Origin of the sequence: Lentzea sokolovensis (genome assembly GCF_033949975.1) — a bacterium.
Taxonomy (GTDB): Bacteria; Actinomycetota; Actinomycetes; order Mycobacteriales; family Pseudonocardiaceae; genus Lentzea; species Lentzea sokolovensis.
Genome location: NZ_JAXAVU010000004.1, coordinates 456,772 through 687,457, shown reverse-complemented (window position 1 = coordinate 687,457; position 230,686 = coordinate 456,772). Strand labels below are relative to the sequence as shown.

General features: G+C 69.8%; 206 protein-coding genes and 1 pseudogene (2 of these 207 running past the window's edge). 107 read left to right on the top strand and 100 right to left on the bottom strand.

The window, feature by feature from the left end; all coding sequences use genetic code 11:
* Positions 1–945: the 5' portion of an acyl-CoA dehydrogenase family protein gene (locus tag SK854_RS08655; protein WP_319974479.1), read on the bottom strand. It extends 216 nt beyond the left edge of the window; the window shows 945 of its 1,161 coding nt (coding positions 1–945); it begins with the start codon at positions 943–945; the stop codon falls past the left edge of the window.
* Positions 946–990: 45 nt separating this feature from the next.
* Between SK854_RS08655 and SK854_RS08650 the strand changes: the two genes are divergently transcribed.
* The 12 genes from SK854_RS08650 to SK854_RS08595 all read left to right on the top strand — a co-directional run bounded on the left by SK854_RS08650 (position 991) and on the right by SK854_RS08595 (position 12,687).
* A complete protein-coding gene (locus SK854_RS08650) occupies positions 991–1,182 on the top strand; it encodes a ferredoxin (RefSeq protein WP_319974478.1) in 192 nt (63 codons plus the stop codon).
* Positions 1,183–1,427: 245 nt separating this feature from the next.
* Complete coding sequence (locus SK854_RS08645; RefSeq protein WP_319974477.1) at positions 1,428–2,513, top strand: Zn-dependent alcohol dehydrogenase; 1,086 nt, start codon at positions 1,428–1,430, stop codon at positions 2,511–2,513.
* 23 nt (positions 2,514–2,536) lie between these two features.
* Positions 2,537–3,385 carry an SDR family NAD(P)-dependent oxidoreductase gene (locus SK854_RS08640; RefSeq protein ID WP_319974476.1) on the top strand — a complete coding sequence of 283 codons (849 nt, stop codon included), beginning with the start codon at positions 2,537–2,539 and terminating at the stop codon, positions 3,383–3,385.
* Positions 3,386–3,393: 8 nt separating this feature from the next.
* Positions 3,394–4,899, top strand: coding sequence for an aldehyde dehydrogenase family protein (locus tag SK854_RS08635; RefSeq protein WP_319974475.1), 1,506 nt, complete (start codon positions 3,394–3,396; stop codon positions 4,897–4,899).
* Positions 4,900–5,649, top strand: coding sequence for a glucose 1-dehydrogenase (locus SK854_RS08630; RefSeq protein WP_319974474.1), 750 nt, complete (start codon positions 4,900–4,902; stop codon positions 5,647–5,649). It abuts the gene before it with no gap.
* 74 nt (positions 5,650–5,723) lie between these two features.
* Positions 5,724–7,205, top strand: coding sequence for an alpha/beta hydrolase (locus SK854_RS08625; RefSeq protein ID WP_319974473.1), 1,482 nt, complete (start codon positions 5,724–5,726; stop codon positions 7,203–7,205).
* An 80-nt stretch (positions 7,206–7,285) separates the two neighbouring features.
* Positions 7,286–8,383 carry an acyl-CoA dehydrogenase family protein gene (locus SK854_RS08620; RefSeq protein ID WP_319974472.1) on the top strand — a complete coding sequence of 366 codons (1,098 nt, stop codon included), beginning with the start codon at positions 7,286–7,288 and terminating at the stop codon, positions 8,381–8,383.
* Positions 8,380–9,321 (top strand): LLM class F420-dependent oxidoreductase, encoded by a 942-nt coding sequence (locus SK854_RS08615; protein ID WP_319974471.1) that lies wholly within the window; start codon positions 8,380–8,382, stop codon positions 9,319–9,321. Before SK854_RS08620 ends, SK854_RS08615 begins: the two co-directional genes overlap by 4 nt.
* Positions 9,318–9,761 (top strand): winged helix-turn-helix transcriptional regulator, encoded by a 444-nt coding sequence (locus SK854_RS08610; protein WP_319974470.1) that lies wholly within the window; start codon positions 9,318–9,320, stop codon positions 9,759–9,761. The genes SK854_RS08615 and SK854_RS08610 overlap by 4 nt, the downstream gene beginning before the upstream one ends.
* 15 nt (positions 9,762–9,776) lie before the next feature.
* Complete coding sequence (locus SK854_RS08605; protein ID WP_319974469.1) at positions 9,777–10,898, top strand: MalY/PatB family protein; 1,122 nt, start codon at positions 9,777–9,779, stop codon at positions 10,896–10,898.
* 68 nt (positions 10,899–10,966) lie between these two features.
* The gene (locus tag SK854_RS08600; RefSeq protein WP_319974468.1) at positions 10,967–11,917 is read left to right on the top strand and encodes an ATP-binding cassette domain-containing protein; all 951 of its coding nucleotides are present in this window, start codon (positions 10,967–10,969) and stop codon (positions 11,915–11,917) included.
* Positions 11,914–12,687, top strand: coding sequence for an ABC transporter permease (locus tag SK854_RS08595; protein WP_319974467.1), 774 nt, complete (start codon positions 11,914–11,916; stop codon positions 12,685–12,687). Before SK854_RS08600 ends, SK854_RS08595 begins: the two co-directional genes overlap by 4 nt.
* Positions 12,688–12,708: 21 nt before the next feature.
* Here the strand turns inward: SK854_RS08595 and SK854_RS08590 are convergent, their stop codons facing one another.
* The gene (locus SK854_RS08590) at positions 12,709–15,747 is read right to left on the bottom strand and encodes a BTAD domain-containing putative transcriptional regulator (protein ID WP_319974466.1); all 3,039 of its coding nucleotides are present in this window, start codon (positions 15,745–15,747) and stop codon (positions 12,709–12,711) included.
* A gap of 30 nt (positions 15,748–15,777) precedes the next feature.
* Positions 15,778–16,629: an aminoglycoside phosphotransferase family protein gene (locus SK854_RS08585; RefSeq protein WP_319974465.1), complete on the bottom strand. Its 852-nt coding sequence runs from the start codon at positions 16,627–16,629 to the stop codon at positions 15,778–15,780.
* 25 nt (positions 16,630–16,654) lie between these two features.
* Here SK854_RS08585 and SK854_RS08580 point away from each other — a divergent pair, with 25 nt between their 5' ends.
* A complete protein-coding gene (locus tag SK854_RS08580) occupies positions 16,655–17,929 on the top strand; it encodes a lanthionine synthetase LanC family protein (protein ID WP_319974464.1) in 1,275 nt (424 codons plus the stop codon).
* Positions 17,930–18,064: 135 nt separating this feature from the next.
* Here SK854_RS08580 and SK854_RS08575 read toward each other — a convergent pair whose 3' ends face one another.
* The 7 genes from SK854_RS08575 to SK854_RS08545 form a co-directional block, all read right to left on the bottom strand.
* Entirely contained in the window at positions 18,065–19,069 is a 1,005-nt protein-coding gene (locus SK854_RS08575; protein ID WP_319974463.1) for an LLM class flavin-dependent oxidoreductase, read from the bottom strand.
* Between the two features lie 44 nt (positions 19,070–19,113).
* Positions 19,114–21,816, bottom strand: a complete 2,703-nt coding sequence (locus SK854_RS08570) for a glycoside hydrolase family 2 TIM barrel-domain containing protein (RefSeq protein ID WP_319974462.1) — start codon at positions 21,814–21,816, stop codon at positions 19,114–19,116.
* Positions 21,817–21,863: 47 nt separating this feature from the next.
* Positions 21,864–22,691, bottom strand: a complete 828-nt coding sequence (locus SK854_RS08565; RefSeq protein WP_319974461.1) for a carbohydrate ABC transporter permease — start codon at positions 22,689–22,691, stop codon at positions 21,864–21,866.
* Positions 22,688–23,578: a carbohydrate ABC transporter permease gene (locus tag SK854_RS08560; protein WP_319974460.1), complete on the bottom strand. Its 891-nt coding sequence runs from the start codon at positions 23,576–23,578 to the stop codon at positions 22,688–22,690. Before SK854_RS08560 ends, SK854_RS08565 begins: the two co-directional genes overlap by 4 nt.
* On the bottom strand, positions 23,575–24,858 hold the full coding sequence (locus tag SK854_RS08555) for an extracellular solute-binding protein (RefSeq protein ID WP_319974459.1): 1,284 nt from the start codon (positions 24,856–24,858) through the stop codon (positions 23,575–23,577). The genes SK854_RS08560 and SK854_RS08555 overlap by 4 nt, the downstream gene beginning before the upstream one ends.
* Before the next feature lie 89 nt (positions 24,859–24,947).
* Entirely contained in the window at positions 24,948–25,931 is a 984-nt protein-coding gene (locus tag SK854_RS08550) for a LacI family DNA-binding transcriptional regulator (protein WP_319974458.1), read from the bottom strand.
* Positions 25,932–25,933: 2 nt separating this feature from the next.
* Complete coding sequence (locus SK854_RS08545) at positions 25,934–26,803, bottom strand: LysR substrate-binding domain-containing protein (RefSeq protein ID WP_319974457.1); 870 nt, start codon at positions 26,801–26,803, stop codon at positions 25,934–25,936.
* Positions 26,804–26,880: 77 nt separating this feature from the next.
* Between SK854_RS08545 and SK854_RS08540 the strand changes: the two genes are divergently transcribed.
* The 4 genes from SK854_RS08540 to SK854_RS08525 all read left to right on the top strand — a co-directional run bounded on the left by SK854_RS08540 (position 26,881) and on the right by SK854_RS08525 (position 31,130).
* The gene (locus SK854_RS08540) at positions 26,881–28,107 is read left to right on the top strand and encodes an aspartate aminotransferase family protein (protein ID WP_319974456.1); all 1,227 of its coding nucleotides are present in this window, start codon (positions 26,881–26,883) and stop codon (positions 28,105–28,107) included.
* Between the two features lie 67 nt (positions 28,108–28,174).
* Positions 28,175–29,191: a sensor histidine kinase gene (locus SK854_RS08535; RefSeq protein WP_319974455.1), complete on the top strand. Its 1,017-nt coding sequence runs from the start codon at positions 28,175–28,177 to the stop codon at positions 29,189–29,191.
* Positions 29,188–29,814 carry a response regulator transcription factor gene (locus SK854_RS08530; RefSeq protein ID WP_319974454.1) on the top strand — a complete coding sequence of 209 codons (627 nt, stop codon included), beginning with the start codon at positions 29,188–29,190 and terminating at the stop codon, positions 29,812–29,814. The genes SK854_RS08535 and SK854_RS08530 overlap by 4 nt, the downstream gene beginning before the upstream one ends.
* Before the next feature lie 185 nt (positions 29,815–29,999).
* Positions 30,000–31,130, top strand: a complete 1,131-nt coding sequence (locus tag SK854_RS08525) for a glycosyltransferase 87 family protein (RefSeq protein WP_319974453.1) — start codon at positions 30,000–30,002, stop codon at positions 31,128–31,130.
* Here SK854_RS08525 and SK854_RS08520 read toward each other — a convergent pair.
* Positions 31,061–32,254 (bottom strand): S8/S53 family peptidase, encoded by a 1,194-nt coding sequence (locus SK854_RS08520; RefSeq protein WP_319974452.1) that lies wholly within the window; start codon positions 32,252–32,254, stop codon positions 31,061–31,063. The genes SK854_RS08525 and SK854_RS08520 overlap by 70 nt on opposite strands.
* A 94-nt stretch (positions 32,255–32,348) precedes the next feature.
* On the opposite strand from SK854_RS08520, the gene SK854_RS08515 reads away from it, so the two are divergent.
* Positions 32,349–34,814, top strand: a complete 2,466-nt coding sequence (locus SK854_RS08515; protein WP_319974451.1) for a CHAT domain-containing protein — start codon at positions 32,349–32,351, stop codon at positions 34,812–34,814.
* A 43-nt stretch (positions 34,815–34,857) separates the two neighbouring features.
* On the opposite strand, the gene SK854_RS08510 is transcribed toward SK854_RS08515, so the two are convergent.
* The 3 genes and pseudogenes from SK854_RS08510 to SK854_RS08500 form a co-directional block, all read right to left on the bottom strand.
* Positions 34,858–35,244, bottom strand: coding sequence for a carbohydrate-binding protein (locus SK854_RS08510; RefSeq protein ID WP_319974901.1), 387 nt, complete (start codon positions 35,242–35,244; stop codon positions 34,858–34,860).
* A 27-nt stretch (positions 35,245–35,271) separates the two neighbouring features.
* Positions 35,272–37,080, bottom strand: a pseudogene (locus tag SK854_RS08505) (glycoside hydrolase family 3 protein); the annotation flags it as partial.
* A gap of 131 nt (positions 37,081–37,211) precedes the next feature.
* Positions 37,212–37,754: an SMI1/KNR4 family protein gene (locus tag SK854_RS08500; protein WP_319974450.1), complete on the bottom strand. Its 543-nt coding sequence runs from the start codon at positions 37,752–37,754 to the stop codon at positions 37,212–37,214.
* Positions 37,755–37,818: 64 nt separating this feature from the next.
* Between SK854_RS08500 and SK854_RS08495 the strand changes: the two genes are divergently transcribed.
* Positions 37,819–38,193, top strand: a complete 375-nt coding sequence (locus tag SK854_RS08495) for a nitroreductase family deazaflavin-dependent oxidoreductase (protein WP_319974449.1) — start codon at positions 37,819–37,821, stop codon at positions 38,191–38,193.
* On the opposite strand, the gene SK854_RS08490 is transcribed toward SK854_RS08495, so the two are convergent.
* From SK854_RS08490 to SK854_RS08480, 3 genes are read right to left on the bottom strand one after another with little or no spacing between them, the layout of a single operon-like run.
* Positions 38,190–41,057, bottom strand: coding sequence for an ATP-binding protein (locus tag SK854_RS08490; protein WP_319974448.1), 2,868 nt, complete (start codon positions 41,055–41,057; stop codon positions 38,190–38,192). The genes SK854_RS08495 and SK854_RS08490 overlap by 4 nt on opposite strands.
* A 57-nt stretch (positions 41,058–41,114) precedes the next feature.
* The gene (locus tag SK854_RS08485) at positions 41,115–41,336 is read right to left on the bottom strand and encodes a hypothetical protein (protein ID WP_319974447.1); all 222 of its coding nucleotides are present in this window, start codon (positions 41,334–41,336) and stop codon (positions 41,115–41,117) included.
* A gap of 56 nt (positions 41,337–41,392) precedes the next feature.
* Positions 41,393–43,795 (bottom strand): type 2 lanthipeptide synthetase LanM family protein, encoded by a 2,403-nt coding sequence (locus tag SK854_RS08480; protein ID WP_319974446.1) that lies wholly within the window; start codon positions 43,793–43,795, stop codon positions 41,393–41,395.
* A gap of 466 nt (positions 43,796–44,261) precedes the next feature.
* Between SK854_RS08480 and SK854_RS08475 the strand changes: the two genes are divergently transcribed.
* The 7 genes from SK854_RS08475 to SK854_RS08445 all read left to right on the top strand — a co-directional run bounded on the left by SK854_RS08475 (position 44,262) and on the right by SK854_RS08445 (position 54,978).
* Positions 44,262–46,769: a class III lanthionine synthetase LanKC N-terminal domain-containing protein gene (locus SK854_RS08475; protein WP_319974445.1), complete on the top strand. Its 2,508-nt coding sequence runs from the start codon at positions 44,262–44,264 to the stop codon at positions 46,767–46,769.
* On the top strand, positions 46,766–47,494 hold the full coding sequence (locus SK854_RS08470; RefSeq protein WP_319974444.1) for a GNAT family N-acetyltransferase: 729 nt from the start codon (positions 46,766–46,768) through the stop codon (positions 47,492–47,494). The genes SK854_RS08475 and SK854_RS08470 overlap by 4 nt, the downstream gene beginning before the upstream one ends.
* A complete protein-coding gene (locus SK854_RS08465) occupies positions 47,491–49,071 on the top strand; it encodes a hypothetical protein (protein ID WP_319974443.1) in 1,581 nt (526 codons plus the stop codon). The genes SK854_RS08470 and SK854_RS08465 overlap by 4 nt, the downstream gene beginning before the upstream one ends.
* Positions 49,068–50,633 carry an alpha/beta hydrolase family protein gene (locus tag SK854_RS08460; protein ID WP_319974442.1) on the top strand — a complete coding sequence of 522 codons (1,566 nt, stop codon included), beginning with the start codon at positions 49,068–49,070 and terminating at the stop codon, positions 50,631–50,633. The genes SK854_RS08465 and SK854_RS08460 overlap by 4 nt, the downstream gene beginning before the upstream one ends.
* On the top strand, positions 50,630–52,288 hold the full coding sequence (locus SK854_RS08455; RefSeq protein ID WP_319974441.1) for an ABC transporter ATP-binding protein: 1,659 nt from the start codon (positions 50,630–50,632) through the stop codon (positions 52,286–52,288). Before SK854_RS08460 ends, SK854_RS08455 begins: the two co-directional genes overlap by 4 nt.
* A complete protein-coding gene (locus SK854_RS08450) occupies positions 52,281–54,014 on the top strand; it encodes an ABC transporter ATP-binding protein (RefSeq protein WP_319974440.1) in 1,734 nt (577 codons plus the stop codon). The genes SK854_RS08455 and SK854_RS08450 overlap by 8 nt, the downstream gene beginning before the upstream one ends.
* Positions 54,015–54,075: 61 nt before the next feature.
* The gene (locus tag SK854_RS08445) at positions 54,076–54,978 is read left to right on the top strand and encodes an arsenic resistance protein (protein WP_319974439.1); all 903 of its coding nucleotides are present in this window, start codon (positions 54,076–54,078) and stop codon (positions 54,976–54,978) included.
* A gap of 10 nt (positions 54,979–54,988) precedes the next feature.
* On the opposite strand, the gene SK854_RS08440 is transcribed toward SK854_RS08445, so the two are convergent.
* Positions 54,989–55,567 (bottom strand): NADPH-dependent FMN reductase, encoded by a 579-nt coding sequence (locus SK854_RS08440; RefSeq protein ID WP_319974438.1) that lies wholly within the window; start codon positions 55,565–55,567, stop codon positions 54,989–54,991.
* A gap of 135 nt (positions 55,568–55,702) precedes the next feature.
* Here SK854_RS08440 and SK854_RS08435 point away from each other — a divergent pair, with 135 nt between their 5' ends.
* The 5 genes from SK854_RS08435 to SK854_RS08415 all read left to right on the top strand — a co-directional run bounded on the left by SK854_RS08435 (position 55,703) and on the right by SK854_RS08415 (position 59,716).
* Positions 55,703–57,169 (top strand): sensor histidine kinase, encoded by a 1,467-nt coding sequence (locus SK854_RS08435; protein ID WP_319974437.1) that lies wholly within the window; start codon positions 55,703–55,705, stop codon positions 57,167–57,169.
* A complete protein-coding gene (locus SK854_RS08430) occupies positions 57,166–57,822 on the top strand; it encodes a response regulator transcription factor (protein WP_319974436.1) in 657 nt (218 codons plus the stop codon). The genes SK854_RS08435 and SK854_RS08430 overlap by 4 nt, the downstream gene beginning before the upstream one ends.
* A 76-nt stretch (positions 57,823–57,898) precedes the next feature.
* Positions 57,899–58,456 carry an alpha/beta hydrolase gene (locus tag SK854_RS08425; RefSeq protein ID WP_319974435.1) on the top strand — a complete coding sequence of 186 codons (558 nt, stop codon included), beginning with the start codon at positions 57,899–57,901 and terminating at the stop codon, positions 58,454–58,456.
* A complete protein-coding gene (locus SK854_RS08420; protein WP_319974434.1) occupies positions 58,453–59,079 on the top strand; it encodes a DedA family protein in 627 nt (208 codons plus the stop codon). The genes SK854_RS08425 and SK854_RS08420 overlap by 4 nt, the downstream gene beginning before the upstream one ends.
* A 10-nt stretch (positions 59,080–59,089) precedes the next feature.
* On the top strand, positions 59,090–59,716 hold the full coding sequence (locus tag SK854_RS08415; protein ID WP_319974433.1) for a glyoxalase: 627 nt from the start codon (positions 59,090–59,092) through the stop codon (positions 59,714–59,716).
* Here the strand turns inward: SK854_RS08415 and SK854_RS08410 are convergent.
* Positions 59,684–62,338, bottom strand: a complete 2,655-nt coding sequence (locus SK854_RS08410; RefSeq protein WP_319974900.1) for an ATP-binding protein — start codon at positions 62,336–62,338, stop codon at positions 59,684–59,686. The two genes, SK854_RS08415 and SK854_RS08410, sit on opposite strands and share 33 nt — an antisense overlap.
* 106 nt (positions 62,339–62,444) lie before the next feature.
* Between SK854_RS08410 and SK854_RS08405 the strand changes: the two genes are divergently transcribed.
* Both SK854_RS08405 and SK854_RS08400 read left to right on the top strand, forming a co-directional pair.
* A complete protein-coding gene (locus tag SK854_RS08405; protein ID WP_319974432.1) occupies positions 62,445–63,518 on the top strand; it encodes a class I SAM-dependent methyltransferase in 1,074 nt (357 codons plus the stop codon).
* Positions 63,515–65,623 (top strand): alpha/beta hydrolase, encoded by a 2,109-nt coding sequence (locus SK854_RS08400; RefSeq protein ID WP_319974431.1) that lies wholly within the window; start codon positions 63,515–63,517, stop codon positions 65,621–65,623. The genes SK854_RS08405 and SK854_RS08400 overlap by 4 nt, the downstream gene beginning before the upstream one ends.
* 4 nt (positions 65,624–65,627) lie before the next feature.
* Here SK854_RS08400 and SK854_RS08395 read toward each other — a convergent pair whose 3' ends face one another.
* The 4 genes from SK854_RS08395 to SK854_RS08380 form a co-directional block, all read right to left on the bottom strand.
* A complete protein-coding gene (locus SK854_RS08395; RefSeq protein ID WP_319974430.1) occupies positions 65,628–66,035 on the bottom strand; it encodes an SRPBCC family protein in 408 nt (135 codons plus the stop codon).
* Complete coding sequence (locus tag SK854_RS08390) at positions 66,010–67,101, bottom strand: VanZ family protein (RefSeq protein WP_319974429.1); 1,092 nt, start codon at positions 67,099–67,101, stop codon at positions 66,010–66,012. Before SK854_RS08390 ends, SK854_RS08395 begins: the two co-directional genes overlap by 26 nt.
* A 69-nt stretch (positions 67,102–67,170) precedes the next feature.
* Positions 67,171–67,887 (bottom strand): spermine/spermidine synthase domain-containing protein, encoded by a 717-nt coding sequence (locus tag SK854_RS08385; RefSeq protein ID WP_319974428.1) that lies wholly within the window; start codon positions 67,885–67,887, stop codon positions 67,171–67,173.
* Positions 67,888–67,950: 63 nt separating this feature from the next.
* Positions 67,951–68,385 (bottom strand): cupin domain-containing protein, encoded by a 435-nt coding sequence (locus tag SK854_RS08380; protein WP_319974427.1) that lies wholly within the window; start codon positions 68,383–68,385, stop codon positions 67,951–67,953.
* A gap of 121 nt (positions 68,386–68,506) precedes the next feature.
* On the opposite strand from SK854_RS08380, the gene SK854_RS08375 reads away from it, so the two are divergent.
* Positions 68,507–69,184 carry an alpha/beta fold hydrolase gene (locus SK854_RS08375; protein WP_319974426.1) on the top strand — a complete coding sequence of 226 codons (678 nt, stop codon included), beginning with the start codon at positions 68,507–68,509 and terminating at the stop codon, positions 69,182–69,184.
* Here SK854_RS08375 and SK854_RS08370 read toward each other — a convergent pair.
* Entirely contained in the window at positions 69,163–69,747 is a 585-nt protein-coding gene (locus SK854_RS08370) for a CGNR zinc finger domain-containing protein (RefSeq protein ID WP_319974425.1), read from the bottom strand. The two genes, SK854_RS08375 and SK854_RS08370, sit on opposite strands and share 22 nt — an antisense overlap.
* Positions 69,748–69,870: 123 nt before the next feature.
* Between SK854_RS08370 and SK854_RS08365 the strand changes: the two genes are divergently transcribed.
* From SK854_RS08365 to SK854_RS08345, 5 genes are all read left to right on the top strand, one after another.
* Positions 69,871–70,722 (top strand): alpha/beta fold hydrolase, encoded by an 852-nt coding sequence (locus tag SK854_RS08365; RefSeq protein ID WP_319974424.1) that lies wholly within the window; start codon positions 69,871–69,873, stop codon positions 70,720–70,722.
* Positions 70,723–70,785: 63 nt separating this feature from the next.
* Positions 70,786–71,226 carry a hypothetical protein gene (locus SK854_RS08360; RefSeq protein ID WP_319974423.1) on the top strand — a complete coding sequence of 147 codons (441 nt, stop codon included), beginning with the start codon at positions 70,786–70,788 and terminating at the stop codon, positions 71,224–71,226.
* 304 nt (positions 71,227–71,530) lie between these two features.
* Positions 71,531–72,736 (top strand): hypothetical protein, encoded by a 1,206-nt coding sequence (locus SK854_RS08355; RefSeq protein ID WP_319974422.1) that lies wholly within the window; start codon positions 71,531–71,533, stop codon positions 72,734–72,736.
* Positions 72,737–72,747: 11 nt separating this feature from the next.
* Positions 72,748–74,832: a tetratricopeptide repeat protein gene (locus SK854_RS08350; RefSeq protein ID WP_319974421.1), complete on the top strand. Its 2,085-nt coding sequence runs from the start codon at positions 72,748–72,750 to the stop codon at positions 74,830–74,832.
* Between the two features lie 9 nt (positions 74,833–74,841).
* Positions 74,842–75,360, top strand: a complete 519-nt coding sequence (locus SK854_RS08345; protein WP_319974420.1) for a flavin reductase family protein — start codon at positions 74,842–74,844, stop codon at positions 75,358–75,360.
* Here the strand turns inward: SK854_RS08345 and SK854_RS08340 are convergent.
* From SK854_RS08340 to SK854_RS08330, 3 genes are all read right to left on the bottom strand, one after another.
* The gene (locus tag SK854_RS08340) at positions 75,331–76,179 is read right to left on the bottom strand and encodes an AfsR/SARP family transcriptional regulator (RefSeq protein WP_319974419.1); all 849 of its coding nucleotides are present in this window, start codon (positions 76,177–76,179) and stop codon (positions 75,331–75,333) included. The genes SK854_RS08345 and SK854_RS08340 overlap by 30 nt on opposite strands.
* A gap of 304 nt (positions 76,180–76,483) precedes the next feature.
* A complete protein-coding gene (locus SK854_RS08335; RefSeq protein WP_319974899.1) occupies positions 76,484–76,969 on the bottom strand; it encodes a glutathione peroxidase in 486 nt (161 codons plus the stop codon).
* A gap of 14 nt (positions 76,970–76,983) precedes the next feature.
* A complete protein-coding gene (locus SK854_RS08330; protein WP_319974418.1) occupies positions 76,984–77,328 on the bottom strand; it encodes a hypothetical protein in 345 nt (114 codons plus the stop codon).
* A gap of 110 nt (positions 77,329–77,438) precedes the next feature.
* On the opposite strand from SK854_RS08330, the gene SK854_RS08325 reads away from it, so the two are divergent.
* Positions 77,439–77,939, top strand: coding sequence for a M15 family metallopeptidase (locus tag SK854_RS08325; protein WP_319974417.1), 501 nt, complete (start codon positions 77,439–77,441; stop codon positions 77,937–77,939).
* On the opposite strand, the gene SK854_RS08320 is transcribed toward SK854_RS08325, so the two are convergent.
* From SK854_RS08320 to SK854_RS08310, 3 genes are read right to left on the bottom strand one after another with little or no spacing between them, the layout of a single operon-like run.
* The gene (locus SK854_RS08320; protein ID WP_319974416.1) at positions 77,936–78,790 is read right to left on the bottom strand and encodes a PaaX family transcriptional regulator; all 855 of its coding nucleotides are present in this window, start codon (positions 78,788–78,790) and stop codon (positions 77,936–77,938) included. The two genes, SK854_RS08325 and SK854_RS08320, sit on opposite strands and share 4 nt — an antisense overlap.
* Before the next feature lie 15 nt (positions 78,791–78,805).
* Positions 78,806–79,669, bottom strand: coding sequence for a fumarylacetoacetate hydrolase family protein (locus tag SK854_RS08315; protein WP_319974415.1), 864 nt, complete (start codon positions 79,667–79,669; stop codon positions 78,806–78,808).
* A 58-nt stretch (positions 79,670–79,727) separates the two neighbouring features.
* Complete coding sequence (locus SK854_RS08310; RefSeq protein WP_319974414.1) at positions 79,728–80,144, bottom strand: RidA family protein; 417 nt, start codon at positions 80,142–80,144, stop codon at positions 79,728–79,730.
* A 40-nt stretch (positions 80,145–80,184) separates the two neighbouring features.
* Here SK854_RS08310 and SK854_RS08305 point away from each other — a divergent pair, with 40 nt between their 5' ends.
* The 5 genes from SK854_RS08305 to SK854_RS08285 all read left to right on the top strand — a co-directional run bounded on the left by SK854_RS08305 (position 80,185) and on the right by SK854_RS08285 (position 88,040).
* Complete coding sequence (locus SK854_RS08305; RefSeq protein WP_319974413.1) at positions 80,185–80,667, top strand: cupin domain-containing protein; 483 nt, start codon at positions 80,185–80,187, stop codon at positions 80,665–80,667.
* Positions 80,664–81,563, top strand: a complete 900-nt coding sequence (locus SK854_RS08300) for an acyl-CoA thioesterase (protein WP_319974412.1) — start codon at positions 80,664–80,666, stop codon at positions 81,561–81,563. The genes SK854_RS08305 and SK854_RS08300 overlap by 4 nt, the downstream gene beginning before the upstream one ends.
* 25 nt (positions 81,564–81,588) lie before the next feature.
* Positions 81,589–83,175, top strand: coding sequence for an AMP-binding protein (locus SK854_RS08295; protein WP_319974411.1), 1,587 nt, complete (start codon positions 81,589–81,591; stop codon positions 83,173–83,175).
* A complete protein-coding gene (locus SK854_RS08290) occupies positions 83,172–85,517 on the top strand; it encodes a bifunctional salicylyl-CoA 5-hydroxylase/oxidoreductase (RefSeq protein ID WP_319974410.1) in 2,346 nt (781 codons plus the stop codon). Before SK854_RS08295 ends, SK854_RS08290 begins: the two co-directional genes overlap by 4 nt.
* 201 nt (positions 85,518–85,718) lie before the next feature.
* Positions 85,719–88,040 (top strand): DUF7617 domain-containing protein, encoded by a 2,322-nt coding sequence (locus SK854_RS08285; protein ID WP_319974409.1) that lies wholly within the window; start codon positions 85,719–85,721, stop codon positions 88,038–88,040.
* An 18-nt stretch (positions 88,041–88,058) separates the two neighbouring features.
* On the opposite strand, the gene SK854_RS08280 is transcribed toward SK854_RS08285, so the two are convergent.
* Both SK854_RS08280 and SK854_RS08275 read right to left on the bottom strand, forming a co-directional pair.
* Positions 88,059–88,691, bottom strand: coding sequence for a response regulator transcription factor (locus SK854_RS08280; protein WP_319974408.1), 633 nt, complete (start codon positions 88,689–88,691; stop codon positions 88,059–88,061).
* Positions 88,679–90,643, bottom strand: a complete 1,965-nt coding sequence (locus tag SK854_RS08275; RefSeq protein WP_319974407.1) for a sensor histidine kinase — start codon at positions 90,641–90,643, stop codon at positions 88,679–88,681. The genes SK854_RS08280 and SK854_RS08275 overlap by 13 nt, the downstream gene beginning before the upstream one ends.
* 158 nt (positions 90,644–90,801) lie before the next feature.
* Between SK854_RS08275 and SK854_RS08270 the strand changes: the two genes are divergently transcribed.
* Positions 90,802–91,476, top strand: coding sequence for a hypothetical protein (locus tag SK854_RS08270; RefSeq protein ID WP_319974406.1), 675 nt, complete (start codon positions 90,802–90,804; stop codon positions 91,474–91,476).
* Between the two features lie 1,070 nt (positions 91,477–92,546).
* Here SK854_RS08270 and SK854_RS08265 read toward each other — a convergent pair.
* From SK854_RS08265 to SK854_RS08255, 3 genes are read right to left on the bottom strand one after another with little or no spacing between them, the layout of a single operon-like run.
* Positions 92,547–97,487, bottom strand: a complete 4,941-nt coding sequence (locus SK854_RS08265; protein ID WP_319974405.1) for an AAA family ATPase — start codon at positions 97,485–97,487, stop codon at positions 92,547–92,549.
* Positions 97,484–98,566 carry a P-loop NTPase family protein gene (locus SK854_RS08260; RefSeq protein WP_319974404.1) on the bottom strand — a complete coding sequence of 361 codons (1,083 nt, stop codon included), beginning with the start codon at positions 98,564–98,566 and terminating at the stop codon, positions 97,484–97,486. The genes SK854_RS08265 and SK854_RS08260 overlap by 4 nt, the downstream gene beginning before the upstream one ends.
* 1 nt (position 98,567) lies before the next feature.
* Complete coding sequence (locus SK854_RS08255) at positions 98,568–99,575, bottom strand: trypsin-like serine peptidase (RefSeq protein WP_319974403.1); 1,008 nt, start codon at positions 99,573–99,575, stop codon at positions 98,568–98,570.
* A gap of 1,054 nt (positions 99,576–100,629) precedes the next feature.
* On the opposite strand from SK854_RS08255, the gene SK854_RS08250 reads away from it, so the two are divergent.
* The 3 genes from SK854_RS08250 (at position 100,630) to SK854_RS08240 (ending at position 103,305) form a co-directional block, all read left to right on the top strand.
* Positions 100,630–101,700: an integrase core domain-containing protein gene (locus tag SK854_RS08250; protein WP_319974402.1), complete on the top strand. Its 1,071-nt coding sequence runs from the start codon at positions 100,630–100,632 to the stop codon at positions 101,698–101,700.
* 251 nt (positions 101,701–101,951) lie between these two features.
* Entirely contained in the window at positions 101,952–102,464 is a 513-nt protein-coding gene (locus SK854_RS08245) for a DinB family protein (RefSeq protein WP_319974401.1), read from the top strand.
* Between the two features lie 100 nt (positions 102,465–102,564).
* On the top strand, positions 102,565–103,305 hold the full coding sequence (locus SK854_RS08240; protein WP_319974400.1) for a hypothetical protein: 741 nt from the start codon (positions 102,565–102,567) through the stop codon (positions 103,303–103,305).
* A 267-nt stretch (positions 103,306–103,572) separates the two neighbouring features.
* Here SK854_RS08240 and SK854_RS08235 read toward each other — a convergent pair whose 3' ends face one another.
* Positions 103,573–103,773 carry a hypothetical protein gene (locus SK854_RS08235; protein ID WP_319974399.1) on the bottom strand — a complete coding sequence of 67 codons (201 nt, stop codon included), beginning with the start codon at positions 103,771–103,773 and terminating at the stop codon, positions 103,573–103,575.
* 590 nt (positions 103,774–104,363) lie between these two features.
* Here SK854_RS08235 and SK854_RS08230 point away from each other — a divergent pair.
* Genes SK854_RS08230 through SK854_RS08215 form a run of 4 tightly spaced genes read left to right on the top strand, consistent with a single transcriptional unit; the run spans position 104,364 to position 107,550 of the window.
* The gene (locus SK854_RS08230) at positions 104,364–105,038 is read left to right on the top strand and encodes a TetR/AcrR family transcriptional regulator (RefSeq protein WP_319974398.1); all 675 of its coding nucleotides are present in this window, start codon (positions 104,364–104,366) and stop codon (positions 105,036–105,038) included.
* Between the two features lie 49 nt (positions 105,039–105,087).
* A complete protein-coding gene (locus SK854_RS08225) occupies positions 105,088–106,107 on the top strand; it encodes an NADP-dependent oxidoreductase (RefSeq protein WP_319974397.1) in 1,020 nt (339 codons plus the stop codon).
* A gap of 49 nt (positions 106,108–106,156) precedes the next feature.
* Entirely contained in the window at positions 106,157–107,344 is a 1,188-nt protein-coding gene (locus tag SK854_RS08220; protein ID WP_319974396.1) for a cytochrome P450 family protein, read from the top strand.
* A complete protein-coding gene (locus SK854_RS08215) occupies positions 107,341–107,550 on the top strand; it encodes a hypothetical protein (RefSeq protein WP_319974395.1) in 210 nt (69 codons plus the stop codon). Before SK854_RS08220 ends, SK854_RS08215 begins: the two co-directional genes overlap by 4 nt.
* Here the strand turns inward: SK854_RS08215 and SK854_RS08210 are convergent.
* Positions 107,547–108,386 carry an NAD-dependent epimerase/dehydratase family protein gene (locus SK854_RS08210; RefSeq protein ID WP_319974394.1) on the bottom strand — a complete coding sequence of 280 codons (840 nt, stop codon included), beginning with the start codon at positions 108,384–108,386 and terminating at the stop codon, positions 107,547–107,549. The two genes, SK854_RS08215 and SK854_RS08210, sit on opposite strands and share 4 nt — an antisense overlap.
* Positions 108,387–108,544: 158 nt before the next feature.
* Here SK854_RS08210 and SK854_RS08205 point away from each other — a divergent pair, with 158 nt between their 5' ends.
* Genes SK854_RS08205 through SK854_RS08195 form a run of 3 tightly spaced genes read left to right on the top strand, consistent with a single transcriptional unit; the run spans position 108,545 to position 111,548 of the window.
* Positions 108,545–109,621: a TetR family transcriptional regulator gene (locus SK854_RS08205; protein ID WP_319974393.1), complete on the top strand. Its 1,077-nt coding sequence runs from the start codon at positions 108,545–108,547 to the stop codon at positions 109,619–109,621.
* Positions 109,618–110,220: a transcriptional regulator gene (locus SK854_RS08200; RefSeq protein WP_319974392.1), complete on the top strand. Its 603-nt coding sequence runs from the start codon at positions 109,618–109,620 to the stop codon at positions 110,218–110,220. The genes SK854_RS08205 and SK854_RS08200 overlap by 4 nt, the downstream gene beginning before the upstream one ends.
* The gene (locus tag SK854_RS08195) at positions 110,208–111,548 is read left to right on the top strand and encodes a PEP/pyruvate-binding domain-containing protein (RefSeq protein WP_319974391.1); all 1,341 of its coding nucleotides are present in this window, start codon (positions 110,208–110,210) and stop codon (positions 111,546–111,548) included. Before SK854_RS08200 ends, SK854_RS08195 begins: the two co-directional genes overlap by 13 nt.
* A 575-nt stretch (positions 111,549–112,123) precedes the next feature.
* Here SK854_RS08195 and SK854_RS08190 read toward each other — a convergent pair.
* Positions 112,124–112,711: a histidine phosphatase family protein gene (locus SK854_RS08190; protein WP_319974390.1), complete on the bottom strand. Its 588-nt coding sequence runs from the start codon at positions 112,709–112,711 to the stop codon at positions 112,124–112,126.
* 219 nt (positions 112,712–112,930) lie between these two features.
* Between SK854_RS08190 and SK854_RS08185 the strand changes: the two genes are divergently transcribed.
* The 7 genes from SK854_RS08185 to SK854_RS08155 all read left to right on the top strand — a co-directional run bounded on the left by SK854_RS08185 (position 112,931) and on the right by SK854_RS08155 (position 118,979).
* Complete coding sequence (locus SK854_RS08185; RefSeq protein WP_319974389.1) at positions 112,931–113,392, top strand: hypothetical protein; 462 nt, start codon at positions 112,931–112,933, stop codon at positions 113,390–113,392.
* A gap of 101 nt (positions 113,393–113,493) precedes the next feature.
* Positions 113,494–113,820: a lycopene cyclase domain-containing protein gene (locus tag SK854_RS08180; RefSeq protein ID WP_319974388.1), complete on the top strand. Its 327-nt coding sequence runs from the start codon at positions 113,494–113,496 to the stop codon at positions 113,818–113,820.
* On the top strand, positions 113,813–114,130 hold the full coding sequence (locus SK854_RS08175; RefSeq protein ID WP_319974898.1) for a lycopene cyclase domain-containing protein: 318 nt from the start codon (positions 113,813–113,815) through the stop codon (positions 114,128–114,130). Before SK854_RS08180 ends, SK854_RS08175 begins: the two co-directional genes overlap by 8 nt.
* Positions 114,117–114,809 (top strand): class I SAM-dependent methyltransferase, encoded by a 693-nt coding sequence (locus tag SK854_RS08170; protein ID WP_319974387.1) that lies wholly within the window; start codon positions 114,117–114,119, stop codon positions 114,807–114,809. The genes SK854_RS08175 and SK854_RS08170 overlap by 14 nt, the downstream gene beginning before the upstream one ends.
* Positions 114,806–116,329, top strand: a complete 1,524-nt coding sequence (locus SK854_RS08165) for an FAD-dependent oxidoreductase (RefSeq protein WP_319974386.1) — start codon at positions 114,806–114,808, stop codon at positions 116,327–116,329. Before SK854_RS08170 ends, SK854_RS08165 begins: the two co-directional genes overlap by 4 nt.
* Positions 116,326–117,537 carry an NAD(P)/FAD-dependent oxidoreductase gene (locus tag SK854_RS08160; protein WP_319974385.1) on the top strand — a complete coding sequence of 404 codons (1,212 nt, stop codon included), beginning with the start codon at positions 116,326–116,328 and terminating at the stop codon, positions 117,535–117,537. The genes SK854_RS08165 and SK854_RS08160 overlap by 4 nt, the downstream gene beginning before the upstream one ends.
* Positions 117,534–118,979: a cryptochrome/photolyase family protein gene (locus SK854_RS08155; RefSeq protein ID WP_319974384.1), complete on the top strand. Its 1,446-nt coding sequence runs from the start codon at positions 117,534–117,536 to the stop codon at positions 118,977–118,979. Before SK854_RS08160 ends, SK854_RS08155 begins: the two co-directional genes overlap by 4 nt.
* On the opposite strand, the gene SK854_RS08150 is transcribed toward SK854_RS08155, so the two are convergent.
* The 4 genes from SK854_RS08150 to SK854_RS08135 all read right to left on the bottom strand — a co-directional run bounded on the left by SK854_RS08150 (position 118,976) and on the right by SK854_RS08135 (position 122,103).
* The gene (locus SK854_RS08150; protein ID WP_319974383.1) at positions 118,976–119,842 is read right to left on the bottom strand and encodes a MerR family transcriptional regulator; all 867 of its coding nucleotides are present in this window, start codon (positions 119,840–119,842) and stop codon (positions 118,976–118,978) included. The two genes, SK854_RS08155 and SK854_RS08150, sit on opposite strands and share 4 nt — an antisense overlap.
* Positions 119,839–120,126, bottom strand: a complete 288-nt coding sequence (locus SK854_RS08145) for a WhiB family transcriptional regulator (RefSeq protein WP_319974382.1) — start codon at positions 120,124–120,126, stop codon at positions 119,839–119,841. The genes SK854_RS08150 and SK854_RS08145 overlap by 4 nt, the downstream gene beginning before the upstream one ends.
* A gap of 74 nt (positions 120,127–120,200) precedes the next feature.
* Complete coding sequence (locus SK854_RS08140; RefSeq protein ID WP_319974381.1) at positions 120,201–121,163, bottom strand: DUF5914 domain-containing protein; 963 nt, start codon at positions 121,161–121,163, stop codon at positions 120,201–120,203.
* A 13-nt stretch (positions 121,164–121,176) separates the two neighbouring features.
* The gene (locus SK854_RS08135; RefSeq protein ID WP_319974380.1) at positions 121,177–122,103 is read right to left on the bottom strand and encodes a phytoene/squalene synthase family protein; all 927 of its coding nucleotides are present in this window, start codon (positions 122,101–122,103) and stop codon (positions 121,177–121,179) included.
* A gap of 142 nt (positions 122,104–122,245) precedes the next feature.
* Here SK854_RS08135 and SK854_RS08130 point away from each other — a divergent pair, with 142 nt between their 5' ends.
* From SK854_RS08130 to SK854_RS08120, 3 genes are all read left to right on the top strand, one after another.
* Complete coding sequence (locus SK854_RS08130; RefSeq protein WP_319974379.1) at positions 122,246–123,322, top strand: polyprenyl synthetase family protein; 1,077 nt, start codon at positions 122,246–122,248, stop codon at positions 123,320–123,322.
* Positions 123,323–123,339: 17 nt separating this feature from the next.
* Entirely contained in the window at positions 123,340–124,812 is a 1,473-nt protein-coding gene (crtI, locus tag SK854_RS08125; RefSeq protein ID WP_406601742.1) for a phytoene desaturase family protein, read from the top strand.
* 63 nt (positions 124,813–124,875) lie between these two features.
* Positions 124,876–126,243: an alpha/beta hydrolase gene (locus SK854_RS08120; RefSeq protein WP_319974896.1), complete on the top strand. Its 1,368-nt coding sequence runs from the start codon at positions 124,876–124,878 to the stop codon at positions 126,241–126,243.
* Here the strand turns inward: SK854_RS08120 and SK854_RS08115 are convergent.
* From SK854_RS08115 to SK854_RS08100, 4 genes are read right to left on the bottom strand one after another with little or no spacing between them, the layout of a single operon-like run.
* Entirely contained in the window at positions 126,221–127,570 is a 1,350-nt protein-coding gene (locus SK854_RS08115; RefSeq protein ID WP_319974378.1) for a GH1 family beta-glucosidase, read from the bottom strand. The genes SK854_RS08120 and SK854_RS08115 overlap by 23 nt on opposite strands.
* Before the next feature lie 18 nt (positions 127,571–127,588).
* Positions 127,589–128,476 carry a carbohydrate ABC transporter permease gene (locus tag SK854_RS08110; protein ID WP_319974377.1) on the bottom strand — a complete coding sequence of 296 codons (888 nt, stop codon included), beginning with the start codon at positions 128,474–128,476 and terminating at the stop codon, positions 127,589–127,591.
* A gap of 4 nt (positions 128,477–128,480) precedes the next feature.
* Positions 128,481–129,392, bottom strand: a complete 912-nt coding sequence (locus SK854_RS08105; protein ID WP_319974376.1) for a carbohydrate ABC transporter permease — start codon at positions 129,390–129,392, stop codon at positions 128,481–128,483.
* Positions 129,393–129,411: 19 nt separating this feature from the next.
* Complete coding sequence (locus SK854_RS08100) at positions 129,412–130,668, bottom strand: ABC transporter substrate-binding protein (RefSeq protein ID WP_319974375.1); 1,257 nt, start codon at positions 130,666–130,668, stop codon at positions 129,412–129,414.
* 204 nt (positions 130,669–130,872) lie between these two features.
* Between SK854_RS08100 and SK854_RS08095 the strand changes: the two genes are divergently transcribed.
* Positions 130,873–131,907: a LacI family DNA-binding transcriptional regulator gene (locus tag SK854_RS08095; protein WP_319974374.1), complete on the top strand. Its 1,035-nt coding sequence runs from the start codon at positions 130,873–130,875 to the stop codon at positions 131,905–131,907.
* A gap of 148 nt (positions 131,908–132,055) precedes the next feature.
* Here SK854_RS08095 and SK854_RS08090 read toward each other — a convergent pair whose 3' ends face one another.
* From SK854_RS08090 to SK854_RS08070, 5 genes are all read right to left on the bottom strand, one after another.
* Positions 132,056–132,826, bottom strand: a complete 771-nt coding sequence (locus tag SK854_RS08090) for an SAM-dependent methyltransferase (RefSeq protein ID WP_319974373.1) — start codon at positions 132,824–132,826, stop codon at positions 132,056–132,058.
* Positions 132,827–132,970: 144 nt separating this feature from the next.
* Positions 132,971–133,117, bottom strand: a complete 147-nt coding sequence (locus SK854_RS08085) for a hypothetical protein (protein WP_319974372.1) — start codon at positions 133,115–133,117, stop codon at positions 132,971–132,973.
* 53 nt (positions 133,118–133,170) lie between these two features.
* Positions 133,171–133,638: a MarR family winged helix-turn-helix transcriptional regulator gene (locus tag SK854_RS08080; RefSeq protein WP_319974371.1), complete on the bottom strand. Its 468-nt coding sequence runs from the start codon at positions 133,636–133,638 to the stop codon at positions 133,171–133,173.
* A gap of 26 nt (positions 133,639–133,664) precedes the next feature.
* Positions 133,665–135,692 carry a xanthine dehydrogenase family protein molybdopterin-binding subunit gene (locus SK854_RS08075; protein WP_319974370.1) on the bottom strand — a complete coding sequence of 676 codons (2,028 nt, stop codon included), beginning with the start codon at positions 135,690–135,692 and terminating at the stop codon, positions 133,665–133,667.
* Entirely contained in the window at positions 135,689–136,159 is a 471-nt protein-coding gene (locus SK854_RS08070; RefSeq protein ID WP_319974369.1) for a (2Fe-2S)-binding protein, read from the bottom strand. The genes SK854_RS08075 and SK854_RS08070 overlap by 4 nt, the downstream gene beginning before the upstream one ends.
* A 65-nt stretch (positions 136,160–136,224) precedes the next feature.
* Between SK854_RS08070 and SK854_RS08065 the strand changes: the two genes are divergently transcribed.
* On the top strand, positions 136,225–137,250 hold the full coding sequence (locus SK854_RS08065) for a hypothetical protein (protein ID WP_319974368.1): 1,026 nt from the start codon (positions 136,225–136,227) through the stop codon (positions 137,248–137,250).
* Here SK854_RS08065 and SK854_RS08060 read toward each other — a convergent pair.
* The 3 genes from SK854_RS08060 to SK854_RS08050 form a co-directional block, all read right to left on the bottom strand.
* Entirely contained in the window at positions 137,186–137,950 is a 765-nt protein-coding gene (locus SK854_RS08060; protein WP_319974367.1) for a GAF and ANTAR domain-containing protein, read from the bottom strand. The two genes, SK854_RS08065 and SK854_RS08060, sit on opposite strands and share 65 nt — an antisense overlap.
* A 329-nt stretch (positions 137,951–138,279) precedes the next feature.
* Positions 138,280–138,900 (bottom strand): TetR/AcrR family transcriptional regulator, encoded by a 621-nt coding sequence (locus SK854_RS08055; protein ID WP_319974366.1) that lies wholly within the window; start codon positions 138,898–138,900, stop codon positions 138,280–138,282.
* A 36-nt stretch (positions 138,901–138,936) separates the two neighbouring features.
* Complete coding sequence (locus SK854_RS08050) at positions 138,937–139,386, bottom strand: nuclear transport factor 2 family protein (protein WP_319974365.1); 450 nt, start codon at positions 139,384–139,386, stop codon at positions 138,937–138,939.
* Between the two features lie 185 nt (positions 139,387–139,571).
* Here SK854_RS08050 and SK854_RS08045 point away from each other — a divergent pair, with 185 nt between their 5' ends.
* A complete protein-coding gene (locus SK854_RS08045; protein ID WP_319974364.1) occupies positions 139,572–140,399 on the top strand; it encodes an endonuclease/exonuclease/phosphatase family protein in 828 nt (275 codons plus the stop codon).
* 76 nt (positions 140,400–140,475) lie between these two features.
* Positions 140,476–141,972 carry a molybdopterin-dependent oxidoreductase gene (locus tag SK854_RS08040; RefSeq protein ID WP_319974363.1) on the top strand — a complete coding sequence of 499 codons (1,497 nt, stop codon included), beginning with the start codon at positions 140,476–140,478 and terminating at the stop codon, positions 141,970–141,972.
* Here SK854_RS08040 and SK854_RS08035 read toward each other — a convergent pair.
* Positions 141,969–142,433 carry a peroxiredoxin gene (locus SK854_RS08035; RefSeq protein WP_319974362.1) on the bottom strand — a complete coding sequence of 155 codons (465 nt, stop codon included), beginning with the start codon at positions 142,431–142,433 and terminating at the stop codon, positions 141,969–141,971. The two genes, SK854_RS08040 and SK854_RS08035, sit on opposite strands and share 4 nt — an antisense overlap.
* Before the next feature lie 191 nt (positions 142,434–142,624).
* On the opposite strand from SK854_RS08035, the gene SK854_RS08030 reads away from it, so the two are divergent.
* Positions 142,625–143,278 (top strand): fasciclin domain-containing protein, encoded by a 654-nt coding sequence (locus tag SK854_RS08030; RefSeq protein ID WP_319974361.1) that lies wholly within the window; start codon positions 142,625–142,627, stop codon positions 143,276–143,278.
* Between the two features lie 51 nt (positions 143,279–143,329).
* Here the strand turns inward: SK854_RS08030 and SK854_RS08025 are convergent, their stop codons facing one another.
* From SK854_RS08025 to SK854_RS08010, 4 genes are all read right to left on the bottom strand, one after another.
* Positions 143,330–143,716: an NAD-binding protein gene (locus tag SK854_RS08025; RefSeq protein WP_319974360.1), complete on the bottom strand. Its 387-nt coding sequence runs from the start codon at positions 143,714–143,716 to the stop codon at positions 143,330–143,332.
* A gap of 44 nt (positions 143,717–143,760) precedes the next feature.
* Positions 143,761–144,486 carry an anti-sigma factor gene (locus tag SK854_RS08020; protein WP_319974359.1) on the bottom strand — a complete coding sequence of 242 codons (726 nt, stop codon included), beginning with the start codon at positions 144,484–144,486 and terminating at the stop codon, positions 143,761–143,763.
* A gap of 225 nt (positions 144,487–144,711) precedes the next feature.
* Entirely contained in the window at positions 144,712–145,419 is a 708-nt protein-coding gene (locus SK854_RS08015; RefSeq protein WP_319974358.1) for an ankyrin repeat domain-containing protein, read from the bottom strand.
* Positions 145,420–145,423: 4 nt separating this feature from the next.
* Positions 145,424–146,380 carry a threonine ammonia-lyase gene (locus SK854_RS08010; protein WP_319974357.1) on the bottom strand — a complete coding sequence of 319 codons (957 nt, stop codon included), beginning with the start codon at positions 146,378–146,380 and terminating at the stop codon, positions 145,424–145,426.
* Between the two features lie 113 nt (positions 146,381–146,493).
* Between SK854_RS08010 and modA the strand changes: the two genes are divergently transcribed.
* From modA to SK854_RS07985, 5 genes are all read left to right on the top strand, one after another.
* A complete protein-coding gene (gene modA, locus SK854_RS08005) occupies positions 146,494–147,300 on the top strand; it encodes a molybdate ABC transporter substrate-binding protein (protein WP_319974356.1) in 807 nt (268 codons plus the stop codon).
* Entirely contained in the window at positions 147,297–148,094 is a 798-nt protein-coding gene (gene modB / locus SK854_RS08000) for a molybdate ABC transporter permease subunit (protein ID WP_319974355.1), read from the top strand. The genes modA and modB overlap by 4 nt, the downstream gene beginning before the upstream one ends.
* Entirely contained in the window at positions 148,091–149,134 is a 1,044-nt protein-coding gene (locus SK854_RS07995; RefSeq protein WP_319974354.1) for an ABC transporter ATP-binding protein, read from the top strand. The genes modB and SK854_RS07995 overlap by 4 nt, the downstream gene beginning before the upstream one ends.
* Positions 149,135–149,236: 102 nt before the next feature.
* Positions 149,237–150,397 (top strand): NAD-dependent formate dehydrogenase, encoded by a 1,161-nt coding sequence (locus tag SK854_RS07990; RefSeq protein ID WP_319974353.1) that lies wholly within the window; start codon positions 149,237–149,239, stop codon positions 150,395–150,397.
* Between the two features lie 52 nt (positions 150,398–150,449).
* Positions 150,450–151,064 (top strand): cysteine hydrolase, encoded by a 615-nt coding sequence (locus SK854_RS07985; RefSeq protein WP_319974352.1) that lies wholly within the window; start codon positions 150,450–150,452, stop codon positions 151,062–151,064.
* Here the strand turns inward: SK854_RS07985 and SK854_RS07980 are convergent.
* On the bottom strand, positions 151,048–151,485 hold the full coding sequence (locus SK854_RS07980) for a barstar family protein (protein WP_319974351.1): 438 nt from the start codon (positions 151,483–151,485) through the stop codon (positions 151,048–151,050). The genes SK854_RS07985 and SK854_RS07980 overlap by 17 nt on opposite strands.
* An 87-nt stretch (positions 151,486–151,572) precedes the next feature.
* On the opposite strand from SK854_RS07980, the gene SK854_RS07975 reads away from it, so the two are divergent.
* The 4 genes from SK854_RS07975 to SK854_RS07960 are packed head-to-tail and all read left to right on the top strand — an operon-like array spanning position 151,573 to position 155,254.
* The gene (locus tag SK854_RS07975) at positions 151,573–152,202 is read left to right on the top strand and encodes a hypothetical protein (RefSeq protein WP_319974350.1); all 630 of its coding nucleotides are present in this window, start codon (positions 151,573–151,575) and stop codon (positions 152,200–152,202) included.
* Positions 152,199–153,356 carry a PrsW family intramembrane metalloprotease gene (locus tag SK854_RS07970; RefSeq protein ID WP_319974349.1) on the top strand — a complete coding sequence of 386 codons (1,158 nt, stop codon included), beginning with the start codon at positions 152,199–152,201 and terminating at the stop codon, positions 153,354–153,356. The genes SK854_RS07975 and SK854_RS07970 overlap by 4 nt, the downstream gene beginning before the upstream one ends.
* A gap of 53 nt (positions 153,357–153,409) precedes the next feature.
* The gene (locus tag SK854_RS07965) at positions 153,410–154,183 is read left to right on the top strand and encodes an HD domain-containing protein (protein WP_319974348.1); all 774 of its coding nucleotides are present in this window, start codon (positions 153,410–153,412) and stop codon (positions 154,181–154,183) included.
* A gap of 48 nt (positions 154,184–154,231) precedes the next feature.
* Positions 154,232–155,254, top strand: coding sequence for an LLM class flavin-dependent oxidoreductase (locus SK854_RS07960; RefSeq protein WP_319974347.1), 1,023 nt, complete (start codon positions 154,232–154,234; stop codon positions 155,252–155,254).
* Positions 155,255–155,264: 10 nt separating this feature from the next.
* On the opposite strand, the gene SK854_RS07955 is transcribed toward SK854_RS07960, so the two are convergent.
* Both SK854_RS07955 and SK854_RS07950 read right to left on the bottom strand, forming a co-directional pair.
* A complete protein-coding gene (locus tag SK854_RS07955; protein WP_319974346.1) occupies positions 155,265–156,026 on the bottom strand; it encodes an NYN domain-containing protein in 762 nt (253 codons plus the stop codon).
* 20 nt (positions 156,027–156,046) lie between these two features.
* Positions 156,047–156,619 (bottom strand): TetR/AcrR family transcriptional regulator, encoded by a 573-nt coding sequence (locus tag SK854_RS07950; protein ID WP_319974895.1) that lies wholly within the window; start codon positions 156,617–156,619, stop codon positions 156,047–156,049.
* A gap of 97 nt (positions 156,620–156,716) precedes the next feature.
* Between SK854_RS07950 and SK854_RS07945 the strand changes: the two genes are divergently transcribed.
* The 7 genes from SK854_RS07945 (at position 156,717) to SK854_RS07915 (ending at position 164,676) form a co-directional block, all read left to right on the top strand.
* Positions 156,717–157,619: a DMT family transporter gene (locus tag SK854_RS07945; protein WP_319974345.1), complete on the top strand. Its 903-nt coding sequence runs from the start codon at positions 156,717–156,719 to the stop codon at positions 157,617–157,619.
* A gap of 625 nt (positions 157,620–158,244) precedes the next feature.
* Positions 158,245–158,637, top strand: coding sequence for a hypothetical protein (locus tag SK854_RS07940; protein WP_319974894.1), 393 nt, complete (start codon positions 158,245–158,247; stop codon positions 158,635–158,637).
* A 4-nt stretch (positions 158,638–158,641) separates the two neighbouring features.
* The gene (locus tag SK854_RS07935) at positions 158,642–159,499 is read left to right on the top strand and encodes a hypothetical protein (protein WP_319974344.1); all 858 of its coding nucleotides are present in this window, start codon (positions 158,642–158,644) and stop codon (positions 159,497–159,499) included.
* 66 nt (positions 159,500–159,565) lie between these two features.
* Positions 159,566–160,945 (top strand): flavin monoamine oxidase family protein, encoded by a 1,380-nt coding sequence (locus tag SK854_RS07930; protein WP_319974343.1) that lies wholly within the window; start codon positions 159,566–159,568, stop codon positions 160,943–160,945.
* Positions 160,942–161,775: a TetR/AcrR family transcriptional regulator gene (locus tag SK854_RS07925; RefSeq protein ID WP_319974342.1), complete on the top strand. Its 834-nt coding sequence runs from the start codon at positions 160,942–160,944 to the stop codon at positions 161,773–161,775. The genes SK854_RS07930 and SK854_RS07925 overlap by 4 nt, the downstream gene beginning before the upstream one ends.
* A 38-nt stretch (positions 161,776–161,813) precedes the next feature.
* Positions 161,814–162,128: an Rrf2 family transcriptional regulator gene (locus SK854_RS07920; RefSeq protein ID WP_406601741.1), complete on the top strand. Its 315-nt coding sequence runs from the start codon at positions 161,814–161,816 to the stop codon at positions 162,126–162,128.
* 187 nt (positions 162,129–162,315) lie between these two features.
* Positions 162,316–164,676 carry a choice-of-anchor L domain-containing protein gene (locus SK854_RS07915; RefSeq protein WP_319974341.1) on the top strand — a complete coding sequence of 787 codons (2,361 nt, stop codon included), beginning with the start codon at positions 162,316–162,318 and terminating at the stop codon, positions 164,674–164,676.
* Positions 164,677–164,707: 31 nt separating this feature from the next.
* On the opposite strand, the gene SK854_RS07910 is transcribed toward SK854_RS07915, so the two are convergent.
* The 6 genes from SK854_RS07910 to SK854_RS07885 are packed head-to-tail and all read right to left on the bottom strand — an operon-like array spanning position 164,708 to position 170,144.
* Positions 164,708–166,105 (bottom strand): alpha/beta hydrolase, encoded by a 1,398-nt coding sequence (locus SK854_RS07910; RefSeq protein WP_319974340.1) that lies wholly within the window; start codon positions 166,103–166,105, stop codon positions 164,708–164,710.
* Between the two features lie 53 nt (positions 166,106–166,158).
* A complete protein-coding gene (locus SK854_RS07905) occupies positions 166,159–166,674 on the bottom strand; it encodes a hypothetical protein (protein ID WP_319974339.1) in 516 nt (171 codons plus the stop codon).
* Positions 166,671–168,029 (bottom strand): hypothetical protein, encoded by a 1,359-nt coding sequence (locus SK854_RS07900; protein WP_319974338.1) that lies wholly within the window; start codon positions 168,027–168,029, stop codon positions 166,671–166,673. Before SK854_RS07900 ends, SK854_RS07905 begins: the two co-directional genes overlap by 4 nt.
* Positions 168,026–168,793 carry an ABC transporter ATP-binding protein gene (locus tag SK854_RS07895; protein WP_319974337.1) on the bottom strand — a complete coding sequence of 256 codons (768 nt, stop codon included), beginning with the start codon at positions 168,791–168,793 and terminating at the stop codon, positions 168,026–168,028. Before SK854_RS07895 ends, SK854_RS07900 begins: the two co-directional genes overlap by 4 nt.
* Positions 168,794–168,801: 8 nt before the next feature.
* Positions 168,802–169,596, bottom strand: a complete 795-nt coding sequence (locus SK854_RS07890) for a cupin domain-containing protein (protein WP_319974336.1) — start codon at positions 169,594–169,596, stop codon at positions 168,802–168,804.
* Positions 169,593–170,144, bottom strand: coding sequence for an RNA polymerase sigma factor (locus SK854_RS07885; RefSeq protein ID WP_319974892.1), 552 nt, complete (start codon positions 170,142–170,144; stop codon positions 169,593–169,595). The genes SK854_RS07890 and SK854_RS07885 overlap by 4 nt, the downstream gene beginning before the upstream one ends.
* Positions 170,145–170,290: 146 nt before the next feature.
* Here SK854_RS07885 and SK854_RS07880 point away from each other — a divergent pair, with 146 nt between their 5' ends.
* The 5 genes from SK854_RS07880 (at position 170,291) to SK854_RS07860 (ending at position 179,497) form a co-directional block, all read left to right on the top strand.
* Positions 170,291–171,037: an ABC transporter ATP-binding protein gene (locus tag SK854_RS07880; RefSeq protein ID WP_319974335.1), complete on the top strand. Its 747-nt coding sequence runs from the start codon at positions 170,291–170,293 to the stop codon at positions 171,035–171,037.
* Positions 171,037–173,499, top strand: a complete 2,463-nt coding sequence (locus SK854_RS07875; RefSeq protein ID WP_319974891.1) for an ABC transporter permease — start codon at positions 171,037–171,039, stop codon at positions 173,497–173,499. The genes SK854_RS07880 and SK854_RS07875 overlap by 1 nt, the downstream gene beginning before the upstream one ends.
* Before the next feature lie 81 nt (positions 173,500–173,580).
* Positions 173,581–175,509 carry a tachylectin-related carbohydrate-binding protein gene (locus SK854_RS07870; RefSeq protein WP_319974334.1) on the top strand — a complete coding sequence of 643 codons (1,929 nt, stop codon included), beginning with the start codon at positions 173,581–173,583 and terminating at the stop codon, positions 175,507–175,509.
* 29 nt (positions 175,510–175,538) lie between these two features.
* Positions 175,539–177,473 (top strand): tachylectin-related carbohydrate-binding protein, encoded by a 1,935-nt coding sequence (locus SK854_RS07865; protein WP_319974333.1) that lies wholly within the window; start codon positions 175,539–175,541, stop codon positions 177,471–177,473.
* A 92-nt stretch (positions 177,474–177,565) separates the two neighbouring features.
* Positions 177,566–179,497, top strand: coding sequence for a tachylectin-related carbohydrate-binding protein (locus SK854_RS07860; protein WP_319974332.1), 1,932 nt, complete (start codon positions 177,566–177,568; stop codon positions 179,495–179,497).
* A gap of 69 nt (positions 179,498–179,566) precedes the next feature.
* Here the strand turns inward: SK854_RS07860 and SK854_RS07855 are convergent, their stop codons facing one another.
* From SK854_RS07855 to SK854_RS07840, 4 genes are read right to left on the bottom strand one after another with little or no spacing between them, the layout of a single operon-like run.
* A complete protein-coding gene (locus SK854_RS07855; RefSeq protein WP_319974331.1) occupies positions 179,567–180,463 on the bottom strand; it encodes a poly(ethylene terephthalate) hydrolase family protein in 897 nt (298 codons plus the stop codon).
* Between the two features lie 50 nt (positions 180,464–180,513).
* Positions 180,514–181,125, bottom strand: a complete 612-nt coding sequence (locus tag SK854_RS07850; protein ID WP_319974330.1) for an acetoacetate decarboxylase family protein — start codon at positions 181,123–181,125, stop codon at positions 180,514–180,516.
* Positions 181,115–182,758 carry a GMC family oxidoreductase gene (locus SK854_RS07845; RefSeq protein WP_319974329.1) on the bottom strand — a complete coding sequence of 548 codons (1,644 nt, stop codon included), beginning with the start codon at positions 182,756–182,758 and terminating at the stop codon, positions 181,115–181,117. Before SK854_RS07845 ends, SK854_RS07850 begins: the two co-directional genes overlap by 11 nt.
* Positions 182,759–182,760: 2 nt before the next feature.
* Positions 182,761–184,206, bottom strand: coding sequence for a flavin-containing monooxygenase (locus SK854_RS07840; protein WP_319974328.1), 1,446 nt, complete (start codon positions 184,204–184,206; stop codon positions 182,761–182,763).
* A gap of 71 nt (positions 184,207–184,277) precedes the next feature.
* Here SK854_RS07840 and SK854_RS07835 point away from each other — a divergent pair, with 71 nt between their 5' ends.
* Positions 184,278–185,306 (top strand): AraC family transcriptional regulator, encoded by a 1,029-nt coding sequence (locus SK854_RS07835; RefSeq protein ID WP_319974327.1) that lies wholly within the window; start codon positions 184,278–184,280, stop codon positions 185,304–185,306.
* Here SK854_RS07835 and SK854_RS07830 read toward each other — a convergent pair.
* On the bottom strand, positions 185,303–186,241 hold the full coding sequence (locus SK854_RS07830; protein ID WP_319974326.1) for an EamA family transporter: 939 nt from the start codon (positions 186,239–186,241) through the stop codon (positions 185,303–185,305). The two genes, SK854_RS07835 and SK854_RS07830, sit on opposite strands and share 4 nt — an antisense overlap.
* 83 nt (positions 186,242–186,324) lie before the next feature.
* Between SK854_RS07830 and SK854_RS07825 the strand changes: the two genes are divergently transcribed.
* Both SK854_RS07825 and SK854_RS07820 read left to right on the top strand, forming a co-directional pair.
* Positions 186,325–186,879 carry a CGNR zinc finger domain-containing protein gene (locus SK854_RS07825; RefSeq protein WP_319974325.1) on the top strand — a complete coding sequence of 185 codons (555 nt, stop codon included), beginning with the start codon at positions 186,325–186,327 and terminating at the stop codon, positions 186,877–186,879.
* Complete coding sequence (locus SK854_RS07820; protein ID WP_319974324.1) at positions 186,879–187,448, top strand: GNAT family N-acetyltransferase; 570 nt, start codon at positions 186,879–186,881, stop codon at positions 187,446–187,448. Before SK854_RS07825 ends, SK854_RS07820 begins: the two co-directional genes overlap by 1 nt.
* On the opposite strand, the gene SK854_RS07815 is transcribed toward SK854_RS07820, so the two are convergent.
* Complete coding sequence (locus SK854_RS07815) at positions 187,399–188,811, bottom strand: aldehyde dehydrogenase family protein (RefSeq protein ID WP_319974323.1); 1,413 nt, start codon at positions 188,809–188,811, stop codon at positions 187,399–187,401. The genes SK854_RS07820 and SK854_RS07815 overlap by 50 nt on opposite strands.
* Positions 188,812–188,874: 63 nt before the next feature.
* On the opposite strand from SK854_RS07815, the gene SK854_RS07810 reads away from it, so the two are divergent.
* Positions 188,875–189,465: a TetR/AcrR family transcriptional regulator gene (locus SK854_RS07810; protein ID WP_319974322.1), complete on the top strand. Its 591-nt coding sequence runs from the start codon at positions 188,875–188,877 to the stop codon at positions 189,463–189,465.
* Positions 189,466–189,467: 2 nt separating this feature from the next.
* On the opposite strand, the gene SK854_RS07805 is transcribed toward SK854_RS07810, so the two are convergent.
* The 6 genes from SK854_RS07805 to SK854_RS07780 form a co-directional block, all read right to left on the bottom strand.
* Positions 189,468–190,682, bottom strand: coding sequence for a putative glycoside hydrolase (locus SK854_RS07805; RefSeq protein ID WP_319974321.1), 1,215 nt, complete (start codon positions 190,680–190,682; stop codon positions 189,468–189,470).
* Between the two features lie 147 nt (positions 190,683–190,829).
* Positions 190,830–191,540, bottom strand: a complete 711-nt coding sequence (locus tag SK854_RS07800) for a type 1 glutamine amidotransferase domain-containing protein (RefSeq protein ID WP_319974320.1) — start codon at positions 191,538–191,540, stop codon at positions 190,830–190,832.
* 56 nt (positions 191,541–191,596) lie between these two features.
* Positions 191,597–192,547 (bottom strand): polyphosphate kinase 2, encoded by a 951-nt coding sequence (gene ppk2 / locus SK854_RS07795; RefSeq protein ID WP_406601740.1) that lies wholly within the window; start codon positions 192,545–192,547, stop codon positions 191,597–191,599.
* 46 nt (positions 192,548–192,593) lie between these two features.
* The gene (uppS, locus tag SK854_RS07790; RefSeq protein WP_319974318.1) at positions 192,594–193,370 is read right to left on the bottom strand and encodes a polyprenyl diphosphate synthase; all 777 of its coding nucleotides are present in this window, start codon (positions 193,368–193,370) and stop codon (positions 192,594–192,596) included.
* Between the two features lie 5 nt (positions 193,371–193,375).
* On the bottom strand, positions 193,376–194,173 hold the full coding sequence (locus SK854_RS07785) for a lipoyl protein ligase domain-containing protein (protein WP_319974317.1): 798 nt from the start codon (positions 194,171–194,173) through the stop codon (positions 193,376–193,378).
* A gap of 25 nt (positions 194,174–194,198) precedes the next feature.
* On the bottom strand, positions 194,199–196,022 hold the full coding sequence (locus SK854_RS07780) for a sigma-70 family RNA polymerase sigma factor (protein ID WP_319974316.1): 1,824 nt from the start codon (positions 196,020–196,022) through the stop codon (positions 194,199–194,201).
* A 235-nt stretch (positions 196,023–196,257) separates the two neighbouring features.
* Between SK854_RS07780 and SK854_RS07775 the strand changes: the two genes are divergently transcribed.
* Entirely contained in the window at positions 196,258–199,041 is a 2,784-nt protein-coding gene (locus SK854_RS07775) for an AfsR/SARP family transcriptional regulator (RefSeq protein WP_319974315.1), read from the top strand.
* On the opposite strand, the gene SK854_RS07770 is transcribed toward SK854_RS07775, so the two are convergent.
* From SK854_RS07770 to SK854_RS07760, 3 genes are all read right to left on the bottom strand, one after another.
* Positions 199,019–199,429, bottom strand: coding sequence for a Calx-beta domain-containing protein (locus SK854_RS07770; RefSeq protein WP_319974314.1), 411 nt, complete (start codon positions 199,427–199,429; stop codon positions 199,019–199,021). The two genes, SK854_RS07775 and SK854_RS07770, sit on opposite strands and share 23 nt — an antisense overlap.
* A 61-nt stretch (positions 199,430–199,490) precedes the next feature.
* A complete protein-coding gene (locus tag SK854_RS07765) occupies positions 199,491–200,432 on the bottom strand; it encodes a hypothetical protein (RefSeq protein ID WP_319974313.1) in 942 nt (313 codons plus the stop codon).
* An 84-nt stretch (positions 200,433–200,516) separates the two neighbouring features.
* Positions 200,517–201,434 carry a DUF6891 domain-containing protein gene (locus tag SK854_RS07760; RefSeq protein WP_319974312.1) on the bottom strand — a complete coding sequence of 306 codons (918 nt, stop codon included), beginning with the start codon at positions 201,432–201,434 and terminating at the stop codon, positions 200,517–200,519.
* A gap of 148 nt (positions 201,435–201,582) precedes the next feature.
* On the opposite strand from SK854_RS07760, the gene SK854_RS07755 reads away from it, so the two are divergent.
* The 3 genes from SK854_RS07755 to lnt all read left to right on the top strand — a co-directional run bounded on the left by SK854_RS07755 (position 201,583) and on the right by lnt (position 206,147).
* Positions 201,583–203,175: a sigma-70 family RNA polymerase sigma factor gene (locus SK854_RS07755; protein ID WP_319974311.1), complete on the top strand. Its 1,593-nt coding sequence runs from the start codon at positions 201,583–201,585 to the stop codon at positions 203,173–203,175.
* 67 nt (positions 203,176–203,242) lie between these two features.
* A complete protein-coding gene (gene mptB / locus SK854_RS07750) occupies positions 203,243–204,691 on the top strand; it encodes a polyprenol phosphomannose-dependent alpha 1,6 mannosyltransferase MptB (protein WP_319974310.1) in 1,449 nt (482 codons plus the stop codon).
* Complete coding sequence (gene lnt, locus SK854_RS07745; RefSeq protein ID WP_319974309.1) at positions 204,678–206,147, top strand: apolipoprotein N-acyltransferase; 1,470 nt, start codon at positions 204,678–204,680, stop codon at positions 206,145–206,147. Before mptB ends, lnt begins: the two co-directional genes overlap by 14 nt.
* Here lnt and SK854_RS07740 read toward each other — a convergent pair.
* The 3 genes from SK854_RS07740 to SK854_RS07730 all read right to left on the bottom strand — a co-directional run bounded on the left by SK854_RS07740 (position 206,124) and on the right by SK854_RS07730 (position 209,232).
* Positions 206,124–207,029, bottom strand: a complete 906-nt coding sequence (locus SK854_RS07740; RefSeq protein WP_319974308.1) for an ArsR/SmtB family transcription factor — start codon at positions 207,027–207,029, stop codon at positions 206,124–206,126. The two genes, lnt and SK854_RS07740, sit on opposite strands and share 24 nt — an antisense overlap.
* A 199-nt stretch (positions 207,030–207,228) precedes the next feature.
* Complete coding sequence (locus tag SK854_RS07735; protein WP_319974307.1) at positions 207,229–207,687, bottom strand: peptidase inhibitor family I36 protein; 459 nt, start codon at positions 207,685–207,687, stop codon at positions 207,229–207,231.
* A 99-nt stretch (positions 207,688–207,786) separates the two neighbouring features.
* A complete protein-coding gene (locus SK854_RS07730) occupies positions 207,787–209,232 on the bottom strand; it encodes a phenylacetate--CoA ligase family protein (RefSeq protein WP_319974306.1) in 1,446 nt (481 codons plus the stop codon).
* A 135-nt stretch (positions 209,233–209,367) separates the two neighbouring features.
* Here SK854_RS07730 and SK854_RS07725 point away from each other — a divergent pair, with 135 nt between their 5' ends.
* Together SK854_RS07725 and SK854_RS07720 are read left to right on the top strand one after the other, a co-directional pair.
* Positions 209,368–211,020 (top strand): choice-of-anchor B family protein, encoded by a 1,653-nt coding sequence (locus SK854_RS07725; protein WP_319974305.1) that lies wholly within the window; start codon positions 209,368–209,370, stop codon positions 211,018–211,020.
* A gap of 50 nt (positions 211,021–211,070) precedes the next feature.
* Entirely contained in the window at positions 211,071–211,937 is an 867-nt protein-coding gene (locus SK854_RS07720; protein WP_319974304.1) for a hypothetical protein, read from the top strand.
* 20 nt (positions 211,938–211,957) lie between these two features.
* Here SK854_RS07720 and SK854_RS07715 read toward each other — a convergent pair whose 3' ends face one another.
* Positions 211,958–212,344, bottom strand: coding sequence for a peptidase inhibitor family I36 protein (locus SK854_RS07715; protein ID WP_319974303.1), 387 nt, complete (start codon positions 212,342–212,344; stop codon positions 211,958–211,960).
* 114 nt (positions 212,345–212,458) lie between these two features.
* On the opposite strand from SK854_RS07715, the gene SK854_RS07710 reads away from it, so the two are divergent.
* Both SK854_RS07710 and SK854_RS07705 read left to right on the top strand, forming a co-directional pair.
* Positions 212,459–213,472: an ADP-ribosylglycohydrolase family protein gene (locus SK854_RS07710; protein WP_319974302.1), complete on the top strand. Its 1,014-nt coding sequence runs from the start codon at positions 212,459–212,461 to the stop codon at positions 213,470–213,472.
* A gap of 398 nt (positions 213,473–213,870) precedes the next feature.
* Entirely contained in the window at positions 213,871–214,314 is a 444-nt protein-coding gene (locus tag SK854_RS07705) for a YdeI/OmpD-associated family protein (protein ID WP_319974301.1), read from the top strand.
* Between the two features lie 10 nt (positions 214,315–214,324).
* Here the strand turns inward: SK854_RS07705 and SK854_RS07700 are convergent, their stop codons facing one another.
* The 11 genes from SK854_RS07700 to SK854_RS07650 form a co-directional block, all read right to left on the bottom strand.
* Positions 214,325–214,768, bottom strand: a complete 444-nt coding sequence (locus SK854_RS07700; RefSeq protein WP_319974300.1) for a hypothetical protein — start codon at positions 214,766–214,768, stop codon at positions 214,325–214,327.
* Positions 214,765–215,652, bottom strand: coding sequence for a WXG100 family type VII secretion target (locus tag SK854_RS07695; RefSeq protein ID WP_319974299.1), 888 nt, complete (start codon positions 215,650–215,652; stop codon positions 214,765–214,767). The genes SK854_RS07700 and SK854_RS07695 overlap by 4 nt, the downstream gene beginning before the upstream one ends.
* A complete protein-coding gene (locus tag SK854_RS07690; RefSeq protein ID WP_319974298.1) occupies positions 215,649–216,005 on the bottom strand; it encodes a P-loop NTPase family protein in 357 nt (118 codons plus the stop codon). Before SK854_RS07690 ends, SK854_RS07695 begins: the two co-directional genes overlap by 4 nt.
* Positions 216,006–216,064: 59 nt before the next feature.
* Positions 216,065–216,202, bottom strand: a complete 138-nt coding sequence (locus SK854_RS07685) for a hypothetical protein (RefSeq protein ID WP_319974297.1) — start codon at positions 216,200–216,202, stop codon at positions 216,065–216,067.
* Positions 216,203–216,231: 29 nt separating this feature from the next.
* Positions 216,232–217,194 (bottom strand): prolyl aminopeptidase, encoded by a 963-nt coding sequence (pip, locus tag SK854_RS07680; RefSeq protein ID WP_319974296.1) that lies wholly within the window; start codon positions 217,192–217,194, stop codon positions 216,232–216,234.
* Between the two features lie 43 nt (positions 217,195–217,237).
* Complete coding sequence (locus SK854_RS07675; protein WP_319974295.1) at positions 217,238–218,410, bottom strand: hypothetical protein; 1,173 nt, start codon at positions 218,408–218,410, stop codon at positions 217,238–217,240.
* A 313-nt stretch (positions 218,411–218,723) separates the two neighbouring features.
* Entirely contained in the window at positions 218,724–220,190 is a 1,467-nt protein-coding gene (locus SK854_RS07670; protein WP_319974294.1) for a family 43 glycosylhydrolase, read from the bottom strand.
* Positions 220,191–220,200: 10 nt separating this feature from the next.
* Complete coding sequence (locus SK854_RS07665; protein WP_319974293.1) at positions 220,201–221,175, bottom strand: arabinan endo-1,5-alpha-L-arabinosidase; 975 nt, start codon at positions 221,173–221,175, stop codon at positions 220,201–220,203.
* A 1-nt stretch (position 221,176) separates the two neighbouring features.
* Entirely contained in the window at positions 221,177–222,616 is a 1,440-nt protein-coding gene (locus SK854_RS07660; RefSeq protein WP_319974292.1) for a family 43 glycosylhydrolase, read from the bottom strand.
* Positions 222,617–222,627: 11 nt separating this feature from the next.
* Positions 222,628–223,947 carry a glycoside hydrolase family 43 protein gene (locus tag SK854_RS07655; protein ID WP_319974291.1) on the bottom strand — a complete coding sequence of 440 codons (1,320 nt, stop codon included), beginning with the start codon at positions 223,945–223,947 and terminating at the stop codon, positions 222,628–222,630.
* Positions 223,948–224,119: 172 nt separating this feature from the next.
* Complete coding sequence (locus SK854_RS07650) at positions 224,120–225,799, bottom strand: RICIN domain-containing protein (RefSeq protein WP_319974290.1); 1,680 nt, start codon at positions 225,797–225,799, stop codon at positions 224,120–224,122.
* Between the two features lie 538 nt (positions 225,800–226,337).
* On the opposite strand from SK854_RS07650, the gene SK854_RS07645 reads away from it, so the two are divergent.
* A complete protein-coding gene (locus SK854_RS07645) occupies positions 226,338–227,195 on the top strand; it encodes a hypothetical protein (RefSeq protein ID WP_319974289.1) in 858 nt (285 codons plus the stop codon).
* Between the two features lie 4 nt (positions 227,196–227,199).
* The gene (locus tag SK854_RS07640) at positions 227,200–227,826 is read left to right on the top strand and encodes a TetR/AcrR family transcriptional regulator (RefSeq protein ID WP_319974288.1); all 627 of its coding nucleotides are present in this window, start codon (positions 227,200–227,202) and stop codon (positions 227,824–227,826) included.
* Here SK854_RS07640 and SK854_RS07635 read toward each other — a convergent pair.
* A complete protein-coding gene (locus tag SK854_RS07635; RefSeq protein ID WP_319974287.1) occupies positions 227,823–228,227 on the bottom strand; it encodes a MarR family winged helix-turn-helix transcriptional regulator in 405 nt (134 codons plus the stop codon). The two genes, SK854_RS07640 and SK854_RS07635, sit on opposite strands and share 4 nt — an antisense overlap.
* A gap of 44 nt (positions 228,228–228,271) precedes the next feature.
* Here SK854_RS07635 and SK854_RS07630 point away from each other — a divergent pair, with 44 nt between their 5' ends.
* A complete protein-coding gene (locus SK854_RS07630) occupies positions 228,272–229,081 on the top strand; it encodes an SDR family NAD(P)-dependent oxidoreductase (RefSeq protein WP_319974286.1) in 810 nt (269 codons plus the stop codon).
* Here the strand turns inward: SK854_RS07630 and SK854_RS07625 are convergent.
* Positions 229,074–230,686: the 3' portion of an NAD(P)/FAD-dependent oxidoreductase gene (locus tag SK854_RS07625; protein ID WP_319974285.1), read on the bottom strand. The gene runs 184 nt beyond the window's last position; only the last 1,613 of its 1,797 coding nucleotides appear in the window; the start codon falls outside the window, past its right edge — the gene reads right to left on this strand; it ends in the stop codon at positions 229,074–229,076. The genes SK854_RS07630 and SK854_RS07625 overlap by 8 nt on opposite strands.

Genomic DNA, 230,686 nt, shown 5'->3' with positions numbered 1-230,686 from the left:
GAACACCTTGGTGGCGGACGCTTCCGCGGGAGACGGAGCCTCGTCGCCGCCGGACGCGATCCGCCAGTTGATGAGCTTGAGGAACTCGGTCTTGGCGTGCACGCGGGCTAGGTGCAGGCGCACCCACTCCTGTTTCGCGGCACCGGTTTCGTCCGCCCATTGACGAACCTCGCGCAGCGCGGTCTGCAGGGGCGCGGCCGAGCACAGGGCGACCCGTTCGTGGTTGAGCTGGTTGGTGATGAGCTTCCAGCCCTTGTGCTCCTCGCCGATGAGGTTCGCCGCCGGCACGCGCACGTTGTCGTAGAAGGTGGCGCTCGTGGTCGGGCCGGACATCGTCGGCACCGGCGTCCAGGAGAAGCCGGGGGCCGTGGTCGGCACCATGATGATGCTCAGGCCCCTGTGCCTCTGCGACTCCTGGTCGGTGCGGCAGGCCAGCCACACGTAGTCCGCGTACTGGATGAGGCTCGTCCACATCTTCTGGCCGTTGATCACGTACTCGTCGCCCTCTCGGACGGCTCGCGTGCGCAGCCCGGCGAGGTCCGTGCCCGCCTCCGGTTCGGAGTAGCCGATCGCGAAGTGCAGCTCTCCGGACGCGATCTTCGGCAGGTAGAACGCCTTCTGCTCCGGCGTTCCCATGGACATGATCGTCGGCCCGATGGAGTTCAGCGTCAGGAACGGCACGGGCGCGCCGGCCGCGGACGCCTCGTCCAGGAAGATCAGCTGCTCGATCATCGGACGGTCGCGGCCGCCGTACTCCCGCGGCCAGCCGATGGTCAGCCAGCCGTCGAGCCCCATCTGGCGGACGGTGTCCTTGTAGGCCTCGCCGTCCCCGTAGTCGCCGCCACCGGCGAGACCGGCCCTGCGTTCGGGCGTCATGAGCGCGGCGAAGTACGCCCGCAGCTCCTGGCGCAACTGCTCCTGTTCGGGCGTGAAACCGATGCGCATGACCGCTACTCTAGAACAAGTTCTACTTGATGTCAGGAGGCCGCGATGAAGGTCGGCGTCGACCCTTCGCTGTGCGAGGCGCACGGGGAGTGCATGTCAATCCTGCCTGAGGTGTTTGACCTTGACGATGACGAGGTTCTGCAGATCCGGGACGGTGAGCTGGCCTCGGGTGAGGAGGCTTCGGCCGAACGTGCCGTCGCCTCGTGCCCCAAGGGCGCGCTGCGCCTCTCACGCTGATGGGCCTTGTCATGAACAAGAACAGATTCTAGTGTGCGACGGGTATGCAGTGCCGCGACCGGTGGTCATCGCCGCGTCTTTCGGCGCTCAGCAGGGCGCCTCGCGGCACCGCCCCCACGCCCCCGTACAACCAGTACGAGGACGTGGGGCCGGCACCACGACGCACCCGTCTGAACGTCGAAATACGGGGCAATGACCACCGGTCGCGGCACCGGGCCGTGTGAGCTCAGCGAGGAGTGATACCGGTGAAGGCTGCCGTGCTCAACCAGGTAGGCGACGACAAGCTCGAGCTCCGCGACGACGTGACCACCGCTCCGGTGGGGCCGCAGGAGATCCGCATCAAGATCAAGGCGTGCGGGGTGTGCCACAGTGATCTGTCCGCAATGGACGGAACGCTGCCCGCGCTGACCCCCGGCATCGTCGGGCACGAGGGTGCCGGCGAGATCGCGGAGATCGGGAGCGCCGTGACGTCGCTCGCGGTCGGCGACCACGTGGCGATCACGTTCGTGCCGCCGTGCGGGAAGTGCGCCCAGTGCGTCACGGGCCAATCGCATCTGTGCCTCGTGCACACCATTTCGGCGTTCACGTCACCGAGGTTCGTCGTCGGGGGCAACCCGGCCTTCGGATACGCGGGACTCGGCGCGTTCGCCGAGGAGATGGTCGTGCCCGCCGACGCCGCGGTGAAGATCGACGACGACGTGCCGTGGGAGATCGCCGCGCTGTTGTCGTGCGGAATCCTGACCGGTGTCGGAGCGGTGCTCAACACCGCGAAGGTCGAACCGGGCTCCAGCGTCGCCGTGATCGGCTGCGGTGGTGTCGGTGTCGCGGTGATCCAGGGCGCGCGGCTCGCCGCCGCGACGCGGATCGTCGCGATCGACCCGGTGCTGGAGAAGCACGAGGTGGCGCAGAAGTTCGGTGCCACGCACGCGACGACGCCCGACGGCGTCGCGGACCTGAACAACCAGCTGAACTTCGGCATGGGCTTCGACTACGTGTTCGACGTCGTCGGCCTGCCCGCGACCATCCGCCAGGCGTGGGACCTGACCCGCCGCGGTGGCCACACGGTCGTCGTCGGCGCGGGGCGGGCGGACGCGATGGTGTCGTTCAGCGCCCAGGAGCTCTTCCTGCACGACAAGACCCTGCACGGATCGTTCTACGGGACGGCGAACTTCCGCCGGGACATCCCGCGCATGATCGCGCTGTGGCGGCAGGGCCGGCTCGATCTCGAAAGCATGATCAGCAAGCGGATCCGGCTCGAAGACGTGAACGAGGGCCTGCAAGCCCTGCGTGGCGGAGGATCGCTGATCCGCCAGGTCGTTCTCTTCGACTGACACATCTCTTCTGGGAGTCTCTTGTGGACCTTGCGGGGAAGGTCGCCGTGGTCACCGGCGCCGGTGCCGGGCTCGGCCGCGCGGAAGCGCTGGAGCTCGCGAGAGCCGGTGCGTCGATCGTGCTCAACGACCTGCCGGGATCGGCCGACGCCGCTGCGGCCGAGATCGAGGAACTGGGCGCGAAATGCGTCGTGGTCGAGGGTGATGTGGGCGAGCGGAGCACCGCCGACGCCCTCGTCACCGCCGCGATGGAGCAGTTCGGCGGGTTGCACGTCCTCGTGAACAACGCGGGTGTGCTGCGCGACCGGATGTTGTTCAACATGTCCGACGAGGAGTGGGACCTGGTCGTACGGGTGCACCTGCGCGGCCACTTCCTGTTGTCGCGCAACGCCGTCTCGCTGTGGAAGCAGCAGTCGAAGGCGGCGGGTGAACCGGTCTACGCCAGGATCGTCAACACCTCCTCGGAGGCGTTCCTGCTCGGCTCGGAAGGCCAGGCCAACTACGCGGCGGCCAAGGCCGGCATCGCGGCGCTGACCGTGGCGACCGCGCGGGGCACCAGCCGTTACGGCGTACGCGCCAACGCGATCTGCCCGCGCGCCCGCACCCAGATGACCGCGCACGTGTTCGGCGACGCACCAGAGGGCGACGACTCACTGGCGCCCGAGCACGTCGCGAAGTTCGTCGCGCACCTGGCCGGCCCGTCCGGCGACAAGATCAACGGCCAGGTCTTCGTCGTGCACGGCGGCATGGTCGCGCTGATGGCCCCACCGACCGTCGAGCGGAAGTTCGGCGCGTTCACCGATCTCGACGGCTACTTCGCCGATCGCGATCCACAAAGGACTTTCGCCTGCACGGACACGATGGATCTGTAGGAGGAGCTGTGCCGCTCACCGTCCAACCGCATCGCGAGACGCTGGGCCTCAAGGACGGCCGGCTCCTCATCGGAGGCGAGTTCCGCGAGGCGGACGAGACCTGGACCCACCACCACCCCGCCACCGGCGAGGAGATCGGCAGCTTCGCCGTCGCGTCGGCCAAGGACGTGGACGCGGCGGTGCTCGCGGCCCGCAAGGCGTTCGACGAGGGACCGTGGCCCCGCAGCCGGGCCGGCGAACGCATCAAGATCCTGCGCCGGTACAGCGATCTGTTGCGCGAGCACGCGGACGAGCTGCGTGGCCTGCAGGCGCTGGACAACGGCGTGCCTCTGTCGTTCGGCCAGATCTACGCCACCTCGGTCGGCATCGCGGCCGACATCTTCGACCACCACGCTGGCTGGATCGACAAGGTCGGCGGTCAGACCCTGCCGCCGTACCAGGGCGGCGACCACCTCGCGATGACGTTCCGCGAACCGGTCGGCGTCGTCGCGGCGATCCTGCCGTGGAACGCGCCGTTCGTGCTCTTCGCCCAGAAACTCGCGCCCGCACTGGCCGCGGGCTGCACGGTCGTGGTGAAACCGTCGGAGTACGCGTCGTTCTGCGTGATCCGGATGGTCGAACTGCTCATCGAGGCAGGCCTGCCGGAAGGCGTGATCAACCTCGTCACCGGCCCCGGCAACCCGACCGGCGAGGCGCTGATCACCCATCCGGGCGTCGACAAGATCAGCTTCACCGGCAGCCGGACGGTCGGCCGCCGGATCGTCGAGGCCTCCGCCGGCACGATGAAGCGCGTGTCCCTGGAACTGGGCGGGAAGTCGCCGGCGATCGTGTTCGCGGACGCCCCGAACGTCGGCCTGGCCGCGATGACCTGCATGGGCATGGTCACCATGGGCCTGTCCGGGCAAGCTTGTGTCGCACACACACGAGCCTTGGTGCAGCGGGACGCGCAGGAAGAGTTCATCTCGATGGCGCAGATGCTCGCGGGCGCGGTGACGTTCGGCGACCCGTTCGACCCCGCCGTGCTGGCCAGCCCGCTGATCAACGCCAAGCAGCTCGAACGCGTGCTCGGCTACATCGAGCGCGGTCAGGAGGAGGGTGCCAGGCTGGTCACCGGCGGCACCCGGCTCGACGGCGACTACGCGTCAGGAAACTTCGTCGCGCCAACGATTTTCGCCGACGCCAACAACGACATGGCGATCGCCCGTGACGAGATCTTCGGCCCGGTGCTGACCGTCGTTCCGTTCGACGACGAAGCGGAAGCCATCCGCATCGCGAACGACACCGAGTACGGCCTGGGCGCCGGCGTCTACACCAACGACGTGCGGCGCGCGTTCCGCGTCTCGAAGGCGTTGCGCGTCGGAATGGTCGGCATCAACGGGTTCCAGCTCGAACCGCACCTCCCGTTCGGCGGCTACAAGCAGTCGGGCCTCGGCCGGGAGGGCGGGCAGAGCGCCTACGAGGCCTACACCGAGCTCAAGACCGTGATGATGCCGCTGACCGACGAGATGATGTAGATGCGGCTGGACGGAAAAGTCGCCCTGATCACCGGCGCGGCCCGGGGTCAGGGCGCCGCCGCGGCACGCCGGTTCGTCGCCGAGGGCGCGCGGGTGATGATCACCGACGTCCTCGACGACCAGGGCAAGGAGCTCGCGGCCGAACTCGGTGCCGAGTACTGCCACCTGGACGTGTCGTCGGAGGACGAGTGGGCCGAGGCCGTCGCGTTCACCGTGCAGACCTTCGGCGACATCACGGTTCTCGTGAACAACGCCGGAATCCTGCACTTCTCGGCTTTGGCCGAGACGAAGCTCGCCGACTACCAGCGGGTGATCGGCATCAACCAGGTCGGCACGTTCCTCGGCATGCGCACGATCGTCCCGTCGATGCGGGCCGCGGGCGGTGGGTCGATCGTGAACGTGTCGTCGGTCGAAGGCCTGGGCGGCATGCCGTATCTGGTGGCGTACACGGCGTCCAAGTTCGCGATCCGGGGCATGACCAAGGTCGCCGCGATGGAGCTGGGGCAGCACGGGATCCGGGTGAACTCCGTGCACCCCGGTGCCATCGACACCCCGATGGTGAGCGAGGCGCTGGGCCGGCCGATCGACGTGTCGCCGATCGGCAAGAAGCTGGCACTGCGCCGGATCGGGCAGCCGGAGGACGTCGCGAACGTCGTGCTGTTCCTGGCCAGTGACGACAGCGCGTACTGCACGGGCGGGGAGTTCGTGGTCGACGGAGGGGCGACGGCGACGCACGCGCTGAGCGGCTGACTCCTGCCGGCACGCAACCCGGTTGATCTCCATGGCGTCTTCATGACCGAGAGATCGAACCTGGGGAGCTCTAGTTGAAATCACTACTGTTGACGGCCGCGCTGCTCGTCGGACTGGCGCCGGTCGCGCTCGCCGCCGAAGAGGCGCAGACGCCCGTCCTGTCGTGGCAGGACTGTCAGGACGGGTTCCAGTGCTCGACCGCGAAGGTCCCGCTGGACCACGACCAGCCGTCCGGCTCGAAGATCGACCTGGCGCTGATCAGGCTGCCCGCGACCGACCCGTCGAAGCGGATCGGCTCGCTGTTCGTGAACTTCGGCGGGCCCGGAGCGTCCGGTGTGGACAGACTGCGGGCTCGCGGCAAGTGGGAGTGGTTGTTCTCGTCCGAGCTGCGGGCGCGGTTCGACGTGGTGTCGTGGGATCCGCGTGGCATCGGCCGTTCGGCGACCGTGCGCTGCTTCGACAGCGTCGAGGAGCAGCAGTCGTTCCTCAACTCCATCCCGGTGTATCCGGACACCGCGGCGGAGGAACCCGCCTTCTACGACAGCTACCGCGAGTTCGTCCGGCGCTGCGAGGAGAAGTCCGGCGACCTGCTGGACCACGTCTCGTCCGCGAACACGGCCCGCGATCTCGACCTGCTGCGCAAGGCCGTGGGGGACAAGAAGCTGACGTACCACGGCATCTCGTACGGCACGCACCTCGGCGCGATCTACGCGAACATGTTCCCGGACAAGGTTCGCGCGCTCGCGTTCGACGGCTCGCTGGACTTCATCGGCAACGCCACCGGGCGCGGTGACCAGGGCACGACCGTGCCGCTGGACACCCGCCAGGACGTGCCGCGCGGTGTCGCCGAGACGTTCGACCAGTTCCTGCGCCTGTGCGCGGCTCCCGGTGCCCAGTGCGCGTTCGCGGGCGGCGACCTGAGGCAGAAGTGGGCGGACCTCGTCGCGAAGGTGACGGCGTCTCCGGTGACCACGCCGGACGGCCGCTTCGACCGCGTTTCGCTGATCAGTCTCGTGTGGGACGCGCTGGCGCAGCCGGACACCTGGCAGGACACGGCTCGTGTGCTGCAGGGGGTCTGGGAGGCGCCGGCCTCGCTGACGGCGTCGGCCGACTACGTCACGAACCGGTTCGAGGGGTTCAACGCCGTGCAGTGCTCGGACAGCGACTTCCCGCGCGACCCGGCCGTGTACTCGAAGTACGGCAAGAGCGAGGACGAGCGCGTTCCCTACTGGGGCCGTGCCGTGGTCTTCGACATGATGGCCTGCGCGTTCTGGCAGGGCCGTGACGAGGACCGCTACACCGGGCCGTGGAACCGCAGGACGGCGGCGCCGATCCTGTTCATCAACAGCAGGTTCGACCCGTCGACGCCGCTGCACGGTGCTCGCGACGGAGCGGCGGAGATGGCCCGCACCGGGTTCCTGACCGTCGAGGGGTACGGGCACACCTCCATGTACGTGCGCAGCGCGTGCGCGGAGAAGGTGAAGCGGGAGTACCTCTTCACCGGCGTGCTGCCTGCTCAGAAGACGTGCGGCATCGACAAGTCGCCATTCGCCTGAGAGTGCCTTGCGTTGTCCGTTCCGATCTGACTACGGTAAGGAAAATGAACCGGTAAGAATTCTGAACTGATGGGGGCGTCGTGGCTGACGTGCGGACCGTCGCCGACCTGGCACGAGAGGTCGCGCCGGAGACGGAGGCGGGCCGCACGCTGGCTCCCGAACTGGTGGAGGCGATCCGCGGGCAAGGCCTGTTCCGGCTGGGCGTCCCGCGTTCGCTCGGAGGGGGCGAGAGTCCGCCGGCCGAGACGCTGGCCCTAGCCGAGACCATCGCCCGCGGTGACGCCTCCGCCGGCTGGTGCGTGTCGATCGCGGCGACCTCCGGTCTGCTGGCCGCGTACCTGCCGGAATCGGGCGCCCAGGAGGTGTTCGGGGACGTCCGGTCGGTCGCCGCCGGGGTGTGGGCTCCGAAGGGACGCGGCGTCACGGTCGACGGTGGCGTCGTGGTGTCGGGGCAGTGGTCGTTCTGTTCCGGGATCGGGCATGCCGACTGGTTGTTCGCCGGGTTCGTGCACGACGGTGCGCTGAAGGTCGCGGCGCTGCCCAAGACGGCGCTGGAGGTGCTCGACACCTGGCACACCACGGGGTTGCGCGGTACCGGAAGCCACGACTGCGTGGCACGGGACGTGTTCGTGCCCGACTCCCGGATTCTGTCCGTTCTGGATGGACCGCTGCGGGACGGTGCGCTGTATCGCTTCCCGGTGTTCGGGTTCTTCGCGTCGTCGGTCGCGGTCGCGGCTCTGGGCAACGCTTTCGGCGCACTGGACGACTTCGTGGCGCTGGCCGGCCGCACACCGCTCGGGTCGAGCCGCACTGTGGCCGAACGGGGATCGACCCAGGCTGCGGTGGCCTCGGCTTCGGCGTCGCTGAGGGCCGCTCGGGCGTTCTTCTACGAAGCGGTGTCCGAGGCCTGGGAGGCGGCGCAGGGGAGTGAGCCGGTGCCGGTCGAGGCTCGGGCGGGTGTGCGGCTGGCCGCCACGCACGCGACTCGGACGGCTCGTGAGGTCGTCTCCTCGCTGTACGACCTGGCCGGCGGAGGAGCGATCTACGACGGGGCACCGATCCAGCGGCGGTTCCGGGACGCACACACGGCCTCCGCGCACTTCCAGGTCAACGCCACGTCCTTCGAGCTGCCGGGCAAGGTGCTGCTCGGCGTGCCCGCGCGGACGGAGCAGCTGTGACGTCGGTCGGGGTGGTGACGCCGTTCTGGCTCGACCGGCCGCCCGCCGAGGCGGTGGACATCGCCGTCGTGGCCGACGAGGCCGGGTTCGGGACGCTGTGGATCGGGGAGATGGCGACGTTCGACGCTTTCGCGCTGGCCACGGCTGTCGGGCTGCGGACGTCGAGCATCTCGCTGAAGATCGGGCCGCTCGCGGTCGGCGTGCGGAGTCCGGTGGCACTGGCGCTGGGACTGTCCACTGTGGTCGTGATGACCGGGCGGCGGGCCGGGTTGGCGCTGGGGGCGTCGAGTCCGCGGATCGTGACCGAGTGGCACGGCCGGGACTGGGAACCGGTGCGGCGGATGCGGGAGACGGTCCGGGACACGCGGGCGATCCTGGACGGGAACCGGGTGGCCGGCTTCCGGTCGCAGCAACCGGTTCCCGGCACGCCGATCTCGGTGGCGGCGTTCGGGCCCGCCATGACTCGCGTGGCGGCGGCGGTGGCGGACGAGGTGGTGCTCAACCTGGTGAGCGCCGAGCACGTCGCCAACACGAAGAAGCAGGTCAGTGCGTTGGCGAGTGTTCCTCCACCCTTGGCCGTCTGGATCCCCGCCGCCCTCGACCCCGGCCCCGCCACCCTCCACCAACTCCGCGCCCAACTGGCCGTCTACCTCTCCCCGCCCGGCTACGGCGAGATGTTCACCGCCCTGGGCCACGGCACCCTGGTCGAGCAGTCCAGAGCCGGCAGGCCGCGTGCCGAACTGGCCCGGGCCATCCCCACGGACCTCATCGAGGCGGTGGGCGCGATCGGCTCGGCCCAGGACGTCGCCGACCGCGTCGACGAGTACTTCGACGCGGGCGCCGAGCACGTCGGCCTGGTCCCGGCGACGGCAGAGGATCCAGCGGGCCACGGGCTGCTGACCACGCTCTCCCCACTGCTGACGAAGGGACGCCGATGATCGACTCCGACGCCCTCGACCGCCGGTTCCGCGGTGAATCCGTCGGGCGGGCGCTCGACCTGGTGGGGGAGAAGTGGACGCTGCTGATCCTGCGCGAGGCCTTCTTCGGCGTCCGCAGGTACGGGCAGTTCGTCCGCAACCTCAACGTTCCGCGGCCCACGCTGTCCGCGCGGCTGAAGACGTTGGTCGAGGCCGGGTTGCTGCAGCGCGTGCCGTACGCGGAGGACCGCGAGGAGTACCGCCTCACCGAGGCGGGGCTGGAGTTGTTCCCCGCCATCGTGATCCTCATGAAGTGGGGCGACCGGCACGTGCCTGACCCGGACGGACCGCCGATCGTGCTGGAGCACAGCGGCTGCGGGAAGCCTGCCGACGCGTTCCTCGCGTGCCGGTGCTGCGGCGAGGAGATCACCGCGCACAACGTGACGGCGCATCCCGGGTGACCTACGTTGGGACGCATGCTGAACCCGCTGAGCCAGGTGTCCTTGGAACGGTTGCGGCAGCGCACGAGCGTCAAGTGGCGGGAGTACCCGGACGACGTGCTGCCGTTGTGGGTGGCCGAGATGGACGTCGACCCGGCTGAGCCGATCAAGCGGGCCATCATCGACGCCCTGGAACTCGGCGACACGGGCTATCCGGCCGGTACGGACTACCCCGAGGCGCTCGCGGCGTTCGCGAACGAACGCTGGGGCTGGAACGGGATCGCCGTGGAACGCACGGCGCTCATGTCCGACGTGATGCTCGGCATCGTCGAGCTGATCAAACTGGTGTCCGGGCCCGGCGACCCGGTGATCGTCAGCCCGCCGGTGTACCCGCCGTTCTACCTGTTCGTCAGGAGCGCGGGCCGGGCCGTGATCGAGGCACCGCTGACGAACGGACGCCTCGACCTGGCCGTGCTGGAGCGGACGTTCCGGCACGTCAAGGCCGACCACCCGGTGTACCTGCTGTGCAACCCGCAGAACCCGACCGGCACCGTCCACACCCGCGAGGAGCTGACGGCTCTCGCAGGACTGGCGAAGAAGTACGGCGTCCGCGTGATCGCCGACGAGATCCACGCACCGCTCGTGTCCAAGAGCGCGAAGTTCGTGCCGTACCTGAGCGTCGACGACCACGGGATGTCGCTCATGTCCGCGTCGAAGGGCTGGAACCTGGCGGCGATGCGGGCGGCCGTCGCCGTCGCGAACACCGACGATCTCGCGCGGTTGCCGGAAGAGGTCAGCCACGGGCCGAGCCACTTCGGCACGATCGCGCACACCGCCGCGCTGCGCCACGGCGGCGAGTGGCTCGACGCGCTGCTGGCAGGCCTCGACGAGAACCGGAAGCTCCTCAAGAACCTGCTCGCCGAGCACCTGCCGGAGATCGGCTACGAGCCCTCCGAGGCGACCTTCCTGGCCTGGCTGGACTGCCGGGCCATCAGTGACGACCCGGCCGCGTTCTTCGTCGAACGAGGACGGGTCGCCCTCATGTCCGGCGCCGGGTTCGGCAGCGGCGCCGAGGGCCACGTCCGGCTCAACATCGGGACCTCGCCCGAGATCATCACCGAGGCGGTCACGCGGATGGCCGCCGCTGTCAGAGGCTGACAGCGGGCTGCCAGCGGTCTGCCAGCGCGGCGGCGCACAGTTCCTCCCGACACAGGGAGGGACCAACGATGGCGCTGGCGATCAGGGCAGAAGGCCTGGTCAAGCACTACGGGGAGACGAAAGCGCTGGACGGCGTCGACCTCGAGGTGCCTGAGGGGAAGGTCGTGGGGGTGCTCGGGCCGAACGGCGCGGGCAAGACCACGGCGGTGCGGGTGCTGGCGACGTTGCTGCGCCCGGACGCGGGGCACGCCACCGTGCACGGGCACGACGTGCTGAAGGACCCGAGGGCGGTCCGGTCGCTGATCGGACTGACCGGGCAGTACGCGTCGGTGGACGAGGACCTCTCCGGTACGGAGAACCTCGTGCTGCTGGCCCGGCTGCTCGACTTCTCCCGTGCGGGGGCACGGGCGAAGGCCGCGGAGCTGCTGGAGCAGTTCGAGCTCACCGACGCCGCGGGGCGGGCCGCCAAGACGTACTCGGGAGGTATGCGCCGGCGGCTCGACCTCGCGGCCAGCCTGGTCGGCAACCCGTCCGTGCTGTACCTGGACGAGCCGACCACGGGGCTGGACCCGCACGCCCGCAACGAGGTGTGGGCGGTGGTGCGCAAGCTCGTCGCGAACGGTGTGACGGTCCTGCTCACCACGCAGTACCTGGAAGAGGCCGACCAGCTCGCGGACTCGATCACGGTGTTCGACCACGGCAAGGTCGTGGCCGAGGGCAGGCCGGACGAGCTCAAGCGGCGCGTGGGCGGGCAGACGTTGCAGGTGCGGCCGACGTCGTTGCGCGATCTCGACGCGGTGTACCGGATTCTCGGTGACCTGACGGGTGTCCGGCCGACCCGCGACGACGACACGGGACTGCTGACCGCACCGGTGAACGACCCGGTGCTGCTGTCCACTTTGGTCCGCAAGCTCGACGACGCCGGCATCACCGCCGACGAACTGGCGTTGCGGCTGCCGTCGCTCGACGAGGTGTTCCTCGCACTCACCGGCAAGCAGAACGAAGGGAGCCTGGTATGAGCACGATCACGTTGGACAGGAGTGTGCGCCACGGCTTCGCGCTGGCCTGGCGGGGAATCCTCAAGATCCGCAAGAACCCCGAGCAGCTGGCGGACGTGACGATCGCCCCGATCATCTTCCTGGTGATGTTCACCTACCTGTTCGGTGGTGCGCTCGCCGGCAACACGGACGCTTACCTGCAGATGCTCGTGCCGGGCATCATGGTGATGGTCATCCTGCAGTCCAGCATGACGGCGGGCGTGCAGATGAACACGGACGTCTCCAAGGGCGTGTTCGACAGGTTCCGCTCCATGCCGATCGCGCGCTCGGCGCCGTTGGTGGGGGCGGTGCTCGCGGACATCGTGCGCTACGTCGTCTGCATCGTGGTGCTGATGGTCGTCGCGACGATCATGGGCTACCGGGTGCAGACCGGACCGGCCGAGCTGCTGATCGCGTCGGGGCTCGCGATCGCGTTCGGACTGTGCTTCTGCTGGGCGGCGGTGTTCGTGGGCATGCTGCTCAAGACCCCGCAGGCGGTGCAGGGCATCATGATCGTGCTGATCATGCCGTTGACGTTCGGCAGCAACGTCTTCGTCGGCACCTCGACGATGCCGGGCTGGCTCAAGGCGTGGGCGGACATCAGCCCCGTCAGCCTGCTGTCGGACGCGCTGCGCGGGCTGCTCAACGGCGGCGCGATCGCCGGGCCGCTCACCGGATCGCTGATCTGGATGGCCGGCGCGGTCGCGGTGTTCTTCCCGCTGGCGATGTGGGCCTACCGCAAGCGCGTGTGACGTCTCGGAAACGGGCGGGCGTCAGCTTTCGCTGATGCCCGCCTCTTCGCGCACCTCGTGCAGCGCCTCGGCTTTGGTGATCGTCAGCGGTGCGGGCTCGCCCAGTTCGGCGACGAGGTGCCGCACGTCCGGATCACCCATGTCGAGCCGCCCGCGGATGAGCTGGGCGAGCGCCATCAACCGCCGTGCTGCGTCGGTGCGGCCCTGCAGGTGCCGCACCTGGGCCAGGAGCTCCGTCACAGCCGAGAGATCCGGCATGTCGCCGCGTTCGGACGTCGTCTCGACGGCCACCGTTGCGAACGCCTCGGCGTCGTCGAACCTGCCGTCGGCGATGGCGATTCGTGCGTCGAGGATGGCCACCCACTCCGTGACGAACGTTCCGAGCACGGACGACGTGGTGACGCGCTGTTTGAACGAATCGCTCAGTGCGCGCGCCTCCTCGATCCTGCCCGCGCGCAGCACGACCTCGGCCTTCGCGTAGTCGAGCATCGTGGACAGCTGGTCGTTGCCGACGTCCCTCACGAACTGCTCCGCCGCGACCACCTCGCGCGCGGCCGCGGCGTGGTCGCCCATGCGCGCGTACTCCACCGCGAGCCGCCACCGCTGCTGCACGGCGTCGTCCTGGGACCGCAGCTCCGTCGCCACCTCCAGCCCACGCTGGTACAGGTCGATCGCCGCCTGGTTGTCACCCGTGTGCGAGACGAACGCGGCCTTCATGCCGAGCGTCATCGCCGAACCCCACCGATCGCCGATGGCCGTGAACTGGTCGTACGCGCGATCGCGGGCCTGTTCGGCGCCTTCCAGGTCACCGTCGTCGACCAGCATGAAGCTGTGCGCCCACTCCGCGCCCGCCCGCGCCCACGGGTCCTCGCTCGCCGCGGCCCGCTTCACCTCGCGCCGCGCCAGTTCGGTGTTCTGACTGAGGAACGCGAGCATGGGCAGCGCGATCGCGAGCGACGGGTACTTCTGGACGGCGCCGGAGCTCACGCAGCTCTCGATGACCGCTGCCGCCTCCTCCGCGTCTGTTACCCCTGGCACGGCGGCCATGATGAGCTGCATGGCCCGGAACGTGGCGAAGCGGTCGGCGGGCAGCAGGTCGCCGAGCGCGAGCACGTCGCGCACCGACATCTCCGCGCGCTCGTTGTCGCCCTTGACGAGCCAGTACCAGAACGTGCCGCCGAGCAGGTCGGCCGCCAGCTCGACCTCGCGGTCGTCGATCGCTCCGCGCAACGCCGCCACGACGTTGTCCTGCTCCGCCTCGTAGACGTCGATCGCCTCGAGCTGCCGAGCGGTGCGGATGAGCGGCTCCCAGCGCGCCGTCAGCTCCCGGTAGTGGTGCCGGAAGCGGTTCACGAACTCGCGTTTCTCCCCGGACGCGTCGAGCTGCTCGGCCGCGTAGACCCGGATCGTCTCCAGCATCCGGTACCGCGCCTCGCCGTCCAGCTCGATGACGTCCACAATGGACTTATCGACCAGTGACGTGAGCACGTAGAGCGCGTCCGGCAGGCAGACCTCCTCGATCGCGTCGAGGCCCGCTCCCGCGGGAAACACCGCGAGCCTTCTGGCGAGCCGGAGCTCCTCCTCGGTCAGCAGGTCCCAGCTCCACTCGACGACCGCGCGCAGCGTGCGCTGGCGGGGCAGTGCCGTGCGGCTGCCCGAGGTGAGCAGCCGGAACCGGTCGTCCAGGCGCTGGGTGATCTGCCGGATCGTCATGGACCGCAACCGGGCGGCGGCCAGTTCGAGCGCGAGCGGCATGCCGTCGAGCCTGCGGCAGATCTGCCGCACGTCGTCCACAGTGGACTCGTCGAGCGCGAACCCCGGCCGCACCGCGTTGGCCCGGTCCAGGAACAGCCGCACCGCGCCGAACCCGGACAGGTCCGTCTGCCCGTCGGGCACCGCGAGCGGTCCGACCGGGCACAGCGACTCGCCGTCGATCGCGAGCGGTTCCCTGCTGGTCGCGAGGATCCGCAGGTTCGGCACCCGGCGCAGCAGATCGGTGGTGAACTCGGCGGCCGCGCCGATGAGGTGCTCGCAGTTGTCCAGCACCAGCAACGACTCGCCCGCGCCGAGCACCTCGGCGATCCGGCTCATGCTCTCGCTCGCCCGCCGCATCGGATCGGCGACGAAGCTCAGTTCGAACGCGCCGAGCACCGCGCCGGCCAGGTCCTCCGCCGCCCGCACGCCCGCCAGTGCCGCGAACCACACGCGCCCCTTGCCGTGCAACGGATGCCGCGCCGCGATCTCGGTGGCGAGCCGCGTCTTGCCCGCACCGCCGGGCCCGACCAGCGTGACCAGCCGAGCCTGGCCGAGCAGCCCGGAGATCTCCGCGAGTTCGTCGTCGCGCCCGACGAAACTGGTGAGCCGCACCGGCAACCGGTCGACGACGGCCCGCGGCCCGAGTTCGCCGCGCAGTGCCGCGAGATGGACGTCCTGCAGTTCCTGCGACGGATCGACACCCAGTTCGTCGGCGAGCCGGCCGCGGACCTCCGCGTAGACGTGCAAAGCGTCGGACTGCCTGCCCTGCGCGCACAACGCCCGCATCAGCAGCGCGGCCAGCCGTTCCCGCAGCGGATGCTTCTCGTGCATCGCCGTCAGCGCGGCGACGTCCAGCTCACCGGTCCTGAACCGGTCTTCCTCCGCGGAGAGGCGTGCTTCTTCGAGACGAGCGGCGGTGGGAGCGGCGAACGGCGCGTCCCGCACGTCGGCCAGCGCCTCACCGCGCCAGAGCCCGAGCGCCTCGTCCAGCCGTCCGGCGGCGCGCAGCCGTTCGAACCGGAAGACGTCGACGTCCTCGGTCGCGACAACCAGCCGGTACCCGCCCGGCTCCAGTGCGACGGGACAGACCTTGCGCAGCCTCGACACGAGCGACTGCAGGGCGTTCACGGCGTCGGCGGGCGGCTGCTCGCCCCACAGGTCGTCGATCAGCGTCGTCGTCGGCACGGCCCGGCCGGGGTCGAGCGCGAGGCGGGCCACGAGCATGCGAACGCGGGCACCACCGATGTCGACCGGTGTGCCGTCCTCGGCCTCGACACTCGTCGGCCCCAGCAATGCCACACGCACAGGTCCAGCTTCCCAGATCGTCGGCGGTGGTCAGGCGAGAACGCCGAGTGCGCGGGTCAGCGCGCCGGTGATCATGCTCTCCATCGCCTCGTCGGTGTTGCCGCGCGGCACCCGTTCGACCAGCATGATCGAGTAGAGATAGGCCTGGTAGGCGGCCAGCCGCAGACGTGCGGAGCCGGTGAACTCGAAGCCGTAGCCCCGCAGGAGGTCCTCGTCGTCCTCGATGGACCCGAACAGGGCGAGCGACACGAACTCCGCGACCGGATCGCCCCAGAACGCGCGCTCGCCGTCGACCAGTCCGGTGAGTCCGGTGTCGGCGAGGACGTTGCCGTCCCACAGGTCGAAGTGCACCAACGCCGGTCGTCGCACCTCGTCGAACGCCTTGGCGTGCCGGTGCAGATCAGCGGTCGGGAGTTTCACGGCGTAGCGTTCGGCATCGGCTCGCACCGCGTCGAACATCCCGAAGAACGCCTCGGTCCACGTCTCGTGCAGGCCTAGCTGGGGATAGCCGAAGCCGGGCCCGGTCACCTCGTGCAGCGCTTTCACGGCCTCGCCGAGTTCGCGGCGGATCAGCGGGCGGTCGACGTCGGACCGGCCGAAGACCGGCTCGCCCGGCAGGCACGTCGCCAGGAGTGCCGCGTCGTCCGCGTAGACGACCTCTGGCACCGGCGCGACCTTGGAACCGAGCGTGCAGAACAACGCCTCGGTGCGCATGAGGTGGCGTTCGTAGGTCAGGCCGGGCTGGTCGCCCGGCGACATCTTCAGCACGAACTCGCCCTCGCGCGCCGACACGCGGAACACCGAGTTGTAGGTGCCGCCGCCCAACGGGCTCGTCGTGGCGCCGGTGAGCCCGGCGGCGGTGAGGATTCGCTGCACGGTCACCTCCGCCAATGTAATGATCGGGTGCATGGGGACGTACTGGGGGACCGCCGAGCTGGCTTGGCGATGGGTGATGGACCAGGTGCGATACGACGACGGCTGGTGGATTCCGGAGTATCCGGGCGGTGACCTGGATCTCCGGCTCCGCGACGGCATGTACGCGGGCATCGGCGGACTGGCCCACGTGCTGGCGGAGATCCGTCTGAGCCGGGAGTGGACGGCGCGCGAAGCGGAGTTGGCCGACGCCATCACGGCACGCGTCCAGGCGAGCATCGGTACGACGAGCGACGTCACGTTCTTCAACGGGCTGGGCAGCACGGTCAGCGTGCTGACGACCTTGGGCGCGCCCGGAGCCGACGCGGCCGTCGCCAGACTGCTGGAGCTGTCCACACCGGACGGATGGCCGCAGGACTTCCTGGACAACGCGGAGAAGTACCTGCCCGGCGCTCGTGCGCACGACCTGGCGGTGGGCTCGGCGGGCGTGCTGCTGACCGCGGTGTGGGCTCGCCGGCACGGCGTCGAAGGTGCGGAGGAGCTCGCGCGGGTGGCGGCGGACGTGCTGCTGGCCGAACGGGAGGAGGCGGAGATCGGTGCCAACTGGCGGTGGGTGCCGCAGCGCTTCACGACGAACGACTGGCACTCGCCGAACTTCTCGCACGGCGTCGCGGGCATCGCCGCCGCGTTCGCCCTGGCCGGTGCCGAGTTCGCGCGACCGGACCTCGTCCAGGCCGCTGTGGACGGTGCCGAGCACCTCGTGTCCCTCGGGGGCACCAGCGATGGCGGATTCCTGGTGAAGACCCGCTGTCCCGGCATCGAGGACGTGCGGCCGTTCAGCTACGGCTGGTGCCACGGCCCGACCGGAACCTCGTTGCTGTGGCCGGCTCTGCGGCACGCGGGCGTGTCCGAGGTGGCCGGCGTGGACGTCGCCGACTGGCATCGCCGGTGCCTGCACAGCATTCGCGTGTCCGGCCTGCCCGAACGGAAGTACCCGGGTTTCTGGGACAACGACGGCCGGTGCTGCGGCACGGCGGGCGTCGGCGACGTGCTGCTCGACTCGGGGCAGCACACGGACTTCGCGCTCCACCTGGCCGACGTGGTGGTGGAGCGCGCTGTCCCGGACGGTGCCGGAGTGTGCTGGAGGTTCATCGAGCACCGCAACGACGAGCCGCTGCTGCCGCCCGGTATCGGCTGGATGCAGGGCGCGGCGGGCATCGCCGGGTTCCTGTTCCACGCGGGCCGAGTGGAACAGGGTGACCTGAGGTCGGTGCCCCGCATGGACACCTGGTGGTCACTAGTGGCGTGACCCGGAAAGCTGGCTGGGTGATTCACGCTCAGCAGGGCACCTCGCGGCGCCGCCGTCCAGTACGAGGACGTGGGGCGGCGCCGCGATGCACCCGTCTGACCGCGAATTCGCCCGTCACCTTTCTGGGCCACACCACTAGGCGGGTGACCAGCCCAGTTCCGGGCCGAGCTTCGTGGCGATGTCGGTGAGGATCTGCACGTAGTCCCCGTGGTCGAAGCTGAACGGCAGCGCGAACACCACCTCGTCGACCTCCTGGAACCCGAGGTGCGCGTACAGCTGCTCGGCGATCTCCGCGGACGTGCCGATGATGTCGCGCTCGAACATGTACTTGCGCGGGCCGAACGTCTTGCCGGCGCGCGCCGCGCGTCCCTCGACGTAGGCCTCGTACTTCGCGCGCTGCTCGGGGGTCGCCGAGTCGGTCGGGATCACCACCAGGCCCTGCGACACGCGGTTGCCGCCGTGCTCGCGGAACGTCTTGATGTGCGACAGCTGTGTCTCGGCGAAGTCCTCGGACAGTTCGGACTGGGCCACGTTGCTGGTCAGCAGGTTCAGGCCGTGCTCGCCCGCCCACTTCGCCGAGCGCAGGCTGCCGCCGCCGTACCAGATCCGCTCGCGCAGGCCCGCCGCGTGCGGCTGGACGCGGTCCGACCAGACCTCGATGCCCTCGACACCGCTGAACGACGCCACCTTCTCGCCGCCCACGAAGTCCAGCAGCCGCTGCACGCGGTCGTAGCTGAAGTTCTCGACGTCCGCGGTCTCCGGGTAGAGCGCGTGCTTGACGTCGTCGTAGTGCATCGGAGGCCCGACGCTGATGCCGGGATTCAGCCTGCCGCCGGACAGCACGTCGACCGTGGCCAGGTCCTCGGCGAGCCGCAGCGGGTTCTCCCAGCCCAGCGGGATGACTGCGGTGCCGAGCTGGATCCGGCTGGTCCGCTGGGTGGCGGCGGCCAGGACCGCGACCGGCGACGAGATGCCGAACTGCAGGTGCCGGTGGCGCACCCAGGCGCTGTCGAACCCGAGCTCCTCGCCGAGCACGATGACGTCGAGCGTGGACCGGTGGCCCGCTCCCGGGTCCTTCTCGTCGAACAGGCCGATGGTGAGAAAACCCAGCTTTCGCAACGGCTCTGACTTCCGCGGCACGGAACCCTCCTCGATCCAGTCTCCTTCCGAGTTTAGGTGACGTCTCAACTACGTCCAGATGCTGGAACGAACGTGACCGCGAACGACGCCTTCCGCGCGTGCAGCCGGTACTGCGGCAGCACGCCCGGCCCGCACGACGCCGTGCCCAGGCCGTGCTGGGCGAGGTCGAGGTTCAGGTGCACGCGGTCGCCCGGCACGAGGTCGTCGGTGTGCCTGGCCGCGTCGAGGTCCTCGCTGGTCCAGCGGCGTGCGGTGAAGTCGAACACCGGCTCACCCTCGATGTGGACACCGCCGATGCGCAGCCAGCGGGCGTCGGCGCGGTTGCCGTTCTCCTGCGGGAAGACGTACGGCGTTTGCAGTGCGTCCACGGTGGAAGTGAACCGGCCGATGCGGGCAGCCTGGCGGCTGTCCGCGTACGCCTCGCCGGGGCCTCTTCCGAACCATTCGACGGCGTCCGCGGCCGGTAGTGCCATGCGCAGGCCGAGCCGGGGGAGTGTGCACGGCCACTCGCCGTCCGGCGTGATGTCGACCCGGAGGTGCAGCCGGTCGCCGTCGGCGGTCCAGTGGTAGTCGGCGAGCATGCCGAACCCCCACGCAGGAGGCGCTACACGGGTGTGCACGACCAGTCCGGACGGGTGAGTCTCGACGTCGACCACCCGGTGCTGGAGCCGGTGCAGGCCCGCGTCGCGCCACGCCCGTTCCTCGGGGTGGTCCGAACCGCGGTCGTTGTCGGTGGGCGCGCGCCAGAGGTCGAGACGGGGGCCGTCGAGGGTGAGCTCGCCGAGCTTGGTCAGCAGGCCGGTGACCGGGTCGAACTCGCCGATGCCGTGCCGCAGGACGGCGCCGAGGTGGACGAGTTCGACGCCGCCGGGCGGGGTGGCCGGCGGGGGTTCGGCGACGAGGATCTGGCCCCAGGCGACGACGTGGCCCGCGTCGGCCCAGGAGGCGGGGGCGGCCAGGGAGGCGCGGACGGTGAGCCAGCCTTCACCGGACACGGCAGGAAGCTCGGGAAGTGCGATGTCGGCGCGCGCTCCCGCTGTGGTTCGGGGAACCTCCAGCGTGCCTGAGGCGACCTCCACCCCGTCGTCCTCGTACACCCAGTCGAACCGCAGGTGGTCCATCCCGACGTGGTCGTAGAAGCTCTCGACCCGGATCCCGGCCTCGGTGCCCGTGATCCTGATCGGTTCGAAGACCTTGCCGAACTCCGCCAGCCCCGGCGACGGCGTTCGGTCGGGGAACACCAGCCCGTCGATCACGAAGTTGCCGTCGTGCAGCGGTTCGCCGAAGTCACCGCCGTACGCGAAGTGCCCGTCTCGCTCCAGCCCGTGGTCGATCCACTCCCAGATGAACCCGCCCTGCACGTGCTCGTAGCGCTCGAACAGTTCGCGGTACTCAATCATCCCGCCCGGCCCGTTGCCCATCGCGTGCGCGAACTCGCACAGGATGAACGGCAGCCCGTGCGCGTGCTCGCGCCCGATCTGCTCAACCTCGTCGTGCGAGGCGTACATCCGGCTGTAGACGTCGACGTACTCGCAGGCGAAGTCGCCCTCGTAGTGCACCGGCCGGGACGGGTCACGATCGCGGGTCCACGACGCCATCGCCGCGAGGTTGCGGCCGGTGTGCGATTCGTTGCCCAACGACCACAGCACGATCGACGGGTGGTTCTTGTCCCGCTCGACCATCCGGCGCATCCGGTCCACATAGGACTCTGCCCAGCGCGGGTCGTCGCTCGGGTTGCCGGCCCAGCCGAGTTCACCGAACCCGTGGGTCTCCAGGTCGCACTCGTCGATCACCCACAGCCCGTACTCGTCGCACAACGACAGGAAGTACGGGTCCGGCGGGTAGTGGCTGGTGCGCACGGCGTTGACGTTGTGCCGCTTCATGAGCAGCACGTCCTGCAGTGCGACCTCTCGCGGCACCGCGCGGCCGAACCGAGGGTGGTGCTCGTGCCGGTTGACGCCCCGGAACACGACCCGACTGCCGTTGACCGTCAGCACGCCATCGGAGATCTCGACCGTCCGGAATCCGATCCGCACCGGCACGCGTTCGGCGTCGGTGTGCACAACGCCGTCGTACAGCCGGGGGCTCTCCGCGCTCCACGGTTCGACGGCCAGCGAGAACGACTGCCCCGGCAGGAGATCGGTCACCTCCAGTTCCGGCACGGAGAGCAGGCCGCCCTCGACCGACAGCGTTCCCGAACCGGTGACGTGGTCGTAGGAGGCGTGGATCTCGTAGTCCGCGACTCCGCCGCGCGGACGGGACAGCAGCGCGACCGAGCGGAAGATCCCGGACATCCACCACATGTCCTGGTCTTCGAGGTAGCTGCCGGCCGACCACTGGTGCACGCGCACGGTCAGCACGTTCCCCGAAGGGCGGAGCAGGTGTCCTACCTCGAACTCCGCGGGCAACCTGCTGCCGCGGGTGACACCCAGTTCGACATCGTTGAGGCAGATCAGTCCGCACGAGTCGACGCCGTCGAAGCGCAGCACCGCCGGCTCGTCCGGCCAGTTCTCCGGCAGGTCGAACACCAGCCGGTAGTCGCCCGTGGGGTTGTCGGAGGGCACGAACGGCGGCTCGACCGGGAACGGGTAGCGCACGTTCGTGTACGCGGGCGAACCGTGGCCCTGCAGTTGCCAGTGCCCTGGCACGGTGATGGCGCCCCAGTCGCCTTCGTCGAGACGGAAGTCCCAGGTCCCGTCCAGCGACAACGAGGCCGCGTCGGAGGTGAAGAAGGAGCGTGGCGCCACCGAACCGAAGCCGGGACCCATGTCTTCGACGTACGACAACAAGATGTTCAGCCCTTCACTGCGCCGGCGGCGATGTTGCGGATGAAGTGGCGTGCGCCGATCAGGAACACGATCACCAGCGGCACGATCGCCACCAGGGTGCCCGCCATGACGACGGCGTAGTCCTGCAGGTACAGGCCGTTGAGCTGGGCCAGCGCCACCTGGAGCGTCACGTGGTTCGAGTCGATCAGCACGACCAGCGGCCACAGGTAGTCGTTCCACGCGTTGACGAACGTGAAGATCCCGAGGAACGCCAAGGCAGGTCGCAGCACGGGCAGGCCGACCGACAGGTAGGTGCGGAAGAAGCCGGCGCCGTCGACCCGAGCGGCTTCCAGCAGTTCGTCCGCGATGGCGCCGCGGGCGTACTGGCGCATCCAGAAGATGCCGAACGCGTTGGCGGCCGCCGGGATGATCAGCGCGTTCAGGCTGCCGACGAGACCGAACTTCGCCATCAGGTCGAACTGCGGGATCGCCGAGAGCTGCGTCGGCACCACGAACGTCGCCAGCAGGATTCCGAAGAGGACGTTGCTGCCGGGGAAGTCGTACTTGGCGAACGCGAAGGCCGCCAGCGAGTCGAAGAACAGCACCAGCACCGTGATCGCGATCGCCACGACCAGGGTGTTCAGCACCGACCCGAAGAAGTCGACCTTCGCGAAGACCTCGCCGATGTTGTCCACGAGATGCCCGCCGAACCAGAACTTCGGCGGTGACGAGTAGATGTCGGCGGTGGTGTTCGAGGCCATCACCGCGAGCTGGTAGTAGGGGAACAGCGTGATCAGCGCACCGATCACCAACGCGCCGTAGGTGAGGAGGGTGCCGGGTTTCGTCCGGTTCACTGGTCGCCTCCGTTCACGCGGGCCGGGCGCTGCACGAGCCGCCAGTTGAGGATCGAGAACAGCACCACGACCACGAAGATGCCCCACGCGATGGCGGCGCCGTAGCCGAAGTCGTTGTCCGCGAACGCCGTGTTGTAGAAGTAGAGGACCATCGTCATGCCCGCGCCTTCGGGGCCGCCGCGGTCGCCGAGCAGGATCTGCGACTCGGTGAAGATCTGCAGACCGCCGATCGCCGACATCACGACCGAGAACAGGATCACCGGGCGCAGCAACGGAAGCGTGACGCGGAAGAACGTCTGCACCGGACCGGCGCCGTCGAGCTTCGCGGCCTCGTAGACGTCCTGGGGGAGTGCCTGCAGGCCCGCCAGCAGGATGATCGCGTTGTAGCCCGTCCAGCGCCAGATGATCATCACCGAGATGGCGGTCCTGATCGCCCAGGGATCGGTGAGCCACTGCACGGGATCCACGCCGATGAGGCCGAGGAACCAGTTCAGGACGCCGAACTCGCTGGAGAAGAACGAGCCGAACACCAGCGACATCGCCACGATCGACGTGACGTTGGGCAGGAAGTAGGCCACCCGCAGGAAACCCTTGTGGCGCACCGAGGAGTTCAGGCCCAGTGCGACGAGCATCGACAGCACCAGCATCGGGATCGTCGACATCACCCAGATGATCAGGGTGTTGCCGATCGCGTCCCAGAACGCCGTGTCGGTCAGGAGGAACGCGAAGTTCTCCAGCCCGACGAACTTCATCTCGCTGACGCCGTTCCAGCGCTGCAACGACAGCCACAGCGAGTACACGACGGGATACACCCCGAAGATCGCGAACAGCACGAAGAACGGCGCGATGGCCAGGTACTGCGGAAGGTACTTCCACCTGCGGTTCACGCGAGCACCCCCTGCCGGCGCAGCAGCCGTTCGACGGCCGTCCGGGCGTCCTGCCAGGCCTGTTCCGGGTCCTTGCCGGCGCTTTCCACGTTGGTCAGCTCATCGGTGTAGGTGTCGGAGATCGTGATGTCCCAAGGCGAGAAGTAGACGGGCTGGACCTTCTCCGCGATCTCGCCGAACACCTGGATCGTGGCCTGCCCGCCGAAGAACTCCTCGGCCGCCAGCACCGTCGGGTCGGAGTAGACGGCCGGGCTGGACGGGAAGAGTCCGAGTTCGAGGTAGGTGGACGCCTGGTTCTCCGGCGACATCAGCCACTTCACGACCTCGTAGGCGCCCTGCGGATCGGGGCAGTACCTCGTGATCGCGAGGAACGAGCCGCCCTGGTTGCCGGGACCGCCGGGCGCCTGGCACACGTGCCACTGGCCGGACGTGCCCGGCGCGGACTGCTTGAGGTTGCCGGTGATCCAGGAGGCGTTGACGAACGCGACCTCCTTGCCGTTCGTCCAGGCCGCGCGCCGGTCGACGCCCTCGCCGGTGGCCGAACCCGCGTAGCCCGCCGTCAGCCCCAGCTGGAACGCCTTGACCGCGCGATCCCACGCCCGCCGCACCTGCGACTGGTCGTCGAGGTAGCGGTTCTGCCGGTCGAGGTACTTCTGCTTCTCCTGCGCGAGCGAGTACGTGAACACCATCTTCGTGTCGGTGATCAGGTATCGGCCGGGCAGCTTCTCCTTGACCCGCAGGGCGAACTCGAAGTAGTCGTCCCAGGTGGACAGTGCGGCGGCCACCGCGCCCGGTTCGCTCGGCAGACCGGCCTCGGCGAACAGGTCGTGCCGGTAGTAGAGCGCGGCCGGGCCGGTGTCGATCGGGAAGCCGAGCTGGAACCCGTCTGGGCTGCGGCCCGCCTGCCACTTCCACGGCAGGTAGCGCGACTCGTCCTGCTTCGCGCCGAGCGCGTTGAGGTCGGCGAACCTGTCCGTGGCCGAGAAGTAGGTGGAGATGCCGTCGCCGAGCATCGTGATGTCCGGCAGGTAGGCCTCGCCGGACAGTGCGGCGAGCAGCCGCCGGTTCAGTTCGCCGCTCACCTTCGACGGCGTGAGGTTCTGGGCGGGGAAGCGCCGCACGGCCTCGCCGAGCACCTTCTCCGACAGGCCGTTCGTGGAGTACCAGAGCGTGATCTTGCCGGGGTTGGCCGTGGTCGGGCTGGTGCACGCGGTCGCGCCCAGTGCGGTGGCACCGAGTGCGGCCGCGCCGGTCAGGAACCTGCGTCGAGTCAACGTCATCGGGGACCCTCCGGAGAGCCCGTGAACGCTCCCGTGAGCGTTCACGGATTGCCGCGAATGATGAGCTGAACGGGTGACCCTGTCAAGGGTCAGGCAGATTCGCGCACTAACAGAACGGCGCTGACCAGCAGTTCTTCGTCAGGCAACGACGGTTCGCCCGCGACCAGCCGACCGGCCTGCGCTATCGCGAGCGCGCCGATCCGGCGGGTGTCGAGCGCGACGCTCGTGAGCGCCGGATCGACGACCGTGCCGAGCTGCAGCCCGTCGAACCCGATCACCGCGAGGTCGGCGGGCACGGCCTTGCCGAGCCTGCGGGCCGCCTTGAGCGCGCCCATGGCGATGATGTCGTTGTAGGTGAACACGGCGGTGAGGCCGGGATGCTGGTCGAGCAGCTCGTTCAACGCCTCCGCGCCGCCGTCGGCCGACTGCACGGCGTTGCCGACGACGGGAGCGTGCAGCCCGTGCTCGTCCATCGCGTCGGTGAACCAGTCACGGCGCAGGCTCGGTTCGGCGCGGCCCGCGTGGTCGAGCATGCCGATCCTGCGGTGACCTGCGGCGACGAGATGATCGACGGCTTCATGCACGCCTTTCTCGCCGTCGATGCGGATCGAGCTGAAGCGCGGCGAGCGGTGGTCACGGCCTATGAGCACGGCGGGCATGCCGCCGAGGTGCCGGTCGAGCTCGGCCTCGTCCAGGCTGAAGTAGCCGACCACGGCGTCCACCTGCGCCACGACGACTTCGAGCGTGCTGCGTTCCTCGACGATGCTGTCGGCCGTGTCGTAGACGATCACGTGCCAGCCCCGGGCCCGCGCGGCCTCCAGGGCCCCGGCCGCGACCTCGGTGAAGAACGGGTTGAGCAGATCGGGGATGACCAGGCCGATCGTGGTGCTGTCCTGCCGCACCAGACCCCGCGCGAACCGGCTCGGCCGGTAGCCCAGCTCCCGCGCCGCGTCGAGGACCCGCTGCTTGGTGCCGGCGTCGATCTCGCCCTTGTCGTTGAGCGCCCGCGACACCGTCTGCCGCGAGACCCCGGCGACCCGCGCGACGTCGTTGATCGTGACGCGCTTGCTCATGATCACCTCTCGTCCGACTGCGACCGAGTATGCAGGGCGTCGAGCACCACGGTGATCGCGGCGCGCGAGTCACGGCGCACGGCGGCGGTGATCCTCCGCGTCACCGGCAACTCCCTGGTGACCACGTCGAACCGCCGGTCGACGGCCAACGCGGGCAGCACCGCGACCGCCAGCCCGGCCTCGACGTGCTTGAGCGTCAGCATGTAGTTGCTGAACCGCCCGACCACCCTCGGCTCGAACCCGGCCTGCCGGCACAGCCGCGTCGCGAGCTTCGCCATGTACGAGCCGGGGATGTCGAACGCCCACGGCTCGTCCTTGCACGCCGGGACGTCCGTCGCGGGATGGCTCGGTGGCGTGACCAGGACGATCGGGTCCTCGCCCAGGGGCACGACGTCGATGTCCCGCGGCACGGGCAGCTCCACGAAGTCGGTGGTCGTGATGATCACGTCGACCTCACCGGCCAGCAGCGCGGGCATGCTGGCGTGCGGTTCCAGTTCGACGATCTCAACGTCGAGGTGCGGGTGGTCGAGCCGTTGGATCGCCGGCACTGCCAGGGTGTGGATCGAGCTCTGGAACGCGCCCAGCCGGATGAGGCCGGACGGCTCCTGGCTGAGGCCTCGGAGCTCTGCCTCGACGGCGTCCATCTGGTCGAGGATCGACCGGGCCCGTCTCGCCAGGATGTGCCCGGCCGACGTGAGCCGGACGCGCCGCCCGGTCCGTTCGATCAGCTGGGTGCGCGTTTCGTTCTCAAGCACCGCGAGCTGTTGCGACACACTCGAAGCACTCAGGTTCGCGGCCTGCGCCACGGCCCGCACGGTGCCCAGCGCGTCGAGCTGGCTGAGCAGGCGCAGGCGCCACGGGTTCAGCGTCATGCTGTGCAGTATTTCCGAACAGCGAGCGTGGAATTGTGAGATGGACCTGATGCTCGGCGCGTCCTAGCGTTTTCCGCATGGAGACTTTCTGGGACGACGTCGACCGCCACCTCGTCCGCTACGGCGGCACGTTCACGCGCGAGATCATCGACAGCGCGTCGGGAAGCTTCCTGTTCACCGAGGACGGCCGCCGCATCCTGGACTTCACGTCCGGGCAGATGAGCGCGATCCTCGGCCACTCGCACCCGCGCATCGTCGAGACCGTGCAGCGGCAGATCGCGAATCTCGACCACCTGTTCAGCGGCATGCTCAGCCGCCCGGTGGTCGATCTGGCCCGCAGGCTCTCCGACACGCTGCCCGAGTCGCTGTCGAAGGTGCAGCTGCTGACCACCGGCGCCGAGTCGAACGAGGCCGCGCTGCGCATGGCCAAGCTCGTCACCGGCAAGCACGAGGTGGTGGCGTTCGCCCGCTCGTGGCACGGCATGACCGCCGCCGCGGCCGCCGCGACCTACAGCGCGGGCCGCAAGGGCTACGGGCCCGCCACGCCCGGCAACTTCGCGATCCCGGCGCCGTCCGGCGACTGGCAGGCGCAGCTCGACCTGGCGTTCGACCTGATCGACGCGCAGTCCGTGGGATCGCTGGCGGCCTGCATCGTCGAGCCGATCCTGAGCTCCGGCGGCATCCTCGAACCGCCGCCGGGTTACTTCGCCGCGTTGTCGGCCAAGTGTCGTGAGCGCGGGATGTTGCTGATCATGGACGAGGCGCAGACCGGACTGTGCCGCACGGGCAACTGGTACGCGTTCGAGCGGGACGGCGTGGTGCCGGACATCCTGACGCTGTCGAAGACTCTGGGCGCCGGGTTGCCGCTGGCCGCCGTGATCACGTCCGCGGAGATCGAGGCGGAGGCGTACGCCCGCAACTACCTGTTCTTCACCACACACGTGTCGGACCCGTTGGTGGCCGCGGTGGGCAACACCGTGCTGGACGTGCTCGTCGAGGAACGACTGGACGAACGGGCGGCGAAGCTCGGCGCGTTCCTGCGCAACGGGCTGGACGACATCGCCGCGCGCCACTCGCTGGTGTCGGACGTGCGGGGGCGTGGCCTGCTGGTCGGGCTGGAGATCGCGGACGAGTCGCTGAGCGCGCCGATCACCCAGAAGTGCCTGGACCTGGGGCTGCACATGAACATCGTGCAGATCCCCGGGATGGGCGGGGTGTTCCGGATCGCGCCGCCGCTGACGGCGTCGGAGGAGGAGTTGGCGCTCGGGCTGGGCATCCTGGACGAGGCGATCGGGTCGGCCTGACCATCTGGCCATTCGTCTCGGCTGGAAGGTCGAGGCAGGCCGGTTCCGCTGCTCGTACGATCCCCGCGTGGGGGAACTTCGCCGTAAACCGCTGATCATCGCCACTGTTCTGCTGTGCGCCGCCGTGTTCGCGGTCACCGGACGGATCATCGGCTTCGACCGGGCACTGCACCTGATCAGCGGTCCCGGCGTCGGCGAGTCGGCGTTCGACCACCCGGTGTACACGATCGCCGAGTCGGCGGTCGTGCTGGTTCTCGTGTTCACGCACGCCTGGCGCGCACCTGTGCTCCTGGCGGTGCCGTCGATCGTGGCACTCGTGCTCGTCGTCGAACACGCCGCGTTCTACCGCCCGCACATATCGCTGTCCCGCGCGGACGCCGTTCAGCTGATGCTGATCCTGAGCATCATCATGGCCGCGGGCGGTCTGCTGTTGCGGATGCGAGAGCGGTCGCGAGCCGCGCTGGCCGCGGCGGCGGAAGAACGGGCTCGCCGGGACGAGCGGCTCGACATGGCGCGCGAGCTGCACGACGTCGTGGCGCACCACGTCACGGGCATGCTGGTGCAGGCGCAGGCCGCGCTCGTGGTGGCGCAGCAGGACAAGGACAAGGCGTGCGAGATGCTGCCGGGCATCGTCGAGGGCGGCACGGACGCGTTGGGGGCGATGAGCGCGATGGTCAGGACGTTGCGGGACAACGGAGCCGCGACCGCGACCACCGATCTGACGGCGGACCTGCACCGGCTCGTGGAGAGGTCGGGGCTGCCGGTGCGGACGAGCATCGAGCTGACCGGCGACGTGCGCCCGGAACTGGGGCGGTCGGTGCTGCGGCTGGTGCAGGAGGCGTTGACCAACACCCGCAAGCACGCCTTCGACGCCACGAGCGTAGAAGTGGACGTGCACCTCACGGACGAAGCAGTGCTGCTGTCCGTTGTGGACAACGGGAAGGTGCGACCAACGCAGTCGGGCGGGTTCGGGCTGGTGGGCATGCGGGAACGGGTGCACGAACTGGGAGGGCGGTTCTTCGCGGGTGCCACTGGAGAAGGCTGGCTCGTCACCGCCGAGCTCCCGCTGGAGGTGCGTGCGTGATCTCCGTGCTCATCGCCGAGGACCAGGACATGGTGCGGGCCGGGTTCCGGCTGATCCTGGAGGCGCAGCCGGACATCACCGTGGTCGCCGACGTGGCGGACGGGGTGAGCGCGGTGCAGCGCGCCCGTGAGCTGGAACCGCAGGTGTGCCTCGTGGACGTGCGGATGCCCGGCCTCGACGGGCTGGAGGTCACCCGGCAGCTCGTTCCGCACACCCAGGTCGTGGTCGTGACGACGTTCGACAGCGACGAGGTGCTGAACAAGGCTCTGGACCTCGGTGCCTGCGGGTTCCTCACGAAGGACGCCAGTCCCGGGCTGCTGGCCGAGGCGGTCAGGTCGGCGGCGCGCGGAGACGTGCTCGTGTCACCCCAGGTGGTTCTGCGGGTGCTGCGCCGGTCGGTGCGGCCGGTCGCGAGTGCTGACGTGGGTGTGCTGAACGAACGTGAGCTCGACGTCGTGCGGCGCGTCGCGCAGGGACTGAGCAACAACGAGATCGCCGCCGCGATGAAGGTCTCCGTGTCGTCGGTCAAGGCCTACCTGGCATCCGTGCAGACCAAGGTCGGTGCGCGCAACCGCGTCGAGATCGTCGCGTGGGCGTTCCGCTCGCACGTGGTGGCCGGCTGACCATGGCCGGATGGCCAGTTCCCTGCTCGCTGTCGTCCTTACGGCCATGATCTTGCGGCTCTGCGGCCGATCCGGCGGTACCCGTCGTGCCAGCAGGCTCGTCCACAACGGATTTCGTTGTGGACGAAGGGTTCTGGACTGTGCTGGATCAGGTGCGGAGGTTCGGGTGGTGGCCCCTCAGTGCGATGCCCCGGGTCGATCCCCAGCGGATCTGGGTCGTCGTGGCCGCCTGCCTGCTTCTCTGGGTGTTCGTGCGGGCCTTCGGCTCCGGTCTGCTGGATCTGCGGGTGTACCTCGCGGGCGGCGAGGCGTGGCGGGCGGGCACGGACCTCTACACCTCGGACTTCCAGGGCCCCAGGGATCTGCCGTTCACCTATCCGCCGTTCGCCGCCGTGCTGTTCAGCGGTCTGGCCAAGTTTCCGTTGCCGCTCAACGCTTTGCTGTTCACCGCGGCGGGCATCGCGCTCTTCACCGCCGCCTGTGTCGTCGCGGCGCCGCGCCTGCGGACGGGCCTCGGCCTGGCCGCGCTGGGACTGCTGCTCGAACCGTTGCGCGGCGGCCTGGACCTCGGTCAGGTCAACATGATCCTGATCGGCCTGGTCGCCGCAGACTGCCTGCTGCCGCGCACCCCGTGGCCGCGCGGCCTTCTTGTCGGACTCGCCGCCGCGATCAAGCTGACTCCGGCGATCTTCGTGCTGTTCTTCCTGGCCCGCGGGCGATGGCGGCCCGCGCTGACCGCCGTGGCGACGTTCGCGGCGTGCGGTCTGCTCGGCTGGGGTCTCGCGCCGGAGCAGTCGAAGCAGTTCTGGTTCCACGCGATGCTCGACCCGGAACGCGTCGGCGGCCTCTCCTACAGCGCGAACCAGTCGTTGCGCGGCCTGCTGTTCCGGCTCGGCGCGCCCGAGCCGATGTGGTTCGTCGCGGCAGCGGCCGTGCTCGCGGTGACTGTCGTGCTGCTGCCGCGGCTGCGCGACGACCTCACGGCCCTCGTCGCGGTCGCGGCAGCGGGTCTGCTGATCTCGCCGGTGTCCTGGTCGCACCACTGGGTGTGGATCGCGCCCGCGTTGATGCTGCTGGGCGGGCGCGTCAGGATCGCGGTCGTGGCGGTGTTCGCGGTCGGTCCGCACTGGCTGCTGCCGACCGCGGGCGACCGTGAACTGACGTGGACGTGGTGGCAGCACCTCGTCGGCAACGCCTACGTCTGGCTGGGCCTCGCGTTCCTCTGCTGGTGCGCGGTCCTGTCCGCTCAGGCCGTCGGGCGCGGCCAGGCGAACTCGTCGACCAGGGGACCGGCGACCACCCGTGCCAGCGCCTGAGCGGCGTCCATGCCGGAAGAGGGCATCTCCGCGGCGATGAGGCCGCCGAGGTACGCCGCCGCGCAGGAGGTGCCTCGCCACGTCGCGTACCCCGTGATGAGGTCGGTGGCGGGGTCGCCCTTGAACATCGTCACCGTCGCGGAGGCCAGATAGGTGCTGGTGAACGTGTCGTCGACCTCCGGCTGAACGATGTGCGTCACCCACGGCAGATCAGGGCTGTAGTGCGTGGTCGGGTCGGGGTCGGGCAGGTCGGGCACTCCGGCGGCGATCACACCGGGCAGTGCCGCGGGCCACGTCGCGGAGTTGCGGGTGACCAGCGACGAGGTCATGCCGAGAAAGCCCCCGTGGTTGCCGGCCGCCGCGACGACGGTGATGTGCGGGCTGAGCCGTTCGACCGCCCGTTCGAGGATCAGCGGCGGCTGGCCGTCGTGGGTGCGGCAGCCGTTGGCCATCACGATCAGGTGAACGCGGTCCTCCGGCTTGTCCGCGAGGAACGTCGCCAGCTTCTTGACCACCTCCCACGCCTCGGCCTTGCCGTCAGGACCCAGCGCGGCGCGCGGGACCACCGTGGCGCCGGGTGCCGTCTTGAGGATCAGCCCGGCGACGAAGACACCGTGGCCCTCCTCGAAGTAGCTGGTTCCCTGCCGGTCTTTGGTGAACCAGTCGTGGTCGGAGGCGTGGACGGAGGTCTTGGGGAGCTGGAAGTGCTGGTAGATCTTGGTGTCCACCATGCCGACGCGCACGCCCTGGCCCGCGTCGCCCTGGATCCACGGACCGTCGTGAGTGGCGGGCATCGGGTTCCAGAACGCCTGGCTCTTGGTCTGCGGGTAGGCGCCGAAGACGTTCCCCATCTTCCGGTTCTTGCCGATCAGCGGTGTCCAGCCGCCGCTGCGTCCCGCGATCCGTGCGCGCACCTCGGTGAGCACCGGGTCGAGGTCGGTGACGGGGTTCTGCGTGTCCCCGTGTTTCAGCGTGAGCAGTGTCAGGTCGAACTCGGGTATGGCGTCCTTGACGGCGTCCTCGATGTGCAGTTCGCCGAGCACGTGCCGCACGGCGCCGAGGTGGTGGGTGTCGACGACGAGCTCGTCGAGAACGGCGGTCGTGTTGTCCTGTTCGGGGTTCATCTCAGCCTCCGTTGGGGGTCTCCGGTGAACCGATGCCGGAACGCCTCGACCTGATACCTGGCGAAGAACGGCCTCGCCGTGCACATTGGTCATCATGCTGGCGGGATCGGTGTTACACGCGGCGAGCGAAGCGATGCGGCTCGCCGACGTCGACCCGATCAGGGCGATTCCGCTGGCAGCACAGGTCGTGAGGAATTCTCGCGACGACGTTCCCGCCCTCGCGCTGGCCGAGCAGGCGTGGGGCCACGCGCTGTGCCAGACCGGCCAGATCGGCGAGGCGGTCACGCACCTGCGTCGCGCGGTCAGGCTGGGGACGGGCAAGGCGGCGGCCGAGAGCCGGATGAAGCTCGCGTTCGCGCTCGTGCAGCAGGGGAGACCCACGTCCGCGCTGCGCGAGGTGGACTTGGCCGTTCCCCTGCTGGGTGCGCGCGCTCGAAGCCAGCGCGCGGTGATCCTCTACCACCTCGGCAGGCTCGACGACGCCTTCGCCGACTATCAGGCCGCCGACCGCGCGTTGCGCCGGGGCGGCGAGAAGCTGGCCGTCCAGCGGAACCTCGTCAACCGGGGCATCGTGCAGGCCGAACGCCAGAACTTCGGGCTCGCGGTGAGGGATCTGGTGGAGGCGGAGGGGCTGGCGCGCGACCTCGGCCGTGACCTCGCGGTCGGCATCATCGCCGAGAACCTGGGCTTCGTGGAGAGCCGCCGCGGCGACGTCCCGGCCGCGCTCGCGCACTTCGACCGGGCCGAGGAGATCATCGCGCGGAACGGCGGCCGCCTCGCACCCGTTCTCTTCGACCGCGCGGAGTTGCTGCTGTCCGTCGGTCTGGCCGGCGAAGCGCGAGAACACGCTTCGCAGGCCGTCACGGCGTTCCGCACCGAGGGACGCAGGCTGATGGTCCCCGAGACGTTGTTGCTGCTGGCCGACGCGGCGTTGCTCGGCCGCGACTGGGCCGCCGCCGGTCGGCACGCGCGCGCCGCCCTGGCCCAGTTCGTCCGCCAGGGCCGCGACCAGCACGCCGCCTTCGCGCGGGCAACGGTGCTGCGCGCCGCGTTGAGCGCCGGAAAGCCCTGCCGGATCAGCGATCCCGACGCGATGGTGGCCGCACTGCACGGCAGGCCCGCCGTGCAGGCGCACCTCGACCTGGCCGTGGTGGCGAGGCGCCGAAGACAACCGGCTCGCGCGGTCGCGCACCTGACCACCGCGAGCCAGGCGCGGACACGTGGCCCGGCGACGCTGCGGGCGCGCGGCTGGTACGCCGAAGCCCTGCTGCACGAACACACCGCCCCTCAACGCGCCGCGGCCGCCGCCAGGCGAGGTCTGCGCATCCTCGACGAGAACCACGCCGCCCTCGGCGCCGGTGACCTCCGCGCCCACTCGGCCACCCACCGCGCGGACCTCGCCGAACTGGGCCTGCGCGTGGCGCTGAGGTCCGGCAGGCTCGCCGACGTCTTCGAATGGGCCGAACGCGGCCGCGCGAGCCGCTTCCTGCACCGCCCGGTCCGCCCGCCGGACGATCCCGAACTCGCCGCGCTGCTGCAGTCGTTGCGCGCCACGAAGCTCACCCACCGCCAGGTGGAGCTGGAACGCCGGATCAAGAACCGCAGCCGCCTGCTCCGCGCGACCGGCCCCGGCCCGTCCGAGCCGGTGCGGCCCGCCGAACTGGACCTCGGCGGCCGGGTGCTCGTCCAGTACGTCGAGGCCGACGGTGACCTGCTCGCGTTGACCCTCACCGACCGGCGCCTGGATCTGCGCGTCGTGGGCCCGGTCCGCGAGGTGGCCGACCTGCTCGAACGCGTGCCGTTCGCGTTGCGGCACTTGGCCCGCCGCCCGCGTCCGGAGATCCTGCAGCTGCTGCGCACCACGACGTCCACATTGGACTCGCTGCTGCTGCCGCGCTGCGACAGACCGCTGGTGGTCGTGCCGACGGGCCTGCTGCACAACGTGCCGTGGTCGACTTTGCCGTCGTGCCGCGGAAAACCGGTCGTCGTCGCACCCTCGGCGACGTCGTGGCGCAGCGCCGCCTCCCGGCCTGCTCGCCCACGCACGTTCGCCGTGGCGAGTGGCCCCGGGCTGCCCGGTGCGGAGGAGGAGGCACAGGCCATCGCGGACCTCCACGCCACCACGAACCCGCGTGACGCGACGGTCGACGACGTCCTGAAAGCGCTGGCCACGGCCAGCACCGTGCATCTGGCCGCGCACGGCCGCCTGAACCCGGACAACCCGCTGTTCTCCGCGCTGGACCTGCACGACGGCCCACTCGTGGTCTACGACGTGCAACGCCTCGAACAGGTCCCGGACACCGTGATCATGGCCGCGTGCGACGTCGGCCGTTCGGTCGTCGTGTCCGGCAACGAACTCCTCGGCCTCGCCGCCACGTTCCTCGAACGCGGGACCGCGCAGCTGATCGCCCCGGTCGTGCCGGTGCCGGACGCGGAGACCAAGGACCTGATGCTCGGCGTGCACCGCCGGTTGCGCGACGGCCGTTCGCCCGCGGCGGCGCTGGCCGAGGCACAGGAGGAACTGGGCCGGCCCAACGGTTTCGTGTGCGTGGGAGCGTAGAGCTGAACGGGGCTCCCGCCCGGAACCCCGTTCAGCCTCACGACTACCGAGCGAACTGGAACCAGTTCACGTTCGCCAGGTCGCCACCCGTGCCACCGGTCGCCACCAGGTACAACCGGTGCACCCCGGTGGCGCCGGACGCCGCGGCCGTGCGGCTGGCCCACGTCTGCCACCCACCCGTGCTCGCCGCCGAGACGGTCGCGACCAGCGGGCCGGTCGGGCTGTCCAGACGGAACTGCAGGGTGCCGTTCGCCGTGGAACCGGACGCGAGCCGCGTGGTCACCGAGGTCGGGGGAGTGGCGCCGAAGTCGACGTCCGCGTAGGCCACGTAGTCGCCCGGCGTCAGGTAGCCGACGTTCTGCCCGCAGCCCGAGTCGGTGCACCGCTCGACCTGCGTGCCGCTCTGCTCGTCGTAGTACGAGGCGCCGATCAGCGCGTACGCGTTCTGCGTGGCCGGGAACTGGGCGCCGAAACCGTACGGGAACAGCGGTGTCTTGCCGTCGCCGACGTTGATCGGTTGCTGCGAGGCGCTCTGCATCCACGTGAACGGCAGCGTGCCGGTCGGCCGGTAGTCGCCGAACAGGACGTCCGCGACGCCGTTGCCCTCGGTGCCAGGCAGCCAGGCCGCGACCAGCGAGTGCCACTGCGGCAGCTGCGCCGCGATGTCCAGCGGGCGGCCGGAGACGAGCACCACCACGACCGGGACACCGGTGGCGCGCAACGTGTTCAGGGTCGCGATGTCCTCGGCGTCGAGACCCAGGCCGCCGGGCCGGTCGCCCGCGCCCTCGGTGTACGGGGTCTCGCCGACGACGGCGATCGCGGCCTGGTACGTGCCGTCGACGCCGGTGCCGTTGCGGTTGTACGTCACCGTGGTCGAGGTCGACACGGCCGAGCGGATGCCCTGCAGCACAGTGGTTCCCGGCGTCACCGCGCCGCTGCCGCCCTGCCAGGAGATCGTCCAGCCGCCGCTCTGGTAGCCGATGTTGTCCGCGCTCTTGCCCGCCACGAAGATCTTCGACGCGGTCTTGGGCAGCGGCAGCACACCGTTCTGGTTCTTCAGCAGCACCTGCGACTTGCGCACGGCCTCACGGGCCAGCGCGCGGTGCGCGGCGTTGCCGACGGTCGGCGTGTAGGCGCGGTCGGTCAGCGGTTTCTCGAACAGGCCGAGCTCGAACTTCTTGGTGAGGATGCGGCGGTTGGCGTCGTCGATGCGCGACATCGGCACGCGGCCCGCCTGCACCTCCTGCTTGAGGTAGGTGATGAACTGGCGCCACGCGGTCGGCACCATGATCATGTCGAGGCCGGCGTTGATCGAGTCGCGCACCTCGGCGGCGGTGAAGCCGGTCTGACCGTCGATCTGGTCGATCGCGTTCCAGTCCGACACGACGAGGCCGCTGAAGCCGAGCTCGTTCTTCAGCACGTCGGTGATCAGGTACTTGTGGCCGTGCAGCTTCGTGCCGTTCCAGCTGCTGTAGGTGATCATCACCGAACCGACGCCCTTGGCGATGGCGTCGCGGAACGGCGGCAGGTGCGTCGCGCGCAGCTCGGCCTCGCTGACCTGCGTGTTGCCCTGGTCGGTGCCGTTGGTCGTGCCGCCGTCGCCGATGTAGTGCTTGGCCGTGGCGAGCACCGAACCGGAGTCCGACAGCTTCGAGCCCTGCAGTCCGGTGATCATCGTCGTCATCGACGTGGCGTCCTGCGGCGTCTCACCGAACGACTCGTAGGTGCGGCCCCAGCGGTCGTTGCGCGCGACGCACAGGCACGGTGCGAAGTCCCAGTCGATGCCGGTGCCCGACACCTCCTCGGCCGTGGCGCGCCCGATCCGCTGCACCAGCGCAGGGTCGCGCGTCGCGCCCAGGCCGATGTTGTGCGGGAAGATCGTGGCGCCGACGACGTTGTTGTGGCCGTGCACGGCGTCGACGCCGTAGATCATCGGAATGCCCAGCGGCGTCGCGATCGCCGCGCGCTGGAAGTTGTCGTACATGTTCGCCCACGACGTGGCGTTGTTCGGTGACGGCGCGGAACCGCCACCGGACAGCAGCGACCCGATCCGGAAGTTCGTCAGGTCGGCGGTGCTGACCGAGTTGCGCTCGGCCTGCGTCATCTGCCCGACCTTCTCGTCGAGCGACATGCGGCCTAGCAGGTCGGCGACCCGCGCCGGAATCGGCTGCGCCGGGTCCTTGTAGATCGGGTCGGCCGCGGCGGCCGTACCGGTGGGGATGACGGCGGCACTGAGCAGTAGTGCGGCCGCGAGGAACTTTCTCACAGGGCAGACCTCCGGAGGACGAGGTCCTGTTTACCTTGCGGCACAACAGGGTTCGCCGAGCGTAACCCGCGTTCACAAAGTGGTATAGACCATCGGGGAACCGGAACCAGTACCGGTTCCCCTCGCCAGCCCTAACGACACCAGGACTGCACGGTCTCCGCGAAATCGGGGAACTCCGCCCGTGCCTTGGCGAGCACCTCGGCCGGTGTGCGCGGCTCGATCCCGGAGTACTTCTCCGCGACGGCACGCAGTTCGGCGTTCGGCACACCGGTGTCCGACCCGAACTCGACGGCCTCCTGCGGTCCCACACCACCCGCGAGCAACCACAGGAACTCGCCCAGGCTCGTCGCGACGGGCCCGACCTCACCCTCCGACCCGAAGAACACGACGGGCTGCGCGGCCAGCGGCCCTTCCCTCACCAGCCACAGCACGGCCAGTCCGCCGGTGCCGTCCTGCCCGAACGGCCGGAACGCGTCCCCGTCCAGCTCTTCGTTGCCGGTCCACGACCGAATCCAGTCGGTCGTCTCCTCGGCGGAGTCGAACTCCTGGTAAGGCTCGTAGTCCATGTTTCCCGGCGAGGGCTCGTCGGCCTTCTCGTCGTACTCCCAGGGGAAGTCGATGCCGCTCAGTGCGGCCAGTGCGGCGGGGAAGTCCCGGTCGTCAGTGATCTCCACGCGCGCACGCTACTTCAACAGATCGCCTGCGGTCCGCGTCTTGAGTCCTGGAGAGGAGTCCGACATGCCTATGCCCAGATGGTGGGGCCACATCAACAAACGCGTGTTCAACCCGCGCGCGATCAAGAGCGGCAAGTGGGCGGTGCTCACCCACGTGGGCCGCAGCTCGGGAATGCCCTACCGCACGCCGATGGAGGCGCACCCGGTCGACGGCGGCTACCTGGTCGTCCTGGTCTACGGATCGAACTCGGACTGGGTCCGCAACGTCATGGCGTCCGGTCGCGCGCGGTTGACGGTCGACGGCGAGGAGCTCGAACTGACCGCACCGCGCGTGGTCGGTGAGGCGGAGGCGTTCGCGGCACTGGCCGACGACGTGAAACGTCCGCCGAAATCGCTCCGCATCAAGGAGTTCCTCCGGATGGACCTCGCCGCGAACTAGTCCGACTGCTCGGTGGCGAGCTTGCCCAGCGCGTGCCTGTTGGTCAGCCCCGTCTTCGTGAGCAGGCTCGACACGTGCTTCTCGACGGTCCGCCGCGACAGGTGCAGCTGCGCGGCGATCTCGTTGTTGGCCAACCGGACCCCGAGCAGCCGCAGCACCTCGTACTCGCGGACGGTCACGCCGGCCAGCCGCAGCTCGTCGGGCACCTCGTCGGCGCCGGAGCGGCGCTGCGTCACCCGCACGCCCATCAGTCGCAGCTGGGCGCGGCAGGCTCCGGCCACGGCGGCGATGCCGGCGTCGTGGAAGTGGTGTTCGGCGGCGCGCAGCCAGGTTTCCGGGTCGCCCCAGCCGTCGCGGGCGGCGGCCTCGCTGACGAGTCGCAGGCCCAGGTGGCGGGCCATCGGGTAGGGGTGGCCGACGTCGCCGCTGTCCTGGACCTGGGCCAGGGCGGCGTCCTTGTCGCCTTCGGCACCGGCCAGCACGGCGGAGGCCAGCAGAGCGAAGTGGTGGTCCCAGCGTAGGCCCGCGGCCGGGTCGGCGACGACCTCGTCGTACTCGGCTCTGGTCAGATCGCCGTCCACGGCTCTGAGCAACAGGGAGAGGCCCAGGCGGCCGGTCAGGTGGTAGGTCGTGGGGGTGGCGCGTTCGGCGGCCAACGCCAGTGCGAGATCGGCCCGCGCCCTCGGTCTGTCCTCTTCGAGGAGCGAGCAGAACGTCGCCGCGAGACCGTGCAGGCGCGCGGTGTGTTGTTCGCCGCCCGGCTCGGACAGCACGGACCAGGCTTCGGTCAACGTCGTCCGGTCGCCGCGGTGGCCCGCCAGCACGGCTCGCAGCACCGACATGAACTGGCTGATCTCCTGCAGTCCCAGTCGTTTCGCGGCGGAGGAGACGTCGTCGACGACCAGGGAGGCGGCGGCGAAGTCGGCGCGCAGCACGAGTTGCAGGCCGATGTTGACCTCGGACTGGTAGCGGGCGATCACCGCGCCGATCCGGGACGCCAGGTCGCGGGCCTGTTCGAGGCGGCCGAGGTCGCCGGAGCGCAGGGCGTCGTCGAGGCCCAGGCGCACGAGGGCGTGGATCTCCCAGATCGGCAGGTCGTGCGCGATCGCGAAGGCGCGGCTGCGTTCCAGGTACGCCGTCGCGCGGGCCGGGTCGCGACGGCGGGTCAGCGCACCGAGAAGTTGCCACGCCTGGCAGGCGACGACCGGGAGCGGGACGCGTTCGGCCACGGTCGCGGCACGCAGCGCGGTCTCCTCGGCGCGTTCGAGGCTGCCCTGTTCGGCGCGGTCCAGTTCCAGGTGGGCGGCCACGACGTCCACGGGCGCGCACTCCTCGGGAGGGGCGTCACCCAGCAACGCCCGCGCGATCTCCACCTGGGCGAGGCCGTCGGACGTGCGGCCGGCCAGGTTCGCCGCCCACGCCAGCTGCGTGTGCAGGCGGGCGCGGTGCGGGCGGTCGAGGCCCGAGCTGTCGAAGCTCATGGCCAGCGCGCGGTCGACCTGTCCGGCCTCGGTCAGCGCCAGCAACTGGGCTTCGAGCGCCTCGAAGCGCTGGACGGGGTCCTCGACGAGTTCCAGCGAGCGTTCCAGCAACGTGACGGCCGACTGCGCGGCGCCCTGGGCCAGTGCTCGTCGTCCGGCTTCGGCGTAGAGCGCACCGGCCTCGGCGGTCTGGCCGGCCGACTCCCGCAGCGTCGCGCAGAGGTGGCACCAGTCGCCGGGCACGCCGGGGTAGCGCTTCTCGACGGCGTCGGCCGCGCGCCGGGCCAGGGACGACTGGACGTCCTCGGGGATCAGGGTCAGGACCGCGTCGGCGACCAGCGCGTGCGTGAAGAGGTACCAGTCGGGGGTGTGGTCGTCGGGGCCGATCAGGTGCGCGACGGGTTCGCTCTGCAGGTGGCGCAGCAGTGTGCGGTAGTCGAGGCCGGTGACCTCGCGGACGACGGTCAGCGGGAACCTGAGCCCGATCACGGCCGCGACCGACACGAACTCGCGCGCCTGGTCGTTCAGGCGGCCGAACCGGCCGGCCACGCTGTGCACCAACGCGGACGGCGGCACTCCGGCCTCGCCCATGCACCAGACGTCCCCGGTCCGCACGAGGTGCCCGTCCGAGACGATCTCGTCGAGCAGTTCCTCCACGAACAGCGGAAGCCCGCCGCTGCCCGCCCACAGCAGATCCAGTGTGGGCGCGGGCAAGGCGCCCTCCAGGCACGCGCCCGCGAGCGCCGACACCTGCTCGTGCTTGAAACGCCGGAGCTCGATGAGCGTGGCGGAGTCGCGTTTGCTGGTGGCGCGGGCGAACTCCAGCGCCGCGCTGTCGTCGTCGCGCATGGTCGCGAGCAGCAACGTGGGCTGGTGCGAGATGTTGTCGATGACGTACTCGAGCACTGCCAACGTATCCGGGTCGGCGTACTGCAGATCGTCGATGACGACCGCACATCCGCCGTCGCGGCCCACGAGTTCGGTCAGCCGGAGCACGCCCTCGGCGAGCACGATCAGTGAGCTGCTCGACGCGTCGTCGGCCGGGGCGCCCCAGTCGGGGTTGAGGCGGGCGAGTGCCGGACGGTAGGGGCCCAGCTCGTCGATGTCGACGGTGGTGCCCAGGCGTTGCAACGACAGCAACGCTTCGCTCAAACAGCGGAACGGGATCGTGCGGCTCATGGCGCTGCCGCGGCCGCGCATGATGCTCATCCCGCTCTGGTACGCGAGGTCTGTCGCGGCGGTGGCGAGCCGGGATTTGCCGATCCCGGCTTCACCGGTCAGGAATACGACCTGACCCCTCCCCGTAGCGACTTTCGCCAACGTCGTCCTGATCAGTCCCAGCTCATGGTCACGACCGACGACGACTGGTGCACGTAATGCCACTTGCACATGAGATCACGACCTGCCACACAACGGTGACATACGGTCAGAAATCGGGCGTCAGTTTTCCGGACGGCAACAAGTGGAACCGTTCCCACCACCGTTGACGGACACGACGGAGTCGAGCACGACGTCGGCGCTGGTCGGCGCCGCGGCGCTCGGACCTGCGGCGATGACGCCGGCGGAGAGAACGACGCCGGTCAGCGCGGCGATCCGCAGGCCGATCTTCCTGGTGGTGGCGCGAACCGAGGCGGACTGGTCGTGGGTCTCCGGCAATCTCATTGCTTCTCCTGTTGGTGAGTAACGGTTTCCTGCGCTACCCCGATCGACGGGGAAGATCAGTTCCCTGCTTCGAAACGCAGGACGGACGGCGTCCGTTCCGGGAATCCCAGGCGCAGCAGGCCCATCCCGAGCCCGGCGAGTCCGGTGAGGAGTCCTGGGGTGGGCACGCGGTCCGGGGTGACGCAGCGGGGACCGTCGCGGCGCAACGTGGCCAGCACTTCGCCCGTACGGCGGTGCCGGGTCGCGGCGGACCAGCCGGTCACCGACACGTCCGCATGGCCGAGTTCCCCGTGGCACAAGGACAAGTCGTCGTCCGTCCATTTGGAAGCATCGTGCTGGCACCACTGGTCGGGGCCGGTCGGTCCGTCCGGGTACCGCTCGGCCAGCTCACGTGCGTCGGAGCAGCCGATCTCCGCGTCCAGCGCCCGCATCGCCGCCGCCAGGCCGTGTTCCGGTTCGAACTCCGCCGCGGCACTTGCCAGCCGAACGGTCGTGCGGGCCCAGCGAGCGACCTCGTCGTCGTCCAGCAGCGTGGCGATTCTGGCGAGCCCGTAACCGATTCCGGCGAACCCGGTCAGGCCGCCGGAGCCGACCGCGGCGATGAGGTCGTCGTTGCCCCTGAGCGCGGCCAGCAGGTCCGGCACCGTCGCGAGCGCACGGCGTGCGACGTCGGTGTAGCGGCAGACCTCGCTGATCCGGCCGAGCTGGGCCAGGAACAGCGCCACGCCCGTGTAGCCGTGCGCGAGTCCGGCGCCCATCGGCAGCACCAGCCACCGCGTGTCGCCCACGGGTTCGAGACCGATCCAGTTGATCCGCTCGGTGCCGTAGCTGGTCGTCACGATCCGGTCGGCGATCGCGCAGGCCGCGGACAGCACCTCGTCCGTGCCGACGGCGTGCTGCCGCACCTTGCCCGGCCCCGCTCCGGTGACCGCGACACGGCGGGTCGCCAGTGCCGCGGCGATCACCCACTCCTGGTCGTCGCGGTCGAACTCGTCGAACTCGGACAGGCACGCGAGCGCGTCCTCCAGCCCGGACGTGGCGAGCACACCGGGAAGCTTTCCCTTGGCGGACACCAGGTCGTGGCCGTCCGCGCGAGTCGTGAACAACGGGACGTCGCCCGTGTCCAGCTCAGTCGCCTCGAGTTCGGCCAGACCGGGCAGGAAGTCCGTCGCGCAGGCCGTCGTGAACGCGGCGAGCCGGACACCTGCGTCGCGCAGGAACTCCGGTCCGCGGGCGGCGGCGAGGAGTCCGGCGTACTGGGCCGTCGGCCGGGGCACGATTCGCACCGGCACGGAGGCGCATCCGGCCAGCAGGGCGGCGAACTCCGCGCTGTGCAAGGAGATCGCGTCGTAGGTCTGCCGGAACCCGGACAGCACGGCGTCCGCGTGGTCGGCGGCCTCGACGGCCTGGCCCTGCCACGTCGGGCGGTTGGCGGCGCCGATCACGAACTCGGGCCTGAGGACCGCGCGCATCCGGTCGGTGCCGGCGTCGAGCCATTCGGTTGTGGCGCTGGAGGTCTCCTGCCCGGCGTCGCCGCCGACGCCGGAGATGTCCACGAGCCCGTGCCGTCCGGCGACGGCGGGCAGGAGGCCGGTGCGGGCGACCGAACGGCCGAGTGCGACGACGGCGGGATCGGGTCGTTCACCGGGCAGCTGGGCCTGGAAGAGGGTCTCCACGTCGATCAGCAGCGGCTGGTCCACGCGGGTGATCACGTTCTGGTGGTGCATGTCCGTGGCGCGCAGCAGGTGCAGCACCGCGAGCAGGCCACCAAGTCGCAGGTAGTACGCCGTGGCGTCGGCGCAGGGCAGTGGAGCCGGCTCGACGTGCTCGGTCCAGCCGTAGCCGTCGCCCGGCACCGCCTTGACGGTCGCGAGACCGAGGTCCACCAGGTCGTTCACCAGCTCGACGACGTGCGTGAGCGCGAGGTGGGCGTCGACGCCGCGCGGCTTGTAGACCAGCCGCTGCCCGTCCGCGAGCTCCAGGACCGTCGTCGCCCGTCCGCCCCGGTGCCGATCTCCGCCGGGACGGGCCGCGACGAGCGCGGACTTCGTGTCGAGCAGCGTGCCGGTCAGGCGGTCCTGGTCGGCGGCATAGCGCGTGGCGAGCTCGGTGATGACCTCGACCGCGGTGTCGCGTTCCCCGTCCAGCTCCCGGACGAGCACGGGGTAGTGCTCGAAGTGGGCACGGGTGAGGAAGTCCTGGAACCGCTCGTGCTCGTCCGCTCCCTTGAGGTCGTCCGCCTGCCCCATCTCGTGCACGAGAGCCGGCGCCGCGAGGCGGGTGAGCCGGGTGGTGAGGAGCCCGGCGCACGAGGCGACCAGTGCGGACGGATCAACGGCGTGCTCGGGCAGTGCGTCCAGAGCGGCGTGCAGACGGGCGCTCGCCGCGGCCACCCAAGGCTCCACGACGTGCGCGAACACGTCCGTGGGAGCGGGTGTGGCGCGGCAGGCGATCTCCATGAGACGAAGCGTGCCAGGGCGCTACCGGCGGGTCATGGGTGTAGAACACCACCATTGGCCGGCCGTTGCGCATGGGCCATTACGCATGCTCACCCATGCCGCTCGCGAATCGCTTGAGCGCATGCCGGTCGCACCTCTCCCCGTAGTGGCTCAGAGCTGCGGTTTCCGAATGGTGGTGGCCGCCACGGATGAGGTTTTCGCTGGTGGACGGCAGATTTGTGTCAGGCCGCAACGGGGCCTGAAACACCGAGAACCACTACACGGAGGTGCATTCCGATGGAGAAGATCGTCGACGCGACCGACCTGCTGACCATGGGCTTCGAGGACGACGCGCTGCTGATGGAGGACAACTCCCTCTGCACGCTCTGCTCCTGGACGTCGAGCCAGAACTGACCGGATCTCCGGTAGTGCGGTGGGCCGCCTTCGGGCGGCCCACCGCAAGTCCCTTCTCAGGCAGGTGAATGTCATGCGACGACGCGTTGCCCCGGACCCGATCCGGCGCGAGGCCGGCGAGATCGCCGCCGCCTGCGCCGATACCTACACCGTGCGCGGTGAGCCGTTCTGGTGGCACTTCGACCCGGTGGCCGACCGTCCGGCCCGCCGCCAGGGCTGGAAGATCCACGTGAGCGCCTCGCCCCGGCACGCCGCCGAGGTGCTGCGCCGGGTGGCCGCCGTCGTCGTTCCGCTGTCACTGCGCTGGAAGGCCGCGCGGTCCGTCGACAAGCTGATGGACCTCAGCTCGCCGCCCTCCCCGCTGACCCAGTCGGGCAAGTTCATCACCATCTACCCGGAGTCGGACGTCGAGTCGCTCGCGGCGTCGCTGGACGCGGTCACCCGCGAGTTCGACGCGCCCGTCGTTCCGTCCGACCGCCGGTTCCGGCCGCACAGCAACGTCTACCTCCGCTACGGCGCGTTCGTCGGGCAGAGCGTCTTCGACCCTGTCGAGCAGAGCCTGAAGTACGTGCTCGTCGACCCGTCCGGCCGTCGCGTGGAAGATCGGCGCGCGCCGGGCGTGGCCGCGCCGGACTGGATCGACGACCTGGTGCCCACGCGGCCGCGGGCGTTCCTGCAACGGCCCGGCAGCGGGCTGTTCGGGCGCGAGATCGTCGTGCAGGGCGTGCTGCGGCAGTCGGTGAAGGGTGGCGTGTTCCGAGTCCTGCACCGGGGCGTGCCGGCCGTGCTGAAGGAAGCCCGGATCGGGACCACGCCTGACCGGCTCGGCCGGGACTCGCGCACCGCTCTGCGCAACGAGTGGCAGCTGCTGCGGGCGTTGAGCGGGTCGGGGCTGGCGCCGGAGCCGTTGGCGTTCTTCCACCAGGAGGACAACGCGTACCTCGTGCAGGAGTTCCTGCCGGGACGGACGTTGCGGGCCGAGGTGGAGCGCCGGAACTACCGCTCCGAGGTGTCGCCTGCCTCGTTGCTGGAGCTGCTGGACGGGGTGCGGCGGCTGGTCTCTGCGGTCGAGGCGCGCGGGATCCGGCTGCTCGACCTGACGCCGAACAACATCATGGTCGACGGGGCCCGGCTGGCCGTGATCGATCTGGAGCACGCCGGGCTCGTCGACTCGCCGGAGCCTCCGTTCGTCGCGCACACGCCGGGGTACGTGCCGGCTGCTGCGCCTTGGGCAGCGGACACGGAGTACGCGCTGGCCGCGATCGGGCACTACGTGCTTACCGGTATCGATCCTTTTCTGGGACGAGATGTCGACTACGGCTCGCACCTGTCGGCGGTGTTGGACGCTTTCGCGCCTGCCGGGCTGGGCGCGGCCGCGTTGGACGAGATTCGCACCCGGTTGGGTGCCGTGGCGGCGGCGCCTGTCGTGGACTCGGCGGTCGAGGAAGCGGTCGAGGCCGGTGAGGAGCTCGTCCGCCTCGCCGAATGGGATCGGCATCCCTGGCCGTGGCCCCAGCGCTGGGCTCCCGGCTCGATGCACCCGGCCTCGTTCATGGCGGGCACGGCCGGCATCGCCCGCTTCTACCTCGACCTGTGGGAAGCCACCGGCGACAAGACGTGGCTCGACCACACGGACAAGCTCCTGACCTGGACCGTCGAGAACAACCCCGTCGTGCCGGGCCAGACTCCGCCGGGCCTGTACTTCGGCCTCGGCTCACTCCCGTGGCTCATGGCCGACCTGGCGCAGGCCGGTCACGCACCTGACCTGTGGCGTCACGAAGCACTGAGGTTCGCCGACGAGCTCGCGGCGATCGACGTCCGCGGCTGGGACATCACCCACGGCTGGGCGGGCGTCGGGCTGGCGAGAACGGCGTTGCTGCGCGCCACGGGCGAAGGTGCGGACGAGGTCTCGAAGATCATCGTGAAGATCCTCGCCGGGGTGTCGACGAAGGACGGCATTCCCGCCTGGCCGAACAACGGCTCGGCGTTCCACGGGTTCGCGCACGGCAGCGCGGGTGTCGCGTACTTCCTCCTGCACGCCGGACTCGCCGTGGACGATCCGGTGGCGGTCGACCTGGCCGTCGCCACCGGGCGTGCGCTGCTGAGCCACGCGGTTCCCGCGGCGAAAGGCCTGTCCTGGCCGCACAAGCCGAACAGCGACACCGTCTGGTCGCATTGGTGCAACGGCGCGGCGGGGGTGGGGATCCTGCTGCACGCACTGGCACGACACACCGGAGACGACGACCTGACCCGAGGCGCGATCGCGGCGGGCCGGGCGATCACGACCGCGCGGCCGTTCGGGAGCACGTGCCGGTGCCACGGGCTGGCGGGGGACGGGGACTTCCTGCTCGACCTGGCGGCGGAGCACGAGGAGTTCCACGAGGGCGCCGTCCACATCGGACGCAAGCTCGACGCGCTGCGGTTCCGGGACGGGTTCGCCGTCAAGTGGGCACCGGAAGGGCTCGGCGTGCCCCGGCCCGACTACATGCGCGGCTACACCGGCGTGCACGCGTTCCGGCTTCGGCTCGCGGGCCACGTCGCCCGTTCGCCACTGACCCTGCGACTCGAGGAGCGACCGTGAACCTCACCGACCTCCTGGTCCACGAGATGGTCGTGGACTGGGGCTCCCACCGGCGCGTCATCACCAAGCGCAACGGCGAGACGGTGTTCCAGTGCGTGGTGAGGCCCGCTGAAGGCCTCACGTACGTCACGGAATGCCTGCCGCAGCGCGATGATCCGGCGTCCGTGGAACACCTGGCCGAAGTGCTTGTGTACCTGCGAGGGCTCGGGATGAACGACATAGTCGCGGTCCACCCGGAGTTCTGGGACGTCGGCGGCACGGACTGCGGTCGCATCGTGCCGATGTGGCTCAAGCTCGACAGCGAGATGATCGCGTCATTCGAACGGGCGCTGCCGGTCGGGTACCGGGTCGCGCCGTTCACGACCGAACTGCCGGGCGACGACCACGACCGCGGCGTGTTCGCGGAGATCGTGTCCGGCCAGTACGGGCCGCTCGTCGACGAGGCCAGCCTGAGGATCGTCGAGGACGGCACCAAGGGCGCGATCGCCGTGACGGAGGACCGGGGCGTGCCGCTGATCGGGCACCTCGTGGTCGAGTCCGGGCAGCGGGGCGCGGGACTGGGCAAGACGCTGCTGGTACGCAGCATGCTCGCGCTCGCGTCCGCCGGATATGCCGACTGCCGCCTCAACGTGATGGCGGAGAACTTCACCGCGCGCCGGCTGTACCGGTCGATCGGCTTCGGGCAGGACCGCGCGACGCTCAAGGCGAGCCGGGTGACGTCATGAACGTGACGGTGCTGTCGGTCGAGTCCGCGTGGATTCCCGGCGTGCTGGCCGACCTGCGGGCACGCCACGGGAAGGTCCGCTACTACCTGTCGGCAGGGCGGCCGTTGTGGCTCAAGGAAGACGGACCCGCTGACCTGACCACGGCGTTGCTCAGGTGCCACGACGAACGCGAGGCACGGCTGCGCGCCGAGGTCAGGGCCGTGCGTGAGTGGCTGGCCGAGGGTGGCGAACGAACTGTGGTCGTCGAACTGTTCGGTGCGCCGACCCACGACGACGTGCGGTTCCTGCAGGAGTGCCGCATGCGGCTGATGCGCGGGGAAGCGCAATCGGTCACCGTGCTCCGGCACATCCCCGGCGCAGTGCCGGTCGAAGGCGACGAGATCCTGGCGATGCTGCGCCTGGCCGGGGGATCGGTGCCGGAGAACGAGTTCCGCGCCTGGCAGGCCGCTCACGGCTGGGACGACGAGCTCGTCCACGCCGTGACGTCCACAAGGGACGGTCCGCGCATCTGCGCCACCCCGGTCGCGCGCCCGTTGCCGATCACCCCGGAACTGGCCGCCGAGGTCGTCAGGACCTCGTCCGCGCCGCTCTCGACGGCCGCGCTGCTCACCGATCCCGTGCTGGCGCTCAAAGCCTTCACCGCCGGTGCCGCCGCCGAAGCCGCCGGCCAGGGACGCGTCCTGTCGCGCTACGCGGGCAACCTCTACCGGCGTGCGCTCCAGTCCGACGACATCCCGCACGGTACGGCGGCGAGCGCCTACCTGGCGGCACTGGTGGCGGACCGCCGCCGGGTCTCGGGCACGCTGGCCGGCCTGATCCTCGACCAGGCCGCGAAGTGGGACGTCGAACCGGCGCAACAGGCGATGCTCGCCTACAGCCTCGGCCAGCTGCTCGCCAAGGACCCCGACCCGGCCGAGCGCTCGTCGGCCGCACGGTGCTTCGCGCACGCCCGCGAACTGGACGTGCCGGCCACCCAGGTCGCCGCGTCGTTCAACGGCGCCGCGCTCGCCCTCTACCGCGACCGCGACTTCGACGGCGCCGTCACCAGCATGCGGACCGCGCTGAAGCTGCTGGAAGGCCACGACACCGTCGCCGACCAACAGGTCCAGCTCCTGACGAACCTGGCCAAACTGCGCCGCGGCACCCCCGAGGCCATGGGCCTCTACCGGCAGGCGTGGGGCATCGCGGACGACGTCGCCAACGCCACCTACGTCGCGTCCGACCTCGTGCGGGTGCTGCTGGACGCGGGGGAGGAGACCGAGGCGGAGGCCGTCGCCACGCGGCTGCTCGACCTGTTCGACCGCGCGGCCGACACGAACCAGGCGAGCGAGAAAGCCGTCTCCGCGGTCTGCTTCCGCCTCGCCGACCGGCGGCTGACGGCGGGCGCGACCACCGAAGCGGCCCGCTGGTACCTCGCCGCGGTCAGCCGGATGCGCCGCGGTGCGCCGGACGTCGTCGACGCGGTCCTGCGCAACCTCGGCGAACAACCGGAAGCACTGCTGCGGGAACGCGCCGCGCACGCCGTCGTCGCCGAGGATCTCCTGGCACTGCGAGGTTTGCTGGCCGGTGCGGCATGACGCCGCTCTCGCCGGGCGGCGACCTGCTCGCCCTGACCCGACCGGGCGAGGTGGGTCTCGTCGAGGTCGACCCGGACGGCAGCGCGGACCTGGCCGCGACCGACTGGATCCCGGCCGGCGACTGGTCTCTCGCCGGCTGGGCCGCCCCCACGCTGCTCGCGTTGCGCCGCAGAGGCGAACTGGGCCTCCTGGACACCGACCGCCGGATGTTGACGTCATCGCATCCGGTGGTCGGACGCACTCTGCGCTACGACGGCGAGGAAGCCCTGATCGCGGTCGTGCGCGACGGCCGCCCGATGCTGTGCGCGCATCGCCCTGACGACGGCAGCTACCGGCTCCTCGACGGCACCGAGGGGGTGCGCTCGGTCGCCGCGTGGGACCGGAACACCTTGGTCTTCACCAGCGACCGTGGCGTGACGCTGATCCAGGACGGCGAGCGGATCGAACTCGACGCGGTGTCGGCGGCAGGGGAAGGCCCGCTCGTCGCGTTGACGGGAGAGGGCGAAGTACCGGGTGTGCTGGACATCGCCACCGGCCGGACGCGGTGGTTCACCAGGGGAGGCGGGGGAATCGCGGTCTCGCCGTCCGGCCTGCTGCTCACGATGGCCTGGACCGACCACCGGTACGTCCACCGGGTGCTGGATCGGGATGGTCACATCATCGGAACGCCGGTGCCCGGCCACGGCATCGCCACCGACCTGGCCTTCACCGCCGACGAACGCCACCTGCTCGGCCGCCACCAGTCGCCGGCCGCCTCACCCGCGCTCGTCCGCTGGAACATCCACAGTGGACGAATGCGGGCGCTGCCCGGCCGGCAACGTGAGGAGATCACCGTCCGCTGGCAGCACCGCGAATCGGCGCAGTCGCCGGAATGGCTCTACGAACCGGAGAACGGCCACGGCGGCGTGGTGCTGCACCTGCACGGCGGCCCGCGCAGTCAGCTCAGGCAGATCCACGAACCGATGATCGCCGCATTGGTCGACGCGGGCTGGACCGTCATCGGCATGAACTACCCCGGCAGCTCAGGCTACGGGGACGAGTTCCGCGACGTCGTGGTCGGTGACTGGGGCGGCGCCGACGTCGCGGCCGTCATTGCCCGGTTGCGCGAACTGCGCGGCGACCGGCCGCTGTGCCTGTACGGACAGAGCTACGGCGCCTACCTGGCCCTGCTCGCCGCCGCACCCGACCTGGTGGACGCCGTCGCGGTGTGGGCGCCGGTCACGGACCTGAACGCCTTGCTGGAGTCCGCGACCGGCTTGCACCGCCAGTGGCTCAGGACCGAACTCGGTGCTCTGGCAGACGATCCGGACGAGCTGCGCGAACGCAGTCCGATCCACCGGCCCTTCGCCGCGCCACGGCTGATGATCGGGCACAGCGAGGGAGACGACAGGGTTCCGGTCGGCCAGTCGCGTGCCTTCGTGGAGCGGCTGGGGGCGGAGCGCTACGTGGAGCAGCAGGGGAACGGCCACGAGCCGGCGGACATGGCGGCCTGGACGGCCGCCGTCGTGGCGCACCTGGCAGACCTGATGGCCCGCGTCGTGCGTGAGGAGGTGTCGGCGTGAAGACGTTGCTCTGGCAAGCCGGTCGCTGGCGGTTCGTCCTGTTCTGCGTGCTGGCGGTGCTGCAGGGCCTCGCCCCGGCCGCCGCCATCGCCGCGTCGGGCGTGCTCGTCGCCGGACTCGCGGACGATCCCGCGCAGGCCACCCTCGGCCTCGCCCTGTTCGGCACCGCACTCCTCGTCGGCACCGTGCTCTCCGCGGTCCTGGACCACGAAGCCGCCGTTCTCGACGGCAGGTTCGCCCAGGCCGTCCACCAGACGGTCGCCTGCGCCACCCTCCGCACGAGCGCCACGAACCTGGCCGACCCCGAGACCACGAAGGAACTCGGCGCGCTGGCCGAGTTCGAACGCGTCGACGGCTTCGTCGGCACCGTCACCGCCCTCAAGGAACTGCTCCGGCAACGCGCGACCGGCGTCGGCGCCGCCGTGGTGCTGGCGACGTTCGCCTGGTGGGCGCCGATCGTCATGTTCCTGGGCTGGCGCGGCCTGAGCTTCGGCGTGCGGAAGTGGCTCGACCACGGCATGACCCTCGGCGCGCAGCAGGGCGAGAGCGCGATGCGCCGCGCCCGCTACCTGCGCGGCCTCGCCGTGGACAGCCCCGCCGCCAAGGAGATCCGCGTGTTCGGCCTGGCCGGGTGGCTGGTGCCGCTGTACCGCGACTCCTACCTCGGCGCGCTGGAGGTCGTGTGGGCCGGACGGAAGCTGGGCATGCGCACGGTGTTCGCCGCGACCGGCGGAGTGCTGCTGGCCCATCTCGTCGTTCTCACCGCGATCGCCCAGGCGACCACCACACCGGCGGAGATCCTCGTCTACTCCCAGGCGGTGCTGTCCACGAGCGCGCTCGGTTACGTGTTCGGTGCCGAGATCCCGCTGGCCCGAGCCCGCAAGGTCGCGGAACTGGCTCGGACACTCGCTCATCGCCTCACCGCGGCCCCGACTCGACCGCAGGTGACCGCGCAAGCCATCCAGCTCAGGAACGTCCACTTCGGATACGCGGGAAAGCCGGTCCTGAAGGGGATCGACCTCGCGGTCCCGAAAGGACAGTCGCTGGCGATCGTCGGCGAGAACGGCGCGGGCAAGAGCACGCTCGTCAACCTGTTGTGCGGCATCTACCAGCCGGACAGCGGCGAGATCACCATGCCCGGCAAGGTCAGCGCGATCGTGCAACGGTTCACCCGCTTCGAACTCTCGCTGAAGGACAACATCGGCTTCGGCGAGGGAGGTGTCGAAGAAGCACTGGAACGCGCGGGCGGCGCGGGCCTGCTCGACGACCTCCCGCACGGCTGGGACACGGTCCTGTCGTCCTCGCACCCGGACGGCCGCGACCTCTCCGGCGGCCAGTGGCAGAAGGTCGCGCTGGCCAGGGCGCTCCGAGCGGTCGAGTCCGGCATCCTGATCATGGACGAACCCAGCGCCAACCTCGACGTGCTGGCCGAGGAAGAACTCTTCGCCCGCTTCAGCGAACTGGCCGGCGAGATCACCACCGTCCTCGTGTCGCACCGGCTGGCGTCGGTGAAACACGCCGACCGCATCGTCGTCATCGCGGACGGCCGCATCGCCGAGGACGGCACCCACGCCGAACTGATGGCGGCGAACGGGCAGTACGCCGCGATGTACTCCCTGCAGGCAGAACGGTTCGCGGAGGTGAGTCATGCGTGAGATCCGCGTCCTGGTCGCGATGGCGTGGCGGGTGGACCGCAGGCTGACCCTCGCGATGATCGCCGAGCCGTTCGGCAACACCCTCGTGCTGCTGTCCGGGCTGTGGCTGGCGATGCTCACCAACGGCGTCGTCCAGAACGACACCCGCCAGGTCGTGACCGGTGTCGCCGCGCTCGTGCTCGGCGCGGGACTCGGCTGGCAGCTCGACCTGTCGGCCAGCCAGTGGCGGATGGTGCTGGGGGAGAAGGTCGCGCACGCGTTCGACACCAAGATCGCGCGCCTGTCCGCCGAACTGCCCACCCTCGAACACTTCGAGCGCGCCGAGTACCAGGACCAGCTCGAGATCCTGCGGCAACGACAAGGCCAGCTCGGCAACTCGATGAGCGCCCTCGCCGTGACGATCAAGGCGATCTGCGCGGGCCTCACGGTCCTCGTGCTGCTGGTCGTCGCGCACCCCGCGATGCTCCTGCTGGTGCTGCTCGCGTTGCCCGCCCTGCTGATCACGAAGGCCCAGCAACGGTGGCGGGCGCAGGCGGAAGACCAGTCGGCGTTGCCCGGCCGCACGGCCCGGCACCTGCGCACCGTCGCCCAGGACCGGGACGCCGCCGTGGAGATCCGGCTCTTCGGGCTCGCGGACAACCTCGAACGCCGCATCGGCACGCTCTGGAACGCCCAGCGCCGGCCGATCGAGCACGCCGAACGCAAGGTCGCGCTCCTCTCGCTCGCCCAGCAGGTCCTCTACGTGATCGGCGTGATCGCCGCCGTCGGTTTCGTGCTGCACCAGGCGATCCAGGGCAGGTCGGCGCTCGGTGACGTGGTGCTGGCGATCTACCTCGGGCAGCAGGTGCAGACCGCGGTGATCTGGCCGATCCAGGCCGTCGCGGGTTTCGGCCGCACCCTGCACACCGTCAGCCGTTTCCTCTGGCTCGCCGATCACGCCCACACCGCTACCGGTGCCGGAGGAGCACCGGAGCAGATCGTCGAGGGCATCCGGCTGGAGAACGTGTCCTTCCGCTATCCCGGCACGGACAAGTGGGTGTTGCGCGACGTCTCGCTGACCATCCCGGCCGGTGCGGCGCTGGCCGTGGTCGGTGCGAACGGGGCCGGCAAGACCACCCTCGTCAAGCTCCTGACCAGGATGTACGAGCCCACCGAGGGCCGGATCACGGTCGACGGTGTGGACCTCGCCGACCTGGACGTCCACGAGTGGCGCGCCAGGCTCGCGGCGGCGTTCCAGGACTTCGCCCGCTTCGAGTTCACCGTCCAGCAGGCGGTGGGCGTGGGCGACCTCGAACACCTCGACGACACCGGGCACGTCCGCAGGGCGATCACCAGGGCGAGCGCCGACGTGCTGGACCAGGACGCCCAGCTCGGCACGTCCTGGGGCGGCACCGACCTCTCCACTGGCCAGTGGCAACGGATCGCGCTCGCCCGCGGCCTGGCCAGGACCACCCCGCTCGTGCGGTTCCTCGACGAACCGACCGCGTCGCTGGACGCGTTCACCGAGGACGCCCTCTTCGACAGCATGACCAGGGCCACCGACGGCGCGAACGGCATGATCACGATCCTCGTCACGCACCGCTTCTCCACCGTCAGATCGGCGGACCTGATCGTGGTGCTCGCCGACGGCGGAGTCGCGGAACTCGGCTCGCACCGGGCGTTGCTGGACCGGAACGGCCGTTACGCGCGGCTCTACCGGTCGCAGGCGGCCGCGTTCGCCGACTGACCTGGCACCATCGTCCTGATCATCTGATCGGGAGGGTGCTTTGCCGGGGTTCGTCGCGGGGATGGAACGTCACCAGGTCGCCGTCTACCTCGGCGCCCTGGCCGCGGGTGGGGTGGCCGGCTGGGCGGCTCCCGGCGCGGGCCCGTCGCTCGAACACGCCATCAACCCGGTGCTGGCGGCGCTGCTGTACGTGACGTTCCTGCAGGTGCCCGTGACGCAACTCGGGCGTTCGCCGCGCGCGGGCCGGTTCCTCGGTGCCGCGCTCGTCGTGAACTTCGCGGTGGTGCCGTTGGTGGTCGCCGCGTTCTTCACGTTCCTGCCCGCCGACCAGGCGATCAGGCTGGGCGTGCTGTTGGTGCTGCTCGCGCCGTGCGTCGACTACGTGATCGTGTTCAGCGGCCTGGCCGGTGGTGACAGCCGGCGCCTGCTCGCCGCCACACCACTGCTGCTGCTCGCGCAGATGGTGCTGCTGCCCGGTTATCTGCTGCTGTTCCTCGGCTCTGACCTGGCCGTGGTCGAGCCAGGGCCGTTCGTCGAGGCGTTCGTCGTGCTGATCGCGATTCCGCTGGCGCTGGCCTGGCTCACCCAGACCTGGGCGGGGGAGCGGGTCGGCGCGATCAGCACGACGATGGTGCCGTTGATGGCCGTGACCCTGTTCGCCGTGGTGGCGTCGCAGGTGCCGAAGCTCGGCGACCTCCGGCCGGTGCTCGGCGTGGTGCCGTTCTACGTGGCGTTTCTGCTGGTCATGGCGTTCGCCGGGGTGGCTGTCGCGCGGTTGTTCCGCCTCGGCGTGGCGTCCGGGCGTGCCATCGTGTTCACCGGGGCGACGCGCAACTCGCTGGTCGTGCTGCCGCTGGCGTTGTCGTGGTCCGATCTCGCCGCCGTCGTCGTGGTGACGCAGACATTGGTCGAGGTGATCGGCATGGTCATCTACGTGCGGGTCGTGCCGCGCCTGCTTCCGTGACCGCGGAACGTCATGCCTGCGCGGCGAGCTGACGGTCGCGCAGGGGGGCGAGCGCGCTGCTCCAGGCCACGAGCTCGTCGAACATCGTGGACAGCGTAGCCGCCTGGAACTCGGACGGGTGGAACTCGGTGAAGTTCGTGAACTCGGTGAACATCGACAGCGACACGCTGGTGCGCACGTCGGCCAGCTTGAGCTCGCCCGCGACCAGACGGAGGTGCTCCACGGCCCTGGCGCCGCCGACGCCGCCGTAGGAGACGAAGCCGACCGCCTTGTTGTTCCACTCGGCGAACAGGTAGTCGATCGCGTTCTTGAGGACGCCGGACGTCGAGTGGTTGTACTCGGGCGTGACCATGACGAACCCGTCGAAGCCCGCGATCTTCGCCGACCACGCCTTGGTGTGGTCGTGCTGGTACTGGCCCATGATCGGGGGCATCGGCTCGTCGAGGTGGGGCAGCGGGAAGTCCTTGAGGTCGACCAGTTCGAACGTCGCGTCGTCGCGCCGCTCCGCGTGCTCGAGGACCCACCTGGCGACCTGCTCGCCGTTCCGTCCGGGACGGGTGCTGCCGATGATGATTCCGATGTGCGTCATGTCCCTGAAGTCCTTTGCCGAGATCATCTGGAGTTAAGCGGACTACACCCCGCTTTTCGGAAGTGGACTCTACCCCGCTTGCTTGGGGAGCGTTCGGTGCCCTGGGTCACAACGGCCGTCTTCTACGATGAACCGATGAGGGGCGGCTGGGGGCTGCGGTGGCAGGAAGCCGCGTTGTGGGCGGTCCTGGCGGTGCCGCTGGTGCCGGGAGCGTGGGGTGATCCCGCCGAGTTGGCCGCCGGTCTGGTCCTGCTGACCGCCGCGGTGGTGCTCTTCCGCAGGTTTCCGGTGTGGACGTTGTGCGCGCTCGTCACCGCCGCGGCGCTCCCCGCGCTGGTGCTGGCGCCGACCGTGACGAACCTGCCGTGGGTCTGGCCGTTCCTCGCCGCCGGGGTCTTCGGGTTCCGCGCCGGACGGTGGGTGCCGGAGCCGGTGCTGGTGCCACTGGCGGCCGTGCTGCTCGCCGGGCTGCCGGTCAGCGTGCTGGCGGACGGATCGGCGCGCGGCGGGTTCGGCGTGCTGTTCGGGGTCTACGACTGGTTCCTGCTGGTGCTGATCGTGCTGGTCGTGGTGCTGGGACCGTGGCTCGCGGGCCGCTACCTCCGGTCGCGCGCCGAACTCGTGGCGGCGGGGCAGGAGCGGGCCGCGTTGCTGGAGCGGGCCCGGATCGCCCGCGAGATGCACGACTCGCTCGGTCACGAGTGGGGACTCATCGCCTTGCGCGCCGCGGCTCTCGAAGTGGCCCCGGACCTCGCCGAACGGCATCAGGTCGCGGCCGGCGAACTGCGGGCGGGGGTCGCAGCGGCGACCGAGCGGCTCCAGGAGATCATCGGCCTGCTGGGACCGCGCGACGAACGGACCGGCGTCGGCGAACTGGTCGCACGCGCGGCAGCCGCGGGCATGAACGTCACCTGGACCCCGGCTGAGCCCTCACCGGAAGCCGTCGAACGCGCCGTGTGCCGGATAGTCCAGGAAGGACTGACCAACGCCGCCAAGCACGCGCCAGGAGCACCGGTCAGCGTGCGGGTCGAACGCTCGTACAACAGCACGACCGTCACTGTCGCGAATGGACCGGCGACCAGGAAACCCGTTGCGGCGAGCGGAGGTTCCGGGCTGGCAGGGTTGACCGAACACGCCAGGCTGCTGGGCGGCACGCTCACCGCGGAGCCGCGCGAAGGCGGGTTCGCGCTGGTGGCGGAGCTGCCGCACGACGCGCGACCGGCGACCGTCACCGCGCCGGCTCGCCGAAACCTCGTCAGCGTGGCCAGGAAACCGCTCCTGATCGGCATCTCGGTCGCCGTGCTCGCGATGGCGCTCTACGCGGCGGTCGGCGCGAACAACAGCCTCGACCCCGCGGTGTTCGACCAGATCCAGCTCGGCGCGCCGCGCGCGGACGTCGAGGCCGTGCTGCCACCGTTCCAGATCCTGGGGGACTCCGAACGCATGCTGTCCGACCCGCCCCAAGGCGCCGACTGCCGCTACCACTGGTCGCGCGTGCAGACCGACGACCGGTTGTTCTTCCGCCTGTGCTTCGTCGCGGACCGGTTGGTGCTCAAGGAGACCGTGCCGCGCGGCGCCATCTCGGCGGAGGTGCCGAGGTGATCAGGGTGCTGCTCGCCGACGACGAACCGCTGACCAGAGCCGGTGTCCGGGCCGTGCTCGGTGCCGACCCGGAGTTCGAGGTGGTCGGCGAGGCGGCCGACGGACGCGCGGCCGTGGAACTCGCTCAGGCGCACCGGCCGGACGTCGTGCTGCTCGACATCATGATGCCGGGCATGGACGGGCTCGCCGCGGCGGCCGAGATCCGCCGCACCGTCCCGGGCACCGGAGTGATCATGCTGACGACGTTCTCCGAGGACGAGCACATCGCGCGCGCGTTCGACGGCGGCGCCAGCGGTTTCCTGCTCAAGTCAGGCGATCCGAGGGAACTCTTCGCGGGCATCAGGGCCGTGGCGGAGGGGGCGGCGTACCTGTCGCCGAAGATCGCGCACTGGGCGATCCGGCGGCTGGGCGGCGAACGGGAGACCGGCGCGGCCCGTGCGCGAGAGCTGGTCGCGAGGCTCACCGATCGCGAACGGGAGGTGCTCGCGCTGGTCGGTGCCGGCCTGCCGAACGCCGAGATCGGCCGTCGGTTGCACGTGGTGGAGGGCACGGTGAAGGTGTTCGTCGGCTCCATCCTGCGGCGGCTGGAGGTGCCGAACCGGGTGCGGGCGGCGATCATCGCGTTCGAGGCGGGCCTCGTCGGTCAGGGTTGATCTATGCCTTTCGGCCAGTCCTCCCGACGGCCTTCGGCAGATGCCGGTCGATGGTGGTGATCGACAGGCTGGCCACATGAGAACCAGGTACAAGGCCGTCGTCGCGGCGGTGGGGCTGACCGCGGCGCTGGCCGCTCCCGCGGTGGCCGAGCCGGTCGCGCTCGCCCTGCCGAAGCCGTCCGGGCCGTTCCCCGTGGGCACCACCGAACTGCACCTCGTCGATCACTCACGGGCCGACCCGTGGGCGCCCGGCCGGTCACGGGAACTGATGATCTCCCTGTGGTACCCGGCGATGCCCGCGCTCACGGCCCCGTCCCGCCACCTCAGCGCGGGGATCGCGGCGTTCTACGACCAGACCTCCGGTCCCTCGGTCGGGCTCGCCCCCGGCGTCGCCGACTTCGCGGGCACCCGGACCCACGCGAAGACCGCCGCGCACGCACTTCCCGGCCGCCGCCCCGTGATCGTCTACTCGCCGGGGCGCGGCCAGTCCCGTTCGTTCGGCACCACGCTGGTCGAGGACCTCGCCAGTCGCGGCTACCTCGCCGCGTTCTTCGGCCTGCACCTGCGCGGCCAGCACACGACCCTGTTCGACGGCGACTCTCCCGCCCACCCGGACGCGAGGCTCGTCCCGTGACCGCGTTCCTCGACTGGCTCGCGCAGCTGCCGCCGGCCTGGGTGGTCGTCGCCGCCGGACTGCTCGTCTTCGGCGAGTGCACGCTCGGCCTGGGGTTCATCGCTCCCGGCGAGACCGGTCTGTTCGTGCTCGGCACGACCGCCACCAGCCCGTCCGCGTTCGTGGTGATGTGGCTGGTGACCACGGTGTGCGCGGTCGGAGGCGACTCGGTCGGGTTCCTGATCGGCAGGCGGTACGGTGCCCGGCTGCGCGAGACGCGGATCGTGCGGAGGCACGGCGCGCGGCATTGGGACCGTGCCACCGACTTCCTGCGCCGACGGGGAGCGGTCGCGGTGCTGATCGCGATCTTCCTCCCGGTGCTGCGCACCCTGCTGCCCGCCGCGGCCGGAGCGGCCGGGCTGCCGTACCGGACCTTCCTGCCCGCCGTTCTCCTCGGTGCCACGGGGTGGTGCGCGCTGCACATCGGCCTCGGCGCGGCGGCGGGGGAGACCGCCCGGCGGATCGAGAAGCTCATCGGCACGGGGAGCACGATCGCGGCTGCCGCCGTGGTCGTCGTCGTGGCGGTGGTGGTGCTGCGCAGGCGGTCAGGAATCGAGAAGCAACGGGCACGGGGTGACGCCTAGCGTTTCCGGCATGACCTCATTCGACGCGATCACCCTCGAAGTGGCCGGCCTCGCGGCCGCCGAACGCTTCTACGCCAACGCTTTCGGGCTCGGCTCCCGGCTGCGCCTGCGGGAGAGCCAGGAACCGGCCACCGGCTTCCGCGGCTTCACCCTGTCCCTCACGGTGGCACAGCCCGCCGACGTCGACGTGTTGATCGGCGGCGCGATCGACGCCGGCGCGACCGTGCTCAAGCCCGCCGCGAAGTCGATGTGGGGCTACGGCGGAGTCGTGCAGGCTCCGGACGGCACCATCTGGAAGGTCGCGACCTCGGCCAAGAAGAACACCGGCCCCGCCACCGGCGAGATCGAGGACGTGGTGCTCCTGCTCGGCGCCACCGACATCGTCGCGAGCAAGCAGTGCTACCTCGACCAGGGCTTCACCGTCGAGAAGAGCTTCGGCCGCATGTACGTCCAGTTCGCCTCGTCCGGCGCCGTGAAGCTGGGGCTGTACCGGCGGCGTGCCCTCGCGAAGGACGCCGGGGTGTCGCCGGAGGGCTCCGGCTCGCACCGGATCGTGATGAGCGGTCCCGGTCAGTTCGTCGACCCGGACGGGTTCGCGTGGGCGTCAGGGCAGACGGCCGGCCAACTCGGCGCGTGAGCGGATGCCGAGCTTCGTGTAGACCTTGCGCAGGTGGTACTCGATGGTCTTGGGGCTCAGGAACAACGCGGCGGCGACCTCGCGGGTGGTCTTGCCCTCCGCGAGCAGGAGTGACACCTGCAACTCCTGCGGGGTGAGGGTTTCGCCGGGTGCGCGACGTTTGATCGTCTCGCCCGTCGCGCCGAGTTCGACCGCGGCGAGATCCGCCCACCGGGCCGCGCGCAGGTTCTCGAACGTCTCCAGCGCGGCGTGCAGGTGCGGCCGGGCGTCCACTCGACGCCGGGCACGGCGCAGGCGGGCACCGTAGGCGAGGCGGGTGCGCGCGGTCTCGAAGTCGTCCAAAGTCCTTTCGTGGTAACGCAAAGACGCCTCGAAGTGGGTGTCGAAGTCGGGGCTGAGCATGCCGATCGTCCGCTCGGCCCGTCCCATGGCCCACGGCTGGCCCTTCGCGGCGGCTTCGGCACGGTAGCGCCGGGCGACCTGCCAGGCGTCCTCGTGCCTGCCCAGCCGCACCAACGCGTCGGCGCGTTCGGGCGCGGGCGACAGGTCGGGGTCGGTGAGCTTGAGGTCGGCGAGGAGGGCCGCGAGTTCTTCCAGGTGTGTCAACGCCTTCTGCGGATCGCCGAGCCCCAGTTCCAGCTCTCCCAACGCGAACAGCGACCAGACACGTCCGATGTGGATGTCCCGGGAGCGGCAGAGGGGCAACGCCTCCGCGACGAGCGCACGGCACCGAGCTTCGTCACCCAGTCGTGCCCGCAGCCACGCCAGGCCCGCCAGGCACATCGCGAGATCGGTCTCCTGCCCGGTCTCCCGTGCCAGCCGGGTCGCCTCGTCGTAGGTGGCTTCGGCCCGCACCCACTGGTTGGTGGTCGCCTCGTCCCTCGCGACGTGGAACAGCAACGACGGCAGGGTTCCCACGGCCGCCTCCGTGCGTGCCCGTCCGACGATGCGCCTGAGTTCGGCGCCGGAATCGGTGTCCCGCAGGAACAACGGCCCGATCATCAGCCACCACAGCCTGCGCCGGTCGTCCCGCCACTCCTGCGAGGCGGCCAGCAGGCCGACAGCGGAACGGATCTGGTCGGCGCCGCCCCGGTTGGCGAGAATCCGGGCCACGCCCGCCGCCATCCGGCCCAGCCCGAGTGCCCGCGGCGTCGTGACCTGCTCGAGCAGCGCCTCGATCTCGTGGGCCAGTTCGATCGCGGACGTGGTGTCGCCGAGGTAGAAGCAGGCGTTCACGGCGTCGGCCAGGAACACGACACCTTCGTCCGAGTCACCGGACTGACGGGCAGCGGTCCAGCACAGGTCGCGAGCCTCGGTCAGCGAACCGGTGCGCGCCGCGATCGCTCCGCGCAGTTCCCAGGCCCTCGGCCCGTTCGACCCGCTCTCGTCGAGCAGCGCGACGGCGCGCGGCGTGGTGCCGGCGAGCCACGCCGACTCCGCCGCCGTCACGCACAGCAGGGCGTGCCGTTCGACGTCCGGGCTCAGCCGCGCGGCCCGTTCGTACGCGGCAGCCGCCACGTCGTGCGCACCGCGTTCGTGGGCCCGCTCCGCCGCCCGTTCGAGAAGATCGGCGACGCCCGCGTCCGGTCCGACGGAGGCCTCGGCCAGGTGCCAGGCGTGCCGATCGGCGTCGTGCGGCCCGATGGCCTCGGCCACCGCGCGGTGGATCGACCGGCGTCGCTGCGGATCGCAGTCCCCGTACACGGCGGACCGGATCAGCGGATGACGGAACTCGACCCGGCCGTCGGTGAGCCGGACCAGCCCGGCGCTCTCGGCCTCGGCCAGCGAACCGACGGTGACACCGAGCAACCGGCACGCATTCGCGACCACCCGCAGGTCGTTGCCCGCCACCGCGGCGACGGTCACCGCCGCCCGCCCGTCCTCGCCGAGTGACCGGGCCTGCGCCGCGAACTCGTGGGCCAGCGCCGCCGACACCGGCAGCGGCGCCTCGGGAGAGACGTGCTCCAGCCGGTGCGCGGCCAGTTCGATCAACGCGAGCGGGTTCCCGGCCGTCGCGCGATGCAGCCGCGCGATCAACTCGGGCGACAGGGCTGTGCCGGAACGGCTCGACACCAGCTCACCCGCGGCGGCGAGATCGATGCCGGACAACGGCAGCGCGGGCAGTCCGGGATCAGGGGAGCGCGTGGTGGCCAGCAGCACGATCGGATCGGCCACGAGCCTGCGCGCCGCGAACGCCAGCGCGTCCGCCGACGGCCGGTCGACCAGGTGCAGGTCGTCCAGCAGCACCGCGACCGGCCGTTCCTCGGCGAACCGGCACAGCAGGCTCAGCGTGGCGGCCCCGACCGCGAACCGGTCGATCGCGGGCCCGGGACTCAGTGCGAGCGCGACGGACAACGCCTGCGCCTGCGGAGCCGGGATCTCGTCGAGACGGTCGAGCGCGGGCCGCAGCACCTGGTGCAGGGCGCCGAACGGGATCTCCCGCTCCGGCTCGCTCCCGGCAGCCTGCAGGACGGTCATCCCCGTGGCGCACTCGGCGGCGAACCGCAGCAACGCGGTCTTGCCGACACCGGGCTCACCGGTGATCGCCAGGACGCCGCCGTGCCCGAGCCGGGCGCTCGCGACGAGCCGCTCGACCTGTCGACGCTCGGACTCGCGTCCCATCAGCACACGGGGGAGTGTAAGCAGACCTAGGTGACTAGGTGGGGCACCTGATGCGACCGTCCCGTTGGCGCTCATAGGTTCCGACCCTCACCGGAGGGAAGAGCAGATGACGACTACAAGACCCGAGGTAGACACCGACAAGCTCATGCAGTTCGTGTTCCGCGCCGTCGACGAGGTGGGCGCCACGCTGAACGCCGCGCTCGTCGTCATGGGCGACAAGCTCGGCTACTACCGCGCGATGGCGTCCGGCGACCCGATCAGCCCCGCCGAACTCGCCGACCGCACCGGCACCGCCGAGCCCTACGCGCGGGAGTGGCTCAACGCCCAGGCGGCCGGCGGCTACGTCACCTACGACCCCGCTACCAGCCGCTACACGCTGCCGATCGAGCACGCGGTGGCGTTGACGGTCGAGGACAGCCCCGCGTTCCTGCCCGGCATGTTCCAGATCGCGCTGGGTACCGTGCACGACGCCGGACGGGTGCTGGACGCGGCCCGCGGCGGCTCCGGGGTCGGCTGGCACGAGCACAACACCGACGTGCATCTCGGCTGCGAGCGGTTCTTCCGGCCGAACTACGCGGCGAACCTGATCGAGGGCTGGCTGCCCGCGCTCGACGGCGTGACCGCCAAACTCCAGGCGGGTGCGAGGGTCGCCGACGTCGGCTGCGGCCACGGCGCATCAACGATCCTGATGGCACAGGCGTTCCCGAAGTCGTTCTTCACCGGGTCGGACTACCACCCCGAGTCGATCGAGATCGCCCGCGAACGGGCGGCGGCCGCCGGAGTCGGCGACCGGGTGACGTTCGAGGTCGCCTCCGCGAAGGAGTTCAGCGGCAGGGACTACGACCTCGTGACCATGTTCGACTGCCTGCACGACATGGGCGACCCGGTCGGCGCGGCACGGCACGTCAGGGACGCGGTGGCGTCCGACGGCACGTGGATGATCGTCGAACCGATGGCGGGCGACCACGTCGAGGACAACCTCAACCCCGTTGGCCGCACCTACTACGGCTTCTCCACGCTGCTGTGCACGCCGGCCTCGCTGTCGCAGGACGTCGGTCTCGCGCTCGGCACCCAGGCCGGGCCCGCGCGCATCCGCGACGTGGCGGTGGCCGGTGGGTTCACCCGGTTCGCCGGAGTGGCCCAGACCCCGTTCAACCAGGTCCTCGAAGTCCGGCCGTGAGAGCCGAGCCGCGCCCGGTGCGCGAGGCAGACCGGACGGGGTTCGCCGAGCGCGCCGGGGTGCGGCTCGCGTTCCGGGTCTACGACAACCCCGGCAGGCCGACGGTGCTGATGATGCCGACGTGGTCGATCGTGCCGTCGAGGTTCTGGAAGGCCCAGGTTCCCTACCTGGCAAGGCACTTCCGGGTGGTCACCTTCGACGGACGCGGGTGCGGCGACTCGGACCGCCCGACCGGCGGAGAGTCCTATGTGGACTCCGAGTTCGCGGCGGACGCGATCGCCGTCCTGGACGCGACGAACACCGAACGGGCCGTGCTCGTCGCGTTGTCGCGCGGGGACGCCTGGTCGGTGCTCGCGGCCGCGCACCACCCCGACCGGGTCACCGGCATCGTCGTGATCGGCCCGGCCAGCGGCTCGCTCATCGGTGCGCAGGCGCAGGAGAAAGCAGCCTGGGAGTCGACCGAGGACGGCATCAAGTACAACCGGCACCACTGGCTGAACGGCGGCTACGACGACTTCGCCGACTGGTTCTTCGCGCGGATGTTCCCCGAACCCCACTCCACCAAGCAGATCGAGGACGCCGTGCGGTGGGCGCACGAGGTCGAGCCCGCCACGCTGGTCGACACGACGATCGGCCGCAACAGTTCCGGCGCCATCGAGGACGACTGCCGCAAGGTCCGGTGCCCGGTGCTGGTGATCCACGGAACCGATGACCGCATCCGTCCGCACGCCATCGGGGAACGCCTCGCCGAGCTGACGGGCGGTTCGCTGGTGCTGCTCGACGACTCCGGGCACGGCGTGCACTCCCGCGATCCGGTGCGGATCAACCTGCTGATCAGGGAGTTCGTCGAGCGCGTGCATCCCGTGGCCCGGCGCACCAGGTCGTCCAGGGCGATCACCAGGCCGCCGCGAGCGCTGTACCTGAGCTCACCGATCGGCCTCGGCCACGCCCGGCGCGATCTCGCCATAGCGTCCGAGCTGCGCAAACTGCATCCGCGCCTGCAGATCGACTGGCTCGCGCAGCACCCGGTCACCGAGGTGCTCGGACCGGCGGGGGAGCGGGTCCACCCGGCGTCCGCGTGGCTGGCGAACGAGTCGTCCCACGTCGAGGACGACGCCGGCGAGCACGACCTGCACGTGTTCGAGGCGTTCCGGCGGCTGGACGCGGTGCTGGTCAACAACTTCATGGTGTTCAACGACGTCCTCGACGCCGAGCCGTACGACCTGGTGATCGGCGACGAGGCCTGGGACGTCGACTACTTCCTGCACGAGAACCCCGCCCTCAAGCGGTTCTCGTTCGCCTGGCTGACGGACTTCGTCGGCTGGCTCCCGATGCCCGACGGCGGCGCCCGCGAGCAACGCCTGACCGCCGACTACAACCTCGACATGATCGAGCAACGAGCCCGCCTGCGCCGCGTGCGCGACCGGTCGGTGTTCGTCGGCAACCCGGACGACGTGATCTCCCTGCCGTTCGGCGAGGGCCTGCCCGCGATTCGCGAGTGGACGGAGCAGAACTTCGACTTCTCCGGCTACGTCACGGGATTCGACCCGCCCGACGAACGCGAGCGCCACGCGTTGCGACGGCAGATCGGCGTCCGCGAGGACGAGAAGCTGTGCGTGGTCACGGTAGGCGGCTCCGGTGTGGGGGAGTCGCTGCTGCGGCGAGTGCTGGACGCCGTGCCCGCTGCGGCGAAACGGGTGCCAGGACTCAAGTTCCTCGTCGTCACCGGACCCCGCATCGATCCGGCGTCGCTGCCGGGCCACCCCGGCGTCGAGATCCGCGGCTATCTCCCGGACCTGCCCCGGCATCTCGCCGCGTGCGACCTGGCGGTGGTGCAGGGCGGCCTGACCACGTGCATGGAACTGACCGCCGCCCGGCGCCCGTTCCTCTTCGTCCCGCTGCGCCACCACTTCGAGCAGAACTTCCACGTCCGGCACCGGCTCGAACGCTACGGAGCGGGCCGGTGCATGACCTACGAGGAGGTCTCCGACCGCGACGTGCTGGCCGCCGCCATCGCCGCGGAGATCGGGCGCGAGACCGCCTACCTCCCAGTCGAGTCGGACGGCGCTGCCCGTGCCGCCGCTCTCCTCGCGGAGCTGCTCTGAGGAGTCAGCCCGGCGAACGGTCGTCGGCGGCCGCGGTCTGGGTGAGCACGGCGACCGTCTGTTCCAGCCCGCGCTGCACCTCGTCGCCCTGTGCCTCCCGCACGCTGTGCAGGCTCACCGTGATCCGCGACCGCCCCGGCGCCACCTCCTCGACCTGGAGCTCGCCGTGGTAGTCGTCGGGACCCTCGGCACCCCACTCCAGGGTCCGCCGCCCGGCGTCCGGACGCACCCACGCCTCGCCCTCGACATGGTGGCCGTGCACCTCGGCCTCCACGTGCACCTGCTCACCGCCCTCGGGCTCGGCCGCGGTCATCTGCGGGAAGTACCGGGGCAGGTTGCGCGGCTCGGCCAGGAAACCGAACAGCGTGTCGGCCGGGATGTCGGCCTCAGCTGTGTGCGTGTACGTCGTCATGGGGCTCCGGGTACCCGGTCTTCCGTTCCGCGAACACGTCCACCGTCCTGGCCGCGTGCTCGTGCCATCCGCGCTGGTCCCGCCGGAACACCGGGACGACGAACGCCCCGCCGACGAACAACGCCACGACGCCCAGGTCCCACCAGCCGATGTCGATCAGCGGGGACACGACCGTCGCGTACGCCACGAAACCGGTGAGGCCGAGCAGTTCGCGCAGCGCGAGCTGAGCAGGGTTGGCACGCGACCCGTCCTGGGAGCGGATCCGGTAGTGCAGCAGGATTCCGCCGATCGTCATCCCGTTCGCCGCGGCCGGCAGCACCACGCGGAACGCCACGAGCACGCAGACGGCCCACAACGGGTCCGAGTGCAGCACGAGCTTCGCGATCACGATCACCAGCACGAGTTCGGAGAGCAGTCCGAGCAGCCTGCGAGGCACGGTGACGGTGTCGATCGGCGCGGCCGACTCGTCCGACGAGGGCACCTTGGGCACGACGAACGCGGCCGGCGCCATCATCCACCCCAGCACGCCGCCGAAGGTGTTGGAGATCAGGTCGTCGATGTCGGCGATCCGGTACGGGCACGGGTAGAAACCGAGGTTGCCGGTGTACTGCACGACCTCGATCGCGAGCGACAGCCCCATGCTGATGGCGATCACGGCGAGCGGCCCCTTGCCGTACGCCTTGCGCAGCACGATGCCCAGCGGGACGAACAACGCCACGTTGAACAGCTGCTGCAGGAACGCCTGCGACCGCACCATCGCCAGGATGCCGGAACGCCCGTTCGCCGCCATGTTGTTGTTCATGTCGGTGACCCACTGGAACGGGACCGTGGACAGCATCTGGTCGCCCGTGCACAGCTTCGCCACGTCGGACGGGAACGGCAGGAAGATCAGCGCCAGCGCGACGACTCCGTAGGCCAGCAGGCCGTACAGCACGAAGGCCCTGCGCGGCTCCACCCGCCGGAACCGGAAGTAGTGCAGCAACACCAGCGGAACGAGCACCATCAACCCGATGCCCACGAACGCCAGGAAACCGGTCCGGGCGGTCTCCCAGTACGACGCCATCATGAGCCGTCCAATGCCCACGAACGGCTGTGGTCAAACCAAGATTCGCGAAGATCGGGCGAATGGCCGCAGTCAGCCGCGCTTCGCGAGGTAGACGGTGTTCGTCGAGTCGCGACCCTGAATCGGGTTGGGGAAGCTGACGACCTCGGCCCGCACGTCGGTGAAGACCGTCGCGAGAGTGGCGACGTACTCGTCCTCGGGCGGGTCGTTGGACCACAACGCGAACACCCCGCCAGGACTGAGCAGGTCGCTGATCCGCCGCACGCCTTCAGGTTCGTAGAAGTCCGCGTTGGACGGGTGCAGCAGGTGACGCGGCGAGTGGTCGATGTCGACGACGACGGCGTCGAACAGCCTGCCGGGCGCCGTGGGGTCGAAGCCCAGCCCGGACCGGGTCAGCTCGAAGAAGTCACCGTGGACGAGCCGGCAACGCTCGTCGGCCGCCAGCGTCTTCCCGGCGGGGATGAGGCCCTGCTGATGCCATTCGATCACCTCGTTGAGGGCGTCGACGACCAGCAGCGAGCCGACCCGCGGGTCTTCGAGCACCGTCTGCGCCGTGTAGCCGAGTCCGAGGCCGCCCACGACCACGTTCAGGTCGTCCCCAGGCAGTTCCGCGAGTGCGAGGTGGGCCAGTTCGACCTCGGCGACGACGAAGAGGCTGGACATCAGGAACTCGTCGTTGAGCTTGATCTCGTGGATCTCCCTGCCGCTGCCGGGATCGAGCCGGCGGCGGAGGGTGAGCTCACCGAGCGGGGTCTGGCGGTAGTCGAGTTCCTGGAACCGAGCACTCATGCGACGGCACGGTACCCCGTGGACCGGGACCCGATCGGGTCAGTGCCGCTCGTCGCCGGGACGTTACTCGAAGGAGCAGCCGGGGTTCGGCGTGCTGACCGCCAACGGCTCTCCTGCCGGGTTCTCGTAGAACACGGTCAGCACCAGCGGGGCGTCCGTGAGGTTTCGTCCGATGTGGACGTACCCGGTGCCGCTGCGCTCGCTGATGAACTGACCCGGCCGGTACACGCCGTCCACCGAGCAGTCGGCGTCGTGGTGGGTCAGCACGCCCTTGGTGACCACGCCTCGCACCGGGCCGGGGTGGTAGTGCCAGCCCGTGGCACCGCCCGGTGCGATGGTGATCTCCCTGATCACGTACTGGGTGTCGCCCACCGTCTGGTCGAAGATCGTGACGGCGCTGACCCCGTGCCCCGGCGTCGCGCCCGCGACGGCCGGTGACGCGGCGGCCGACAGGCCGACGACGGCCGCGATCAGGGCGAGCCGGCTGATCGTCCGCATGTGCGTCTCCTCAAGGATGCGGTGGCGGCACCCGCTCCGCCAGCGTGATCGATTTTAGCCAGGTCTTGCTCGGCGTGAGGCGTGCCCGTGAGAGGATTCCGGCTTCCTGGCGGGAGAACTGATGCTCTTACCTGACATCCTTCTTGTTCACGGCGCGTGGCACGGTTCGTGGTGCTGGGAGCTCGTGATCGAGGAACTGCGGCGCCTCGGCCGCACCGCGCACACCGTCGACCTGCCCAGCTCGGGCTCGCCCGCCGGGCTGCACGAGGACGCGGAGGCCATCCGGCACGCGATCGCCGAGATCGACCGGCCGGTCGCAGTGGTCGGGCACTCCTACGGCGGCTTCCCGGTCACCGAGGCGACGGCGGGCTCGGCCTTCGTGACGCGCCTGGTCTACCTGGCGGCGTGGATGCTCGAAGCGGGCACGTCGATCAGTGAAGCGGCGGGCATGCCACCGTTCGAGACGGAGCTGATCGCTCCGCCGGCCGACGCCCTCGCCGAGTTCTACGGCGACGTCGATCCCGAGATGGCCGAGCGTGCCGTCGCGATGCTGCGACCGCAGAGCGCCCGAGTCGCCACGGACCGGCTCAGGGCCGCCGGCTGGCTCACGATCCCGTCCACGTATCTGGTGTGCGACAACGACAAGACGATGCCGCCCGCGGTGCAGGAGGAGCTGGCCGCCCGCGCGTCGGTGGTGCATCACCTGCCGACGTCGCACTCGCCGTTCCTGTCCATGCCCGGCCCGCTCGCCGAGCTGTTGCACCAGATCACGAAGGATCAGGCGCGCGTGCGCTCGTAGTGCCGCGCGACCCGGGACCGGTTGCCGCACACGTTGGCGGCGCACCAGACCCGGCGCTTGTTCTCCGCCAGGAACACCATGGAGCAGGCCGGGTTGCCGCACGCGCGCAGCTTCTCCAGCTGCACGGGGTCGGCCAGCAGCCGGATCGCCTCTCCCGCGATCGCGGCCAGCGCCGGATGGCCGTTGTAGTCGTCGTGCCACCGGATCCCGGCTCGTGCCTCGCTGCCCCAGCCGTCGAGCCTGGGGCTGGTGGGTACCGCGGCGGCGACGGCGTTGAGGTCCGCGATCAGCGCTGGATCCGGCGTGCGCCGGGTCAGGTGGGCGTCGAACAGGTCCTGGAGCACCGAACGCAGCCGGCGGGTCGCGCTCATCGCCGGTGGCGGTGCGGCGGGCAGCCGGTCTGCCTGCAGCGCCCACCACTTCGCGTGGTCGGCCTCGTCCGCGAGGAAGTCCCTGACCGGGTCGAGGCACAACGCCTGAGTGTCCACCAGGTCGAGCGCGACGAGCGGCTCGGCACCCATGGGGAAGCCCGCCGACTGGAACTCGGACAGTGTCGTGGCCACGCCTCTCCTAATGGTTGAAGCAACGGTTGAGACGTTAGCAGATTCTCGCCGTAGACGCTTGCGGCGGCGAACCTAACGCGTATACGGTCGTTCTATCCATTAGAACGAATCGAGGAGAACGACATGCCCGCGATCCGCCACCACCACGTCGAGGTCGACGGCCTGAAGGTGTTCGTCCGCGAGGCCGGTGACGCGAGCAGGCCCACCCTGGTCCTGCTGCCCGGCTACCCGTCGAGCACCCGTGCCTACGTGCGGTTGATCGACCGCCTCGCCGCCGACTGGCACACCGTCGCGATCGACTACCCCGGCTTCGGCTCGTCCGACCCGCTGCCGGAGAGCCCGACGTTCGACCGGCTGGCCGAGGTCACCGGCAAGGTCATCGACCTGCTCGGCATCGGTGACTACGCGGTCTACATGTTCGACTTCGGCGCACCGGTGGGCTTCCGGATCGCTCTGGAGCACGACCAGCGCGTGAAGGCCGTGATCACGCAGAACGGCAACGCCTACGTCGAAGGGTTCGGCCCCGACGTCGAGGGGCTGAACGGCTGGTGGAGCGACAAGGCCAAGCACCAGGACACCGTCGACTGGGTCGTCAGCCTCGCGGGCACGCGGCACCAGTGGCTCACGGGCGCGAGGAACCCCGAGCACATCGACCCGGAGCAGGCGCTGGCCGACCAGGCCGTCATCGACCTGCCGGGCCGCGCCGAGTACATGAAGTCCCTGCTGTGGGACTACCAGACCAACCCCGTCCGCTACCCGTCCTGGCAGGCGTGGCTGCGCGAACGGCAGCCGAACGTTCTCGCCATCTGGGGCCGCAACGACACGTTCTTCATCGCTCCCGGCGCCGAGGCCTACCGCCGCGACGTGCCCTCCGCCGAGGTCGTGCTGCTCGACACCGGTCACTTCGCGCTGGAGGAGGCGGCCGACGAGATCGCCGCGCACGTGAACACGGTGCTGGCGAAGACATTCGCCTGACCTGACGCTGCCGGTATCCACTGACCTCGCGATTCCAGAAAGAAGCTGACCGCGGCTCTCGCCGTGGCGGGGGCGGCTCTGCTGGGCCTGGCGGCACCGGCGTCAGCGGGAATCCAGGAGGCCCCGTACTGCCAGAACGACAGGGGCATCCAGACCGTGGTGGACACCGGGCCGATCAAATCCATCTCGACCGGCACGCGCGTCGGCACCATCTTCCTCTGCAAGGAAGGCAGCCTGTACTTCGCGTTCCCGTACTACTACGCGACCATGGGCGCGAATCAGACGGCGCAGGGCTGGATCAAGCGCTATGACAACGGATCCTGGGTCGGCGAACTCAACTGCGACCAGGAGCCCGGCGGCAACCAGCGCATCAAGCTGGGTGAGCGTCGCTGCTGGACCCCGAACCTGAACGGCGACGCCACCAGGTACACGTTCCGCGCGGTGACCGAGCAGTACAGCGGCAACAACCTGATCGCTCGTGGCGCGACGGCCATCGGGCGCTGATTCGAGCAATACTGCCCATTCGTTTTTCAGTGCTCAGGCAGGGCCAATCGATTTTGGAGCGCTCTTGGAGCTTTCTTGGAGTGCGCGGGCAGACTCCTCGATGTCAGTTGCACATCGGAGGGAGGAGCACTCATGGAGAAGACCAAGGCCAAGATGAAGCGAATCACCATTCGCAAGGTGGGCCCGGTTCGCCTCACGGCGGCCGCCTGCTCGCAGTACAACGTCAAGCCGGTCTAAGGCGCGACGCGGATGCGCTGGGCTCCCGAGGCCCAGCGCATCCGGCCTGACGCCGGGGAGGAACGTCGTGACCGAGATCGATCTGGACCGGCCGGTGCCATTGCATCCGCTGGTGTTCCTGGAAGACGGCGCCGAGGTGACGATCGGTCGCCCCGACGTCGACTCGTACGGCATCTTCCCCGGTGAGGGCGCCGCGCTCGTGCGCAGGCTGGTCGACGGCGACACCCCGCGCGAGGCCGCCGAATGGTTCGAGCGCGAATACGGGGAAGAAGTCGACATCGAGGACATCGTCGCCGGACTGGACGAGCTCGACCTCATTCGCAAATCCGGTGAAGTCGCCGCTGAGACGGCGCCGGTGCGTTTCAGTGGACTCGGCGCCGCGTTGTTCTCGCCGGTGGCCTGGTTCGTGTACGCGGGTGTGGCCGTCTGGGGATTGTTCGCGATGGTGTTCAACGCGGACCTGCGGCCGACTTATCACAACATCTTCTTCTCCGACTATTACATGGTCATCCAGGTCGGACTGTTCCTCGCCGCGATTCCCCTTCTTTTCCTGCACGAGTCCTTTCACGCGCTGGCGGGACGCCGGCTCGGCGTCAGGTCGAGGCTGCGCATCGGGCGGCGGCTCTACTTCATCGTGCTGGAGACCTCGCTCGACGGGCTCGTGGCGGTGCCGCGCCGCCAGCGCTACCTGCCGATCGTCGCGGGGCTGCTGGCCGACGTCCTCGGGATCGCCGCGTGCACCATCGCCGCCGACCTGACCCGGCACGCGGACGGCACGCTGTCGGGTCCCGGGCGGTTCCTCCTGGCCGTCGCGTTCGCCGCGCTGCTCCGGGTCATCTGGCAGTTCTTCCTCTACCTGCGCACGGACATCTACGTGCTCGTGAGCACGGTGCTCGGCTGCGTCGACCTGCACGGGGCCGCGCTCCTGATGGTCCGCAACAGGTTCCGGCGGCTGTTCGGGAAGCCGGAGACGGACGAGTCGGCGCTGCACCCGGTCGACCGCAAGGTGGCGCGCTGGTACTCGTGGCTCGTCGTCGTCGGCTACACGGCCAGCCTCACGACGTTCGTGCTCGCCGGCGCTCCCGTGCTCTACCGGTTCGTCACCGGCGTCATCGGGCGGCTCACGGGGGACGGGGTGCCCACGGCCCAGCTGCTCGACTCGATCGTCTTCGGCGGCGTGGCGATCGCGCAGTGCGCAGTGCTCGGCTGGCTCATGGTCCGGGAACGCGTGCGGGCACGCCGGGACCGTCGTCTGCACCACGTCATTCACTGAAAGGACGCACCATGGACAGCCGCTACTGGATCCGCGCCGACCGGCGGCGCGACCGGGCACACGCCCTCGCCGCACTGGAACTGCCGCCGATCTGGGCAGTCCTCGACGCCCACCGGCGGCTGCGCGGACCGTACACGGCTGCGGGGTCGCTGCTCCGCCAGATCGCCGGCGACCTGCTGGAACGGTGCCCGGAACTGGGGGAGCGGCACAACATCGAGCTCCTCACGACCACGCCGGAACTCGCGGGCCGGGTGCCCAGTGCCTGGCACACGCTCGAATGGGCCGTGCAGGACAGCGAACGCACCCGTTACTACTCGCGGCTGCACACCCGCAACATCGCGAACGGCCTGGCGGAACTGCTGCGCGACTACCTCACCGCCCTGGGCGGCGGTCCGCGCACCCTCGTGATCGAGAACGCGCACGAGGCAGACGCGTCCGACCAGGAGTTCATCGCGGTCCTGTTGCGCCGCAGTGACATCCCGGACCTCACCGTCGTCGTGGGCACGAGCCGCGCACCGCTGGCCGACCCGCTCGGCGAGATCGACGTGTCGCTGGCGCAGACGATCGCCGCGCACGCTCAGGTCGTCGAAGCCGAGCCGGTCGCGGAGAAGTCCCTCGAAGGTGACCTCGCACAGGCCTATGTGGACAGTGACGGCACCGCTGACGACCCGCGCGTGCTCGCCGCCTACCTCGAACTGTCGGCCGAGGCCCGCGCCGTGCTGCACGACGCCCGAGCCGGGAAGCTCGCGGCGTCCGAGGAGTTCTCGTTGCACCTCGGCGCGATCCCGTACCACCTGGAGCACGGCAGCGACCCCGCCGGAGCGGGCGCGAAGGCGTTGCGCGTCGCGCTGGACCACTGCCACAAGGTCGGGCTCTACCAGGCCGCGGCGGACCACGGCCTGCGCGGGCGGGCGGCCGCCGATCGGGAGACCGACCCCGACCTGTGGTGGCACCTCACGTTCCAGACCGGCATCGTGCTGGCGGCCGTCGGACGCGCCGCCGAGGCCGAGACGCTCTACGTCGAGGGACGTGCCGCCTCCACGGACGCGGCCATCCACCTCGAACTGGCCTACTCCACGGCGATGCTGCACGCGCGGCACTACTCGGAGGCCGAGCGCGACTACGTGCGGGCGCGGGCGTGGATGAACCTGGCGATCGCGATCGCGTCCCAGCTCACCGACCCGAAGAAGGAAGCCTTCCAGTCCGTCTTCACCCGCAACGGGCTGGCGCTGGTCGAGGTGCGCGAGCAGAAGCCAGAGGTGGCGCTCGCCCTGGTCAACGACGGCATGGCCAGGCTGGACCGCGACCTCGAACCGGACGAGCACGTGCTGCACCGCCTGGTGCTGCGCTACAACCGGGCGCAGGTCTACGGCGCCATGGGCCGCCTGGACGACGCGCTCGCCGACTACAGCTACGTCCTCGAACGGGATCCGAACTTCCCCGAGCACCACTTCAACGTCGGCAACGTGCTGCGCAGACTCGGCCGCGACGAGGAGGCGATCGAGGCGTACCGCGAGGCACTGCGCCTCTCGCCGCCGTTCCCCGAGGCGTACTACAACATCGGCGACGCACGACTCGCGCTCGGCGACGTCGAGGGCGCGATGACCGACTTCAGCTACGTCATCGAACTGGACCCGCGGCACGTGGACGCCAGGATCAACCGCGCCGGGTACCTGCTCGCCGGTGGTGACGTCGAGGGGGCGTGGCGCGATGTCGCCGCCGCTCTGGAACTGGCGCCGAACAACGCACTCTTGTTGTGCCTCAAGGGCCAGTTGCTGGTCGAACAGGACGAGTACACGGCCGCGTCCGAGGCGTTGGCGGAAGCGGTGCAGCGAAACGACCGGCTCGCGGAGGCGTGGGCGATCCGCGGCACGATCGCGGTGGCCTCCGGCGAACTGACCGACGCGATCAGCTACCTGAGCCGGGCCATCACACTCGACGACAACCCGGAATCCCGCTACAACCGCGCCGTCGCGTACGAGGAGTCCGGCGAGCTCGATGCCGCGATCCTCGACTACGACGCGGTGCTCGCGGTGACCGACGACGAGGACGCCCGGCAGCGCAGGGAACTCTGCGCCGCGGCGTCGGCCAGCTAGGAGAACGCCGTGACAGCAACGGAGAACGTGGCCGCCGCACCACCGGCGGCCACGTTCACCGACGCCATGAGCCGGCTGGTCTCCGGACTCGCCGTGGTCACCACGCGTCAGTCGGGCGGCCGGCCGTGCGGACTGCTCGTGTCCTCGATCTGTTCGTACAGCGTCGATCCGCCCTCCGTGCTGGTGGTGGTCGACCACGCTTCTCGTTGCCGCGAGCCGTTGACGCACTGCGCGGAGTTCGGCGTGCACGTGCTCGGCAGCGCCCAGGAACGCACCGCGCGGACGTTCGCGAGCCGTGGCGCGGACAAGTTCGCCGACATCGCCTGGGAGTGGGACGGAGCCGTGCCGAGGCTATGTGCGGCGCCGATCTACTTGCGCTGCAACGTCGCCGCGATGTTCGATCACGGCGACCACACGATCCTGATCGGTGAGGTCACCCGCACCGAGGTGAGGGAGGCCGAGCCGCTCGTCTTCTACCGCCGCCTGTTCGACTGGCGGCTAAGGGGAAACGGTGTGCGCCAGCTGTAGTCCGGTGAGCACCCGTTCGTGCCGGTGGCCCCGGTCGAACGGGTCTTCTCCGTTGAGGATGAGCTGGTGCATCGCCCGGAGCCGGGGCCCTGGCTCGATTCCGGCCTGGCTCGACAGCAGCCGGTACGCCCTGGCGTAGGCCGTCAACGCGTCGGCGCGGCGTTCGGCCTGGCACAGCGCGAGCATCAGCTGCTCGTGAAACCGTTCCCACAAAGGGTATGTGCGGCACAGCTCTTCGAGGTCGAACACCGCCAGATGCCCGTCACCGTTGCAGAGCATGACGTCGAACCTGTTGCGAAGCACCTCCAGGTACTCCCGTTCCAGCCGCGAGATGTCGAGGTCGAACATCCCCGTCTCGCGCAGGTCCGCCAGCGGAGCACCACGCCACAGGCCCACCGCCACGGCGAACGTCTCCCGTGCCCGCGCGCAGTCGCCGGCCGCCATCGCCACCTGGCCCTGTTTCGCCAGCTCCCGGAACCTGGTCAGGTCGAGCTGATGCGGTTCAAGGCAAAGGATGTAACCGGAAGGCCGCGTGTTCAGGACGGGATGCGACGTTCGCGAACTCACCCAGCTCGGCGTGAGCACTCGCCGCACCGCCGTCACGTAACCGTGCAGCGCGGCGACGGCCGACCTCGGCGCACCCCGCGTCCACAGCTGGTCCACGATGCGGCTGGTCGGCACGAACTCGTTGGCGTGCAGGGCGAGCAGAGCGAGCAACGCCCGTTGCTTCAGCGCCGTCGGCGTGCACCGGCGGTTGCCTCGCGACACTTCGAACGTACCGAGAACCCGGAACTGCGGCGGTTCGTCTCCCGGTGCCACGTGAACGCCACCTCCCGGTATGTCCGACTCCGAGAGTGTTCACCAGCCGACGGTCTTTGAGGTAGTGCTCGCACCGAAACTGCCGGTCCGACCTATGTCGCGGTGGACCAGGTGATGGGTAGCGAGTCGACAGCGCGGGGGATCCCTTTCCTGGCAACGGAGACCGAGTGCTCCGCCGAACGCCGTGGCGGCCGTCGGATCCCGCCGAACCGGCGACGGCTCGGCAGGATTCCACTGTGGACGGCCACGCCGGACCGGCGCGGTCCTGCCCGGCGCCGGTCTCCAGAAGGATCGAGGCTCCCGCCTAACGCAGGGCTGCCTCGATCGCCTCGGTGATTGAGGCGTCCTCGGGCTCGGTGCGCGGGCGGAACCGGGCGAGGACCTGCCCGTCCCGCGAGACGAGGAACTTCTCGAAGTTCCACTGCACGTCACCGGCGGTGCCGTCGGCGTCGGCGTGCTTCGTGAGCTCCTGGTAGACGGCGTGCTGACCGGGGCCGTTGACCTCGATCTTCTCGTACAGGGGGAACGACACCCCGTAGGTGGCCGAGCAGAACGTGGCGATCTCTTCGGACGTGCCCGGCTCCTGGCCCATGAACTGGTTGCACGGGAAGCCGACCACGGAGAAACCTTCGGTCCCGTACTTCTCCTGCAGCCGCTCCAGGCCCGCGTACTGCGGGGTGAGGCCGCACTTCGAGGCGACGTTGACGACGAGCGTCACCTTGCCCCGCAACGCGCTCAGGTCGCCGGGCTCACCTGCGAGAGTGTGGACCGGGATGTCGTAGATCTCCATGCCACCAACGTAGTTCATGTCTTCTTGGGGCCGGGAGCGGGCACGATCCGCGCGCTCACCGAGGGCGGGGGAGCGGCGAGCCCCGGTCCGCCTGCGTCTACCCAGTCGATCACGCCCCGCACCGCGTCGTCGTCCAGCACGGACCCGACCCACACCGGCTTGGCCCCCGCGCCCCGTGCGGCGGGGCTGGGCTGCACGACGACCACGTTCGACACCTCGCACGCGTCCAGGCAGTCGGCGACCCGCACGTCCGCGAGCTTCGCGCGCAGCGCCTGGAGCTGGCGGTCGTGGTCGACCTCGGGGTGCTTGCGCTCGGTACCGCAGCAGCATCCCCGGCAGACGGTGATCCGTGACGTCATGATCACCGTTCTACCCAGTCGGCGGTTCGTTGCACAACGAGCACATTCCGCTGGCCGTCCGGCGACATCGCTGCGCCAGAGTCGAAGTCGTGGCTGGTAAAGGAAGTTGGATGGCGCTCCTGCTCGTGATGGTGACGGCCTGCACACCCGCTGGACCGAGGTCCACGAGCGCGCAGGTGCGGGTGACCGAGGACGGCAGCATCCCGAAGAACGAGAGCATCTCGCTGGACGACGGCAGGCACGCCGCCATCGCGAACCTCGACCCCGAGCTGCTGACGGCGATGCGGAAGGCCGCGGCGGACGCGAAGCTCGCCGGGGTGGAGCTGAGGGTGACGTCGGGCTGGCGCAGCGCGGAGTACCAGCAGCGGCTGCTGGACGAGGCCGTCGAGCTGTACCGCAGCGAGGAGGAGGCCCGGCGGTGGGTGCTCCCGCCGGAGAAGTCGGCGCACGTCACGGGCAAGGCGATCGACATCGGACCGACGAACGCCGATGACTGGCTCATCCAGCACGGTGCGGACTACGGGCTGTGCCAGGCCTACGCCAACGAGATGTGGCACTTCGAGCTGCTCACGACACCGGGCGGCCAGTGCCCGCAGCCGCAGTCCACCTAGCGCCCGTGGATGACGGCCAGGGCGTGCTCACGGGCCGGTGCGCTCAAAGTGGTGTTGAGCTGCTCGAACAGGGCTTCCGCGGTCACCCCGTTCCAGCCGGGAGGCAGCAGCGACAGGGGGAGACCGGGGTCGCTGTAGGGCAGCCGCCGCCACGCGGTCAGCATCGGGACGTACGTCTGGAAGGCCTGCTCCGGTGACAGCACCCCGGCGTCGAGAACGGGCCGGTGACGGCGCAGGAAGTCCGCGTACAGGTCGGTCAGCTCGTCGAGGTCCCACCAGGCGCGCACCTTCGAGCGCAGGTCGCCGAACGCGAAGTGGTGGCCGCTGAAGATGTCCACGTACTCGGACAACCCGCGGCGTTCGAGGGTGCGGCGGGTCTCGGTGGCGAGGTTGCCGGGTGCGATCCACACGCCGGGCGCCGTGGTGCCGAAGCCCAGCTGGGTGAGGCTGGTGCGCAGGGCGTGGCGCTTCTCGCGTTCGGACTCGGGCACGGAGAACACGACCACGAGCCAGCCGTCCTCGGCGGTCGCGCGGCGGCGTTCGAAGATCCGGGTGTCACCCTCGGCCAGCGTTTCCAGGGTGGCTTCGGCGAGGGCGTAGCCGGCGCCGTCGCGGCGTTCGGCGCGGACCACGCCACGGCGCTTGAGGCGGGAGATCGACGAGCGCGCGGCCTGGCCCTCGACGCCGAGGTCGGCCATGAGCTGCACGACGGACGCCACGGACAGCCAGTTGTGCTCGCCGCGCGCGTAGAGGCCGAAGATCGTGATGATGAGCGGGCCGAGCCGGTCGCGCCCGGCGGGAGCCGCGGCTTCCACGGTCATGTCCGCGACGTTCAGTGCCCTCTCCCTCATCTCGATCAACCGAGCTTAACGCGCGCCGAGATCGGTCAGCGTGACGGTGTTGCGCAGCTCGCCGAGGCCGCTGACCCGCGTCACGACGACGTCGCCGGCGCGCAGGAAGAGTTGCGGCTCGCGGGCGTTGCCGACGCCGCTGGGCGTGCCGGTCAGGATCACGTCCCCGGCGCGCAGGGTCATGCCGTGGCTGAGCTCGGCGATGATCTGCGCGAACGAGAACGCCATCTGCGCACTGGTCGCGTCCTGCAGCAGCACGCCGTTGACCTCGCACTGCACCCGGAACCCTCCGAGGTCGTGGATCTCGTCGACGGTGGTCAGCCACGGCCCGAGCGGCATGGTGGCGTCGAGGCTCTTGCCCTTGAGCCACTGGCCGCCGTGCGCGCGTTGCAGGTCGCGCTGCGAGACGTCGTTGGCGACGAGGAAGCCGAACACGTGGTCCAGCGCCTTCTCCTCCGGGATCGACCGGCCGTCGCGCCCGATGACCATCGCGATCTCGGCCTCGTAGTCCCACTTCTGCGACAACGCGGGGTCGTAGGCGATGCCGTCGGACGGTCCGATGACCGTGTCCGGGCCCTTGGTGAAGAACGTGGGGCGCAGCGGCCGTTCCACTGGATCCTGCCCCTCGCGCCTGCCCGTGGACTCCTCGAAGTGGTCCCAGTAGTTCCAGCCGGTGCACAGGATGTCGCGGTTGAAGCGGTGCAACGGCGACTCCAGCCGGACCGATGCCAACGGCAGCACCTCGGCGCCGGACACGTCGGCCTCCGCCCCGCGCACGATGTCGTCGACCGTGGTGGACAGCACCGAGACGAGACGTCTCGTCTCGTCGACGACCGCGGCGCGCCGCACGCCGCCGACGGTCACTGAAGCCAGCTTCACCCGCGAACCTCCCTGAATATCGCGTTCATGTTTCGTAGATCATGAAAACGCTATCGATTCAGCTGGGCCTGACCAGCCGATCCTCCGGGATCACGGCCACGCCGAGGATCTCGATGAGCGCCTCCGGCTGCCACAACGCCGTGCAGCCGATGCCCGCCATGGCCGGGTAGACGGGGCCGGCGAGCTCGCGCCACACCTTGCCGATCTCCCTGCCGTGCGCCTGGTAGTCCGGGATGTCGGTGAGGTAGATCGTGATGCTGACCAGGTCTTCCGGCTCGCCACCCGCCTCCCGCAACGTCGTCAGCACGTTGCCGAACGCCTGGCGGAACTGCTCGACGATGCCGCCGGGAACGATCTTCATGTCGGCGTCGAGAGCGGTCTGCCCGCCCAGGTGAAGGGTGTTTCCGGCGAGTGTTCCGTGGGAGTACCCGCTCGGGGCGGGCAGGCTGGCCGGGTTCACTGCTACGGGCCTCATGCGTATTGACAATATCTGACGGCGGTGAAGAATGCGATATATGGAGCCCGACCTCAGCAAGTACCGGCTCGAAGGCGACAACTCGATGTACCGGCTGCCCAGCGGACTGGTCGCGCCGGTCGTGACGCGCGGCGGCGCCGAGAACCCGGACACCGCGAACTCCGGCGGCGCGATCCGGATCTCGGGCGTGAGCATCCAGCACACCCCGGCCACGCGGCTGTGGTTCGGCAAGGTCACCAACGAGCCCGGCTACCGCTCGGTCTCCCACCACCACGGCGAGGCCGAGACCGGCGGGTACGTGCTGTCGGGCCGGGCGCGGATCTACTTCGGCGAGAAGTTCGAGGACTACCTCGACATGGAGGAGGGCGACTGGGTGTTCGTCCCGCCGTTCATGCCGCACATCGAGTGCAACCTCGACCGCAACAACCCGCTCACGTGGATGACCACGCGGACGCCGGAGAACATCGTCGTGAACCTCGACGACGTCCCGGACGAGGATCTGCGCGACTGGCTGAGCCGATGACCGCCGGGATGACCTCCGCGATCTTCACCGACGCCATCACGCTGGAGAAGGCCGAGTCCGAGCACTTCGACCTCGCCTTCACCGCCGTCACCCAGCCCTGCCCGTGGCCCAAGGCGTATGGCGGAGATCTCGTCGCCGCCGCCGCGGCCGCCGCCATGCGTTCGGTCACCGACGGCAAGACTCTGCACTCGATGCACAGCTACTTCCTGCGCCCGGCCGACATCGGCGCGCAGGTGCGCTACGAGGTGGAACTGCTGCGCGATGGCCGCGGCTACAGCACCCGGCAGGTCCGCGGCTACCAGAACGGCAAGCCCCTCTACGTCTGCCTGGCCAACTTCGCGGCCGGTGAGCCGGGCGGCAGCTTCCGAGCCGAGTTCACCGACGACCTGCCCGATCCTGAGGAGTTGCCCAGCTCGGCGGACTTCCTCGCCGAACGCTCCGGCGGCTCGATGACCGAGGAGTCGAAGGCGTACTGGGCGGGTGGCCGCAGTTTCGACATGCGGCACGTGCCCGGTCCGGTCTACCTCGCGGTCGAGGGGGAGAAGGTGCCGCACCAGGCCGTGTGGATCAAGCCCTTCGACCCGCTGCGCCCGGTCGACGGACTGACCGACGCCCAACGGGACCTCGCGGCGCTCGCCTACGTCTGCGACTACACGATCCTGGAACCCGTCCTGCGCGTGCTCGACCTGCCGTGGGCCCAGCCGGGACTCGTCACCGCGAGCCTCGACCACTCGATGTGGTTCCACCGCGAGGGTCCGGTCGGCGACTGGCTGCTCTACGTCCAGGAAGCCGTCGCCGCCGACGCGGGCAGGGGACTCGGGTACGGCCGGTTCTTCACCCGCGATCAGCAACACCTCGCCACCGTTGCCCAGGAGGGCATGATCCGCGCTTCCTGACCCGCCGCCCGCGGAAGGACTCACCATGGACACCTTCGCTCGCGACCACCTCCCACCTGCGGCGTTATGGCCGACGATCGAGTTCACGACGCCGGAGCTCCAGTACCCGGACCGCCTCAACGCCGCCACCGAGCTGATCGACGTCCCGGCAGCGAAGTACGGCGCCGACCGCCCGGCGTTGCGCACGCCCGCCGGTGAGGTCTGGTCCTACGGCGAACTGCGGACGCGTGCCAATCAGATCGCGCAGGTGCTGATCGAGGACTTCGGTCTCGTCGCCGGGCAACGGGTTCTGCTGCGCTCGCCCAACACCCCGTGGACCGTGGCCGCGTGGCTCGGCGTCCTCAAGGCGGGCGGTGTGGTCGTGACGACCATGGCCGCGCTGCGCACCCGTGAACTGGCGCCGATCGTCGAGCGGACCCGTCCGTCGATCGCCCTGGTGGACCAGCGGTTCGCGGAGGACGTTCGAGCCCTGCCGTCGCTGACCGTGGTGGCGTACGACGACCTCCAGGTGCTCGCCGCGGTCAAGCCGGGGGAGTTCACCGCGGTGGACACGGCTGCCGACGACGTGGCGCTGCTCGCGCCGACTTCCGGCAGCACCGGATCACCCAAGATCACCGCGCACTTCCACCGCGACGTCCTGTCCATCGACAACACCTTCGGCCGGCACGTGCTGCGGCTGACCGAGAACGACCTCGTCGCGTGCACGGCGCCGTTCGCGTTCACGTTCGGCCTGGGCATGCTCGTCGTCTTCCCGTTGCGCGCCGGTGCCTGCGCGTTCCTGACCGAGGCGGCCACGCCCGTCCAGGTCGCGGATCTGGTGCAGGAACACGGAGTCACGGTGCTCGCGACGGCGCCCACGGCGTACAAGGCGATCCTGCGCGATGGCACGGAAGGAAAACTCGCCGGACTGCGGATCGCGGTGTCGGCCGGGGAGCACATCCCGCAGGGGACCTGGCGGCGGCTGCACGACCGGCTCGGACTGAGGGTGATCGACGGCATCGGTGCCACGGAGTTGTTGCACATCTTCATCTCCGCCGCCGGCGACGACATCCGGCCCGGCTCGACCGGCCGGCCGGTGCCGGGCTACCGCGCCACCGTGCTCGGCCCCGACGGCGACGAACTGGGCCCCGGCGAACCGGGACGACTCGGCGTGATCGGCCCGGTCGGCTGCCGCTACCTCGACGACGAGCGGCAGAAGGACTACGTGGTGAGCGGCTGGAACGTCACCGGCGACGTCTTCCACCGCGACGAGGACGGCTACTTCCACTACCACGCCCGCAGTGACCACATGATCGTGTCATCCGGTTACAACATCGGCGGCCCTGAGGTCGAGGAGGCCATCGACACCCACCCGGACGTGCTGGAGTCCGCCGTCGTCGCCAAACCCGACGACGAACGCGGCTCGGTCGTGTGCGCGTTCGTGGTGCTGCGCGACGGCACGCTGGGCGATGACGCCAAGGCGCGTGAGATCCAGGATCACGTGAAGCGGACCATCGCGCCCTACAAATATCCGCGCGAGGTGCGGTTCCGCACGTCGTTGCCGCGCAACGCCAGCGGCAAGCTCCAGCGCTTCACGCTCCGCCAGATCGTTGAGGACGAGGTTCCGTCATGAAGATCGCCATCGTCGGGGGCGGCCCCGGCGGCCTCTACTTCGCCGCGCTGATGAAGCAGCTCGACCCTGCGCATGACGTCACCATCTGGGAACGCGACGCATCCGACGTCACGTTCGGCTTCGGCGTGGTGTTCTCCGACGAGACGCTCGGCGGGATCGAGAACGCCGACCCGGAGTTCGCCGACGCCATGGCGCGCCGGTTCGCCCGGTGGACGGACATCGACATCCACTACCGCGGCGAGAGCCACACCGTCGGCGGGCAGGGGTTCGCCGCGATGAGCCGCAAGGAGCTGCTCGGCCTGCTCCAGCAACGGTGCCGCGACCTCGGTGTGGTCGTGCACTTCTCGACGCCCGCGCCCGCCGTCGACGTCCTGCGCGAGTCGCACGACCTGGTGGTCGGGGCGGACGGCGTGAACTCGTTGGTGCGGCGGTCCTCTGACGTCTTCCGCTCCACTGTGGACCCACGTCGCAACAAGTACATGTGGCTCGGCACGGACCTGGTCTTCGAGGCGTTCCAGTTCTTCATCAAGGACACGCCGTGGGGGACCATGCAGGTCCACGGTTATCCCTACTCCGACAGCGGTTCCACGTTCATCGTCGAGATGCACGAGGACGTCTGGCGCCGCGCCGGTTTCGACACCGGCGAGGAGTTCGCGCCGGGCGCGTCCGACGAACGCGCCGTCGAGCGGGTCCGTGAGCTGTTCGCCGAGGAACTTGCCGGCCATCAGGTGTTCGCCAACAACTCGAAATGGCTCAGCTTCACCACCGTGCGCAACGAGCGTTGGCACGACGGAAACCTCGTCCTGGTCGGCGATGCCGCGCACACCGCGCACTTCTCGATCGGCTCCGGCACCAAGCTGGCGATGGAGGACTCGCTCGCACTCGCCGCGTGCCTGCACGAACACCGCGACGTCGAGACCGCGCTGACGGCCTACGAGACCGAGCGCCGACCCGTCGTGGAGTCGACGCAGCGTGCCGCCCAGGCGTCCCTGGAGTGGTTCGAGAACATCGGCATGTACGCGGACCAGGAACCGACGAGGTTCTGCTTCAACCTGCTCACCCGGTCCCGCCGCATCACCTACGACAACCTCCGCACCCGCGACTCGGAGTTCGCCGACCGCGTCGACGCCGCTTTCGCCGCCTCCCAAGGGCTGGAGACCACGGCGCCGGCGATGTTCCAGCCGTTCCGGCTGGGGCAGCTGGAACTCAAGAACCGCGTGATCGTCTCGGCGATGGACATGTATTCCGCGGTCGACGGTGTGCCGGGCGACTTCCACCTCGTTCACCTGGGTTCGAAGGCCATGGGAGGGGCGGGACTGGTGATGACCGAGATGGTCTGCGTCTCGCCCGAGGGTCGCATCACACCCGGCTGCACCGGCCTGTGGACCGACGAGCAGCGCGACTCGTGGGCGCGGATCGTGTCGTTCGCGCACGAGCGGAGCACCGCCCGCATCGGCCTCCAGTTGGGCCACTCCGGCCGCAAAGGCTCGACCCGCCTGATGTGGGAGGGCATGGACGAACCGCTGCCCGAGGGCAACTGGGACGTCGTCGGCCCGTCACCGCTGCCGTACGGCCCTGGGAACGCCGTCCCGGGCGAAGTCGACCGCGAGCGGATCACCGCCGAGTTCGTGGCGGCGGCGCGACGTGGCGCCGAAGCGGGCTTCGACCTGCTCGAACTGCACTGCGCGCACGGCTACCTGCTGTCCTCGTTCCTCTCACCGATCGCGAACCAGCGCACCGACGAGTACGGCGGCACACTCACCAACCGGCTGCGGTTCCCGCTGGAGGTGTTCGACGCCGTCCGCGCGGTGTGGCCCGCGGAACGGCCGATGATCGTGCGCATCTCCGCGACCGACTGGGTCGACGGCGGCAACACCGAGCACGACGCCGTCGAGATCGCCCGCGCGTTCATCGCCCACGGCGCCGACGCGATCGACGTCTCCACCGGCCAGGTCACTTCGGACGAGCGTCCGGCGTACGGCCGCAGCTACCAGACCCCGTTCGCCGACCGGATCCGCCACGAGGTCACCGGCGCCGCCGTGATCGCGGTGGGCGCCATCGCCTCCTACGACGACGTCAACTCCATCCTCCTGGCAGGCCGCGCCGATCTGTGCGCGCTCGGCCGCACGCACCTCTACGACCCGCACTGGACCCTGCACGCGGCCGCGGAACAGGACTTTCGCGCCGAGTGGCCGGTCCAGTACCGGGCGGGCAGCCGCAAACCGCCGTCCGCGCGCACCGACGCCGTCCGGCCGAGGTTGTCGCTGCTGCGGGCCGACCCTCCAGATCGGAACGTGCACCTGCGCTGGACGCCGCGCCGCGAGCATTCGGTTCTCGGATAGGCACTTCAGGCGCGTTCAGGTGAAACTTCATTCGGCTATGAATTGGAATCTCTTGTCCGGTCACATGTTCCGAGCATCCGCTTTGGTCTGATGGGGCAGACCTCCCACGCACGCGGGTGAGGGGGTTTTTCGAGCACGGGCGCGATCCCTAGCGTCGGCGGTCAGTTTCCCGAACTCCGCCACCGTTGAAGGGACCTGCTCGTGCGAAGACGTTTGCCGGCAATGCTGCTAGCGGGCGTGCTCGCTGGCAGCACGCTCACGGCCGCCGTGCCCGTGGCCGCCCAGCCACCCGTTTCCACGCTCACCAAGTCCGTGCAGGGCGTGTCCGATCCCGCCTCCCACGGCGACAACGCCTCCTGGGTCGTGTCCTATGTGAACGGCGCCAACGGTGCCGCCACGATCACCGACCCCATCGGCCCCGGCCAGACCCTCCTGGCCGGCTCGCTGCAAGTGCCGCCGGGCTGGACCGGCACCGAGGGAAACCCCGTCACCGCAACGAATCCCAACGTGCGCAACGGTGGCAAGGCGTTGTCCAGCCTGCTCACCCCACCCGTGCAGGCCAGCGCGAGCAGCACCGGCGGTGACGGCTTCACCCCGATCCTGCAGCGCACGCCGGACGGCCGTCTGCAGGCGTGGAACGTCTACCACCACGTGGGCCCCGCCGCCCCGAAGCTCGTGTGCACCGATCTCACGACCAGTTCGCTCTGCGCGGGCGGTCCGTGGCCGAAGCCGCTCAACACGGCGCCCGGCCCGTTCGGCACGGGCAACACCGGTGACATCGGCAGTCCACTCGAACCGCAATACGTCCGCGACGAGGCGAATCCCGCTCGCGTGTACTACTCGGCCGTCACGGCGTCCTCGCTCGGCGTCGCCTGCCTCGATCTCGCCGCGCCCGGCAACTGCGGGTTCTGGCCCCTGGTGCCACGGGCAGGGCAGAACGTCGAGATGGCGGGACTCGTCCAGGTCGGCGGAAACCTCTACGGCGTAGCGACTTCCGGCAGTGTGGTGTGCTGGACGATCGCCACGCAGAGCGCGTGCGGAGGCCAGCCCTACGCGCCGATCGTGCCGTTCACCGGCAGCAACAACTACTACCTGGGCGCGCTGACCGTCGCCGGGGGCAAGATCTTCGCCTCGTCGTCACTGCCTGGCGGCGCCATCCCCAGGATGGGCTGCTTCGATCCCGGCACCAACGCCGCGTGCGCGGGCTGGGCCGTCCCGAAGCAGATCGGCCCGTCCGGCAACTTCACCTACAACGCCTACACCGCGTACAGCACAACAGGTGAGGAGACCGGTGCGTGCTCCAGCACGACCGGCCAGAACGTCACCACCTGCTACGCGATCGACGGCTCGTCCCTGCCCGCACCGACGGCTCCCGCCGGGCTGGAGAACGGTGTGATCTCGTTCAACCCCGAGGTGATCCGCACGGGCAACCGCGTCCGCAGCTTCATCGGCATCTGGCTCGGCCCGTACGCGGGTGCCGCGGTGTGTCACGACTGGAGCACAGGAACGTCGTGTGCCGGAGTGCCAACGCGCATCACCCATCCCACCGCCAACGGTGGTGACACAAGAGACTACGGCTACGCCTACGACGTTCCCACCGGTTGCATGATCGGGCTGGGCGACGCGGGCGTGCTGTTCTCGATGGATCCTGACACGGGGGCGTCGCCGTGCGTACGCAGTGGCGCCTCCGTGTCGCTCAACCCCTCGCAGTTCTACTGCGACGGCAAACCGCACGCCACCACCTACACCAAGGCGCGGCTCGTCGGCGTGGCACCGGCGAACGTGAACCTCGGCGCGTCCACAGTGAAGGCCGTGGACGGCGGCGGAAACCCCGTCACCGTCCCGAGTTTCGCTCCTGACGGCACGGTCGACCTGACCGGCGTCACGGCGGCGTCGCTGACCCTCACGGCGTCGCTCGTGCTGAACAACGCCGCGGACTTCGGCGGTGGCAACCCGCCGTCACTGGCCGTGGAGTTCAACGGCGACGCGCCGCAGGTGTGCTTCCGCACCGCCATTTCCGCGGAGTGCGCGGTCACGTCCGTCGCGAACACCGCGAACGGAACCGACGCGACCGGCGCGTTCTCGTCCAACACGGTGACCCGCCAGGTCGCACCGGGTGCGGGATGCATGCCGAACGTGGTGGTGAACAAGGAGATCTGCGGTTCGTACACACCCGCCAACTGCAAGGCGGGCGGTGCTGGTCCCTGGGTGAAGCAAGCACCCGTGGGCGTTCTCGGTCTGCTGAACGCCACGGCGTACTGGCGGATCACCGTGACGAACAACGGCCCGGTCGCGATCGTCGACGCCCACGTGGTCGACGACGTGGAACCGGCCTGCCAGACCGGGCCGTTCACGCTGCAGCCCGGTGAGTCGAAGCAGGTCCACTGCTCGACCTACGCGCTGCTGTCGCTGTTCCCCTTGACCAACAAGGCGAAGGCGAAGTACACGCCGGTCAACGGGACGCGCGTGTACAGCGACTGGTCGTCCGCGAAGGCCTGTTCGCTGCTCTGCGTGCTGGGCTGAGTCGTCAGTGGAGGAGCATCAGCCGTACTCGGCCAGATAGGTCAGGACGGCCAGCACCCGGCGGTGCTCCTCCACGTTGGCGGCCAGCCCCAGTTTCGCCATGATGCTGCCGATGTGGGTCTCGACCGTGCGTTCGGTGAGCCAGAGCCGCCGCGCGATCGCGACGTTCGTGCAGCCCTCGGCCATCAGACCGAGGACCTCGCGTTCGCGCGGGGTGAGTGACCCGGTGGCGGGCCGGCCGAGCAGCCTGCCCACCACCTCCGGGTCGAGTGCCGAACCACCGGCGGCGACCCGCGTGATCGACTCCAGGAAGTCGTCGACCTCGAGAACGCGATCCTTGAGCAGGTAACCGAATCCGCCCTGGCTGACCAGGTCGACGGAGTGCCGCGTCTCGATGTGCTGGGAGAGCAGGAGAATCCCGACGGCGGGCTGGGCGGCTCGGATCCGGCGGGCGGCCCGTGCGCCGTCGTCGGTCAGGTCGGGAGGCATCCGAACGTCCACAACGGCCAGATCCGGCTCTGCCTGCGCCACCACGGCCACGAGGGTCTCCGCGTCGGCGGCTCGGCCCACGATCTCGTGACCCGCGTGGGAGAGCAGGCTCGCGAGGCCCTCTCGGAACAGCGTCGAGTCCTCACCGATCACGATGCGCACGGCAGCACCGCCTGGATCGTCGTGCCGCCACCGGGCCTGCTGTTGAGCAGGAGCGAACCGCCCAGCGCGGCGACGCGGTCGGCCAGCCCGGCCAGGCCGGAACCGCCGCGCGGATCGGCGCCGCCGCAGCCGTCGTCCTTCACCCACACGTTCACCTCGTCCGCCTGCTGCGTGACGCGGACGGTGATGGCGCTGGCGTGCGCGTGCTTGGCGGCGTTGGTGATCGCCTCGGCGGCCACGAAGTAGGCGGTGATCGCGATGTCGTCGGCCAGTGGTTCGGACATGATCTCCAGCGCCACCGGGACCGGCAGCTTGTTCGTGAGCGCGGCGAGGGCGGAGTGCAGGCCGTCGTCGAGGCTCGTGGGACGCAGGCCGTGGGCGATCTGCCGGAGTTCGGCGATGGCGGTGGCCAGTTCGGCGACGCCCTGGTCGAGCAGGGCGTGCACGTCGACGGAACCGGTGGGCAGCTGCCGTTGGGCGAGTCGCATCGCCATGCCCAGTGACACCAGCCGCTGCTGGGCGCCGTCGTGCAGGTCGCGTTCCAGCCGGTGCCGTTCGGCATCTCCGGCCTGGATGATCCGGGTGCGGCTCGCCTCCACCTCGCGCAGGGCGGTGGCGAGCTCGCCGCGCAGCCGGGCGACCTCGACCAGGCTCGCGGCGGCGGTCGCGACGACCCGCAGCACGGCCGGGGTGGTGACGGACGAGGCGAGAACGCCGATCTGCGTGCCGCCCAGCGTGATCGGGACGAGCCCGGTGTCGGTCACCGGCGCGCCCTTCGCGTCGGTGAAGCCCGTTGACGCCGGGAGCAGCAGTCCGATCCTGAGCGTGGTGTCCCGCAACGCCGTGCGCAGCGTCGCTTCGAGCTCTTCCGGTTGGGCGGCTTGCGTGTGCACGCGGTGTTGCAGATCCTCGATGGCGAGCAGAGCGGCCCTGGTGCGCGGGAAGAGCCGACGGTCGACCTCCCGTTGCAGACGCCGGCGGACGGGCGTGAGCAGCACGGCGCAGACCGCGGTGGCACCGGCCGCGGCGGCGGGGGAGTCCTGGCCCACCACGAGGCCGAGGGTCAGGGCCGACAGCGCATAAGCCCCGATGAGGACCAGCAGGACGATCGTGTAGCTGATGGTGTCTGCCAGCACGCGGTCGACGTCGTAGAGGTCGTGGCGCAGCATGGCGACACCGACCGAGCAGAACAGCGCGACGATCGTGACGACGCCGAACACCGTTGCCACGACCCCACTTCGGCCGGTCACGACGATCTCGGCCAGGCACACGACGGGGTACGCGGTCGCGGCCAGCCCGGCGAACGCGAGCCACTTCAGCTGCGCCCGGACGACTCCTTCGGACCTGCGGAACCGCACGACGAGCGAGATCCCGGCGGCGAGCAACGTCAGAATCAGCCCGATGTTCACCACGTAGCTGAGCACGTGGACCACATCGGACGGTGGTCCCCAGGGCTTGGCCAGCCCCTCCATCGGTTCGGTGAACGGTTCCTGCGGCGTCGCGCCGAACACCTGCTGCGCCAGGGCCAGGACGACGATCAGCGGCGGCAGCAACGACCACCGCTTCTCGGGCAGCGAGCCGTCCGGGAAGTGGAGCAGCAGCAGCGCGACGGCGGCGAGCAGCCACCAGCCGCTCTCGTTGAGCACCGCGACCACGCGGGAGTCCAGTGGCACCGAGGCCGGATCGGCGAGCCAGGTCCGGTAGTAGACGTCGCGGGCGGCCAGGAAGACCACGATCGCCCCGACCCAGGCGAGGAGCGGCCCGACGGGGTTGGCGCGCACCCGGAACTCGATCGTCACGCCGAGCGCGGCCATGGCCAGTCCGAGCGTCGCGAAGCCGGCGAACGCGCCGATCAGATCGCTCGGCGTGCGGAACAGCAGCCAGCCGGCGCCCGCCGTCATCAGGACGGCGATGCCCAGAAGAGCCAGTCCTGCCGGCCGCGGCCACGTCATCGCCCCAGGGTAAGGCCGGTGTGACGACCTGGCCTCCGTGCCAGTACGGAGAACGGGTCCGGGGCCGGTACTGATGTGTGCGCCGCCCCTCCGCCGGTTCCCTTGAGCTCCTCCGCAGGTTCCTCGGAACCACCGAATCCCATGGAAGGGCAGGAACCATGTCCCTCGACATCACCGCGGCGCACGACACCGCCGCAAGCTCCACTCGGGGACGCGTCGCCGTCCTCGCGGTCGTTCTGGGTGTCACGTCCGTCGCCGCCGTCGCAGGTGGACTGCTCTGGCCGGAACCGGCGGGCGGCGGCGAGACCTACTCCTACGCCGACATCGCCGCCGACCGAGACCTCTGGTGGACGCTGCTCACCGGCCTTGCGGCCATGCAGGTCCTCAACATCCCGTTGCAGGCGCTGGCGACGATGTTCCTGGTCCGGCGCCGCGGCAGCGCCTGGGCGACCTGGGGTGCCGCGCTCATGTGGATCGGCGGCGGGCTGCAGGGCGCCGGGGTCGCGGGCTGGGCGGCGGCGTACTTCTTCCCGACCGACCCCGGCGTCGACGCGGCGGCCGGCGAAGCGGTGATCCAGGCGGCGAACAACGACACTGGGCACCTCTTCGCGTTCATGATCCCCGGTGCCGCACTGGTGTTGCTGGGGACCGTGCTGCAGTGCGTGGGCCTCTTCCGCTCGCACGCGGTCCCGGCGTGGGTGCCCGTGCTCCTGCTGTTCATCGTGCTCACGTTCGTGATCCCAGGCGACGGCCTGGCCGGCCTGCTGACCAGCGTCCCGATGGCGGTGGGCGCGATCGGTCTCGGCTACCATGCCTGGCGCGCGGCAGCGTGAGAAGTGCGGCAAGGTGATCGACAGCAGCGCGTTCGATGGCCCCGACAAGGAACTCTCGCGGACACCCACCAGCGGGTCTTCGAGATGCTGCTGCCCTGACCTCACCTCCAGGCAGGCCGGGGCTGCTCGAGGAATTCCGTGACGGAAAGAACCTCGTCCAGCGGGCGTGCGGTGAGGTCATCGCAGCGAATCAAAAGCGTCCGATGTGGACTTCGCCGGTCCTGAACTGCGCGAGCAGCGCCCCCTCATGCATCACCGGCAGCATCGTCTACGCAGCGATTGAATTGTTAGAAGACGTCAGCGCGGTGCTCAGAGATCATGCACCGATGAGGCCGGACGAGCTGTACGTAGCGATAGAACTGCAAGTTTGGCACGAGCTACCTTCACGAAGCTGATGCTTCCATCAACACCGTATGTACGTCAGATCTGCTGTCGCAAGTTGCATGGATCGCGGTTCAAGGGGGGACTTGACCCCCCACGTGTAGCAAGCGTGCGCAGTTTGTGTGTTCATGCGCTATTGGATAGCTCGAACTCAGTATAGAGGGCCAGTCGGCACTGATCAATCTTTCGGGCTGATCTGTATCGACTGAAGAAGAACTTTCGCGGCGACCTCTTCGGCCGCCGCTTATCTGGAATTAGGCCCATCTGCGCTAGGCGCTGGGTGAGTACGAGCGGTACTACAGCGAGCACCGAGCCCGCCGATCGCTTGCCGACGCGGCACCTCTGCGGGCCGGCCTCAGCCTGGCATACCCGCTCAAATCGAACGCCGCATCACAGACCGACATGATCTTCTTGACTGAGTCATCCACGAGTATCGCCATGTGCCGTGACCTGCATGGACGTAGTTTTCTGCACGCGCACCGCTCACAGAATTAGGCTTTAGCGACGTTCATCGTCGGCGAGTGCTCGGCGGCTTGATCAACGAGTACGAACCTGCAGCTGCTTGATCCGCAGGTCAGGCCCGCCGGGTCGTGTTTTGGCACCCGCAAGCACGCGTCGCTGGTCGGTTAGAAGCTCCTTGTAGGCCATGGCCGCGCCCAGCGATCCGTACCGCTTCGGTATTCGTGTCACTAGTCGCCCACTGTCGGCAGTACAGTGTCCGCGCCCAGGCAGATGAGCGGCCAACCGAAGGGTGACTCCGCCACAGTGCCGGCCACCGCCTGCGCGACTGATTTGCCAGGCGTCAACTGACGGTAGAACGACTCCAACACGAGCATTTTCTGCTCTTGGGTCAGATGCGCGGTGAACGTGACGACACATCGCACTCCTGCCTGCAGCAATGCCCCCGCGAAGCCGAAGGCGTTACTTCCCCTCGACCACGCCTGGTCGGCCAGCACGCCGAACGCGTCGAGCACGACCACACTGGGAGCTTCGGGCAGTTCCCGGATCGCGTCGGGGAACAGCGGCCCGTCGGCCAGGTGCAGGCCGCAGTACCAGGCGTTGCCGTCGGATTCGTCCGGCTGGGCGGCGAGGAGCACGAGACGCGCTCCGTTCGCCGCCGCAAGTACGGTGGTCAAGTCGGCCCGAGAACCTTGCACCGAGATATCGTGCCGATCGGCCAGTTCGCCCAGGTAGTCGCGGTTCGACGCCATCACCGTTGGGCCGTTTGAGATCTGCCGTTGCTCAGCACGTGACCATGCGCTGGCTGACGGCACAACAGTGACCGGCCGTCCACGCAACGATGGCATGGCTCCCCAGGGCAGCAGGCGCAGTGCTCCGGATGGCGCGATGATCAGCTCACAGTCGCCGAAGGGAAGCGCCAGGGGTTCAAACAGTTGCTGGTCGATGTTCGATGAGTGGTGTTCTGCTGCCAGAAATGCCTCGCGAAATTGCTCTTCAGGCAGTTGGTGCGCTGATGTGAGTTCACGGAGCGCCGAGCGCAGGTGCCGTAAGCACTCGTTGAGCTCAATAGTCTGGCCGAGCTCGACGACAGATACGCCGGTGGCTGAGATCTTCATCGCGATGAGGACGTTCTCGATCTCGCAGAACACGATGAGCATCCGGTCGTCGAGCTGGGCTGCAATGGCATCGCTGGAGACGACGGGGTTCTCGGGCATACGACGTCGTCTATTGAGCAACTGTTCGAGTATGGCGTCATCGGCGGGCCGGCCGTGGAACATCGCGTGCTGGCGGCGTCTGGCCGCAATGCGCCGGGTGTTCGCTTCGCTGTGTGCCGTTGCTGGGGCTTGGACGTAGACGTCAGCGTTCGCGCGTTCCACACAGGTAAAGAGGTCTGGTCGGCTGTACTGCCAAGCGACAAGCACCGCCAGATCTGACAGCGCGAGGCCGTTGAGCGCGACGCCGACCGGCATGTCGAGCGTGCCGAGACGGTCGGAATCGCGGATGAGCTCGGCGAAACCGTCAGCCGCCTGCGTCAGAACGGTGCGGTGGTTTCCTTCTGCAGCAGCGAATTCAGCCGCACAGAGGTGAACGGATAGACGGCAGTCCAGTGGGCTCAGATGGTCCACTGCTGGAAGAGTCGCCAGCTGATGTGCCGCGGCGTCCAGGTTTCTCCTGCGCACGAACAATCGCACGGAAAGAGTCGCGGCCACGAGAGCTTCGTCCAGAAGTCCAAGCTCGAGGAGTTCCGCCCGAATAGTGAAGATGTGTCTGGCCGAGAGGAAGTTGACCCGTTCTGGCAATTGGTCGTCCGCGAACCGGGCCCGAATCCTGGTGAGGTCGCTCACCGCGGCGCGTGTGCGGTCGTCGCGCCGGATGAAGCGGCGGTTCGCCGAACGAGCGTGCTCGCTCGCACCGGTGAACACGCCGGAGAGGTAGGCGGCCACCGCCGTTCGGTGTTCGGCAACAGCGAGGTCGTGCCCTGCGCGTGCGGTTCTAAGCCGGGGTATCAGTCGGAAGAGGACGTCCTCAGCGTGACTGGGGAGACCTGCGGCGAGTAGTGCGTGGGACAGGCCGAGAAGCGCGCTGGGGGATATTGGCGCCTGCTGGTAGTGCGCGATGGCGGTAGAGAAATCGGCACGAAGAGCGGCAAGATCGGCAAGCTGCTCACTTGCCGCGTATCGACGCCAGTCGTCGGCAGGGGCTATTTCGGTCGTGCGCACGAAGTCCTGTTGGGCCTCGGTGAATCTGCCGGCCGCGACCAGTGCGATCCCTCGTCCAAGGAGGCCGGCGGGCAGGTCATTCGGGCTGAGCAGATCGGCGGCCGCCCAGCGCTCAAGGTCGGTGACGGTGTCGTCGTACAGGCTCAACGCCTCGTCCATCCGACCGGTGCGCGCTGTGAGCCGGCAGAGCTGCAGGTTGACTGTGGCGATCGTGTGCAGGTTGTCGGCGAGTACCGCAGCTTGGGCGAGCATTTCCAGTGCTGCTTCGGTGTCCGTCATCGCCTCGGTCAGCTCAAGTATGAACTGGACCCGCGTGTCGACGCTGATTCCATCCAACAGGTGGGTGGACCGAGTGAGGTCGAACGCGTTCGACGACGACGGTGCTGTGTAGTCGCTGTCCGTCCCACCTGCAACCGCGTCATCGGCGTCCTGCTGGTAGATCTCGGTCAACAACCGCGCCGCACTGTTGTCCTCGCTGGCGCTCTCGGCGTCGATGACCGGGGCCAGCCAGTCGGCTGCCAAGAGGGTGAGCGAGGCACTCTCCGCGGCCGTCGACATGAATCTGTTGATCGTCTCCTGCGGCGACTCTCCGAACTGAGTCAGGAACTGGTACACGTCTCGGGGGTCGAGGTCTTCCCGGCGCAGCGCCGCCGTGAGCAGGTCAGGCGACTGCTGGCCGACCTCGGCGGCGAGCTCACGCAACAGACCGGGTACCCCCGCTACGGTACGCGTACCCAGTTGGTGATAGAGGCTGACCGCATGCTCCTGGAGCATCTGCAGGCTGCTCGCTCCGATGTCGGCACCATGTCTGGCAAGTCGCAGCCTGTGCACGACGAACCGCAGCTCTATCAGCCGGTTGGACTCTGTCGGGACCAGGTCCGCGCTCATGCGTAGGGCTTTGGCGGCGACCGTGTCGGCCTCGTCGAACCGCCCTGCCAGCTCGTGCAGGCGGACGACGTGTGAGGTGAACCGGAACAGCTCTTCGGCGGTGCCGGTCAACCCTGCCTGATCCTGTGCTCGTTGAGCCACATTGAGCGCCGCGTCGAGCTGTCCGAGCTGTTCGAGCGACTGAATCCGTAGGTCGATCGCGTCGTTTGTGTTGCGCAGCACCGATTTCTGTTGGTCGAGCACGTCCAGTGCTTCGGTGAACTTCCGGTCGGCGACGAGATCGTGCAGTTGGCGTAGTACGAGTTTGCTCTGAACAGCCAGATCCGCCGCACGGAGGTCGTCCTCCGGCACCGCGAGATCGGGTGACCTCGCGGCAAGGTACGCCTTTGAGGCGGGAGGGAGCTCGTCGAGCGCGGAGATCAGATACGGCAGTGCTCGGTCGTCCCAGCGTCGATCGAGTGTCTTGCGGCTCTGCCTTAGCATCATCCGGTGGTATAGCTCTTCCGCGCGGTCGACGGCCTCCATCCGAACCATGTAAAACTTCACCGCGCCGCGGTGGATCTTCGTGATGGTGTTCGGCTCGCTCTCCGCAAGGTACGAAAGCATAATCTGGCGGATGTCGGGCCTGTGCACGAGTTCGCGGAGGCCGGGCGTGCGTTCGACCAGCATCGCCTCTCTGGCGAGTTTCTCGAATAGCGCGGTGGCGTCGAGCAGCGTTCGCACTCGCACACCACAAGGTTGGGCGAGCACCTGCTGGATCAGCTCCGGTGTGACTCGCCTCAAAGTGAGACCAGGATGGGCGAGCTTGCGTACGTCCGGGTCGTCGATATAACCGAGAAGCCGACGGTAAAGCTCGCCCTCGATCGTAGTCTGGCGCAAAGCGAGGTTGCGCAACGCGTCATCGGTGGGATGTTTGCGGATGACGCCTGCAGCGAGATGCACGCAGAGCGGGCTTGTTCGGATCGAACTGATTACTCGCGCTGCCTGGCCCTGCGAGATGTCGACGAGTGAGCGCAGTAGCTTGATTGCGTGCTGGGTTGAGAGCACGGACAGCTCGATCCGCTCGTGGAACAACTTTGGTGCGGGAGAACGGCCGGCGACGACCACCGTTATGTCGGGCGTGCGCGCGATCAGGTTGACAAGTTCGACGAACGACTCCTGCACGGCCGCGGACCGGCGCTGGACCTCCTCGAACGTGTCGAGGACGAGCAGCGTCGGCCTGCCCTCGACTATGCTGAAGAGCGCGTGCACCAGGTCACGGTGGTCACGCCGATAACCCACTGCGTGGCTGGATGACCGGATGATCTCCGCTCCCGCGCGCAACCGGTCGTTTGCCAATCGGAGCAGTTCGGCAGGCCCTGCAGGATCGGGCATCTGCACGGCGAGTTGCCTGGCCATGGCGGCGATCACCGTGCTGGGTGAGGCAGGGTCGAGTGCGCTGTCGTCGAAGTTGAGGTAGCAGAACCACGTGGTTGGAGCGTGCCGCAGGATGTGCCGCGCCAGCACCGTGGACTTGCCCACCCCGCCCATTCCGTGCACCAGCAGTGGATGGTTTGGCCGGTTCAGGTGGGCGTCGAGCTGGTCAAGTACGTCCTCGCGTCCAACGAAAGTCTTACCCGCCAGAGCGTGCAATGGCTCCAGCAGCGTTGCCTTGCCAAGGGCGTGTTCGATCGCGTGCTCGTCCGGGAGCACGTCGAGGCGTAGCCATCTCGACAGCCAGCTGACCGCACGCAGGTGGGGCAGGTCGAGCTGCGCGAGGTCGACGCTCTTGCCGCGACCGACGAACTGGTCGATCACCCATTGGCGCGGGTCGCCTGGCCGTTCGACTAGCTGTGTCCAGGCCAGGCGCAGCTCGTGTGGTGTAACCCCGGCGACCGCGGAGCGGCGGACCGAGTCGTCGAGACACCAGTGCCGCGTTCCCGACTCGACCCGCACCCGGTGAGAGTCGGGGAACAGCACGCCGCCTTCCTCGTCCACCCCGAGCCAGGTGAGCTCGTAGTGCGACAGCAGGCTTGCGCGCAGTCGCAGCTCACCCGGAGTGATGCTCGTCGACAACCTCATACCTCACTCCTTCCCGGCGCGAACGTGGCGTGAGCGAGTTGGCTCGCTGTGGTGCCGAGCGCGTGGAGGTTCGACAACCCAGGCTCGGTCAACAGTTTGTTCACCGTCTTCGCGATGTCCTGTTCGGACGGCTCGCGGCCGGCCATGACGGCCACGCGTTGGAAGAAATGCCTCAGGTCGGGTTCGGTCACGCCGTCCAGGTGGTCGACAAGCAGGATCTCGAGCACCGACGAGCAGAAGTTTCCGGGATGGCCGGTCGTGATGAGGCGCATCAGCGGCAGCTGCTTGGCTTCGACCTCTTTCGCGAGCTGCGCCACCGCCACGTGCACGTCTTGGCCGACGCTCGGCTGGTCGAGTCCGTCGATGAACACCCAGCGGTCACGTGTGGGCAGGGAGCGGAACTGGCCCACGAACTGGAGCACCAAGTGGCGCACAGCACGGTTCGGATCAGCGTGCGGGTCGAGGGCGGGCATGGCTGACATGCCCATGCGCGTGGCGAGATCCTCCATGAACTGTACGGCGCTGATGCTGGTGTACGAGTCACTCGCGATGTCGACGACGATGAGATCACAAGTGTGCGCGGGATCGTCGAGGACGTGCTGAACGAGGTGACGGGTGTAAGACTTGCCGGAGCCGGCGGGACCTGTAATCGCCAGGATGTGAAAACCTTCGGTGACCATCTGCAGCAGCCTCGCCCGCAGCCTGGTCCGGTCGAGCATCGCCCGCAGCCCGCCAGGCCCGAGGAGCACGGCGTCGTGCCGATCGGGGGTCAGGTACCACTCCGAGCAGACCAGCTGAGTCGAGAGCACCTGTTGCAATGCCTCGGCTGTGGCGGGGTAGGACGTGCGAACCTTGTTGATCAGCGTCTCCAGCTTGCCCGCCATGGCTGCTTCCCGGGTCACAGCGGGCCAGACCGCCGCAGCGGTCTGGCCCGAGATGACGACGTCTCCGGGCTGTATGCCGATTAGCCGACAGAGCTCCTCGATATTCTCCATATGCCACACCGCCGTTTTCAGTGTGTCGTGCAGCACCTGCGCTGCCCCGTCACTCCAATCGGGGCGGTCGACCCAGCGAGCCATGTCAGCCCTCGAACCTCACACCCAACGCGTCTAACCGCGCCACGACCCGGCTGATCGTGGTGCCCTGGTTGCGGAACGCCAAGCCGTCGTCGTCCGGTGCATCGTCCCAGCTGTGATGCAAAGCAACCACTCGCCACCGGTCGTCGAACACCGGCGACCCGGACGACCCTCGCTCGGTGTCGGTCCAGTACTGGATTACCTCGGGCGTCGCGTGCCGGACGAGGTTGTGGTGCATGGCGATCTTCTTCGGCAACCCGAGAGGGTGCTGGATGATGCTCACCCTGTCACCGACTTTGGGCAGCACCGAGTCGCGCAGCCGCAGGATCGGAACGTTCGGCGGCAATGGCTCGGCTGTGGCGATGACTGCAAAGTCGCCCACGCGCTCACCGGTGATCGTTTCGGCGGCGCACTTGATTTCCGTGGATGGGCGGAGCGCCCCATCCGCGTCGAGCTCGTAGCCGAACTCCGCGATCACGCCGGTCGCGGGCTGTCCGTCGGGGAACAGGACGTGGTGGTTGGAGAGCAGGGTGCTCTCGCCGATGCGAAACCCGGTACCATACCACCCGAGTCCGCCGCGCTCGACATGTAGCTTGCACACCGCGCGGGAGCGGTCCAGACCCTGTTCGAGGAACGCGACGTCGAGCAAAGTGTTCTGGCCCGCCACGATCTGGCGTTCATTGCCCGTGTTCTGCCAGTCCGGCACGGGCTCCTCGGTTGGGGCGGCGACCACCGGGGCCGCGGCGAGCAGCTCGTCAACGCGTTGTGCGAGTGCCGGTCGGTTTCGTTTGGCCGCCTGCACGACGGCAGGTAGCACGAGCTGGAGCGCGGCCTCGTTGAAGATCCCGGTCCACAGCACACGCGGGGACAGGTTCCACTGCACCCGCGAGGGGGACAGGCCGCCTTCACGGACGATGGACTCGATGTCCGACTCGCGGTAGACGGTCGCGCTGACGACGTCGTGCAGCTCCTGCAACCGCACGTCCGTCCAATCCAGCGGGTGGGCGAGCATCCTCGGCTCCATATCTTCGGGAGGGGAAATCATTCCGTTTGATGCGGAATTCGTTGCGGAGAGCGAAAGGTATTCGTCCGGTGATCCGACGGAGCATTGCGCTGCTGGGGGCGAAGCCTACACGGTGTTGCAGGAGGGACTACGGGGCCGTTGTTGCATAGGTTTACAATTCGATTTGTTCGTCTGTCAAGTCTTCACCAATGGTGATGTCGCAGTTGTACATCATCTGAACACAGTGGACCTGGAGGTGTCGGAGAAGAGGTCCCGTGGAGGAGAACCGATTTGGCTGGCAGGTCGCGCCGCCGATGTCCGGCGCCGATGTTGACCGCCCGGTGGTCACCGACCAGCCAGGACTGGCATTGTTGCCAGGAGCTGTTCCGGAGGCGGGAGACCTTCACCTGGAGACGCGGAGTCCGGACGACGGGCGGACCGTGTTGCTGGCCTTCAGCTCCCACGTCGCGCTAGTGGCGAGCACCCAAGCCCGTGGGTTCCGGTGCCGGGTACGAAGTGGGATGGGATGGCTATGCAGGCAGGGGTCGACCTAAGTGTTGCGGGACGTCGAACTGCCGGTCGAGGTGCGTCGCGTGGACAGCCGCCTATGACCGGGTTCCGCGTCGAACCGGATCAGCCCAACGCGTTCGCAACGATGCTGCGCAAGGCGACGGACGGTGCGGATCAGGCGATCGCGGTAGTACCGCAGGCGCCCAGCACCAGCTGGGCGGCACGAACAAGAAATTCGCTCAGGTATTTGAGTGCCTTATCGCTCGATCTGTGGGTTCGTGGGAAAAGTGGACGAAGTTGTTGACAAGGTCTCGACTCAATGGCGTATTCCTCGAGGCCGATTACGGGGGCAGGAACGGTTTCACCGGCAGCGGAACTGAAGACTGATAGGCAAGTCTGCCAACGGTGTGTGCCCCGACGTTGTGTGCCGGGATGTCGTGGATTGGCTTCGCTGATGTGCTGAAGCGGTAACCCTGTGGGGTGCCAGAACTCCGCACACACGCGCTGAGCTGCGGTGGTCGGGCACTATCGTTTGGTCGGCATGATCGTGGGCGTGGCGCTGCGACTGCTGTACCTCGTCTTTGTCCGGCTGGGTGGCTGGCTGGTTTTGCTAGGCCGGTCCTCGGCGGCCAAGGACATCGAGTTGTTGGTGTTGCGGCATGAGGTTGCGGTGTTGCGTCGAGGTCAGCGCCGTCCTCGGTTGGATTGGGCTGATCGTGCTGTGCTGGCCGCGTTGACGCGGCAGTTGCCGGCGTGGCTGCGACAGCACCGGTTGGTGTCTCCTGGCACGGTGTTGCGGTGGCATCGGCGCTTGGTCGCGAAGAAGTGGACCTACCCGAACCGGAGTGGTCGGCCGCGGGTTGATGAGGCCGTGGTGGCGTTGATCGAACGGATGGCGCGGGAGAACACGGGCTGGGGTTACCGCCGTATCCAAGGTGAGCTGCTCAAGCTCGGCCACCGGACGTCCGCGTCGACTGTTCGCCGGGTGCTGAAGCGACTTCGGATTCCGCCTTCGCCTACTCGGAACTCCGACACGTCGTGGCGGCGGTTCCTGCGCGCTCAAGCGGGGAGCATGCTGGCGTGCGACTTCTTCCACGTCGACTGCGTTCTCACCTTGAAGCGGGTGTACGTGTTCTTCGTGATGGAGGTCGGCACCCGCTACGTCCACATACTCGGCACCACCACCAACCCCGACGGGCGCTGGACCACACAGCAGTCTCGCAACCTCCTCATGGAGTTGGACGACCGGGCCAGCGAGTTTCGTTTCCTGGTTCGTGACAGGGCGGCCCAGTTCATAGCGTCGTTCGATTCCATTCTCGCTGACGTCGGCATCAAAGTCGTGAAGATCCCTCCGCGATGTCCGCGGGCCAACTGCTACGCGGAACGGTTTGTCGGCACGGTCAGACGAGAGCTCACCGACCGGCTGCTCATCATCAACGAGCATCACCTGAAGTCATTGCTGAACCGCTACGTCTCCCACTACAACCACCGGCGACCACACCGAGCGCGAGACCACACTCCACCACGCCCTGATCACCCAACCGGAGGCTCAGGCTGTAGAGCCGTACGTCGCCGGCGAGTGCTTGGCGGCTTGATCAACGAGTACGAACCTGCAGCTGCGTGATCCGCAGGTCAGGCACGTTGAGCCGTGTTTTGGCACCCCACAGGCGCTGGACGCGGCATGAAGCCGGGCGCTGCGCCGTCGTTTGATCACGTGTGCTCAGGCAGGATCTTCGGGTAGGCGCCGCTGTACTGGAAGAGTCCTGGTTCTACTGGACGAAGTTGACGGGGAGCGGGTGAGCCTCAGCGGGACTGCTTGTCCCATCACGGACCCAGGCCATTGAGCATGGTGCCCATTCGGCGGACCATGAGCTGGTGGACAGGCTGGCGGTGCACGACGACTTCGACCGGGTTGCTGCGGCATTTCGCGTGCTGCTCGACGGCGCCACCGACGACGAGTTGAGGCGCCGGTCGAGCGGCACGCGTTGGAGCAATCGGCAGCTGTTGTTCCACATGCTGCTCGTGTTCCTGATCATGCGGGCCTTGCTGGCGCTGGCCCGGATCGTCGCCTGGCTGCCGGACTGGTTCGGCCGTGGCTGGGCGAAGCTGCTCAACGCGGCCACGAAGCCCTTCGACGCCGTCAACTTCGTCGGCTCGTGGGTTGGTGGCGGCGTCATGCCCCGCAAGGCAATGGTCGTTCTGTGCGATCACACGGTCGCGGCGATGCATCGGCGCCTCGATCATGAGAGCGAAAGTGGTCTGGCCAAGGGGATGCCGTATCCGACCCGATGGGATCCGTTCTTCCGCGAGTTCATGACGGTGGCTGACCTGTACCGCCTCCCGGTGCAGCACTTCGACTTCCACCGCGACCAGCTCTCGCTGAGCTGATGGCGCACCACGTGGGCGGCGTTGCGACCGACGCCTCGCAGGTACCCGCAAGGGCCTCGTGCTCGATGACCGTGTTGGCCGAGGCGACTACCGTCGGTACATGGACGGCGATGAAGAGACGAGAGCTAGCGGTCAGGTCATCCACCTCGACCTCGCCTCGACCGTGGACACGGCGTTGCCCATCAAGGTCGTGATGCGTGGCTACCTGTCTACACAGCACCTCTACGCGGCTCGTTACGCAGCGGAAGACGCCCAGAAGCTGGAAGACCAGTACGCGGGCAAGGAGCCGTTCAACATGCGCCATCGCGGCCTTGTGCTCAGCGCGGTTGCGGAGTCCGTGATGTTCCTTGAAGCAGCGATCAACGAGATGTTCCAGGACGCGGCTGATGGTCACCACAACCGTCTGATCCGACTCGGTGAAGGCCCGATCATGCTGATGGCCGCGCTATGGGAGGCGACCAACAGTGGTCACATGAAGACGTTGGTGAAGTACGAGTCGGCCCTGCGATTCTGCGGTCATCCGCCGTTCCCGTACGGCAGCGCGCCGTACCAGGACGTCAAGCATCTGGTGGATCTGCGCAACTACCTCGTGCACTATCGGCCCGAGGACCTGGCGGAGGATCGGCAGCCGAAGATCAGCGGCGGTCTGCGCGGGCGGTTCCCGGACAACAGACTGATGGCAGGAGCTGCGAACCCGTGGTTTCCGGCTCACGCGCTCGGAGCGGGCTGTGCCGGGTGGGCGTGGCGATCGGCCCGCGCCTTCGTCGAGCGGTTCGCGCAGACGACCGGCGTGACCTTCAACTTCCAGATCGCCGACGTGGGAGACCCACTGCCTTCATAGAGGCTGGGTGCACGGGATTCAACTAGCAGGCGAGCTCGGCTTCCTCGTGATTGAGCCTCATGTCCGGACTCGCTCTGATTCCTTTTGAGAGGGCGCGCGATCAATTGATCAGCGCGCCGCCCCAATAGCCGCCCGTCAGCACCGCGAAGTGAGCATCGGGTCGATCCAGGCGGGAACGGAGTCGTGTGCCACCGCGCCCCAGACGTTGGGCGTATTGCCTGCTCACCGAAAATCTGACAAGTAACCCGAACGGTCTGGCGTTACCTGTCAGCGCGGCTTGGTCTGGTCTCGCAACCGGAGCACGTGGAACGGCACAAGTTGGTCGACCAGGCAGACCTTCTGCGGGCGGCCGTCGGCGTAGCCGATCTCGTAGTTGACGACGCCGAACCAGTCGCCGTCGATGCTCGGGAAGCGACCGTGAAGCCTGCCGGGGACCTCGCCGGTCATGTCCAGGCCGGTCTCGATCACGTGTCGCCGTGCACCTGCGACACGGGCGAACAGTCGATCGAGCCGGACCCCGACGCTGGTGAGTACGGCCCTCTGGCCGTGGACGGTGTCTTATGCCGAGGCCGCCGTTATGCCGATTGATCGTGGAAACGTTGTGGCAGAACGGTTCTGGCGGGGCGCGATCGACATAATCGCAGGCCTTCGAGGAATGCCATGATCGTGTCGGCCTCGGTGATTGACCCCGCCGATCGACAGGCTCGCACCGCTGAACCAGCCGACGGTCGCCTGGACGTGGTTCTTGCAGATCAGCAAGAAGGAACCAGGCGCCAGCCATTGTGGAGCGACGTCACGAGATAACGCGTTTCAGCGTGGCCGAAGCCGGTCCGCGAATGACCGAACGGACGATCGCGCACCTGTCCCATGCGCCCATCCGTGACTCCTGAACGAGCACCGTCGATGCGCGGCATCGGCACAGGTGGCGTGATGTCCATCACGTCCCCATAAGTGGAACGCGCCATTCCGCCTGCTCGGCACACCAAGCGCCGCAGCCACTCCCACGCGAGCTCAAGCGAGCAAGTGGAATATACCGTTCCACTTGCTACTGTGTCGGCATGGGCACCACGCGCTCCGCCGGATCCGACCGCCCACTGCGCCGCGACGCACAGGCGAATCGGCAGCGCGTCATCGAGGCCGCCCGAGAAGTGTTCGCGGCACGCGGAGTGTCTGCGACCTACGACGACGTCGCGCAGCAGGCCGGTGTCGGCGTCGGTACCGTGCACCGCCGCTTCCCCTCGAAGGAGCTCCTGCTGGAAGCTGCTCTCGAGGAGCGTCTGGAGCAACATGCCATCGCGATCGAGACGGCACTGGACGCGCCGACGGGCTGGGAGGGGTTCGTCAGCTTTCTGCACCGTGCCGCCGAGCTGCACGCCATCGATCGCGGTGTGCGCGACATCGAGCTCGGCGCCGACTTCGGCACGCGCTACCTCGCCCGGATCCGCGATCGGATCATGCCCGTCGTGCGGCAACTGGTCGACCGCGCCGTATCCGAGGGATCGCTGCGACCGGACGTGACCGCCGAGGACGTTCCCCTGCTCCTGACGATGATCAGCGAGGTCGCTTTGCACAGTCGTGAGGTGAACCCCGGCGCCTGGACGCGCTACCTGCGGATCGTGATCGACGGCCTGCGTACAGCGCCGGACACCTGCGATCTCGGCACACCGATGACCAGCCCAGAGGTCGAAGAGCTGTTGCGGCGATGGCTTCCCGGCATCCCACAGCGCAGCTGAACCACGCCACCGACGAAGCAATCCCCTCAACGTCCCGTTTGGATTCGGCATGCTCGCCTACGAACTCACTGGTTTCGGCGGACCGGAGGTGCTCCGCCTCAGCAGCCGGCCCGAGCCGCTTCCAGGTCCGCACGAGGTGGTCGTCGCGACTCGCGCGATCGGCCTGAACCCCGTCGACCTCCTCCAGCGGTCCGGCAAGTTCCGGTTCGCCAATCCGGCCAGGTTCCCGCTCGTGCCCGGCAACGAGTTCACCGGTGTGGTGGTAGCGGCCGGGACGGACGTGACCTCGTTGTCCGTCGGCGACGCCGTCTTCGCCCGCACGGACAAGGCACGGCTCGGCGCGCTCGCGGAGCAGGTCGCCATCGAGGCAGAACTGGTGGTGCCCATGCCGCGCAGCCTCGACTTCGTCACCGCCGCGGCGGTTCCGCTCGCCGGAACGACAGCCCTCCAAGCGATCCGCGACGCGCTGGACGTCCGGCAGGAGGACCGCCTGCTCGTCACGGGCGGCTCCAGCACGGTCGGCATGTTCGCCATCCAGCTGGCCGCGCGCACTGGTGCCTCCGTAACCACAACGGCATCGGCCGGCAGCACGTCCTTGCTGCGCGAACTGGGCGCCGACGACGTGATCAACTACCACACCCAAGCGGTCGACAGCGGCCGCGACCGGTTCGACAAGGTTCTGGACCTGGTCGGTGGAACGTCGGCCGCAGCGCTCTCGAACGTCGTGGCACGACGTGGCCGCCTGGTCACCGTGTCAGCCACTCCCACCCCGGGGTCGATCCGGCACGACTACACGATGGCCCCGTGGCGAGCCGCTCTGCTGGAGGCAGGACTCTGGCTCGCCACCCTCGGCCTGCGACGCCGCGCCCGCCGGGGCGGCTACACCTACCAATTCCTGTCCATGCGTCCCAGCGCCGACGACCTGCGCGAGCTCGCCTCGTTGATCGACCACGGCGCACTGCGTGTGAAGGTCGACAGCATCTACGACTTCGACCAGGTCGCCGATGCCTTCGCCCGCGTCGAATCACGGCGGGCGAAAGGCAAGGTCGTCGTGCGGACGACCGAGTAATGACCGGCCTGGCCGTCGTTCCGTCCACCAGCAGGCGAGAGGAAGACCCATGTCCGGCACCGAGACGGCGTCCGCGAGCTTGTTCACGCCAGAGTTCTTCCAGGACCCGCACTCCGTCCAGGCCGCGTTGCGAGCTGAGGCACCGGCCCGCGAGGTGGTCACGCCTCATGGTCACCGCGTCTGGGTGGTCAGTCGGTACGCGGAGGCCAAGGCTGTGCTGGCCGACCCGACCGTGCGGAAGAACCGTGCCTCCTCAGGCGCGGCCACAGCGCCTGACGGCGCGCCAGATTTGAGCCGGCACATGCTGTCGATGGACCCGCCGGATCACACCCGGCTGCGTCGGCTGGTGACCAGGGCGTTCACCATCCGGCGCATCGAGCTGATGCGGCCGCGGATCGAGGAGATCACCGCCGACCTGCTGGGCCGGCTCTCTCCGGGCGACAAGGTTGACCTGCTGGACGTGTTCGCGTTCCCGTTGCCCATCACCGTGATCAGCGAGCTACTCGGAGTGGAGCAGGAGGACCGCGCCGAATTCCGCCGCTACTCCAACGCTTTGATCTCGGACTCCGGTCCGGAGGAGGCTCAGGCAACCGTCAGCTGGATGGCCGCCTACTTCACGGAAATGGTCGCGGCCAAGCGGGCCGATCCCGGCGAGGACCTGCTGTCGGCGCTGATCGAGACCAGTGAGGACAGCGACCGGCTGAGTGAGCAGGAACTGGTCTCGATGGCGTTCCTGCTGTTGGTCGCCGGCCACGAAACAACGGTCAACCTGATCGGTAATGGTGTGCTGGCCCTGCTCACCGCTCCGGAGCAGCTCGAGCGGCTCAAAGCAGACCTGTCGCTGCTGCACGCCGCGGTCGAGGAGCTCCTCCGCTTCCGCAGCCCGGTCAACATGTCGACGTTCCGGTTCACGACCGAACCGGTCGTCCTGGGCGAAGTGACCGTGCCAGCCGGTTCCACCGTGCTGGTCGGGCTTGGCGCCGCCAACCGGGACGACGACCATTGCGAGCAGGCGGAGCGGCTCGACGTCACCCGTCCGCCGAGCGGGCATCTGGCGTTCGGGCACGGCATCCACCACTGCCTGGGTGCACCCCTCGCACGGCTCGAGGGCGAGATCGCGTTCCGCAGCTTGCTCACCACCTATCCGGACATGAGGCTGGCCATGCCCGCATCGGACCTGAGGTGGCGGGCGAGCGTCCCCATCCACGGGCTTGTGGAACTTCCCGTGGTGCTGTGACTACCGCGCTCACGTGGGGCGGCGGTGAGCGCCTCGCCTGTCAGGGCCTGATCCGCTCCCCGATCCACGCACGCATCCCTCTCGCGGACGCGGCCAGCGCTTTGGCCATCAGCTGCGGCCGTGGCGGTGGCCAAGCTCGTCGACGCCTGCGGCGCCTGATCGCCATCGTTCTCTCGTGCCTGGAGAACGAACCGAAGCCGCTCTAGCCTCGCGCGAACACCGCCAGCGGATCGGTGTGCTCAGAGGTCCAGCCCAGTTCGGTTTGGCCGCGCGCTGGCGTGAACTGTTGGTCCAGCGCGAACGCGTCGGCGATCGGGCCCATCTGCGTGCGGGCGTCGTCGAGTGACAGTGAGGCGGTCTTGCCCTCCAGGCTGGCGCCGTGGCTCAGCGCGGTCGCGATCTCGTGCGCCGTCGGGTCGACGCCGTCCACGCCGACGTACACCGATCCGGCCTGTGCGTTCAATGCGACGACGTACAGGTTCGCGAGGTCGTCTACGTGCACTAGCGACCAGTGGTTCGTGCCGTCGCCGATGTACGGGATCGCGCCGGACTCCTTGCCCGGCCTCGTGAAGAAGATGTCGATCAGGCGGTTCTGTCCGCCGTACAGCAGTCCCGGCCGGATCACGACGGAGCGGCCGCGTGAGAGCACCTGGTCCTCGACCTCCTTGCGCCAGGCGACGATGGCCGGTGGGTTCCAGGCGGCGTCTTCGTCCGCGATGCCGTTCGTATCGCCGTAGACCCAGGTCCCGCCGGTGTGGACGTACGTGCCCGCGCCGACGCCGTCCTGCATCGCGGTGGCGAGGTCGGACTCCGCGCTGTCGGCCTGGGCGAGGTGGATGACGGCGTCCGCGCGGCTCGCGGCGGAGGTGAGGACGTCCAGATCGGACAGACCGCCGCTCGCCGGCGTCGCGCCCGCCTCGCTCACGGTCGCCGCTGACGTGTCCGTGCGGGCGAGTGCCTCGACGGCGTGCTCGTGGTGCAGCAGGGCCGCGACGGTGGTCTTGCCGATGTAACCGGAGGCCCCGGTGATGAATACCTTCATGTCGACTTCCTTCCTCGGTGGTGCCTCCAGCCTCTGCGGAGTTCGAAGGACCGTCCAAGACCTGCTGGGTCGTCCTCCATACCCGCAGGGCATCGCACTCGAAGGTTCGGGTAATCTGGATGATGAGAACATCCCAAGTGCGTTCGGTGGGAGTGGCGATGGTTCGGCTGACTCGGGTGCAGCAGCAGGCGCGCACGCGTGCCGCGGTGCTGGCGGCGGCGAGGGAGGAGTTCGCGGAGCACGGTTTCGTGCCGGCGAAGGTCGACCGGATCGCCGACCGGGCTGAGCTGACGCGCGGCGCGGTGTACTCGAACTTCCCGAGCAAGCGGGCCCTGTACCTGGCCGTGCTGATCGACCAGATCGAGAAGGGCGCCACCGGCGAGCCGCGGGCGTCCGTGTCGCCTTCCTCGAGGGTCGACGCGCTGGGCGTGTTCGCGAGGGTCTGGCTCGAACGGCTGCCGCTGGTGGGAGACTCGGCGCCGGGCGGGCGGCTGCAGTTGCGTTCGCTGGACGGCGTGTTCGAGGACGAGCACGGTCCGGCGGTGCTGGCGCAGTTGGCGCGGCTGGAGGCGCTGCTGCTGGCCATCGCCCTGGAACGTGGCGCGCCGGCCCGGCAGGTGCGGCTGGCCGAGCTGGTGCTGACGCTGCTCGACGGTGCGGGTCATCGGGCCGAGACGTCGCCGGGGTTCGGCGATCCGTTCGACGTGGCGCACGCGTGCAGGCACCTGGGCACGATCGACCTGAAGGACACCTGGGCTCCTCCGCACCTGCCCTACGTCGCCCCAGCGCGGACGTGCGCGGATGCCTGGACCATCCCCGAGGGCCTCGTCGACCAGATCAGCGGTGATCCGGTCGACCTCGCGGACGGCCTGGTGGTGGTACTGGGCGCCGGACGTCTGGGCGTGGCGGAGGAAGCCGTCCGGTCCGCGAAGCCCGGCGAGCAGGTCACGGTGGTCGTCGTCACCGGTGACGCGGAGGAGACCGGCCGTCTCGTCCGGCTTCGGGTGAGCGATGCCGTCGGATGTCTGCGCAGGGTGTTCGCGCCCGAGGCCTGGCAGCACGTGCGGTTGGTGCTCGACGACGACGCGCTGGTGGCGTCGGCGATCGGCCTCACCAATCCCGGCGACGACACCGAGTCCGCCGTCAGCGTGCGCAACGGCGTGATCGTCGCCCGTGCCGACGGCCGCGGCGCCGGTTACGCGGCGGGTGCGCGCAGGCGGGAGGCGACGTCGTGAAGGCGAACCTGATGGTGTTGCACGCTTTGCGTTGTGTCGGCACCACTGGACTCGCCCGCGTGGCCTCGTTCACCGGGCTGGAAGAGTCCGAAGTGGAGTCCGAACTGATCGACCTCGCGGTCGCCGGTCTCGTCACGCACCACAAGGGCTTCGGCGGGTGGGCGCTGACCGAGTCCGGCCGGGCCGCCGACGCCGCCGGGACCAAGGCCGAGCTGGAGGCGGCCGGGACGCGCCCCGCGCTGGCGGAGGCGTTCGACGCGTTCCTCGTGCTCAACCCCGAACTGCTCGACCTCTGCACGGCGTGGCAGGTCCGGTCCGTCGACGGCGTCATCAACGACCACACCGACACCGTCTACGACGCCCGAGTTCTCGGCCTGTTCGCCGACTTCCACGCCCGCGCCGTAGTGGTGATCGCCGCACTGGCCGCCGCCGTTCCGAGGTTCGCCCGGTACGAACCGCGCCTGGCCGAAGCCCTGGCCCGCGCACAGGCGGGAAAGCTGGAGCACCTGGCCGACACCATCGACTCGTTCCACACGGTGTGGGCCGAGCTGCACGAGGATCTGCTCGCCACGCTGGGGATCGCGCGATGGAGTGGGTGAGGCACCTCTCCGCCGAGCTCGCCGAACCGCCGGAAGTGTTGGGAGGCAAGGCTCACGGCCTGGTGCTGCTGCACCGCCTCGGCCTGCCCGTACCCGCCGGTGTAGTCGTCACCACCGAGGCCTGCCGCGCCTTCCTGCGCGACGGCGAACTGCCGGACGGGTTGTCTGACGAGCTGGCGACGTCCGTCGAGACGATGGGAACGCCGGCGTTGGTCTCGGTGCGCTCCGGGTCCGCCGTGTCGATGCCCGGCATGATGGACACGATCCTCAACCTACGCCCCACTTCCGAGGTCCTCGACGAGGCACTGAAGTCGGTGTTCTCGTCATGGGAAACGCCCCGTGCGCGCACCTACCGCACCCTGCACGGCATCCCGCACGACCTGGGCACGGCCGTGATCGTGCAACGGATGGTGTTCGGCGACCGCGACGACCACAGCGGCTCCGGCGTCGCCTTCAGCCGCGACCCCGACACCGGCGAGAAAGTGCCGTTCGGCGAGGTCCTCTTCGGACACCAGGGCTCCGACGTGGTCTCCGGCCGCGCGCTGACCAACCCGCTGCACGCCTTGGCCGACCGCGAACCGTTGGTGTGGCACGACCTTCTGGCCGCGCTGTACCTTCTCGAACAGCACTACCGCGACGCCTGCTACGTCGAGTTCACCTTCGAGGCGGGCAAGCTCTGGCTGCTCCAGGTGCGGCCGGGCCGCTTCACCGGAGCCGCCGCCGTCCGCCTGGCCACGGACCTGGTCGACGAGCGCATGATCGACCGCGACGCTGCCCTGCTCCGCGTCTCGCCCCAGCACCTCCGGCACGTCCGCACGACCCGAATCGCCTCAGATGCGAATGTCATCGCACGCGGGCTGGGCGTGTGCCCGGGAGTGGCGTCGGGCCGGGTGGCGTTCACGGCCGACGAGGCGGTCCGCATGGCCGCCGACGGCCCGGTCGTCCTGGTGCGGCCGGAGACGTCACCGGACGACATCCGCGGCCTGGCGGCGGCCACCGGCATCGTCACCGCGCGAGGAGGCCCGGCGAGCCACGCGGCCGTCGTCGCGCGCTCGATGGGCAAACCGGCCGTCGTGGGGGTCGCCGACCTCGTCGTGGGCACCGACTCGGTGACGGTGGGTGGGCACACCGTCGGAGTGGGGGCGACGGTCACCATCGACGGGACTAGCGGTGCGGTCGTCGTCGGTTCGGCGCGGGTCGTGACGGCCGGGGCGGACGAGCACCTGCACCGGTTGCTGAGGTGGGCCGACGAGGTGTCGGGGGACTGGTCGGAGCGGGAGGAGGCCGAGCGCCTCGGCGCGGCGCAGGCGGTGCTGCGCCAACGGTAGGACTGGCCACGCCCGTGAGTGTGGCGTGTGACGGCGTTGGTCGGGTGCGTTACACGTTGTGAGGGCGGGTGCCTGGGGTACCTGCAGGCGGTGCTCCGGCGAGGACAGGGCGGATCACCCCGCTGCGCTTGAGGGCGTGGCCTCGTATCGGTCAGGTGCGCGCCATGTCGTGGGTTCGAGCGACCGGGTGCCGTGCGGGCCTCGTTCCAGAGAAGCTCGCGGTCGTAGATCGGATGGGCGATCGCGTGGCAGCGTGGCGGTCCGGTGCGTGGCCCGCTGTGGAGGCGAGTGCTTGGGTGCCGCGCTGGCCGTGTTAGGCGGGACAGGGCGGGTTGTGCCCGTACGTTCGGGACGCGGACTTGCGTCGCTGGGTGCCCGGCCTGCCCGTGTGGACGTGCCGGCGGTGGGGTGTGCGGCGTGCCGTGGGTCAAGTGGCTGGTGCCGTGGAGGCCTTGTCCCAGCGAAATTCGCGGTCGTAGGTCGGAAGGCGGCTGCGGGCGCCGGTTGCGGAGTGGGCGGACGACGCGCCTGGGACCGGGCCGAGGTGGAGGCCGTGGTTCAGCGGTGGTCTGGTCTCAAGGTCGGGTGCCTGGACCGAAACCCGTCCAGCGCAGCTCCGCCGGGAGGTGGCTCATGTCGTTGTACAGCAGCAAGGTCGGCGGTGTGCCGTCGCGGAACTGGAGGGCTGTCAGGGCGGTGTTGCCGCAGCTCATCGCCAGCCAGCGGTCTGCAGGCGCCTCCAGGGCGTGTCGGACCAGCCAGGCCACCTGGTAGGCGTGGGTGACCAGGACCTCGTGTGACTCGGTCTCGGTGGGGTGGGCGAACCGGGTGGTCAGGGATTCCGCGAGGTGTGCACCGGCGGCTGCCTCCGTCGCGTCGAAGCCGTCGAAGAAACCCGCCCACGCGGGTGGAGGGGTGGCCGGTACGTGGGGGATGTGGTCTACCAGTTCGGGCGCTTCGCCCACGGGGGCGTTCGTCAGGTGTTCGCCCAGAATCTGCGCGGTGCTTGCTGCTCTGGACAGGGGTGAGTGCCACACGGCGTCGATCGGCAGGTGGGCCAGGCGCTTGCCGAGGAGGTGTACCTGTTGTTCGCCGGTGCTGGTCAGCTCGCCGAACGGGTCCGCTGCGCCGTGCCGCACGACGTACAGGTGTCGAGTCGCCATGTCTCTCCCAGGTTGTGAACATCCGGATGGTAGCAACATCCGAGTTGTCGAAGGGAGTCGATAGCCGTATCGAATGCGCTGCTGCGGACGGGTGAACTGCCGGCCACTCGTCATGCAGCGTGTTTGAGGCCGTTCGACCATTGCGGAGTTGTAGTGACACAAAAGTGGAGCGCGGGGCGCATTCCAGTCGGGGCCGACTGTGGAGGAGGCAGGGAGTCGATGCAGCGGCTCGACGACGTTCAGGCCAGGGAAGTGACCCTGGCCGCGGTGGGCGCGATCAACAGGCGTGATCACCGGTGGTCCATCGAGGCCGTGCGGTGCCTGGCATCGGACGAGCGGTTGAGGATGGTCGCGATCGACACGTGCGCGGCGATTCTGCTGCGCGGAGTTCCGCGCGGATCGCTCGATCCGTCCGTCCGCATCCCGGTCTCCGTGCCGGCGACGCCGGGCGAGGAGATACCCGCGCAGGCGGCCGAGGTGGCTTCGGAGGTGCTGAGCGCCCTGGCTTGCGGTGACGACGGACGTGTCGTGGTGGCGCTGGGGGTGCTGTCGGAGGAACAGCGGTTCGACGCGCTGCTGGTGCTCGTGCGCGCCGCGGCGGCGTGGATCGACACCTACGTGGGCATCGACGGTGACACGGTGGACGCCTACTACGCGATTTCCAAGGCGGAGACGACCTGACAGGCAGTGGAACCTCGCTCCGCCAACGAATCGCGTGAAAGTCCGCTCGCCGTTGTGCAGACTCGCCGCGCCGCCCATACGGTCGTTGCGGGAGGTCGGTGATGCGAAGCCAGTACGAATACCTGGTGGTGCTGGGCGTGTGCGTGCTCATCACGTTGCCGCTGGAATGGATGGGACGCGGTGTCTACCGCCGTGCTCCCGATCTGGCGCGCGCCGTCGCACCTGTGCTGCTCGTCCTGGCGGTCTGGGATGTCGTCGCCATCCTGCGCGGGCACTGGAGCTTTCACCCCGAGGCGACGACGGGTGTGCTGATCGGCGGGGTGCTGCCGATCGAGGAAGTCCTGTTCTTCCTGGCGATCCCGCTGTGCGCGGTGCTGACCTACGAGGCCGTGCGCGGGCGTTCGGAACGTTGGTTGCGTGATGGTTGAGGAGTACTCGCTCGCCGCGATGGCGGCGGTCGTCGTGGTGCTGCTGCTGGAGTTCTGCTTGCTGCGCACGGGGTTGTTCACCCGGCCCGCCTACTGGATCACCATGGTGATCGTGCTCGGGTTCCAGGTGCCGGTGGACGGATGGCTGACGAAGCTCGACGCGCCCGTCGTGCTGTACGCGGACTGGGCGATCAGCGGGGTGCGGGTGCCGTGGGACATCCCGGTGGAGGACTTCCTCTACGGGTTCGCCATGGTCACCGCCGTGTTGTTGCTGTGGGAACGGGGAAGGGTGGCGCGTGAACAAGCTTGAGGTGCCGGCGAAGTTCGACCGCGCGGCGCGTGGTTACGACTTCCTCGTCGGGCTCAATCCCGGCTATCACCAGGCGCTGCGCCGGTCCGCGAGAGCGCTCGGCCTGCGCCCCGGGATGCGGGTTCTCGACCTCGGCTGCGGCACGGGCGCCTCCACCGCCGCCCTGGTCGCCGCCGCGCCCGGAGTGGACATCGTCGCCGTCGACGCCTCGGCGGGCATGATCGAGCGGGCGCGGGAGAAGCGCTGGCCGACGACGGTGAGGTTCGTGCACGGCCGGGCCGAGGACGTGGACGAGGGGCCGTTCGACGCGGTGTTCGCCGCCTACCTGGTCCGCAACCTGCCCGAGCCGGACGCGACGCTGAGCCGGCTCCGCGACACGCTCAAACCCGGCGGAACGCTGGTGCTGCACGAGTACTCGGTGCGTGACTCGCTGCTGAGCACGGCAGTGTGGACGGCGCTGTGCGGGTTCATCGTGCCGGCGGGGTGGCTGGCCACCGGCGACCGCTCGCTCTACACATACCTGTGGCGCAGCGTGATGGACTTCGACGGGGCGACGGCACTGCGGGACCGGTTGCGGCGCAACGGCTTCGTCGGCGTGCGCAGCGCGCCGGTGCCGGGCCTGCAGCTCGGCGTGGTGCACACCTTCCGCGGCCACGCGCCGGAACAGGAGCAGCGGTGAGGGATCGCAAGGCCGTGCGGATCCCGGCACCGGCCGGGCGGGCGCAGTTCGAAGGGGACGCTCCCGTGGTCGCCGTGGTGGGCGGTGGCATCGCCGGGCTCTCCGCGGCGACCCTGCTCGCCGAACGCGGGGCGCAGGTCGTGCTGTGCGAACGGGAGAACTACCTCGGCGGACGCGTCGGCGGCTGGAGCACCAGACTCGCGGACGGCAGCGACGCCACCATGACGCGCGGCTTCCACGCGTTCTTCCGGCAGTACTACAACCTTCGCTCCCTGCTCAAGCGCGTCGACCCGACTGGACGTGCCCTCGTCGGACTGCCGGACTACCCGCTGCAGCACGCTTCGGGCCATCGGGACAGCTTCGCGAACCTCCCGACGGCCGTGCCGTGGAACGCGCTGGCCTTCCTCCGCAGCAGTCCCACGTTCCGCTGGCGCGACCTGCCCGACGTGAACGCGCGGGCCGCGCTGTCGCTGCTCGACGTGTCGGTGCCGCGGGTGTACGAGGAGCTCGACGGCATCGACGCCGCGACTTACCTGGAACGCATCCGTTTCCCGGAGGCCGCGCACGCCCTCGCCTTCGAGGTGTTCTCCCGCAGCTTCTTCGCCCACCCCACCCGCATGTCGGCCGCCGAGCTCGCGGTGATGTTCCACATCTACTTCCTCGGCTCCGACGAGGGGCTGCTGTTCGACGTGGCCGCGGATCCGTTCCCGCACGGGCTGTGGGAGCCGCTTCGCCGCCACCTCGCCCTGCTGGGCGCGACGGTGTGCACCGGCGTCGAGGTCGGGTCCGTGCTGCCGGGCGAGCAGAAGCGGTTCTCCGTCACCATCGGCGACGGCGCGATCGAGGCGGACGCCGTGGTGCTCGCCGCGGACGTCAAAGGCCTGCGGGCACTCGTCGGCGAGTCGCCGACGCTCGGCGACGCCGCGTGGCGCGAGAAGGTCGGCGGGCTGCGGACCGCCCCCAGGTTCCTGGTGTCGAGGTACTGGCTGGACACGCCTGTGGACCCGGACCGGCCGGGCTTCCTCGGCACCGGCGGGCACGACCTTCTGGACAACATCAGCGTTCTCGACCACTACGAGCACGAGGCACGGGCGTGGGCGGCCCGCACGGGCGGCTCGGTGGTGGAACTGCACGGCTACGCGCTTCCGTCCGATGTGGACGAACGGTCGGCGCGCGCCCGGCTCTGGGAGCAGCTCACCGAGGTCTACCCGGAGACCAAGCGGGCAGGGGTCGTCGACGAACGGCACGAGCTGCGCGAGGACTGCCCGCTGTTCCCCGCCGGGGGCTACGCGAACCGGCCGGGAGTGCGGACACCGGACGACTTCCTGGTGGTCGCGGGCGATCTCGTGCGCATCGACCTGCCCGTCGCACTCATGGAACGCGCCGCCACCACGGGGTTCGCCGCCGCCAACCACCTGCTGAGCCGCTGGGGCGTCGCGGGCACCGAGCTCTGGACCGTGCCGGCCGAGGGCCGCGTGCCGCTGCTGCGCTCGGTCGCCCGACGCTGGAGGACGCTGTGATCGTCGTGGTGGGAGCCGGTCTGGCGGGCCTGAGTGCCGCGTTGGAGCTCAACGCGGCGGGCGTCGAGGTCACCGTGCTGGAAGCGGGGGACGAGGTCGGCGGCCGCGTGCGGACCGACGTCGAGGACGGCGTGCGGTTCGACCGGGGCTTCCAGATCATGCTGCCCGCCTATCCCGAACTGGAGCGGCTCGGGCTCGATCCGTTGCCGTTGCGGCACTTCAGGCCGGGCGCGTTCGTGCACGACGACGGCAGGCACGACCTGCTCGCCGATCCGCGCAGCGGGCCGTCCGCGTGGGACGGCTTCCTGCGCCAGCACGTCCTGGGCGTGCGGGACGTGGCGGCGGTGGCCCGGTTCTCCGGCCCGGACGCCTTCGGCCCGGCGCGGCCGTTGCTCACCGCGCAGGACCGCACGACCTGCGAGGAACTGCGGCGGCTGGGCGTGTCCGACCGCGCGGTCGAGGCGGTGTTCCGGCCGTTCCTGTCCGGCGTGTTCCTGGAACGGGAGCTCAGCACGTCGTCGAGGTTCTTCCACCTGGTGTGGCGCAGTTTCGCCCGAGGCGGCGCCGCGGTGCCCGCGCTCGGGATGGGGGAGTTGCCGAAGGCGATGGCGGAACGCCTGCCCAGGGACGCCGTCAGCCTGCAGACCGCCGTGAGGGCCGTTCACGACAACGGCGTGGACCTGGAGGAGGGCGGCCGGATCGCCGCCGCCGCCGTGGTGGTGGCGACGGACGGCACGACCGCGGCCCGCCTGCTGCCGGGTCTGACCGAACCTCGCTGGAACGGCGTGACCACGTGGTACTTCCGGCCGCCGAGGTCACCGCTGCGCGACGGCTGCCTGGTCGTCGACGCCGGTGGCGGGCCGGTCGTGAACACGGCGGTGATGTCGGAGGTGTCGCGCCCGTACTCGCCGCACGCTCCACTGGTGCAGGCCTCGGTGCTCGGCGACGCCGACGAGCAGGCCGTCCGGGCTCACCTGGATCGCCTGTACGGCACGGACACCAGCCGGTGGGAGGTGCTGCGGCGGTACGACATCCCGCACGCGATCCCCGCGATGAGGGCGCCGCACCGGCTGAAGCAGTCCGTTCGTGCGGGTGGTCGCCGGTACGTCTGCGGTGATCACCGCGACACCAGCTCGATCCAGGGAGCACTCCACTCGGGACGCAGAGCCGCGCACGCCGTGCTGGCCGACCTGCGTGGTGATCAGTGACGACGTTGCTGCTGTTCGGCGACCAGCTCGGACCGCAGTTCCACTCCGGCCACGACGAGATCGTGCTGATCGAGTCGGCCGCGGCGTTGCGCCGCAAGCCGTACCACCGGCAGAAGCTGCACCTGGTGCTGTCCGGCATGCGCCATCTCGCCGCCGAGTACCCCGATCGCATCACGCTCGTGCGCGCGAACACGTACGGCGAAGCCATCCGCGACCTGGACCGCCCGCTGGCCGCCTACCAGCCGGGTTCGGCCGCCGCGCACAAGATGCTGACCGAACTCGGGGTGGAAGTCCTCCCCACGCCCGCCTTCGCGTTGTCCCGCGAGGAGTTCACCGCGTGGGCGGGGCCGCGCGAGCGGTTCCTGATGGAGGACTTCTACCACTACCAGCGCACCCGCTTCGACGTGCTGATGGAGGGCGACGTCCCGGTGGGCGGCCGGTGGAACTTCGACACCGAGAACCGCGAACCCCCGCCGAAACGCGGGCGGCTCGGCGTTCCGGCGCCGTGGTGGCCGGAAGAGGACGAGATCGACGCGCGGGTGCGTGCCGACCTCGACGCGATGGATCTGCCCACCGTGGGCAGGGACGGTCCGCGCCGCTTCGCCATCACGCGAGAGGAAGCGCTCACCGCGCTGGAGGTCTTCCTGCGCGACCGGCTCCCTCACTTCGGCCCGCACGAGGACGCCGTCCTGACCAAGGACTGGACGATGGCGCACTCGCTGCTGTCGGTGCCGCTCAACCACGGACTCCTGCACCCGCTGGAGGTCGTCTACGCGGCGGAGGACGCCTACCGCGACGGTGCCGCACCGCTCGCGAGCGTCGAGGGGTTCGTCCGGCAGGTGCTCGGCTGGCGTGAGTACGTCTGGCACCTGTACTGGCACCTCGGTCCGGAATACGGGCGGCGCAACGGTTTCCGCGCCACCGCCGGGCTGCCGTCGTGGTGGGCGGAGCTGCGGCCGGCCATGGTGCGCGCGGCGTGCCTGCGGACCGCCCTGGAAGGCGTTCGCGACCACGGCTGGGTGCACCACATCCAACGGCTGATGGTGCTGGGAAACCACGCGCTGCAACGGGGTTACGACCCCGCCGCGCTCAACGACTGGTTCGTCACGTCCTTCGTGGACGGCTTCCCATGGGTGATGCCAGTCAACGTCATCGGGATGAGCCAGCACGCGGACGGCGGCGTGATCGCGACCAAGCCGTACCTGAGCGGCGGCGCCTACCTCAACCGGATGACGGACCACTGCGGCACGTGCTGGTTCGATCCGAAGCGGCGCACGGGCGACCGCGCGTGCCCGTTCACCGCCGGGTACTGGGCGTGGCTCGACCGGCACGAGAACCAGGTGAGCGGAAACCACCGCATGGCGCGGGCCGTGCAGGGGCTGCGTCGCATCGCGGAACTGGACGAGGTGCGCGTGCGGGAGCGTGACCGCGAAGTGTTCTAGGCACCGGTGCGGTCCACGACCAGCTGGATCGCCTCGGTGAGCGTCGCCGGCCGATGCACGAACGGCGGCAGCTCCAGACCGTCCCACCCGGCGCCCGCGACCGCGAGCACCGTGCCCGGTCGCGCTCCGAGTTCCTCCAGCGGCACCCGGAGCGCCAGTTCTGGCCGGTGCGCCCAGACCAGCGCGACGGCGGGCCGCAGACGGGTCACCGCGTCGTACAGGGCGTCCGCCGGCACTCGGGCTCCGAGGTTGCGCCACCCGCGGCCGTGTTCGGACAGTGCCGCGCCGAGCGCCTCCAACGGCAGCCAGTGTTGTTCGTCCGGTGCGCACGACAGCAGCGCGGAGAGCACGCCGGGGCTGCTCACGCGGGGGATCCCGCGCAGGGCGAACAGCACGCTTCCGCTGGCGAGGTGCTCGATCTCCACGCCCTGGCCGGTGTCGGCGACCAGTTCGCCGAGTTCCACGAGCGCGGGGACGAAGACGGCCTCCCAGGCGGAGACGACGCCGTGGTCGGTGATGAGCTTCTCGGCGAGGTCGGACATCATCGGCTCGTCGAGTCGTTTCGCCGCGGCGAGGAAGCTCCGCCGTGCCAGGACCGCGTCCTCGGAGCCGAGCGGGGAGAGCGGGAGGCTCGGGCGGGCCGCCGGTTTCTGGCGCGCCAGCACGGCAGCGGCGGCCGCCGACACGCCCTGACCGGTCAGCACCACCATTCTGCGCAGCACGTCGACGTCCGCTTCCTCGTAACGGCGGTGGCCGCCGTCGGTGCGGATGGAGGGACCCAGCCCGTAGCGCTGGTCCCACGTCCTGAGCGTGGTCGGGGCGATGCCGAGCATCCCCGCCACCGCGCGCGGTGTGTAGGTCACGTCCTACGGGCACGTTTCGCGAGAATCGCCCTCAACTCACTTTCCCCGAGTCCGCCCCAGATGCCGAAGGTCTCCTGGACCTCCAGCGCGTGCGAACGACATTTTTCCATGACCGGGCAGCGCTGGCAGATGGCCTTGGCCGCTGCCTCGCGCCGGTCTCGCGCCGAGCCCCGTTCGTTGGGCGTGTGGAAGAAGTAGGCGCTGTCCATTCCGCGGCACAGGCCTTCGAGCTGCCAGTCCCACGACTCCGCGACCGGCTGGGGCAATCGTGACAGTTCGGGCATGGCACGTCCTCTGAGTCGACCCTCGATGGGCACCCATCGTAAAATCGACTCAGAAACGACGCAACTTGGGGGGCTCAGTCGGGGAAGCGGCCCGCCTGGCGTAGTGTGTACCGGCGTTCGGCGTAGTCGAGGTCGTCGCGCCACAACCGTGCGGCTGCCCAGCGCATGACCGGCCGCAACGCCCCCGCCGCCGGCCTGGCCAGCGCGAACCCGCGCCGGTCCGAGTGCGCGATGGTCGCCTCCACCACGGCGGTCCGGCCGTCGCGGATGGGCGTCGCGTGCGTCTCGACGACGCTGCCCTCGCCTTCCCCCTCGACGATGTGCATCACGACCGTGCGCGGCTCCGGGCAGCTGAAGGCGGCGATGACCGGCACGCCGACCCGTCCGGCGACGCGGAAGGTGACCTCGACCAGGAAGCGGTCCTCCGTCTCGGTGGGGGTTTCGAGGACGTGCAGGTTCGCGAACGAGTAGGGGTGAAACCACGCGCCGTGCCAGGGGTCGAGCCGGTTGGCGACGACGTCCTCGGGGTCGCACCGGCCGATGAGCGTGGCCACAGCGTCGATCGATCCCGCCGGCGGCCTTTCGGGCAGCACGGGAGCGTCCAGCGGCTCCTCGCCACCCGCCCGGTCCAGCCGGACCCACACCAGCACTCCGTCGTCGTGCGCGGGGAACGGCGTCCACGCGCCGAACCGCGTGCCGTCGAGTGCGAGGCCGTGCCAGCGGCAGATCAGCTTGCCCTCGGCCACGGCGCCGTCGCACAGCGGAGCACCGAGGTGCGGACACGAGCCCGACCCCGCCATGAGCACGCCGTGCGGCCCGCGCCAGAGCACGACCTCCTGACCCGCGATGGTGCGGCCGCACGGCTTGCCCTTCACGACGTCCCTGCTGGCGCCCGCGACGAACCAGTTGCCGGACGGGCGTGCGGTGGCGCGCTTGAGCGCGGCCTCGATCAACGCCGGCTTGGCGTCCTGCCACGTCGGCCGTTGCTCCCGCCACGGCGGGCTCGAGTAGATCCGCAACGGGATCCGGTCACGCATCGACTTCCTCTCGTCAGGCCGCACGGGCGAACACCGCCCTCGCCAGCGCGGGCAGGGCGACCGCGAGCCGCCTGCCGTTCGACACGACGACGCGGCGCGACAGCACGTCGCAGTCCGCGCCCTCGACGAGGTCGAGAATCCGGCCGTACAGCCGGTAGGCGGTGAGCACGCAGGGCCTCGACCGCGGCGCGAGCATGCCGATGCCCGGCCACGCCCGCTCGTAGACCTGGCGCGCCCTGCGCACCTGGTCACGCAGGGCGGCCCGCACCTGCTGGTCGGCTCTGCCCTGAGCCCGCGCGTGCAGCAGGCGTTCCCGGTCGACGCCGAACGCCGCGAGCTCGTCGGCGGGCAGGTACACCCGGCCGCGGTCGAGGTCCTCGCCGACGTCGCGGATGAAGTTGGTGAGCTGGAACGCGACACCGAGCGCCGCCGCGGCCGGTTCGGCCTCCTCCCTGGGCACGCTGGTGCCGAGCACCGGCAGCACCTGCAGGCCGATCACCGCGGCGGATCCGTGCACGTACCGTTCGAGGTCGGCATAGGTGAGGTAGTCGGTGACGGTGAGGTCCATCCGCATCGATTCCATGAAGTCCTGGAAATGCCCGACGGGGATGTCGTAGCGGTGCACCGTGTCCATCAGCGCCGCCAGCACCGGGTCGTCCGTCGCCCCGTCCTTCAGCGCCTTCTGCAGGCGAACGTCGATCGCGCCGAGCGCGGCGGCCTTGTCGTCGATTCCACTGTGGACGTCGTCGACCACGTCGTCCACCCACCGGGCGAACCCGTACAGCGCGTGGACGGCGGGACGTTGCTCCGGGCTGAGCAACCTCGTTGCCAGGTAGTAGGTGCGGCCGTGCAGTGCGTTGAGCTCACGGCAGCGCCGGTACGCGTCGCGCAACGCCGGTGCGGTGACGCCCGCGGCATCCAGTTCGCGCTCAGCCGACATCAGGGGGTCCTTTCGAGCAGGAGGTTCCCCACGCTAAGTCCGCGAATTGCCTTCCGCACAACGACCGCGCTCATCATGCGGACCCCGCACCGCGCTGCTTAGCTCGGAGCATCGAACTCCCACCGACTTTCGAGGAACGCCGATGTCGCTGCTGACCAGCGTGGACGCTCGCACGTCGCGGGTGGACGACTTCCACGCCCTGCTCGACGAAGCACTGCACGAGTTCCTGCTCGCCCGGCAGGACCTGGCCACCGAGCTCACCGCCGAGCTGCGCGGGCTGGTCCTCGCCGGTGGCAAGAGGATCAGGCCCACGTTCGCCTGGTGGGGATGGCGTGCGGCAGGCGGCGCCGCGCCGGTGGACGCCGTGGTGCGGGCCATGGTGGCGCTGGAGTTGCTGCAGTGTTGCGCGCTGGTGCACGACGACGTGATGGACCGCTCGGCGACCAGGCGGGGCAGGCCGTCGACGCACGAGTCGTTCGCCGCCCTGCACCGGCGGGAACGGTGGGCCGCGAGCGCCCGCCGGTACGGCGACTCGGCCGCGATCCTGGTCGGCGACCTCGCGCTGGCGTGGGCGGACGACGCGCTGGTGACCGCCGGTCTTCCCGCCGAGGCGCTGAGCCGCGCCTGGGGGCCGTGGCAGGCGATGCGGACCGAGATGATCATGGGACAGCACCTCGACCTGCTGGCCGTCGCGCGGCGCGAGGAGTCGCTGGAGCACGCTGTGCGGGTGGCCGCGCTGAAGACCGCCGCGTACACGGTGGAACGGCCGCTGCACCTCGGAGCCGCCCTCGCGGGGGCTGACGACGACGTCGTCGACTGCCTGCGCGCGTACGGCCACGACATCGGCGTCGCCTTCCAGCTGAGGGACGACCTGATCGGGGTGTTCGGCGACCCCTCGGTCACCGGGAAGCCGGTGGGCGAGGACCTGAGGGAGGGCAAGCGGACGCCGTTGATGTCCATCGCGTTGTCCCGGGCGCAGGGCAAACCCGCGGCGCAACGGTTGCTGCGGCGCTGCCTGGAGAGCGGGACCGTCAGCGAGCGGACCGTGAGGGACGTGTGCGCGTTGCTCGTGGAACTCGGCGCCGTCACCGCGGTGGAGGAGCACATCGAGAGGCTGGCCGGATCGGGCATCGCGGCGCTGGACCGCGCGGCCATCGACGGCGACGCCCGTCACGAGCTGGTGCGCCTGGCCGGCCGCGCCGTGGCACGAACGACCTGAGCGAGGGGAACGCAGTGGTGCACGTGGTGAAAGGCCGCACGGATCGTGTGGTGGTGGTCGGCGCGGGACTCTCGGGGCTGTCGGCGGCACTGCACCTGCGCGGTGCGGGGCACGAGGTGACGGTCCTCGAAGGACGGCCGCACCCAGGTGGGCTCGCGGGTCGTCGCGACATCGGCGGCCACCGGATCGACACCGGCCCGACCGTGCTCACCATGCCGGAACTGCTGGACGACGCGTTCGCGGCCGTGGGCCGGCGGCGGGAGGACCACCTGGAACTGCTGCCGCTGCACCCCGCCTACCGCGCGACGTTCGCCGACGGCACGGCGCTGGACGTGCACACCGACGCGGACCGCATGGAACAGGCGGTGCGCGACTTCGCGGGGGACCGTGAGGCGCAGGGGTACCGCGATCTGCGGGCGTGGCTGACGAGGCTCTACGAGGTGGAACGCGACAGGTTCATCGGCGCGAGCTTCGACTCCCCGCTCGACCTGGCGGGCCCCGACCTGATCGCACTGGCCCGGCTCGGCGGCTTCGGCTCGCTGGCCAAGGCGGTCGGGCGGTTCCTGCACGACGACCGGCTCCGGCGCGTCTTCACCTTCCAGGCGCTCTACGCCGGGGTCGCACCGAAAGACGCTCTCGCCGCGTACGCCGTCATCGCCTACATGGACACGATTGCGGGCGTGTGGTTCCCGCGCGGCGGCATGCGCGCTGTGCCGCAGGCCATGGCGGACGCCGCTTCCGACGCGGGGGTGCGGTTCCACTACGGCGTGGAGGCCGAGGAGCTCGAACGGAGCGGTCACCGCGTCACGGCCGTGCGCACGGCCGACACCCGGTTCCCTTGCGACGCCGTCGTTCTCGCCACCGGACCCGCCCAGAGCACCCGGCTGCTGCACGGCGAACCGCGCCGGATCCGGCCGCTGCGCTGGTCACCGTCCGCGGTGGTCGTGCACCTCAGCGCCGGCCGAGTGGCGGACGACCTCGCTCACCACACGATCTCGTTCGGCGACAAGTGGGACGGCACGTTCGACGAGATCATCCGGCAGGGCAGGCTGATGAGCGACCCGTCGCTGCTGCTGACCACGCCCACCCTGACCGATCCCGCACTCGCGCCGGAGGGCAGGCACCTGCAGTACCTCCTGGCGCCCTGCCCGAACCTCGACGCCGCTCCGCTGCGCTGGGACGCGATGGCGCGCCGGTACGCCGAGGAACTCGTCGACGAGATGTCCGCGCGCAAGCTCCTCGTCGACGCCGAACCGCTCGCCGTCGTCACACCGGACGACTGGGCGCGCGACGGCCAGGCCGCCGGCACGCCGTTCTCCGCCGCGCACACGTTCGGCCAGACCGGCCCGTTCCGGCCGCGCAACCTGCCGTTCCGGGACGGCAACGTCGTGCTGGCGGGCAGCGGCACCACGCCCGGCGTCGGCATCCCGCCGGTGCTCATCTCCGGACGGCTGGCCGCCGAACGGCTCCGGCGTCCGGAGCAACCGTGAGAGCGCTTTCTCTCGTAGGGTGAGCCGCTTCAGGGCAAAGCTCGAGGGGGCGTCTTGCGCACGATGAGGCGGGCATTGGCGGCATCCGTCGCCGCTCTGGTTCTGGTGGTCACCGGAGGTGCGGCGCACGCCGAGCCGGCGCCGTCGATCGCCTGGGCGCCCTGCCCGGACAATCCCGACGGCGAGTGCGGAACGCTCAGCGTGCCGCTGGACTGGAAGAAGCCCCGCGGCGAACGCATCGACGTCGCGCTGGGGCGGCACAAGGCCACCGACCCGGCGCGGCGGCTGGGCGTGCTGATGGTCGACCCCGGTGGACCCGGCGGTTCCGCGGCGGAGTTCGCGCTCTCCGGCCTGTTCAGCCCGGAGGTCCGCGCCCGGTTCGACATCGTCGGCATCGACTCGCGGGGCACCGGGAACAGCCTGGCGTTGCGGTGTGCCGACCTCATGGACGGGCAGCCGTCGATCTATCCGGAAAACGAGGCCGGGTTCGCCGCGCTGCTCCAGCACAACAAGAACGTGCTGGCGAAGTGCCGCGAGCGCAGCGGGCCGATCTTCGACCACGCCGACAGCGCCGCCGTCGCGCAGGACATGGACGCGGCACGGCGGGCGCTGGGTGAGCGGAAGATCAGTTACTTCGGGCTGTCGTACGGCACGGTGTTCGGGCAGGCGTACGCCGAGAAGTTCGGCGGCAAGGTGCGGGCGATGGTCCTCGACAGCGTGGTCGACCACAGCGTGGATGCCCGGCGGTTCGTGGGGGACCGGGCGGCCGCCGCGGACGACGCGTTCCGGGAGTTCGAGAGCTGGTGCGACAGCTCGACCGACTGCGCCCTGCACGGACAGGACGTCAGGGCCGCCTGGGAAGCGGCACTCGTGCGGGCCGATGGCGAACCGGGAGGGCGCCAGGGCCTGCTCAACAACATGTACTTCGCGGTGCGAGGTCCCGACTGGCTCTGGGCCGCCGACCTGATCGCCGGGCAGACGTTGCGGACCCGGGCCTTCGAACCCAACTACGAGTCGGTCCGGCTCGCCACCGTCTGCCAGGACTTCTCCCTGCGCATCAGGAACTTCCAGGACTACGAACGGCTGCGGGCCGAGGAACTGCGGCGCTCACCGATCATGCGCGGCAGCCTCCTCGGCCACGACGAGGCCATGGCGTGCGTCGGCGTCCCCGGACCGCCCGCCAACCCGCCCCACCGCCTCGACATCTCCGGCGCGCCGAAGATCCTGGTCCTCAACGCCAAGTACGACCCGACGACCCCGTACGCGTGGGCGGTCAACATCAAACGGCAGGCGCCGCGCAACACCGCGTTGCTGACCTACGAGGGCTGGGGCCACATCGCCTACCCCCGCAGCGCCTGCACGCGGTCCAACGTCGACGCCTACCTGCTCGACTTGAAGACTCCCGCGATCAGTTGTCCTGCCGTGCCGTAGTGATGAACGAGCGGTACCAGTGGTAGCTGGCACGCGGAGTGCGTTGCAACGTCTGGTAGTCGACGTGCACCAGCCCGAACCGGTGCTTGTAGCCGTGCGCCCACTCGAAGTTGTCGAGCAGTGACCAGCAGAAGTAGCCGCGCAGATCCACGTCCGCGGCCTGGGCCGCCGCGATGTGGTCACGCAGGTAGGAGATGCGTTCGGTGTCCTCGAACCCCTCCGAATCCGGGTAGACGCAGCCGTTCTCCGTGACGTAGACCGGTGGCAGACCAGGATGCCGGGCCTTGAGGTCGGTCAGTGCGATCGTGAGACCGGCGGGTTCGACGGGCCAGCCCATGCCGGTGCGCGGCACGTCCGGGAGCTGGGTCGTGTCGACGCCGATGTCGTGGGCCGTGCGCTTGGCCGGGTCGGGCTCGCGGTGCGGCGCGTCGGCGACGTGCAGCCGGTAGTAGTAGTTGAGGCCGACGTAGTCCAGCGGCTGGCCGATGATCGCCAGATCGCCGTCGTGCCGGAACGAGAAGTCGCTGATCTCGCCGAACATCGACGTCATCTCGTCCGGGTACGCCGAACCGAACAGCGGGTCGGTGAACTGCCGCCGCAGCAGGCAGTCCTGCCGGCTGGCCGCGGCGACGTCGGCGGGGGAGTCGGTGACCGGCACGGTGGGTGACTGGTTCAGCACGATGCCGAACTCGCCGCCGGAACCGTTGGCGCGCATGGCCTGCACCGCGAGCCCGTGACCGAGCAGCAGGTGGTGCGCCGCCGCCAACGCGCCGTGTCCCTCGCGGGCGCCGGGCGCGTGGCGGCCTTCGCCGTAGCCCACGACCGACGAGCAGTACGGCTCGTTCAGCGTGGTCCACTTGGTGACGACGTCACCGAGCGCCTCGTGCACCAGGGCGGCGTAGTCGGCGAACCGGTGGGAGGTGTCGCGGTTGCGCCACCCGCCCTGGTCCTCCAGCGCCTGGGGCAGATCCCAGTGGTACAGCGTCAGGAACGGCTCGATCCCGTTGTCCAGCAACGCCTCCGCGAGGCGCCGGTAGAAGTCGAGGCCGCGTTGCTCGATCCGTCCGCTGCCCTCCGGCAGGATCCGCGACCACGACACCGAGAACCGGTACGCGTCGACGCCGAGGTCGACGAGCAGCCGCACGTCCTCTGCCCAGCGGTGGTAGTGGTCCGCCGCCACGTCCCCGGTGTCGCCGGACGCGACGGCACCGGGCACCTGCGCGAAGGTGTCCCAGATGGACGGACCGCGGCCGTCGAGCCTGGCCGCCCCTTCGATCTGAAAGGCCGAGGTCGCCACGCCCCAGCGGAAGCCGGCCGGAAAACTCACAACAGTCTCCAAAGAAGATCAGCCCTTGACGGCACCCGACATGATGCCGCCGACGATCTGGCGGCCGAACAACAGGAACACGAGCAACACCGGCACCGTGCCGATCGTCGCGGCGGTCAGCACCAGCGTGTAGTCGGTGGTGTAGCCGCTGGCCAAAGTGGACAGAGCGGTCTGCACGGTCGGGTTCTCCGGCACGAGCACCACCAGCGGCCAGAAGAAGTCGTTCCACGCCTGCATGAACGTGAACAACCCGAGCACGGCCGCGGCCGGACGAGCCGCGGGCAGCGCGACGTGCCAGAACAGCCGCAGCGAGTGGCAGCCGTCCATCCGTCCCGCCTCCAGCAGCTCGTCCGGGATCGCCCGCTCGAAGTACTGCCGCATGAAGAACACGCCGAACGCGGTGACGAGTCCCGGCACGATCACCGCGTGGATCTCGCCGGCCCAGCCGAACTCGCTCATCATCATGTAGAGCGGGATGATGCCGAGCTCGGTCGGGATCGCCTGGGTGGCGATGATGAGCAGCAGCAACACGTTGCGGCCGCGGAACTTCATCTTGGCGAAGGCGAACCCGGCCAGCGTCGAGAACAGCACCACCGAGATGGTCACCGTGCCCGACACGATGATCGAGTTCATCAGCGCCAGCGCGAAGTCGGTGGTGTCGAAGACGCGGGCGATGTTCGCGAAGAGGTGGCCGCCCGGCACCAGGACGGGCGGCACGCTGTCGATCGCGTCCGGTGTCTGCGAGGACACCACGAACGACCAGTACACGGGGAAGGCCGACCCGGCCAGGATCGCGATCAGCCCGGCGTACGTCCACGGCCCCGCCACACGTCTGGCCAGCCTGCGCGCCCTCGCCGAGGGTCCCGCCGGCTGCACGGGCGCCGGGCGCTCCAGCACTGCGGTCATGGGGTCACTCCGTCCGGATCCGTTTGGTCACCAGGTAGCCGAGACCGGCGACGATGACCGTGGCGATGGCCAGCACGACCGCGATCGACGAGCTGTAGCCGAAGTCGTAGTTCGTGAAGCCCTGCTCGTACAGGTACAGCGCGGCGGTCTGGAACTGCCGGTCGGAGCCACCTGTCGCGGCAGCGGCACCGGGGTTGAACAGCAGCGGTTCCGCGAGCAGCCGCATGTTGCCGGTGGTCGCGATGATCGTCGAGAAGATGATCTGCGGCCGCAGCAACGGCACCGTGATCCGCCAGAACTGCTGCCGCCCGTTCGCTCCGTCCAGGGTGGCCGCTTCGTACAGGGTCGACGGAATCGCCTGCATGGACGCCAGGAAGATCAGCGCGTGGTAGCCGGTCCAGCGCCACACCACCATCACGGCGATGGCGATGTGGGAGCTGGCCGTGCCGGCCTGCCAGTCGATCTGCCCGGCACCGAACAGCTCCAGCACCCAGTTGATCAGGCCGAAGTCGCGGCCGAACAGCTGCGCGAAGATGATCGTCACCGCCGCCACCGAGGTGATGTTCGGCAGGATCACGCCCATCCGGAACAGCGTGCGGGTGCGGACCTTGCGGTTGAGCAGCTGCGCGATGAAGAGCGCGAACAGGATCTGCGGGACCGTCGTCAGCAGCCACAGGCTCAGCGTGTTGCCCATGGCGTTCCAGAAGTACGGGTCCGCCATCAGCTTCGCGTAGTTGTCGAACCACACGAACGTCGCCGCGTCCGACTCGAGCAGGTTGCGGTCCTGCAGCGAGACCCAGATGGTGTAGAGCAGGGGGAACAGCCCGAAGACACCGAAGATCAGGAAGTACGGCGCCACGTATCCGTACGGCGCGAACTTGGTGTCCCACCGGTGTCTTCTGGCCGTCTTGTCCATCAGAACCATGATCAGCTCGTCACTTCTGGACGTCGCCGACGAACTGGCGCCACGACTCGTCGCCGTTCTGCTTGCCCTGCTCGACGCGCTGCATCGCGTTGCCGATCGCGGTCTGGATGTCACCGGCCTTCGGGCCCTGGTACTGCGGGTTCAGCTTCTTGGCCGCGTCGGTGAAGAGCTTGCCGATCGGCGCGTCGTTGAAGTACGGGTTCTTGTAGTCGACGATCGACGGGTCCTCGTACAGCTTCGGGATCGACGGCAGCAGCCCGGCGCTCTTGAACACCTTGGCCTGCTGCTCGGGCGCGGTCAGCCACGCCGCCAGCTCCACGGCCTTGTCGACGTTCTTGCCCGACTTGGGAACCGTCAGGTACGAGCCGCCCCAGTTGCCGCCACCGCCGGGCACGGAGGTGACGTCCCACTTGCCGGCGGCCTCGGGACCGGCCTGGTCCTTGATCTTGGCCATCTGCCACGCGGGACAGGTCACCGTCGCGAACTGACCCTGCTTGAACCCGGTGTTCCAGACGGGCGTCGAGTACAGCAGCTTGGACGACAGACCGGACTGCACGCCGTCGACGACGAGGTCCCAGGCGGCCTTGACCTCCTTGTTGTCACCCACGACGATCTTGTCGGTCTTGTCGTAGTAGCCGACCGAAGCCTGGCCGACGATCGCGTTGAGGACGGTCGGACCGCCGTCGAACCACTTCACGCCCTCCGGCGCCTTCTCCTGGAACTTCTTGCCCGCGGCCATGAAGTCCTGCCAGGTCGGCCACAGCGCCGCGACCTGGTCGCGGTCGGCGGGCAGCCCGGCGTTCTGCAGCAGGTCGCGGCGGTAGCAGATGGCCAGGCCGCCGATGTCGGTGCCGTAGCCGATCTGCTTGCCCTCCTTGCTGAGCGAGGCCTCCCACTTCCAGCTCAGCCAGCGGTCCTTGAGTTGGTCGCCGCCCTTGGTGTTGAGGTCGACGAACTTGTCCGGAGTGGCCTTGAACTGGTTGACGTACCCCGTGTCCACCGCCTCGATGTCCGCAGCGCCGCTGCTGGTGGCGAGGTGCGCGGCGAGGTTCTTGTGGTGGTCGGAGTAGGACGCGGTGCGGTCGGAGATCTCGACGTCCGGGTGCGCGGCCGCGTACTCCTTGAGCAGCTCGGCGTACCCGAAGTTGCCGAACAACCCGATGGTCAGCTTCGTCTTGCCACCGGACGCGGCGTCGCTGCCGCAACCGCTGAGCACCAGGGCGGTCGCCACCGCGGCGCAGCCGAGGGCGAGTGCTTTGGGGCGCATTTTTCCAGGCCTCCGTTGGTTTTTGGGCGCGCTGAAGCAGAAGAAGTGCTTCGTCGAGAAGGTGTGTGGCGCCAATGACAGCGGTGTTACGCGGTGTCCGTCAAGTAACGAGATGATAAACAGATCAACTTCCGCACCCGTTTGACTAGGGGAAGTGCTGCTCGTAGGGTCTATGTAACCGCTTACGGTATTTCGGGAGGTCCGATGGCGACCGGGCGAGAGATCGCCCAGCTCTGCGGCGTGTCCGTGGCGACGGTGTCGCGCGTCTTCAACCAGCCGGACACGGTGAACGAGGACACGCGGGAACGAGTGCTGCGGGTCGCGAAAGAGCTGGACTACCGGCCCAACGAGTCCGCGCGGGCGTTGTCGACGAAGCAGTCGACGATGATCGGCCTGGTCTGGGACACCGACCACCGCAGGCCCGGCTGGCGGCACCCGTACCTGCAGGACCTGTTGATAGGACTGAAGTCCGCGCTCAGCGCGCACGGCTACCACCTGCTGATGCTTGCGACCAGCGGCGACTCCCGGGAGGTCGGAGCCTCGCTCGCGGACCCGGTCGGCTACGTGAACATGACCCGCCGCCACCACCTCGGCGGGCTGGTCCTGATCGACAGCGGCTCCGATGCCGACGCGTTCGAATCCTTTGCGCAGTCAGGGTTTCCGTGCGTCGCGCTGGACGTGGCCGTCGACGGGCCCAGGGCCACCTACGTGACGTCGGACAACGTGGGCGGCGCGCTGTCGGCCGTCCGTCATCTCGTCGGTCTCGGCCACTCCCGGATCGCGACGATCACCGGCCCGCCGGGCAACCAGCCCTCCGAAGCCCGAGTTTCCGGCTACCGCACGGCATTGCGGGAGGCGGGCATCGAGCCGCGCGACGACTACGTGGTCGCCGGCGACTTCTACCGAGCGAGTGGAACCGCTGCCACGCACCGGCTTCTGGCGCTGGACGAGCCGCCGACCGCGGTGTTCGCGGCCAGCGACGAGATGGCGGTCGGCGCACTGCTGGCCGCCCGTGCCGCCGGTCTGCGGGTGCCCCAGGACCTGGCGCTCGTCGGGTTCGACGACATCGAGATCGCCTCGGTGGTCGATCCGGCGCTGACGACGGTGGCGCAGGACAAGCCGGGGTTCGGGGTGGCGGCGGCGAAGGCGATCATGGCCATGATCACCGGCGCCGGGCGCGAGGAGCCCGTGATGCTGCCTACGCAGCTGGTCGTCAGGGACTCCTGCGGAGCGCGTTAGCGGCGTGGCCTGGAACGTTCCCGGGCGAACTCGCTGTCAGGCGCCGCGAGGTGCCCTGCCGAGAGTGGATTCGGTCGCCAACGGGCCGGGCCACCAGGGCCTGTGTCGAAGTCGCCCCACCCGCGGGAGGTGTCGTGAGGGTTTCCTCTCACGACACCTCGGTCGATGCCGGTGAAGGTGTGCGCCGCAGCAGGAGTACGACGAACCCGAGAACTCCGCGGTAGCCGCCCAGCCAGCTGGCGCGGTGGGCCGCTGACGTCTGAAGAGCGAGGTCGCTGCCGGGGTGTTCGGGATTGTCGAGGGCCCACTGGGCGAGGGTGCCGGTCCAGCACCATTGGTACTCGTCCCACTCCGCGATGGTGCTGATGTATCCGTAGACCGGCGTCCACCCGTCGGCGACGACCTGGGCCACGGTGGTCGGGAGATCCGCGTACTTCTGCGGACCGTTCTCCTGTTCCGCGCGGACGGCGGCGTCGGGTTCGCGCTCCCAGAAGCAGTCGCCGAGCAGGAGCATCCCGTCTTCGGCGAGGTGTTCCCGAGCGGCGTTCAACGTGGGGAGCAGCCCGCCGTACGCGTAGGCGGCCCCCACGCTGAGCACCAGGTCCGCTTTCCTGGTCGACCGGTACTCGGCGACGTCCTGGCGGCGCAGTTCGAGCCGATCGGCCAGACCGAGCCGGGCGGCCTCGCCCAGGACGTGGTCGAAGCCTTCACCCGAGATGTCGACTCCGACAGCCGTTACGCCGTCGCGCGCCTGTAGCGCGCGTAGCAACCAGGTGCCGTCGCCGCAGCCCAGATCGAGCAGGTGATCGTCCTGCTCGCGGATGGCCCGGTCGAGGAGGTGCGCCACTGTGCTGTCGCTCAACGGCGCGGATATCGGGTGGTCGGTGTGCGCGATTGCGGTGAGTTCGTGTCGGTCCACCAGCGCTGTCTAACAGAGTGTGGATCTTGTGCGCAGGCATTTCGCAGTGGAGGTGGTGGCAACCCCTGCTGCCGAAGACGCCCTGGTCCGGCCGGTCCACCAGTGCGATCGGTTTCTTCGGTGCCGGCGCGCGGCAGCTGTCGGTCAGAGTCGTTCGTCGATCGCGGTGACGTGGACGGTGGCGTCGCAACGCGCGGCGAGCTTGTCGTACCGAGGCGCCACCCCGCGATGACGCTTGAGCGCGTAACGCTGCTTGTAGGCCAAGGGGTCGCCCGTTTCGATCGTCGACACGCCCATCAGCGGCGACCCGGTTCAGTGCATCGCTGCCGGCCTCGACACAGGCATTAGTCCCTTGTGGACGTCGCGGCCGCGATGAGTGCGATCAGCTGCTGCCGGAAGTGCTCGTAGTCGTCCACGGCGCCGAGCAGCGTGTCGGACTCGCGTTCCTCGCGACGGGCGGCGGCGAGGGCGCGGCGGCCCGCCGGGGTGATCTTCACCGACGTGCGCCTGCGGTCCTGCTGGTCCTGGCTGCGCACGACGTGGCCGCCGCGGTCGAGGTGCTCGATGGTGCGGCTCATGGTCTGGTCGGTGACCCGGCACAGCACGGCGAGCTCGCGCTGGGACCGCGGTCCGTCGGCGAGGTGGTGCAGGGTGATCATGCCCGCGTGGGTGAGACCGCGGCCCGCCAGGAAGTCCTCGAAGCGCTTCTCGACCACGCGCGCCGCGACCGACAGGAGCCTGCCGGTCGGCCAGGAGTCGACGTCCACCTGGTCCGGGCGGTCTGGCACCGCCGGCTCGTCTCCCTGCGCCACGGTGCCATCATCCCAGACCCGCCCGATCACCCCACGTCGGTCCCGAACGGCATGCCCGTCACGGGCGTGTCGCCCGCGAGCGCCGCCGCGATGGCCGCGGCCGCCGGTGGGTAGGCGAGTTCGCCGAGGCCGCCCAGCGGAGCGGTCGACGGCACGATCGTGACGTCGATGTCGGGTGTCTGGGTGATCCGCGCCCACCGGTAGTCGCCGAACGACGACTCCGCGACGTGTCCTTCCCGGACGGTGATCTGCGCACCGAGCACAGTGGACAGTGCGTCGGCCACGCAACCCTCCACCTGGGCGCGGACCCCGGACGGGTGCAACGCCACCCCGACGTCGACGGCCGCGTGCACGCGCAGCACGCGACGCGATCCCGGTTCGGCGACGGCGATCACCGCGATCGCGGAGCCGTATTCCTCCAGACAGGCCACGCCCCGCGAGGTGCCGGGCACCGGTGGCGCGCTCCAGCGGGCGCGGTCGGCGACGGTGTCGAGCACCTTGTGCAGCCGCGAACCCGCGGGCAGCAGCGTCCGGCGCAGCGCTACCTGGTCGAGGCCGGACCTCGTGCCGATCTCGCTCAGGAAGTTCTCCTCGGCGTAGAGGAACTGCCCCGCGTAGACGGATCGCCAGAATCCTGTACGCAGCGGTGCGGGCCGCACGGTGACCGTGACGTCGCCGGGCACGGTGTAGGGGAAGTGGTCGCCGCTCGCCTTGATCAGGGCGGGATTGGCGAAGAAGGGCAGGACGGTCAGCGGCCAGGTGACGACCTCGTGGGCCCTGCGGACGGGAAGGCCGTCGGCGCCGATCTCCGCGGACATCCTGTGCACCGACATCGGCCGGTAGGAGTCGTTGCGCATGTCGTCGGCCCGTGTCCACAGCACTTGGACAGGGGCGCCCGCGCGTCGTGAGCAGGCCACCGCCTCCAGCACCGGATCAGGCTCGATGCGCCGCCCGAACGCGCCGCCGGACGCCGCCGTCTCCACCCGCACCGCCGTCGCGGGCAGGCCGAGCTGACGCGCCAGCTGGGTGCGCAACGCTCCGGGGTCCTGCGTCGGCGCCCAGATGGTCACGCCATCCGGACGGACGTGGGCGGTGGCGTTCATCGGTTCCATCGGAGCGTGCGCGAGCAACGGCATCTGGTAGGTCCGCTGCAGGCCGTTGATCGGGCTCTGCGCGGGCAACGCCGAGTGCAGATCGGCGAGCCATGCGCGGCTGTCCGCACCGGGTGTGCCGCCGCGCCAGGTGATTCGCAGGGCTTCACGGCCTCGCAACGCCTGGTGGGTCGACCTGGCGATCACGGCGACGCCGCCCTGGCCCTCGGCCGGCGCGGTGAGCGTCAGGACGTCGACCACGCCTGGCAGGGCTCGGGTCGCGGTGTCGTCGATCGTGTCGGGAACCGCGCCGATCCACGGCGGGCGGGCCACGACCGCGACCATGCCACCGGGAGGCCGCGAGTCGATGCCGTACCGGACGCGACCGGTGACGACGTCGCGGGCATCGACCCGGCCGCCACGGGTCTTGCCCAGCAGCCGCCACTTCTCCGGCGGCGTGAGCTCGACGGGCACGGTGGCGGGGTCGAGGGCCGCGGCGGCGCGCACGAGCGCCCGGTACGGCAGCCGGCCACGACGGGGATGGCGCACGGCGCCGTCCTTCGCCGTGCACTCGCTGACCGGCACGCGCCAGCGCTGCGCGGCGGCGGTGACGAGCAGGCAGCGCGCGGTCGCGGCGGCCGTGCGGATCGGGGTGGAGAGCTGCCGCACGGACGTCGAGTTGGCGACACCCTGCGAGCCGAAGCGTTCGGTGTCACCGTGCGCCTGTTCCAGCGTGATGTCGCCGGCCTCGACCGCGAGTTCTTCGGCGACCATCAGCGCGACCACGGTCCGCACGCCCTGGCCGGTGTCCGGACGGGGCACGGTCGCGGTGATCCGGCCCGCGTCGTCCAGCCGTACGAAGACGTTCGGCACGAGGCCTTCGGTGGCGAGCGCGGGCACCGGCACCGCGACGATCAGGGCGCCGACTCCCGCACCGCGCAGCAACGTCCGCCTGCTGATCATCGTTCCTCCCGCATGATCCGGCTGGCGCGGCGCACGGCGTCGCGGATGCGCGGATAGGTGCCGCAGCGGCACACGTTGTCGCGCAGGGCCTCGTCGATCGCCGCGTCGTCCGGGTCCGGATCACGGGCGAGCAGCGCCGCCGCGGCCATGACCTGGCCGGGCTGGCAGTAGCCGCACTGCGCCACGTCGAGCTCGCGCCACGCCCGCTGCACCGGGTGGTCCCCGTCGCGCGACAGCCCCTCGATCGTCGTGATCCGGGTCTGCGCGCTGTCCGCCGCCGTCCGCACGCAGGGCCGTGCGGCCTGACCGTCCACATGGGACGTACAGGCACCGCACAGGCCGACCCCGCACCCGTACTTGACCCCTGTCAGCCCCAGCTCGTCCCGCAACACCCACAGCAGGGGAGTGTCGCCCTCGACGTTCACCTCGTGCCGTTCACCGTTGACGCGCAACAGATATCGGGCCACCGCGCTGCCTCCTGATTTGCTCAGTGCGCTGAACGTATCACGACGAACCGTGCATAATGCTCAGCATGCTGAACGATACGCGGCGGCCGGGTCCGACCGTGCTGGTGTGGGGTGTGGTGGCGAGTGCGCTGCTCACGGGCCTGGTGTGGCTGCTGGGTCAGCGGCTGCACGGCATCGCGTTGCTGCCCGACCAGGGCGCGTCTTGGTACTACTGGAAGCTGCCGGATCCGACCTTCTGGACCAGGGCGTCCGCCTGGCTGGGCTACGCGGCGCACCAACTCGTGTCGTGGGGTCTCATCTACTACGCGCAGACCAGAGTCCGGCGCTACACCACCGGCCTGCACCGCCTCAACGTCGTCGCCCTCGCCGCGAACGGCGCGTTCATCGGCCTGCACGCCCTGCAGACGCAGGTGTTCTACGACGGCCTCGCCCAGGACGTCTCGATCTTCAGCTCGCAGGGCTCCGTCGTCCTGCTGCTCGTGGTCGTCCTGCTGATGGAGAACCGCCGCCGCGGCCTCGTGCTCACCTGGTCGGCGCCGATCTCCGCGCAGGTCGTCGGGTTCGCCCGCCGCTACCACGGCTACCTGTTCAGCTGGGCCGCGATCTACACGTTCTGGTACCACCCGATGGAGTCCTCGAGTGGGCACCTCATCGGGTTCTTCTACATGTTCCTGCTGCTCGTGCAGAGCAGTCTGATGTTCACGACATCCCACACGAACCGCTGGTGGACGCTGACCCTGGAGCTGCTCGTGGCCGCGCACGGCACGCTCGTCGCCGTGATGAACTCCGGCCCGAACGGGATGTGGCCGATGTTCTTCTTCGGGTTCGTCGCGATCTTCGTGCTCACCCAGATGCACGGCGTCGGCCTCAGCGCGGGGACGCGGTGGTGGATCGGCGGCACCTTCGTGGTCGCCGCCCTCGCCGTCTACTCCTGGCGAGGGCTCGGCAGGATCGACGAGGTCGTGCGGATCCCGTTGATCGAATACCTGCTGGTGGCGGTGCTCGCCGTGTTGATCTGGGCGGGCGTCAGGCTGGCTCGTCCTGCCGCGTCACCGACTCGAGCAGCTTCGCCGCGACGTCGCGGAGCTTGACGTTCAGGCGCTGCGACTCCGCCACGAGCAGCTCGAACGCGTCATCCGCGCTGCACGAGTGCACCGCCATCAGCACGCCTTTCGCCTGGTCGATCACGGCGCGGGACCCCAGGGCCCGCTCCAGCTGCTTGACCTGGCCCTGTGAGTGCTGCCAGCGCTGGGCACTGGTGATCGTGGCGGACGCGGCCGTGGTGAACAGCCGCATGAGGCCCTCGTCGAACGGGTCGAAGGCCTTCGCCGTGTAGCTGTAGATGTTGAACGTGCCGATGTGCCGCGCTTCGGAGTCGTCCGAGGCCGGCAGCACGACCGGTACTGACAGGTACGCGCGCACGCCGGCCTCCTCGGCCGCGGCCTCGAACTCGGGCCACGCCTCGCGGTGCTCGCCGATCACCGCCCGCACGGGCGTCAGGTTGAGCGCCGACTCCAGGCACGGCCCTCGACCGGAGTCGTACTGCTTCTGGTCGAGTTCGACGAGTCGCTGGTCCGTGGTCGCGGCCGTGTGCGGCTTGTCCTCCGTGACGACGGAGACGGTCACCGCGTCGGCGTCGGGCACAGCCCTGGCCGCGGTCTCCGCGACCCGCTGCAACGCGTCGTCGAGGGACTCCTCGCCGGTGAACGCGTCGTGCAGCTGCGTCAGCGCCTCGGTGGTCTCGTCCAGGCGCGCCATCGGATCGGGGCGTTCGCTGTCGATCGATCTCACCGATCCTGATTGCACGTAGTCCGCCATGCCGCGGCCCCTTCTGCCTCTGCGGAGTCCACGGCGCCGGCTGCTTGACGCACGTTCAGCGCATCGTACGGCCACCGGGCGATCAGGGGTCCAGGACCGGGCGCGCGGAACCGGACCGGCGGCGGGTCGCTGGAGTGTTTCAACTTCCCGTCACCGGCCCGGCCGGACCACCCGAAGGGGGTCCTCCGTGCGAACACGCGCGTGTTCGGCGTGTTGTCAGTACCCCGCCGGTGCCGTTCTCACACGGCGCGGTCACGTTCCCGGTTCGCTTCGTGTCCGCGAACGTGGACCTTCATGCGAGCTCAGGTTCTTCTCGAAGGGCCGAGGGTCATGGAGGCGAGGACGATCTCCTGTGCCGCGCGGATCGTGGCAGGGAGGGCGGCCGGGTCCCGGCTGATGCGCTCGATGCCCGCGCGCATCGCCCCGGACAGCAGTTCCACGGTGAGCCGCACGTCTTCGACGCCGTGGAACTCACCACCGGTGAGACCGTCCTCGACGACGTTCTCCACCTCGACCACGAGCGCGGTGAACGGGTTGTCCGGCCCGTCCGGCAGATCGGCCACCAGTGAGCCGGAGTTCGGGAGGAACATCAGTCGCATGGCGTGGTTCGTGGACGCGGACAGGATCACCTCGATGATCTCCCGCAGCCGGTCCGCGGCCGGGTCCGGTGAGCGCGCGGCGATCGAGGCCACCTGCTCGGCCAGGGGACGGCTCGCCCGGCGAGCGAGTTCCAGGACCAGTGCGCGCTTGTCGGCGGCGTAGTTGTAGAGCGTGTTGCGCGCGAGTCCCGCCCTGGCCGCGATGTGGCCCATGTTGATCGACTCGTAGTCGCGTTCGAGCAGCAGTTGCCGCATCGCCTCGGTGAGGTCCGCCCACACCATCTCGTGGTGTTCCTCGATGGTGGCGGCGCGAATCCGCGGCATCTGATCGTTCTCCTCGGTCGTGGGCGGGACCGCCTGCTACCGCGCGAGCGCTACGTCCGGCATCGTCGGCTGGTTCTCCTGGTGGACGGCGGTCAGCTTGACACGGTTGAGCCGCCAGCCGTCCGGCGTGCGGACCGCCTCGTTGTCGTAGAAGCCGACGACCAGCCAAGGTCCGGCGCCGCACGGTAGCCAGTGCTCGGCGCGGACGTGTGCGTGGATCTTCGCGGTGTCGCCGTCGAGGTCGACCACGTGACCGGTGATGGCGTGGTGCGTCGCCTTGAACGGCGCGAAGCCGGCGCGGAGGGCTTCGACGTAGTCGCTGAGCGGGATCGTCATCGGCGCCATGCCCGTCACGGACTCGAAGTCGAGCGTGGGCGTGTCGGTGAAGACCCGGCCGGGCAGGGTCGTGAACTCCTTCAGGTCCGCGATGTCGGCGTAGTGGCTGATCAGTTCGATGAGTTCGGCGCGATCTTCGAGCGTGGTCATGACGACTCCCGGCTTTTGCGACAATCTGTCGCAAAAGATTACGACAGGTTGTCGTGAACGGCAACCGGGAACGCTCGATCCGGCTCCGGCAGGCACGCACGACGTGTAGAACGACGGTGGCGGTTCGCTCCGGAGATGGGCCGGGGTGGACGCCACCTGTGGGGGACTCCATCAACGGAGGACGAATGAGTCGACGAAGTGCGGCGGTTCTGGCGATCGCGGCGGCGTTCGGGCTGGGAACGCTGGTCCCATCGGCGGCGCCCGCCGCGGCCGCGGAACGGTTCTGGGAGCTCCAGCTGAACCTGTGCAACAGCGGCGTTCCCGGGGTGAACTGCTACGCGCAGGGCCGATCGATCATCGAGGGCGGTGACCTGATCGCCCGGCTGCGCCCGAACATGGTGACGTTGAACGAGATCTGCGCCAACGACCTGCCCGACTACCTCGTGCCATCGCTCGTGAAGGCGTGGCCGGGCGACCGGGTGTACGCGCAGTTCGCGCCGGCGCTGCGCAGGGACACCGGTACGCCGGTGAAGTGCGCCAACGGTCAGGATTACGGCAACGCCGTGATCGTCCGGGTGGCGGCGGCGAACTACCAGGGTGTGAAAACCTACAGCGGCAGGTATGCCGGCCAGGACGGCGGCAACGAGCAGCGGACGTACGTGTGCGTGTACGCGATCGGTGATCACCTCGGATGCGCGACGCATCTGTCCGCCAGCAGCGAACCGGTCGCCCTCGCGCAGTGCCGGTCCCTGCTGTTCGACGTCATCCCGCAGATCCGGGCGGCCGAGGGCGTGACCGGGAAGACGATCGTCGGTGGCGACTTCAACCTGGAGTACGACACCTCCGATCCGGAGAACGCGCAGAACTGCGTCCCACCCGGCCACATCCGCAAGGGCGACAACGACGTGCAGCACGTGGTGTTCTCCAACGACATCGCGTTCGTCAGCACCTCCAAGTACGGCATGAGCCACACCGACCACGACGGGTTCCTGGTGCGCCTGACCAAGCCGTGACGGCGTGAGCGTCGCCCGTTGCGGTGGGCGACGCTCATCAGCCAATCCGGTGAGCGGCCGGCTCCGAACCACCCGTGTGAAGGCAACACGAACGATCCTCATCGGCCTGGTGTCGGTGGCCGCGGCACTGGCGGCGGGCCATCTCGTCGCGGGGCTGGTGAGCCCGCTGGCCTCGCCGTTCCTCGCGGTCGGCAACACCGCTATCGACCTGACGCCCCACCCGGTCAAGGACTTCGCCGTCCGCACGTTCGGGGAGAACGACAAGCTGGTGCTGCTCGCCGGCATGGCGGTCGTCCTCGCGGCACTGGGTGTGGTGGCGGGGCTCGTGTCCCGCCGCAGTCCGTGGCCCGGTACCGCCCTCGCCGGTGTGCTGGGGCTGCTCGGGATCGCCGCCGTGCTGGCGAGGCCGACCACGACCGCGTGGTCGGTGATCGCACCGCTGGCGAGCCTCGTGGTCGGGGTCGCCGCGTTCCGCTGGCTGTGGTCCCAGGCGCCGGTCGTGGCGCAGGGGAGGAGGAAGTTCCTGTTGTCGACGGCGGCGATCGCGGCGGGTGCGGGACTCGCGGCCGTGGGCGGGCAGTTGCTCGCCGGTCGCGTGGACGTCGAGGCCTCCCGGCGCGGCATCAAGCTGCGGCCCAGGGAGACGGCGCCGGACATCCCGTTCGACGCCGACTTCGCCCGCGAGGGCACGCCGACGTTCCTGACGCCGAACGAGAAGTTCTACCGGGTCGACACCGCGCTCACCGTGCCCCGCCTGCGGGCGGAGGACTGGCGCATGCGGGTGCACGGCATGGTGGACAACGAAATGGTGCTCACCTACGACGACCTGCTGCGGCGCCCGTTGGTGGAGAAGACCATCACGCTGGTGTGCGTGTCCAACGAGGTCGGCGGCCCGTACATCTCCACGTCGAACTTCATCGGCGTCTCCCTGCCCGACCTGCTGCGGGACGCCGGCGTGCGGCCCGGCGCCGACCAGCTCGCGACGCGCAGCGTGGACGGGTGGACGTGCGGCACTCCGGTCGAGTCGATCATGGCGCCCGGATCGAACGCGATGCTGGCCATCGGGATGAACGGCGAGCCGTTGCCGCTGGAACGCGGCTTCCCGGTGCGCATGGTCGTGCCCGGTCTCTACGGGTACGTCTCCGCCACGAAGTGGTTGGTGGACATGGAACTCACCACTTTCGACGCGTTCGACCCGTACTGGGCGCAGCGCGGCTGGGGCAAGAAGGCGCCGGTCAAGGTCATGTCCAGGGTCGATCGGCCGAAGTCCTTCGAACGGGTGCCGGCGGGCCGGTTCGTCGTGGCGGGCATCGCCTGGGCCCAGCACACCGGCATCGACGGCGTCGAGGTGCGCGTCGACGGCGGGCCGTGGCAGAAGACCACGCTCAGCACCGAGGTCAACGTCGACACCTGGCGGATGTGGCGCATCGAACTGGACCTGAAGCCCGGCAACCACACCGTGGAATGCCGCGCCACTGACCGGAAGGGCTACACGCAGACCAACGAGCGCGCCGCCCCCATTCCGGACGGCGCGACCGGCTGGCACTCGATGGTCTTCACCTCGGTCGGCTAGACGCCTTTCGCCGCACGCTCTCGCAGCACCGCGAGAGCGTTGTCGGCGTGCACGGTGAACTTCAGCTCACTCTTGACCACTTCGAGGATCCGGTGGTCGGTGTCGATGACGAACGTGTGCCGTTTCGCGTGCAACGGGCTGAAGCGCCGCCATACGCCGAACTGCCTCGCCACGACACCGTCCACGTCGGACAGCAGCGGGTAGCCGAAGCCGTTCGTGGCAGCGAACTCGCGCTGTTTGCGCACGGAGTCCGGGCTGATCCCCACCCGGTGGGCGCCGACTTCGCCGAACTCCTTCGCCAGGTCGCGGAAGTGGCAGCTCTCCGCGGTGCAGCCACCGGTCATCGCGGCCGGGTAGAAGAACAGCACGACTGGGCCGGTGTCCAGGAAGCCGGACAGCGAGCGGGGTCGTCCGCTGTCGTCGGGCAGGGTGAAGTCCGGGGCGATGTCTCCTCGTTTCATGGCCGTTCTTCGGGGCCGTGAGCACCGCGGATTGCCCGCCGCCTGAGTCCACTGTGGACCATCAAGGCATTTCCCCTGGTGGCGCGAGGTTTCCGGCCGGTTCGGTAACGGATCGATAACCGCACCAATCCGTTCCTCCTGGGGCGGCGAATCACCAGCAACTGCCCGAACACCCTTGGAGATGTCCCGTCATGAACAAGACCGCCCGGAGCACCGTTCTGGCCGTCGGCGCTGTTTCGCTCGCCCTGTTCGGAGCTGCTTGCGGCTCGGGTGACACGGCGAGCAGCAGCTCCAGCACCGCGCCCACCTCCGCCACCTCCACGGCGCCGTCGTCCGCCGCGATGGCCGACCCGGCCAAGGACCTCGTCGGCCCCGGTTGTGCCGACTACGCGAAGCAGGTTCCGTCCGGTGCGGGTTCCGTGTCCGGCATGGCTGCTGACCCGGTCGCCGTCGCCGCGAGCAACAACCCGCTGCTCACGACGCTGGTGAGCGCCGTGTCCGGCAAGCTCAACCCGAAGGTCAACCTGGTCTCGACGCTCAACGGCGCGGAGTTCACCGTGTTCGCGCCGGTCGACTCGGCGTTCGCGAAGATCGACGCCGCGACGATCGAGAAGCTCAAGACCGACGACGCGCTGCTGACCAAGATCCTGACCTACCACGTCGTCCCCGGCCAGATCACGCCCGACAAGATCGCCGGCGACCAGAAGACCGTGCAGACCGGCACCGTGAAGGTCACCGGTTCCAAGGACGCGCTGAAGGTCAACGACGCCAACGTGATCTGCGGTGGCGTGAAGACCGCCAACGCCACCGTCTACCTCATCGACTCGGTTCTGCTTCCCGCGTAAGCAGAACAGCACCACGAACTCCGGAAACAGCGATGCTGTTTCCGGAGTTTCTCATGTCCGCTCGTCGGGAGGTCTGATGTGGACGGACGTCGCGTCTGAAGACAGGAACAGCGCGTGGTTCTCCTGTTCGCGGATGACGACGACGATCACGGCGTCGGGGTTGTACGGCCGGACGGCGCACGTGATGAGGAACGCCGCGAGGTCGTCCGGCACCGCCACGATGATGCGATCGGCGGCGTCGATCGCCGCCTCGTCCAGCGCGCGTCTGTCCCGTCCATCGCCGAGGACCACGGTGGCGCCGTTGGCCATGGCCTCGACGACCGCGAACGCGTCGATGTCCAGCACGGTCAGCCGGGCGTCCGGCTGGGACGCCAGCACCGAGTTCACGGCACAGCGCCCGGTGTCGCCGTAGCCGATGACGAGGATGTGATCGGTCACGACAAGACATTCGGTGCTCCGGTCGAATCGGATTGGCGTCCGATTCAGTGAAGGTCGAGGGTGAGGACCGGCGCGCTCGTCGGACCTGGTGAGCCGCCCAGGGGCTCGACCGTGAGAAGCGCTTCGCCGACCCCCGCGATCCCGGTCACGAGCAGCGACATCGCCGTGCCCGCCGGTCGCAGGGTTCCCGCTGATCGTGGACCGTGGCGGTCCACCAGCCACAGCTGGTAGACGCGGCCGCGTGGCAACGTGCGCAGGCCGTCCGCCAGGAAGAGCATCTCGTCGCGGCCGCGCGACATCGCCGCGGTACCAGCGGCCGAGGTGACGAGCCGCAGATCCGGCGCCGCCAGGAGGTCGCCCGTCTGAGTGCGCGGAGAGACGACGACCGGGGCGATCCTCGACGCGGTCAGCGCGCCGTGCACACCGGCCACCGCGGCGGCGGCCACGCAGGCGGCCGAGATGAGCGCCGCGGCGTGCCGGAAGCCTTGCCGCCGCGAGAAAACAGTGGTGATCTCGGAGTCCGGCGGAACCTGCCGGACGTGCCGGGCCGCGTTCAGCAGCCGTGGCCGGAGAGCGCTCGGAACGACGTGCGCGACAGCGCCGGCGAGCCGCGCCGCGGCCTCGCTCAGTCCGGCCACCTCGTCCGCGCAGCCTGGACACACGCCGAGGTGTGCCTCGAACTCGACTCGCTCGGCGTCGGGGAGCGCGCCGAGGGCATGGGCACCGGTCAGCAGGTGCGGGTTGATCGCACGCGTTCTTCCCGGTTTCACTCTGCTACTTCGAAGCCGTCCGATGAACGGATTGCTCGCGAAGATCAACCCGAGCCCAGGTGGTCACTCCATCGGGTGGATCGGGCCGTCGCACCGATCCGATGCGGTGGTGCGGCGCGGATGTAGAACGCGCGGATCCGCCAGATGCGGTTCAGCCGGCTCGGGACGGCGCCACGCACGTCCCTGTGCGTCCGCGGACTTCGGAACCGGACGCACAGGGGCGCGTCACCCCGTCGCCGGCCTGCCGCCGCGACTCCGCAACCACGCCGCGACGTCCTCAAATCCGTTGCGCACGGCGGCGTCGAGCGGCGTGAGGCGTTCCCACGGCGGAAGCCAGTCGACGTCCGCACCCGCCGCCAGCAAGCGCTCGGCGCACTCCCGTTGACCACCGTGGCACGCGCCCCAGAACGCCGCGTTGACGTCTTCTCCAGCAGCACCGGCGAGAAGACGCTCAAGCCGATCGGACAGGCCGAGCGTGGCGGCGTCGGTCAACGTGACCGTCGCGCCGCGCTCCACGAGCCGGTGAGCCGCATTCCACTGCGCGAACGCCCGTGCGTCGGCCAGGGGAGTGCCACCGCCGATCACCGCGCCGTCGGCGTCGATGTCCGCGCCCGCGTCGAGAAGTGCGTCGAGCACCACGACGTCATCGGCGCTCGCGGCCCAATGAAGCGGCGTCTCGTTGTGTGCACCCTGGAACCGTGCGTTGACGTCGGCGCCCGCGGAGACGAGCAGCGCCAGGGTCTCCGCGCCGTGAGGGCACCGGGCGGGCCAGTCCGTCAGCACGTGCAACAGGGTTCGCGCGTTCCCGCCGTCATCGACGATCCGCGCGGTCGCCAGGCCGGCGTGGTCGGCCAGCAACTGCCGCAACGTGGCCAGGTCGCCGCCGCGGACAGCGAGGACGACAGCGTGCGCAAGTGGATCGTCGTGTCGCACTTGTTCAGGCCTCCGTCCAGCGGACGACGTCCGCGAAGGTCGTGTTCCCGCCGCACACCACGATGCCCAGCCGCGCGCCGGGACCGACCCGGTCGAGCACCGTGCGTGCGGCCGCGACGAGGCATCCGGCGGCGGGTTCGGCCCACACCTTCTGCGTCTCCGCGAGCGTGATCGACCCCCGCACGGCGTCGGCGTCGGACACCACGAGGACGTCCTCGACCAGCGCGACGGCGTGGTCGTAGGTCAGCTGCGACACGTGCGGTGCCGAGAGGGTCGAGACGATCGACGTCGGCGCGATCTCGACAGGCCCGCCCGCGGCCAGCGCCCGGTGCATCGCGTCGGCACCCTCGACCTCGACGCCCCACACCCGAACGCCGGGCACGAGCGCGTGGAACGCCGTCGCGACGCCCGCGATGAACCCTCCACCGCCGATGCTCACCAGCACGTCGGTGACGTCCGGGGCGTCGGTCGCGAACTCCAGTCCCACGGTGCCCTGGCCGGCGACCACGATTGGATCATCGTAGGGGTGCACGAGTGTCGCGCCCGCCGTCACCAGATCGTTGAGCAGCGCGAACGCCGCCGCCAGGCCGTCGGTGAGCCGCACGTCCGCGCCGGCCGCACGAGCGAGCTCGACGGAGCGAGCGGGCGCCGAGGAGGGCATCACGACGGTCGCGGCGACGCCGAGTTCGTGCGCGGCGTCGGCCAGCGCGATCCCGTGGTTGCCGCCGCTGACCCCGACCACGCCCGCCGCCCGCGCCTCGGCGGACAGCGAGAGGATCTTGGCGAACGCGCCGCGCGTCTTGAACGAGCCGCTGCGCTGCAGCAGCTCCAGCTTCACCGTCGTCGGAACGCCGAACAGCGCGGACAGACCGGGAGAGGGCAGGGTCGGGGTGCGCAGCACCCGCCCGTCGAGCACCTCGGCCGCGGCACGGACGTCGTCGAGGGTCAGCAGTTCCGCCATGCCGCCCACCCTAGGGCGAACCGCGGATCGACGCCCCCGCCTCGCGGACGTGGTCCGCAGAAGCCTCTCAAGGGGTGGATTGCATCCGCGAAAACGGCATCTAGGATGTGACGGTGCCGAATCTGCGGAAGAGCAAGTCCATCAGGCTCATCAGTGCGGTCGCCGTGGCCGCGCTGGTGCTCGCGGGGTGCGGCTCCGGCGGGCAGGCCGCCGCGCCCGCGTCGGGCTCGGAGGCGCCGAAGGTCACCGGTGACGTCACCGTGTTCGCGGCCGCGTCGCTGACGGAGACGTTCACCCGGCTGGGCGAGGACTTCGAGGCCGCCCACCCCGGCACGAAGGTCAAGTTCAACTTCGGCGGCAGTTCGGCGCTCGCCCAGCAGCTCAACCAAGGTGCTCCCGCCGATGTGTTCGCTTCGGCCGCGCCTGCGAACATGAAGCAGGTGACCGACACCAAGACGATCACGGACGCGCCGAGGACGTTCGCGAGGAACAAGCTCGCGATCGCGGTGCCCAAGGGCAACCCCGGCAAGATCGCCGGACTCGCGGACTTCGCGAACGCCGGCAAGAAGATCGCCCTCTGCGCGGAACAGGTGCCGTGCGGCGCCGCGTCGAAGAAGGTCTTCGAGCTCGCCGAGGTCACGCCCGCGCCGGACACCCTGGAGCAGGACGTCAAGGCCGTGCTCACCAAGGTCTCGCTCGGCGAGGTCGACGGCGCGCTCGTCTACCGGACCGACGTGAGGGCCGCGGGCGACAAGGTCGAGGGCATCGAGTTCGCCGAGTCGGCGCAGGTGGTCAACGACTACCCGATCGCCTCGCTGGCCAAGGCGCCCAACGCCGCCACGGCCAAGGCGTTCGTGGACTTCGTGCTGTCCGACAAGGGCCGCACGGTGCTGAGCGCGGCGGGCTTCGACAACCCGTGACGCGCAACCGGGTGCGGGGACGGCTCCCCGTCGTTCTCGTCCTGCCCGCCGTGCTCGGGCTGGCGTTCCTGCTGGTGCCGCTCGCCGGGCTGCTCGTCAAGACGCCGTGGGCCTCGCTGACCACGCTGCTCAGCGCCGAGGTCGGCGAGGCGCTGCGGCTGTCGCTGATCTGCGCCTCGCTGGCGACGGTGCTGTGCCTGTTCCTCGGCATCCCGCTGGCCTGGCTGCTGGCGCGCTCCGGCCTGCCGGGACGGGGGTTCCTGCGCGCGCTCGTCACCGTGCCGCTCGTGCTGCCACCGGTCGTCGGAGGTGTCGCGCTGCTGCTCGTGCTCGGCCGGCGCGGCCTGATCGGGGAGCACCTCGACGCGTGGTTCGGCATCTCGTTGCCGTTCACCACGGCCGGGGTCGTCGTCGCCGAGGCGTTCGTGGCGATGCCGTTCCTGGTGATCTCGGTCGAGGGCGCGCTGCGGGCCGCCGATCCGCGTTACGAGGAGGCGGCGGCCACGCTGGGCGCCTCGAAGTGGCTGACGTTCCGGCGGGTGACGTTGCCGTCGGTGCTGCCGGGCGTGGTGGCGGGCGCGGTGTTGTGCTGGGCGCGGGCGCTGGGGGAGTTCGGTGCGACGATCACGTTCGCGGGCAACTTCCCCGGCGAGACGACGACCATGCCGCTGGCGGTCTACCTCGCCCTGGAAACGGATCCGGACGCGGCGATCGTGCTGAGCATCGTCCTGCTGCTGGTGTCCGTCGGAGTGCTGGCCGGTCTTCGCGACCGGTGGATCAGCGGGCCGACATGACCCTCGACGCGGAGCTGCGCGTCACGCGTGGCACGTTCTCCCTCGACCTCGACGTGACCATCGCGCCGGGCGAGGTCGTCGCGCTCCTCGGCCCGAACGGAGCGGGCAAGTCCACCGCGCTGCGCGCCCTCGCCGGGCTGCTTCCGCTGGACTCCGGGCACATCACCGTCGGCGAGTCCACTTGGGACGGTGCGGGCTTCGTGCCCGCCGAGAACCGGCCGATCGGCGTGGTGTTCCAGGACTACCTGCTGTTCGCGCACATGTCCGCGCTGGAGAACGTCGCATTCGGACTCAGGGCCCGTGGCACCCGCCGGGCCGAAGCGCGAGCCGAGGCGTCGCGCTGGCTCGACCGGGTCGGGCTGAACGGGTACGCGCAGGCGAAACCTCGCTCCCTGTCAGGAGGTCAGGCCCAGCGAGTAGCTCTGGCACGAGCCTTGGCGACCGGCCCGAGCCTGCTGCTGCTCGACGAACCGCTCGCCGCGCTGGACGCGAGCACCCGCCTGCAGGTCCGAACGGAGCTGGGCCGTCACCTCGCGGACTTCGGCGGTCACACGCTGCTGGTGACGCACGATCCGTTGGACGCCATGGTGCTCGCGGACCGGCTGGTGATCCTGGAAGGCGGCCGTGCCGTGCAGTCCGGCCCACCCGCGGAGGTGGCCCGCCAGCCGCGCACCGACTACGTCGCGAACCTCGTCGGCCTGAACTTCTACCGCGGCACGGCATCGAGCACCGACGTCGACCTGGACGGAGGTGGTCGGCTCACGATTCCCAGGCCTGTCAACGGTCCGGTGCACGTCGTGTTCCCGCCCAACGCCGTGAGCCTGCACGCCGCGAAGCCGGAAGGCAGTCCGCGCAACGTCTGGCCGGTCACGGTCGCCGCGATCGAACAGCACGCGCACACGACCCGGGTCCGCCTGGACGGCGCGCCGAACGTGCTCGCGGACATCACCACGGCCACGCTCGCCGAGCTGCGGCTGCGTCCCGGCGACGAGCTGTGGGCGGCGGTGAAGGCGACCGAGGTCCACGTCTATCCGGTCTGATAGCCGGCGGCTATGACGCGATAGGAACGTTCGCTTGGACAGCGTGCCGATTCCGGGAGGAAAGTCGAGGTACCACAACGACTTCCGAACGGGAGACCTGCAATGGCGAAGGTCCTGTGCGTGCTCTACGACGACCCGGTCAACGGCTGTCCGTCCACCTACGCGCGGAACGACCTGCCGCACCTCGACGGCTACCCGGGCGGCCAGACGCTGCCGGCGCCGTCCGCCGTCGACTTCACGCCGGGCCACCTGCTCGGCAGCGTGTCCGGTGAGCTCGGCCTGCGCCGGTACCTGGAGAGCCAGGGCCACACCCTCGTCGTCACGTCCGACAAGGAAGGCCCCGACTCGGAGTTCGACCGCGAACTGACGGACGCGGACGTCGTCATCTCCCAGCCGTTCTGGCCCGCCTACCTGACCGCGGAACGGTTCGCCCGCGCGCCGAAGCTGAAGCTCGCGCTGACAGCAGGCATCGGTTCGGACCACGTCGACCTGGACGCGGCGATCGAGCACGGCGTCACGGTGGCGGAAGTGACGTACTGCAACAGCATCAGCGTCGCCGAGCACGTGGTGATGTCGATCCTGAACCTGGTGCGGAACTTCGTTCCCGCGCACCAGATCGTGCTGGACGGCGGCTGGAACATCGCCGACGCGGTAGCCCGTTCCTACGACGTCGAGGGCATGCACGTCGGCACGGTCGCGGCCGGACGCATCGGCCTCGCGGTGCTGAAACGCCTGGCACCGTTCGACATGCGCCTGCACTACACCGACCGGCACCGCCTGCCCGAGAGCGTCGAGCGCGAGCTCGGCCTGACGTTCCACGAGTCGACGGCGGACATGGTGCCGCACTGCGACGTCGTGACGATCAACGCGCCGCTGCACCCCGAGACCGAGGGGCTGTTCGACGACGACCTGATCGCGACGATGAAGCGCGGCGCCTACCTGATCAACACCGCTCGCGCCCGCATCGCCGACCGCGACGCCGTGGTGCGCGCCCTGGAAAGCGGCCGGCTCGCGGGATATGCCGGCGACGTGTGGTTCCCGCAGCCCGCGCCGTCCGGCCACCCGTGGCGAACGATGCCGCACCACGGCATGACCCCGCACATCTCCGGCAGTTCGCTGTCCGCGCAGGCCCGGTACGCGGCCGGCACCAGGGAGATCCTGGAGTCGTTCTTCGCGGGCACGCCGATCCGCGACGAGTACCTGATCGTGGAGGCCGGCAAGCTCGTCGGCACGGGCGCGCACTCGTACTCCACGAACAGCTGAACACCCGGTCTGGCGATTGCCTCGCGGTTCGGGGCGAACGTTGGATGGGGCCATGAGCGAACTGACGCTGGACCCGAAGACGACCGCGGTGGTCCTGATCGAGTACCAGAACGACTTCACCACCGAGGGCGGCGTGCTGCACGGCGCGGTGTCGGAGGTGATGGACAAGACCGGGATGCTCGACAGGACCATCGCGGTCGTCTCGGCGGCCCGCGCCGCCGGCGCGACGATCATGCACGCGCCCATCACGTTCGCGCAGGGCTACCACGAGATCTCCGCGCATCCGTACGGCATCCTCAAGGGCGTCGTGGACGGCAACGCGTTCGTCAAGGACAGCTGGGGCGCCGCGATCACCGACCAGCTCGCGCCGCAGCCCGGTGACATCGTGGTGGAGGGCAAGCGCGGGCTGGACACGTTCGCCAGCACCAACCTCGACTTCATCCTGCGCAGCAAGGGCATCACGACGATCGTGCTCGGCGGGTTCCTCACCAACTGCTGCGTCGAGTCGACCATGCGCACCGGCTACGAGAACGGCTACCGCGTCATCACACTCACCGACTGCGTCGCGGCCACGTCGGTCGCGGAGCACGACAACGCGATCACGTACGACTACCCGATGTTCTCGCTGCCGGTCAGCTCCGATCAGGTGATCACCGCTCTGACCTGATCAGCGGGCGGAGCGGAGCCACTCGGCGTCGTTCCAGTGCGGCGTCATCGCCCCGACGGGCTCGAACCGGACGTTCGGGTCGTTGCTCTGGACCAGGCACAGGAGACGGCGGCCGAAGAGGGAGGCCGCGCGGGAGCACTTCGCGATGAGGTCCAGCGTGGTCCAGGCCTCGGGCGAGGCCCGTCGTGCCCGGTGTCCATCCGTGGTGCTGGTGGACGACGTCTCGCAGGCAGTCGTTGAGAGCGTTGAAGTTGCGGCCGTAGTGGTCCGGGAAGTCGAGTGCGGCGGCCACGTCACGATGAAGGTCCTCCAGGCCGGACCAGGTCGAGGCGTCGATCCGGGTGACCTGGTAGCCGTGCTCGCCGAGCAACTGAAAATCGCGGCCCTCGTTGAAGAACGCTCGCGGGTCGAAGGGCGCCATGACCGGAAAGTGGCGCGATCACGCCCTGCCGGGTCCGGCCTTTTGTGGTCAAGTGGTTCCGGGCACGGTCGTGAGAGAGGCTCTGGGATGACGGACACAGCACCGCGAGGGTGGGTGCCGGTCGAGCACCGGTTCCTCGGACTGGACCGGCGGACGTTCGCGCCCGCCCTGAGCGTCCTGGTGATCGCACTGCTGCTCCTGTGCGGACTGCCGGCCCTCAACGCGGTCATCCCGTGGCACAACGAGATCCGCGCCGGTGACGTGCTGGACCTCGGCGACGGCGCGACCGCCGTGCCGCCGGTGGGCTGGCAGCTCGAGGGCGGCATGCTGGCCGGCACCGGCTCGGTGTCCCCGTCCAGCCTTCAGGTGCAACTGGCGGCGGGCGGCGCGGCGATCACACTGCGGGGCACCTCGTTCACCGGGACCGCGGACGCGTTCCTCGACCAGGTCCAGCGCTCGGAAGGCAGTCCGCCAGGGGTCGACGGGTCGCGCGGCACGGTGACCACGGCGAGTGGGCTGACCGGCGTCGCGCAGGGCAGCACCTCGCCGAACGGGGACGCGCTCGACGTCGCGTTCAAGATGGCCGTCGCATCCGGTGAGGCCGAGGCGGCGCCCGCGTTGCTGGTCAGGGTCCGCACGGTGCCGGGACAGTTCGAACGTCTGCAGGACACCGTGGGCACGTTCCTGCGCAGCATCACCCCGGGAGCGGTCCGATGACGATGACATCCGAAGCGAAGACCGCGCAGCTCGCCGCGATCGAGCAGTCGGGCTGGGGGCAGCCGTTCCGGCTCGTGCAGCCGCGCAACCTGGCGTTCTGGGTATACCTGCTGGGCGTGGGCGGCGGCGCGCTGGCGGTGCTGCGCTACTTCGGCCCCGGCGCGCACTTCTACAGCCCGGCGCTGACCGGCGGTGTGCTCCTGTTCGGCCTGTACCTGGTGCCGTGGCTGTTGCTCCTGCGCCACCAGAACCGCTACACCGCACAACCCGCCGCCCTCCTCGCGACGGCGTTCGTCTGGGGTGGGCTCGCGGCGCCGTTCTGGATCGCGCTGCCGGCGAACACCGCGCTGCTGGAGATCTGGACGAAGGTCGGCGGCACGGCCTTCGCCGCCGACTGGGCCGCCGGCCTCACCGCGCCGATCAACGAGGAGTTCGGCAAGGCACTGGGCCTGGTCCTGCTGATCGGTCTCGCCCCGCGCCTGGTGCGCGGCGCCTACGACGGCTTCATCATCGGCGCGTTCATCGGCCTGGGCTTCCAGGTCTTCGAGGACGTGCTCTACGTCTACAACGGCGCGGCGCAGACCTTCGGCGCCGACCAGATCACCTCGTCGTTCCAGATCTTCCTGATCCGCGGCGCGGCCGGCATCGTGTCGCACGCCTTGTTCAGCGCCATCTTCTGCGCGGGCCTGATGTGGGTCCTCGGCCGCACGCCGGGCGAGCGCAACGTGCCGCGCGGCGTCCTGACGATGCTGACCGCGATGGTGTTCCACTTCGCGTGGGACGACATGGGTGGCCTGAGCGGCGGCAACGCGCTTCTCGCGGTCGTGCTGCCCTTCGTGATCGCGGTCGTCGAGCTCCTCACCCTTTTCTACGTCGCGCGGCACGCGGCCAGGCAGGAACGGATCTGGGTTCGCCAGCTGCTGCAGCCCGAGTCGGATGCCGGCGTCATCGACCCCGCGCTGCTCGCGGCGGTCAGTGGTGCCGGGAAGGACCGCAAGGCGTTCCGGAAGCTGGTGCACGGCCGGAGCAGGGCACGGCACCTGCTGGACGCGGCGGCCGATCTCGCCCGCGAACTCGCTCGCGGTCAGGGGAACGGGACGAACGAGGTCGCCCACGCCCGCGCCGAACTGCTCCGCCTGCGCGGCGTTCGGTAGAACCCTTCGAAGGGCCCTCTCACCATCCGGTGGGAGGGCTTACCGTGGACGGCGTGACGATCACGGCGGAGGTTGTGAGCCAGGTAGACGACCGGATCCGGCGTCTGGAGTCCCGGCTGGTCCGCGAGTTCCACGACGTGCCGCCGAGCCTCGTGCACGAGTGGATCGAACGGGCGCGAGCGCGGTTCGGCGGCGCACGGCTGCAGGACTACGTGCCGTTGTTCGTGGCCCGCGAGGTGCGAGCCTCCGCACGGGCGTTCCCGGCGCAGGAGACGCCAGGGACGTTCCTGTCGAGCTGGGCGCGCAACACGGCCCGCCGCCTGCTCGCCGTGGAGCTGCCACGCCGTTGGGCGCACACGGCCGGTGTGGCGCGTCGTGCCGAACACGTCGCACGGGTGCTGCCCGAAGAGGAGCGCGAGCTGCTCGTGGCAGCGGCGTGGGTGCACGACATCGGCTACGCGGCCGAGTTGGCCGACACGGGCCTGCACTCACTCGACGGCGCGCGCTACCTGCGCCGGGCGGGTGTCTCGGAACGGATCTGCGGCCTGGTGGCCCACCACTCGGGCGCGGCGGCGGTCGCCGGGCTGGTCGGGCTCGCCGGCGGCCTGGGGGAGTTCCCGGACCACCGCGGCCGGCTCCGCGACGCGCTCTGGTACTGCGACATGAGCACCGGCCCCGACGGCCATCCGACGACGGTGCACGGCAGGCTGGCCGAGATCCGGCAGCGCAGGGGCCCCGACGACCCGGTGGTCCGCGCGCTCGCGATCAACGGGGACGAGCGGCTGGCGGCGGTCCGGCGCACGCATCGGCTGCTCCGCCGGGCGTGACGCACGCGTCATGGGCATTTACTTGAAGATTGAACTATCTTGGAGGGCATGAAGAAGATCGGTTTTCTGTCGTTCGGGCACTGGACGGACAGCCCGCACTCGCAGACGAGGTCGGCGGCGGACACGTTGCTGCAGTCGATCGACCTCGCGGTGGCCGCGGAGGAGCTCGGCGCGGACGGCGCCTACTTCCGCGTGCACCACTTCGCGCGGCAGCTCGCCTCGCCGTTTCCGCTGCTCGCCGCGATCGGCGCGAAGACCGACCGCATCGAGATCGGCACCGGCGTGATCGACATGCGCTACGAGAACCCGATGTACATGGTCGAGGACGCCGGCGCCGCCGACCTCATCGCCGGCGGAAGGCTCCAGCTCGGCATCTCCCGGGGATCGCCCGAGCAGGTCGTCGACGGGTGGCGGCACTTCGGCTACCAGCCCGCGGAGGGCCAGACCGACGCCGACATGGCCCGCATGCACACCGAGCTGTTCCTGAAGGTCCTGGAAGGCGGAGGCTTCGCGGAACCCGCGCCCCGCCCGATGTTCCCGAACCCTCCCGGCCTGCTGCGCGTCGAACCGCACGCGCCGGGTCTGCGCGACCGGATCTGGTGGGGCGCCGGTTCCAACGGCACCGCCGTGTGGGCGGCGAAGCAGGGCATGAACCTGATGAGCTCGACGCTGAAGTTCGACGAGGGCGGCGCGCCGTTCCACGTCCAGCAGGCCGACCAGATCAGGGCGTTCCGCAAGGCCTGGACCGAGGCGGGCTGGGAGCACGAGCCGCGGGTCTCGGTGTCGCGCAGCATCTTCGCGCTCACCACGGACCTCGACCGCGCGTACTTCGGCGCCGACGGCAGGAGCACCGACTCCATCGGCTTCATCGACGGGCCGAACAAGGCGATCTTCGGCCGGTCCTACGCGGCCGAGCCGGACGTGCTGGTCGAGCAGCTCGCGGAGGACGAGGCCATCGCGGAGGCCGACACGCTCCTGCTCACCGTGCCCAACCAGCTCGGCGTCGAGTTCAACGTGCACGTGCTGGAGAACATCCTCACGCACGTGGCACCGGCGCTCGGCTGGCGTTGATCGAAGGGCGTCAGCGTCGGCGGTCCCGCACGTAGACCGCCGACTGCTTGCCCTCGCGCGGCCCGCGGCGGTCGACCTCGAACAGCGTGGTCGCGGTGATCAGGTCGCTGAGCTTCGAGTAGCCGTACGTGCGGGAGTCGAACTCGGGGCGCTGCTTGGTGATGATGCTGCCGACGGCGGAGAGCGTCGCCCACCCGTCGTCGTCGGACGCCGCCTCGACGGCGTTGCGCAGCAGCTTGACCAGCGTCGTGTCGCCCTTGAGCTGGGCGGCCGACGTCGTCGACTTCGGCAGCAGCGGGGTCTCTGCCGGGGTCGCGGCCTCCGGGTAGGCGAGGTTCTCGACGTAGACGAACTTGTCGCAGGCCGCGACGAACGGCTTGGGCGTCTTGCGTTCGCCGAAGCCGTAGACGGTGAGGCCGGACTCGCGCAGGCGGGCGGCGAGGCGGGTGAAGTCCGAGTCGCTGGAGACGATGCAGAAGCCGTCGAAGCGGTCGGAGTAGAGCAGGTCCATCGCGTCGATGACCATCGCCGCGTCGGTCGCGTTCTTGCCGGTCGTGTACGCGAACTGCTGGATGGGCTGGATCGACTGGGCCAGCAGGTGGTCCTTCCAGCCCTTCAGGCTGGTGCCGGTCCAGTCGCCGTACGCGCGTTTGACGTGCGCGGTGCCGTACTTGGCGATCTCGGCCAGCAGTGCCTCGGTGATCGAGGGCTGGGCGTTGTCCGCGTCGATGAGCACCGCGAGTTTCACGGCGCTCTCATTGGCAGTGGCCACGCTCGAATCCGCCTTCGTTCTCAGGTGTTCAGCAGTCGGCTCAGCCACGTGAGCGAGGCCGTGATCTGGTGCGGTGACAGGCCGCGCCGTCGTTGTTCCTGGTAGAGCTCGGGGGCCAGCGGTGCGAGCAGCACCTCGACCAGGGCGTTCGGGTCCGGTGCGGCCGACTCGGTCAGCAGCGCCAGCACGTGCAGCCGCCAGAAACCATAGGCGCCGGTGCGGAACCGGGCGTCGCCGGTCTCCGCTCCGAGCGCCAGGTGCAGGTGCCGTTCGAGCAGGCCCGTCATGGCCGCGTAGAACGCCGCGAGCCGCTCGGCCGGTGGCGCGCCGGGGCCCAGCGGCGGGGGACCGCCCATCAGTTGTTCCTGCAGCAAGCGTTCGTGCTCGTCCAGCAGGGCCGCGGCGACGGAGGCCGGGTCGGGGTAGCGGCGGTACAGGGTGGCGCGGCCGACGCCGGCGGCACGCGCGATCTCGTCCATCGTGACCTGGCGGGCGTCCTTGGCCGCGAACAGCTCCTCGGCGGCGGCCAGCACGCGCGCCCGGTTGCGCGCGGCGTCGGCGCGTTCCCTGGCCGGTGGCTGCCCGATGACCATGAACGGATCGTACGCGATCACCGAACAAGTGGACAGCGCGTCCACTTCGTGCCTACCCTGGATTAGCGGACACTGTGTCCACTTATTGGGGGTTGTCGTGTACTTCGCGTTACTGGGGGCAGCGCTGCTCGTCGGGTGCCTTCTCGCCGTGCAGGCGTCGGCGAACCTGCAGCTCACCAAGGCGGCCGGCACGCCCTACGGGGCGTCGGCGCTGCAACTGGGTCTCGCCGCGGCGGTGCTCGCCGTGCTCGCGGTGGCGACCGGGACGATCGGCGCGGTGGCGCTGGTGCCGGACGTCGAGCCCTGGCACCTGCTGGGCGGGCTGGCCAGCCCGCTCTACATCACCAGCGGCATCCTGCTGTTCCCGCGGCTGGGCGCGCTCGCCGCCGTCGGGCTCTTCGTGACCGGTCAGATGTTCGCGTCAGTGGTACTGGATCTGTTCGGGCTGCTCGGCCTGCACCAGAAGCCGCTCTCCGCGGGCATCGTGATCGGTGCCGTGGCGGTGCTCGCGGGGATCACCGTGATCACCCGGCCGAAGACCAGACACGTGGGCTGGACCGGCCTCGGCGTCGTCGCGGGTGCCGTGCTCCCGGTGCAGGGGGCGATCAACGCCCGGTTGCGCGCCGACCTGCACGCGCCGCTCGCCGTCGCCCTGATCAGTTTCGTCGTGGCGACGCTCGCCATCGCGGTGGTGCTGCTGTTCAACCGCACGCCGCCGCCGAACCTGGTGCCCCTCAAGGACATGCCGTGGTGGGGCTGGCTCGGCGGCGGGTGCGCGGCGGCCTACGTCACCGCGACGTTCCTGCTCATCCCGGAGATCGGCGCCGCGACCACCGTGGTGCTGACCGTCACCGGGCAGCAGCTCGCCTCGGCGTTGATCGACCACCGCGGACTGTTCCGGATGCCGCGCAGGCCGTTCACGCCCGCTCGCGTCGCCGGGCTCTCACTGCTCGTCGCCGGTTCGCTGCTGGTCCAGTTCGGCTTCGACCCCCCAGGTTGAGCGGTTGGCGGAGCGGCTTGTAGAGCTCTTGCGCCCGGTCGACGACAACCAAGTAGGCCGGGTCTACCGCCGGGCTGGTGGGGTGTCAGGTCTTTGGAGCTCGTGCAAGACCGTGGGCGGTACACCGTCCCTGTGCTGGTAACCCCAGGCGGCAACGGGCTGCGAAGCAGAAAACTCGACCCGCGAGGGAAGAATCTCCCTGCCTCAGCTGGGAGAGAGGTCAAGTAGTAGTAGCAGTGGACCTTGGCGACGACCTGGTAGCCGAGATCCGTGGCGACCTTGGCCGTTCCGCGGGTCGCGTGGGCGCTGGCAGCGGTGCCGTCGGCTCGACCCATCCGTTCGAGATGCCGTACGTGATCCGCTTCGAGCACTGGCACGGCGCGGCCGGGTCCAGCAAGGGAACGCCACCGCTGGCCCGCCGCCCTGCTCGTGGCGGGAGATCCAGGACATCAGTCTTGATCATGCCGTCCGACCCTTTCGCTCGAAATGTGCGTGCGAAAGGGTCGGACACACCTCTCCGCCCGGTTGTGACACCGTCTCGACACGATCGTCCAAAGCAACACGAACGCCCTGTGTCCGCATTACGGTGGTGATGGAAGAAGCCGTGAGAGAGGCGGAACCGGGCGTGACGTCCTGGGTCGAAGTGATCAACTATGTTCGGCTGCGGTACGAGGTGCTGGAGGAGACCGACGCGTGGTTGCGGTTCCGGCTCGCCACGGACGGCGAGCGGACGCAGCAGGTCTCCGTGCACCACCTGCCGGACCTCGACGGCACGGCGTGGGTGGAGATCTCCTCGCCGGTCGGTCGTGCCGCCGACGTCGACCTGCGCCGGTTCCTCGAACTCGCGGGCGAGCCGCAGGTCGGCGGAGCGGCCGTGGTGGACGGTCTCGCGTTGCTCAAGCACGTGGTGCCGCTGGAGGACCTGAGCGTCCGCGAGGAGTTCGAACGCCCGCTCGCGCTGCTGGTCGGCCGTGCGGACGCGATGGAGCACCAGCTGACGAGCGGCGACCAGTTCTAGCGTGATGGCGGAGGCCGCGGACTGGGCCGACCAGCGGGTGGCGATGGTCCGCGACGACCCAGCCGGTCGGCTGGCGTTGATGGAACGCTGCTACTACGGCCCGTTCGGCCAGGCGCCCCGGCACCTGCCGTTCCGGCGGGCGGCGCGGTCGTTCATGCGCTGGCAGCTGGGGCGCGGCGTGCTGCAACCCGCGTTCCACGCGCGGCCGGGCAGCCCGTGGTGGCGTGAGGTGAACGAACGCATCCTCCGCGACGGGTGCGAGGCGGTCGGTCTGAGCGGCGGGCTGGGTGGCCCGCCGTCGTCGCACTCGGCCGCCCAGTGGCTGGCGTTCGCGTTGAACCCCACCGCGGAGGCCTGGTACCGCGCGCACAACGGGAGCGTGGTCGCCGCCTACCTGGAGCACCGCTCGCTCGCGGAGGCCGAGAGCGAGCCCGAGCGGTTCTTCATGAACGTCATCCTGTGCCGGGTGCTCTACACGCACGCCCTGGTGGCCGCGCCGCGGATGTCATTGGGCTGGATGCGCGCGCTCGCGCCGTTGCTCGGCGACCCGAGGCTGGGCATGACCGGGATCTTCCTGCAGCTCTCCCGCGTGCTCCCGGACGAGTACCCGCTGCGCGACGACGTCCGGTACTACCTCGCCCAGGAACACGGATTCGCCCGTCTCGTCGACTTCGGCATGATCGTGCCGAGGATGCAGCGGCTCTACGAGTGGTCGGCGCGCGAACTCGAGGCGCCGGGGCTGCTCGACTGCGTCCGCGACGGCGCCCTGATCTACGCGTGGCCGTTCGAGGATCGGCACGTCTGGGATCCGCCGAGATCGCTCGTGCTGCCCGTGATCCACCGGATCCTCCCGCCTCGGTAGGCGGCCGGATCGCAATTTTCGCCCGGAGCTTGACTGGTGGGTCAGCGTTGCCCAATCGTGTGCGGCGTGACTGGACTGGAGCAGCGTTCTACCGACGTCGTGATCGTCGGTGCCGGCTACGCGGGACTGGCCGCCGCGTCCCGGCTCACGGCCGCCGGACTCGCCGTCGTCGTGCTGGAGGCCGCTGATCGGGTGGGCGGCCGGGTGTTCAGCGAGGAACTGTCGTCCGGGGTGCGCGTGGACCACGGTGGACAGTGGATCGGCCCGGCGCAGAAGCGTTTTCACGAGCTCGCGGCCAAGTTCGGCTGCGCGACGTTCCCGACGTGGGAGACCGGCCAGCACGTCGAGGTGTGGCACGACGACACCCGCACCGACTACTCCGGCGCCGTGCCGAGGTCCGGTCCCGGTGTCGACGACTACCACCGCGTGATCAAGTCGCTCGACGACCTCGCGTTGACCGTCGACCTGGAACGGCCGTGGCTCACGCCGCGGTTCGCCGAGTTCGACGCGTTCTCCGCCGAGGAGTTCTTCGGTTCGCAGACCAGCGACGAGGACGCGTTGCGCAGGCTGGCGCTCGCCGTGCAGGGCGTGTGGTGCTGCGAGCCGAGGGAGATCTCGTTCTTCCACGTGCTGTTCTACGTGGCCTCGGCGGGCGGGTGTGGGCAGCTGATGGAGACCACCGGAAGCGCGCAGGAGTCCCGTTTCGCCGACGGCGCGGACGCGCTCGCGCGGGCGTTGGCCGCGTCGATGCCCGGTGTCGTGCGGCTGGACGAGCCGGTGCGGGAGATCCGGCACGTTTCCGACGGCGTCGAAGTGGTGACCGGCAAGGGAGTGGTCCGCGCACGGCGGGCGATCGTCACCGTGCCCCCGGCGGCGTTGGGGCGGATCACGTTCGAGCCCGTGCTGCCGCAGGCGCGTCGCGGCTGGACCGGTCACACGCCGATGGGACGGGTCGCGAAGATCCACGCGATCTACGAGGAACCGTTCTGGCGCAAGAAGGATCGCTCCGGCATCGCCACCCTCTACAACCGCAACCCGGTGGGCGTCGTGTTCGACAACTCGCCTGAGGACGCATCACGCGGCGTGCTCGTCGCGTTCATCTACGGCGACCGTGTCGACCGTTGGGCCGCCGCGCCCGACTCGGTCCGGCGTGCCGACGTTCTCACGGCGCTGGCCGAGGTTGCCGGAACCCGTGCGCGCATGCCGATCGACTACGCCGAGATGGCCTGGTCCGAGGACGGCTGGACCATCGGCGGCTACGCGTGCTTCGTGTACCCCGGTGGCTGGAGCGAATACGGCGAGCACGGCTGGCGTGCGGCGACCGGCAACGTGCACTGGGCGGGCACCGAGACCGCGTCGGTCTGGAACGGCTACGTCGATGGCGCGATCACCTCCGGCGAGCGGGCCGCCGATGAGGTGATGACCGCGTTGAAGATCGCCAGATGACCGGCTTGTCCTCGCGCGTGCGGACGGCGCTGCGGGCGGTGACGCTGTCGCAGCGCGAACTGGCCGTGCGCATCGGCATGGACCCGACGGCGTTGTCCAAGGCCCTGCGCGGCACGAGGCGGCTGCGCGACGAGGAGATCGCGGCCATCGCCCAGGTCTGCTCCGTGACGGTCGCCTACCTGACGCGGGGCGCCGGCCCGGAACCCGTTGCGCCCCATGTCGTACGCGATCGCGCGGAAGCTGTGACGGCGCAGGAACGCCGCGACCAGATCCTCGCCGCCGCCACCGTGCTGATCGCCCGGCGCGGCTATCACAACGTGCGCGTGTCCGACATCGCACGCCACTGCGGCACCAGCACCGCGACCGTGCACTACCACTTCCCGACCAAGGAAGCGGTCCTGCACGCCGCGATGGAGCACTACGCCCGACGGTTCCGCGTCCGCGTGGAACGGGAGTTCAGCCAGGCCACCTCGGCGCGCGACAAGCTCCGCCGGTTGGTCGAGGTCCAGCTCCCGCTCGGCACCGACGACGTGGACGAGTGGTCGGTGTGGGTCCAGTTCTGGAGTCAGGCGATGCTCGAACCGCGGCTGCGCCCGGTCCAGCGCCTGGTCTACTCGGACTGGCGCCGCGTCGTCGTGGACTTGCTGGGGGAGTGCCGCGCGGAAGGCCTGTGCGGTGGCGCCGACGTCGAGGCTCTCGCCGATCGTTTCATCGCGATGGCTGACGGGCTGGCGGTCCAGATCCTCGCGTCGTCGACCGAGATGCGGTCCGATCGCATGCGCGACCTGCTGCTGCGAGCGTTCGAACCGGACCTCGTCCTCACCGGGTGAAACTTGACGTTCGAGGTCCAGATTCCTGGCATCGGCCGGTGCGGATGAAGCAGGGCGTCGAGTGGGCCGTGCACGTGCTGCTGTCCGTCGCGTGGGTCGGCGACGACCGTCCGGTGAGCACCGCCGCGCCGGCCGCGAGTTACGACCTGCCACAGACCTTTCTGCACCACCGGTTGCAGGCACTCGACAGAGCCGGTCTCGTCGAGTCCCTTGCGGCGCCCGACTCGCGAGGCAGGCGTACGGACGAGCCTGAGGCTCACTCGCCCGCGAGCCGGTTGATGGCGTTGAGTTCGGGGAGAGCGCGGCTGCGGTACGCGACGTCCTGGTCCACTTGCGACGGTTCCGGTGGCTGAAGTCCCTGTCGGCCCGCCACTCCTCGATCCGGAACCGCCAGAGTCGGAAGTCCATACGGCATTCCTATCCGCAATGACGTCCGTTCGTACGAACGTGTGAAGGCGGTAACCGGCTCGATCGGCCGTGCGACGTAAGGACCACGCCGGGGTGGACGCCTATTCCACCGTCGCGGGAAAGGCGAGGCCGATGAAACTCAGAGTGCTGTTGACGTGCGTGGCGGCGTTGGTCCCGGTGATGGCGTTGCCATCGGTTGCGTGGGCGCAGCCAGGAACCGGCACCGCGCGCATCACCATCGCGGCACCGGGCGACGTGCCCGCGAACGTCGTGCTGGCGGGGAAGACCCGGCACGTGGCGGCGAAGCCGCGGGCGGGCACCTCGACCGTCGTCACGCTCACGATGCCCGCCGGCGCGTATCACGTCGACCTGCCGCGGGTCAGCTTCGGCGGAACAGTCTACATCGGACAGTCATCCCGGCCGGAGGTCGTCATCCGCCCCGGTGAGACCTTCGGGCTCGTCGTGACCTATGTGGCGGAGGAAGGTTCTCGCGGTCTGCACGCGACGACGGTGGGTCAGACAGGGCTGGGCCTGTCGTGGAAGGCGGCTGAGGGTTCGCGGTTCTCGTTGCGGCGCACCACCGGTGCCGTTCCCGCCGGTCAGCGGTCGGACGGTGTGGAGATTCCCACCGCGGGCACCACGGCCGTCGACAAGGACCTGAGACCAGGCACGCAGTACTCCTACGCCCTGTTCACTCAGAACAAGAGCCGCTGGTACGGACCGTTGACGATCGTGGCGGGCACGAGTCCCGCCGGTGGCACCGCGCAGGCCTCCTACATCGCGGCGCCGTCCACGTTGCTGCTCAAGCCGGCCGACATCGCGTCGGTGGTGACGACGGGCACCGGCGTCCGCCTCGTGTTGCAACCCCAGATCGCCACGCCACTGCTGGGTGCGGGCGTCGTCCTGCCGATCTCCGACGCGCTTCCCGGGGGATTTCTCGGTGTGGTGACGACACTGTCGTCCGACGGGCGCACGGCCGGTCTGACCGCTGGAGGTCTCAGCGACGCCTTCGACTACTACGAACTCGCTGTCGAGAACATCAGCGCGACGTCATCGCAGCCTGTCCAGTCCGGACTGGCCGTCGCGGCCAAGACGGCGTCGGTGAGTTGCGACAGCAGTGGTTCGAAGAAGATCACCTTCTCGCCGGAGATCAAGCTGGCAGGCCATTTCAAGACCAAGGTCGACAAGTACGGCTTCCTCGGTGTCGACGTCCCCACCGGTGCCTCCGTCGACATGGGATTCACCATCACGGTGACCGGAGCGGCCGCTCTGGACCTCAGCGGTTCGGTGCAGTGCGAGCTGAAGTTGCCCAAGCTGGTCAGGACCTTCGCGGTCTCACCGGTTCCGATCGCCGTCTCGCTGAGCCCGACCGCGCAGTTCAGCGTCAGCAGTGGCCTGAAGATCTCCAACGTCGGAGTGCAGGCCGTCGCCGGTGTCCAGGTCACCGCCTCGGCGACCTTGAAGAACGGCGTGTCGGCGTCTGGCAACACCTTCATGAACCTTTCGCCGCTGGCGCCGGTGGTCGAGGTCAACGGGGCGATCGGGGTCAAGGTGGGCGGTGAGTTCCTGGTCGGACCCGGTGCGGCCACGGAGAAGGCGGGCGTGATCGTAGGACTGGGCGGCGAGTTCAATCCCGTCGACGCGTCGTTCAAGCCCCATTTCGAGGTCAGTGACGCGAGGTTCAACGCTTGCACGAAGATCGAGGTCGCGTTCACGAGGCAGTTGAAGCTCAACATCAAGGCGTGGCTCGGTGACTGGGACATCAGCAAGACCGTTCCTCTTGACGCCTTGAGCGGCTCGACCCAGTACGGCGGTTCGCCCTGGTTCCTGCCCACTGGCTGCAAGGACCTGCCCGCTTCCGGGACTCCCGACTCGCTGCTCGGACCCGGCGTGGTGAAGGTCGGCGACTCCGTTGTGGGTGCGGACGGGCAGTGGGGGCACGTCGACGGGTTCGCGCCCGGCACCAAGACCTGGGTGCTGAGCAGCGGGCTGATCGCCAACGCGGTTGGTGCGCCGGGTCAACTCGCGAGCACCAACCTCGGCGGCGACGGAGACTCCGGGCTCACCGCCCTTGCCGGCCTGCCCACCCACGACGCCGCGACGTACGAGGTGAAGATCGTGCCCGCCGGGACGACCCTGCACGTGAAGTACGTCTTCGCCAGCGAGGAGTACCCGGAGTACGTGGGCAGCGCCTTCAACGACGTCATGGCGGTCTGGGTCGGCGGCACCAACTGCGCCACGGTGCCCGGCACCGGTGAGGCCGTGTCCATCAACACGGTCAACGACAAGAAGAACAGCTCGTTCTACGTCGACAACTCCACCGGAGCGAGCGGGTACGGCACCACGATGGACGGTCTGACCACTCCACTCACCTGCTCGGTGCCGGTCACCCCGGGACAGCCCGTCACCGTGCGCATCTCGGTGGCGGACACGTCCGACCACATTCTCGACAGCGCGGTCGCGTTGCTCGACGGCGGCATCTGGACCGACTGATCCTGATGTGCCCCGCGCCGTGCGCTGCCCGTCAGACAGCCGGGCAGCGCAGTCCGTCGCGCGGCACGGTGCGGTCGAGCAGGTAGGCGTCGGTCACCGCGCGAGTGCACGGGGTGCGGGAGTAGACACCGTGTCCGGTGCCCTCGTAGGTCACGAGCGTCGCCTTGCCGCGGGCCTGCCGGTGCACGCTGACCGCGCTCTCGTGACCGGTCGCCGGGTCGTGCAGCGAGTTCAGCATCAGGACCTTCGACGTGGTGGCCGGGTGCCAGGGGCGTGCGGGGTTGAGGGTCGGTCCCTGCCAGCCGGCGCACCACGTGAGTGCCTGGTCCCAGATCGGTGAGGCCTGGACGTTGGGGGCGGCGGCGCGCACGCGGGAGTCCATCGTGGCGACGTCGGTGGCGCCGGCCGGGTGGCCGGTGAAGTCCTGGCACAGGACGGCTTGGGTTCGGCGGGTCGCGGTGCCGAAGCTCGCCTCGGGCTGGGCGGCGAGGGTGCTGAAGTACTCGCCCATGCGGGGGAGGTCCGGGCCGTAGCCGAAGCGGACTGTGCGGTTGGCCAGTTCGGTCGGGGTCAGGGGTTGGTCCGGGGCGCCGGGGGTGTGCAGTTCGCCGCGGGTGGCTCGGGCTCGCAGGTCGGCGTAGAGCGCGGGGATGTCCTTGCCGTGCACCGCGCATGTGGGTGTGGCGCCGCACCAGCGGACGAACTCGGTGAAGATGTCCTCGCCCGCGCGGGCACCTGCGGTCAGGAGGCCGTCCAGTGGGAGGCTGGCGTCCACGACGCTGTCGATCACCATGGCGCGCACGTGTTTGCCGTACCGCTCGGCGTACTTTTGGCCGTACAGCGTGCCGTAGGACATGCCGTAGTAGGTGATCTGCTTTTCTCCCAACGACTTGCGCAGGTCGTCCATGTCGCGCACGGCGCTCTGTGCGTCTACGCGGTCGAACACGGGGCCGGTGCGTGTGCGGCAGTCCTCGGCGAGCCAGTGGTTGTAGGCGGTGAGCTGGGCGAAGCGTTCCGGGGTGTCCGGGCGGCCGGTGGGGTAGGGGAGACCCACGGCGGAGGTGTCGCAATAGATCGGGTTGCTGTCGCCGACGCCGCGCGGGTCGTAGCCGACGACGTCGAACCGGGCGAGCACCTCCTTGCTGAAGAGCTTCGGCGCGTCCTTGGCGTACTGGGCGGCGGAACCGCCGGGGCCGCCGGGGTTGACCATCAGCACCCCGATGCGGCGGGCCGGGTCGGTCGCCTTGCGGCGCGCGACGGCCAGTGCGACCTGTGGGCCGCCTGGGTCGTCGCGGTCGACGGGCACGGTGAGCGTGGCGCAGTCGGCTTCGGGAACGTCCGGGCACGACTGGAACCGCAACGCGGGAGCGGCGGACGCCGGGGTGATCGGAAGCAGCACCAGGGTGAGGGCCATCGCGAGAATCTTCATGTCCCGCAAGACGAGCAGGGCTCAACGCGAGGTTCTTCGTGTGGCATAAATCACTATTGCTTCAGTGGTGACCGAAACAAAACATAGGCGGTCGTGCCGGTCACGCCGAACGCCACTGCTGAAAGAGCCGCCATGACGGAACCGGTCGGGGCGAGCAGCCAGCTGTCTGCGAAGAACGTGACGCTGAACCACGCGAACGGCAGCGCCCACGCCAGGTAGCCGCCGAACAACGCGGCACCGAGCGCGGCAAGTCCGGCCAGGCCAACAGATCCACGCAGCACGAACGACAACGGCGAGATGAAGCTGACGAGTGCGGTCGTGACGGCGATGATGGCGGCAACGTGCGCCATCCGGTACACCGGCCACGGCCAGGCGGACGTGGCGTCGAGGTCGGCGTCCTGTCCGGTGAGTCCGATGGCGAAGGCGGAGACGGCGGTGGTGATCGCCAGCGCCGACCACCGGGCGTCCGCGATCGGAGCGGCCAAGTGCACCAGCAGGCAGCAGAGCGCCGCTACCGCAAAGGAAGCCGGGATCTGGCGGGATCGCGCGTACAACAGCAGCGCTCTCACAGAGTGCCACCCGTGAGCGCCGCGAGCTGGTCGCCCTGGCAGGACAGTCCGACCTCGCGGGCGGCTTTCACCCGCGTCAACTGCTCGTCGGCGGGCAGGGAGCGCAAGGCCGCCAGCGCACGACCGGCGGGCTCGGCGGCACCGGAGCGGACGAGGCGGTAGTTGGGCAGGGGTTTCAGGTCGCCGGTGAACCAGGCGGCGACGGCCGTGCGCGCGGCGGCCTCGCGGATGATCTTCTCGTTCCCGTCGAACTGGTTGAAGCAGGTGGGCGTGCCGCCACCCGCCACGAGCTCGGCGAGCCAGTCGCCGGGGGTGGCAAGCTCGAACGCGTCGCCGTTGAAATGCACCGGCACGACGTCGGCGGTGCGCGGAATGCCGTCCCGGTTCTGTGTGGGGTAAGGGACTTCGCGGACAGACTTCGGCGGGTCAGGCAGTTTTGCCAGCAGTCGCAGTGCCTCCTCGGCCACCGGCGCGAATGCGTCCAGTGTGGACTCGCGCATCCGGCTCAGGCACACGTTTCCCCGGCACACCGCAGCGGAGGCGGCCTCGTTGAGCACGAACGTCCTAGCCGGCAGGAGCGGAAGCGCGATGGTGGCGGAAACGACCACGGGCACCAACGCGAGCAGTCGCAGGCGCGTCGTGGCGGCGGCGTACAGGCCGAAGCCGGTGAGCGCGAGGCCGGTGAGCCAGATCGCCTGGCCGGTGTTCGCGGCCGTGGCGACCGTGTCGTAGACGTTGCGCATCGCGCCGAGCGCGGGGGAGAGCAGCGTGATCTGGTTCGGCACCACGACTTCCGGCTCGCTGACCGGGTCCTGGGAGACGGTCAGGAACACGAGCGCGATCAGTGAGCTCAGGGCGAGCAGTGGCGGCGTGAGCACCGAGGGGAAGACGCGCGCGACACCCATGCCGAGCCAGCCTCCGGCGACGACGGCGAGTGCGCCGACCGCGGTGATCGGGAGCCAGGCGAGGTGGAAGTAGCCGCCGTGCGTCACGACGAGGGTGGCGCCGAGCGCGAACACCAGCAGGTACGCGACGACGAGGCAGCACGCGAGCGCGCCCGCGGTGGCGGCGGCGCGCTGCCAGGCGGGGCGCGCGGTGGTGGCGAGGAGGTCTTCGGTGCCGGCGCGGTGGTCGCGCATGCCCGCGATCGCGCCCGCTCCGACGACCATCGGCCACAGGAACACCAGCAGGAAGCGCACCCACTGGGCAGCCGAGTGCCACTGCTCGTCCCACGCCTCCAGGCCTTTCCACCACGGCGCGCTCAGCGAGTAGAGCAACGTCACCGCGGCACCGACCAGGACCAGGCCCGCCCACGGCGCGACTGAGCGGCGCAGTTCGACGCGCAGCGCCTTCACCACGACCCCTGCCGCTTCGGGGCGGCGAGGAGCGCCGTGTAGCCGCGTTCGATGGAGCTGTCGCCCGCGTGGTCGTCGGTTCCGGCGGCGGCGAGCTGGGCGGGCGTGCCCTGGAAGACGAGTTTGCCGTCGGCGAGCAGCACGACGTCGGTGCACGCGGTGGCGACGTCCTCGACGAGGTGGGTGGACACGACCACGCAGGCGTCGGTGCCGAGTTCGACGAGCAGTTCGCGGAACCGCATGCGCTGCGCGGGGTCGAGCCCGGCGGTCGGTTCGTCCAGCAGCAGGATCTCGGGGTCGTTGACGATGGCCTGGGCGATGCCCGCACGCCGCACCATGCCGCCGGACAACGTCTTCAGGCGGTCGTCGGCGCGGTCGGCGAGACCCACGCGTTCGACGGCGCGCTGCACGGCGGCGGGGATGTCGCGGGCAGGCATCTCCTTGAGCCAGGCCATGTACTCGATGAACTCCCGCACGGTGAACCGCCGGTAGTAGCCGAACTCCTGGGGCAGGTAGCCGATGCGGCGGCGCAGTTCGCGCAGGTCGAGGCCGCCGAGCAGGGTGAGCGTGCCGGACGTGGGGCGCAGCACGGTGGCGAGGGCGCGGATCAGCGTCGTCTTGCCCGCGCCGTTGGGGCCGAGCAGTCCGTGCACGCCGCGGCCCATCGTGAGGGTGACGCCGTCGACGGCCATGCGCCTGCGCCCGACCCTGACCGCGAGGTCGTGGGCGGCGATCTCCCAGGCGTACGTGGTGGGGGTGGTCATGTCGTTCCTCATCGGTTGGCCCGCAGGCGGGTGAAGTCGGTCCTGCGCAGGGCGATCACGAGCAGGCCGAGTGCGAGCGCCGCGGCCCACACCGGGACGGCCGCGGGCGCGAACGCGACGGACGTGCGGCTCAGCGCCACGGTCGGGGCGACGATCGCGACGGCCCACACCGCGATCAGGGCGATCGCCGCGCGGGTCACGCCGATCAGCCCGCCGAGGGCGAGGGTGCCCGCGGTGAACGCCAGGCACGGCAGCAGCCACTGCGCGAGCGCGGCACCGCTGGACGACCCGGCCGCCAGCAGGCCCGGCACCACCACGGCGAGCACGGCGGCGGTGCGGCGCAACACCAGCGGCAGCCCGGCGCGGGGGGTCGCCGCGGCGAGCTCGTACGCCGGGTCCAGCGCCCTGCTCCAGGACGCGGCGACGCCCAGCACCGGCAGCACCGGGGCGACGAGCAGCACCAACGAGACGCGGTCGGGCGAGAGAGAGGTGAGCCGGTCGAGCAGCACGGCGACGAAGGTGACGACGAGGATCATCGCGAGCCACGGTCCGGCGGCGGGCGACACCCACCCGGCGAGGCGTCGGCGCCACGGCCGTGCGGAGGTCATCTGCGGGGTGTGGTCGAGCAACGGCGCGAGCTCCAGCCACACCGCGTCGGCCACCGGTTCGGGTGCGAGGCGGCCCCGGCACGCCGCACAGGTCTCCAGGTGCGACTCGACGGCCCAGAGCTCGTCGGCGGGGATGTCCTCGTCGCCCCGCGCGTAACGGAGCAGCAGCTGCTCTCCCGGGTGGTGCGCGGTCATGACAGGGCCTCCCGCATCGCGATCCTCGCCCGCCTGGCGCGGGTCTTGACGGTGCCTTCCGGCACCCCGAGCAGCACCGACGTCTCCCGGACGGACAATCCGTCGAGCACCATCGCCTGCAACACCTGCCGCAGTTCCGGGGCCAGCCTGCGCAACGCGTCGCCCACCTCGTCGCCGACCACGCCTTCGAGCACCTCGTCCTCGGCGGCACGGGCGGCGGGCTCGGCCGCGGCGGCGTTCGGCGGCTGGGCGTGGTGTGCCCGTCTGCGGAACGCGTCGATCAGCCTGCGCGCGGCGATGGTCCACAGCCAGCCGACCGCGGTGCCGTCGGTCGCGCTGCCCGCGAAGGCGCCGGCCGCCCGCCACACCGCGAGGTAGGTCTCCTGCAGCACCTCGGCGACGATCTGCTCGTCGGAGCACCGCCTGCGCAGGCGCACCGTGAGCCACGGCGCGCTGCGGCGGTAGAGCTCCTCGAACGCAGCGCGGTCACCTCGTGCGACACGGCGCACGAGCTGTTCCTCGTCGAGTTCGGCGGGCTTTTCCCGGATCGCTCTCACACTCCGCAAGACGTCGGTACCGCGCGCGAGGTTCTCACATTGCTGTGGCGTGCGTCACAAATCCGCTTCCGGAGAACCGTGCCCGGCGGCGTCGCCGTCTGGCCGCTCGAATCCCCGGAGAAAGTGGAGCCTGTGCGATGACAGTGTCCCAAGTGGAGGTTCGCGGCGCGGTTTCGGCCCACGAACTGGTGAAGGTGTACGGCAAGGGCACGGCCGCGGTGCGCGCGCTGGACGGCGTGAGCACGGAGTTCCGCGCCGGCGAGCTCACCGCGATCATGGGCCCGTCCGGGTCGGGCAAGTCGACGCTGCTGCACTGCCTGGCAGGGCTGGACACCGCCGACTCCGGGACCGTTCACATCGGCTCGACCGAGCTGACGTCGCTGGGCGACAAGGCCCTCACCCGGTTGCGGCGGGACCGGATCGGGTTCGTGTTCCAGTCGTTCAACCTGCTGCCGACGCTCACGGCCGAGGACAACATCTTGCTCGCGTTGCGACTCGCCGGTCGCACCGCCGACCGCGAGTGGTTCGCGCGCGTCGTCGACATGCTCGGCCTGCGGGACCGGTTGCGGCACAAGCCGAGTGAGCTGTCCGGTGGCCAGCAGCAGCGCGTGGCGTGCGCACGGGCGTTGGTGGGCAAGCCGGATGTGGTGTTCGCGGACGAACCGACCGGCAACCTCGACTCCCGCACCGGCGCGGACGTGCTGGCGTTCCTGCGCGCCTCGGTGAGCGAACTGGGCCAGACCGTCGTGATGGTGACCCACGACCCGATTGCCGCGTCGTACGCCGACCGCGTGGTGCTGCTCGCCGACGGCAGGGTGGCCGGCGAGATCTACTGGCCGACGACCGAGGACGTCCTGGCCGCGCTGTCGAAGCTGGGGGCGTGATGCTGCGAACCACGCTGGCCGGAATCCGGGCGCGGTTCCTGCGCCTGGTGCTGTCGTCGATCGCCATCGTGGTCGGCGTGGCGTTCGTGTCCGGCACGATGGTGCTGGCCGACGCCCTGCAGGCCACCATGCGGGACGAGTTCGCGCGGTCCGCGCGCGGCGTCGACGCGGTGGTCGAGCCGGAACGCAAGGCCGTCCTGGACGTCGCGGCGATCGCGCGCGTCGACGGGGTCGCGGCCGTCGCGCTGAGGCAGACCGTCGCGGTGCCGATCGTGGGCGCGCAGGGCCGGGCCGACGAGGCCGACCTGGTGGAACTGGCGGCCGATCCGTCGTTGCGCGCGCAGGAGGTCGTGCGGGGCGCGTTCCCCGCCGCCGGGCAGATCGCGGTGAGCGAGCAGACCGCCCGCGACCGGAACCTGAGCGTGGGCGCGGAAGTCGTGCTGCTCGGCCGGGACTCGGCACCGGAGCGGTTCACGGTGAGCGGCGTCTACGACACGGGCACGGCGGAACGCCCTGGCACGGCAGAGTTGCTGCTGCCCGGCATCGCCCGGTTCGTCGACCCGGCCGAGCCCCCTTACGGCGCGCACGTCGTCGTGCGTTCGTCCGGAGCAGACCAGTCGGTGCTGCTCGAACGCCTGCAAACGGCGCTAGGACAAGACTTCTACGTGAGCACCGGTGCGACGTACACGGAGATGCTGCTCGCCGCTCAGGGCGGAGACGACATCTCACTGGCGATGAGCCTGTTCGCGGTGGTCGCGCTGGTGGTGGCGGCGATGGTCGTGATGAACACCTTCACGATCCTGATCGCCCAGCGCACCCGTGAGCTGGGCCTGCTGCGCAGCATCGGCGCGGGACGCGGGCAGGTCTTCCGCTCGGTGCTGCTCGAGGCGGCGGTCATCGGGATGGTCGCGTCCGTGCTCGGCCTGGCCGCGGGCGTGGGTCTGGCGGCCGCACTGCAGTCGGTGCTGGGCTCGTCGCCCGTGCGGCTGCCGGTGAGCGGCCTGGCGGTGGCAGCCGCGTTCGCCGTCGGTCTCGGCGTCACGCTGGTGGCGGCGTTCCTACCGGCGCGCCGGGCGACGAGGGTCGCGCCGATGGAGGTGCTGCGCACGCAGGTGGACAGCCGTGAGGAGGTGGCGCGCACCGGACGGGCACGCGTCGTCGTGACCGGGGTGCTCGGGTCGATCACCGCACTGCTCACCGTGCTGGCGCTGACCCAGTCATCGGGTCCGAAGTTCGCCATGGCTCTCGCGGTCGGCGCGGGCCTGTTCCTGCTCGGTGCCGTGGTGACGGCGGGTCCGTTGCTGGTCGGGCCGTTGATCCGCGGGCTGGGCGCGGTGCCCAGGGCGTTGTTCGGTGTTCCCGCGGCACTGGCCGCTGGCAACGCCGGGCGCAACCCCCGCCGCACCGCCGCGACCATGTCGGCGCTGCTGGTCGGCGTCGCGGTGGTGTCCATGCTGACGGTGATGGCGACTTCGGTGAAGGACACCAGGGACAGCACGTTCGCCCAGCAGTTCCCCGCCGACTACGAGGTGAGCAGCGCGGTGCACGACCGCCCGCTGCCCGCGTCGCTGCTGGACCGCATCACCGCGCGTCCCGGGGTCGAGGCGGCCGGCGCGGAACGGACGGAGAACCTCGTCGTCGCGGTGGGGGACAGGAAGCGCACTATCGGGCTGGCCGCGGTGACGCCGTCCTCGCTGGGCACCCTGATCCGCCCGGAGGTGGTGCGCGGAGACCTGTCCGCGGTGCGCGGCGACGGCATCGCGCTCACCGACGAGGTCGCGCGTTCGCTCGGCGCCGACGTGGGCACGGTGGTCACCTCGACCGTCGGCACGGTCTCGCAAGCCCTGCGCGTCGTGGCGCTCACGAAGTCCGGACCAGGCCTGGACGCCTACGCCGACCTGGCGAGGTGGCCGGGACAGGGCGTGCGGACGATCTCGGTGAAGATGGCTCCCGGCGCGGACGGCAGGACGGTGCTGAACTCGGCCGTCGAGGCCGTGCCGACCGCGAAGATCACCAGCTTCGCCGACACCCGCGCCGAGTTCACCGCCCAGATCGACCGGTTGCTCGCGTTCGTGTGGGCGATGATCGGGCTGGCGATGCTGACCGCGTTGCTCGGCATCGCCAGCACCATGACCCTGTCCGTGTTCGAACGCACGCGGGAGTCGTCCCTGTTGCGCGCCTTGGGTTTCACGCGCGCGCAGCTACGCAGGATGCTCGTGGTCGAGTCGATCCTCATCGCGTTGTCGGGTGCCGTGCTGGGCGCCGTGGCCGGAGCGGCGTCAGCGGCGTTGCTCGTCGTGGCGGTGTCGCGTGACGACGACCTTCGGATGACGGTGTCCGTGCCGTATGGACAGTTGGCGGCGCTGTTCGTGGCCGTCGCGGTCGCCGGGGTGCTCGCGGCGCTGCTGCCGGCCCGGCGGGCGGCCTCGATCTCCATCGTCGCGGGCATGTCCGATCGTTGAGCCGGTCACGACTTGTCGGAATTGTCGGTGCCGCGTCGTATGCTCCCTGCCGTCCACAAGGAACGCCTGGGGGAGTTCGCCATGAGCACGAAGCTGAGATCGTTGTGCCTTGTCGCGGCCGTGACCGCGGGAACGGTGTCGGTCACGGGTGCGGCGTCGGCCGCCGATCCGGCGTGCGGGCCCGTCGCGCACGTCTTCACCATGCAGGCCGACGGCGACCTGTGGCTGTACGAGCACTCGGCACCCACGTCCGGCGGCTTCGCCTGGGCGGGGGCGCGGCAGGTCGGCTGGGGCTGGGGCGGCAAGACGTTCGCCGGCCAGGACGGGCGCGTCTACAACATCACCACAGGCGGTGAGCTGCGTCGCCTGCGGTACAACGGCAGCGGCTGGGACACGTTCCCCGGCGGCGGGCAGTTCCAGACGATCGGCTGGGGCTGGCAGAAGTTCGTCGAGCCGGCGAACCGCGCGAAGATCACCGTGGACGCCGACGGGTCGTTCTACACGCTCGAAGGCGACCAGCTGCGGTGGTGGCGCTACGACGAGCAGACCGGTGCGTGGGCTCCCGGCAGCGGTCGCGTGCTCGACGTCGGCTGGGGCCGGTTCGACCTGATCGCCGCCAGCGGCAACGGCGGCCTTCAGGCACGGGACGCCTCGGGTGCGCTGCACCGGTTCCGGTACCACGCCGAGACCGAGCGGTTCGTCACCTTCGACGTCGTTCCCGCGGCCGGCTGGCAGGGACGCGGCACGCTGTTCTCGCCGGGCGGCGACCTCTACTACTCCGTGCGGCCCGACACCGGTGAGCTGCGGTGGAACCAGTTCACCGAGGACGCCGGCTGGCGCGCCGGCACCGGTTCGGTGATCGGCACGGGCTGGGGCACCGACGTCGACGTCACCGCGACGACGACCGACTGCTCGATCGGCCTTCCCGGCCCGGCGCCCGCCGAGTGGCTGGGCGCGGGAGACGGCGCGTCGCACGTCGCCGACCTGGCGTCGGGTGGCCGGTACGTGGTGAGCCCGGTCTACCGGGAAGGCCTCGTCAGCGACTGGTTCGACCCGGTCGCGCGGAACTGGCGGACCACGATGGAGACGAACGGTTACGACGACACCAGGACCCCGATCGTCGACGCCGCCGCGGGCACGGTGACGTTCGGCGCGCGGGGCTCGGCCGGCATCGATCTGGTCACTCTGCGCGGAGGCGACTGGCAGGCGAGAACCATCGTCTCGTTGCGTGGCGCCATGAGCAGCACTCCGAGCGTCGTGCGGCGTTCGGACGGCACGCTGGTCGTGTACTCGCTCGCGTCGGCCGGCAACGGCGTCGGTCACCTCTACACACGCGAGCAGTTGCCCGGTGGTGACTTCCTCGCCTGGCGCAGGTTCGGTGACCCGGCCTTGGACTACGGGAACGTCAGCGCGATCACCCGCGGCGACCAGACGACCGTGCTGGCCACCGACCAGGCCCACGTCGCACACGCCTTCCGGCACGCACCGGGCACTGTTCCCGTGCCGGCGGGCGACCTCGCCGGTCGCAGTGTCTTGGGGCCGATGACGCCTGTGCTGGACAGCAACGGCACGATCCTCGTTTTCGCGGTCCTGCGCACCGACGACGGAATCCGCATCGTCCACGTGCGACGGGAGAAGGCCGACCGCAGCGGTTTCGAGGACACCTGGCAGTCGCTCGGCGAGTTCGGCAGGCGTGGCGTCATGACCGAGCCGGTGTCCGCGCTGCTGTTGCCGAACGGCACCGTGGCGGTCTCGGTGCCCGCGGACGGCAAGCCGTACGTCACCACGTCGAAGGGCCCTGGCAGCACCGAGTTCGCGTTTCCGTGGACGCCGGTCGAGGTCCCGAAGGGCGCGTGGTTCAGCGAGCCGACCGCACTGGCCCTGAGCAGGAACGGCGAAGTGCTGCTCTCGGCCGTGTCGTACAGCAGCAGGCACGTGTTCACCGCGCCCGTGCCGGCGGATCCGGCGACACCGCTCCGGTTCACCGGCGGACCGATCCGCGGTTACTGATTTCCGAACACCTCTCTGGGGGATTTCCGATGAAGAAGAAGCTGAGACCGCTCGTGCTGTCCGTGGCGCTGGCGGCGAGCGTCGCCACCGCCGTGACCACCGGCGCGGGCACCGCGTCCGCCGGGCACTGCGGTTCGGTGTCGAACATCTTCACCATGCAGGCGGACGGCGACCTGTGGCTCTACCAGCACTCCGGCGGGAGCAACGGCGCCGCCACCTGGGCGGGCGCCCGGCAGGTCGGCTGGGGCTGGGGCGGCAAGACGTTCGCCGGGCCGAACGGCTGGCTGTTCAACATCACGACCGGCGGTGAGCTGCGCCGGCTGCGGTACAACGGCAGCGGCTGGGACACGTTCGTCGACGGCCGCCAGTTCGAGACCATCGGCTGGGGCTGGCAGAAGTACACCGAGACGGCGCACCGCGGCAGCATCACGGTCGACTCGGACGGGTCCCTCTACACGCTCGAAGGCGACCACCTGCGCTGGTGGTTCTTCGACCACCAGCAGCGGGCGTGGACACCGGACAGCGGCCGCGTGATCGACAAGGGCTGGAGCCGGTTCAACGCGATCGCCGCGAGCGGTCAGGGCGGCCTCAAGGGACGCGACGCGTTCGGCGTGCTGCACCACTTCCGCTACGACCGGCCGAGCGAGCGGTTCGCGCTCTACGAGACTTGGCCGCACATGCTGACGTGGCAGACGGGCACCAAGCTCTTCTCTCCCGGTGGCGACATCTACTACTCCGTGCGCCCCGGCACCGGTGAGCTGCTGTGGAACGACTACTCGGAGTACTCCAACGACGGCTGGCGGACCTCCACGGGTGCGGTGATCGGCTACGACTGGGGCACCGACGTCGACATCACGGCGACCACCTCGACCTGCAACCAGAGCGGCTACTGGTTCCCGAGAAACCCGGTGGTCGAGGACCAGAGCGCCATGCCGGTCGCGTACACGAGCCCGAACGGGGTCGGGCACCTGGTGCGGGTCCTGCCCGACAACCGCATGACCGACCTGCGCGACACCGGCCACGGCTACTGGGCCTTCGAGCCGTTCAGCGGCGAGTACACCGGCATCTCCAACGTCGTACCCGGAGCCGAGCCCGGCACCGAGACGTTCGGCACCACCCGGCGACCGGGCGGTGACGTCGAGCTGATCACGCTGGGCAGCAACAGCCGGGTGACCCAGTCGCTCAAGGGTGCGATGCGGGTGGCTCCATCGCTGGTCCGGCGGTCGGACGGCACGCTGGTCGTCTACGCGATGGGCGACCACGGGAGCGACGGCGGCCCGTGGGAGGAGCAGCTCTACTACCGCGAGCAGCTCGCCAACGGTGACTTCCTGGCGTGGAAGCGGATCAACGGTCGCCACGAGGAAGCGGTGAGCGTGATCAGCCGAGGCAACGAGGTCACGATCGTCGGACGGACCGGCGGCAGCATGACCACGTGGTACCGGACGCAGGCCGACGGCGTGCCCGTCGAACAGGGTCGGCTGCCCAGCGATGTGGGCCCGCGGCCGAAGCTCGTGCAGACCTCGCAGGGCCGCATCCTGCTCGTCGACGTCGGCTGGCGGCCGGGTGACGGGGTCTTCGTGCTGCCGGAGCGGCCCGACCGCTTCGGCTTCGAGACCACCATGACGATGCTTCCCGCCCTGCCGGGCGCACCCGACTCGGAGGGCGGCCAACTCGACGCGACCGTGCTGCCCAACGGTTCGCTCGCCGTGTCGCTGACGGCCGCCGGCAAGGTCTACGTGACCACGTCGAAGGGCGCCGCCGATGGCACCGAGTTCCACCCGTGGCAGCAGGTGAGCGCCGAGGGCCTGAACGCCGAGTTCACCGAACCGACCAGCATGCGGATGGACACGGGGTTCCTGGCCGTGGTCGCCGTGGCGAGCAGCGGTTCGTACTGGCGGTTCAGTGCCGGGGTCCCGCAGGACCCGGCGGCCGCGCTGTCGTTCACCGGCAGACAGCTGGGCTGATCCGAGGAGGGAGGCCCCCGGGAGGCGCGAAAATTGTCAGACCCGCTTCGTATGCTGGGGACTGACATTTCGGTCAAACCTGGGGGCATCTCTTGAACCGAAGGCTCAGATCACTGTGTCTTGCCGCGGCCGCGGTCGCGACGACGATCACCGCGGTCACCGCCGGAGCGGGCACCGCGGCGGCGGGAACGCTGTCGTGCAAGCCGGTCGCGAACATCTTCACGATGCAGGCGGACGGCGACCTGTGGAACTACCGGCACGCGGGTCCGTCCAACGGCGCGTTCAGCTGGGCGGGCGCCAGGCAGGTCGGCTGGGGCTGGGGCGGCAAGACGTTCGCCGGCCCGAACGGCTGGCTGTTCAACATCACCACCGGTGGTGAGCTGCGCCGGCTGCGGTACAACGGCACCGGCTGGGACACGATGCCCGGCGGCGGCCAGTTCCAGACGATCGGCTGGGGCTGGCAGAGCTACGTCGAGACGGCGAACCGCGGCAGGATCACCGTGGACGCCGACGGCTCGATCTACACGCTCGAAGGCGACCGGTTGCGCTGGTGGTCCTTCGTGCAGGAGTCGGGTCTGTGGGCGCCGGGCAGCGGCCGCGTGCTCGACGTCGGCTGGAGCCGGTTCGACCAGATCACCGCGAGCGGCGGTGGCGGACTGCAGGCGCGCGACGGTTCCGGTGTGCTGCACCGGTTCCGCTACCACCGCGACACCGAGCGGTTCGTCACCCACGACATGGGCGCGGCGGGCTGGACGAACCACAGCAGGCTGTTCTCCGCGGGCGGCGACGTCTACTACGCGGTGCGGCCCGACACCGGGCAGCTCGTGTGGAACCGGTACGACGAGCAGGTCGGCAGCGGTCAGTGGCAGACGGGCGGAACGGTGATCGGTTCCGACTGGGGCACGGACGTCGACATCACCGCGACGACGAACGACTGCGCGGTGGACGGTCTCAGGACGCCGGCCCCGGCCCTGGTTTACAGCGAGATGCGGACCCAGGCGGTGGTCCTCACACCTGCCTCGGGCGACCTGCACCTGCTCAGCTACGGCTCGGACCAGATCACCGACACCCGTTCGGTGGGCACGGGCCGAGACACCCGCGTCGTCGTCGGCAACTCCAGCGGCCTCTCGGCGCCGGTGTTCGACGACGAGGCCGCTACGGCGACCATCGGGACGACCGACCGCGACAGCGGGGACATCAAGCTCGTCACGCTGGAGAACGGTCAGTGGCAGCCGCCGCTGATCCTCAAGGGCGCGATGGAGACGAAGCCGGCCGTCGTGCATCGGTCCGACGGCACGCTGGCCCTGTACGCCCTGGGCAACAGGTTCTACGGCTCGGAACGGCGCGGACTGGTCTTCGTCCGCGAACAGCTCCCCAGCGGCGATTTCCTCGCCTGGCGGGAGTTCGGTGACGTCACCAAGAGCTACGCCGGCCCGCTGGAGGTGGTCAGCGGCGGCGACGAGACCACGATCCTCGTTCGCGCCGAGGACGGCACGACGGAGTGGTTCCGGCACACGCCCGGCACCCTCCCCGCGCGCAAAGGCGCGCTGACGGGTGTGGGTGACATCTTCACCCTGACCGGCGACGGGCAGGGCGGCGTCCTCCTCGTCGGCTTCTACCTCGTGAACGGGAAGGAGCAGGTCGGTCTGCGCCGCGAGAAGGCGGACCGCTCCGGCTTCGAGGAGACCTGGGAAGCCGTCGGCGGCGAGATGCCGTACGGCGCGCACTACGCCCGCATCGGCGCGCAGGTGCTGCCGAACGGGTCGGTCGCGGTGGTCGCGCTCGACGACGATCGCATGGTGATGGTGACGAGTTCGAAGGCCGTGGGTGGTCGCGACTTCCACCCGTGGGCACGGGTAGCGCCGAACGACAACCAGGGCCTCGGGGCTCCTGGTCTCGCTCTGACCCGGTCGGGCGATCTCGCCGTGGGTGCGGTCGGCGGCGGCACCTACCGGCTGTGGCGGGCGTCGGTGAGCCCTGATCCGGCTCTGCCGCTGCAGTTCAGCGGCGGCCCGATCGGCTGACCCCGAGGTGCTGCGACGCCCCGGCATCTCGACGAGATGCCGGGGCGTCGCGCGTTCAAGGGCCTTCGGTCACTCGGTTCCTTCGAAGGTCACCGCCGCGTCGGTGCGGGCGGGCTGGCCCCAGACGAAGTCGCGGGCGGCCGCGTCGCCCGCGAGGTAGTGGCGGAACCACGAGGTGAGCACTCGCTTGGAGGCGACGAGCTGCGCCGCCCTGGTGATGGAACCGTTGTCGCAGAACAGTCCGGAGGAGTCCATGAAGCCGCAGTGGAACCCGCCGGTGACGGTGCGGAGCTGCTTCGACGGTGCCTTCGCCACGAACATCGGCCGTTGGTGCTCGCCCACCGGGGTGATGGTGTCCTGCGAGCCGGCGAGGAACTGCGCGGGTGCCTTCAGAGTGGCCGCCGCTGCCTTGGCGGAGGGGTTCGTCTCCGCCGCGGCGTAGGTGGAGATCGCCGTGATCTTCGGGTTGCGGGCGGCCGCGAGGACGGCGGCGCCTCCGCCCATGGAATGTCCTGAAGCACCTAATGCCGTTGTGGTGACGTGGTTCTGGAAGCGCGAACCCGCGGTGCCGTCCTGCGCGACGAGCCAGGTGAGTCCGGTGTTGAGGTCGTCGGCGAAGGCGCTGTGACTGGGGCTCAGACCGCCCTGGGTGGTGGGCACCACGACGACGAAGCCCCACGAGGCCAGGTGCGTGTTCGTGCTGGTGTACTTCGACGTGGCCTGGAAGAAGCCGTGCCCGAACGCGATCGCGGGGAACCTGCCGGCGGCGACCGGCTGGTTCACGCCCGCGGCCGTCGCCGGGTAGTGCACCCGTGCCGCGACGGACCTGCCGCCCGCGACGGCAGTGACATCGCTGTACGCCACCGGGTACGAGCCGGGCAGGCCGTAGTCCGGTGGCGCGGCTGAGGCAGGCGGTGCGGCCAGGGTGGAGGCCACCAGGGCGAGCGTGATCGCGAGAACTCGCATGAGCTTCTCCTCGTGTGATCGGTCCGCGCGGCACTTGTGGTGCCGCGTCGTCAGGGGGAGCCGAATCGCATGTGCAGGTCCGTGACGAACAGGTGCAGCCGCGGCTTGGCGGCGTTCAGCCAGCCGAGCCCGCTGCCCGGCGTGACGCGCCAGCGCAGCCGGGTCAGGCCGGCGCGGGCGGAGGTGCGCAGTTCGGTGCGCTTCGCCCGGCCTTCGGCGGACTGCCAGACCGACGTGGTCAGCCGTACAGGAAACGTTCGTGACGACCTGCGGGTCTCGGCTGCGGAGGCGATGGGTTCGTCGTCGTGTGCTGTCGCAGCGAGTGATCCTGGGGAGAAGGTGAAGTCCGCCAACAGCTTCGGGATCGCCCACATCGCCCGCGCGCCACGCTGGGACGTGGTGTCGTCCACCCAGATGTCCAGAATGGACAGTCCGGGACGGGCCTTGCGGCGCACCAGGACCGCGGCCATCAGCTCGTGGTAGGCCAGCACGCCGGGTGGCTGGTAGTCGACGAACGCCGACACCACGATCACCCGGCCGAACAGGGTCAGCGGCACCACGTCCGGCGATGGCAGGGAGATCGCCGAACGTGGTGCCGTCCACACGGTGAGCCAGCCCCGCCCGTGCAGGTCCCACGGTTGCGCAGGCCACTCACCCGACATCGGACACCTCCTGGCGCAGCGCACCGGGCGCGGTGTGCGGAACGGCCGGGCTCCGCGGTGCCACAGCGGCCACGCGACGGTAAGCGGCACCGGGCTCCGGGCGTGGATCGGGCTCGCCCTTGTTGGGCCACAACGACATCGCCCGCTCCGCCAGCGCGGTGATGGTCAGGGCGGGGTTCACGCCGAGGTTGGCGGGAATCGCCGACCCGTCCACGACGTGCAGGCCGGGACAGCCGTACACCCGCTGGTACGGGTCGATCACGCCGGTGGCGGGGGAGTCGCCGATCACGCAGCCGCCGATGAGGTGGCCGGTCAGCGGCACGTTCGCCAGGTCGGTCCACGCTCCTCTGGCGGCACCGCCCGCCTTGGCCGCGAGCCGCCGCGCCACGTCGTGCCCCGCCGGGATCCAGGACGGGTTCGGCGCGCCCTCGCCCTGTCTGGTGGTCATCCGCCCGCGCCGCGACACGGTGGTGAGCGAGTTGTCGAGGCTTTGCATCACCAGCAACGCGATCGTCTCCTCCGACCACGCGCGGGGAGTGTGCATCCGCAGCACCGAGCCGCGTTCCCGCAGCAACTGGGCGAGCCCTCGGCGCACCCTCGCCGGGCCGCCGTCTACGAGCGTGGTCATGAGCAACCCCATCAGGTTGCTGCCCCTGCCGTACCGGACCACCTCGACGTGCGTGTCGGCGTCCGGGTGGATCGACGAGGTGATGGCGAGGCCGCGGGAGTTGTCCACCCGCCCGCCCGGCACCCGCACGGCCACGACCGCCTCGGAGTTGGTGCGGCACAGGAAACCGAGCCGGGACGACAGGTTCGGCAGCCCGCCGCGATCGCGGATGCGGTGCAGCAGGCGCTGCGTGCCCAGCGATGCCGCCGCGAACACGACGTGACTGCTGGTGAACGTGCGCGTCGCCCGTCCTCCGGTGCGCCGGACCACGACCCGGTATCCGTGCAGATGAGGCCGCACGTCAACGGCCGTGGTCAACGGCCACACCTGCGCACCGGCCCGTTCGGCGAGGTGGAGGTAGTTCTTCGGCAGCGTGTTCTTCGCGTTGTGCCGGCACCCGGTCATGCACGCGCCGCAACCGACGCAGGTGCCCCGTCGCGGACCGGCGCCGCCGAAGTAGGGGTCCGCACCGCTCGGTCCGAAGTGGACTCCCACGCGGGAGGACCGGAACGTCGCTCCGACACCGAGATCCGTCGCCACGTCGCGCAGGAGCCGGTCGCCGGCGGTCCGGCACGGGTTGTCGACCACGCCGAGCATTCTGGCCGCCTGGTCGTAGTGCGGTGCCAGCTCGTCCTCCCAGTCGGTGATGTGGCCCCACCGGGAGTCCCGGAAGAAGGGCGCCGGTGGCCGGTACAAGGTGTTGGCGTACACCAGGGAACCACCGCCGACGCCCGCGCCGCTGAGCACGGCGACGTCGCGCAGCGGGGTGATCCGCTGGATGCCGGTGCAGCCGAGGAGTGGGGCGAACAGGTAGTCGCGCACCTGCCAGGACGTCTCCGGGAACTCGTCGTCCGCGAAGCGCCGCCCGGCCTCCAGCACGCCGACGCGGTAGCCCTTCTCGGTCAGCCGCAACGCGGTCACCGCGCCGCCGAACCCCGACCCGATCACCAGCACGTCGTAGTCCACGGTCACACCTCCGCGGTCGTGCGGGCAGGCTCGTGGTCCGACGTCCGCAGGCGTGCGGTGCGGCGCAGGTACTCCAGGGTCCCGCCGGGCCAGTTGGTCGTGATCGTTCCGTCGGTGGTCCGGTACCACGACGAGCAGGTGCTCCACACGCTCTTCGTCAGCCTGGCGGTCATCTCCTCGTCGAACGCCGCCGCGACGTCGCGTCGCACCTCCAGCGTCGCCGCGCCGGTCTCCGCGAGGTGGCGCACCGCGGACACCACGTACCGGCACTGCGCCTCGATCATGGTGATCACCGAGTTGCCTCCGAGGTTGGTGTTCGGGCCGTAGATCAGGAAGAGGCTGGGGAAACCGGGCACGGTGAGGCCCAGGTGGGCCCGCGGCCGCCCGCCCCACGCCTCGGCGAGGCTCCTGCCGTTGCGGCCGGTGATCCGCGCCGGCGTCCCGAAACCGGAGACCGCGAACCCGGTGCCCCAGATCAGCACGTCCGCGGGGTGCTCGCGGCCATCGGCGGTGCGCAGGCCGTGCTCGGTGACCTCGGTGATCGGCTCGGCCACCACGCCGACGTTCCGCCGGGTGAGGGCCGGGTACCAGTCGTTGCTGAACAGCACCCGCTTGCAGCCCGGCTGGGTGTCCGGTCGCAGTGCCGCCCTCAGCGCGGGGTCGCGGACCTGGATTCGCCGGTGCGTCGCCGCGACGGCCGCGACCGCCCGGCGCGAGAGTCGTCCGGCGTTGAGCAGACCGGTCAGGAGTTCGCCCCCGAGCCACACGCCGGCTCGTGCGACGCGCAGTCTCGTGGGGTGCGATCGGCCGGACAACCGGGCGTCGGGTTTCGGCAGCACGTGCGGGGCCGACCGCTGGAAGACCGTCAGGTGCCCGGCGAGGGGCGCGATCTCCGGCACGAACTGCGCCGCGCTCGCCCCCGTGCCGACCACGGCCACCCGCCTGCCCCGCAGGTCTACGTCGTGCCGCCAGCGGGCGCTGTGGAAGACCTCCCCGGCGAAGCGGCCGAGTCCGGGCAGTGCCGGGATCGACGGCCTGGACAGCTGCCCGGTCGCGCAGACCAGCACGTCGGCCTCGACGACATCGCCGGCCGCCAGAGCGACGCTCCACCGGTGTCGCGACTCGTCGAACGTCGCGGCCACCACCTCGGCGCCGAACCTGATCCGGTCGCGCACCGCGCTCGCGGTGTCGCGGAGGTAGCGCAGGATGTCGGGCTGCGCCGCGTACCGGCGCGGCCACGAGGTGCTGGGCGCGAAGGAGTACGAGTAGAGCGACGACGGCACGTCGCACGCCGCGCCCGGATAGGTGTTGTCCCGCCACACCCCGCCGACCTCGTTCGCCCGCTCCAGCACGGTGAACCGGTCGAACCCGGCTCTGCGCAGGGACAACGCCACGCCCAGCCCGCCGAATCCGGCACCGATGACGACCACCTCGGGGTTCGCTGTCACCTCACCGAAGCTAGGAACAACCACCCGTTCGCACCAGGACAACACCGGCCGCGAAGTTGACAATCGCGGCCATGACGTCGTTGGCCGAGCCGGTCGTCCGGCACTGGGACTTCCCGCGCGGCATCGCGAGCGTCGCGCTCCTGGTGCGCTTCGGCGCCGAGCACGGAGTGCCGCTGGACAGCCTGCTGCGGGGCAGCGACATCGACCCCGCCCTGCTCGCCGACCCGGTCGCCGAGATCGACGCCCACCAGGAACTGACGGTCGTGCGCAACCTCGCCGCCCGGCTGCCGCACGCGGGAGTGGCCGTCGGACGGCGTTACCACGCCACGACGTTCGGAGTGCTGGGCTACGCGTTCCTCAGCGCGGCGACCTTGCAGGACGCGATCACGACCGCCCTGCGCTACCTCGACCTCAGCTTCGCGTTCACCGCTCCCTCCGCCGTGATCGACGGCGACCGGCTGGTGCTGGCGCTCGACGCCGGTGCGCTGCCGGGCGACGTGGCCTCGTTCCTCGCCGAACGGGACCTCGCCGCGATCCACACGGTCGTGGGGGAGCTGATGACCGGTGCCGTGCCGGTCCTGGCCGTCGACTTCACGCACGCACCACCCGAGGACCTGCGCGAGCACCAGGAGGTCTTCGGCGTCCGGCCGCGCTTCGGGGCGGACGCCGACCAGTCCGTTGTGGACGTCGCCGTGCTGGCCGAGGTGCTCCGGCTCGCGAGTCCCGAGACGACGGCGGCGTGCGAGGAGCAGTGCCGCGCCCTCGCCACCCGCCGCAGGGAGAGCCCGGGAGTCGCTCAGGAGGTGCGGCGCCTGCTCGAATCCTCGGTGAGGTTCCAGGAGACGATGCCCGTCGTGGCCCGCACGCTGGGCGTCAGTCCGCGCACCCTGCGCCGCCGGCTGGCGACGTCCGGTACGAGCTATCAGGCTCTGCTGGACGAAGTCCGGGCGAAGCGGGCCGTCCACCTTCTCTCGCGTGGCGAGATGTCGGTCGAGGCGGTCGCCGACCAGCTCGGATTCGCCGAGGCCGCGAGCTTCATCCACGCGTTCCGGCGCTGGTTCGGGGTGACCCCGAGCAGGTACGGCCGACCGCGTCACTAAACCAGCGCGGGCTCGGCCTTCGGCTCCACCTTCTGCCGTTCGGCCCGGACCGACGCGATGCCGCCGAGGATCAGCAGGCCACCCAGCAGTTGCAACGGCGCGAGCCCCTCGCCCAGCAGGAGCCAGGCGAACAGCGAGGCCGAGACGACCTCCAGCAGGGCGATGAACGACGCGAGCCGCGACCCGAGGATCCCCGAGGCGGTGATGCCGCTCGCGTAGGCCAGTGCCGTGCCGACGACCGCGACGACGAGCAGCGGAACCCACCAGGCCGTCGGGGTGCCGAACAGGGGCACGTCGCCGAACGTCGCGGTGAACGGCAGCAGGCCCGTCGCACCCACCAGCGCCAGGACGGGCGCGGCCAGCAGGAGTCCCGCCCCGGCCAGCGCCACCGGCGGCAGACCGTTGTTGGGGCGTGCGGCGACCACGAAGTAGACGGAACAGCCGAGGGCGGCACCGAACGCGGCCGCGAGGCCGATCGGGTCCACGGCCTGGATGGCGCCGGGTCCGATCACGAGCACGAGGCCGCCGACCGCGAGCACCGAGCCGATCAGCACGACGGGTGCGGGCGTGCGCCTGCTGACCGCCCAGGTGAAGCCGACCAGGATGAGCGGCGCGAGGAACTCGATGAGCAGCGCCGTCGCGACCGGGATCCGCTGGATGGCCGCGAAGTAGAGGACCTGGGTGATCGCCACGCCGACCAGGCCCATGCCCAGCACGGGCCACCGGGCCTGCCACAACAGTGCCCATCTGCCGCGCATCAGGACGATCACGAACGGCAGCAGCACCAGCCCGGCGGTGAGCGCGCGGGCCGTGACGGCGGCGGCGGGGGACCAGCCGGCCTCCAGCAGGGGTTTGACGAACGCGCCCGAGGTGCCGAACGAGATGAAAGAGACCGCGGCCGCGATCAGGCCGGTGGACTTCGACGGACTCACCACGGTTGCCTCCCGGCGCCGAACGATGTCATGACCTAACCTGACTGATACCCCTGACGGTAGGCCGGTCTCGGTAAGGAGTCAATTTGCGTTTTGCCCCTGACACGGAGGAGTCGCTGGCGTTCGTCGTAGCGCTGTGCAACACCGACCCCGCGGCGTCGAGGACCAGCGAGGACGAGCTCGGCACGGTCGCGCAACTCCAGAGCCTGCTGGGCCGGTTCCACTACTCGGGCCGCATCGACGGCGACGAGGCGGAGCTGAAGGACGTCCATCGGACCCGTGCGCTGCTCAGGCGCGTGTGGTCCCTTGATCGCGACGACGCCGTCGAAGCTGTCAACAAGATGCTGCGCGACGCCAAGGCGCTGCCCCACCTCGTGCGGCACGACGACCTCGACTGGCACATGCACGCCACCGAGCCCCACTCTCCGCTCGCCGAACGGATGCGGGTGGAGGCCGCGCTCGCTCTCATCGACGTGATCCGCATGAACGAGATGGACCGCCTGCGGGTCTGCGCGGCCGACGACTGCGAGGGCCTCCTGCTGGACCTGTCCCGCAACGGTCTCAAGCGGTTCTGCAGCGTGCGGTGCGGCAACCGGATGAACATGATCGCGTTCCGCGAGCGCAAAGCGGACGGTCGCTGATGCAGCCTCGCATCGAGGTCGGCGGTCTGACTTTGCGGCCGTGGCGGGAAAGCGACGCCGACGCCGTGCTGAAAGCCTTCAGCTGCCCCGAAATCCAACGGTGGCACGTGCGGCGCATGGACACGCGCGACGAAGCCCGTGCCTGGATCGCGGGCTGGCCGGCGCGCTGGGCCGACGAGACGGCCGCCAGCTGGGCGATCAGCCGCGACGACGAACCGATCGGTCAGGCCGGCCTGCGGCACCTCTCGCTGTTCGAGTCGTCGGCGGCGCTGTCCTACTGGGTGCTGCCGCAGGCCCGCGGCGCCGGAATCGCCGCCCGTGCCGCACACGCCCTGACCAAGTGGGCGTTCGAATCCCTTGGGCTGCACCGGGTTTCGCTGGAGCACTCGACGGCCAACGCGGCGTCGTGCCGGGTCGCCGCCAAGCTCGGGTTCGCGGTCGAGGGAACGCTGCGGGGATCCGGACGGCACGCGGACGGCTGGCACGACATGCACCTGCACGCCCGCCTGCGGACCGACGTCATCCGCGACGCATCAGCCGTTGGGCGAGACGCGGACCCAGGCCGCTGAACGGTGGCTGGGCCAGGCGGAGCGTGTCGAGCGCGAGCGGCTTGCGCAGCACGGGCTTGAGGTGCGAGAAGGCACGCCAGGAGTAGGGCCCGTGGTAGGCGCCCATTCCGCTGGCGCCGACCCCGCCGAACGGCAGGCCGGTCGCGGCCACGTGGATCAGGCCCGCGTCGTGGACCACCGCACCGGACGAGGTTCGTTGCTCGAACAGGCGGCGGGTGCGGGCCGACGAGCTGAACACGTACAGCGCCAGGGGCTTGTCCCAGCTGGTGACGATGTCGATCGCCCGCTCGGCCGACTCGACCGCGACGATCGGCAGGATCGGACCGAAGATCTCCTCCCGCAGCACCGGATGAGCCGCGTCCGGGCCGACGGCGCGGTCTCCGGTCACGACGACCGTGGGCGCGATGTACCGCTCGGAACGGTCGTGCTCGCCGCCGATCACGACGTCCGTGCCGTCCAGCAGGGACACGAGCCGGTCGAACTGCCGCTCGTTGACGATGCGGCCGTAGTCCCCGCTCGCTCGCGGGTCGGAACCCCACAGGTCCTCGATCGCCCTGCGGAACGCGTCGACGAGCGCGGGGATCCGGTCGGGCGTGGTCATCACGTAGTCGGGGGCGACGCACGTCTGGCCGGCGTTGGTGAACTTCGCCCACACCAGGCGCCGCGCGGCCTGGTCGAGGTGGGCGTCGTCGTCGAACCAGGCCGGCGACTTGCCGCCGAGCTCCAGGGTCACCGGGGTCAGGTGCTCGGCCGCGGCCCGCATCACGATCCGGCCCACCGCGCCGCTGCCGGTGAAGACGATGTGGTCGAACCGCTGGGCCAGGAGTTCGGTGGTCTCCTCGACGCCGCCCTCGACCACGCGCACGGCGCCGTCGGGGAAGTACGCGGGCACGAGCCTCGCGACCAGCGCGGACGTCTCCGGTGCCAGCTCGCTCGGCTTGAGAACGGCCGTGTTGCCCGCGGCCAGGATGCCGACGAGCGGGTCGAGCAGGAGCTGCACCGGGTAGTTCCACGGCGCGATCACCAGCACCACGCCGAGCGGTTCGGACACCAGCCGGGCCCGCGCCGGCCACAGCGCCATCGGCACCGGGCCACGGCGGGCACGGGTCCACTTCCGCAGGTGGCGCAGCGTGTGGCTGATCTCCGCCAGCACCACGCTGATCTCGGTCAGCTGCGCCTCGCCCGCGCCTTTGTGCAGGTCGCTCCACAGGGCGGCCTCGAACTCCCGCTGGTTCTCGGTGACCATCGCGCGCAACGCCCGGAGGGCGGCGGCGCGGGCGGCAGGGGAGCGGGTGGCGCCGGAGTCGAAGACCTTGCGCGCGTCGGACACGACCGCGGGGATGACACCTGTCGTCGTGGGCATGGGCCCACCCTACCGCAATACGAAACAGGTCCTTTTCGTTTCTCGACCGGTACAGTGGACGAGGTGACGACGAAGGCCGCGCAGGGGCGCCCGAAGGACCCGCGGGTGGACGCGGCCCTGATCACCGCGGCGATCGAGGTCCTGAACGAGTCGGGATGGGCCGCGTTCACCACCACGGAGGTCGCCCGGCGAGCCGGCGCCTCCACCGCGTCCCTCTACCGCCGCTGGCCGTCCAAGCAGGCACTCGCCGGAGCCGTGGCCCGGCACATCGCCCAGGCGGAACTGAGCGGAATCGACACCGGCACCCTCGAAGGCGACGTCCGGGAACTCCTCGCGCGCAAGCGCAGGATCCTCGAAGCGGCCACCGGCCCCGCGCTGCTGTCGCTGATGGGGCAGGCCGCGCACGACCCGGAACTGCGGCAGATCCTGCACGACGACGTCTACCTCGCGGTCCGCGACCAGCTCGGCGCCCTGATCACCCAGGCGGTCCGCCGCGGGGAACTGGCCGCCGCCGTCGACAGCGCGCAGATCGACGTCCTGACGCTGGTGCTGATCGGCACCGCCCTGGCCCGGTCGGTCTTCGTCCAGGCCGACGCCCCTCACGCCGCCGAAGCCGAGCTCCGCATGCTGCTCGCCGTGATCACGGGATCCTGACCTCAGCAGTTCGCCCGCAGCAGCACGCCGGTGGTGCCGGGCAGGCTGACGGAGGTCACGGGCTTGCCGTCGTGGTCCTGGTAGGTGCGGTTGAGCGAGACCGTGATCTGCGGGCTTTCGGTCGGGTTGGCGTTGACCAGCGCCATGCCGCAGGTGAAGTCCCTGCGGTAGACCTTGTCCGCGACCGTTCGATAGGCGCCGGCGGGGTGCCCGAGGTCCCAGTCGTACTCGGGGTGCCACGGCGTCGGGCCCGCGTAGCCGTCGGTCTTGGCGACCTCGGCGATCGCGGCGTGCCCGCTGGTGGTCATGAACAGGCTGGCCAGCGCGTACCGGAAGGCCTGCGTGTCGCCCGCGTCGAAGTGCGGCTGCACCCAGGTCATCTTGCCGCTCGTCGCGTTGGCGGCGATCTCGGCGACCTGCCTGCGCCAGCCCTCCGGGTAGTCCTCCAGCAGCCTGTCGCTGGAGAACGTCAGCCACCACTCGTCGAACCCGCCGTCGAGGTAGGCGCCGTAGGCCTCCCAGCCGCCCGCGTGCAGACGTGCGTTGGTCAGGTTTCCCACGGAGAGGAGTCCTGCGGCCGTGAATCCGCTCCGGACCTCGGCGAGCATGCCCTTGTAGGCCGCCTGGAACGACGCGTTGTCCGGATACTTCGCCGGGCACACGCCGGCGTGGTAGGCGTCGCACGTGTACAGAGCGTTGTCGAGGAACACGCCGTCGAATCCGGTGGATTTGGCGCTCGTCACGACGCTGGTGACCCAGGCTTTGCGGTAGCCGGGATTTCCGACGTCCATCTGCTCGTGGCCTTCGTAGCCGGAGTAGGAGAGTTCCTCTCCGTCGGGTCCTTTGAGGAACCAGTCCGGATTGGACTCGCGGACCGCGCAGTAGCCCAGTCCGGCAGGCAGGTGGGCGTCGTCCTCGCCGTTCTTGCACGCGTAGGAGCGCGTGGACGAGAGGTCTTTGTAGACGTACACCCTGACCTTGGGGTTCGCGGCCTTCAGCTTGCGCAGGAGGTCGCCCTCCCACGCGTTCAGCACGACGTGCGCGCGGCGCTTGGCCTCGGTGGCGATCGTGGCGTCGTCCACCGGCGTGCTGTTGAGGTGCAGCCAGAACGACTGGGTGCGTGCCACGGGTGCGACCTCGTCAGCGGGCGAGGTGAGACCCGCCAGCAGTGCCACTATCGGCAGAATTCCCCGTACCTTGCCTGCTTTCTCCAGCATCGTGCCTCCCCGCTCGGAAGATCTGCCGGTGAGGTACCCGTTCCGAGACGTGGAGGTGTCGCTGAAGCCGCGAAATCACCTGTTGTGATGCGGCGTCGTGAAAAAATCACACCCTGCGTACGACCGTCCAACCTGGACGGGTGACCGTCAGCCGAGCAGTTCGGCGAACGTCCTCGCGAACAGGTAGGCGTCGCCCGGCCAGCGCGCCGACACGTAGTCGCCGTCCCGCACCACGAACGCGGGCCCGTCGTCGGTGGCGGTGCCACGCCGGCTCAGCTCGACCGGCCCGCGCTCGAACACCGCGCCCGACGCCACGACCTCGTCCTGCACGTACGCGGGGTAGGTCCGGTAGTACCGCCCGCGCAGCCACGCCGTCGAGAAGTACGCCGCCCGTTCCATGTACTTCGGCAGGCACGTGGTGCGCCGCCCTTCCAGCACCCCGGCGCGGGCGAGCACCAGCACGCCGTGACAGATCGCGCCGACCGGCCGTCGCAACGCCCAGAACCGCGCGACGACCTGCTGGAGCTCCACCGAACCGAGGTACTGCCGCATGCCGGGCGCGTGCCCGCCGGGCAGCACCAGCCCGTCGAACTCCTCCGGCACCACCGACCCCCACGCCAGCGGCGCGCGGTAGGCGGGGGAGTCGAGCAGGTCGCGGTAGAACGCCTTCGGCTCGGCCTCGGCGCCGAGCCTGCCGAACACGACACCGGTCAGCAGCAACGGATCGGCCCGCGGCGCGGTGCCGCCGCGTTCGGTGGCGAAGACGACCTCGTGCCCGGCGTCGGTGAGCACCCGCCACGGCACCGCCACCTCGGTGACGTCGAAGTCCTGGTCGGGCAAGGGAATCAGCACGCGCATGGGCCGATCCTGCCACCCGCCTCACCCTGGCCCGCGCACGATCACGGATCTCGCCGTCAGGGATGAAGCCCTGGGCCGTGCTCCGTGCCGGGAGCGATCGGGGTGGGGCTGAGCGCGGTGTCGTCCTCGCCCTCCTCCAGCAACGTGGCGGCGGCACCGACGACGCGCACGTCCGGGGTGCCGATCACGCCGGCGTCCTTGTCGGCGTAGTCGAAGCGGGCGAGGACGCTGCGCATGGCCTCGATGCGGGCTCGCTTCTTGTCGTTGCTCTTGACCACCGTCCACGGTGCGACCTCGGTGTCCGTGGAGCGGAACATGGCGACCTTGGCCTCGGTGTAGTCGTCCCAGCGGTCCAGCGACCTGATGTCGTTCGGGCTGAGCTTCCACTGCCGCACCGGGTCGATCTGCCGGATGACGAACCGGGTCCGCTGTTCGCTGCGGGACACCGAGAACCACAGCTTCGCCAGCAGCACGCCGTCCTCGACGAGCATCCGCTCGAACTCCGGCGCCTGCTGCATGAACAGGTCGTACTCGGCTTTGGTGCAGTACCCCATGACGTGCTCGACGACGGCGCGGTTGTACCAGGACCGGTCGAACAGAACGATCTCTCCCGCGGTGGGCAGCTCACGGACGTAGCGCTGGAAGTACCACTCGCCGCGTTCCCGTTCGCCAGGCTTGTCGAGAGCGACCGTGCGCGCGCCGCGAGGGTCGAGGTGTTCGGTGAACCGCTTGATGGTGCCGCCCTTGCCGGCGGCGTCGCGGCCTTCGAAGAGGATGACGAGGCGCTGCCCGGTCTCGGCGACCCAGTGCTGGAGTTTCAGCAACTCGATCTGCAGCAGCCGCTTGAGCCGCTCGTACTCGGGACGGGGCATCCGTTCGGTGAACGGGTAGTTCTCCTGCCAGGTGAGCACCTCGCGGCCGTGCGCGTCCCGGAGAACGGGCTCGTCGTCGTCCGGGAAGTCGGCGGTGTAACCCTCGGCGAGCAGTTCTGCGGAATCAACAGTCACGAATTCGTACATACCCGACGTAACGGTGCCGAAACCAGGCCGTGTCCTAGGCGTTGCGGCGGCGATGCCGGGCGGCGTACGAGCGCAGGGCGCGCAGGAAGTCGAGGTGGCGGAAGCCGGGCCAGTGGACGTCGCAGAAGTACAGCTCCGCGTGGGCTGCCTGCCACAGCAGGAAACCGGACATGCGCACCTCGCCGCTGGTGCGGATCACCAGGTCGGGATCGGGCTGCCCGGCGGTGTCGAGATGCCGGGAGATGTCGTCCGCGGTCAGCGTGGACGCCAGCTCTTCGAGGCTCGTCCCGGCACCGGCCCGATCGTCGAGCAGCGAGCGCACCGCGTCGACCAGTTCGTTGCGGCCGTCGTAGCCCACCGCCATGGTCAGGTGGAACTCGGCGCCCCGGTCGCGGGTGTCCTCCACGGCGAGCTTGAGCGCGTTCCTGGTGGAGTCCGGGAGCAGGTCCAGGCGGCCGGCGACGTGCACCTGCCAGCGGTCCGACTCGACGGCCCTGCGGATCACGATTCGTTCGATGACGTCCAGGAGGAAGCGCGTTTCGGCGTCGTCGCGCTTGTGCAGGTTGTCGGCGGACGCGAGGTACACGGTCATGTGGCCGATGCCGATGTCCTCGCACCAGCCCATGACGTCCTGCACGTGTTCGGCGCCGTGCTGGTGGCCCAGGCTCACGTTGCCCAGGCCTGCCTGCCTGGCCCAGCGGCGGTTGCCGTCCATGATCATGGCGACGTGCCTCGGCAAGGGCGCGGTCCGCAGCTGCCTGCGGAGCCGGCGGGTGTAGAGCTCCTGCAGGGCGTCACGGATGATCTTCATGCGGATCAAGCTACCGGGTGCGCCCGCGTCCAGTCGTCGACGTGGAAAAGCGACGGGCCGCTCGGCGTGGCGGTCGACGCGTGCGCCGCGACCTCGGCGGGTAGCTGTCCGTCGGTCATGTCGAGCCTGTCGCGGTAGTCGGCCACGAACGCCGCGGCCACCTCGTCGGCGGTCAGCGCGGGGGCGTAGTCGGCCAGGCCCGCGATGGAGCTCTGCCGCAGGTCGTAGCCGAGCGCCTCCGACACGTCCGTGATCACCGCGCGCACCCGGTCCGAGACGACGACCTGCACGACCGTGCTGAACAGGGAACCGGTGGCGGTGACCCGTTGCGCCGACCCCACGACCTTCGTGTCGCCCCCGACGTTGATGCTGAACTCACCGGGGCAGTACTCGCCGTCCACCTCACCGATGCGCGCGTCGACGTCGCCGAGTGCGCGCAGCACCCGGACGTGGCTGTCCGCGTTCGCCGCGAAGGTCGAGCGACCGGCCTGGCGGATGTCCGTCGTGCTGTCGAGGTGGTCGATCACGACGGCGCCGCTGTCGTAGGCGACCATCCGCCCGCCCGGCGACCGGACCACCGGCTCGAATCCCGCCTCACGGGCCAGTTCGGTGGCCTTGGTGATGCCGGGCGAGCGGAGGTCGCGGCCGCTGAACGCGACGGTGGGGCTTTGCGGCACGTAGATGTGGACGAGCTGCGACCACGCCGCGCCGGGTGTGCGCAGCAGCAGTGCCGGGATCACCAGGTCGGCGACGGCGCCTCCGGTGCTCCCGGAGACCAGCAGACGGGGGTTCTGAGTCGGCACGCCGTGATTCTCGACCACGACCTGCTCAGCCCGCCTCGCGGTACGCCCTGCCTGCCTCGTTCGGGGTGCCGCCGGGGGCGTAGAGGCCGGTGCCGGGTTTCTCGGCGGGCAGCGCGAACCAGGCGTAGCGCTCGACGTACGGCAGGCCTTCCATCATCGCGCTCGACCCGCGGGCGAACGCCGCGAGCTGGGCCTGGGTGGGAAAACGCGCCGTGCCGCCAGAGAAGTCGATGAGCGCGTACTCGGTGAGCCACACGGGTTTGCCGTACCGCGCGTGCACCGCGTCGAGGTAGTTCTTCAGGTGACCGACAGCAGCGTCGCTGAAGTCGGAGCCGTACCAGTGCACCGCGATGAAGTCGACGCGCAGCCCGCGCTGGGCCGCGCCGGTCATGAACCGGTCGAGCCAGCCGCCCGCCTTGTCCCCGCTGTGCGCGACGGCGGGGCTGCCGAGCCGCAGACCGGTCGCCGCCAGCTTCGGCCACAGGTCGAGCGCCTGTTCCGGGGTCATGTTGGCCTGCTCGGGGAAGTCCGGCTCGTTGAACCCGAGCAGCACCTTGCCGTTCGCCTTGGCGCGGGCGAGGGTCGCGTCGTCGGTGAACTTCGTGCCCCAGATCATCGGCACGAACTCGACGTTCGGCGGCGTCGCGATGCCGTCGGTCTGCGCGGCCCAGTTGTAGTACCAGCCCGCGCGGACGTCCGTGAGCGCCTTGCCGACGCCGTCGAAGTTCCAGGTGCTGACGCCCTTCTTCACCGACGCCGTGATGGGAACGGCCGGCGGAGCGGGCTGGGTGACCGTCGTCGTCGAGGGCGGCGCCGAAGACGAGGTCGACGACGCGGGAGCGGTGGTGGGAGGCGGTGTGGAGGTGGTCTGGGTGATGGCCGGGATCGCCCGTGCGACCGGTTCCTCGCCTGACGGCAACACGGCGACCACGACGCCCGCGACCAGAACCGTGGCCGCCGCGGCCGCGATGGACTTCGCCAGCGTGCCCTTGAGGAACAGGCCGACCTTGCCGCCGGTGACCGGGCTCGCGCCGACCGGACTCGCGCTGACAGGGGAGACGACCAGCGTGGACGGGTCGAACACGAGCGCGGCGGGCAGTGGCACCAGCGGCAGCCGGGCGAGCAGCCCCTCGACCGACGCCAGGTCGTACCCGCACCGTTCACATCGGACGCACTCCCGGCTGTGCCGGGCGATCCGCTTGCGCCACAACGGACTGGGATCGCCGTCCCACTCGGCGACGACGTCGGCCAGCTCGGGACAGCGCGGCGTGCGCTCCAGCGTTCGCACGACGATGCGCGCGGCGTCGAGCTGGGCCTTGACCCGCTGCACCCGCACGGCGGTGTGCTGCGGGGTCAGTTCCAGCGCGTCGGCGACCTCCGTGCGGGTCAGCCGCCCGGCGGCCTCCAGCCACCACAGGGACAGCAGCTCGCGCTCGTCCTCGCTGAGCCACCGCGTGGCCGCGACGACCTCACGGCGCTGCCCGGACAGCTGCAGGCGCATGATCGTGAGGTCGACGAAGTCCGCGCCGGGATCCGCGACGTCCTGCGGCACCGGCCCGGTGACGGGCACGCGCTGACGTTCGCGGTGCCGCAGGCGGATCTGGTTCATCGCGATCACGACGAGCCACGACCGGAACCCGGCGGGATCACGCAGCCCGGGCAGCCCGTGCACCGCGCGCAGCATGGTCTCCTGGACCACGTCGTCGGTGTCCGCGTGACCGCCCAGCGCGTGCCCGACGATGTTGTAGACGAGGGGCAGGTACCCGCTCACCAGGTCGTCCAACGCGCGCTGGTCGCCGTCGCGCGCGGCCACCACCGTCGCGACGCCGGGTTCCTCCGGTGCTGCCATGCCCACCTCACTTGCCGGTCCAGGGTCCTCTGACCAGGAGATGTCCCCGGCGCCCGGCGATAACAGAAACTTCCAGGGCTTTCTAGCCGACGGCGATGGCACCGGCCAGTGCCGGGTCGGTGACGCGACCCTGTTCCGCCCGCCGGACGGTGGTCGTGCGGCGGTGGCGAATTGCCGGTTCCGTCCCACGATCAGCGCTGCCACCAGGCAATTGAGCGGGCTAACGTAACGCGATGTGCGGCGAACAGGTGGCGAGGTAAGGATCCTTGGGCCGGTCGAGGTGTGCGGCCCGCACGGCCGCGCGGTGCTGACCGGTGCCCGGCAGCGCAGCATCGTCGCGGTGCTCGCCCTGCGCGCGGGCACGCCGGTCGCGGTCGACCGTCTCGTGGACGTGCTGTGGGGAGACGATCCGCCGCGCACGGCCGTGAGGTCGTTGCACAGCCACGTGGCGCGCGTGCGGCAGGCGCTCGCCGACTGCGGGATGCCCGGCGCGCTGATGACCAAGCCGGGCGGCTACCAGCTCGACGCGTCCGTCGACGCGGCGGCGTTCGACCGGACCAGGGACCTGAGCCTGTGGCGGGGTGAGCCGCTGGCGGGCACCGAGCTGTTCGGGTGGGGCCGCGCGGAGATCGATCGGTTGCGGGATCAGCGGATCGCCGCGCTGGAGGCGTACTGGGGTGATCGGCTCGACCGGCCGAACGCGATCGAGGAGCTGGAACGGCTGGTGGTCGGCCATCCGACCAGGGAACGGCTCGTCGGCCTGCTGATGCGCGCGTTGCACCGCGACGGCAGGCACGCCGACGCGCTGGAGGTGTTCCGAAGACTCAGACATCGGCTCGCCGACGAGCTGGGCGTCGACCCCGGGCCTGACCTCCTCGCGCTGCACACCGCGATCCTGCGCCGCGATCCCGTGCTGCACGGCGCGAAACCCGCCCAGCTGCCGGCCCGCGCCGGCCACTTCACCGGTCGCGCGGCCGAGTTCGCCGCCCTCGCGGGCCTGCCACCGATCGTCGTGGTCTCCGGTGTCGCCGGGGTCGGCAAGACCACGTTCGCCGTCGAGTGGGCGCGGCGCGTCGCCGACCGCTTCCCGGACGGCCAGGTGTTCCTGGACCTGCAACGACTCACGCCCGCCCAGGCGCTGACCGAGATGCTGCACAGCCTCGGCGTTCCCGCGGACCGCGTGCCCGCCGATCCGGCCGCGCTCTACCGGACCCTGTTGCACGGCAAGCGGGTGCTCATCCTGCTCGACGACGTCCGCCGCGCGCGGGACGTGCTGCCGCTCGTGCCCGGCGACCAGGGCAACCTGCTGCTGATCACGAGCCGCGACACCCTCTCGGCGCTCGGCACGCGCCACGCCGTGCACACCGTGAGCCTCGACCTGCTCAGCGAACCGGAAGCACGCGACCTGCTGGCCGACATCCTCGGAGAACCCAGGGTGTGCGCGGAGTCCGACGCGACCGCGGACCTGGTCGTCCATTGTGGACGGCTGCCGCTGGCGTTGCGCATCGCGGCCGCGCGGCTCGCGATCCGGCCCGGCAGGCGGATCGCCGACCTCGTGCGCGAGCTGACCCGCAACGACCCGCTGGACGTGCTGGCGGTCGACGGCGACGACCGCACGGTCCGCACCGTGTTCGCCAGCGCGCACCGCACGCTCAGCCCGCAGGCGGCCCGGCTGTTCCGCGTGCTCGGCGAACATCCCGGCGCGAGCTTCCCCGCCGACCTCGCCGACGCGATGGGGCCGGGTCTCGACGAACTGGTCGCGTCGCACCTCGTCATCGAGATGGGCAACGGCCGGTACGCGCTGCACGACCTGATCCGGCTGTTCGCCCGGCAGAGCGGCGACCTCGGCGACGGGGTGGAGCGCCTGCTCGACCGCTACCTCACCATCGCCCACGCGGCGGGGGAGGTGCTCAACCCGCGCCACGACCTCGTGACGCGGCCGCACTGCGACGATCTCCCGTTCGCCGCCGACCGCGTCGAGGTGCTCGCCTACCTCGACGCCGAACGCGACAACGTGCTGCACGTGATCCGGATGGCGGTACGGTCCGGCCTGCATCGCGAGACGTGGCAGCTGGCGTACCTGCTGACGAGCTACTTCGAGGCACGCGGCAACTGGGCGGCGCGCGTCGAGCAGTGCGAGCACGCCGTGAAGGCCGCCCGCGCGCTCGGCGACCAGCGCGCCGAGGCCGAGATGCTGCGGGGACAGGGCATCGCGCTGCAGATGACCTCCCGCATCGCCGAAGCCATGGTGGTGCAACGGCAGGCGCTCGTCCTGGTGCGCGAAGCGGGTGACCTGCGTGGCGAGGCGCGGCTGCACAACAACATCGGCAACGCGCACTCCGAACTGCGTCAGTTCGACCTGGCACTGGAGTCCTACCGCGCGGCGATGGAGGTGCACGGCGCGGCGGGGGACGAGGTGGGCGTGGCGCTGGCCCGCCGCAACCTCGGCTACACCTACGTCCGGATGGGCAAGCCGGACCTGGCGGCCTCACCGTTGTTCGCGGCGCTGGAAACCTTCCGCGCCAAGGAGAATCCACGGCTGGAGGCGGCGACGCTGATGTCGCTGGGCAACGCCTTCCACCAACTCGCCGACTTCGAACCGGCGCTGCGCTTCTTCGGCGACGTGCTGCGGATCAGCCGCGAGATCACCGACCACCGCTTCGAAGCCGACGCGCTGACCGGCCTCGGCGTGACCCACCTCGCGCTCGGAGATCCCGCCGTGGCAAGGGAATGCCTCACCGGCGCACTCGTGGTGTGCCGTGCGCTCGGCGACGGGCACCGCGAGGCGTCGACGTTGCGCGAGCTGGCCGAGGCCGACCTCGCGCTCGGTGACCTCACCGCCGCCCGTGACCACCTCTCGGCCGCGCTGACGGCCAGGACCCAGGCGCAGGACGAGTTCGAACTGGCCCAGGTCCACCGCACGTTCGCCGGCCTGGAGGGCCGGTGCGGGCGGTGGACCGAGGCCGCACGGCACTGGGCTCAGGCCGTCACGCTGTTCACTGCCTGCCGGCGATCGTGAACACGGCGACGCGCTTGCCGATCTGGCCCGGCTTCACCGACGTGATCTCCAGCGTGAACTTCTTCTGCTGCCCGGTCACGCGCAGCACCTTGTACGGCACACCGGCCTGGCTCTCGCCCGCCTTGATCGTGACCGTTCCGCGGGGCGCGGCCCGGTAGTCCTCACCCAGCTTCGCGGTGCCGTCGACGAACCTGTACGTCACTTCGACGTTCTGCTTCGCCTTGCCGTCGCGCAGCTTCAGGACCGCCGTGTACTCGTCCGCCGACTCGTGCACGGGGCCGTCTATCGCGTCCACGACGTCCGGGCAGTCCGGCGGCTCGCAGCCCGCTGCTCCGTGTGCGGGCACGATCCCCAGCAGAAGCAGCAACAACACCATGATGGTCTTCATTGACAACCCTTTCGGTGGGTCCGTCTCCGAACAACGGAGACGGACCCACCGGGGTTGATACTCAGTCCTTCTCGTTGATCAGGTATTGCGCTCCGCCGAGATCCGTGCCCTGGACGTCGACCTGGCGCACGTGCAGCTCGGCCGGTCCGGCCTCCTTGTCGGTCGCGAACGTCAGCGCCGTCTCGATCCGCTCGTCGCCCTTGAGCACCAGCCCGTCGATGCTCGCCTTGGCGTCGACGAGCTGGAACTGCGTCTCGCCGACCTGTTTCACGCCGGTGGCCCTCCCGCCGGCGGCCTTCCACCGTGCCGTGAGCTCCTGGCCGAGGTCGATCGTCGCGGTGCCGGCGAACGGCCGGGGCTGCTCGATGATGAGGTTCTGCCTGGCGTCGCCGCGCTCGGGGTTGCCGATCGTGTACGGCACGCGGACGGGTTCGAACGGGCGGACTCGCACGGAGTCGACGTTGCGCCACGCGATGTTGTTGTTCCGCTGCGCGTTGAGCTGGGTGTTGGCGCCCTCGGCGAACGTCATCGGGTCCGCGTTCGACACCCAGCGGGCGAGCAGGCAGAAGTGCGCGGGGCCGGGCACGTTCCAGCCAGGCCAGGTGATCATGACGGTGGTGCCGCCGACCGGCACGGACGAGCCCGCGGTGCCGATGTAGGTCCAGCCGCCCGGCCAGGCCGTGCCGCCACCGAGGTTGCTGCGGTACAGGTGGAGGTTGCCGTCCACGAAGCCGATGCCGCCCGGCTTGCGTCTCAACGTGACGAACACGTAGTTGTTCACGCCCACGACCGGGTTCTGCGACACCGCGCACAGCACCGGCGTCGAGCACACCTTGATGTCGGGGCTGTAGTAGATGCTGCCGGCGCTGGGCTCGTTGCCGACATCGCTGACGTTGTCGCGCACGAAGACGTCACGTTGGAACGGCGTGGCGCTCGCGGCCGGTGCGATCAGTGCCGCGGCCGCCAGCAAGCCCGCCAGCACCGTTGCCAGTTTGGCTTTCACCATGTCCTCCATCGGTTGTGGTCTGACGATGAAGGAGTACCGCCGTGCTGTTGTGGCGAGGTTGTCGTGCTGTTGTCCGGGGATTCAGCCGACCAGGCGACGGCGCCAGTCCAGCGGCGTGACCGTGATCGACCGGCCGGGATCGCGGTCCCACCGGGTGCTCAGACCGGCTGCTTCGAGGGCGGCCACGACCTCGTCGCCGATGGCCGTGGTCGTCTCGGAGGAGCCGTCGAAACCGCCGTAGAGGAGCGTCAGTCCGTGACCTGCCGCGGCGGACTCGGTGCACTGCGAGTGGAAGTAGACGAACCCGCGGGCGCCCGGCCCGGCCTCGCCACCGATCTCCGCCTGGCCACAGCTGCGGCAGCAGGTGAAGTTCTCGCGGGCGGTGATGCCGTTGTGCCGCAGGGAGGTGAACGCGCGGGTGAGTCGTTCGGGGTCGGTCTCGCCCTGCCAGGACCGCTGTTCCGCGACCCGTTCCAGCCACAACCGGTCGGCCAGCGCCTGCGCCTGTTCGCGCGACACGGGCCGGCGGTCCTCGGTGACCAGGTAGTCCTCCGCGAGCTCGGCCAGCTGGGCACGGGAGCAATAGCCGCCTGCCAGCGCTTCGCGGACGCGGGTCTCCAGCTCCTCGCGCTCCTTGTCGCCGAGGTCGAGCGGCGGCACCTCACGGGCGGGCGGCAGGCCCAGCGGTGACCAGACCAGACCGTTGTCCCACCCGGCTTCCCGGCGGGCCCAGCCGGTGAGCGCCGCGATCACGGCCCCGGGCTGCTCGGCCGTCGTCTCGAAGTGCCGGTCGGCGCTGCCGTCGCGGTGCTCCACCGAGTAGTCGCCGCCGGCCGCGTGCCAGACCTGGGCGAAGACGTCGGGCAGGTCGGGCACCCGCTGGATCACCAGGAACCGGTCGCCATCGCCGCCGATGCGCTCGACCAGCCCGGCCAGTTCCTCGGCGGACACGCGGACGTGCCGTTCCCCGGTCTCCGTCCGCACCACGATCTCCAGCATGCGCAGACTCTAAAACGGGCCTCACGAGCCGACGCCGTCGCTCAGCCGGTGCGTGACCTGGGTCACTTATGGACCCGGTTTCTGTGACCTGAGGTGAGACTCGCCGGTCTCCCATGGCGTACAGGATCAGTCGGCGAAGGGTGCGGAAGTGACGGGTCGGGAGTGGCTGGGGCAGGTGGACGCGGAGCAGGTGGAGGCCGCGCGGGCCGGTGATCGGGCGGCGCTCGACGCCGTGGTCGCGGGTTGCCTGCCGCTGGTCTACAACGTGGCCGGTCGGGCGCTGCACGCCGACGCCGAGGTGGACGACGTGGTCCAGGAGACGATGGTCCGCGTGATCCGCGGCATCGACGCGCTGCGGGAGCCAGAGCGGTTCCGGTCCTGGCTGGTGGCCGTCACGATCAACCAGGTCCGCGAGCACTACCGGCGCCGCGACCTGGCCCCTGCCCCGCTGGAGGAGTACGACCGGGCCGATCCGGGGGCCGAGTTCGTCGAGGTGGCGTTGTCGCGGCTGCACTTCGCCCAGCAGCGCAGGGAGGTCGACGAGGCCGCGCGGTGGCTCGACCCGGCTGATCGCGAACTGCTGGCGCTGTGGACGCTCGAACGCGTTGGGCAGCTGACCAGGGCCGAGGTGACCGACGCGCTCGACCTCGGCGCGCACGCCGTCACGGTGCGGGTCAGCAGGTTGAAGGGCCGCCTGGAGACGATCCGGCACCTGGTGCGCGCGTTGTCGATGGAACCGCGCTGCGCCGGGCTCGACCGGGCCGCGCAGGGGTGGAACGGCGAGCCGAACCCGTTGTGGCGCAAGCGGCTCCTGCGACACGTCGACGAGTGCGGCCGATGCCGGCGCGGCGTGGACGACGCGATGCCGGTCGAGCGCATCCTGACCGGTGCCGCGCTGCTCGTGGTCCCGGCCACCTACCTGCCGCGGCTGCTGGAGAGCCTGCGGGACGTCACACCGGAGGCCGTCGCGTACGCGTCCGGCCTCGGGCCCGATCCCACCCACGCCGCCCACCTCGCAGAACCCACGGGCGTCTTCGGCAAGCTCGCGGGCATCGCCGGCGGCAAGCCCGTCCTCGTGGTGGCCGGTGCGGCAGCGGTGTGCGCGCTCGTCGGCGTGGTCGGCACCGTGGTGCTGCTGCCCTCTGACCCGCCCGCCGCCGTGGCCGGGCCGAACACCACCCAGGGGCTCGCTCTCACCACGTCCTCGTCACAGGCGGTGGAAACGACGTCGAGCGCGCCGTCGTCCAGTGCCACCACGACGACGACCACCACCACGACCACGACGACCGCGCCGCCCGAGCCCGTGCGCGCCGCCACCCCGGAGGAGCGCGTCCTGGCGTTGATCAACGAGACTAGGGCGAACGCCGGCCTGCCCCCGCTGGCGGTCGACCCGGCGCTGGTCACCGCGGCCGACCGCCACACCAGGGCGATGATGAGCAACGGCTGCGGTCTGTCGCACCAGTGCCCCGGCGAGAGCGGCCTCGGCGAACGCAGCACCGCGGCGGGCGTGAAGTGGAGCTCCGTCGCGGAGAACGTCGGCATGGGCGGCCCGGTCAAGGACAACGTGGACGCGATCTCCAAGATGGCGCTCGGCCTCACCCAGGGCATGATCGACGAGAAGCCGCCGAACGACGGCCACCGCAAGAACATCCTGAGCAAGTCGTCCACCCGCATCGGCATCGTGGTGATCCGCGACGCCAAGGGAACCGTGTGGATGACGCACGACTTCGCCGGAAGTTGAGTCGCAACGCACAATTAAAAAAGATCATCCTGAAGTCGTACGTGGGAACGCGACCACGGTCGGACGCGTGACGATCCGTCCGGACAGCACTGTCTCTTCCGTGCAGACCGTCACCTACCGCTGGCCGACCGCGGTCACCACCGACACCCCGGAACTGTTGCGCTGGACGGGTTTCGGCGGCGCGCTCCTGCTCACCGCGGGTGCGTGGGCCGCGAGCGCCAGAGCAGGGGGATTGGCGCTCGGGGTCGCGATCGCGGGCGCCGGGCTGGTCGTGCTGGCGTGGACGCTGCTCGGCCGCACCAGGCCGGACGCCCCGTGGCTGCGCCGGACGCTGGCGTGGTGGTGCGGGCCGCTGCTGGTGGCCCCGCCGCTGTTCAGCGGGGACGTCTTCAGCTACCTGGCCCAGGGCGAGGTGGCGGCGAACGGACTCGACCCGAACGTCGTCAGCCCTGCGGTCGGGGCGAGCGCGGAGGCGGTGGCCCGCGTCGGCGTCTACTGGCGCGAGACGCCGTCGCCGTACGGGCCGCTGTTCACCACGGTCGAACGCTCGATCACCCAGGTCACCGGTGGGGATCCGGTGGCGGGCATCGTGGCGTACCGGCTGGTCGCGGTACTGGGCCTGCTGCTCGTCGTGTGGGCGGTGCCGAGGCTCGCGGCCATGACGGGCGTGCCGGAGCGCGCGGCGTTGTGGCTGGGCGTGATGAACCCGTTGGTGCTGTGGCATCTCATCGGCGGCGTCCACAACGACGCGTTGATGCTCGGTCTCATGCTGTCGGGCACTGTCATCGCGTTGCACGCACTGCCTGAACTGAAGTGGTGGCCGTTCACGGCCGGTGTCGTGCTCATCGGGCTGGGTGCTCAGGTCAAGCTGCCGGCGCTGGTCGCGCTCGCGGTGGTCGGTACCGCGCTGGCCCGCAGGCTGGGCGGCGGCTGGGCGCGGTTCGTCGCCGCGGGACTCGCGATGGTCGTGGCCGCCGTGGTGGTGTCGGTCGTGACGTCGCTGGCGGGCATGTCCGGTTTCGGCTGGGTGCAGGCACTCGGCACGCCGTCGAAGGTCAACAGCTGGATGGCGCCGACCAACTGGCCCGGCTATCTGGCGGGTGCGGTGTTCGGGCCGGAAAGCGGTCAGGCGATGATTTCCTCGGCACGGATCGCGGGGCTCGTGCTGATCCTGTGCGGGGTTGCGGTGGTGATCGACCGGCAGCTGCGCGGCAGGGTTTCCGAGGTGACGGCGCTGGGGATGATGATGAGCCTGATCGTGGTGCTGGGGCCGGTGATCCAGCCGTGGTACCTGCTGTGGGCGGTGCTGCCGCTGGCCGCGTGCCTGCCGGTGGGGAAGTGGCGGACCAGGGTCGCCGTGCTCGCCGGGGTCTTCGCGCTGCTGGTGCCGCCGCTCGCGGGCAACTTCGCGGGCCGCATGCCCGAGCTGATCGGCGCCTACGTCCTCGGGATCGCCCTGGTCGGTGGCGCGTACCTCGTCCTGCGCCGGGCGAGGGTGTCCGTTGCGCAAGCCTGATCTCGCCCGCTACGGCGCTGCCGCGCTGGCCGGCGGCGCGCTGGCCCTGAGCTTCCCGCCGCGCACGCTCTGGTGGCTCGCCGTGCCCGCGTTCGTGGTGCTGTGGCTGGCTTTGAAGGGTGCGAGCGCGCGTCGTAGCGCGGGCCTCGGGTTCGTGTTCGGGCTGACGTTCTTCCTTCCACACCTGTGGTGGATCCAGCACTTCCTCGGCGACGACTTCGGACCGTGGCCGTGGCTGGTGCTCAGTGCGTTGATGGCGTTGTTCGTCTGTGTCGTCTGCGCGCTGTTCCCGCTCGTCTCCCGGCTGCCCGCGGCGCCGGTGTGGGCGGCGTTGCTGTTCGTGCTGCAGGAGACCGCGCGCGGGCTGATCCCGTTCAACGGCTTCCCGTGGGGCCGCGTCGCGTTCGGCCAGGTCGACGGCCCGTTCGCGCGGCTCGCCGTGATCGGTGGCGCGCCGCTCGTGACGTTCGCGGTGGTCTTCACGGGGTTCGGCCTGGCCGCCTGGTTCCCCCGGTGGACCCGTGCCTGGGCGTTGGTGCCGATCGTGGCCGCGCTCGCCGTCAGCCCGTTGATCTCGATCGAGGCCCAGACCGGGCAGCGGACCGTCGGTGTCGTGCAGGGCAACGCCCCCGACGTCGGACTCGGTCTGCTCACCGAGGGCGCCACCCTGCGCGCCAACCACCTGCGCAAGACCGCCGAACTGGCCGCGCTGGTCCGCGGCGGCGCGCTGCCGAAGCCGGACCTCGTGGTGTGGCCGGAGAGCGCGACCAGGACCGGCGACCGCGACCAGGTGCTCGACAGCGCCATCGCCGACCTCGGCGTGCCGACGTTGGTGAGTGCGTTGCGCGACGGGCAGAACTCGGTCATCGCGTGGGACCCGGAGACCGGGGCGGGCGAGTCGTACGCGAAGCAGGAGCTCGTCCCGTTCGCCGAGCACATCCCGCTGCGCCCGCTCGCCCGGATCTTCACGCCGTTCGCGGACCAGCCGGATCTCGACGCGGGCACCGAACCCGGCGTGCTCGACATCGCGGGCACGCGCGTGGGTGTCGGCATCTGCTACGAGGTCGCCTACGACTACGTGCTGCGCGAGAGTGCGGCCGATGGCGCGCAACTGCTTGTGGTGCCGACGAACAACGCCTGGTACGGCCGCGGCGAGATGACCTACCAGCAACTCGGGATGGCCCGGTTGAGGGCCGTCGAACACGGCCGCGCGGTCGTCGTCGCGGCGATCAGCGGCGTGAGCGCGGTGGTGCGCCCGGACGGCAGCGTGGTGCAGTCGACCGGGATGTTCACCGACGACCTGATGGTGGACACCGTGCCGTTGCGCACGGACCTGACGTTCGCGACGAGGTTCGGCGGCGCGATCCACGTCCTGCTCACGGGCGCGGCGCTGGCCGCGTGCGTGATCGGGCTGTGGAGGCGCCGCCGCGCCTCAGTTCTTGCCGAGCAGGGCTGACCCCAGCAGCGTTCGCTGGTGCAGCACGGACAACCCCTGTCGCTCCGTCGTCAGCAACCCCGCCTCCCGCAGCACGCTCGTGTGCCGGCTGACCGAGGACGGGGACGCCCCGAGGCGTTCCGCCAGTTCGGTCGTCGTCGCCCCGGCACCGACCGCCGCCAGCACGGCGGACCGGGTGTTGCCGAGCAACGCCGCGAGCGCGCCCTGCTCACGCCGGCCGCTGTCGAGTTGCCGCTGCCAGGTCCAGTCGTGGTGCAACGGGTACACCACGGTCGGCGGGAGCTCTGGATCAGCGAACGCGACAGGCGTGCGGCGGCAGAAGTACGACGGCACCAGCCGCAGCCCACGCCCGTTGAGGTGCAGGTCCCGGTCGTGCGCGTACTGGACCTCCAGCACCGGCGGCCGCCAGTTCATCAACGGCCACATGCCCCGCAGCAGTCCCTCGATGGACCCCGCGACGCCGTTGCGGTGCAGACGATCGGTCTCGACGGCCTCCTCGATCAGATCGGTGTACGGCGCGATGACCGCGCAGTGATAGCGGGCCAACGCCTCGGTGAGCTCCAGAAGGGACTCGCCGTCACCCGCCGCCAGCGGACGTGTCCATTCCGGTGTGGGACGCACATCCTCCAGCCGCCCGAACTCCTCTCGCAACCGGTGCCGCGGCGTGGACCGGATCGCGGCGAGCGCGCTCCCCAGGCCCTGCGCGCCCTCCGGCGGCGTGAGGAAATCGGGGAAGTACGGCCCCAGCGGGGCGAGCACGGACAGCGTTCGGACGCCGGACGTGATCACCTGCCGGTCGCCGTTGCGGCGGATGTGACGCAGCCACGGCTGCAACAACAACCCGCTGTCCAGTTCGGTCAGCCGAAGCCAGCTGAACACCATTTCCCAGAGTGGATCCACCCTTTCCGCTACCTGCGTACGCTCCAGATCGCCAGGCGAAAAATGGATGCGCAACACAGCAACCTCCCCAGGCCAGGTCACCGCGCACAACAATACCCGGCGTGTCACTCCGCCGAATTCAGCAACGAAAACCGGTCTCGGGACCAAGGCCCCGAGACCGGTTCTGTGCTATCCGGCTGGATCAGCCGCAGGTGGTGCTGACCCACTGGTGCGAACGCACCTGGTAGGTGCCGGCGAGGTCACCCTTCTGACCTTGCTTCGTGCAACCGATCGAGTTGTTGTACCCCGTGTTGCGGTAGAACCTGACGCCCTTGGCGGAGGACGTCCCCCGGTTGTAGACGGACTTGACCTCCTTGGTCGTGGCCCAGGAACACTTGTAGGTTCCCGAGGTCCAGTCCGAGTCCGCCACGTCCCACATGCAGCGGCCGCCGGTGCCGCCGAAGCCGTTCCAGAAGCAGATGTTGCCGGTGTTGCAGTCCCAGGCGGCGAGAGCCTGGCCGGTCTCGGAGTCGAACGCCGCGCCCACAGCGGCGGCCTCGGCGACCGGAGCCTCCGCCTGAGCGCTCGGTGCCGCGAGAGCGACGGTGAAGAGCATGGCGAGCGGCATCAACGCCAGCAAAATACGCCGAACGAACCTCAAAGGATTCCTCCCTAAACCCGAAATGAATTCGGCCGACGTCACTTTAAGCAGAGGGAGGATCTGGAAGAAAGCTATTGCTTCGTGGCGCAAAAGCACATTTCACGGCCGTCGGGTGTACCTGTGTTTCACACCGGCCGGGAAGTACTCCGGATCTCCTGCCGGTCGCAGCACGACCTCGGGCAACTGCCGCTCGGCCGGGACGTAGTGCGCGAACTCGCTGTTGAGCCGCAGCAGCTGGGTCCGCACCGCCTCCGCGATCACCACCGCGTCCGCCGTCGCGCCCGGCGCGGTCTCGACGGTGATCCGCAACAGCCGATCGCGATCTTCGTTCTCGACCGACTCGATCACGAACTTTCCGGTGACCGTCTCGCTGATGCCGGGCTGTTCCAGTCCGACGGTCACGTTCTCCGGATGGACGTTCGCGCCGAAGAACGACACCGTGAACAGCGACCGCCCGAACAGGAAGACGAACGGCAGCTCCGGGCCCGGCGGGGGAGTGAAGCCGTGGCGGGCGCAGTGGGCCAGCAGCTCGGCGTGCTCCAGAAGCCCGCCCTCGTCGGCGATCCGGTAGCGGATCAGCGGGATCCCGCCGTCCGCGGTGAACACCAGCGTGCCGTCGTGCACCTCGAAGAACCGGCTCGCCGGGTCGTACTGCACGAGCGTGGGCAGCCGCGAGTCGCCGAAGACCTCCCGCGCCTGCTCCGGGCGGTCGGCGAAGAACCGGCGGATGCCCGCGGACAGCGCTGTCTCGTTGCCCAGCACACCGGAATCCGCTGTGCCGTAAAGGGAAGCGACGTCACTGATCGGGTCCGCGATTCCGGCCCGTCGCGAAACCAGGTCACGCCACTGCTCGCTGAACACCTCGCCCGCGAGCACGAGCTTGATCCGGTACGCGGGCCAGTCGACGCCCTGCGCGAGCCCGGTGTCGACGACGTCCTTCACGAACGGCGGGTAGCCCAGCAGCACGACCTGCTCGAAGTGCGGCGCCAGTTCCGGCAGCACCCGCAGGATCTCGGCCTTGTTGTTGCCCGGCGCCACGACCGTGATCGGGCAGCCCTTGGCCGCGAGATGCCGCACGCAGGCCTGCGTGAACAGCCCGCCCACCCACGTGCCGAGCGGGAAGCACACCACGGCCAGCGTCGTGCGCTCGTCCGCGTGGAAGCCGTCCACCAGCACCTGCTCGAACCGCCGCGCCACGTGCAACTCGTCCTCCAGCGCGCGCGGCCAGATCGTCGGCCTGCCACTGGATCCCGACGACACGGCGATCATGTCGCAGTTCTCGAGCCGTCCGCCGCGGCACAGCTCCGGCAGCGGATACCGCTCGTGGTAGTTCGCCTTCTCGAGCAACGGCAGTCGCTGGAAGTCCTCGAACGTCCTGATGCCCGCCGGCTCGATCCCGTTCTCCCGCAGGAGCTTCCGGTACGCGGGCACGGTGGCGGCCGTGTGCTGGAACAGGTCGAGCACCCAGCTCGGGGACTTCGGCTCGGCGGGAGCGAAGAAGTCGTCGAACGCCTGGCGCACGCGGTTCTGCCGGCTGCTGTCCATCGCCCGAGCGTATCGATCTGATCCACGTTCCACCCGAACCAGACGAACGACGGTTCACGGGCAGTACCCGCCGCTTCTACCGTCTGTGTCTGACCGGGAAACCCCCTGCTTCCCGGTCGTGAGGAGTACAGCTGCATGAAATCCCTGCGCACGGGGGCGCTGGCCGTCCTGACGGCCTCAGTGGTCGCCCTCTCGATGACGGGCGCCTCCGCCCACGACCCGAACACAGCAGAAGGACAGGCGGCGGCCAGAACGTTCCTGACCGACCACCTCCCCGCCGACCGGCACGCGGTGACCGGCCAGGCCGCCGGAGTCCCGTGTGTCGACGGCAAGGCAGACATCTACCCCTGCAAGAACGTCGACCTGCTCAGCGTGCTGCCGCTGTCCGCGATGGGCGGTGGCAACGGCAACGACATCTGGGGCTGGACCGACCCGTCCTCCGGCAAGGAGTACGCGATCGTCGGCCGCACCAACGGCACGGCGTTCGTCGACGTCAGCACGCCCACCGCGCCCAAGTTCCTGGGCAACCTGCCGTCCAACGGCGGCAGCAGCTCATGGCGTGACATGAAGGTCTACAAGGACCACGCGTTCATCGTCGCCGACTTCATCACCGGCCACGGGATGCAGGTGTTCGACCTGACCCGCCTGCGGACGATCACGACGCCGCAGACGTTCACGGCCGACACCCTGTACAAGGACTTCGGCCCGGCGCACAACATCGCCATCAACGAGGAGACCGGGTACGCGTACGCGATCGGTTCCAACACGTGCAGCGGCGGCCCGCACATGGTCGACATCCGCACGCCGAAGTCGCCGAAGAACGCGGGCTGCGTCGCGCAGGACGGCTACACGCACGACAACCAGTGCGTGATCTACCGCGGCCCGGACGCGACCTACAAGGGCCGGGAGATCTGCTTCAACTCCAACGAGGACACGCTGACGATCGTCGACGTGACCGACAAGGCCAACCCGGTCCAGATCGTGCGCAAGGCCTACTCCGGCGCGCAGTACTCGCACCAGGGCTGGCTCACCGAGGACCAGCGCTACTTCCTGCTCGACGACGAGCTGGACGAGTCGCGCGGCACCGACAAGCGCACCAAGACCTACATCTGGGACCTCGCGTCGCTGGCGAACCCCGTGCACACCGGCGTCTACAACTCGCCGGCCACGGCCATCGACCACAACCAGTACATCAAGGGCAAGTACTCCTACCAGGCCAACTACCAGGCCGGACTGCGCATCCTCGACGTCAGCAACGTGGCTTCGGCGCAGCTCACGGAGGCCGGGTACTTCGACATCTACCCGGCGGCGAACGAGGCGAAGTTCAACGGGGCGTGGAGCAACTACCCGTACTTCGCGAGCGGCATCGTCCTGGTCAACGGCATCGAGCAGGGCCTGGTCGTGGTCAAGCCCAACCTCGGCGCCGTCGAGCCGCCGCCCACCGGTGGCAAGTTCGAGAACACGGCCGACGTGTCCATTCCGGACGCGGGTGCCGCGATCACGTCACCGATCACGGTGTCCGGCGTCCCCGGCAAGGCGCCGGGCGCCTTGAAGGTGAACGTCGACATCAAACACCCGTACCGCGGTGACCTGGTGATCGACCTCGTCGCGCCGGACGGCACGTCGTTCCGGCTCAAGGGTTCCAGCAACGACTCCGGCGACAACGTCGTGGCCACCTACGAGGTGAACGCCTCCGCCGAGGACGCGGCGGGCACGTGGCAGCTCAAGGTGCAGGACCTCTACCGCTCCGACGTCGGCTACATCGACGCGTGGAGCCTTCAGTTCTGAGACGAGGCCGTGGGTGGCCGGCACCGGCCACCCACGGCTCAGGAGTGGTCATGCGCAAACTGAGCTTCGCCGACTGGTTCTTCGCCCTGCTCGCCGTCGCCGTGGTGGCGGGCGGCGGGATCATGCTGTTCGCCCGGTCCGCTTCGCCGACGCAGCACCAGAACATGGGCCCGGTCCTGCCCGCCGCGCACAGCGACGGTCTGTCCGAAGTGGAGAGCGGCTACCGGTTCGACCGCGTCACCATGCCCGAGTCGCGAGGCACGGCGGTGCCCGTGGCGTTCCGGATCCTCGACGGCGCGGGCGAACCCGTCACCAGGTTCCTGGACAACCAGACCAAGCAGATGCACTTCTTCGCCGTCCGCGAGGACATGAACGTGTTCGAGCACCTGCATCCCGTTCTGCGGGGCGACACCTGGCACACCACGCTCTCGTTGCCCGACGGCGGCGCCTACCGGATGTTCGCGGAGTTCGTGCCGCTCGACACCGCCGACCCACGCCACCCGGTCGTGCTCGGCGTGCCGTTCAGCGTCCCGGGCGACACGACCCCGGCCCCGGTGCCCGCCCCGTCGGACGGCGCCACGACCACCGACGGCTACACCGTGGTGCAGGTCGACTCCACGGCGCGACCGACGCCGATGAACCCGCACGTGCTGCGCCTGTCGATCCGCGGACCCGACGGCAAGCCGGTCAGTTCCCTGGAACCGCACCTCGGCGCCAACGGGCACATGACCGGCTTCCACACCATGCTGCTGTCGGCGACGCACCTGCACCCGGTCGAACTGGCGGGCATCCCCTTGAACAACGGCGAACTGAGCTTCCAGGCCGTCTTCGCCGACCGGGGCGAGTACCGGCTGTTCCTGGAGTTCGCCCACGACGGCAAGGTGCACCGGGCGGCCTTCACGGTCGACGTCGGCTGACCCGTCGCGGCGACGTCAGTTCATCGGCACGTTCCGCGCCGAACGGAGCTGTACGCGTCGTTGTGCGGGAAGTACCCCCACGTTCCGCTGTCGGACTGGTAGCGCTCGCCCTGGTAGTTGGGTTCGGTGTACCAGCAGAACGAGGCTCCGCTCCTGTTCCAGCCGGACGTGATCCGGTTGTCGAGGTAGCCGCCGTTGAACTGCGCCAGGTCGGGAATGCGCTGCTGGAGCGCCACGTACCGGCCCCCGCCCTTCTCGTGCTCGAATCCGCACATGTGCGACGGCGGACATTCCGAGTACGCGGTGACGCCGATCTCGCCTGCCTGCGCGGTTCCCCCGGTGAGCGCCGTCGCGCCGGCCAGGGCGACCGCGACCCCGGCGACCGTCTTCTTGATGCCGAACACCATTCCTGTTCCCCCTCAACGGTTTTCGCTTGCGAGAACCATGATTCGGGGGAGTGCTCACGGGGAACAGGTCACGAACCGGTCACCTGTGAGTGCTCGCTGACCGTAGAGTGAACTGTGGACCGAATCGCGGGATCGTTGTACGGGTTGGCCTTCGGGGACGCGCTCGGCCGGCCGACGGAGTTCCTGACCGTGGAGGAGATCGATCAGGAGTTCGGTCCTGCCGGGCCGGACGACCTGGAGGGTGATCCGGCGCTGGTCACCGACGACACGCAGATGGCGCTGGCAGTCGCGTGGGCGTTGCACGGCGTCGATCGGTACACCGCTGACGTGCTGGAGCCGCGGTTGCGGGAGCGGTTCGTGGCCTGGGCGCACAGTCCGGAGAACAACCGTGCGCCCGGCATGACGTGTCTGCGCGCGTGCGGCGGACTGGCGGACGGCGTGCCGTGGGTGGAGGCCACCATCGCGGGCTCCAAGGGATGCGGCGCGAACATGCGGGTGACGCCGGTGGGCCTGGTGTCCGGGCTCGACCTCGACGTGCTGGCCGGGGTGTCGCAGCTGCAGGCCGCGATGACCCACGGCCATCCCACGGCGCTGGCCGCGTCCGAGCTCACCGCTTACGCGACGCGGCTGCTGGTCGACGGCCTCGACCTGGCCGACGTGCCCGCCGCGTTGCTGGCTCGCTGCGCTGAACGGCGCTCGATCTACCTGGAGGAGTGGCTGGGATCGCTGTGGCGGATGCCGGGAGCGACCACGCCCGCCGACTTCATCGCCCGCGGCTGGGACGAGTGTGCAGCCATCCTCGAATGGCTGGTCGCGGCCCTCGCCAGGCCTGATGACGGCCTGGACGCGTGCCTGGCCACGGGTGAGGCCTGGATCGCCGAGGAGGCGCTGGCGACCGGGCTCTACTGCGCGATCCGGCACGCCGACGACCCGGTGCGAGCCCTGGTGCGGGCCGCTCGCACCAGCGGCGACTCCGATTCGATCGCCGCGCTGGCCGGGGCGTTCGCAGGCGCCGCGCACGGCCTGGCCGCCTGGCCGCAGGACTGGGTCGCCCGCATCGAGTACGCCGACCAGCTGGCCGCGCTCAGTTCAGGCTCTCGAGCCAGCGGAGCCACGTCTTCCGCGTGACGTCGTGCTCGGGGCGGTCGGCGACATGGCGAACCAGGAGCGCGTACATCCAGTCCTCGCGCCGATACGGGCGGTGCAGCACGTCGACCAGCAGATCGGCGGCCTCCGCCTCGCTTCCGCCGGCACTCCTTTCCGTCCCAGGCGAAGGAGCACTTCTTGCTTGCTCGACCGCCACGAACGGCCATTGGTCCAGTGTGATGGTGCCCCACGGTTCCCTTTACCAATGAACGGTGAGGTACGAGAAGATCGTCCGCTCACCATCGGATCCGTAGGACAGACCCGAATCTCTTGCCACCAGATCGCGGTGCCGTGCGAGCGCCCGGCGGTGGACGACGTCATCCCGAGCCCGGTCCGTGCCTACTATCCGGGTGAACAGCCGATCGCCCGGAGGAGGACCCTTGACGCGCCACACGTTCACCACGCTGGTCGAGCTCAACGGCAAGACCGCGACCGGGCTCCGCGTCCCTGCGGACGTGGTCGAGGCGCTCGGGCAGGGCAAGAAACCCAGGGTCGCGGTGACCATCGGCGTCCACACCTACCGCAGCACCGTGGCGGTGTACGGCGGCGACTTCATGCTGCCGTTGAGCGCCGCCAACCGGGAGGCCGCGGGCGTCGCCGCCGGGGACACCGTCGAGGTGACGCTGGAGCCGGACCTGGCGGAACGCACCGTCGAGCTGCCCGACGACCTCGCGGCGGCGCTCGATCAGCACCCCGCGGTCCGGGCCGCGTTCACCGCGCTGTCCTACAGCAACCAGCGGCAACGGGCAGAGGCCGTGGCGGCGGCGAAACAACCCGAGACCCGCGCGCGGAGGATCGAGAAGATCATCGCCGAACTGTCCTGACGCGCCAAGGCTAGAAGGCGTCCTCGGTGAAGTCGCTCGGCGCGTCGTCGTCGAAGTCGCCGCGCGACGGCCGGGCGCGCTGCTGACCCGCCACGATGATCTCGTCGAGGTTCTGGCCCTCCTTGATCCCCGTGTACGCGCGCTTGAGCGACGGCATGCTGGTCTGCATCGCGCGTTGCACGTCGGGATCGTGCACGGCCCTGCCGGACGCGATGTCCCGCCAGGACATCTGGCCCTCGTCGACCTTGCGCTGCAGGTCCTTCAGCGCGTTCGGCGCGTCCTTCGACCGGGCGAACTTCTCGATCGCGGCGATGTCCGCGGGGGACAGGTCGGTGCCGCGGGTCTGCACCCTGGACGCTTCCAGGGCGACCTTCTCCAGCTGCGCGCCCCTGGCGTCGAGATCCTTCTGCCACGTCTGCAACTGCTGACGAGCGCTGTCGTACGGGAACGTCATTCCGCACCGCCCGGACTCGACGTGCTGGGCTCCGCCCAGTGCTTTTCCTTCATCGCGCCGGTGTACTTGCCGTGCGCCTTGAACCCGCCCTTGGCCATGCCCCACGCGCCGCTGCCGACGGCAGCCGTGCCGTCGCCGAACTTCTCCGTGCCGTCCTGCCACGTGTCGACCACGTCGAAGAAGTCGTTGACGTCGCGCACGTCGGGGATCTTGGCCAGCGCGGTGCCCCACAGCTTGATGCCGTTGATCATGCCCTTGACGCCCTCGATGAGCGTCTGCATGGACTGGATGAGCTTGCGCACCTGGTCGACGATGTTGACCACGTCGTAGACCATCCAGACGGCACGACCCCAGCCGACGATCGGGATCCACGCGGTCATCGCGGCCTTCATCAGCTTGTCGCAGATCTTGTCGAGCAGGGTCAGCGCGAGCTTCGCGGCCGACCGGCAGGAGCTCGCCATGTTCTTGAACCGGTCGCCGATGAACTTCGCGACCTGCGAGTCCCACTCGATCGCCGTGGTCCACGTGCGGCGCACGCGGTTCTCGAAGCTCTGCGCGGCGCCGCCGTTCCATCTCGGAGAGAGCTCCTCGATGCCGTTGTTCACGTTGTGCCGCACGTTGTCCAGCGCCTTGGCGACCCGGTCCCACGCGGCGGCGTTCGCGTCGATCTTCTCGAAGTCGCCCGCCAGCGGCATGACCAGGTCGCGCACCAGGTCGTCGCCGGTGACCTGCTGGTAGATCCAGTTGACGCCCTGAATCTTCCAGCCGGCGGCCTCGATCAGCTCCTTGACGGTCTGCCGGCCAGGCCGGTTCTCGGGAGCGGCGCGCAGCGCGACGTTCGGGTCCTCGACGTCCTGGTAGCCGTTGCACACCGGGCCGGTCATTCGCCCACCCCCAGGTACCGTGCCAGCCAGGACGGCGGCTCCGCCTTGCCGCCCGCGGTGTCGATCAGGCAGACCCCGACCTCGTCCGCCTTCTCGTAGGCGTGGGCCGACTTGACCAGCGATTCGGCGTCCTGGCCCATCTTCTGGCTGGCGGCTTCGAGCGTCTCGCCGTAGAGCTGCGCGACCCCGACCACGACGGGATCGAGCAGCGACAGCAGCCCGGTGAACCCGGCCGTGTCCCCACCCTTGGAGATCGCGTGCTCCCGGATCGTCAGGAAGTGCTCGGCCTGACGTTCGAGCAGCCCGCTGTAGCCGCGCAGCTCATCCGGCACGACGTGGAACTTCTCACCCATGGCGGCCATGATGCATGCCGCAATGTGCGGTTCCATCGCGTTTGGCGAAAAAACCCCATTCACGTCATGAATGGCAGCGAGTCCGCAGGTAGCACGTCCGTCAGTTCACGAAGCAGCGGCAGCGGAACCTTGGAGACTCCGGAAGGCGCTGGGGCGGGGACGTGGAACGCGAGGTCGTAACCGTCCACTTCGGACATTCTCGGTCCTCCTGGACTGTTCCGTGCGTTCACGCGAAGCGGTCGGTGGCGGCGATGATCGCCGCGCTCATGCTGCCGCCGCCGTGACCGGTGTCGTCGAGAACCACGAGTTCGCTTCCCGGCCAGGCCCGGTGCAGCGCCCAGGCCGTGCCGAGCGGACCGCTGACGTCGTAACGTCCGTGGATCAGCACAGCGGGAATCCCGTGGAGCCGTTCGACGTCACGCAACAGCTGCCTCTCTTCCAGAAAGCAGCCGTGGGACCAGAAATGGGTCACGAGACGGGCGAAAGCCAGCTGAAAGGCCGGATCGGCGACCGACAGCGAAGGGGCCGCGTCGGGGGCCAGCGACATGTGCGTGTCCTCCCACAGGCACCACTCGTGTGCGGCCGTGGCACGGACCTCGGGGTCGGGATCGTGGAGCAGCCGGCTGTAGGCGGCCGCCAGGTCGCCGTCGCGTTCGGCGGAGGGCACGCCGTCGCGGAACCGTTCCCACTCGCGCGGGAAGACGCGGCCCATGTCACGGGTGATCCAGTCGGTGTCGCGGCGGTCGCCGTCGGTCACGGCCGCGAGCACCAGCTCGGTCACCCGTTCCGGATGCGCCTGCGCGTAGGCGAGAGCGAGAGTGACTCCCCACGAGCCACCCTCCACCAGCCAGCGCTCGATTCCCAGGTGGACCCGCAGCGCCTCGATGTCGGCGACGAGGTGCTGGGTGGTGTTCGCCGACAGGTCGACGACCGGGTCCGTGGCCGAGGGTGTGCTGCGCCCGGCGTTGCGCTGGTCGAAGAGCACCACGCGATAGCGGTCCGGGTCGAACAGTCCCCGCGTTCGCGGAGAGCTCCCCGAACCGGGACCGCCGTGCAGCACGACGGCCGGCTTGCCGCGGGGGTTGCCCGACACCTCCCAGTACAGCGAATGACCGTCGCCGACCTGCAACATGCCTGACTCGTGCGGCTCACTCGACGGATAACGCCCGTCGTCGGAAATACTCGCCATGCGGCCATGATCGCTCACCGCCGCATGAGCGCACCCGCTCGCGTCAGTGGTTGTACATGTTTTCCAGCGCGGCCCGCCGGGTGGCGACGTCGTCGGGATCGTCGCCGAAGACGAGCAGGTGCAGCGTGGTCTGCTTGATCGGGTTGTCGGTGCGGCGGGTGTCGTGCCCGCCGGTGACGAGGAGCCCTCCGCGCAGCAGGGCGGGTCGTAACGCGGCGAGCAGCGCGGCGACCGACGCGGTGGTGGTGATCTTCGTGGACTCCGACGGGCGGTCCAGGGCGTCGGGGCGGATCGTGTGCAGCGCCAGCAACGGGATGGACCCGCTGGTGATGCGGAAGTTGAGGTCGAGCATGACGAGTCTGCCGTCGTGGGTCTCGGCGCAGTCGAGGCTGCACATGCCGCGGTAACCGACGTCGGCGGCGCGCTGGGCGATCGCCAGGCATTCGACGAGCAGGTCGGCGGGCAATGGCACGACGAGCCCGAAGCGCCCGCCGGTGTAAATGCCGTCGGAGTCGATGCGCTGGTCGGTCACGGCGAGCAAGCGGGCCTGGCCGTCGGCGGCGACGTAGAGCTGGACGCCCCAGTTGCGGTGGATGCTCAGGTACTCCTCGACGACCACCTCGGTGAGGATGTCGGTGAACGCGGGCAGCGCCACCAGGTCCCCCGCTCGGTGCAGGTACACGTCGAGGCTGGCGCCGTGCGCGGCGTTCGTGGCGGCCTTGAGGACCCAGGACTTCTCGGCGGGCGCGGCCAGGGCGAGGTCCTCGGTCGCGACGATCTCGCGGCGGGCCTGGAAGCGGGGAGCGACGAACGTGCTGATGCTGGCCTTGTTGTTGAGGTAGCCGACGAGTTCGGCGCTCTTCACGGACCGTTCGTCCGGGTACAGGCTCGTGGGCTGCGGGTATTCCATGGACAGGCGAAGGCCGTCGCTCAGGGCCTCGGTGACGCGGGTGGCGAACTCGGCCTCGGTGCGGAACTCGCGCGGGTCGGTGCCGACGGGCAGGCCGCCGTCGCGGAGGGCGGCGATCAGGTTGGGTTCGGTGCCGCCCGCGCTGCTGATGACGGGAGTGCCGGCGGCGACGGCGAGAGGGCGGGCGGACAGGACGTCGCGCATGATCCGGTGCCTGCTCGACGGCACTGTCGGTTCCTGGGCGGGGCGCGCGCAGACGGCGATGTCAGGGCCGTAGATGTCGGTGAGGGTGCGAGGAGCGGCCAAGGTCGGCGTGAGCGCGGAAGCGGTGATGGGAGATCTCCCTCGTGGGGTTGTTCTTGTGCCCGGTCCTGGGCGTGGAGTGGTGCGAACTGACCGGGAGCGGTGAAACGCGCCTGGATGAGGCGGCGTCCGCTCCGGGGTGAAGGCGCGCCACCGGGGGTGAGCCCTGGCGGGCGGAGATGTCCAGTCTCTCACGTTTCGCGAGGTTGGGGGCGATTCGGCGGCACGGTGACGGGCGGCACGCCGGTGAGCGTGCCGTGCCGGTCGCTGTCGTGCCGCGAGCCAGGAGACCTGGTCGATCAGGTCGGCTGGGTCATCAGGCCGGTTCTCCCGACGGCGCGGGGAGCTGTGCGCCGAGCGGGACCGGGGTGCCGAAGTTCGGGGTGCCGTCGGCGTTCCAGGTGAACTTCTGCGCGCGCGTGGACCGTTCCATGCCGCAGCCGGCCGAGGCGCTCGTGTTGCCGTGGTAGACGATCCAGTCCTCGGTGCCGTCGGGGGACTTGAAGAACCCGTTGTGGCCTGGAGCGAACACCCCGTGGTCGTCGTTGCGCTGGAACACCGGGCTGGGCGACTTCGTCCAGTGTGCGCGGTTGAGCGGGTCGGACCCGGTGAGGGTGAGCAGGCCGAGCTTGTAGTCGGGACCCCAGCAGGCGCTGGCCGAGTACACGATCATGGTGCGGCCGTTGCGGTACAACGGTTCCGCGCCCTCGTTGACCGGCGCGGTCTGCCGCTCCCACGCCAGGGTGGGCTGCGAGATGGTGCGTCGCGCGCCGCTGACGGTGTACGGGTTGGAGAGCGGGGTGATGGTCAGGCTCTGGGTGCCGTCCATCGCGCTGCCCATCAGGTACAGCTTCCCGTTGTGCTGCAGGATGCTCGGGTCGAGTTCCCACGTGTCGCCCAGGTCCGCCTTGAACGTGTACGGGCCCATCGGGTCGGAGCCCGCGCTCTCCAGCACGTGCAGGCGCTGGGTGGGGTTGTAGTCGGGCACGTTCTGCCCGGCCACGTAGTACAGGTACCACCGGCCGTTGAGCAGGTGGAACTCCGGTGCCCACATGGTGCAGCACCCGTTGGGCCGTCCGGACAGGTTGAACACCACGGTGTCCGCCGCGCTCGACAGGCCTGCCAGCGTGCGAGAGCGGCGCATGGTGATCGTGGAGTTCCACGTCGTGGTGGCCAGGTGGTAGTAGCCGTTGTGGAACTGCAGCCACGGGTCGGGGCCGCTGCTCTTGATCGGGTTGGTGACGTTGCCGGGGGCGCCGATCTTCACCAGTCGCCACTGCTGGTTCGTGCCGCCGGTGTCGGGCCACTGGATCACCTGTGCGCCGTTGGCGGCGGAGAAGTCGAGGACGTCGACCGCCTTGCCGCTCGCGCGGCTGACCAGCCGGACGTGCCCGTCCGGTGAGTCGGCCAGCCGGAACTGCTGACCGGAACGGCCGGCGTCCGTCGTCTGCACGAGCCCGGCCCGGTCCGCGGCCGACGGGAAGTCCAGGACCTTGCCGCTGTGCCGGGACTTCACCCGGTAGTAGCCGCCCCCGGAGTCGACGAACTGCCACTGCTGCCAGGCGCCGTCGTTGCGCGCGTACTGCGAGATCCGCGCACCGTCCGCAGTGGACAGTTCGTAGACGTCCAGCGCCTTGCCGCTGTTGCGGTTGACCAACGCGTACGACGCGCTGGTGTCCACGATCGCGGCGGCCGCCACCGTCGGCACGGCGACGGTGATGCCGCTCAGCAGCAGGACAGTGGCGGCCAAGACGGTGCTGCGCGAGCTGCTGATCGAGGTCAAGGTCTTCTCCTCACCGCAGGAACGGCCAGCCCGCCGAGTCGTGGGCCAGCAGGTTGATGCCGAGCCGCGACGCGCCGGAGTCGGTGTAGTAGTGGTAGGTCAGGACGTCACCGTCGGCATCGGCGAGGACGTCCTGGTGCCCCGGCCCGTGCACGCTGCCCTGACCGGCCAGGACCTCCGTGCCACCGCCGGACGTCATGGCCGTGCCGTCACGGGCGACGTAGGGCCCGGTGACGCTGGTGGAGCGGCCGACGACCACCCGGTACGTGCTGGACGCGCCACGGCAGCAGTGGTCGAACGAGACGAAGAGGTAGTAGTACGCCCCGCGTTTGACGATGTTCGGTGCCTCGATCGGACCGCCGTTCCTGCCCGCGACGGACCGGACGGCCGAGTCGGACCGCAGACCGGTCGACGGGTTGAGCGCGACCATCTTGATACCGGACCAGAACGAGCCGAAGCTCAGCCACCAGCGGCCCTGGTCGTCCACGACGAGGTCGGGGTCGATGGCGTTGAAGTTGTCGGACGTCCGGGTCTCGACGACCAGGCCGCGGTGGGTCCACGTGCCGGAGTCACCGCTCGGACTGGTGGCGAGGAAGATCGCCGACCGGTTCGAGCCGAACGTCGAAGCCGAGTAGTACAGCCAGTACCGTCCGTCGCGATAGGACAGATCCGGCGCCCAGAGGTTGGTGCTGCCATCGGTGTACGGGGTGGTCCACGAAGCGCCGCCGGGGAACACCGAACCCGCGTTGCGGAACGCGACCCGGTCGGTGGAGGTCTTCAGCGCGATGTTGGTGCCGGTGTGCGCCACCAGGTAACTCCCGTTGGCGCGCTTGACCACGCTCGGGTCGTGCACGCTGATGTCACCGGTGACCCGGCCCGGCAGGGGATAGGCCGCCGCGTGCGGTGCCGTCGCGACCGTGGTGGTGAGGACCACCGCCACGGTCAGCAAGGCCCTTCTCAGCGTGGCTTTCCACGAGGTGCCCATGTCACTCCAGTACGAACGTCGCGTCCGACCGTCCCTGCGCGTCGCTGACGGCCTGCAGGTAGAGCAGTCCGTTGCTGACGCGGATGTGGCGGCCGGGGAAGTTCACCGACTCGAACGACACCGCCGACGCGGACGCCAGCCCCGCGCGTTGCAGGAAGCTGGCGTCGTTGCGGAACAGCGTGCTGCCGTCGCTTCGCTCGACCCACAGCTCGTTGTTCCGGTGCCGCAGGTAGTAGCCCGGGAAGTTGGTCGACTCGAGCGACACCGCGCCGGAGCCGGCCAGTCCCGTCACGAGCTTGAACTGGGAATCGGCCAACGGGGCCACGCCGGCCTCCAGGCGCGCGCGGTACTCCCAGTGCCGCACGAAGCGGTCGGCGGCGGCATAGGACCTGAGCCTGACCGGAGTCGGCCCGTCGGGGACCGGGATGCCGAGATCCGGTGTGCCGTCGGCCCTGTAGTAGACCTTCTGCACGCGGGTGCGGCGGTTCGGGTCGTTGAGCGGGTCGCCGCTGATGTCGCGGTAGTTGCGGTCGTGGTAGACCATCACGTCGCTGCTGCCGTCCTCGGACACCGTGAACGAGTTGTGGCCGGGCCCGTACTGACCGGTCGCGTCGTTGCTGGTGAACACGGGACTGGCGCTCTTGGTCCACGACGCCGGGTTGAGCAGGTCGGCCGACGCCGAGGCGGTCAGCAGGCCGAGACAGTAGTTCGCGTCGGTGGCGCTGGCCGAGTACGTCAGGAACACCTTTCCGTTGCGCTGCAGGACCGCCGGACCTTCCGCCACCTTGTACCCGCGGGTCTCCCAGGCGAGCGACGGCACCACCAGCCGGGTCACCGTGCCGGTGATCGTCCACGGGTTCGTGCCCATGCGGGCGAGGTAGACGTTGGAGTTCGTGGCGATTCCCGGTTCCTGCTGCGCCCAGGTCAGGTACCGCACGCCGTTGTGCACGAACGTTGAGGCGTCCAGCGAGAAGGTGTCCCACGGGGTCGTGATGCGGCCCCGCTCGGTCCAGGATCCGTTCAACGGGTTGGCGCTGGAGCTCTCCAGCACGTACATGCGGATGCGCCAGATGTCGTCGCTGCGGCCCGCCGCGAAGTAGACGTACCACTTCCCGTTGATGAAGTGGATCTCCGGCGCCCAGATGTGGGCGGCCATCTCGCCGCTGGAGTGCTTGCGCCAGATCACCGTCTCCTGCGCGGAGGCCAGCCCCTGGATGGTGCTCGCGCGGCGCAGGACGATCCGGTCGTACTCCGGAACGGTCGCGGTGAAGTAGTAGAAACCGTCGGTGTGCTTGAAGACGTGCGGGTCGGCACGTCGTTCCGCGATCGGGTTGGTGTACCGCACCGCGGGCGTCGCACCCGCCTGTGGCACGGGCATTCCTGCCACGCAGGTGACGGCGGCGAGCACCAGCACGGCCAGGCGGAGGAGAACCGTCTTCATCGACTGTCCTTTCAGGCCAGTGGTGCGGTGACGGTGAAGGACGCGTCACCGGCGAACGCCGAGTCGGAGGTGCGCCAGTCGACGCGCAGCGCGTAGTTCTGGTGACGCAGGTACCGGCCGGGGTGGGAGTAGGACTCGAACGACGTGCTCCCGCCGCCCGCGAGACCGGCCCGGCCGCAGAAGGTGGCGTCGCGGGCGAACACCGCGTCACCGCTGTTGGTGTCCAGCCGGACGCGGAAGTCGTAGTGCCGCAGGTAGCGGTCCGGGAAGTTCACCGACCGGAACGAGTAACAGCCCGCGTTCGCCAGACCGGCCACGACCGTGAACGTCGCGTCCTGGCGCACCGGGAGCGTGCTCGACGAGCTCACCGGATCGACGTGCGCGAGGTTGTCGCGATGCCGGACGTACCGGTCGGGGAAGTTGGCCGAGCGCAACGACCGGGCGCCCGTCGCCACCGCCGTGCCGTCGCCGGAGTCCTCCCGCAGCACCGTGAAGTGCCGGGCGGTGCCGGACAACCCGGCCAGTTCGGTCTTGGCGCCGAAGCTCGTGAGGTTCGTGCTGTCGGCGTAGAAGTACCGCCGCTGGCCGTACTGGTCGAAGTAGATTCGCCACCGGCCGTCCGGCAGCCGCACGAGCGCGGGACCTTCGAGCCCGGAGCCCCAGCCCGCCCAGTTGCCTGTGCCGACGAAGGTCCACGGCCCGTTCAGCGACGTGGCGGTGGCGTGCTCGATGTACTTCGTCGTCTCGTTCTTGAGGAAGTTGTGGTAGGTGCCGCCGACCTTGACCAGGAAGCTGTCGATGAAGTTGGCCGGGATGCCGAGCGCGACCGGGCTGCTCCACGCCGAGAGGTCCGCGTTCGTCGCGGTGATCCGGTACGGGCGGAACTGTCCCGCCGTTCCGGCCGTGGACGCGGAGAAGACCACGTGCACGCTGCCGTCGGAGTCCTTGAACCACTCCGGCGCCCACGTGCTTCCGGTGGCGCCGTTGAGTCCTACTCGGACGTTGCGCAGGAACGTCCAGTTCACGTAGTCCGCGCTGCGGGCGAAGCCGATGGTGTCGCCGGTCCAGTTCGTCGTGTGGACGATGTAGTAGTAGCCGTCGGTGTGCCGCAGGACGCTGGGGTCGCGGATCAGTCCCGACGGCGGCGTGTAGGCGTTCGCCCTGACCTGGTTGAAGCTGGTCGCGTTCGCCGAGTCGTAGACGTACATGTTCGACTCGCTGCTGTTCGTGAACGCGGTCATCACGTAGTGCGGTACGGGGCCCGCGGCCGATGCCGTCGGACCTGGGACGAGGACGCCGGCGACGAGTGCGGCAATGACTGCGAAACGCATGGACCGGCTCCTTGCGACATTGGGAGGCTCCGAACCGTTAGCGTTAACACTATGTGACATGGCTGTGGTTCCTGGCAATGCTGATCGCAGCTCAAGAACGAAGTTAGCGATAACAACGCGTCTGTCGTCGAATCCTCGTCGAACGGCCTTCGACGAGGATTCGACGACGTGGTCAGAACGCGACGGGCTTTCCGCCGAGGGTGACGACGAGCTTGCCGTCGGAGGCGAACGACCAGCCGAGGGCTCCGGTGTAGGCGGAGCAGCGGGAGCCGTTGGTGCCCGCCCAGAACTGGTTGGAGGAGTCGGAGTTGCCGACGACCTTGTCGTTGCTCCCGCTGCCACTGCGGCAGGAGGTGTTGGTGCGGAACACCGAACTGCCCGCGTCGAACGAGAAGTTGCGCTCGTCGTTGTCGATGCTCAGGTTGCTCGACACGGTCATGGAACCGAGGTTGCGGTTGTAGGTGAAGCCGTGTTTGCCGTTGTCGTAGGCGATCGTGCGGGTGATCGTGTGGTTCACGCCGATGTCCTCACCGCCCAGCTTGAATCCGTTGCGGTCGCCGTTGCCGGCCTGGCCGCCGTTGCTCAGGGTGCCGTTCTTGTAGGCCAGCGAGTCCTCGATGGTGACTGCGCCGATCGGGCCGGTGTCGGACTTGGTGTAGAGGTCCCACCCGTCGTCGATGTTGTTGTGCGCCACCGAGTAGCGGAACACGTTGCCGGGTCCGGACGTGAGCTTGGCGGCGAACCCGTCGGCGTCCTCGCCGTCGGAGTCCGCGTTGTCGTGCGACTCCGCGCTGAGGATGAGGTTGTGGGACGGCCACTGGTCCTTCGGGGTGCTGGACAGCATCCGGGACAGCTGCAGGCCGGTGTCGCGGTTGAACCGGGTGATCGTGCGTTCGAAGATGTTGTGGCTGCCGCCGACGAAGATGCCGTTGTCCCCGGCACGTTCGACGACGACGCCCTGCACGTGCCAGTACGAGCCGTTCACGGCGAGCCCGCGGTTGGCCGGGTCCTCCGTCTGCGCCGAGAAGTTCAGCACCGGCTTCTCGCTCTGGTAGGCCGCCAGCTTCTTGCGGGCGCTCGACGTGCCGTTGTTGGTGGGCGGGATCGTCACCGTCTGCGAGAAGCTGTACGTGCCGCCGCGCAGGAAGATCGTGCCGCCCGCGGCCACGCGGGGGAGCGCGGACGTCAGCGTCGTCGGGTCGGAGATCGTGCCGGAGGCGTCGTCACGGCCAGTCGGCGACACGTACAACGCGTTGGCGGGTGGCGTGCCGGTGGTCGTCGTCGTGGTCGTTGTCGTGGTGGTCGTCGAAGTCGTCGTGCTGGTCGGACCGCCGGCCGGGGCGAGCGTCCACTGCTTGGTGGCGGCGCCGTCGCAGGAGTTGGTCTGGATCAACGCCCCTGGCGCGGTGGCGTTGTCCTTGACGTTCAGGCACTTGCCGCCGTTGGCGTTGACCAGGCGGTGGTCGCCGCCGTTCGGGGTCAGCGCCCAGACCTGGCTCGTAGCACCGGTGCACGCCTCTAGCTGGACCGGCTTGCCCGCGCTGGTCGACGCGTCGCGCACGCCCACGCACAGGCCGCCCGCGGTGATCCGGACCCCGCCGCTGACCTCGGTCAGCACCCACTCCTGACCGGCGCAAGCCTGTTGCCGCAGCTGCGTTCCGCTCGACGGGCTCGTGCCCGCGTCGAGGCACTGGTCGCTGCCGGCGTTCTTCAGCACGTAGGTGCCCGCGGCGTTCGCGTTCGCGGCGATGCCGGGCCACGCGGCGAGCACGGTGACCAGTGCGACGACGGCGCCGCCCGAGACGAGCCCGGCGCGAACACGGCGTCGCGCGAGCTGTTGTGAAATGCCCATGAGGACTCCACTTCTCAACGCTGAGAGAAAGGGGTTTCCGTTCGGAATGCGCGGCGGTTTCCGGTCGGATGTTATGGGCATTCTCCTGGCAGGGTCAAACGTCGAAAATATACGAGAGTAGTCGATGTTCGCGGTCGAATCAATCGAATGGGCAGGTCATCGTCGATCGAATCGATCAACGAGCGTGAGCGGGAAATATCCGCTGGTCACACTCGTGAACAGAATAGGCGGTCCTCGAGTTCATCACCGTGAAACTTCTGATCGCCCCGGAGTTCCGCTTCACCGCGGAGGTCGAGGACGACGGCGCCCTCCGCACACCGCGGCCGCCAGCACGACCAGCAGCATCTCGATCAGGCGCACCGACAACAACGAGGTCTCCACCGTTGTTTGCATCGGAGTCTCCTTTCGCTCGTTTCCCCGTGGTTTCACGATGAGGCCTCAGGTCGCGCGCGTCATCCTCCTGTTCAGGAGGGTCCGGAGAGAGCATTGCCGGTGGTCCGGGCCCTGTGCTGCAATGAGGTGATCTTCAGGGGGTCCTGTGTGCTTCAACGACGAAGTCGACTGGCCGGAAGTGTTCGGGGACCACATTTCCCGTTCCAGCCTCGCCGATCCCCGCAATCCGCGGCGGTCGGCCTACGTCACGACGATGGTGTTCCTCGAAGGCGGGCTCCAGGAGATCGACGACCAGCTGTCCGGCCGCAACTCGCGCAGCCGTGACGAACTCGCGGGTGCCCGGCTGACGCGGGAGATCGTGGTGCGTCGTGCCTCCGGAATCGCTGCCGGGCTGTCCGACGTCGCCCACGTCGGCGAGGGCGCGTTCCGCGATCGCTGGCCGGGGTCCGGTGGCATGGCGAACTTCTTCATGTGCCTGATCAAGTACACGTGCACGGCACCGCGCTGGAGCAACTTCCTCGACTACGGTCCGCGCCGGGCGCTGGCCGAACTGCCGAAGGTGCGCGACGGCAAGCTGGACCTGACCGACCTCATCGCGAAGATCGCCACCCACGACCTGCGGATGCGCGGCCGGCTGGCCAGGTACTGGCTGTTCCAGCTCTCGCTGACGATCGACGCCAAGTGGCAGTCCGTTGCCACGAAGGCGTATCGGGAGATGCTGGACGCGTACTCCACGCGCTGGATCCCGGTGTACGAGGAGGGCCTGCGGCTGCTGGACGTGCGGTTCCGGCCGGGCATCACGGCGCGGAAACTCAGCCTGATGGTGTCCGCGCAGACGTCGGGTTTCGCGCAGCACGTCGCCGGTGCCGGTGACGACACGAGGGAGAACCGGGACCTCTTCGTGGCGTCGGTGCAGGCGGTGATCTTCGCCGCTCTCGATCCCGGGGACGGGCACGGGATCGCCGAGGCGCTGCGCCGACGTCTCCGGGGGCCTCTACGGTGATGCCGTGGCCGACACCCGACAACGCCTGATCGACGGCGCGATCGAGACCATCCGCACGCACGGCCTGACCGGCACCACGGCGCGGAGCATCGCGGCCACCGCCGAGGTCAACCAGGCGCTGGTCTTCTACCACTTCGGCACCGTCCACGACCTGCTCCAGGCCGCGTGCCTCGCCGCGACGCAGGCCAGGGTCGAGCTGTTCGCCGAACGTCTCGACCAGATCACCGACCTGCGGCAGCTCCTCTCGCTCGGCCGAGCCCTGCACACCGAGGAGAGCGCCCAGGGCAACGTCATGGTGCTCGCCCAACTGCTGGCCGGCGCCCAGACCGACCCCAAGCTGGCCGAGGCCACCGCGGCGTCGCTGCGGCTGTGGATCACCCCGATCGAGCGCGCCCTGACCAGGTTGCTGACCGGCTCGCCGGTGTCCGAGTTGATCGACACGGCGGGTCTCGCCCGCGCGGTGAGCGCCGGGTTCATCGGTCTGGAGCTCTACGAGGGCGTCGACCCGGACGGGGCCACGGCGGCGTTGGACGCGCTCGACCGGCTGGCCGTGCTCATCGAGGTGATGGACGATCTCGGGCCGGTCGCCCTTCGGGCACTGCGCGGCAAACTCCGCAAGAAGACCCGCTAGCCCAGGGTGTCGAGGACGTCCTCCAACGCCTTCAGCTGCGCCGGGCTGAGGCGTTCGAAGATCGACCGCAGGATTTCGCTGCCGGACTCCTCGCCGGCCGCGAGCGCTCGAACACCGTGTTCGGTCGCGGAGACGACCTTGGCCCGCTTGTCGGCGGCGTCGGACGACCGCCGCACCAGGCCGTCCCGTTCCATCGCCTCGACGGCCTGGGTGATCGACCGCGCGGCCATCCCCAGCTCGGTCGCGAGCCGTGTCTGCTTGACCGGTCCCAGCCTGACCAGTACTTGCAGGATCTTCGTGCGCGCCAGTGAAACCCCGGTCCCGGACAGGTGCTCGTCCACCGCCCTGCGGATCCGGGCGGACGTCGTCAGGTAGCGCAGTCCGACGTCGGCGGCGTCCATCGCCCTCCTTTGTGAGGTACCTCAGCATCGTGCATCATTGAACCATGACCACCGCCATCATCACCGGCGCGACGCACGGCCTGGGCCGGCTCGTCGCGCTCGACCTCGCCCGCCGCGGCGTCGACCTCGGTGTCGTCGCCCGCAGCGCCTCGAAGGTGGACGACCTGCGCGCCGAGATCGGTCCCGGCGTCACCGTCACGGCCTTCGTCGCCGACCTGGCCTCGCTGGAGGACGTCCGTCGCGCGGCCAAGGCGATCGACGCGCACTACGACCGCGTCGACGTGCTGATCAACAACGCCGGAATCCACGCGTTCAGCCCGCGCGTCACCGCGGACGGCGTGCCCGAGATGACCGCCGTGAACTACCTGGCGCCGTGGGTGCTCACGAACACGTTGCGCGACAAGCTGATCGCCTCGGCCCCGGCGCGCGTCGTCACCGTCACGTCCGAGGCGTCGAGGCAGGCTCGGGGCATCGATCCGGCGACCGCTCTGACGTCCGCCGCCCACTACGGGCGGACCAAGCTGATGGACATCATGTTCAGCCAGGAGCTCGCCCGGCGGCTGGAGGGCACCGGGGTCACGGCCAACTGCTGCGACCCCGGCTTCAACACCACGGGTCTCGGCCGTGAGCTGCCGTTCGCGGGACTGCTGGAGAAGGTGCTGCACGCGTTGCGGATCGGCGACCCCGGTCGTGGGGCCTCGATCATCACGCGCCTCGCGACCGATCCGGTCTTCGCCGACGTCACCGGCGGCTACTTCTCGGTCAAGGACGCCGCGCCCCTGCGGTGCCCGGAGGCGGGGCGCGGCGTCGTCCAGCGCTTGCTGTGGGAGGAGACCGAGAAGCTGCTCAGCTGAGGTGGTGCACCTCCTGCGTGCCGTAGACCGGCGCCGGAAGGCCCTCGAACCGCGCTTTCAGCTGCAGCGCCAGGAAGTGCGAGTAGTAGCGCGACTGGTGCAGGTTGCCGCCGTGGAACCACAGGCCGGGCTGCCGGGTCGGCTTCCACATGTTGCGCTGCTCGCCCTCCCACGGGCCGGGGTCCTTGGTCGTGCCGGACCCGAGGCCCCAGCACTTGCCGACCCGGTCGGCCATCTCCTGCCCGGCGAGGTCGGCGACCCAGCCGTTCATCGAGCCGTAGCCTGTGGCGTAGACGACGAGATCGGCCTCCAGTTCGGTGCCGTCCGAGAGCACGACCGCGTTCTTCGTCAGGTGGTCGACCTGGCCGCGGACGAGCTTGATCTTGCCGTCCGCCACCAGTTCCGAGGCGCCCACGTCGATGTAGTAGCCGGAGCCGCGGCGCAGGTACTTGAGGAACAGCCCGGAATCGTCGTCACCCCAGTCGAGGTCGAATCCGGCCTTCTCCAGCCGGGCGTAGAAGTCCGCGTCGCGTTCCTTGATCCGCTGGTACACCGGGATCTGGAACTGCGGCAGGATCCGGTAGGGCAGTGAGGCGAAGATCGTGTCGGCGCGGTCGGTCGTGACGCCGGCGGCGACGGCCCGTTCCGAGTAGAGGTCGCCCAGGGCTATGTCCATCAACGAGTCCGAGCGCACGATGTGCGTCGACGAGCGCTGGACCATGGTGACGTCCACGCCGTGCTCCCACAGTGCCGCGCAGATGTCGTGGGCGGAGTTGTTCGAGCCGATCACGACGGCTTTGCGTCCCGCGTAGGCCTCCGGACCGGGGTGTTTCGAGGAGTGGTGCTGGTCGCCCTCGAACTCGTCGGCTCCCGGGAACGACGGCACGTTCGCCTTGCCGGACATCCCGGTCGCGAACACGAGCTGTTTCGGGTGCAGGGTCACGGTTTCACCGTCCCTGTCGACCGTGACCGTCCACTGTGCACCGTCGTAGGTCGCTTCCCTGACCTCCGAACGGGTCCAGTACGGCACCTCCATCACGCGCGTGTACATCTCCAGCCAGTCCGCGATCTTGTCCTTGGGCGCGAACACCGGCCAGTTGTCCGGGAACGGCAGGTACGGCAGGTGGTCGTACCAGACCGGGTCGTGCAGGCAGAGGCTCTTGTACCGCTTGCGCCACGAGTCGCCGGGCCGGTCGTTGCGCTCCAGCACCAGCGCGGGCACACCGAGCTGCCGCAGCCGCGCGCCGAGTGCGATACCGCCCTGCCCACCGCCGATCACCACCACGTACGGCTGCTGCGCGTACCCGAGTTCGGCCTGCTCGCGTTCGCGTTCCTCGGCCCACGACCGGCGTTCCTCGATCACGCCGTGCCGCACGCCCTTGGGCCGCGTCTCCTTCTTGTTCTCCTCGAACCCCTTCAGCTCGTGCAGGCTCGTCAGCAGAGTCCACGCGCCCTCGTCGTTGAGCCGCAGATGCCCGCGGCAACGCCCGGCCGTCGTCTCGAACTCGATCCACGCCTCCACGACACCATCGGCCTCGGTCGGCGTCTCGGTGGTGCGGAAGTGTTCCGGACCGGTGCCGTCGAGACAGGCGCTGAGCAGGTCCG

Coding starts and splice junctions, on each gene's coding strand:
- SK854_RS08650 (WP_319974478.1), top strand. CDS start 991: ATGAAGGTCGGCGTCGACCCTTCGCTGTGCGAGGCGCACGGGGAGTGC.
- SK854_RS08630 (WP_319974474.1), top strand. CDS start 4,900: ATGCGGCTGGACGGAAAAGTCGCCCTGATCACCGGCGCGGCCCGGGGT.
- SK854_RS08610 (WP_319974470.1), top strand. CDS start 9,318: ATGATCGACTCCGACGCCCTCGACCGCCGGTTCCGCGGTGAATCCGTC.
- SK854_RS08605 (WP_319974469.1), top strand. CDS start 9,777: ATGCTGAACCCGCTGAGCCAGGTGTCCTTGGAACGGTTGCGGCAGCGC.
- SK854_RS08600 (WP_319974468.1), top strand. CDS start 10,967: ATGGCGCTGGCGATCAGGGCAGAAGGCCTGGTCAAGCACTACGGGGAG.
- SK854_RS08595 (WP_319974467.1), top strand. CDS start 11,914: ATGAGCACGATCACGTTGGACAGGAGTGTGCGCCACGGCTTCGCGCTG.
- SK854_RS08580 (WP_319974464.1), top strand. CDS start 16,655: ATGGGGACGTACTGGGGGACCGCCGAGCTGGCTTGGCGATGGGTGATG.
- SK854_RS08555 (WP_319974459.1), bottom strand. CDS start 24,858: ATGACGTTGACTCGACGCAGGTTCCTGACCGGCGCGGCCGCACTCGGT.
- SK854_RS08550 (WP_319974458.1), bottom strand. CDS start 25,931: ATGAGCAAGCGCGTCACGATCAACGACGTCGCGCGGGTCGCCGGGGTC.
- SK854_RS08545 (WP_319974457.1), bottom strand. CDS start 26,803: ATGACGCTGAACCCGTGGCGCCTGCGCCTGCTCAGCCAGCTCGACGCG.
- SK854_RS08540 (WP_319974456.1), top strand. CDS start 26,881: ATGGAGACTTTCTGGGACGACGTCGACCGCCACCTCGTCCGCTACGGC.
- SK854_RS08525 (WP_319974453.1), top strand. CDS start 30,000: ATGCCCCGGGTCGATCCCCAGCGGATCTGGGTCGTCGTGGCCGCCTGC.
- SK854_RS08520 (WP_319974452.1), bottom strand. CDS start 32,254: ATGAACCCCGAACAGGACAACACGACCGCCGTTCTCGACGAGCTCGTC.
- SK854_RS08515 (WP_319974451.1), top strand. CDS start 32,349: ATGCTGGCGGGATCGGTGTTACACGCGGCGAGCGAAGCGATGCGGCTC.
- SK854_RS08495 (WP_319974449.1), top strand. CDS start 37,819: ATGCCTATGCCCAGATGGTGGGGCCACATCAACAAACGCGTGTTCAAC.
- SK854_RS08485 (WP_319974447.1), bottom strand. CDS start 41,336: ATGAGATTGCCGGAGACCCACGACCAGTCCGCCTCGGTTCGCGCCACC.
- SK854_RS08480 (WP_319974446.1), bottom strand. CDS start 43,795: ATGGAGATCGCCTGCCGCGCCACACCCGCTCCCACGGACGTGTTCGCG.
- SK854_RS08475 (WP_319974445.1), top strand. CDS start 44,262: ATGCGACGACGCGTTGCCCCGGACCCGATCCGGCGCGAGGCCGGCGAG.
- SK854_RS08465 (WP_319974443.1), top strand. CDS start 47,491: ATGAACGTGACGGTGCTGTCGGTCGAGTCCGCGTGGATTCCCGGCGTG.
- SK854_RS08460 (WP_319974442.1), top strand. CDS start 49,068: ATGACGCCGCTCTCGCCGGGCGGCGACCTGCTCGCCCTGACCCGACCG.
- SK854_RS08450 (WP_319974440.1), top strand. CDS start 52,281: ATGCGTGAGATCCGCGTCCTGGTCGCGATGGCGTGGCGGGTGGACCGC.
- SK854_RS08445 (WP_319974439.1), top strand. CDS start 54,076: ATGGAACGTCACCAGGTCGCCGTCTACCTCGGCGCCCTGGCCGCGGGT.
- SK854_RS08440 (WP_319974438.1), bottom strand. CDS start 55,567: ATGACGCACATCGGAATCATCATCGGCAGCACCCGTCCCGGACGGAAC.
- SK854_RS08435 (WP_319974437.1), top strand. CDS start 55,703: ATGAGGGGCGGCTGGGGGCTGCGGTGGCAGGAAGCCGCGTTGTGGGCG.
- SK854_RS08425 (WP_319974435.1), top strand. CDS start 57,899: ATGAGAACCAGGTACAAGGCCGTCGTCGCGGCGGTGGGGCTGACCGCG.
- SK854_RS08415 (WP_319974433.1), top strand. CDS start 59,090: ATGACCTCATTCGACGCGATCACCCTCGAAGTGGCCGGCCTCGCGGCC.
- SK854_RS08410 (WP_319974900.1), bottom strand. CDS start 62,338: ATGGGACGCGAGTCCGAGCGTCGACAGGTCGAGCGGCTCGTCGCGAGC.
- SK854_RS08405 (WP_319974432.1), top strand. CDS start 62,445: ATGACGACTACAAGACCCGAGGTAGACACCGACAAGCTCATGCAGTTC.
- SK854_RS08395 (WP_319974430.1), bottom strand. CDS start 66,035: ATGACGACGTACACGCACACAGCTGAGGCCGACATCCCGGCCGACACG.
- SK854_RS08390 (WP_319974429.1), bottom strand. CDS start 67,101: ATGATGGCGTCGTACTGGGAGACCGCCCGGACCGGTTTCCTGGCGTTC.
- SK854_RS08385 (WP_319974428.1), bottom strand. CDS start 67,887: ATGAGTGCTCGGTTCCAGGAACTCGACTACCGCCAGACCCCGCTCGGT.
- SK854_RS08380 (WP_319974427.1), bottom strand. CDS start 68,385: ATGCGGACGATCAGCCGGCTCGCCCTGATCGCGGCCGTCGTCGGCCTG.
- SK854_RS08375 (WP_319974426.1), top strand. CDS start 68,507: ATGCTCTTACCTGACATCCTTCTTGTTCACGGCGCGTGGCACGGTTCG.
- SK854_RS08365 (WP_319974424.1), top strand. CDS start 69,871: ATGCCCGCGATCCGCCACCACCACGTCGAGGTCGACGGCCTGAAGGTG.
- SK854_RS08350 (WP_319974421.1), top strand. CDS start 72,748: ATGGACAGCCGCTACTGGATCCGCGCCGACCGGCGGCGCGACCGGGCA.
- SK854_RS08335 (WP_319974899.1), bottom strand. CDS start 76,969: ATGGAGATCTACGACATCCCGGTCCACACTCTCGCAGGTGAGCCCGGC.
- SK854_RS08330 (WP_319974418.1), bottom strand. CDS start 77,328: ATGACGTCACGGATCACCGTCTGCCGGGGATGCTGCTGCGGTACCGAG.
- SK854_RS08325 (WP_319974417.1), top strand. CDS start 77,439: ATGGCGCTCCTGCTCGTGATGGTGACGGCCTGCACACCCGCTGGACCG.
- SK854_RS08320 (WP_319974416.1), bottom strand. CDS start 78,790: ATGAGGGAGAGGGCACTGAACGTCGCGGACATGACCGTGGAAGCCGCG.
- SK854_RS08310 (WP_319974414.1), bottom strand. CDS start 80,144: ATGAGGCCCGTAGCAGTGAACCCGGCCAGCCTGCCCGCCCCGAGCGGG.
- SK854_RS08305 (WP_319974413.1), top strand. CDS start 80,185: ATGGAGCCCGACCTCAGCAAGTACCGGCTCGAAGGCGACAACTCGATG.
- SK854_RS08300 (WP_319974412.1), top strand. CDS start 80,664: ATGACCGCCGGGATGACCTCCGCGATCTTCACCGACGCCATCACGCTG.
- SK854_RS08295 (WP_319974411.1), top strand. CDS start 81,589: ATGGACACCTTCGCTCGCGACCACCTCCCACCTGCGGCGTTATGGCCG.
- SK854_RS08290 (WP_319974410.1), top strand. CDS start 83,172: ATGAAGATCGCCATCGTCGGGGGCGGCCCCGGCGGCCTCTACTTCGCC.
- SK854_RS08275 (WP_319974407.1), bottom strand. CDS start 90,643: ATGACGTGGCCGCGGCCGGCAGGACTGGCTCTTCTGGGCATCGCCGTC.
- SK854_RS08270 (WP_319974406.1), top strand. CDS start 90,802: ATGTCCCTCGACATCACCGCGGCGCACGACACCGCCGCAAGCTCCACT.
- SK854_RS08265 (WP_319974405.1), bottom strand. CDS start 97,487: ATGAGGTTGTCGACGAGCATCACTCCGGGTGAGCTGCGACTGCGCGCA.
- SK854_RS08260 (WP_319974404.1), bottom strand. CDS start 98,566: ATGGCTCGCTGGGTCGACCGCCCCGATTGGAGTGACGGGGCAGCGCAG.
- SK854_RS08255 (WP_319974403.1), bottom strand. CDS start 99,575: ATGCTCGCCCACCCGCTGGATTGGACGGACGTGCGGTTGCAGGAGCTG.
- SK854_RS08240 (WP_319974400.1), top strand. CDS start 102,565: ATGGACGGCGATGAAGAGACGAGAGCTAGCGGTCAGGTCATCCACCTC.
- SK854_RS08230 (WP_319974398.1), top strand. CDS start 104,364: ATGGGCACCACGCGCTCCGCCGGATCCGACCGCCCACTGCGCCGCGAC.
- SK854_RS08225 (WP_319974397.1), top strand. CDS start 105,088: ATGCTCGCCTACGAACTCACTGGTTTCGGCGGACCGGAGGTGCTCCGC.
- SK854_RS08220 (WP_319974396.1), top strand. CDS start 106,157: ATGTCCGGCACCGAGACGGCGTCCGCGAGCTTGTTCACGCCAGAGTTC.
- SK854_RS08210 (WP_319974394.1), bottom strand. CDS start 108,386: ATGAAGGTATTCATCACCGGGGCCTCCGGTTACATCGGCAAGACCACC.
- SK854_RS08205 (WP_319974393.1), top strand. CDS start 108,545: ATGGTTCGGCTGACTCGGGTGCAGCAGCAGGCGCGCACGCGTGCCGCG.
- SK854_RS08195 (WP_319974391.1), top strand. CDS start 110,208: ATGGAGTGGGTGAGGCACCTCTCCGCCGAGCTCGCCGAACCGCCGGAA.
- SK854_RS08190 (WP_319974390.1), bottom strand. CDS start 112,711: ATGGCGACTCGACACCTGTACGTCGTGCGGCACGGCGCAGCGGACCCG.
- SK854_RS08185 (WP_319974389.1), top strand. CDS start 112,931: ATGCAGCGGCTCGACGACGTTCAGGCCAGGGAAGTGACCCTGGCCGCG.
- SK854_RS08180 (WP_319974388.1), top strand. CDS start 113,494: ATGCGAAGCCAGTACGAATACCTGGTGGTGCTGGGCGTGTGCGTGCTC.
- SK854_RS08175 (WP_319974898.1), top strand. CDS start 113,813: ATGGTTGAGGAGTACTCGCTCGCCGCGATGGCGGCGGTCGTCGTGGTG.
- SK854_RS08145 (WP_319974382.1), bottom strand. CDS start 120,126: ATGCCCGAACTGTCACGATTGCCCCAGCCGGTCGCGGAGTCGTGGGAC.
- SK854_RS08140 (WP_319974381.1), bottom strand. CDS start 121,163: ATGCGTGACCGGATCCCGTTGCGGATCTACTCGAGCCCGCCGTGGCGG.
- SK854_RS08135 (WP_319974380.1), bottom strand. CDS start 122,103: ATGTCGGCTGAGCGCGAACTGGATGCCGCGGGCGTCACCGCACCGGCG.
- SK854_RS08130 (WP_319974379.1), top strand. CDS start 122,246: ATGTCGCTGCTGACCAGCGTGGACGCTCGCACGTCGCGGGTGGACGAC.
- SK854_RS08120 (WP_319974896.1), top strand. CDS start 124,876: ATGAGGCGGGCATTGGCGGCATCCGTCGCCGCTCTGGTTCTGGTGGTC.
- SK854_RS08110 (WP_319974377.1), bottom strand. CDS start 128,476: ATGACCGCAGTGCTGGAGCGCCCGGCGCCCGTGCAGCCGGCGGGACCC.
- SK854_RS08105 (WP_319974376.1), bottom strand. CDS start 129,392: ATGGACAAGACGGCCAGAAGACACCGGTGGGACACCAAGTTCGCGCCG.
- SK854_RS08100 (WP_319974375.1), bottom strand. CDS start 130,668: ATGCGCCCCAAAGCACTCGCCCTCGGCTGCGCCGCGGTGGCGACCGCC.
- SK854_RS08095 (WP_319974374.1), top strand. CDS start 130,873: ATGGCGACCGGGCGAGAGATCGCCCAGCTCTGCGGCGTGTCCGTGGCG.
- SK854_RS08075 (WP_319974370.1), bottom strand. CDS start 135,692: ATGATCAGCAGGCGGACGTTGCTGCGCGGTGCGGGAGTCGGCGCCCTG.
- SK854_RS08065 (WP_319974368.1), top strand. CDS start 136,225: ATGCTGAACGATACGCGGCGGCCGGGTCCGACCGTGCTGGTGTGGGGT.
- SK854_RS08055 (WP_319974366.1), bottom strand. CDS start 138,900: ATGCCGCGGATTCGCGCCGCCACCATCGAGGAACACCACGAGATGGTG.
- SK854_RS08050 (WP_319974365.1), bottom strand. CDS start 139,386: ATGACCACGCTCGAAGATCGCGCCGAACTCATCGAACTGATCAGCCAC.
- SK854_RS08045 (WP_319974364.1), top strand. CDS start 139,572: ATGAGTCGACGAAGTGCGGCGGTTCTGGCGATCGCGGCGGCGTTCGGG.
- SK854_RS08035 (WP_319974362.1), bottom strand. CDS start 142,433: ATGAAACGAGGAGACATCGCCCCGGACTTCACCCTGCCCGACGACAGC.
- SK854_RS08030 (WP_319974361.1), top strand. CDS start 142,625: ATGAACAAGACCGCCCGGAGCACCGTTCTGGCCGTCGGCGCTGTTTCG.
- SK854_RS08010 (WP_319974357.1), bottom strand. CDS start 146,380: ATGGCGGAACTGCTGACCCTCGACGACGTCCGTGCCGCGGCCGAGGTG.
- SK854_RS07995 (WP_319974354.1), top strand. CDS start 148,091: ATGACCCTCGACGCGGAGCTGCGCGTCACGCGTGGCACGTTCTCCCTC.
- SK854_RS07990 (WP_319974353.1), top strand. CDS start 149,237: ATGGCGAAGGTCCTGTGCGTGCTCTACGACGACCCGGTCAACGGCTGT.
- SK854_RS07985 (WP_319974352.1), top strand. CDS start 150,450: ATGAGCGAACTGACGCTGGACCCGAAGACGACCGCGGTGGTCCTGATC.
- SK854_RS07980 (WP_319974351.1), bottom strand. CDS start 151,485: ATGGCGCCCTTCGACCCGCGAGCGTTCTTCAACGAGGGCCGCGATTTT.
- SK854_RS07975 (WP_319974350.1), top strand. CDS start 151,573: ATGACGGACACAGCACCGCGAGGGTGGGTGCCGGTCGAGCACCGGTTC.
- SK854_RS07970 (WP_319974349.1), top strand. CDS start 152,199: ATGACGATGACATCCGAAGCGAAGACCGCGCAGCTCGCCGCGATCGAG.
- SK854_RS07960 (WP_319974347.1), top strand. CDS start 154,232: ATGAAGAAGATCGGTTTTCTGTCGTTCGGGCACTGGACGGACAGCCCG.
- SK854_RS07950 (WP_319974895.1), bottom strand. CDS start 156,619: ATGGTCATCGGGCAGCCACCGGCCAGGGAACGCGCCGACGCCGCGCGC.
- SK854_RS07935 (WP_319974344.1), top strand. CDS start 158,642: ATGGCGGAGGCCGCGGACTGGGCCGACCAGCGGGTGGCGATGGTCCGC.
- SK854_RS07925 (WP_319974342.1), top strand. CDS start 160,942: ATGACCGGCTTGTCCTCGCGCGTGCGGACGGCGCTGCGGGCGGTGACG.
- SK854_RS07915 (WP_319974341.1), top strand. CDS start 162,316: ATGAAACTCAGAGTGCTGTTGACGTGCGTGGCGGCGTTGGTCCCGGTG.
- SK854_RS07910 (WP_319974340.1), bottom strand. CDS start 166,105: ATGAAGATTCTCGCGATGGCCCTCACCCTGGTGCTGCTTCCGATCACC.
- SK854_RS07895 (WP_319974337.1), bottom strand. CDS start 168,793: ATGACCACCCCCACCACGTACGCCTGGGAGATCGCCGCCCACGACCTC.
- SK854_RS07890 (WP_319974336.1), bottom strand. CDS start 169,596: ATGACCGCGCACCACCCGGGAGAGCAGCTGCTGCTCCGTTACGCGCGG.
- SK854_RS07880 (WP_319974335.1), top strand. CDS start 170,291: ATGACAGTGTCCCAAGTGGAGGTTCGCGGCGCGGTTTCGGCCCACGAA.
- SK854_RS07875 (WP_319974891.1), top strand. CDS start 171,037: ATGCTGCGAACCACGCTGGCCGGAATCCGGGCGCGGTTCCTGCGCCTG.
- SK854_RS07870 (WP_319974334.1), top strand. CDS start 173,581: ATGAGCACGAAGCTGAGATCGTTGTGCCTTGTCGCGGCCGTGACCGCG.
- SK854_RS07865 (WP_319974333.1), top strand. CDS start 175,539: ATGAAGAAGAAGCTGAGACCGCTCGTGCTGTCCGTGGCGCTGGCGGCG.
- SK854_RS07855 (WP_319974331.1), bottom strand. CDS start 180,463: ATGCGAGTTCTCGCGATCACGCTCGCCCTGGTGGCCTCCACCCTGGCC.
- SK854_RS07850 (WP_319974330.1), bottom strand. CDS start 181,125: ATGTCGGGTGAGTGGCCTGCGCAACCGTGGGACCTGCACGGGCGGGGC.
- SK854_RS07835 (WP_319974327.1), top strand. CDS start 184,278: ATGACGTCGTTGGCCGAGCCGGTCGTCCGGCACTGGGACTTCCCGCGC.
- SK854_RS07820 (WP_319974324.1), top strand. CDS start 186,879: ATGCAGCCTCGCATCGAGGTCGGCGGTCTGACTTTGCGGCCGTGGCGG.
- SK854_RS07815 (WP_319974323.1), bottom strand. CDS start 188,811: ATGCCCACGACGACAGGTGTCATCCCCGCGGTCGTGTCCGACGCGCGC.
- SK854_RS07805 (WP_319974321.1), bottom strand. CDS start 190,682: ATGCTGGAGAAAGCAGGCAAGGTACGGGGAATTCTGCCGATAGTGGCA.
- SK854_RS07800 (WP_319974320.1), bottom strand. CDS start 191,540: ATGCGCGTGCTGATTCCCTTGCCCGACCAGGACTTCGACGTCACCGAG.
- uppS (WP_319974318.1), bottom strand. CDS start 193,370: ATGAAGATCATCCGTGACGCCCTGCAGGAGCTCTACACCCGCCGGCTC.
- SK854_RS07780 (WP_319974316.1), bottom strand. CDS start 196,022: ATGGCAGCACCGGAGGAACCCGGCGTCGCGACGGTGGTGGCCGCGCGC.
- SK854_RS07770 (WP_319974314.1), bottom strand. CDS start 199,429: ATGAAGACCATCATGGTGTTGTTGCTGCTTCTGCTGGGGATCGTGCCC.
- SK854_RS07760 (WP_319974312.1), bottom strand. CDS start 201,434: ATGCTGGAGATCGTGGTGCGGACGGAGACCGGGGAACGGCACGTCCGC.
- SK854_RS07740 (WP_319974308.1), bottom strand. CDS start 207,029: ATGGTGTTCAGCTGGCTTCGGCTGACCGAACTGGACAGCGGGTTGTTG.
- SK854_RS07730 (WP_319974306.1), bottom strand. CDS start 209,232: ATGGACAGCAGCCGGCAGAACCGCGTGCGCCAGGCGTTCGACGACTTC.
- SK854_RS07725 (WP_319974305.1), top strand. CDS start 209,368: ATGAAATCCCTGCGCACGGGGGCGCTGGCCGTCCTGACGGCCTCAGTG.
- SK854_RS07720 (WP_319974304.1), top strand. CDS start 211,071: ATGCGCAAACTGAGCTTCGCCGACTGGTTCTTCGCCCTGCTCGCCGTC.
- SK854_RS07715 (WP_319974303.1), bottom strand. CDS start 212,344: ATGGTGTTCGGCATCAAGAAGACGGTCGCCGGGGTCGCGGTCGCCCTG.
- SK854_RS07700 (WP_319974300.1), bottom strand. CDS start 214,768: ATGACGTTCCCGTACGACAGCGCTCGTCAGCAGTTGCAGACGTGGCAG.
- SK854_RS07695 (WP_319974299.1), bottom strand. CDS start 215,652: ATGACCGGCCCGGTGTGCAACGGCTACCAGGACGTCGAGGACCCGAAC.
- SK854_RS07690 (WP_319974298.1), bottom strand. CDS start 216,005: ATGGGTGAGAAGTTCCACGTCGTGCCGGATGAGCTGCGCGGCTACAGC.
- SK854_RS07685 (WP_319974297.1), bottom strand. CDS start 216,202: ATGTCCGAAGTGGACGGTTACGACCTCGCGTTCCACGTCCCCGCCCCA.
- pip (WP_319974296.1), bottom strand. CDS start 217,194: ATGGCGAGTATTTCCGACGACGGGCGTTATCCGTCGAGTGAGCCGCAC.
- SK854_RS07665 (WP_319974293.1), bottom strand. CDS start 221,175: ATGGGCACCTCGTGGAAAGCCACGCTGAGAAGGGCCTTGCTGACCGTG.
- SK854_RS07660 (WP_319974292.1), bottom strand. CDS start 222,616: ATGAAGACGGTTCTCCTCCGCCTGGCCGTGCTGGTGCTCGCCGCCGTC.
- SK854_RS07655 (WP_319974291.1), bottom strand. CDS start 223,947: ATGCGTTTCGCAGTCATTGCCGCACTCGTCGCCGGCGTCCTCGTCCCA.
- SK854_RS07650 (WP_319974290.1), bottom strand. CDS start 225,799: ATGGGCATTTCACAACAGCTCGCGCGACGCCGTGTTCGCGCCGGGCTC.
- SK854_RS07635 (WP_319974287.1), bottom strand. CDS start 228,227: ATGGACGCCGCCGACGTCGGACTGCGCTACCTGACGACGTCCGCCCGG.
- SK854_RS07630 (WP_319974286.1), top strand. CDS start 228,272: ATGACCACCGCCATCATCACCGGCGCGACGCACGGCCTGGGCCGGCTC.